Source organism: Nocardioides seonyuensis (genome assembly GCF_004683965.1).
Taxonomy (GTDB): Bacteria; Actinomycetota; Actinomycetes; order Propionibacteriales; family Nocardioidaceae; genus Nocardioides; species Nocardioides seonyuensis.
This window is the reverse complement of sequence record NZ_CP038436.1, coordinates 1,745,558-1,974,919: the sequence shown is the minus strand read 5'-3', so window position 1 is coordinate 1,974,919 and position 229,362 is coordinate 1,745,558. Positions and strand designations below refer to the sequence as shown.

207 protein-coding genes, 1 tRNA gene and 1 pseudogene (2 of these 209 only partly in view) are annotated in these 229,362 nt (G+C 70.9%); 106 read left to right on the top strand and 103 right to left on the bottom strand.

Annotation, left to right across the window (positions count from 1 at the left end):
* From EXE58_RS09625 to EXE58_RS09595, 7 genes are all read left to right on the top strand, one after another.
* On the top strand, positions 1–647 hold the 3' portion of the coding sequence (locus EXE58_RS09625; RefSeq protein WP_135267677.1) for an SGNH/GDSL hydrolase family protein. 112 nt of this gene lie to the left of the window's left edge; 647 of the gene's 759 nt are visible here — the last part of the coding sequence; its start codon lies beyond the left edge, outside the window; the stop codon is at positions 645–647.
* Between the two features lie 28 nt (positions 648–675).
* A tRNA-Gly gene (locus EXE58_RS09620) sits at positions 676–751 on the top strand.
* A gap of 168 nt (positions 752–919) precedes the next feature.
* Positions 920–2,026: a C39 family peptidase gene (locus EXE58_RS09615; protein ID WP_135267676.1), complete on the top strand. Its 1,107-nt coding sequence runs from the start codon at positions 920–922 to the stop codon at positions 2,024–2,026.
* Positions 2,026–3,078, top strand: a complete 1,053-nt coding sequence (locus tag EXE58_RS09610) for a hypothetical protein (RefSeq protein ID WP_135267675.1) — start codon at positions 2,026–2,028, stop codon at positions 3,076–3,078. The genes EXE58_RS09615 and EXE58_RS09610 overlap by 1 nt, the downstream gene beginning before the upstream one ends.
* Before the next feature lie 89 nt (positions 3,079–3,167).
* Positions 3,168–3,773 (top strand): DUF3558 domain-containing protein, encoded by a 606-nt coding sequence (locus tag EXE58_RS09605; protein WP_135267674.1) that lies wholly within the window; start codon positions 3,168–3,170, stop codon positions 3,771–3,773.
* 35 nt (positions 3,774–3,808) lie between these two features.
* On the top strand, positions 3,809–4,432 hold the full coding sequence (locus EXE58_RS09600; RefSeq protein ID WP_135267673.1) for a DUF2461 domain-containing protein: 624 nt from the start codon (positions 3,809–3,811) through the stop codon (positions 4,430–4,432).
* Between the two features lie 58 nt (positions 4,433–4,490).
* Positions 4,491–4,973: a hypothetical protein gene (locus tag EXE58_RS09595; RefSeq protein WP_135267672.1), complete on the top strand. Its 483-nt coding sequence runs from the start codon at positions 4,491–4,493 to the stop codon at positions 4,971–4,973.
* Between the two features lie 15 nt (positions 4,974–4,988).
* Here EXE58_RS09595 and EXE58_RS09590 read toward each other — a convergent pair whose 3' ends face one another.
* Together EXE58_RS09590 and EXE58_RS09585 are read right to left on the bottom strand one after the other, a co-directional pair.
* Positions 4,989–5,447 carry an RrF2 family transcriptional regulator gene (locus tag EXE58_RS09590; RefSeq protein WP_135267671.1) on the bottom strand — a complete coding sequence of 153 codons (459 nt, stop codon included), beginning with the start codon at positions 5,445–5,447 and terminating at the stop codon, positions 4,989–4,991.
* A 77-nt stretch (positions 5,448–5,524) separates the two neighbouring features.
* Positions 5,525–6,427, bottom strand: a complete 903-nt coding sequence (locus tag EXE58_RS09585; protein WP_135267670.1) for a sulfite exporter TauE/SafE family protein — start codon at positions 6,425–6,427, stop codon at positions 5,525–5,527.
* A gap of 236 nt (positions 6,428–6,663) precedes the next feature.
* Between EXE58_RS09585 and EXE58_RS09580 the strand changes: the two genes are divergently transcribed.
* The 18 genes and pseudogenes from EXE58_RS09580 (at position 6,664) to EXE58_RS09500 (ending at position 24,967) form a co-directional block, all read left to right on the top strand.
* Complete coding sequence (locus EXE58_RS09580; protein ID WP_135267669.1) at positions 6,664–8,541, top strand: acyl-CoA dehydrogenase; 1,878 nt, start codon at positions 6,664–6,666, stop codon at positions 8,539–8,541.
* Between the two features lie 138 nt (positions 8,542–8,679).
* A complete protein-coding gene (locus tag EXE58_RS09575; protein ID WP_135267668.1) occupies positions 8,680–9,570 on the top strand; it encodes an ABC transporter ATP-binding protein in 891 nt (296 codons plus the stop codon).
* Complete coding sequence (locus tag EXE58_RS09570; RefSeq protein WP_135267667.1) at positions 9,567–10,346, top strand: ABC transporter permease; 780 nt, start codon at positions 9,567–9,569, stop codon at positions 10,344–10,346. The genes EXE58_RS09575 and EXE58_RS09570 overlap by 4 nt, the downstream gene beginning before the upstream one ends.
* Positions 10,343–11,389: a sensor histidine kinase gene (locus EXE58_RS09565; protein WP_135267666.1), complete on the top strand. Its 1,047-nt coding sequence runs from the start codon at positions 10,343–10,345 to the stop codon at positions 11,387–11,389. The genes EXE58_RS09570 and EXE58_RS09565 overlap by 4 nt, the downstream gene beginning before the upstream one ends.
* Positions 11,386–11,991: a response regulator transcription factor gene (locus EXE58_RS09560; RefSeq protein ID WP_135267665.1), complete on the top strand. Its 606-nt coding sequence runs from the start codon at positions 11,386–11,388 to the stop codon at positions 11,989–11,991. Before EXE58_RS09565 ends, EXE58_RS09560 begins: the two co-directional genes overlap by 4 nt.
* Positions 11,992–12,125: 134 nt before the next feature.
* Positions 12,126–13,442, top strand: coding sequence for an Ig-like domain-containing protein (locus EXE58_RS09555; RefSeq protein ID WP_135267664.1), 1,317 nt, complete (start codon positions 12,126–12,128; stop codon positions 13,440–13,442).
* Positions 13,443–13,700: 258 nt separating this feature from the next.
* Positions 13,701–14,537 carry a hypothetical protein gene (locus tag EXE58_RS09550; RefSeq protein ID WP_135267663.1) on the top strand — a complete coding sequence of 279 codons (837 nt, stop codon included), beginning with the start codon at positions 13,701–13,703 and terminating at the stop codon, positions 14,535–14,537.
* Positions 14,538–14,539: 2 nt separating this feature from the next.
* Positions 14,540–15,088 (top strand): annotated as a pseudogene (locus EXE58_RS19720) (ABC transporter ATP-binding protein); the annotation flags it as partial.
* Between the two features lie 435 nt (positions 15,089–15,523).
* A complete protein-coding gene (locus tag EXE58_RS19715) occupies positions 15,524–16,282 on the top strand; it encodes an MlaE family ABC transporter permease (RefSeq protein ID WP_208544252.1) in 759 nt (252 codons plus the stop codon).
* Positions 16,282–17,118, top strand: coding sequence for an MlaE family ABC transporter permease (locus EXE58_RS09540; RefSeq protein WP_208544190.1), 837 nt, complete (start codon positions 16,282–16,284; stop codon positions 17,116–17,118). Before EXE58_RS19715 ends, EXE58_RS09540 begins: the two co-directional genes overlap by 1 nt.
* Positions 17,115–18,329 carry an MCE family protein gene (locus EXE58_RS09535; RefSeq protein WP_135267661.1) on the top strand — a complete coding sequence of 405 codons (1,215 nt, stop codon included), beginning with the start codon at positions 17,115–17,117 and terminating at the stop codon, positions 18,327–18,329. Before EXE58_RS09540 ends, EXE58_RS09535 begins: the two co-directional genes overlap by 4 nt.
* Positions 18,326–19,348 (top strand): MCE family protein, encoded by a 1,023-nt coding sequence (locus EXE58_RS09530; RefSeq protein ID WP_135267660.1) that lies wholly within the window; start codon positions 18,326–18,328, stop codon positions 19,346–19,348. The genes EXE58_RS09535 and EXE58_RS09530 overlap by 4 nt, the downstream gene beginning before the upstream one ends.
* Complete coding sequence (locus EXE58_RS09525; RefSeq protein WP_135267659.1) at positions 19,345–20,349, top strand: MCE family protein; 1,005 nt, start codon at positions 19,345–19,347, stop codon at positions 20,347–20,349. Before EXE58_RS09530 ends, EXE58_RS09525 begins: the two co-directional genes overlap by 4 nt.
* A complete protein-coding gene (locus EXE58_RS09520; RefSeq protein ID WP_135267658.1) occupies positions 20,349–21,473 on the top strand; it encodes an MCE family protein in 1,125 nt (374 codons plus the stop codon). Before EXE58_RS09525 ends, EXE58_RS09520 begins: the two co-directional genes overlap by 1 nt.
* Positions 21,470–22,708, top strand: coding sequence for an MCE family protein (locus tag EXE58_RS09515; RefSeq protein ID WP_135267657.1), 1,239 nt, complete (start codon positions 21,470–21,472; stop codon positions 22,706–22,708). Before EXE58_RS09520 ends, EXE58_RS09515 begins: the two co-directional genes overlap by 4 nt.
* Positions 22,705–23,862 (top strand): MCE family protein, encoded by a 1,158-nt coding sequence (locus tag EXE58_RS09510; protein WP_135267656.1) that lies wholly within the window; start codon positions 22,705–22,707, stop codon positions 23,860–23,862. The genes EXE58_RS09515 and EXE58_RS09510 overlap by 4 nt, the downstream gene beginning before the upstream one ends.
* The gene (locus EXE58_RS09505; protein WP_135267655.1) at positions 23,859–24,464 is read left to right on the top strand and encodes a hypothetical protein; all 606 of its coding nucleotides are present in this window, start codon (positions 23,859–23,861) and stop codon (positions 24,462–24,464) included. The genes EXE58_RS09510 and EXE58_RS09505 overlap by 4 nt, the downstream gene beginning before the upstream one ends.
* On the top strand, positions 24,461–24,967 hold the full coding sequence (locus EXE58_RS09500; protein ID WP_135267654.1) for a hypothetical protein: 507 nt from the start codon (positions 24,461–24,463) through the stop codon (positions 24,965–24,967). The genes EXE58_RS09505 and EXE58_RS09500 overlap by 4 nt, the downstream gene beginning before the upstream one ends.
* Here the strand turns inward: EXE58_RS09500 and EXE58_RS09495 are convergent, their stop codons facing one another.
* Positions 24,968–25,180 carry a DUF6458 family protein gene (locus EXE58_RS09495; protein ID WP_135267653.1) on the bottom strand — a complete coding sequence of 71 codons (213 nt, stop codon included), beginning with the start codon at positions 25,178–25,180 and terminating at the stop codon, positions 24,968–24,970. It lies immediately after the preceding gene.
* Positions 25,181–25,256: 76 nt separating this feature from the next.
* On the opposite strand from EXE58_RS09495, the gene EXE58_RS09490 reads away from it, so the two are divergent.
* Positions 25,257–26,144, top strand: a complete 888-nt coding sequence (locus EXE58_RS09490) for a maleylpyruvate isomerase family mycothiol-dependent enzyme (protein ID WP_135267652.1) — start codon at positions 25,257–25,259, stop codon at positions 26,142–26,144.
* The gene (locus EXE58_RS09485; RefSeq protein ID WP_135267651.1) at positions 26,141–27,070 is read left to right on the top strand and encodes an oxidoreductase; all 930 of its coding nucleotides are present in this window, start codon (positions 26,141–26,143) and stop codon (positions 27,068–27,070) included. Before EXE58_RS09490 ends, EXE58_RS09485 begins: the two co-directional genes overlap by 4 nt.
* Here the strand turns inward: EXE58_RS09485 and EXE58_RS09480 are convergent.
* The 5 genes from EXE58_RS09480 to EXE58_RS09460 form a co-directional block, all read right to left on the bottom strand.
* Positions 27,067–28,653, bottom strand: a complete 1,587-nt coding sequence (locus EXE58_RS09480; RefSeq protein WP_135267650.1) for a hypothetical protein — start codon at positions 28,651–28,653, stop codon at positions 27,067–27,069. The two genes, EXE58_RS09485 and EXE58_RS09480, sit on opposite strands and share 4 nt — an antisense overlap.
* 35 nt (positions 28,654–28,688) lie before the next feature.
* The gene (locus tag EXE58_RS09475) at positions 28,689–28,937 is read right to left on the bottom strand and encodes a hypothetical protein (RefSeq protein ID WP_135267649.1); all 249 of its coding nucleotides are present in this window, start codon (positions 28,935–28,937) and stop codon (positions 28,689–28,691) included.
* A gap of 107 nt (positions 28,938–29,044) precedes the next feature.
* Positions 29,045–29,293, bottom strand: a complete 249-nt coding sequence (locus tag EXE58_RS09470; RefSeq protein ID WP_135267648.1) for a hypothetical protein — start codon at positions 29,291–29,293, stop codon at positions 29,045–29,047.
* 586 nt (positions 29,294–29,879) lie between these two features.
* On the bottom strand, positions 29,880–31,133 hold the full coding sequence (locus tag EXE58_RS09465) for a fatty acid desaturase family protein (RefSeq protein ID WP_135267647.1): 1,254 nt from the start codon (positions 31,131–31,133) through the stop codon (positions 29,880–29,882).
* A gap of 43 nt (positions 31,134–31,176) precedes the next feature.
* The gene (locus EXE58_RS09460; protein ID WP_135267646.1) at positions 31,177–32,298 is read right to left on the bottom strand and encodes a ferredoxin reductase; all 1,122 of its coding nucleotides are present in this window, start codon (positions 32,296–32,298) and stop codon (positions 31,177–31,179) included.
* 103 nt (positions 32,299–32,401) lie between these two features.
* Here EXE58_RS09460 and EXE58_RS09455 point away from each other — a divergent pair, with 103 nt between their 5' ends.
* Together EXE58_RS09455 and EXE58_RS09450 are read left to right on the top strand one after the other, a co-directional pair.
* Positions 32,402–33,583, top strand: coding sequence for an RsbRD N-terminal domain-containing protein (locus EXE58_RS09455; RefSeq protein ID WP_135267645.1), 1,182 nt, complete (start codon positions 32,402–32,404; stop codon positions 33,581–33,583).
* 168 nt (positions 33,584–33,751) lie between these two features.
* Positions 33,752–34,420, top strand: coding sequence for an ion transporter (locus tag EXE58_RS09450; protein ID WP_208544189.1), 669 nt, complete (start codon positions 33,752–33,754; stop codon positions 34,418–34,420).
* A 22-nt stretch (positions 34,421–34,442) separates the two neighbouring features.
* Here the strand turns inward: EXE58_RS09450 and EXE58_RS09445 are convergent, their stop codons facing one another.
* From EXE58_RS09445 to EXE58_RS09425, 5 genes are read right to left on the bottom strand one after another with little or no spacing between them, the layout of a single operon-like run.
* A complete protein-coding gene (locus tag EXE58_RS09445) occupies positions 34,443–35,159 on the bottom strand; it encodes a hypothetical protein (protein ID WP_135267644.1) in 717 nt (238 codons plus the stop codon).
* On the bottom strand, positions 35,156–36,253 hold the full coding sequence (locus EXE58_RS09440) for a hypothetical protein (protein WP_135267643.1): 1,098 nt from the start codon (positions 36,251–36,253) through the stop codon (positions 35,156–35,158). The genes EXE58_RS09445 and EXE58_RS09440 overlap by 4 nt, the downstream gene beginning before the upstream one ends.
* The gene (locus EXE58_RS09435; protein ID WP_135267642.1) at positions 36,250–36,537 is read right to left on the bottom strand and encodes a hypothetical protein; all 288 of its coding nucleotides are present in this window, start codon (positions 36,535–36,537) and stop codon (positions 36,250–36,252) included. Before EXE58_RS09435 ends, EXE58_RS09440 begins: the two co-directional genes overlap by 4 nt.
* Entirely contained in the window at positions 36,534–36,920 is a 387-nt protein-coding gene (locus EXE58_RS09430) for an SAV_915 family protein (protein WP_208544188.1), read from the bottom strand. The genes EXE58_RS09435 and EXE58_RS09430 overlap by 4 nt, the downstream gene beginning before the upstream one ends.
* 53 nt (positions 36,921–36,973) lie before the next feature.
* Complete coding sequence (locus EXE58_RS09425) at positions 36,974–38,470, bottom strand: amidohydrolase (RefSeq protein WP_135267641.1); 1,497 nt, start codon at positions 38,468–38,470, stop codon at positions 36,974–36,976.
* A gap of 47 nt (positions 38,471–38,517) precedes the next feature.
* Here EXE58_RS09425 and EXE58_RS09420 point away from each other — a divergent pair, with 47 nt between their 5' ends.
* Positions 38,518–39,156 (top strand): hypothetical protein, encoded by a 639-nt coding sequence (locus tag EXE58_RS09420; RefSeq protein ID WP_135267640.1) that lies wholly within the window; start codon positions 38,518–38,520, stop codon positions 39,154–39,156.
* 6 nt (positions 39,157–39,162) lie between these two features.
* On the opposite strand, the gene EXE58_RS09415 is transcribed toward EXE58_RS09420, so the two are convergent.
* The gene (locus EXE58_RS09415) at positions 39,163–40,626 is read right to left on the bottom strand and encodes a serine/threonine-protein kinase (protein WP_135267639.1); all 1,464 of its coding nucleotides are present in this window, start codon (positions 40,624–40,626) and stop codon (positions 39,163–39,165) included.
* A 21-nt stretch (positions 40,627–40,647) separates the two neighbouring features.
* Here EXE58_RS09415 and EXE58_RS09410 point away from each other — a divergent pair, with 21 nt between their 5' ends.
* Genes EXE58_RS09410 through EXE58_RS09400 form a run of 3 tightly spaced genes read left to right on the top strand, consistent with a single transcriptional unit; the run spans position 40,648 to position 44,169 of the window.
* A complete protein-coding gene (locus EXE58_RS09410; protein ID WP_135267638.1) occupies positions 40,648–41,229 on the top strand; it encodes an RNA polymerase sigma factor in 582 nt (193 codons plus the stop codon).
* Entirely contained in the window at positions 41,226–42,686 is a 1,461-nt protein-coding gene (locus tag EXE58_RS09405; RefSeq protein ID WP_135267637.1) for a M1 family metallopeptidase, read from the top strand. Before EXE58_RS09410 ends, EXE58_RS09405 begins: the two co-directional genes overlap by 4 nt.
* Positions 42,687–42,696: 10 nt before the next feature.
* The gene (locus tag EXE58_RS09400) at positions 42,697–44,169 is read left to right on the top strand and encodes a carboxyl transferase domain-containing protein (protein ID WP_135267636.1); all 1,473 of its coding nucleotides are present in this window, start codon (positions 42,697–42,699) and stop codon (positions 44,167–44,169) included.
* On the opposite strand, the gene EXE58_RS09395 is transcribed toward EXE58_RS09400, so the two are convergent.
* Entirely contained in the window at positions 44,160–44,600 is a 441-nt protein-coding gene (locus tag EXE58_RS09395) for a MarR family winged helix-turn-helix transcriptional regulator (RefSeq protein WP_208544187.1), read from the bottom strand. The genes EXE58_RS09400 and EXE58_RS09395 overlap by 10 nt on opposite strands.
* A 94-nt stretch (positions 44,601–44,694) precedes the next feature.
* On the opposite strand from EXE58_RS09395, the gene EXE58_RS09390 reads away from it, so the two are divergent.
* Complete coding sequence (locus tag EXE58_RS09390; RefSeq protein WP_135267635.1) at positions 44,695–45,603, top strand: 3-hydroxyacyl-CoA dehydrogenase; 909 nt, start codon at positions 44,695–44,697, stop codon at positions 45,601–45,603.
* A gap of 38 nt (positions 45,604–45,641) precedes the next feature.
* On the opposite strand, the gene EXE58_RS09385 is transcribed toward EXE58_RS09390, so the two are convergent.
* On the bottom strand, positions 45,642–48,353 hold the full coding sequence (locus tag EXE58_RS09385; RefSeq protein WP_135267634.1) for an AAA family ATPase: 2,712 nt from the start codon (positions 48,351–48,353) through the stop codon (positions 45,642–45,644).
* Positions 48,354–48,457: 104 nt separating this feature from the next.
* On the opposite strand from EXE58_RS09385, the gene EXE58_RS09380 reads away from it, so the two are divergent.
* The 3 genes from EXE58_RS09380 (at position 48,458) to EXE58_RS09370 (ending at position 52,878) form a co-directional block, all read left to right on the top strand.
* Positions 48,458–49,564 carry a class I SAM-dependent methyltransferase gene (locus EXE58_RS09380; protein ID WP_135267633.1) on the top strand — a complete coding sequence of 369 codons (1,107 nt, stop codon included), beginning with the start codon at positions 48,458–48,460 and terminating at the stop codon, positions 49,562–49,564.
* 67 nt (positions 49,565–49,631) lie between these two features.
* Positions 49,632–51,794: an alpha/beta hydrolase gene (locus tag EXE58_RS09375; RefSeq protein ID WP_135267632.1), complete on the top strand. Its 2,163-nt coding sequence runs from the start codon at positions 49,632–49,634 to the stop codon at positions 51,792–51,794.
* Positions 51,795–51,810: 16 nt separating this feature from the next.
* A complete protein-coding gene (locus EXE58_RS09370) occupies positions 51,811–52,878 on the top strand; it encodes an alpha/beta fold hydrolase (RefSeq protein ID WP_135267631.1) in 1,068 nt (355 codons plus the stop codon).
* A gap of 584 nt (positions 52,879–53,462) precedes the next feature.
* Here the strand turns inward: EXE58_RS09370 and EXE58_RS19495 are convergent.
* The 9 genes from EXE58_RS19495 to EXE58_RS09315 all read right to left on the bottom strand — a co-directional run bounded on the left by EXE58_RS19495 (position 53,463) and on the right by EXE58_RS09315 (position 69,945).
* Entirely contained in the window at positions 53,463–54,485 is a 1,023-nt protein-coding gene (locus EXE58_RS19495; RefSeq protein ID WP_167288767.1) for a hypothetical protein, read from the bottom strand.
* A gap of 130 nt (positions 54,486–54,615) precedes the next feature.
* A complete protein-coding gene (locus EXE58_RS09350; RefSeq protein WP_135267629.1) occupies positions 54,616–56,145 on the bottom strand; it encodes a dihydrolipoamide acetyltransferase family protein in 1,530 nt (509 codons plus the stop codon).
* 10 nt (positions 56,146–56,155) lie between these two features.
* Positions 56,156–57,142 carry an alpha-ketoacid dehydrogenase subunit beta gene (locus EXE58_RS09345; protein WP_135267628.1) on the bottom strand — a complete coding sequence of 329 codons (987 nt, stop codon included), beginning with the start codon at positions 57,140–57,142 and terminating at the stop codon, positions 56,156–56,158.
* Entirely contained in the window at positions 57,139–58,296 is a 1,158-nt protein-coding gene (gene pdhA / locus EXE58_RS09340; RefSeq protein ID WP_135267627.1) for a pyruvate dehydrogenase (acetyl-transferring) E1 component subunit alpha, read from the bottom strand. Before pdhA ends, EXE58_RS09345 begins: the two co-directional genes overlap by 4 nt.
* Positions 58,297–58,551: 255 nt before the next feature.
* Positions 58,552–61,470, bottom strand: coding sequence for a VWA domain-containing protein (locus EXE58_RS09335; RefSeq protein WP_167288765.1), 2,919 nt, complete (start codon positions 61,468–61,470; stop codon positions 58,552–58,554).
* 384 nt (positions 61,471–61,854) lie between these two features.
* Positions 61,855–66,948 (bottom strand): prealbumin-like fold domain-containing protein, encoded by a 5,094-nt coding sequence (locus tag EXE58_RS09330; RefSeq protein ID WP_135267625.1) that lies wholly within the window; start codon positions 66,946–66,948, stop codon positions 61,855–61,857.
* Positions 66,949–67,246: 298 nt separating this feature from the next.
* On the bottom strand, positions 67,247–68,221 hold the full coding sequence (locus tag EXE58_RS09325) for a glutathione S-transferase C-terminal domain-containing protein (RefSeq protein ID WP_135267624.1): 975 nt from the start codon (positions 68,219–68,221) through the stop codon (positions 67,247–67,249).
* 60 nt (positions 68,222–68,281) lie between these two features.
* On the bottom strand, positions 68,282–69,355 hold the full coding sequence (locus tag EXE58_RS09320) for a histidinol-phosphate transaminase (protein WP_135267623.1): 1,074 nt from the start codon (positions 69,353–69,355) through the stop codon (positions 68,282–68,284).
* 26 nt (positions 69,356–69,381) lie between these two features.
* On the bottom strand, positions 69,382–69,945 hold the full coding sequence (locus tag EXE58_RS09315) for a VanZ family protein (RefSeq protein ID WP_135267622.1): 564 nt from the start codon (positions 69,943–69,945) through the stop codon (positions 69,382–69,384).
* Between the two features lie 42 nt (positions 69,946–69,987).
* Between EXE58_RS09315 and EXE58_RS09310 the strand changes: the two genes are divergently transcribed.
* From EXE58_RS09310 to EXE58_RS09290, 5 genes are read left to right on the top strand one after another with little or no spacing between them, the layout of a single operon-like run.
* Positions 69,988–70,377: a phage holin family protein gene (locus EXE58_RS09310; RefSeq protein WP_135267621.1), complete on the top strand. Its 390-nt coding sequence runs from the start codon at positions 69,988–69,990 to the stop codon at positions 70,375–70,377.
* Between the two features lie 3 nt (positions 70,378–70,380).
* The gene (locus EXE58_RS09305; protein ID WP_244242506.1) at positions 70,381–70,884 is read left to right on the top strand and encodes a low molecular weight protein-tyrosine-phosphatase; all 504 of its coding nucleotides are present in this window, start codon (positions 70,381–70,383) and stop codon (positions 70,882–70,884) included.
* A 31-nt stretch (positions 70,885–70,915) separates the two neighbouring features.
* Positions 70,916–71,779, top strand: a complete 864-nt coding sequence (locus EXE58_RS09300) for a fructosamine kinase family protein (RefSeq protein WP_135267620.1) — start codon at positions 70,916–70,918, stop codon at positions 71,777–71,779.
* 54 nt (positions 71,780–71,833) lie between these two features.
* Complete coding sequence (locus tag EXE58_RS09295) at positions 71,834–72,529, top strand: response regulator transcription factor (protein ID WP_135267619.1); 696 nt, start codon at positions 71,834–71,836, stop codon at positions 72,527–72,529.
* Complete coding sequence (locus tag EXE58_RS09290; protein ID WP_244242505.1) at positions 72,526–73,929, top strand: HAMP domain-containing sensor histidine kinase; 1,404 nt, start codon at positions 72,526–72,528, stop codon at positions 73,927–73,929. Before EXE58_RS09295 ends, EXE58_RS09290 begins: the two co-directional genes overlap by 4 nt.
* Before the next feature lie 62 nt (positions 73,930–73,991).
* Here the strand turns inward: EXE58_RS09290 and EXE58_RS09285 are convergent, their stop codons facing one another.
* Both EXE58_RS09285 and EXE58_RS09280 read right to left on the bottom strand, forming a co-directional pair.
* Positions 73,992–75,272, bottom strand: a complete 1,281-nt coding sequence (locus EXE58_RS09285; protein WP_135267618.1) for an anthranilate synthase component I family protein — start codon at positions 75,270–75,272, stop codon at positions 73,992–73,994.
* The gene (locus EXE58_RS09280; RefSeq protein ID WP_135267617.1) at positions 75,269–75,835 is read right to left on the bottom strand and encodes an anthranilate synthase component II; all 567 of its coding nucleotides are present in this window, start codon (positions 75,833–75,835) and stop codon (positions 75,269–75,271) included. The genes EXE58_RS09285 and EXE58_RS09280 overlap by 4 nt, the downstream gene beginning before the upstream one ends.
* A gap of 66 nt (positions 75,836–75,901) precedes the next feature.
* Here EXE58_RS09280 and EXE58_RS09275 point away from each other — a divergent pair, with 66 nt between their 5' ends.
* Genes EXE58_RS09275 through EXE58_RS09260 form a run of 4 tightly spaced genes read left to right on the top strand, consistent with a single transcriptional unit; the run spans position 75,902 to position 79,921 of the window.
* Positions 75,902–77,008, top strand: a complete 1,107-nt coding sequence (locus EXE58_RS09275; RefSeq protein WP_135267616.1) for a glycosyltransferase — start codon at positions 75,902–75,904, stop codon at positions 77,006–77,008.
* Positions 77,005–78,087 (top strand): glycosyltransferase, encoded by a 1,083-nt coding sequence (locus EXE58_RS09270; RefSeq protein WP_135267615.1) that lies wholly within the window; start codon positions 77,005–77,007, stop codon positions 78,085–78,087. The genes EXE58_RS09275 and EXE58_RS09270 overlap by 4 nt, the downstream gene beginning before the upstream one ends.
* A complete protein-coding gene (locus tag EXE58_RS09265; RefSeq protein ID WP_135267614.1) occupies positions 78,084–79,100 on the top strand; it encodes a hypothetical protein in 1,017 nt (338 codons plus the stop codon). Before EXE58_RS09270 ends, EXE58_RS09265 begins: the two co-directional genes overlap by 4 nt.
* A complete protein-coding gene (locus EXE58_RS09260; RefSeq protein WP_135267613.1) occupies positions 79,097–79,921 on the top strand; it encodes a glycosyltransferase family 2 protein in 825 nt (274 codons plus the stop codon). The genes EXE58_RS09265 and EXE58_RS09260 overlap by 4 nt, the downstream gene beginning before the upstream one ends.
* Positions 79,922–79,927: 6 nt before the next feature.
* On the opposite strand, the gene EXE58_RS09255 is transcribed toward EXE58_RS09260, so the two are convergent.
* The 17 genes from EXE58_RS09255 to EXE58_RS09180 form a co-directional block, all read right to left on the bottom strand.
* Positions 79,928–81,622: a sulfatase-like hydrolase/transferase gene (locus tag EXE58_RS09255; protein ID WP_135267612.1), complete on the bottom strand. Its 1,695-nt coding sequence runs from the start codon at positions 81,620–81,622 to the stop codon at positions 79,928–79,930.
* Positions 81,623–81,708: 86 nt separating this feature from the next.
* On the bottom strand, positions 81,709–83,610 hold the full coding sequence (locus EXE58_RS09250) for a chorismate-binding protein (RefSeq protein ID WP_135267611.1): 1,902 nt from the start codon (positions 83,608–83,610) through the stop codon (positions 81,709–81,711).
* A 72-nt stretch (positions 83,611–83,682) separates the two neighbouring features.
* A complete protein-coding gene (locus EXE58_RS09245; protein WP_135267610.1) occupies positions 83,683–84,537 on the bottom strand; it encodes an FkbM family methyltransferase in 855 nt (284 codons plus the stop codon).
* A gap of 21 nt (positions 84,538–84,558) precedes the next feature.
* Positions 84,559–86,631, bottom strand: a complete 2,073-nt coding sequence (locus tag EXE58_RS09240; RefSeq protein WP_135267609.1) for an acyltransferase family protein — start codon at positions 86,629–86,631, stop codon at positions 84,559–84,561.
* On the bottom strand, positions 86,624–87,781 hold the full coding sequence (locus EXE58_RS09235) for a glycosyltransferase family 2 protein (RefSeq protein ID WP_135267608.1): 1,158 nt from the start codon (positions 87,779–87,781) through the stop codon (positions 86,624–86,626). Before EXE58_RS09235 ends, EXE58_RS09240 begins: the two co-directional genes overlap by 8 nt.
* On the bottom strand, positions 87,781–88,125 hold the full coding sequence (locus EXE58_RS09230) for a hypothetical protein (RefSeq protein ID WP_208544186.1): 345 nt from the start codon (positions 88,123–88,125) through the stop codon (positions 87,781–87,783). Before EXE58_RS09230 ends, EXE58_RS09235 begins: the two co-directional genes overlap by 1 nt.
* Before the next feature lie 28 nt (positions 88,126–88,153).
* A complete protein-coding gene (locus EXE58_RS09225; RefSeq protein ID WP_135267607.1) occupies positions 88,154–90,115 on the bottom strand; it encodes a glycosyltransferase in 1,962 nt (653 codons plus the stop codon).
* Positions 90,108–91,202 carry an NAD-dependent epimerase/dehydratase family protein gene (locus EXE58_RS09220; RefSeq protein WP_135267606.1) on the bottom strand — a complete coding sequence of 365 codons (1,095 nt, stop codon included), beginning with the start codon at positions 91,200–91,202 and terminating at the stop codon, positions 90,108–90,110. The genes EXE58_RS09225 and EXE58_RS09220 overlap by 8 nt, the downstream gene beginning before the upstream one ends.
* Positions 91,203–91,299: 97 nt before the next feature.
* Positions 91,300–93,129: a hypothetical protein gene (locus EXE58_RS09215; RefSeq protein WP_135267605.1), complete on the bottom strand. Its 1,830-nt coding sequence runs from the start codon at positions 93,127–93,129 to the stop codon at positions 91,300–91,302.
* Positions 93,130–93,231: 102 nt separating this feature from the next.
* Positions 93,232–95,022: a hypothetical protein gene (locus EXE58_RS09210; RefSeq protein WP_135267604.1), complete on the bottom strand. Its 1,791-nt coding sequence runs from the start codon at positions 95,020–95,022 to the stop codon at positions 93,232–93,234.
* Between the two features lies 1 nt (position 95,023).
* Positions 95,024–97,207 (bottom strand): HelD family protein, encoded by a 2,184-nt coding sequence (locus EXE58_RS09205; protein ID WP_135267603.1) that lies wholly within the window; start codon positions 97,205–97,207, stop codon positions 95,024–95,026.
* 47 nt (positions 97,208–97,254) lie between these two features.
* Positions 97,255–98,013 (bottom strand): enoyl-CoA hydratase-related protein, encoded by a 759-nt coding sequence (locus tag EXE58_RS09200; RefSeq protein WP_135267602.1) that lies wholly within the window; start codon positions 98,011–98,013, stop codon positions 97,255–97,257.
* A gap of 31 nt (positions 98,014–98,044) precedes the next feature.
* The gene (locus EXE58_RS09195; RefSeq protein WP_135267601.1) at positions 98,045–99,265 is read right to left on the bottom strand and encodes an ABC transporter permease; all 1,221 of its coding nucleotides are present in this window, start codon (positions 99,263–99,265) and stop codon (positions 98,045–98,047) included.
* On the bottom strand, positions 99,262–99,930 hold the full coding sequence (locus EXE58_RS19490) for an ABC transporter ATP-binding protein (RefSeq protein ID WP_167288763.1): 669 nt from the start codon (positions 99,928–99,930) through the stop codon (positions 99,262–99,264). Before EXE58_RS19490 ends, EXE58_RS09195 begins: the two co-directional genes overlap by 4 nt.
* On the bottom strand, positions 99,927–100,820 hold the full coding sequence (locus EXE58_RS19485) for an efflux RND transporter periplasmic adaptor subunit (protein ID WP_167288761.1): 894 nt from the start codon (positions 100,818–100,820) through the stop codon (positions 99,927–99,929). Before EXE58_RS19485 ends, EXE58_RS19490 begins: the two co-directional genes overlap by 4 nt.
* 151 nt (positions 100,821–100,971) lie before the next feature.
* Positions 100,972–101,616, bottom strand: coding sequence for a hypothetical protein (locus EXE58_RS09185; protein ID WP_135267599.1), 645 nt, complete (start codon positions 101,614–101,616; stop codon positions 100,972–100,974).
* Positions 101,617–101,797: 181 nt separating this feature from the next.
* Positions 101,798–102,121, bottom strand: a complete 324-nt coding sequence (locus EXE58_RS09180) for a hypothetical protein (RefSeq protein ID WP_135267598.1) — start codon at positions 102,119–102,121, stop codon at positions 101,798–101,800.
* Positions 102,122–102,277: 156 nt separating this feature from the next.
* Here EXE58_RS09180 and EXE58_RS09175 point away from each other — a divergent pair, with 156 nt between their 5' ends.
* From EXE58_RS09175 to EXE58_RS09155, 5 genes are all read left to right on the top strand, one after another.
* The gene (locus EXE58_RS09175; protein WP_135267597.1) at positions 102,278–103,885 is read left to right on the top strand and encodes a molybdopterin-dependent oxidoreductase; all 1,608 of its coding nucleotides are present in this window, start codon (positions 102,278–102,280) and stop codon (positions 103,883–103,885) included.
* A gap of 260 nt (positions 103,886–104,145) precedes the next feature.
* The gene (locus EXE58_RS09170; RefSeq protein WP_135267596.1) at positions 104,146–104,796 is read left to right on the top strand and encodes a fasciclin domain-containing protein; all 651 of its coding nucleotides are present in this window, start codon (positions 104,146–104,148) and stop codon (positions 104,794–104,796) included.
* A gap of 48 nt (positions 104,797–104,844) precedes the next feature.
* Positions 104,845–105,450 carry an ECF RNA polymerase sigma factor SigK gene (gene sigK / locus EXE58_RS09165; protein ID WP_135267595.1) on the top strand — a complete coding sequence of 202 codons (606 nt, stop codon included), beginning with the start codon at positions 104,845–104,847 and terminating at the stop codon, positions 105,448–105,450.
* Entirely contained in the window at positions 105,447–106,151 is a 705-nt protein-coding gene (locus tag EXE58_RS09160; RefSeq protein ID WP_135267594.1) for an anti-sigma factor, read from the top strand. The genes sigK and EXE58_RS09160 overlap by 4 nt, the downstream gene beginning before the upstream one ends.
* Before the next feature lie 198 nt (positions 106,152–106,349).
* A complete protein-coding gene (locus tag EXE58_RS09155; protein WP_135267593.1) occupies positions 106,350–107,147 on the top strand; it encodes a hypothetical protein in 798 nt (265 codons plus the stop codon).
* Here the strand turns inward: EXE58_RS09155 and EXE58_RS09150 are convergent.
* Positions 107,122–109,887 (bottom strand): AfsR/SARP family transcriptional regulator, encoded by a 2,766-nt coding sequence (locus EXE58_RS09150; protein ID WP_167288759.1) that lies wholly within the window; start codon positions 109,885–109,887, stop codon positions 107,122–107,124. The genes EXE58_RS09155 and EXE58_RS09150 overlap by 26 nt on opposite strands.
* A gap of 84 nt (positions 109,888–109,971) precedes the next feature.
* On the opposite strand from EXE58_RS09150, the gene EXE58_RS09145 reads away from it, so the two are divergent.
* From EXE58_RS09145 to EXE58_RS09115, 6 genes are all read left to right on the top strand, one after another.
* Positions 109,972–110,589 carry an RNA polymerase sigma factor gene (locus EXE58_RS09145; protein ID WP_208544185.1) on the top strand — a complete coding sequence of 206 codons (618 nt, stop codon included), beginning with the start codon at positions 109,972–109,974 and terminating at the stop codon, positions 110,587–110,589.
* The gene (locus EXE58_RS19480) at positions 110,586–111,491 is read left to right on the top strand and encodes a hypothetical protein (RefSeq protein ID WP_167288757.1); all 906 of its coding nucleotides are present in this window, start codon (positions 110,586–110,588) and stop codon (positions 111,489–111,491) included. The genes EXE58_RS09145 and EXE58_RS19480 overlap by 4 nt, the downstream gene beginning before the upstream one ends.
* Positions 111,492–111,602: 111 nt before the next feature.
* Positions 111,603–112,037 (top strand): helix-turn-helix domain-containing protein, encoded by a 435-nt coding sequence (locus tag EXE58_RS09130; RefSeq protein WP_244242504.1) that lies wholly within the window; start codon positions 111,603–111,605, stop codon positions 112,035–112,037.
* 10 nt (positions 112,038–112,047) lie between these two features.
* A complete protein-coding gene (locus EXE58_RS09125; RefSeq protein WP_135267590.1) occupies positions 112,048–112,509 on the top strand; it encodes a VOC family protein in 462 nt (153 codons plus the stop codon).
* Complete coding sequence (locus EXE58_RS09120) at positions 112,509–112,988, top strand: cupin domain-containing protein (protein WP_135267589.1); 480 nt, start codon at positions 112,509–112,511, stop codon at positions 112,986–112,988. The genes EXE58_RS09125 and EXE58_RS09120 overlap by 1 nt, the downstream gene beginning before the upstream one ends.
* Before the next feature lie 78 nt (positions 112,989–113,066).
* On the top strand, positions 113,067–113,417 hold the full coding sequence (locus tag EXE58_RS09115; protein ID WP_135267588.1) for a hypothetical protein: 351 nt from the start codon (positions 113,067–113,069) through the stop codon (positions 113,415–113,417).
* A 19-nt stretch (positions 113,418–113,436) separates the two neighbouring features.
* On the opposite strand, the gene EXE58_RS09110 is transcribed toward EXE58_RS09115, so the two are convergent.
* Complete coding sequence (locus tag EXE58_RS09110; RefSeq protein WP_135267587.1) at positions 113,437–113,808, bottom strand: MmcQ/YjbR family DNA-binding protein; 372 nt, start codon at positions 113,806–113,808, stop codon at positions 113,437–113,439.
* 30 nt (positions 113,809–113,838) lie between these two features.
* Complete coding sequence (locus EXE58_RS09105) at positions 113,839–114,513, bottom strand: winged helix-turn-helix transcriptional regulator (protein ID WP_135267586.1); 675 nt, start codon at positions 114,511–114,513, stop codon at positions 113,839–113,841.
* Between the two features lie 126 nt (positions 114,514–114,639).
* Here EXE58_RS09105 and EXE58_RS09100 point away from each other — a divergent pair, with 126 nt between their 5' ends.
* The gene (locus tag EXE58_RS09100) at positions 114,640–116,061 is read left to right on the top strand and encodes an FAD-binding oxidoreductase (RefSeq protein WP_135267585.1); all 1,422 of its coding nucleotides are present in this window, start codon (positions 114,640–114,642) and stop codon (positions 116,059–116,061) included.
* A gap of 111 nt (positions 116,062–116,172) precedes the next feature.
* Here the strand turns inward: EXE58_RS09100 and EXE58_RS09095 are convergent, their stop codons facing one another.
* From EXE58_RS09095 to EXE58_RS09035, 13 genes are all read right to left on the bottom strand, one after another.
* Positions 116,173–117,333: an acyl-CoA dehydrogenase family protein gene (locus EXE58_RS09095; protein WP_135267584.1), complete on the bottom strand. Its 1,161-nt coding sequence runs from the start codon at positions 117,331–117,333 to the stop codon at positions 116,173–116,175.
* 46 nt (positions 117,334–117,379) lie between these two features.
* Positions 117,380–119,422 carry an acetyl/propionyl/methylcrotonyl-CoA carboxylase subunit alpha gene (locus tag EXE58_RS09090; protein WP_135267583.1) on the bottom strand — a complete coding sequence of 681 codons (2,043 nt, stop codon included), beginning with the start codon at positions 119,420–119,422 and terminating at the stop codon, positions 117,380–117,382.
* Between the two features lie 8 nt (positions 119,423–119,430).
* Complete coding sequence (locus tag EXE58_RS09085; RefSeq protein ID WP_135267582.1) at positions 119,431–121,032, bottom strand: acyl-CoA carboxylase subunit beta; 1,602 nt, start codon at positions 121,030–121,032, stop codon at positions 119,431–119,433.
* The gene (locus EXE58_RS09080) at positions 121,029–121,505 is read right to left on the bottom strand and encodes an SRPBCC family protein (RefSeq protein WP_135267581.1); all 477 of its coding nucleotides are present in this window, start codon (positions 121,503–121,505) and stop codon (positions 121,029–121,031) included. The genes EXE58_RS09085 and EXE58_RS09080 overlap by 4 nt, the downstream gene beginning before the upstream one ends.
* Positions 121,502–122,677, bottom strand: coding sequence for an acyl-CoA dehydrogenase family protein (locus tag EXE58_RS09075; protein ID WP_244242503.1), 1,176 nt, complete (start codon positions 122,675–122,677; stop codon positions 121,502–121,504). The genes EXE58_RS09080 and EXE58_RS09075 overlap by 4 nt, the downstream gene beginning before the upstream one ends.
* Positions 122,674–124,479, bottom strand: a complete 1,806-nt coding sequence (locus EXE58_RS09070; RefSeq protein ID WP_135267579.1) for an acyclic terpene utilization AtuA family protein — start codon at positions 124,477–124,479, stop codon at positions 122,674–122,676. The genes EXE58_RS09075 and EXE58_RS09070 overlap by 4 nt, the downstream gene beginning before the upstream one ends.
* Positions 124,476–125,255: a TIGR03084 family metal-binding protein gene (locus tag EXE58_RS09065; RefSeq protein ID WP_135267578.1), complete on the bottom strand. Its 780-nt coding sequence runs from the start codon at positions 125,253–125,255 to the stop codon at positions 124,476–124,478. Before EXE58_RS09065 ends, EXE58_RS09070 begins: the two co-directional genes overlap by 4 nt.
* Positions 125,252–125,851, bottom strand: a complete 600-nt coding sequence (locus tag EXE58_RS09060; RefSeq protein WP_244242502.1) for a TetR/AcrR family transcriptional regulator — start codon at positions 125,849–125,851, stop codon at positions 125,252–125,254. The genes EXE58_RS09065 and EXE58_RS09060 overlap by 4 nt, the downstream gene beginning before the upstream one ends.
* A gap of 31 nt (positions 125,852–125,882) precedes the next feature.
* On the bottom strand, positions 125,883–126,062 hold the full coding sequence (locus tag EXE58_RS09055) for a hypothetical protein (RefSeq protein WP_135267577.1): 180 nt from the start codon (positions 126,060–126,062) through the stop codon (positions 125,883–125,885).
* A 241-nt stretch (positions 126,063–126,303) separates the two neighbouring features.
* Complete coding sequence (locus EXE58_RS09050; protein ID WP_135267576.1) at positions 126,304–126,879, bottom strand: PepSY domain-containing protein; 576 nt, start codon at positions 126,877–126,879, stop codon at positions 126,304–126,306.
* An 89-nt stretch (positions 126,880–126,968) separates the two neighbouring features.
* On the bottom strand, positions 126,969–128,324 hold the full coding sequence (locus EXE58_RS09045) for a sensor histidine kinase (RefSeq protein WP_135267575.1): 1,356 nt from the start codon (positions 128,322–128,324) through the stop codon (positions 126,969–126,971).
* Positions 128,317–128,994: a response regulator transcription factor gene (locus tag EXE58_RS09040; RefSeq protein ID WP_135267574.1), complete on the bottom strand. Its 678-nt coding sequence runs from the start codon at positions 128,992–128,994 to the stop codon at positions 128,317–128,319. The genes EXE58_RS09045 and EXE58_RS09040 overlap by 8 nt, the downstream gene beginning before the upstream one ends.
* An 89-nt stretch (positions 128,995–129,083) precedes the next feature.
* Entirely contained in the window at positions 129,084–130,322 is a 1,239-nt protein-coding gene (locus EXE58_RS09035) for a PucR family transcriptional regulator (protein ID WP_135267573.1), read from the bottom strand.
* A 152-nt stretch (positions 130,323–130,474) separates the two neighbouring features.
* Here EXE58_RS09035 and EXE58_RS09030 point away from each other — a divergent pair, with 152 nt between their 5' ends.
* From EXE58_RS09030 to EXE58_RS08985, 10 genes are all read left to right on the top strand, one after another.
* Positions 130,475–131,263 (top strand): ABC transporter ATP-binding protein, encoded by a 789-nt coding sequence (locus EXE58_RS09030; protein WP_135267572.1) that lies wholly within the window; start codon positions 130,475–130,477, stop codon positions 131,261–131,263.
* Positions 131,263–131,967: an ABC transporter ATP-binding protein gene (locus EXE58_RS09025; RefSeq protein WP_135267571.1), complete on the top strand. Its 705-nt coding sequence runs from the start codon at positions 131,263–131,265 to the stop codon at positions 131,965–131,967. The genes EXE58_RS09030 and EXE58_RS09025 overlap by 1 nt, the downstream gene beginning before the upstream one ends.
* A 45-nt stretch (positions 131,968–132,012) precedes the next feature.
* The gene (locus EXE58_RS09020) at positions 132,013–132,891 is read left to right on the top strand and encodes a branched-chain amino acid ABC transporter permease (protein WP_135267570.1); all 879 of its coding nucleotides are present in this window, start codon (positions 132,013–132,015) and stop codon (positions 132,889–132,891) included.
* Positions 132,891–134,033 carry a branched-chain amino acid ABC transporter permease gene (locus EXE58_RS09015; protein ID WP_135267569.1) on the top strand — a complete coding sequence of 381 codons (1,143 nt, stop codon included), beginning with the start codon at positions 132,891–132,893 and terminating at the stop codon, positions 134,031–134,033. Before EXE58_RS09020 ends, EXE58_RS09015 begins: the two co-directional genes overlap by 1 nt.
* Complete coding sequence (locus tag EXE58_RS09010) at positions 134,030–135,373, top strand: ABC transporter substrate-binding protein (RefSeq protein WP_208544184.1); 1,344 nt, start codon at positions 134,030–134,032, stop codon at positions 135,371–135,373. The genes EXE58_RS09015 and EXE58_RS09010 overlap by 4 nt, the downstream gene beginning before the upstream one ends.
* Positions 135,374–135,489: 116 nt before the next feature.
* Positions 135,490–135,990 (top strand): DUF4282 domain-containing protein, encoded by a 501-nt coding sequence (locus EXE58_RS09005; protein ID WP_135267568.1) that lies wholly within the window; start codon positions 135,490–135,492, stop codon positions 135,988–135,990.
* Positions 135,991–136,008: 18 nt separating this feature from the next.
* A complete protein-coding gene (locus tag EXE58_RS09000; protein ID WP_135267567.1) occupies positions 136,009–136,773 on the top strand; it encodes a histidine phosphatase family protein in 765 nt (254 codons plus the stop codon).
* Complete coding sequence (locus EXE58_RS08995) at positions 136,766–137,686, top strand: NAD(P)H-hydrate dehydratase (protein ID WP_208544183.1); 921 nt, start codon at positions 136,766–136,768, stop codon at positions 137,684–137,686. Before EXE58_RS09000 ends, EXE58_RS08995 begins: the two co-directional genes overlap by 8 nt.
* Before the next feature lie 341 nt (positions 137,687–138,027).
* On the top strand, positions 138,028–139,680 hold the full coding sequence (locus EXE58_RS08990) for an AIPR family protein (protein WP_167288755.1): 1,653 nt from the start codon (positions 138,028–138,030) through the stop codon (positions 139,678–139,680).
* 418 nt (positions 139,681–140,098) lie between these two features.
* Positions 140,099–140,977, top strand: a complete 879-nt coding sequence (locus tag EXE58_RS08985) for a hypothetical protein (RefSeq protein WP_208544182.1) — start codon at positions 140,099–140,101, stop codon at positions 140,975–140,977.
* Between the two features lie 128 nt (positions 140,978–141,105).
* Here EXE58_RS08985 and EXE58_RS08980 read toward each other — a convergent pair whose 3' ends face one another.
* From EXE58_RS08980 to EXE58_RS08970, 3 genes are all read right to left on the bottom strand, one after another.
* Positions 141,106–141,591: a hypothetical protein gene (locus EXE58_RS08980; protein ID WP_135267564.1), complete on the bottom strand. Its 486-nt coding sequence runs from the start codon at positions 141,589–141,591 to the stop codon at positions 141,106–141,108.
* 717 nt (positions 141,592–142,308) lie between these two features.
* The gene (locus EXE58_RS08975; protein WP_135267563.1) at positions 142,309–143,061 is read right to left on the bottom strand and encodes a hypothetical protein; all 753 of its coding nucleotides are present in this window, start codon (positions 143,059–143,061) and stop codon (positions 142,309–142,311) included.
* Between the two features lie 350 nt (positions 143,062–143,411).
* On the bottom strand, positions 143,412–144,746 hold the full coding sequence (locus tag EXE58_RS08970; RefSeq protein ID WP_135267562.1) for an HNH endonuclease signature motif containing protein: 1,335 nt from the start codon (positions 144,744–144,746) through the stop codon (positions 143,412–143,414).
* 338 nt (positions 144,747–145,084) lie between these two features.
* On the opposite strand from EXE58_RS08970, the gene EXE58_RS20020 reads away from it, so the two are divergent.
* Positions 145,085–145,903 (top strand): resuscitation-promoting factor, encoded by an 819-nt coding sequence (locus EXE58_RS20020; protein WP_135267561.1) that lies wholly within the window; start codon positions 145,085–145,087, stop codon positions 145,901–145,903.
* A gap of 20 nt (positions 145,904–145,923) precedes the next feature.
* Here EXE58_RS20020 and EXE58_RS08960 read toward each other — a convergent pair whose 3' ends face one another.
* The gene (locus EXE58_RS08960; protein WP_135267560.1) at positions 145,924–146,907 is read right to left on the bottom strand and encodes a hypothetical protein; all 984 of its coding nucleotides are present in this window, start codon (positions 146,905–146,907) and stop codon (positions 145,924–145,926) included.
* Positions 146,908–147,038: 131 nt separating this feature from the next.
* On the opposite strand from EXE58_RS08960, the gene EXE58_RS08955 reads away from it, so the two are divergent.
* The 3 genes from EXE58_RS08955 (at position 147,039) to EXE58_RS08945 (ending at position 150,930) form a co-directional block, all read left to right on the top strand.
* Positions 147,039–148,451 carry a phospholipase D-like domain-containing protein gene (locus EXE58_RS08955; RefSeq protein WP_135267559.1) on the top strand — a complete coding sequence of 471 codons (1,413 nt, stop codon included), beginning with the start codon at positions 147,039–147,041 and terminating at the stop codon, positions 148,449–148,451.
* 95 nt (positions 148,452–148,546) lie between these two features.
* Positions 148,547–150,751: a carbon starvation CstA family protein gene (locus EXE58_RS08950; RefSeq protein ID WP_135267558.1), complete on the top strand. Its 2,205-nt coding sequence runs from the start codon at positions 148,547–148,549 to the stop codon at positions 150,749–150,751.
* Positions 150,748–150,930: a YbdD/YjiX family protein gene (locus tag EXE58_RS08945; protein WP_135267557.1), complete on the top strand. Its 183-nt coding sequence runs from the start codon at positions 150,748–150,750 to the stop codon at positions 150,928–150,930. Before EXE58_RS08950 ends, EXE58_RS08945 begins: the two co-directional genes overlap by 4 nt.
* Before the next feature lie 18 nt (positions 150,931–150,948).
* On the opposite strand, the gene EXE58_RS08940 is transcribed toward EXE58_RS08945, so the two are convergent.
* The 4 genes from EXE58_RS08940 to EXE58_RS08925 form a co-directional block, all read right to left on the bottom strand.
* Complete coding sequence (locus tag EXE58_RS08940) at positions 150,949–152,520, bottom strand: hypothetical protein (protein ID WP_135267556.1); 1,572 nt, start codon at positions 152,518–152,520, stop codon at positions 150,949–150,951.
* On the bottom strand, positions 152,504–153,229 hold the full coding sequence (locus EXE58_RS08935; RefSeq protein WP_244242501.1) for an ABC transporter ATP-binding protein: 726 nt from the start codon (positions 153,227–153,229) through the stop codon (positions 152,504–152,506). The genes EXE58_RS08940 and EXE58_RS08935 overlap by 17 nt, the downstream gene beginning before the upstream one ends.
* Positions 153,230–153,387: 158 nt before the next feature.
* Positions 153,388–155,580 (bottom strand): 3-hydroxyacyl-CoA dehydrogenase NAD-binding domain-containing protein, encoded by a 2,193-nt coding sequence (locus tag EXE58_RS08930; protein WP_135267555.1) that lies wholly within the window; start codon positions 155,578–155,580, stop codon positions 153,388–153,390.
* Between the two features lie 123 nt (positions 155,581–155,703).
* On the bottom strand, positions 155,704–156,912 hold the full coding sequence (locus EXE58_RS08925; RefSeq protein ID WP_135267554.1) for an acetyl-CoA C-acetyltransferase: 1,209 nt from the start codon (positions 156,910–156,912) through the stop codon (positions 155,704–155,706).
* Between the two features lie 89 nt (positions 156,913–157,001).
* Between EXE58_RS08925 and EXE58_RS08920 the strand changes: the two genes are divergently transcribed.
* The 7 genes from EXE58_RS08920 (at position 157,002) to EXE58_RS08890 (ending at position 166,258) form a co-directional block, all read left to right on the top strand.
* On the top strand, positions 157,002–157,598 hold the full coding sequence (locus EXE58_RS08920; RefSeq protein WP_208544181.1) for a MerR family transcriptional regulator: 597 nt from the start codon (positions 157,002–157,004) through the stop codon (positions 157,596–157,598).
* A gap of 129 nt (positions 157,599–157,727) precedes the next feature.
* Complete coding sequence (locus tag EXE58_RS08915; RefSeq protein ID WP_135267553.1) at positions 157,728–160,415, top strand: carboxypeptidase regulatory-like domain-containing protein; 2,688 nt, start codon at positions 157,728–157,730, stop codon at positions 160,413–160,415.
* Positions 160,416–160,518: 103 nt separating this feature from the next.
* Complete coding sequence (locus EXE58_RS08910) at positions 160,519–161,097, top strand: PadR family transcriptional regulator (RefSeq protein WP_135267552.1); 579 nt, start codon at positions 160,519–160,521, stop codon at positions 161,095–161,097.
* On the top strand, positions 161,094–161,813 hold the full coding sequence (locus EXE58_RS08905) for an ABC transporter ATP-binding protein (RefSeq protein ID WP_135267551.1): 720 nt from the start codon (positions 161,094–161,096) through the stop codon (positions 161,811–161,813). The genes EXE58_RS08910 and EXE58_RS08905 overlap by 4 nt, the downstream gene beginning before the upstream one ends.
* Complete coding sequence (locus tag EXE58_RS08900) at positions 161,810–164,380, top strand: FtsX-like permease family protein (protein ID WP_135267550.1); 2,571 nt, start codon at positions 161,810–161,812, stop codon at positions 164,378–164,380. Before EXE58_RS08905 ends, EXE58_RS08900 begins: the two co-directional genes overlap by 4 nt.
* 164 nt (positions 164,381–164,544) lie before the next feature.
* A complete protein-coding gene (locus EXE58_RS08895) occupies positions 164,545–165,108 on the top strand; it encodes a SigE family RNA polymerase sigma factor (RefSeq protein ID WP_135267549.1) in 564 nt (187 codons plus the stop codon).
* A gap of 1 nt (position 165,109) precedes the next feature.
* Complete coding sequence (locus EXE58_RS08890; protein ID WP_135267548.1) at positions 165,110–166,258, top strand: hypothetical protein; 1,149 nt, start codon at positions 165,110–165,112, stop codon at positions 166,256–166,258.
* Here the strand turns inward: EXE58_RS08890 and EXE58_RS08885 are convergent.
* From EXE58_RS08885 to EXE58_RS08860, 7 genes are all read right to left on the bottom strand, one after another.
* Positions 166,251–167,708 (bottom strand): flavin-containing monooxygenase, encoded by a 1,458-nt coding sequence (locus EXE58_RS08885; protein ID WP_135267547.1) that lies wholly within the window; start codon positions 167,706–167,708, stop codon positions 166,251–166,253. The genes EXE58_RS08890 and EXE58_RS08885 overlap by 8 nt on opposite strands.
* A gap of 162 nt (positions 167,709–167,870) precedes the next feature.
* Positions 167,871–169,361, bottom strand: coding sequence for a DEAD/DEAH box helicase (locus tag EXE58_RS08880; RefSeq protein ID WP_135267546.1), 1,491 nt, complete (start codon positions 169,359–169,361; stop codon positions 167,871–167,873).
* A gap of 166 nt (positions 169,362–169,527) precedes the next feature.
* Positions 169,528–170,559, bottom strand: a complete 1,032-nt coding sequence (locus EXE58_RS08875; RefSeq protein ID WP_244242500.1) for a LacI family DNA-binding transcriptional regulator — start codon at positions 170,557–170,559, stop codon at positions 169,528–169,530.
* 10 nt (positions 170,560–170,569) lie between these two features.
* A complete protein-coding gene (locus EXE58_RS08870) occupies positions 170,570–172,042 on the bottom strand; it encodes a GH1 family beta-glucosidase (RefSeq protein ID WP_135267544.1) in 1,473 nt (490 codons plus the stop codon).
* A complete protein-coding gene (locus EXE58_RS20015; protein WP_244242499.1) occupies positions 172,039–172,857 on the bottom strand; it encodes a carbohydrate ABC transporter permease in 819 nt (272 codons plus the stop codon). Before EXE58_RS20015 ends, EXE58_RS08870 begins: the two co-directional genes overlap by 4 nt.
* A complete protein-coding gene (locus EXE58_RS20010; protein WP_244242498.1) occupies positions 172,854–173,858 on the bottom strand; it encodes a carbohydrate ABC transporter permease in 1,005 nt (334 codons plus the stop codon). The genes EXE58_RS20015 and EXE58_RS20010 overlap by 4 nt, the downstream gene beginning before the upstream one ends.
* A 10-nt stretch (positions 173,859–173,868) precedes the next feature.
* Positions 173,869–175,125: an ABC transporter substrate-binding protein gene (locus EXE58_RS08860; protein ID WP_244242497.1), complete on the bottom strand. Its 1,257-nt coding sequence runs from the start codon at positions 175,123–175,125 to the stop codon at positions 173,869–173,871.
* 293 nt (positions 175,126–175,418) lie between these two features.
* Here EXE58_RS08860 and EXE58_RS08855 point away from each other — a divergent pair, with 293 nt between their 5' ends.
* Positions 175,419–176,510: an ABC transporter ATP-binding protein gene (locus EXE58_RS08855; RefSeq protein WP_135267543.1), complete on the top strand. Its 1,092-nt coding sequence runs from the start codon at positions 175,419–175,421 to the stop codon at positions 176,508–176,510.
* A gap of 12 nt (positions 176,511–176,522) precedes the next feature.
* On the opposite strand, the gene EXE58_RS08850 is transcribed toward EXE58_RS08855, so the two are convergent.
* From EXE58_RS08850 to EXE58_RS08825, 6 genes are all read right to left on the bottom strand, one after another.
* Positions 176,523–178,139: a tetratricopeptide repeat-containing diguanylate cyclase gene (locus EXE58_RS08850; RefSeq protein WP_135267542.1), complete on the bottom strand. Its 1,617-nt coding sequence runs from the start codon at positions 178,137–178,139 to the stop codon at positions 176,523–176,525.
* A gap of 62 nt (positions 178,140–178,201) precedes the next feature.
* On the bottom strand, positions 178,202–179,311 hold the full coding sequence (locus EXE58_RS08845) for an LLM class flavin-dependent oxidoreductase (RefSeq protein ID WP_135267541.1): 1,110 nt from the start codon (positions 179,309–179,311) through the stop codon (positions 178,202–178,204).
* Positions 179,295–179,933 (bottom strand): alpha/beta hydrolase, encoded by a 639-nt coding sequence (locus EXE58_RS08840; protein ID WP_135267540.1) that lies wholly within the window; start codon positions 179,931–179,933, stop codon positions 179,295–179,297. The genes EXE58_RS08845 and EXE58_RS08840 overlap by 17 nt, the downstream gene beginning before the upstream one ends.
* 59 nt (positions 179,934–179,992) lie before the next feature.
* A complete protein-coding gene (locus tag EXE58_RS08835; RefSeq protein WP_135267539.1) occupies positions 179,993–180,409 on the bottom strand; it encodes a pyridoxamine 5'-phosphate oxidase family protein in 417 nt (138 codons plus the stop codon).
* 49 nt (positions 180,410–180,458) lie between these two features.
* A complete protein-coding gene (locus EXE58_RS08830) occupies positions 180,459–181,628 on the bottom strand; it encodes a CaiB/BaiF CoA transferase family protein (RefSeq protein WP_135267538.1) in 1,170 nt (389 codons plus the stop codon).
* A 45-nt stretch (positions 181,629–181,673) separates the two neighbouring features.
* On the bottom strand, positions 181,674–182,852 hold the full coding sequence (locus EXE58_RS08825) for a trans-sulfuration enzyme family protein (protein WP_244242496.1): 1,179 nt from the start codon (positions 182,850–182,852) through the stop codon (positions 181,674–181,676).
* Positions 182,853–182,947: 95 nt separating this feature from the next.
* Between EXE58_RS08825 and EXE58_RS08820 the strand changes: the two genes are divergently transcribed.
* The gene (locus EXE58_RS08820) at positions 182,948–183,430 is read left to right on the top strand and encodes an Lrp/AsnC family transcriptional regulator (RefSeq protein ID WP_135267536.1); all 483 of its coding nucleotides are present in this window, start codon (positions 182,948–182,950) and stop codon (positions 183,428–183,430) included.
* A gap of 17 nt (positions 183,431–183,447) precedes the next feature.
* Here the strand turns inward: EXE58_RS08820 and EXE58_RS08815 are convergent, their stop codons facing one another.
* The gene (locus tag EXE58_RS08815) at positions 183,448–184,167 is read right to left on the bottom strand and encodes a glycoside hydrolase family 16 protein (protein WP_135267535.1); all 720 of its coding nucleotides are present in this window, start codon (positions 184,165–184,167) and stop codon (positions 183,448–183,450) included.
* Between the two features lie 127 nt (positions 184,168–184,294).
* Here EXE58_RS08815 and EXE58_RS08810 point away from each other — a divergent pair, with 127 nt between their 5' ends.
* Positions 184,295–184,837 carry a PadR family transcriptional regulator gene (locus EXE58_RS08810; protein WP_135267534.1) on the top strand — a complete coding sequence of 181 codons (543 nt, stop codon included), beginning with the start codon at positions 184,295–184,297 and terminating at the stop codon, positions 184,835–184,837.
* Positions 184,834–186,858, top strand: a complete 2,025-nt coding sequence (locus EXE58_RS08805; RefSeq protein ID WP_135267533.1) for an NADPH-dependent 2,4-dienoyl-CoA reductase — start codon at positions 184,834–184,836, stop codon at positions 186,856–186,858. Before EXE58_RS08810 ends, EXE58_RS08805 begins: the two co-directional genes overlap by 4 nt.
* Before the next feature lie 243 nt (positions 186,859–187,101).
* Here EXE58_RS08805 and EXE58_RS08800 read toward each other — a convergent pair whose 3' ends face one another.
* Together EXE58_RS08800 and EXE58_RS08795 are read right to left on the bottom strand one after the other, a co-directional pair.
* Entirely contained in the window at positions 187,102–188,436 is a 1,335-nt protein-coding gene (locus EXE58_RS08800) for an HNH endonuclease signature motif containing protein (RefSeq protein ID WP_135267532.1), read from the bottom strand.
* 162 nt (positions 188,437–188,598) lie between these two features.
* Complete coding sequence (locus EXE58_RS08795) at positions 188,599–189,606, bottom strand: GlxA family transcriptional regulator (RefSeq protein ID WP_208544180.1); 1,008 nt, start codon at positions 189,604–189,606, stop codon at positions 188,599–188,601.
* 111 nt (positions 189,607–189,717) lie between these two features.
* Between EXE58_RS08795 and EXE58_RS08790 the strand changes: the two genes are divergently transcribed.
* The 8 genes from EXE58_RS08790 to EXE58_RS08755 all read left to right on the top strand — a co-directional run bounded on the left by EXE58_RS08790 (position 189,718) and on the right by EXE58_RS08755 (position 195,807).
* Positions 189,718–190,419, top strand: a complete 702-nt coding sequence (locus EXE58_RS08790) for a DJ-1/PfpI family protein (protein ID WP_135267531.1) — start codon at positions 189,718–189,720, stop codon at positions 190,417–190,419.
* On the top strand, positions 190,416–190,922 hold the full coding sequence (locus EXE58_RS08785; protein ID WP_135267530.1) for a carbonic anhydrase: 507 nt from the start codon (positions 190,416–190,418) through the stop codon (positions 190,920–190,922). Before EXE58_RS08790 ends, EXE58_RS08785 begins: the two co-directional genes overlap by 4 nt.
* A gap of 63 nt (positions 190,923–190,985) precedes the next feature.
* A complete protein-coding gene (locus EXE58_RS08780; RefSeq protein ID WP_135267529.1) occupies positions 190,986–191,909 on the top strand; it encodes a hypothetical protein in 924 nt (307 codons plus the stop codon).
* A 46-nt stretch (positions 191,910–191,955) separates the two neighbouring features.
* Complete coding sequence (locus EXE58_RS08775) at positions 191,956–192,705, top strand: alpha/beta fold hydrolase (RefSeq protein WP_135267528.1); 750 nt, start codon at positions 191,956–191,958, stop codon at positions 192,703–192,705.
* Positions 192,706–193,078: 373 nt separating this feature from the next.
* The gene (locus EXE58_RS08770) at positions 193,079–193,876 is read left to right on the top strand and encodes an alpha/beta fold hydrolase (protein ID WP_135267527.1); all 798 of its coding nucleotides are present in this window, start codon (positions 193,079–193,081) and stop codon (positions 193,874–193,876) included.
* A 642-nt stretch (positions 193,877–194,518) separates the two neighbouring features.
* Complete coding sequence (locus EXE58_RS08765; protein WP_135267526.1) at positions 194,519–194,737, top strand: hypothetical protein; 219 nt, start codon at positions 194,519–194,521, stop codon at positions 194,735–194,737.
* A 103-nt stretch (positions 194,738–194,840) separates the two neighbouring features.
* A complete protein-coding gene (locus EXE58_RS08760) occupies positions 194,841–195,122 on the top strand; it encodes a DUF4287 domain-containing protein (RefSeq protein ID WP_135267525.1) in 282 nt (93 codons plus the stop codon).
* Between the two features lie 118 nt (positions 195,123–195,240).
* Positions 195,241–195,807: a TerD family protein gene (locus EXE58_RS08755; RefSeq protein ID WP_135267524.1), complete on the top strand. Its 567-nt coding sequence runs from the start codon at positions 195,241–195,243 to the stop codon at positions 195,805–195,807.
* A gap of 18 nt (positions 195,808–195,825) precedes the next feature.
* Here EXE58_RS08755 and EXE58_RS08750 read toward each other — a convergent pair whose 3' ends face one another.
* Positions 195,826–196,302, bottom strand: a complete 477-nt coding sequence (locus EXE58_RS08750) for a cupin domain-containing protein (RefSeq protein ID WP_135267523.1) — start codon at positions 196,300–196,302, stop codon at positions 195,826–195,828.
* Positions 196,303–196,392: 90 nt separating this feature from the next.
* Between EXE58_RS08750 and EXE58_RS08745 the strand changes: the two genes are divergently transcribed.
* A complete protein-coding gene (locus EXE58_RS08745; protein WP_341869546.1) occupies positions 196,393–196,584 on the top strand; it encodes a PspC domain-containing protein in 192 nt (63 codons plus the stop codon).
* Positions 196,585–196,611: 27 nt separating this feature from the next.
* On the opposite strand, the gene EXE58_RS08740 is transcribed toward EXE58_RS08745, so the two are convergent.
* Together EXE58_RS08740 and EXE58_RS08735 are read right to left on the bottom strand one after the other, a co-directional pair.
* Positions 196,612–197,568 (bottom strand): NAD(P)-dependent alcohol dehydrogenase, encoded by a 957-nt coding sequence (locus EXE58_RS08740; RefSeq protein ID WP_135267521.1) that lies wholly within the window; start codon positions 197,566–197,568, stop codon positions 196,612–196,614.
* 66 nt (positions 197,569–197,634) lie between these two features.
* Complete coding sequence (locus EXE58_RS08735) at positions 197,635–198,147, bottom strand: Gmad2 immunoglobulin-like domain-containing protein (RefSeq protein WP_135267520.1); 513 nt, start codon at positions 198,145–198,147, stop codon at positions 197,635–197,637.
* Between the two features lie 148 nt (positions 198,148–198,295).
* Between EXE58_RS08735 and EXE58_RS08730 the strand changes: the two genes are divergently transcribed.
* Together EXE58_RS08730 and EXE58_RS08725 are read left to right on the top strand one after the other, a co-directional pair.
* Positions 198,296–198,655 (top strand): MmcQ/YjbR family DNA-binding protein, encoded by a 360-nt coding sequence (locus tag EXE58_RS08730; RefSeq protein ID WP_135267519.1) that lies wholly within the window; start codon positions 198,296–198,298, stop codon positions 198,653–198,655.
* Between the two features lie 35 nt (positions 198,656–198,690).
* The gene (locus EXE58_RS08725) at positions 198,691–199,257 is read left to right on the top strand and encodes an alpha/beta hydrolase (protein ID WP_135267518.1); all 567 of its coding nucleotides are present in this window, start codon (positions 198,691–198,693) and stop codon (positions 199,255–199,257) included.
* Here EXE58_RS08725 and EXE58_RS08720 read toward each other — a convergent pair.
* The gene (locus tag EXE58_RS08720; protein WP_135267517.1) at positions 199,150–200,172 is read right to left on the bottom strand and encodes a sterol desaturase family protein; all 1,023 of its coding nucleotides are present in this window, start codon (positions 200,170–200,172) and stop codon (positions 199,150–199,152) included. The genes EXE58_RS08725 and EXE58_RS08720 overlap by 108 nt on opposite strands.
* 82 nt (positions 200,173–200,254) lie before the next feature.
* Here EXE58_RS08720 and EXE58_RS08715 point away from each other — a divergent pair, with 82 nt between their 5' ends.
* Both EXE58_RS08715 and EXE58_RS08710 read left to right on the top strand, forming a co-directional pair.
* A complete protein-coding gene (locus tag EXE58_RS08715; protein ID WP_135267516.1) occupies positions 200,255–200,452 on the top strand; it encodes a helix-turn-helix domain-containing protein in 198 nt (65 codons plus the stop codon).
* Complete coding sequence (locus EXE58_RS08710) at positions 200,453–200,890, top strand: hypothetical protein (protein ID WP_135267515.1); 438 nt, start codon at positions 200,453–200,455, stop codon at positions 200,888–200,890. It abuts the gene before it with no gap.
* 5 nt (positions 200,891–200,895) lie between these two features.
* Here EXE58_RS08710 and EXE58_RS08705 read toward each other — a convergent pair whose 3' ends face one another.
* Both EXE58_RS08705 and EXE58_RS08700 read right to left on the bottom strand, forming a co-directional pair.
* The gene (locus tag EXE58_RS08705) at positions 200,896–201,552 is read right to left on the bottom strand and encodes a response regulator (protein WP_135267514.1); all 657 of its coding nucleotides are present in this window, start codon (positions 201,550–201,552) and stop codon (positions 200,896–200,898) included.
* Entirely contained in the window at positions 201,549–202,694 is a 1,146-nt protein-coding gene (locus tag EXE58_RS08700) for a sensor histidine kinase (protein ID WP_135267513.1), read from the bottom strand. The genes EXE58_RS08705 and EXE58_RS08700 overlap by 4 nt, the downstream gene beginning before the upstream one ends.
* A 132-nt stretch (positions 202,695–202,826) precedes the next feature.
* On the opposite strand from EXE58_RS08700, the gene EXE58_RS08695 reads away from it, so the two are divergent.
* Both EXE58_RS08695 and EXE58_RS08690 read left to right on the top strand, forming a co-directional pair.
* The gene (locus EXE58_RS08695) at positions 202,827–204,947 is read left to right on the top strand and encodes an MMPL family transporter (RefSeq protein WP_135267512.1); all 2,121 of its coding nucleotides are present in this window, start codon (positions 202,827–202,829) and stop codon (positions 204,945–204,947) included.
* 5 nt (positions 204,948–204,952) lie between these two features.
* Positions 204,953–205,486 carry a metallophosphoesterase family protein gene (locus tag EXE58_RS08690; protein WP_135267511.1) on the top strand — a complete coding sequence of 178 codons (534 nt, stop codon included), beginning with the start codon at positions 204,953–204,955 and terminating at the stop codon, positions 205,484–205,486.
* Here EXE58_RS08690 and EXE58_RS08685 read toward each other — a convergent pair.
* The 5 genes from EXE58_RS08685 to EXE58_RS08665 form a co-directional block, all read right to left on the bottom strand.
* Positions 205,462–205,947: a MaoC family dehydratase gene (locus tag EXE58_RS08685; protein ID WP_208544179.1), complete on the bottom strand. Its 486-nt coding sequence runs from the start codon at positions 205,945–205,947 to the stop codon at positions 205,462–205,464. The genes EXE58_RS08690 and EXE58_RS08685 overlap by 25 nt on opposite strands.
* A gap of 60 nt (positions 205,948–206,007) precedes the next feature.
* On the bottom strand, positions 206,008–207,777 hold the full coding sequence (locus tag EXE58_RS08680; RefSeq protein ID WP_135267510.1) for a sensor histidine kinase: 1,770 nt from the start codon (positions 207,775–207,777) through the stop codon (positions 206,008–206,010).
* 151 nt (positions 207,778–207,928) lie between these two features.
* Entirely contained in the window at positions 207,929–209,026 is a 1,098-nt protein-coding gene (locus EXE58_RS08675) for a DNA glycosylase AlkZ-like family protein (RefSeq protein WP_135267509.1), read from the bottom strand.
* Positions 209,027–209,074: 48 nt separating this feature from the next.
* On the bottom strand, positions 209,075–210,370 hold the full coding sequence (locus EXE58_RS08670; protein ID WP_135267508.1) for an RNA polymerase sigma factor: 1,296 nt from the start codon (positions 210,368–210,370) through the stop codon (positions 209,075–209,077).
* A 23-nt stretch (positions 210,371–210,393) separates the two neighbouring features.
* On the bottom strand, positions 210,394–210,765 hold the full coding sequence (locus EXE58_RS08665; protein WP_135267507.1) for a YciI family protein: 372 nt from the start codon (positions 210,763–210,765) through the stop codon (positions 210,394–210,396).
* A gap of 162 nt (positions 210,766–210,927) precedes the next feature.
* Here EXE58_RS08665 and EXE58_RS08660 point away from each other — a divergent pair, with 162 nt between their 5' ends.
* Both EXE58_RS08660 and EXE58_RS08655 read left to right on the top strand, forming a co-directional pair.
* Positions 210,928–214,569 (top strand): fibronectin type III domain-containing protein, encoded by a 3,642-nt coding sequence (locus EXE58_RS08660; protein WP_135267506.1) that lies wholly within the window; start codon positions 210,928–210,930, stop codon positions 214,567–214,569.
* A 63-nt stretch (positions 214,570–214,632) separates the two neighbouring features.
* Positions 214,633–215,070, top strand: a complete 438-nt coding sequence (locus EXE58_RS08655) for a VOC family protein (protein ID WP_135267505.1) — start codon at positions 214,633–214,635, stop codon at positions 215,068–215,070.
* A 27-nt stretch (positions 215,071–215,097) separates the two neighbouring features.
* Here the strand turns inward: EXE58_RS08655 and EXE58_RS08650 are convergent, their stop codons facing one another.
* Positions 215,098–216,087, bottom strand: a complete 990-nt coding sequence (locus EXE58_RS08650) for a beta-ketoacyl-ACP synthase III (protein WP_135267504.1) — start codon at positions 216,085–216,087, stop codon at positions 215,098–215,100.
* An 89-nt stretch (positions 216,088–216,176) separates the two neighbouring features.
* Between EXE58_RS08650 and EXE58_RS08645 the strand changes: the two genes are divergently transcribed.
* Positions 216,177–216,644 (top strand): carboxymuconolactone decarboxylase family protein, encoded by a 468-nt coding sequence (locus tag EXE58_RS08645; RefSeq protein WP_135267503.1) that lies wholly within the window; start codon positions 216,177–216,179, stop codon positions 216,642–216,644.
* Here the strand turns inward: EXE58_RS08645 and EXE58_RS08640 are convergent.
* From EXE58_RS08640 to EXE58_RS08630, 3 genes are read right to left on the bottom strand one after another with little or no spacing between them, the layout of a single operon-like run.
* Positions 216,634–217,533 carry a phosphatase PAP2 family protein gene (locus EXE58_RS08640; protein WP_135267502.1) on the bottom strand — a complete coding sequence of 300 codons (900 nt, stop codon included), beginning with the start codon at positions 217,531–217,533 and terminating at the stop codon, positions 216,634–216,636. The genes EXE58_RS08645 and EXE58_RS08640 overlap by 11 nt on opposite strands.
* 58 nt (positions 217,534–217,591) lie before the next feature.
* On the bottom strand, positions 217,592–217,864 hold the full coding sequence (locus EXE58_RS08635; protein WP_135267501.1) for a DUF1622 domain-containing protein: 273 nt from the start codon (positions 217,862–217,864) through the stop codon (positions 217,592–217,594).
* Positions 217,861–218,274 carry a DUF1622 domain-containing protein gene (locus tag EXE58_RS08630; RefSeq protein ID WP_208544178.1) on the bottom strand — a complete coding sequence of 138 codons (414 nt, stop codon included), beginning with the start codon at positions 218,272–218,274 and terminating at the stop codon, positions 217,861–217,863. Before EXE58_RS08630 ends, EXE58_RS08635 begins: the two co-directional genes overlap by 4 nt.
* Before the next feature lie 130 nt (positions 218,275–218,404).
* Here EXE58_RS08630 and EXE58_RS08625 point away from each other — a divergent pair, with 130 nt between their 5' ends.
* The 5 genes from EXE58_RS08625 to EXE58_RS08605 all read left to right on the top strand — a co-directional run bounded on the left by EXE58_RS08625 (position 218,405) and on the right by EXE58_RS08605 (position 223,603).
* The gene (locus tag EXE58_RS08625; RefSeq protein WP_135267500.1) at positions 218,405–219,541 is read left to right on the top strand and encodes a MalY/PatB family protein; all 1,137 of its coding nucleotides are present in this window, start codon (positions 218,405–218,407) and stop codon (positions 219,539–219,541) included.
* 92 nt (positions 219,542–219,633) lie between these two features.
* Positions 219,634–219,918 (top strand): hypothetical protein, encoded by a 285-nt coding sequence (locus EXE58_RS08620; protein WP_135267499.1) that lies wholly within the window; start codon positions 219,634–219,636, stop codon positions 219,916–219,918.
* Positions 219,902–221,392, top strand: a complete 1,491-nt coding sequence (locus tag EXE58_RS08615) for a WXG100-like domain-containing protein (protein ID WP_135267498.1) — start codon at positions 219,902–219,904, stop codon at positions 221,390–221,392. Before EXE58_RS08620 ends, EXE58_RS08615 begins: the two co-directional genes overlap by 17 nt.
* On the top strand, positions 221,365–222,402 hold the full coding sequence (locus EXE58_RS08610) for a hypothetical protein (RefSeq protein ID WP_135267497.1): 1,038 nt from the start codon (positions 221,365–221,367) through the stop codon (positions 222,400–222,402). Before EXE58_RS08615 ends, EXE58_RS08610 begins: the two co-directional genes overlap by 28 nt.
* 31 nt (positions 222,403–222,433) lie before the next feature.
* Positions 222,434–223,603, top strand: a complete 1,170-nt coding sequence (locus EXE58_RS08605) for a nucleotide sugar dehydrogenase (RefSeq protein WP_279638267.1) — start codon at positions 222,434–222,436, stop codon at positions 223,601–223,603.
* 295 nt (positions 223,604–223,898) lie between these two features.
* Here the strand turns inward: EXE58_RS08605 and EXE58_RS08600 are convergent, their stop codons facing one another.
* The 4 genes in view from EXE58_RS08600 to EXE58_RS08585 are tightly spaced (each overlapping or abutting the next) and all read right to left on the bottom strand, a layout consistent with a single transcriptional unit that may run on beyond the window.
* Positions 223,899–225,632 carry a glycosyltransferase family 2 protein gene (locus EXE58_RS08600; protein ID WP_135267496.1) on the bottom strand — a complete coding sequence of 578 codons (1,734 nt, stop codon included), beginning with the start codon at positions 225,630–225,632 and terminating at the stop codon, positions 223,899–223,901.
* Entirely contained in the window at positions 225,633–227,453 is a 1,821-nt protein-coding gene (locus EXE58_RS08595; protein WP_135267495.1) for a glycosyltransferase family A protein, read from the bottom strand. It lies immediately after the preceding gene.
* A complete protein-coding gene (locus EXE58_RS08590) occupies positions 227,450–228,397 on the bottom strand; it encodes a glycosyltransferase family protein (RefSeq protein ID WP_135267494.1) in 948 nt (315 codons plus the stop codon). The genes EXE58_RS08595 and EXE58_RS08590 overlap by 4 nt, the downstream gene beginning before the upstream one ends.
* Positions 228,394–229,362, bottom strand: partial view of a sulfotransferase family protein gene (locus EXE58_RS08585; protein ID WP_135267493.1) — the 3' portion only. Its footprint extends 54 nt past the window's final position; the window shows 969 of its 1,023 coding nt (coding positions 55–1,023); its start codon lies off the right edge, out of view; it ends in the stop codon at positions 228,394–228,396. Before EXE58_RS08585 ends, EXE58_RS08590 begins: the two co-directional genes overlap by 4 nt.

The window sequence follows — 229,362 nt, the reverse complement described above, 5'->3', positions numbered from 1 at the left end:
TGCTGGCCTCGCACACCCCTGAGTTCGCCTACGCCAACCTGGCGATCCGGGGCCGCAAGCTCGGCCCCATCATCGCCGAGCAGCTCGACCCGGCGATCGCCCTGCGGCCCGACCTGGTCACGATCCACGGCGGGGGCAACGACGTGCTGCGGCCGCGCGTCGACCTCGACGCCCTGGCGGCGTCGTACGACGGCGCGGTCGGCCGGCTCGCCGACAGCGGCGCCCACGTCGTGATGTTCACGATCCAGGACCCCGGTCCCGGCGGCATCTACGGCCCGATGCGCGGGCGGATGGCCATCTTCAACGAGTGGGTCCGTGAGATCGCCGACACGCACGGCGGCACCGTCGTGGACATGTGGCGGATGCGCGACATCGACCCCGGCGCGGTGGTCGACACCGACCGCCTGCACCTCAACAGCGCCGGCCACCGCTTCATGGCCGGCCGCGTCCTCGAGGCACTCGGCGTCGAGCATGACCTCGTCCACGAGGCCGAGCCCACACCCGCGCTCGGTCGGCGCGAGCAGTGGCGCGAGAACGCACGCTGGACGCGCGAGTTCCTGGCGCCGTGGGTCCACCGTCGGGTGACCGGCCGCTCCTCCGGCGACGGGGTGGCGCCCAAACGGCCCACCCTCGGCCCGGTCGGGTAGCATTCCCGCCGCAGCCTCCGGGCCGCAGGCGGATGTAGCTCAGCTGGTAGAGCGCGACCTTCCCAAGGTCGATGTCGCGAGTTCGAATCTCGTCATCCGCTCCATCTTTCCGATAGTCCATATCAAACGGCTCCTCGTCAGTCGCCGATCGCGACCCATTTGACAAGGACTAGGACGCGCCGCCTGTGGCTCAAGCAACGCGTGGTGAGGTTGCGTCGGATGTGATCAGAGGGAACAGTGGGACGGCACCCTCTCGGATCGAGGTCTTCCCCATGCACCATCCCGTCCGTCGCCCGCGCCTGTGGGCTGCGCTCGCCGCAGCCCTCGCCCTGGTGGTCGTCGCCGTGCCGTTCCTGCCCGACAGCGCCGGTCCCGAGCCCGCGCTCACCCCGTCCGGCGACTCGACGTCTGGCCCGTCAGGCACCGACCCGTCAGGCACCGGCCTGACCCCCGAGGTGCTCGCCGAGATCGACCGGGTCGTGGCTGAAGGTCGCGCGGTCGGCCGCGCCCAGGGTCGCGCCGCGACAGCTCGCGCGCTGGTGCGCTGCGCCACCTTCGAGGGCCAGCGCTACTGCCTGGGCCACGGCTGGACCGACGCGCCCGAGGCCGAGCTGGCGGGCCGGCTCACGGCTCGCCCGACCCGCGCCGCGGAGCGCACGGGTGATCTCGGTCCCGGCGCGCTGCTGGCGCGCGCCATCAGGACCTCGCCCGCTGCCCGAGCCCGCGCCGAACGGGCCGAGCTCACGATGGCGGCCCGCTCGGTCGACAAGGTCATCGAGCTGCGCAAGCGCCCCCGCAGGACCGCAGAGGACTACCCGCGCAAGGACAAGATCCTCACCAGCCGCCAGGTGAAGGCGCAGAACGAGTACTACTGGTGCGGCCCTGCCACCATGCAGGCCATCGCCTGGGCCTGGAAGGAGCGGCGCCACGACCAGGCCTACTGGGCGCGCCGCCTGCGCACCACGACCGCCGGCACGGGCATCACCGACATGGTGCGCGTCATCAACAACCACACGGGCTTCGACAACAAGAAGTACGCCGGCCCCTACGTCGCCCTCGACATCGCCGACTACAGCTTCGACAAGTGGTTCCTGCTGATGATGCGCCACATCCACGACTACGACGCGCCCGTCGTGCTCCACCCGGTCCTGGAGAAGCGGTTCTACCCCTATCTCGACGACGACGCCAGCGGACACTTCCAGGTCGGCCGCGGCTACGACAAGAACCCCAGGGGGAACCCGCAGATCGGCTACTTCGAGCCCTGGGACCAGTCGCGGTTCGACCCGACGGAGCCGTCCATCCCGCGCGTCCAGTGGCGCAGCGCCTACAAGTCCTACCGCGCCAACCAGGCGCACTTCCAGCACAACGTGGGCGTCTGATGCGTCTGGTCCGTACGACGCTGGCGGCGGCCGTGCTGCTCGCGACGACCGCCTGCGCCGATGACGAGGCGACGCCCGCGCCCGACGCCGTACCCACACAGCCGAGCGAGTCGTCCGAGGACGACTCGACCGGGGGCGGCCCCCTCGAGTGGGAGCCCACTGGCTTCCTGCCGAAGGACCGCGTGGTCGTGGGCGAGGAGTGGACCGCAGTCGTCAAGGACGACAAGGTCAGCTTCGAGAGCCCCGCCTGGAACTTCCTCCTCGCCGAGGACACCGGCGGCAGCGTCGACGCGGTGCTGGTCGAGGGAGAGTCGGCAGTCGTGTCCTACGGCTTCGGCGGGGAGACGACGGAGGGCAAGGCCTTCCGTGTCGACCTCATGGACCGCGAGTGGACCGAGATCGTCAGCCCCCAACCTGCCAACGGCGGCGCGTGGGCGATGTACGACGACAGCCTCCACTACCCGGCCCTCGGCGAGGACGGCGCCTATTGCCTCGCGACGCTCGCGGTGCGGGACGGCAACGGCGAGGACGGCTGGTGCGCGCCTCCGCGCACCGGCTTCAGCAGCCTGACTGCCAGCGAGCACGGCGTCGCCCTGATGACCTTCGACGACACACGCCCGGTGTCGTGCCGGACCCTGCACGTGCTCGACGACGCCGGCACGCCGGCACCCCTGGACGAGCCGACCGAGTGCAGGGGCTGGGACGTCGCTGCCACCGGGAACGGCGCGATCTGGTCGGAGGTCCCCAAGCAGCGGCGCCAGGAGCAGGCCCGCTTCTTCGCGAGCGCCGACGGCACCACCGAGGACCTCGGGCGGGGCACCACCGGCTCGCTCACGCCGTGCGGTGGCGACGCCTTCTTCGTCCGCGACCCCCGCAGCAGGAAGGACCCGGCCCGCCTGATGCGCTGGGACGGGGCCTCCCTCTCGGTGGCGTTCGAGTCGCGGTCGAGGGGCAACGCCTTCCTCGCCGAGCCCGAGTGCGCGGACGGGATCCTGACCGTCACGGCGTTCGGCGAGGACGGCGACGAGCAGGTGACCGCGCCCGTCGGGTGAGCCCGGCGAACGACCACCGCTCGGCCGCCCCTGTCGGAGGACCTCCGAGTCCGGCAGGATGCCAGGACAAGCCAACCTCGGGGGACCCCATGCGCCTGATCGCCGTTGCACTGACCGTCCTGGCCCTGGCCGCGTCCGGATGCTCGGGAGACGATCCCGAGCCCACGACCACCAGCGAGTCTCCGTCCGAGACGCCGGAGGCCACGGAGGAGACCGACGACACCGAGGAGCCGGCTGAGGAGCCGGGCCAACCTGCAGCCGCAGACCCGTGCACCCTGGTCACCCACACCGACGTGAACGCGGCCTTCGGCGTGAAGGTCGGGCCCGGGGAGCCCGGCATGGGATCGCACACCGACGGCGACGTCTCCTACACCAGCACCGACTGCGAGTGGGAGGCAGAGGACCAGCTGGAGGTCCAGCTCGCAGTCTCGACCGCCCAGGACTTCGGCGGCGCTCTCGCGTGCGAGCCGGTGACCTATCTCGGCGAGGAGGGCGGCCCGACGAAGGTCCCGGGCGCCAAGTCCGCGACGTGGCTCGCGAGCGAGGACCCCAACGAGGTCGAGGCCCGACTCCGCGTGTGCACCAGCAGCGTCACGATGGACTTCGAGCTCGACGCCTCGACGGGCACCGGGGTCGACGAGCTGCGCAAGCAGACGATCGGCCTGGCCACGAAGGCCGTCGCCGCCCTGGGCTGACCCCGGGCTGACCTCCGAGCAGATAGCGTCGCCGCGTGAGCTTCACCGGATTCCCCGTCGCCGCGCTGGACTTCTACGACGATCTCGAGATGGACAACACCAAGTCGTTCTGGGAGGCCCACAAGGAGGTCTACCGCGACAGCGTGGCTGCGCCGATGAAGGCGCTCGTCGCCGCCCTCGAGCCCGAGTTCGGCACCGCCAAGGTGTTCCGTCCCTACCGCGACGTGCGCTTCGCCAAGGACAAGACGCCCTACAAGACCCACCAGGGCGCCTTCGTCGGGGTCGCCCCCGCGACCGGGTGGTACGTCGAGATCTCGGCGCGCGGCCTGCGCACCGGTGCGGGGTTCTACGACGCCGACTCGGCGACCATGTCGGCCTTCCGCGACGCGATCGTCGACGACAAGGCGGGACCTCGGCTCAAGCGGATCCTCGCCAAGCTCGAGAGGTCGGGCTTCGAGGTCTCCGGCGAGCGGTTGAAGACGTCACCGCGCGGCTACGACAAGGACCACCCGCGCATCGACCTGCTCCGTCACAAGCAGCTCTTCGCGGGACGCCTGATCGGCTTCGAGCCGGTGATCCACACCCCCGACGTGCTCGACGAGGTCCGCGCCGACTGGCGCGCCCTCAAGCCGCTCGTCGACTGGCTGGCTGCTCTCTGAGCCAGACAGTTCATCTCGTCGACCCTCGTACGACACCTGGGCCCCGCACGCTGGGGCCATGGCCAAGTACAACGTGTTCCTCCACATCGGACCCGCCACCGTCACGCTCGACGACGAGCTCCGCTCGGACCTCGCCCGGGCAGGCCTCCTGCTCCCCGACGTGGGCCAGGGCGACCTGGACCGTGCCGACCTCGAGATCCGGCGCGCACACAAGTCGGCCGGCCTCAGGCGCAGGGACGTCGAGGGCTCCTGGGCCAAGGTCGGCCGGCGGGCCTTCAAGCTCCGCTCCGATGCCTTCATCAGCCAGCCCCGCTTCTTCCGCGCGCAGGCCGACCAGGCGGCGCTCGCCCTCGACGGCCTGATGGGGATGCGCGTCCACCTGCTCACGAGCTCGCCGGAGCTCCCCTCCGCATGGACGGGCCTGGTGAAGCCGCACCGGGTGCACGTCGTCGCAGACGGGATCGCCGCCGCAGTGGCGGGCATCGCCGTGCGAGAGCGCGAGGCCAGGACGCGACGGAAGGCCTGGAAGCTCGTCGCCTGACGCGGTGAGCCGGCGTCAGTGCGGTTGCCAGGCGTCCTCGTCGGCGATGAGCGCGCCGATGCTGGACGGCAGGTTGCCCTCGGCGAGCTGGGTGATGTTGACCTGCTCGAAGACCTCGCGCAGGGCGCGGCGGGCGGCGATCCACACCGGCTTCAGGCTGGCAGCCGACTCCTTGTAGTCGACCGCCTCGGGTCGCAGGCCGTAGACCGAGACCAGCGGACCGTCGACGGCTCGGATGACGTCGGCGATGCTGACGTCCGCCGGGCTCCTGGCGAACCGCCAACCGCCGGAGGGACCTCGCTGGGAGACCAGGATGTCGGCCTTGCGCAGGTCGGCGAGGATCGCCTGGAGGAACCCGTGCGGGATGTCCTGGGCCTTGCCGATCGCGTCGGCACTGAGTGGGCCCGGCTCGTCGCGCGACGCGATCTCGATCAACGCCCGCAGGGCGTAGTCGGACCTGGTCGAGACTCGCATGCAGCCAAGTCTCGCAGACCACTCCGAGGGGACCCCGGCCACACCGGCCGGACGGCCGGGCGAAAACTCCGCCGTGCTCACGCGACCAGGACCGGCTCGTCGTCGTACGACGCCTCCGCGCGGCGCGCGTCCCGCTCTTGGCCGACCGCCCAGATGATCCCCATGATCCACAGCACGACGAGCACCGAGGCGACGGCGCCGACGGTGGTCCCCGTGGCACCGAAGGTCTCGATGATCGTCTTGGAGTTGGTGATCACGATCAGACCTCCGGCCGCGACGCCGAGGACACGACCCGGGAGGCGTCGTACGAGCCAGGCGGCGATGGGGGCGGCGATCACCCCGCCGACGAGCAGGGCGCCGGCGTAGCCCCAGAGGATGCCCTGGGACCCGAGGCCGACGAGGAACCCGAGGGAGCCACCCACGGCGACCACGAACTCGGAGGTGTCGATGGAGCCGACGACCTTGCGGGGCTCGAGCCGTCCCGAGGACAGCAGCGTGGTCGTCCCGACCGGTCCCCAGCCGCCCCCGCCGATGGCGTCGAGCGCGCCGCCGACGAGACCCACGGGGGTGAGGAAGCGCGCCGAGGGGCGGGGCTTGAACGTGGGACGCTGCCCGCCCAGGCGCAGGAAGCGCCAGATGACGTAGATCCCGAGGCTCAGCAGGATTCCCGCGACCCAGGGCTTGGCCACGTCGCCGGGGAGGCTGGAGAGGAGCGTCGCTCCCGCGAAGGCGCCGACGAAGCCGGGGCCGGCGAGGAGCGTCACGGTCTTCCAGTCGACGTTGCCGAGCTTGTGGTGCGAGAACCCGGACACCAGCGAGGTGCCGATCTCGGAGAAGTGCACCGCTGCCGAGGCGGCGGCGGGCGCGATCCCGGCGGCGAGCAGGAGCGTCGAGGACGTCACCCCGTAGGCCATGCCGAGGGAGCCGTCGACGAGCTGGGCGAGCAGCCCGACGACTCCGAGCACGAGGAGCTTGCGCATGGCGAGAATGCCTTTCCGGAGTGAATACAGTTTGTCTGGTGGGTTAGTAGACATTACGCCCGGGGGTCCGGTCAACCCGACGTACAATGGAGACGCATGGAGTGGCGCTCGCCACGCCGTGTTGCATACCGCGACATCGCCATGCATCATTTTGTTACCGACGGGTAGCAGTCACGCTGCGCCTCCATCGGCCGATAAGACCCTCGATCGGCTACGAGACGAAACAGGTTGAATCAGTGAGCCACTACAAGAGCAACCTCCGCGACATCGAGTTCAACCTCTTCGAGGTGCTCGGTCGCGACGAGATCCTGGGCCAGGGTCCCTTCGCGGAGGTCGACGGCGAGAGCGCTCGCGAGATCCTGCGCGAGGTCGACCGCCTCGCCCGCGAGGACATCGCCGCCTCCTACGAGGACAGCGACCGCAACCCCCCGGTGTTCGACCCGAAGACCCACACCGCCCCCATGCCGGAGTCCTTCAAGAAGAGCTACCAGGCGTGGATGGACTCCGAGTTCTGGCGTCTCCAGATCCGCGAGGAGCTCGGCGGCACGCCTGCCCCCTCCTCCCTCAACTGGGCCATGGGCGAGATGGTGCTCGGCGCCAACGCCCCGATCCACATGTACGCCGCGGGCGCGCCCTTCGCGGGCGTGGTCTACAACAACGGCAACGAGCGTGACCGCAAGGTCGCCCAGATCATGGTCGACCGCCAGTGGGGCTGCACCATGGTGCTGACCGAGCCCGACGCGGGCTCCGACGTCGGCGCGGGCCGGGCCAAGGCCACCCCCAACGACGACGGCTCGTGGAACATCACCGGCGTGAAGCGCTTCATCACCAGCGCCACGCACGACATGAGCGAGAACATCATGCACCTCGTCCTCGCGCGCCCCGAGGGCGTCGAGGGCGCCGGCGGTCCCGGCACCAAGGGCCTCTCGCTGTTCTGGATGCCCGAGCAGCACTTCGACCACGAGACCGGCGAGCTGACCGGCGAGCGCAACGGCGTCTACGTCACCAACGTCGAGCACAAGATGGGCATCAAGGTCTCCAACACCTGCGAGGTCACCTTCGGCGACCCGCAGGTCGGCGGCGGCGAGCCTGCGAAGGGCTGGCTCCTCGGCGAGGTCCACGACGGCATCGCCCAGATGTTCGACGTCATCGAGAACGCCCGCATGATGGTCGGCACCAAGGCCATCGCCACCCTCTCCACCGGCTACCTCAACGCCCTCGACTACGCCAAGGAGCGCGTCCAGGGTGCCGACCTGACCCAGGCCGCCGACAAGACCGCCCCGCGCGTCACCATCACCCACCACCCCGACGTGCGTCGCTCGCTGATGACCCAGAAGTCCTTCGCCGAGGCCATGCGCGCCCTGGTGCTCTACACCGCCACCTGGCAGGACCAGGTGATGGTGGCCGAGCACGAGGGCACCGCCTCCTCCGACGAGGCCAGGCTCGCAGCAGCGGTCAACGACCTGCTCCTCCCGATCGTCAAGGGCTACGGCTCCGAGCGCTCGTGGGTGCTGCTCGGCACCGAGTCCCTGCAGACCTTCGGCGGCTCCGGCTTCCTGCAGGAGTACCCCATCGAGCAGTACGTCCGCGACGCCAAGATCGACACCCTCTACGAGGGCACGACCGCCATCCAGGGCCAGGACTTCTTCTTCCGCAAGATCGTCAAGGACCAGGGCCGCGCCCTGGGCCACCTCGCCAAGGAGATCGAGGCGTTCATCTCCTCCGAGGCCGGCAACGGTCGACTCAAGAACGAGCGCGCCCTGCTCGCGACCGCTCTCGAGGACGCCAACGCCATCGTCGGCCACATGATCAACGACCTCATGTCGGCCGCCGACCCGCAGGCGATCCGCAACATCTACAAGGTCGGCCTCAACACCACGCGCCTGCTGATGGCGCTCGGTGACGTGGTCTGCGCCTGGCTGCTGCTGCGCCAGGCCGAGGTCGCGCTCGAGAAGCTCGCCGGCGACCCCGGCAAGGACAAGGCCTTCTACGAGGGCAAGGTCGCGGCCGCGCAGTTCTTCGCCGCCACCAACCTCCCCCGACTGACGGCCGAGCGCGCGATCGCCGAGGCCACCGGCCTCGACCTGATGGACCTCGACGAGGCCGCGTTCTGACGCACCTCGCTGGTTGAGGCGCGAGGCTCGCTGCGCTCGCACCTCAACCAGCGAAGGCCCATGCTCCTGACAGGTGTCATGCCCAGGTCGTGACACTTCCCCCAAGGACGGAGGGGCCGGTACGACGACGCTGGTGGCATGACCTCACCAGCAGCCGTGCCCGCGATCCGGGCCCGCGGGCTCCGCAAGACGTTCCGATCGACCGACGGCTCCTCGGTGGTGGCGGTCGACGACGTCGACCTCACCATCGAGCCCGGCGAGATCGTCGCCTTCCTGGGCCCCAACGGCGCCGGCAAGACCACCACGGTGGACATGCTGCTGGGCCTGACGCGTCCTGACGCCGGGACCGTCGAGGTGTACGGCGACAGCCCGCGACGCGCGGTCGAGGCGGGCCGGATCTCTGCGGTCATGCAGACCGGCGGCCTCCTCCCCGACTTCACCGTGCGCGAGACGGTGGTCGCGATCGCCGCCCTCCACGGCCGCCCGGACCGCGTCGACGCCGTGCTCGAGAGGGCAGACCTGACCGCCCTGGCCGGGCGCCGGGTGCAGGCGTGCTCGGGGGGTGAGCAGCAGCGGCTGAAGTTCGCGCTCGCCCTGGTGCCCGACCCCGACCTGATCGTCCTGGACGAGCCCACCACCGGCATGGACGTGGCGTCGCGCCAGGCGTTCTGGGCGGCCATGCGCGCAGACGCGGCGGAGGGCCGCACTGTCGTGTTCGCGACCCACTACCTCGCCGAGGCCGACGAGTTCGCCGCCCGCACGGTCCTGATGGCGCACGGACGCATCGTGCACGACGCCGCCACAGCGGACGTGCGAGCGGCCTACGGCGGCCGCACCCTGACGTTCAGGCCGCCGCCCGACGTCGTGCACACCGACGGGATCGACCCCGCCTGGCTCGCGAGCGTCGGCCGGGCGTTGGCCCCGCTCGGAGTCGGCGACGTCGAGGTGTCGATGGCCAGCCTCGAGTCGGCGTTCCTCGCCCTCACCGCTGACGACGGCGTCCTCGAGGCGGCCGGGGGGCACCGATGAGCACGACCCACTCGGGCCTGCGCCCGGCACGGCCCCTCCTGTTCGCCTACGTGCGGCTCGACCTCGCGCGGCAGCTGCGTGACACGTTCGGGATGTTCTTCGTCGTCGCCCTGCCGGCCTTCATGTTCCTGGTGTTCGGTCTCGGCTCCGACGGCCCGGTCGGCAGCGCCAACGTCTCCATGTACGTCATGGTCTCGATGGCGGCGTACGGCGCCGTCACGGCGACCACGAGCATCGCGGGGTCGGCGTACATCGAGCAGGTCATGGGCTGGGGCCGCCAGCTCTCCCTCACCCCGGCCAGGCCCCGCCAGCTCGTCGCACTCAAGACGGCGATCGCCATGGTGGTCGCGGCCGTCCCGGTTGCTGTTATCTTCGTGATCGGTGCCGCCACCGGTGCGCGCGGGAACGCCTTCGACTGGATCGCCTCCGCGGTGGTCATCTGGCTCGGGTCGGCGATGTTCGCGATCTACGGCTTGGCCGTGGGCACGAACTTCCGCAGCCAGAACGCCTCGGGGGTGGCGGCCGGCCTGATCGTGGTGATGGCCTTCCTCGGCAACGTGTTCTCACCGATGAGCGGGCTCATCCTCGACATCGGTCGCTTCACCCCTCTCTACGGCTACGCCGGCCTGGCTCGCTATCCCTTGACCTCGGGCTACCTGCCGATGGACGCCGGCCGCGACCCGGTGTGGCTCCTGCTCGCTAACGTGGTCGCGTGGACGGTGATCTTCGCCCTGCTCGCGGTGCTGGGCGTGCGACGCGGTCGGGAGCGCGTGTGACGCCGGAGCCCCTCCCCGTCAACCCCTGGCAGAAGTGGGGCTGGGCGTTCGCGAGCATCTGGCTGGTCTTCCTCGTCTACCCCGTCACCACCGCCCTGGAGGCCGATGGCCCAGCGGCGACGCGGGTCTTCGCGCTCGCCTGCATCCTGGCCTTCGCCGTCTTCAACATCCTGGGCTACGGCCCGTTGCAGGGCCGTGCGTGGCTGGCCGTCGCGGGCATGGTGCTGGCCGGTGCGGCGACGATCCCGGTCATCGGGATGGGAGCGGTCGCCTACACGCCCTACCTCGTGATGCTCTCGGCGCTCCAGCTGCCCCCGCCGTGGTGGAAGTGGGCCACCGCGGCCTGGGCGGCGGTGCCGCTGGTCGCGCTGCTCGACGTCGGCGGCTTCCCGTCCTTCTTCTTCCTGACGGTGTGGCCGATCGCGATCGGCGGCGTGCTCCTGCGGATCTTCGCCGAGAAGGAGTACGAGTTCGGCGTCACCAAGGAGCGCCTGGCCCTGGTCGCCGAGCGGGAGCGGGTCGCTCGCGACGTCCACGACGTGCTCGGCCACTCGCTCACCGCGCTCTCCATCAAGGCCGAGCTCGCCTCCCGCCTGATCGAGGTCGACCCGGCGCGCGCCAAGGCCGAGCTCGAGTCGATCCAGGAGACGGCCCGCCTCGCCCTCGCCGAGGTCCGGTCCACCGTCGGCGGCCTCCGCGCGGCCAACCTGGAGGCCGAGCTGGCGGCAGCCCCGCAGGTGCTGGCCGACGCCGGCATCGCGACCGAGGTGCACGGCGAGGTCTCCGACACCGACCCCCGCCATCGTGCGCTGCTGGCGTGGGTGCTGCGCGAGTCTGTGACCAACGTCGTACGACACTCGGGTGCCCACCGGGTGGGCATCGTCCTGGCCCCGACCGGGCTGGTGGTCAGCGACGACGGGCGGGGACTCGCGGGTCCCGAGGGCAACGGCCTGCGCGGCATGCGCGAACGCGTCTCGGCGGCGGGCGGGCGAGTGGTGGTCTCGGGGGCCGACCCGGGCACCCGGCTCGAGGTGGTCCTGTGATCCGGCTGCTGCTCGCCGACGACCAGGCACTGGTCCGCGGCGCCCTGGCTGCCCTGCTCGACCTCGAGCCCGACCTCGAGGTCGTCGCCCAGGTCGGCCGCGGCGACGAGGTGGTCGCGGCCGCGCGCGACTCGGCGGCCGAGGTGTGCCTGCTCGACATCGAGATGCCCGGGGCCTCCGGGCTCGAGGCCGCGGAGGAGCTGCGTCGTGAGCTGCCGCAGGTGCGGTCGCTGATCGTCACGACCTTCGGTCGTCCCGGCTACGTCCGCCGTGCGCTCGACGCCGGCGCCGCCGGCTTCGTCGTGAAGGACACCCCCGCACGCCAGCTCGCCGACGCCGTACGACGCGTGCACCAGGGCCTGCGCGTCGTCGACCCCGACCTCGCCGCCGAGTCGCTCATGGACGGCGCCTCGCCGCTGACCGCTCGGGAGCGCGAGCTGCTGGCCCTCGCCCTGAACGGCTCAGCGGTCTCGGCCATCGCCCGCCAGGTGCACCTCTCCGAGGGCACCGTGCGCAACCACCTCTCCGCGGCCATCGGCAAGACCGGAGCCACCACCCGCGCCGAGGCTGCGCGGATCGCCCAGGAGCGCGGCTGGCTCTAGCGGTCACGCCGTATCACGACCCGCCTCTACGCGTGGGTAAAGACGAATGTTCAACCACGGGTCCAATTAGTGACCTACCCCACGACAAGCAAAGAGATCCGGGTTACAGTCCTCCGGTCTACGGAGGGAGAACCATGACAATCTCGACCACGAGATCTCGTTTTCGCACTATCGGCTCCGCCACCCTTGCGGGCGCCGTCGGCCTCGGAATGGGTGCCCTGGCAGTGGCAACCGCTGCTCCGGCCTCGGCTGCGGCCATCGACAAGAACATCAGCTACACCTGCGTCATCACCGACGCCGACGCCAACGGTGACGGCTCCATCGACGTCCCCTACCTGCCCATCACGCAGCCGGTGGTCGCTCGGACCCGGGTCACGATCCCGGACACGGTCGCCAAGGGCGAGACCATCCCCGAGACCCCGGTCCTCATCGACATCGACCTCAGCTCGGTCGCCGACACGGCCCGGACCTCGTTCGGCACCCACGTCAAGGGCGGCTCGAGCAACACGCAGGTCCACTTCGGGATCAACGGCACCGACAACGCCTACACCCTCCAGAACCTCTCGGCTCCCTGGATGGTGATCCCCAACAACAACCCGACCGGCCTCGAGGCTCCCGGCACGTGGGTCGTGCCCGTGGCGGGCACCGCCCCGGTCGTCACCGTGCCTGACAGCGCGTCCGGCACCATCACCGTGGACGGCCCCAGCTCGTTCACGATCGACGCGTTCCACAACAGCACCGGCACCGACCCGCACGTCGGGACGTCGCACCTCGAGTGCACCGTGATCAACGTCGATGAGCTGCGTCTGGGCACGATCCAGGTGGAGGGCACTGACGCGTCCAAGACGACCACGCTGGCCGCCACCGCGGCGCCCAGCCCCGTGGACAAGCCGGCGACCGTGAACTTCGCGGTCACCCCGGCCACCGGCACCGGCACCGTCGCGCTGTCCTACCAGGGCACCGAGATCGGCAAGGCCACCGTGGCCGCCGGCGCAGCGTCCATCTCGATCCCGGCGACGACCTTCCCCAAGGTCGGCACCTACGCACTCCAGGCGGAGTACTCCGGTGACGCGACGCACCTCGGCTCCAAGGCCAACGTGTCGGTCGTCCGCACCGCGGCAACCCTCCCGCCGGTCGTGCCGGCGCCGATCGCGGACGCCAAGATCAACGCCAAGCCGAAGCCCAAGGCCTTCAAGGTCAACAAGGCTGCCAAGCTGAAGATCGCGATCAAGTCCGCCAGCACCTCGCTGGCCGGCAAGATCGTGGTCAAGGTCGGAAGCAAGACCCTGGGCAAGGGCAAGACCGACGACGCCGGCAAGGCGACGATCAAGCTCAAGAAGATCAAGAAGAAGTACGTCAAGAAGGGCAAGATCAAGCTCAAGGTGACCTACGGCGGCAACGCCACCACCGAGAAGGCCAAGAAGACCGTCAAGGTCAAGGTCAAGGGCTGACACCACGTTGATTCGCCGGGGGCCGGCCGCACGTCGGCCCCCGGCGGACCCGTGTCGCACGACGGGTAGTTCTTGGACGACCGGACCTGGTCATCAACGGCGATGACCACAGACCGGCCGTCGAAGTGTTCTCCGTCAGCAACGGCAGGCGCTCAACCGATCTGAGGGGGTCGGCGAGCGCTGGACTGGGAGCAGCAACCCCGGGAGGGGTCAGGGAGGCCAGCGCGTCGTCAGGCGCGCTGCGAGGAGAGGGTTCGGGTGGAGCACGTTTTCAGCAGGGCGGCGGTCGGCCGTGCCCGTGCGTGGCGCACGGCGCGCGCGTTGGGTGTCGTCTCGGCGCTGATCCTGGTCGCTGCACCCGGCGCCGTCAGCGACGACGGCATCCCCACCAAGGAGGACGGGCGCTCCCGCGGACCCACGTTGAGCACGGGCCTCGGCTCGGCCGCACCCGCGAAGCAGTTCTACCGCGTCCCGCTCACCACGCTGATGGCAGACGTCTCCTACGAGGGCATCGACGCCATCGCCTCGGTGTTCGCCGTGTCCCCCAAGGGCGCGCCCCACCCCTACGGCTACTTCCCGCCGATCACGGTGCGGACGCTCGCCTTCGGGATGATCCCGTCCGAAGTCACCATCAGCATCGCCCAATACCGAGTGGATGCGCCGGACGACGACCTCTCTACCCCAGATCCGGACGGGGCCGCCACGGAGAACATCCCTGTCGCTTGGCAGCTGAAGGGGCCTGCGATCGAGGAGGGCGTGCACCTGCTCACCGGCGACGCCGACCTCCGGATCACCAGCCTGTCGCTGGACGGTCAGAAGATGGCCGTCGGACCCAAGTGTCGAACGTCCACGCCTGCACGCGTGACGCTCCACGGCCAGCCGGGCTACATCCCCAACATCGGTGGCCGACTCGCCGGTTCCGTCGACGTGCCGGTCTTCACCGGCTGCGGTGTCAACGGCGAGGACCTGAGCCCGCTGATCACCTCCATGGTCTCCGGCACCGGCAACACGCTGGAGGTGGAGCAGAGCGACATCGCCCTCGTCGATCCACTGCCCAAGACCACCCCCGCCCCGTTCCCCATCCCGAAGGGTTGAGCATGGGAGCCACCGTCGAGGTCGAAGGCCTCACCAAGAGCTTCGGCTCCCAGAACATCTGGCGCGACGTCACCCTGACGCTGCCGCCCGGCGAGATCACCGCACTGCTCGGCCCCTCGGGCACGGGCAAGTCCGTCTTCCTCAAGACGGTGATGGGCCTGCTGAACCCCGAGGAGGGCAGCGTCAAGATCGACGGTGTCGACATCGTCTCGGCCACCGACCGCGAGACCCAGGAGCTGCGCAAGCGCTTCGGGGTGCTGTTCCAGGACGGCGCGCTGTTCGGCTCGATGAGCATCTACGACAACGTCGCGTTCCCGCTCCACGAGCACACCGACCTCTCCGCCTCCGAGATCAAGCGCAAGGTCGGCGAGAAGCTCGAGCTCGTCGGCCTCACCGGCACCGAGACCAAGCTGCCCGGCGAGGTCTCCGGCGGCATGCGCAAGCGCGTCGGCCTGGCGCGCTCGCTCGTGCTCGACCCCGACATCATCCTCTGCGACGAGCCCGACTCCGGTCTGGACCCGGTCCGCACCGCCTACATCGCGCAGCTCTTGGTCGACGTCAACACCGAGACCGACGCGACGATCCTGGTGGTCACCCACGACACCAACCTCGCGCGCACGCTGCCCGACAACCTCGGGATGCTCTTCCGCCGCGAGCTGGTGATGTTCGGCCCGCGCGAGGCGATGCTGACCACCGACGAGCCGGCCGTCACCCAGTTCATCCACGGCTCCCCCGTCGGGCCGATCGGCATGTCCGAGGAGAAGGACGCCACCCCGCACCACCTGCTCGGCGCGATGGACCACCTCAAGCTCGGTGACGTGCCGCCGCAGATCCAGCCCAGCGAGGGCATGGGCGAGCGAGCCGGCGCCGTACGCCACGCGGAGCGCCTGCGCACCACTCCCGACATCGAGGAGCTGGTGATCCGCCAGCCCGACAAGGAGCTCGAGCGTCGCCCGGTCACGCGACCGGCGGCCTACTCCGCGCCGATGCGCGGCCTGCGCCAGGTCGGCAGCCTCTTCGCCCTGGCGCTCGACGTCATCGTCAACATCTTCCGGCGCCCGTTCCAGTGGCGCGAGACACTGGAGCAGTTCTGGTTCATCGCCAGCGTCTCGATCCTGCCGGCCGCGCTCGTCGCGGTGCCCTTCGGCGCCGTCATCGCGCTCCAGCTCGGCACCCTCACGGTGCAGATCGGCGCCCAGTCGTTCACCGGGGCCGCCAGCGTGCTGGCGGTCATCCAGCAGGCGAGTCCCATCGTGACCGCGCTGGCCATCGCCGGTGCCGGTGGCGCGGCCATCTGTGCCGACCTGGGCGCCCGCACGATCCGCGAGGAGATCGACGCCATGAAGGTGCTCGGCGTCTCCCCGGTCCAGCGCCTGGTCGTGCCGCGGGTGCTCGCCACGATGCTGGTCGCTGTCCTCCTCAACGGCATGGTCTCGGTCGTCGGCGTGATCGGCGGCTACGTGTTCAACGTGCTCGTCCAGGACGGCACCCCGGGCGCCTACCTCGCCTCCTTCACCGCGCTCGCCCAGATCGAGGACCTGATCGTCGGCGAGATCAAGGCAGTGATCTTCGGCTTCATCGCCGGAGTCGTCGCCGCCTACCGCGGCCTCAACCCCAGCGCCGGCCCCAAGGGCGTGGGCGACGCGGTCAACCAGTCCGTGGTCATCACGTTCCTGCTGCTGTTCTTCATGAACTTCGTGATCACCACCCTCTACCTCCAAGTCATCCCGGCGAAGGGTGCCTGATGAGCCTCTCCACTGACACCCGCGCGATGCTCGGCAAGCCCGTCGACATGCTCGTCACGCTCGGCGCCGAGCTGAAGTTCCACGCCCGGGCACTGGCCTGGATCCCGGCCGCGATCGTCCGCTACCCCAAGGACGTCATCCGCACGCTGGCCGAGGTCACCTTCGGCTCCGGCGCGCTGGCCGTCATCGGCGGCACCATCGGGGTGATGCTGGGCATGAGCCTCTTCACCGGCACGGTCGTGGGCATGCAGGGGTACGCCGCGCTCAACCAGATCGGCACCTCCACGCTCAACGGCTTCATCTCCGCCTACTTCAACACCCGTGAGATCGCACCTCTCGTCGCCGCTCTCGCACTCTCGGCCACCGTCGGCTCGGGCTTCACCGCCCAGCTCGGCGCCATGCGCATCTCCGAGGAGATCGACGCCCTCGAGGTCATGGCCGTGCGCAGCGTCCCCTACCTCGTCACCTGCCGGATCATCGCGGGCTTCATCGCGATCATCCCGCTCTACGTCATCGGCCTGCTGACCTCCTACATGGGGTCCCGCCTCATCACGGTCTACTTCTTCGGACAGTCCGCCGGCACCTACGACCACTACTTCAAGCTGTTCCTGCCCCCGGTCGACATCGTGCTCTCCTTCGTGAAGGTCCTGATCTTCGCGGTCCTGGTGATCCTGATCCACTGCTACTACGGCTACACCGCCAGTGGCGGCCCGGCAGGCGTGGGCCGCGCGGTCGGCAATGCCGTGCGCCGCAGCATCGTCGTCGTCGCACTCCTCGACTTCGTCCTGTCGCTCGCGCTGTGGGGCACGACCACGACAGTGAGGATCGCCGGATGAGCCGCACCCCCAGCAAGGTCGGCGACGCATTCTTCGGCCTGGTCTACATCGGCCTCGCCGCCCTCGTCGTGGTGGCCAGCATGGCCGCCTACAACAAGGTCTTCGCCGACAACATCGAGGTCACCCTCGAGGCCGGCGACGTCGGAAACGCGCTGCGTGACGGCTCCGACGTCAAGGTGCGCGGCGTGCCGGTCGGCACGGTCATCGACGTCCAGAACGTCGGCAGCGAGGCGCGCGTCACCCTCCAGATCGAGGCGGACAAGGCCGACTGGATCCCCCAGGACTCCACCGCCCGGCTGCTGCCCAAGACGCTCTTCGGCGAGCGCTTCGTCAGCCTCGCCTCGACCTCGGGCACCGGCGCGCCGATCAACGACGGCGACACGATCCTGCAGGACACCTCGAGCGAGGCCCTGGAGATGGAGGAGCTGCTCGACTCCCTGCTCCCCGTGCTGAGGGCGGTGCAGCCGGCGAAGCTGTCGGCCACCCTCACCGAGCTCGCCGACGCCCTCGAGGGACAGGGCGAGGCCATCGGCCAGACGATGACGAGCTGGCAGCGCTACCTCAACCGGCTCAACCCGCGCGTCGACACGATCGCCGACGACTTCGAGCTGCTCGGCCAGGTCTCACGTGACTACGCCGCCGCCTCCCCGGACTTCCTGCAGGCCCTCGACGACCTCGCGGTCACCGCCAACACGCTGACCGAGAAGCGCGCCGAGATCCAGACGCTCCTGCAGACCGTCACCTCCTCGTCCAACAAGACCGCAGGCTGGGTCGGCAGCAACCAGCAGACGATCATCTCGCTGAGCGTCGAGAGTCGCGAGTTCCTCCAGATGCTGGCGCGCTACTCGCCCGAGTTCCCCTGCCTCAACCAGGCCCTGGTCGAGCAGATCCCGCTGATGGACCGCGCCCTCGGCAAGGGCACCGACGAGCCCGGGCTGCACGCCGAGATCAGCGTCGTACCCTCCCGCGGCCGCTACACCAGCAAGGACGCGATCCGCTTCCGCTCTGGCAGCGGCCCCAGCTGCCCCGGCGGCGGCGCCGCCGACGCCAACTCGCCCGCCGAGAACCGACTGATCTCCGAGCTGCTCTCGACCGGGTCCGCCATGGCACCCGAGGACTACCCCGCCTGGTCCAGCCTCGTGGTCGGTCCTGCGCTGCGCGGCACCTCGGTGACGGTCTCCGGATCCGCCACGACCAAGGAGTCCCGATGAGGTCCGTGATCGGCCCGCTCTGGAAGAGCGTGGCGTTCATCCTGTGCACCGTGCTCGCCACCGGCGTGCTGGCGGCCACGATCCGCAACTCCAGCTCGGTGGAGGGCACCCCCTACAAGGCCGTCTTCAGCGACGTCACCAGCCTCAACGAGGGTGACGACGTGCGCATGGCCGGGGTCCGCATCGGCCAGGTGACCGACATCGAGGTGAGCGGCGCCGAGGAGGCCACCGTCTCGCTCGCCGTCGACCCCGACATCGAGCTCTCCTCCAGCGTCACCGCCGCGATCCGCTTCCGCAACCTCATCGGCCAGCGCTACATCTCCCTGGACCAGGGCACCGGCGCCTCCGGGCCTGGTCTGGCGGCCGGGTCGAAGATCGGCCTGGACCGCACGGAGCCGGCCCTCGACCTGACTGCCCTGTTCAACGGCTTCCGCCCGCTCTTCCGGCTGCTCTCCCCCGAGGACATCAACAAGCTGTCCTTCCAGATCATCAAGGTCTTCCAGGGCGAGGGCTCCACCGTCGAGGGGCTGATCTCCAGCACCGCCTCGCTCACCCAGACCCTTGCGTCGCGTGACGAGGTGATCGGAGACGTCGTCACCAACCTCAACACCCTGCTGACGACCATGAACGGCCGGACCACCGAGCTCCAGACGGTGATCTCCTCGCTCCAGAGCCTCGTGTCCGGGCTCTCCGACGACCGCGCCGTCCTCGGCGGCGCCGTGACGAGCATCGGCAACCTCACCAACAGCCTCAGCGGCCTCGTCGAGCAGGCTCGTCCGCCGCTCAAGGCCGACATCAAGCACCTCGACACCCTCTCGGGCAACCTCGCCGCCGAGGGCAAGCTGATCGACCGCACCCTGGGCAACCTGCCCAAGAAGCTCGACGCGCTCGCGCGCACCGCCAGCTACGGCTCGTGGGTCAACTTCTACCTGTGCGAGGTCGGCGGCCGCATCCCGGTGCCCGAGGGCTACCTCGGCTCCGTCGGCGCCACGACCAACGTGAGCAGGTGCGGAGCATGAGAATCTCCTTCAGCGAGCGCAACCCGGCCTGGATCGGGGTCATCGGCATGGTGGTGCTCACCGTGCTGTGCGGCATGACGTTCTACTCCGACTCGCTCCCCGGCGTGGCCGGGAAGACCTACTCGGCCGAGGTGGCCGAGTCGGCCGGCATCACCGACGGCGCCGAGGTGCGGGTCGCCGGCGTGAAGGTCGGCAAGGTCAGCGACGTGCGCCTCGACGGCGCCAAGGTCATCGTGGAGTTCCGCGCCAAGGGCGTCTCGCTCGGCGAGGACACCCGCGCCGCGATCAAGATCAAGTCGCTCCTCGGCCAGAAGTACCTCGCCCTCACCCCCGCAGGTGACGGCGAGCTCGACGGCCCGATCCCGTTGGAGCGCACGACGGTGCCCTACGACGTCGCACTCGCGTTCGAGGACCTCTCGCGCAACGTCGGCGCCATCAAGACCGAGCGGATGGCCAAGAGCTTCGACGTGCTCGCCGATTCCTTCGAGCGCACCCCCAAGGCCCTGCGCCAGATGCTCGAGGGGATGTCGGCGCTGGCGACCACGATCTCCAAGCGTGATGACGAGCTCGCCTCGCTCATGCAGTCCTCCGCCGAGATCACCGGCGTCTTCTCCGGCCTCAGCACCGAGATCGAGTCCCTCCTCAACGACGGCGACCTGCTCCTCGACGAGCTCGCGGCCCGGCGCGAGGCCATCCACGAGCTTCTCGTGGGCACCCAGCGTCTCAGCACCCAGCTGACCGCCTTGGTGCGTGAGAACGAGGACGAGCTCAGCCCCGCCCTCGCCAAGCTCGACAAGGTGAGCCGCATCCTCAACCGCAACCACAGCGAGATCGACCAGGCCATGAAGCTCATCGGCCCCTACTACCGGATGCTCAACTCCGCGACGGGCACCGGTCGCTGGATCGACGGCTACGTCTGCGGCCTCTTCGACGAGGACAAGCGTCCCGAGCTCGACCCCGGCGCCGAGCGCAACTGCAACCCCGGCAGGAGGAACTCCTGATGGCCATCAGCCGCTCCGGACGCGTCGCAGTCGCCGTCGCCGTCGTCGTGCTGGCAGTCGCAGCCGTCGCAGGCGTGCGTCTCTTCACCGGCGACGACAAGTTCAAGGTGGAGGCGCTCTTCGACTCCACCGTGGGCCTCTACCCCGGCTCCGACGTCCGCGTGCTCGGGGTCGCCGTCGGAGAGGTCACCGCCATCGAGCCGGAGGGCGAGCTCGTCCGCGTGTCCATGACCGTCGACCAGGACGTCAAGGTGGCTGCCGACACCGGCGCAGCCCTCATCGTCCCCACGCTGGTCAGCGACCGCTACGTGCAGTTCACCAACCCCTGGACCAGCGGCCCTGCCCTGGCTGACGGTGCAGTCCTCCAGGCCGACCAGACCCTCACCCCGATCGAGATCGACGAGATGGTCGAGAGCATCGACGACCTCAACGTGGCCCTCGGCCCCAAGGGCGCCAACAAGGACGGGTCGCTCTCCAGGGTCATCAACGTCGCCGCGCGAAACCTCAAGGGCAACGGCAAGGTGATGCGCCAGGTGCTCACCGACTTCGGTGCCGCCAGCCGCACCCTCGACGGCTTCGACGAGGACATGTTCGAGTCGGTGACCAACCTGGAGGAGATCTCCACGCTCTTCGAGCGCAACGACCGCGCCGTGAGCGAGGTAAACCGCCAGTTCGCCGAGGTCCAGGGCAACTTCGCCGACGACCGCGAGGAGTTCGCCGCCGCGACTCGCGAGCTGGCCGGCGCACTCGCCATCGTCGAGAAGTTCATCCGGCAGAACCGCAGCCAGATCAACACGACGGTCAAGAGCATGGGCACCACCACCCAGCTCCTGGTCAAGCAGCGCAAGTCCCTCGAGGAGATGCTGCGCACGCTGCCGGTGACCCTGCAGAACTTCCTCATGGCCTACAACCCCAAGCTCGGCATCCTCGAGGGTCGTGGCAACCCCAACGACGTGACGATCTGGGGCGGCACCACCGACGGCATCCAGAAGGGCCAGATGCAGTCAGGGTGGAAGACGCCGCCGCCGCTGCTGCTGCCCGGACTCGGGGACTCCCCCGCACCCGCCGCCTCCGACGCGGACGCTCCCAGTCAGGCATCGTCCAGCCAGGGAGGCACCCAGTGACCAGCCGATCCCTCCGCTCTGTCGCCGCCGGCGCCGTCGCGGTGCTGCTGACCACCACCGCCGGGTGCAGCGCCGTCTCCGGTGGCGCCTACGAGATGCCGCTGCCCGGTGGCCCTGAGCTCGGCTCCGACCCCATGACCGTCACCGCCCACTTCAAGGACGCGCTCGACCTGGTTCCCCAGTCGAGCGTCAAGGTCGGGCACGTCGACGTCGGGCAGGTCACCGAGATCCGTCTCGCCGAGGACGGCCACAGCGCCGTGGTCGAGATGCAGATCAACGACTCCACCGACCTGCCGGCAGCCACCACGGCCCGCATCCAGCAGACCAGCCTGCTCGGCGAGAAGTTCATCGGGCTGCTGCCGGTCTCGCCGGATCCGGGGGGTCCGCGCCTCGAGGACGGCGCATCGATCGGCCTCAGCACGACGACCGCGGCGGCCGGCATCGAGGAGGTGCTCGGCGCGCTCTCCCTGCTGCTCAACGGCGGTGGCCTCGGGCAGGCCCAGCGCATCAGCCGCGAGCTCCAGCAGCTCAACGGCGGCCGCACCCAGGAGATCAAGGCCTTCATCCGCACCGTCGAGCAGTTCGTCGGCGGGTTCGACGCGCGCCGCGACGACCTGGTCGAGGCGATCGACGGGATCGACGTCCTCACCTCGACCCTGGCCGCTCGGACCGACACGATCGACAAGGCACTCATCGAGCTCACCCCGGCGATCTCCCAGCTCGCCGAGCAGCGCGCCGACCTGATCGAGATGCTGGCGGCCCTGAAGAAGCTCTCCGACGTCAGCGTGACGACGATCGACCGCTCCGCCGACGCCATGGTCCAGGACCTCAAGAGCCTCGAGCCGATCCTCGACCAGCTGGCCCGGTCGGGCCGCAACCTCCCGCGCTCGCTCGAGATCCTGCTGACGTTCCCGTTCCCGGACTCGGTGCTCTCGGCGATCGAGGGCGACTACTTCAACACCTTCCTCACCCTGAGCCTGCGCACCCCCGGCACCACCACCCTGCAGCCCGCACCCGACGCCTCTGCGCCACCGCTGCTCATCCCGCCGACCGAGGGGTTGTCGACCGAGGGGTCCTCCACGGAGGAGCCGTCACCGGAGACAGGCTCGACACCGGAGCCGTCCGCGGAGACCGAGCCCACGACCGAGCCCACCACGGAGCCCTCGACCTCACCGACACCGTCGGTCGAGACGTCCGCTCCCGCCGATGACGAGCAGGAGGTGACCGGACGATGATCACCAAGCGGGTCAAGTTCCAGGTGATGGCGTTCCTCGTCATCGCAGCCCTGGGCATCAGCTACGTCTCCGCCGAGTACGTCGGGCTGGGCCGGCTCTTCGGCCAGGGCGGCTACTCGGTGAAGGTCGCCCTCCCCGAGTCCGGCGGCATCTTCGAGAACGCCGAGGTCACCTACCGCGGGGTCCCGGTGGGCCGAGTGGGCGAGCTGACGCTGGTCGACGACGGCATCCTCGTCGACCTCGACCTCGCCGAGGACGGCCCACAGATCCCCGCCGACCTCACGCTCGTCGTCGCCAACCGCTCCGCCATCGGCGAGCAGTACGTCGACCTGCGTCCGACCAGCAACGGGGCCCCCTACCTCGAGGACGGCGCCGAGATCACCGCCACGGCCGACGCGCTGCCGGTCAAGGTCGAGGCCTTCCTCGGCAACGCCATCGCGCTCACCGACTCGCTCCCCCGCAAGGACCTGCGCCGCACCGTCGACGAGCTCTACGACGCCTCTCGCGGTGCCAGCGACGACCTGCGTGCGCTGATCGACGCCTCCGACAGCCTCGTCGTGGTGGCCGAGGAGAACTTCAACGTCACCGCCAGCCTGATCGACTCAGCACCCACGGTGCTGGCCACCCAGCACCGCTCGGCCGACAACATCGCCTCCTTCAGCCGCGACCTGCAGCTGATGGCCGAGACCCTCGAGGCCAACGACCGCAGCCTTCGCGACCTGATCGCCGCCTCCCCCGACATGGCTCGCGAGGTCGAGTCCCTGATCGACGAGGTGGGTGCGCCCCTCGGAGTCCTGCTGGGCAACCTGTTGACGGCCAACGACATCTTCAGCGCCCACTCCGCCGGCTTCGAGGACGTGCTGATCCGCGCCCCCGAGGCGGTCTCCGCAGCGCGCGACGTCCTCGGTCCCAACGGGCTGCAGCTCGGCCTCGTCACCAGCTTCACCAACCCGCTGCCCTGCACCACCGGCTACTCGGGCACCAACATGCGCCGGGGCACCGACACCGGCAAGGGCCGCCTCAACATCAACGCCGGCTGCACCGCCAACATGGTGCGCGGGCCCGCCCGTGCTCCCAGGGGCCAGGTGCGTGTGGTGGCGAACGATACGGTGACGGTGCCCTCGAGCCTGGCCGAGCTGATGGGCGCCCAGTGACCACTGCACACGGAGACGTCATCGACACCGACACCGACAGCCCCTCCCCGCCACCGGCGACCTCACCCGAAGCCGGGTCATCACCCCGGCGGCGTCGGGTGCTGTGGCTCCTCGTCGGCCTCGCCGTTGCCTCGGCCGTGTTCGCCGGGTGGGCCGGACTGAGCTGGTGGCAGGCCAAGAACGACGACTCGCTCGATCTCGCCCGGACCCGCGACCAGGTGCTGATCGCGGCCCACGGCAACATCGAGACGCTGACCAGCCTCGACCAGCGTGACGAGGAGTCCGTGGACGCCGGCATAAACGCCTGGCTCGAGGCCTCCACCGGTGATCTGAACGACGAGCTGACCAAGGTCGACGAGCAGAACAAGAAGGACCTCGTGGCCGCAGCCAACGTCGCCACCGGTCGGGTCGTCGAAGCCGCCGTGATCGACCTGTCCGCCGGCGGCGACTCAGCCTCGGTGATCGCAGCGGTGGAGATCACGGTCGAGCCCAAGGAGGGCGAGGCCACCGTCAAGCGCAACCGGTTCACCGCCGACCTGCTCAAGGTCGACGGCGACTGGAAGCTCGCCAGCCTCGCGGATGTCCCGGTGGTGTCGCCATGACGCGCACCCGCACTCTTGCCGCCGTTGGACTGGTCGCTGCGCTGTGCCTGCTCGCCGGGGTGGTCTTCCTCGTCCAGGCCGACAGCATCCGCTCGACGGAGTCAGCGACCAACCTGGCGGTCGTCGACGGCGAGCTGTCGACCGAGGTCGAAGGACAGGTCGCGACCGCCCTCGGCCAGATCCTCAGCTACGACCACGACGACCCCGCGCCCACCGAGGCCGCCGCCGAGCGCGTGCTGACCGGCGACGCCGCCGAGCAGTACGACACCCTGTTCGCCGACCTCGAGGAGAGGGCCGAGGGTCAGGAGCTCACCCTGTCCGCCCGCGTCGCGGTGGTCGGCGTACGCCGCCTGACCGAGTCGAAGGCCGACCTGCTCGTCTTCCTCGACCAGTCCTCGGTGCGCAAGGCCGACGAGAGCTCGAGCGTCGCCGCAGCCCAGCTCAAGGTGTCAGCGGTCAAGCGCGAGGGGTCCTGGCTGATCTCCTCGATCGAGCCGATCTGATCAGATCTCGCGGCGCTCCTCGACGTGCGTGGTCCGCGCGCGCTGCTGGTTCATGACGAGCGCGAGCACGATGGCCAGCACGCCCGCGATGATCAGGATCCATCCCAGGGTGTTGGTGGCCACGACGTCGTCGACGCTGGCGGGCAGGTCGACCACACCCATCGCGAAGATCAGGCCGAGAACGAGCAGGATGATTCCGAGTCCGATTCCCATGGTCACTCCTTCGTGTAGGGCGCAGACGCGCCTGTCATGAGGGGGTACCCACTCCGGCGTCCCCTACGCTTCCCCCATGACTGAGTCCGCCTCCCCGCCCGAGTCCCGCTCCCCGGAGCCCGGCACGGACCAGTCCGCCGCGAACGCCGACCTCGCCGGTGTGCCTGAGCTGCGACAGTGCGTCGATGCGTGGTGGGAGGCGATCGACTCCTTCATCAAGCTCATGGAGACGGTCCCCCCCGAGCAGTGGGCGACACCGACCGACCTGCCGGGTTGGGACGTCCACGCGGTCGTGGCCCACATCGCCCACCTCGAGTCCCTGCTCGCAGGAGAGGCGCACGACGAGGTCGACGTCTCGGACGCGCCGCACGTCCGCGGCGTGATGGGCACGTTCACCGAGCAGGGGGTCGTGGCGCGCCGGGACCGCAGCGCCGACGAGCTGATCAACGAGATCCACGAGTCCACCACCAAGCGCCACACCTCCCTGGTCGCCGACCCACCGACCGATCCCGACGCGCCCGCCCCCGGCCTCTTCGGCGCCATCGGCTGGTCCACCCGCACCCTCCTGCGCAACCGACCGCTCGACGTGTGGATGCACGAGCAGGACGTCCGCCGTGCGGTGGGGATCCCCGGCGGGCTCGACTCGAGTGCCGCCGTGCACACCGCCTCCTACCTCCTCGAGAGCCTGCCGATCGTGGTGGCCAAGCGGGCCAAGGCGCCCGCCGGTGCCACTGTCGTGGTCGAGGTGGAGGGCCACGGGTCCACTGCGGTCCGGGTGGGCGAGGACGGTCGCGGCTCCGCGGTCGCTGTCCCCGACGAGCCGACCACTCGGCTGCGCACCGACCGTGAGGCGTTCATCCTGCTCGCGGGCGGTCGTCGCGCGGTCGAGCAGGGCCGGGTGGAGGTCGACGGCGACACCGAGCTCGCAGAGCGCGTGCTCGCCGCGATGGCTGTGACGCCGTGAGCTGGAGCCTGGCAGACATGCCCGACCTGACTGCTCGCACCGCGGTCGTGACGGGCACGACCCTCGGGGGCATCGGCTTCCACACCGCCCTCGAGCTCGCCCGGCGTGGAGCACGGGTCGTGCTCGCCGGCCGCAGCCTCGACAAGATCGACGACTCGGCCGGGGCGATCCTCGAGGAGGTCCCCGGCGCAGACCTCGAACGCCTGGTCGTCGACCTGGCCGACCTCTCCTCGGTGCGCCAGGCAGCTGAGGCAGCCGTGGGGCTCGGCCCCGTCGACCTGCTCGTCAACAACGCCGGCATCATGGCTCCGCCCCTGCGCCGCACCCCCGACGGTCTCGAGTCGCAGATGGCGACCAACCACTTCGGGCCCTTCCTGTTCACCGGTCTGCTCTTCCCGCAGCTCACCGCCGCAGGCGATGCCCGCGTGGTGACGGTGTCCTCCCAGATGCACCGCGTCGCGCGCTCGGCGCCGCTGGCTGACCCCCGGGCGTCGCGCCCCTACAGCAGGTGGCCCGTCTACGGGCAGACCAAGCTGGCCAACCTGCTGTTCACCTTCGAGCTCGAGCGGCGCTGCCGCCGTGCCGGGGTCCACGTGCGAGCACTCGCAGCCCACCCCGGCCTCGCGGGCACCCACCTCGCGGTCAACGGCCAGTTCGGTACGACACGGGGTCGGCGCGCCTCGATCCTCGACGCCGCTGTCAAGGCCGTCTCCCAGTCCGCTGCCAGCGGTGCACTCCCCACCCTGATGGCCGCGACGGCCGACCTGCCGGGTGGGACCTACTGCGGCCCGAGCGGCCCAGCACAGGCCGCCGGCCCACCACGGGTGGTGGGCATGAGTCCCCTGGCACGTGACGAGGTCGCGCAGCGCCGGCTCTGGGACATCAGCGAGGAGACCGTCAGCCTGCGCTGGCCCGCGATGGGCTAGCCCGAGGCGCGGTCTCGCACCCGCACCAGGCCGGCCACCGTGGCGGTCCACAGCGTGCCGTCAGGGGCCAGCGCGACGGAGGCGCCGCGGTTGTCGTACCACGGGCCGGTCCCGGCGCGCGCACTCCACATGGCGCGGCCCGACGCCACGTCGAGCGCGGTGACGTACCACGCGCTCACCCCTGTCCACGAGGGGCGCTTGGTGTAGGCGTAGACCAGACCGTTGCCCCAGCTGACCCGTGGTGTGCCGGAGGGCACGACCCGGTCGCTCGTCCAGCGCACGGTGCAGTCACCGCCGGCCACGTCGACGCGGACCACCCCGGGTTCGCTGGCGAACCCGAGGGCGGTGCTGCGCCTGCCACGGTTGCCGTACTGGTTGACCGCCACCACGCCGGTGCCGACGGACACGAGCGCGGCCTCCGTGGCGCTGGCGCCGTCCTCGAAGACGGGCCGGCGGCAGATCTCCTTGCCGCTCGCCGCGTCTGCGAACACCACCTGCATCGCGGGGTCGGCGTTGTCGGCGAAGGCGACGACGCCACCCTCCAGGAGGGTGGGGCCGGTCCCGCTGCCGCGCACCCGCTGCCCGGGCTTGCGGTCCTCACCGCGGTCGTAGGGCAAGGTCCACATCGGCTCCGGTTGGCCGTCGGGCCGGGCCGTGAGCCGGTGCAGCGCGTGGTCGGTGACGACCAGGACACCGGCGCCGTCGACCGCGAGGCCGTCGTGCACCGACTCGCCGAGGTCGTGCGCGGCCACCTCCCCGCTCTCGGCCGCGATGGTGCCGACCAGGCCGGCACGACTCGCCCACCAGATGCGGCCCGACCAGTCAGGAGCGAGTGCCACCAGGCAGTCCCCGTCAGGGACGAACGGTTGGAGGTCCCAGGTCTGGTCCACGGTGAGGTCGGGGTCTCCCCCGCCGTCGCTGGTGCGCAGGGCCTCGACGTGCCTGTCGGCACGCGCCACCACCGCACGGTCCTCGGCGTCGAGGTAGAAGGGGGTTGCTCCGCACAGCCCGGCAGCGTCCCCGGCGCGCTCAGGAAGGTCCAGGCTCGCCGCCTTGCGCATCGACTCCGGGTCGACGACGTGGAGCTGCGGTCCACCCGAGCCGTCGCAGACGGTGATGAGGCGCCCGCGGGTGTCGAACGCCAGGTCACGGCACGACTCACGGCCGAACCACGCGGTCTCGACCTCCGGCTGCAGCCCCGCCGGTCCGACTCCCGGCACCGCGCCGCTGCGCCAGGAGTCACCCGACCCCGCGGCCGCCCCGTGGCGTGCGAGATGGGGATGCTCCGGGACGGGCTCGACCGCCAGCGCGCGCTCGCTCGCCGGCCGCCCGAGGTAGGACGGTGCCGCGAGCACCCCTGGCCCGGGCGGGATCGGCAACCAGCCGTCGGGGACGACCAGAACCGCGCCGACTGTCAGCGTGACGACGGCCGCCGCGACCGTCACGAGCCTGCGGGGGACGACGAGGTGGTCCTGGAGCCACCAGCGAAGCCGAGGCACCAGCATGGCGCCGAGCACGGCGACGACGACCCATGGCCCGAACGCCAGCCACACCAGGAGTGTGCCGAGGAGCAGCCAGGTCACCCGCGCATGCTACGAGACGCCGGCGCGAAATCCGGTCAGGCCGACGGCTCCTCGGAGTCGCGGACCGGGCTCGTGAGGGTGACGTCGCTGAACTCGCCGTGGCCCTCGCCGTGCCGGACGAACATGCGGGCACGACGCGGCACGGGTACGACGACGTGGGCCGCGGAGGCCTGCTCGAGGGCTGCGGCCAGGGCGGACCGACGAGGCTGGGGGACGAGGATCGTGGCATCGCTCTCCTGGATCTGCCGGAGTCGCGCCGCCATGAGTGACGTCTCAGTGCTCATCGAGTCTGTGCTCATCGAGCGTTCCCCTCTGTCCGAGCCCATGGGGCGGTGACCGCGGCGCGGTGCCACGTGAAGAATCTACATAGGTGCAGGGGTGAGCGGAAGGCTCACGCGGGCGCGACCTCGCCAGCGCGAGGCGGGCTGGTCAGCGTCACGTCGCTGAACGCGCCGTGGCCCTCGCCGTGACGAATGAACATGCGGCCGCGACGCGGCACGGGCACGGGCAGTCGAGTCGACTCGGGATACAGCTCGATCGCGCCCTGCGACACCATCCGCTCGCGCTGCTGGAGTGCGGCACGCGTGCTCTCCTCGACCTGTCGAAGTCGCCCGGCCATTCCCGACATCTCGCTGCTCATCTTGCTTCCCCTCAGGACGGGCCAGCGGAAGTGGTCTCCCCGGCCGGGCGCGCCGCGCCTCGATGAGAAATCTAGGAGGCGGTTGCGGCCTCGACCAGCCACTTCGGGAAGCCTCGGGGAGATCCAGACCAGGCGGTCCAGACCACGCTCCCCAACTCGTCACGACCTTGACCGGACGTGCGGGAAGGGCCGGTCAGCAGGCCTCGACGCGGCGAGGGCGAGGCACCAGGACGTGCGCGGCCACCTCGTCGTAGGAATCAGCGACGGGTGTCTGCTCCGGCACCTCGATCGAACCGATGCGGATCATCGGGCCACCCCCGCGGCCGTCAACCCTGCACTGACTCCCCACATCCCCACCAGCTCCATCCCCATTGCCGAACCCCACGAACAATTCCTACCTTGCAGCGGTCGCAGCCCGAGCGCATCCGTGGATACACGTATGTCTGGACCACTTTGCGGGATCTTCGAACTGTCGGCGCCGAACGCCGTACTGCTCTATCCTCCGCACGCCAAGGCGTGACGCTCAGTGTAACTCAATGTTGCGCAGCGTGACGAAACGTCGACGTGACCCCCGCCACATCTGCGCTCAGGCAGCGTCGGGGACCGCGGCGATGTGGCGCCCGGACTTGCGTCGAGCCTGCTGCTCCAAGCGCGCCTGCGCGGCCCTGCGCACCTTGCGGCCACCCGTGGACATCTTGTAGAGGAGCCCGAGCTGCGAGGGAAGGTTCTTGGCGTTGGTCGTGGCCAGCCACCCGTTGGGGAGCGAGAGACGCACCACCTTGTGCCAGGCCGAGTAGACCTGCGGCACCAGTGGGCGCTCGCAGTAGGTGAGGCCGTACTTGTCGAACAGTGCCTTCACCTGCGGGGCGACCTCGGCGTAACGGTTGGACGGCAGGTCGGGGAAGAGGTGGTGCTCGACCTGGTGCGAGAGGTTGCCCGTCATCAGGTGCATCAGCTTCGACCCGGAGATGTTGGCGGAGCCGAGCATCTGACGGACGTACCAGTCACCCTTGGTCTCGCCCTCGATCGACCGCTTCTCGAAGGTCTCGACACCCTCGGGGAAGTGGCCGCACATGATGACGCTGTGCGACCAGAGGTTGCGCACCACGTTGGCGGTGAAGTTGGCGGCCAGCGTCGGGAGGAACGAGCCCGTGGGTGCGGACAGCAGCGGGTGGACGACGTAGTCCTTGGTCATCTGGCGTCGGATCTTGCGACCGACGTTGGCCGCCGCGGCCCGGAAGGCGGGGTCCTTGGTCTGCTTCTTCTTGATGGTGGCGCCGAGGTCGAGGTCGTAGGCGGCGATGCCGTACTCGAAGAAGCAGGCGTTGATGAAGTTCCAGAGGGGCTGGCCCAGGTGCATCGGGTGCCAGCGCTGCTCCTCGTCCACGCGCATGATGCCGTAGCCGAGGTCGTTGTCCTTGCCGATGACGTTGGTGTAGGTGTGGTGGACCTCGTTGTGGCTGTGCTTCCACTGCGCTGCAGGCGTGGCGTTGTCCCAGTCCCAGGTGCTGGAGTGGATCTTGGGGTCGCGCATCCAGTCCCACTGGCCGTGGAGGATGTTGTGGCCGATCTCCATGTTGTCGAGGATCTTGGAGATGCTCAGGCCCGCCGTTCCGAGGAGCCACGCAGGCGGGAAGGCGCTGAAGAGCAGCACCGCCCGCGAGCCGAGCTCGATCTTGCGCTGGGCCGCGATCAAGCCGCGGATGTAGGCCGCGTCGTCGGCTCCGAGCGTGTCGAGCACGCTCTGCCGGATGGCGTCGAGCTCGATGCCGATCTGCTCGACGTCAGCCTCCGTGAGGTGCGCGATCGGGTTGTGGTCCTGCTTCTGGATCGTGGTCATCGAGACTCCTTCGGAGTGGGGACAGCGGACGGTGCCGTGAGGGTCAGTGATCGAGGTGGCAGGGGCCGGCAGCGGCGTTGATGCAGGTCTGCACCTTGATCGCACCGGTCTCGCCCGGGATGGCGGTCGTGATGGCGCCGTTGCGCAGGTCGCGCACGGAGCCCTCCTTCAGGGGGAGGACGCAGCCCATGCAGATGCCCATGCGGCAGCCGCTGGGCATGAGGAGCCCGGCGTCCTCGGCAGCGTCGAGGATCGGTGTCGAGCCGTCCGCCTCCACGAGGGTGCCGGACTTGTCGAAGGAGACGCTGCCACCCTCTCCGGGGGCCACCCGGGCCACCCGGAACTGCTCGGTGGTCAGGGACAGCCCCGCCGCCTCGTGGTGCGCCGAGAGCGCGTCGAGCAGGCCGGCAGGGCCGCACGCCAGGGTGCGGCGCTCACGCAGGTCGGGGACCAGGGTCTCCAGGTCGTTGACGTCGAGCACGCCGTGGACGTCGTCGTACCTCGCGACGAGGTGGATGGCACCCGCGTCGGCGAGCGCGTGCAGGTCGCGGCTGAAGATCGAGTCGGGCTCGCTCGGCGCCACGTGCACCACGACGATGTCGTAGCTCTTGCTCCGCTCGAGCTGCAGGACCCCGGAGTCGGTGCTGGGGAACAGGTTGCGCAGCATCCCGATGACGGGCGTGATGCCGGAGCCGGCGGTCACGAAGAGCAGCTTGTCGTGGTCGGTCTCGAGGACGAACTCGCCCGAGGCCTGCTCCAGGTGAACCAGCGTGCCGGGGCGCGCCTCGTGGACGAGGTGGTTGCTGACCACGCCGTCGAGCACGGCCTTGACCGTGATCGAGATGCAGCCGTCCCGGCGCGGGCCGTGGGTCAGGGAGTAGGCACGCCAGTGGCGGACCCCGTCGACGTCGATGCCGAGGCGGAGGAACTGGCCGGGGACGTGGCCCGCCCAGTCGGCACCCGGACGGATGACGATCGTGGCCGCGTCCGCCGTCTCGGGGCGGACCTCCTCGATGCGCCCACGCAGGTCGGCGCCCGAGCGCAGCGGGGCGAAGAGGTCGAGGTAGTCGGCCGGCAGGTAGGGCGTGGTGCCGGCCTCGGCCAGGCGTACGACGTGGTCGCGCAGGCGCGGCCGGCGCACGTCGGGCTCGAGAGTGGTGCTCATGGTGTCCATCATGCGTCACGAGGGCACGTTCCTTCCTGCCCGGTCCGCGTGAATCCCGGGTAGTCTCTTGTTCGTAGTGAACAAAGAGTGAGACGGAGACGCGATGCCACGTCGATCTGTGTATCGCACCACACAAGAGCATCCCACCGGCCCGCCGCTGGACCCGGCCGTCGTGGAGGTCCTCCGGGGCGAGCTGCCCGACGTCGCAGATCGTGCGGTCACCGCCATCATCGAGGAGGTGCCCAGCTACAAGGGCGCCCTCACCGGGCAGATGGGCACGACCATCCGCAACGCCGTGCAGCTGGCGCTGGGGGGCTTCCTGACACTGGCGTCGCGATCGGCGAGGGGGCCCATGGCGCCCGCGCTCGAGGGCGCCTACCAGCTCGGCCGCGGCGAGGCCCGCAGCGGCCGCAGCGCCGAGGCGCTCCTGGCGGCGTACCGCATCGGAGCCCGCGTCTCGTGGCGCGACATGTCGCGGGCGGCGGTGGCCAGCGGGGTCGACGCAGCCCAGCTCTCCCGGTTCGCCGAGCTCGTCTTCGCCTACATCGACGAGCTCTCCGCCTCCTCGGTCGCCGGCCACTCCGACGAGCTCGAGACCAGCGGCCGCCTGCGCCAGCGCAACCTCGAGCGGCTCGCGCACGCGCTGCTCACCAGTGCCGCACCGGAGATCGTCGCGGCCGCCGCTGAACGCGCTGCCTGGGTCGCGCCGGACGCCTTGACGGCGATCGTGCTCCCCGAGTCCCAGGCGTCCCAGGCGCTCATGGCACTCGACTCCGCGACGCTCCAGCCGCCGGACGACCTGCCCGGCCTGCCGGCTGGCAGCGCGGCACTGCTCGTGCCGTCGACCGGCTCCGCCACCTCGCGTCGGAGCATGCTGCACGCCCTGCGCGACACCGACGCGGTCATCGGTCCCGCGATGCCATGGGTCGACGTCCCCTCCTCGCTCGAGCGCGCGGTCCGGTGCCACGCCCTGGGACTCACCGGCGTCGTCGACACCGACGCATACCTCGCCGAGCTGGTCCTCGGCGCCGACGCCGTCGCTCGGGCCGAGCTGCGCGCGCGGGTGCTCGCCCCCTTGGGCGACCTGAGGCCGTCGAGCGCCGAGAAGCTCACCGAGACCCTGCGCTCGTGGCTGCTCCACCACGGTCGGCGCGATGCCGTGGCCGCCGAGCTGTTCGTGCACCCGCAGACGGTGCGCTATCGCGTGGGCCAGCTGCGCGAGCTGTACGGCGACCGGCTCGACGACCCCGCCTTCGTGCGGGACGCGGTGGTCGCCCTGGCCTGACCCCCCGAGTCGGCGCCAAACCCCGCCGAGTCGGCGCCAACGTCGCACCGACGGACTATCTAGCGCCGACTCGACGTGTGGTCTGCGCCGACTCGACGTGTGGTCTGCGCCGACTCGACGTGTGGTCTGCGCCGAGTGGGCCGTCTGCGTTCGCGTAACTTGAGGAACGTGACCCAGCCCGTCCTGCAGCGCACGCCCTCGCAGCGCGAGGAATGGGCCGAGGAGCTCCTCGACCGGCTCACCCCGGTCATGAGCGCGCTGGGCGTGATCTTCGCACTGGTGGTCCTCGGCGAGCAGCTGACCCGCCCTGACAGTGCGCTGGGTCTGGTGCTGACGGTGACCGGCTGGGTGCTGTGGGTGGTGTTCGTCGTCGAGTTCGTGGCGCGGCTCGTGGTCGCACCCTCCACCGGGCGGTTCCTGCGCCGCAACTGGTGGCAGGTGATCTTCCTGGTGCTGCCGACCCTGCGGGTGTTCCGGTTGCTGCGGACCTTCCGGCTGCTGCGCACCGGTCGAGTGCTGTCGTCGGCCGTGCGGTCGTCGCGCTCGGCACGCGGCCTGCTCGGCAGCCGGCTGGGCTGGCTGGGTGCCGTAACGGTGATCGTCGTGCTCAGCGCGAGCCAGCTGCTCTACGCCTTCGCCGGCTACGACCGGTACGCCGACGCCCTGCACGACGCGGCGCTCAGCACGATCACCGGCGAGCCGCTCGGCGCCGACGGCGGGTTCGCGGCGATCAGCGAGGTCGTCCTGGCGATCTACTCCGTCGTCGTCTTCGCGACCCTGGCCGGCAGCCTGGGCGCCTACTTCCTGCGCGATGAGCAGGCACGCCGGGCGACCTAGCCCTGGCGGCAGGCTCCGCCGATCACCGGGCGGCAGCCCGCAGCTCCTCCGCGACCTGCTCGGCGGGCTCGCGGAAGAGGATCTGGGGCACGAGCACGACCGCCTCGGCGCCCCGCGGAGCCAGGAGGACTCCGTAGCCGCGGGGGCCGCCCTCGCGGGGTCGGAGGCGGGGGGGCACCCCGGACCAGCGGAACAGCCTGCTGGCCTGGAGGCCGACGTGCTTCAAGCGTCCGGGCGGGACGTCGAGGGAGGTGCGGAAGCCTCTGTAGACCACGCCGCCCGGGCCCCACGACAGGCGCCAGCGGTGCAAGCGCCCCGTCAGCAGGCGGATCGTGTCGGGGATGCTCGCCAGCGTGGCCCCGATGATCGCCACCGCCGCGCCCGGGCTCTCGACCGCGTTCATCCCCCGTGACACGACCACGAACACGATGAGTCCGCTGACGACCCACATCACCAGCCAGGCGAGCAGCGCCGCCGCGACCTGGAGCGCGGGAGCCTTGATGGTCACGGTCCCGTCGGCTGACGGGCGCAGGGGCCTGGGGGTGCGCGGCCAGAAGCCGTGGGCGACGAACACCAGACCGCACAGGCCGGCCAGCGCGAGACCGACGGCGATCCAGCGGTCCGCACCGCTCGAGGACGGTGCCAGCACGGCGCCCGCCACCACCAGCAGGAGCGTCGATGCGACCATCGCCACGACCGCCCAACGGGGTGCGAGCCGGACCTGTCCCTCCGAGCTCACCACGGCGTGACCGCGTCCCAGCCATCGCTGATCGCATCGGTGGCGTTGTCCCACCCCTCGGAGACGGCGCTCGACGCGTCGTCCCAGCGGTCGCCGACCCAGCCCGCGATCTCGTCCTTGTGGTCCCACACGTAACCCGCGAGCTCGGAGGCTCCGTAGGCGATCAGCGCCCCGCCGCCGACCGCGAGGATCACCGGTCCTCCCAGGGCGATGATCCCGGCCGTGGCCAGGCCTCCGACGACGATGCTCGTCCCGGTGGTGGTGGCAGCACGTCCCCAGTCACCGGTCTCCCGCGCCTCCTGGATGCCGAAGAACACGTCGACCCCGATGCCGATAGGGCCGAGGAAGCGGCCGCCCCACTTGCCCAGGAGGCGGGACCTGTGGAGCAGGTCCTCGGGGTTCTTCGGCGGCCGGTAGGCGGGGTTGCCCGAACGTCGGGCCTTGAGGCGGTACTTCAGCCCTTCCTCACGCATGTCCTTGGCGAGCTTGGTGAGGGCGACCCCGGCCATGCCCGCCCCGGCGTTCTTGGCCCAGCCGACGGCGATGCTGGCGAGCGCGCCCAGGCCGTCCTTGTCCTCGGCGTCCGCGACGTCGGCGGGCATGTTGGTCTCGACCCAGAGGGCGAAGTTCTCGTGGCCTGTCGTGGCGTCCTGCGCGAGGGTGTTGTAGAGCGTCACCTTGGCGATCGCCGTCTCTCGAGCAGCCTCCTCGGGCGACCCGGCCTCCACCAGGCCGGCGGGCACGTCGGGCGGAGCCTGGATGACCGTGCCGTCGACGGTCAGTCCACCGGCGACGGCACGGGTCCGGATGCCCCTCATCGTGGTCTTCGCCTCCTCGAGCCGTGCCGCGTAGTCGTCGCACGCCGTGGCCGCGCGCTTGACGCGCGCGGTGTGCTTGTCCGTCGCGCTCAGCACGGTCTTCGTGAAGTCCTGGTAGGCGGTGGCGGCGCTGCCGTCCCAACCACCCGCGGCCTTCACGCGGGCGGCCCCCTGCTTGTCCCCGGCAGTGTCGAGGTTGGGGGCGAGGGTGCCGCGCAGCCAGGTCGCCGCGGAGCGGACGGCGGCGACCTCGCCCTCGATCTTGGTCTCGATCACTGGAGGTGGCCGTTCATCTCGCGGAAGTCGGCGCCGACCTGCTGCTCGGTCTCCCCGAGGTCGTCGGCGGCGTCCCGGACCTGGGCCGCGATCCCACCGTTCAGCGCAGCGATCTCACCGGCGGTCTGTGACACGGCGGCGATGATCTCGCTGAGGTAGGAGGTGCCGATGCCGGCGTCCAGGGCGCTGGGCGCTCCCGTCGCGGACCCATCGATCTTCGATGCGGCGGTGTCGTGCTGCGCGGCGACGGCCTCGGCCGTCCCCGCGGTCAGGCGGAGGGTCATGCCTGGCCACCTTCCTGTGTCGGACCTTCCTCGACCGGGCGCTCCTCGAGATGCAATGGCTCAGGTCGGGACGAGCGCACCGGCTCGGGCACCAGCACGTCGAGGAGCTTGACGTCGAACGGCTTCTGGTCGTGGATCCCCGGCAGGTCGGCGGTGTTGACCAGGGCCCAGGGCTGCGCAGCGCCCCAGCAGGCGACGAACCTGTCGAGCGCGGTGTAGGCGCACAGGGCGACGCGGCCGTCGCCGAGCTTGATCATCCGCACGTCGCGCACGGCGCCGGCGTCGTCCACCTCGACGGGCAGGTAGAGGACGGGCGGCACCAGCACCGGACGCGCAGGTGCGCCTGCTCCGGCGTCGGGCCACTGGTCAGGCTGACGATCCACGCGGCAACGCTACCCACGTGACGCCGTCTTCAATCCTCTGGCACCGAGCTGCCTCAGCCGAAGGCCTGTTGCCCCGCGACCCAGGTGGCGAGGACGTGGTCGGCGAAGCCGCGCAGCCGAGCCGCGTGATCGGCGTCATCGCCGCCCTCGAGCGGGTCTGCGCCGAGCAGGACGAGGTCGCCGGGGTGGCCGGTGGCCACGGTGCCCCAGCCGTCGGTGGACGCGGCCAGCGCCTCACGCGCGGTGATCGACTGCTCGGGGTGCCACGGGTCATCGTCGAGGCTGCGGTGCACGGCGGCGGCCGCCGCCAGCCAGGGGTCGAGGCGCGCGACGGGAGCGTCCGACCCCATGGCCAGTCGCACGCCGTCGTCGAGCATCCACCGCAGCGCGAAGGAGCGGTCACCGCGATCGGGCCAGAGGCGCTCGCTCACCTCACGGTCGTCGAGCAGGTGGGCGGGCTGGACGCTGGCGGTGACACCGAGGTCGGCGAGGCGTCGTACGTCCTCGCGCCGGATCAGCTGGGCGTGCTCGATGGTCCCCTGCGCACCCGTGGTCTCGAAGGCGTCGAGGGCCTCGGTGACCGCCCGGTCCCCCAGGGCGTGCACCGCGACGGTGAGACCGTGGGCGGTCGCGCGGGCAAGCAGGTCGCGCAGCTCCTCGCTCGTCTGGTTGGGCTGGCCGTGGGGGAACCCCAGCGGTGACGGCCCGGCGTAGGGCTCGCAGCACCACGCGGTCCTGGTGTTGAGGGAGCCGTCGCTGATGATCTTCAGCGACCCCATCGTCAGGCGGGGGTCGCCCGCCAGCGGGTCGCCGGTGCGGAGGCCCCGGGCCATCACGTCGTCGAGGCCGTCGGCGTACGTCGCCATCCGGACGCGGAGCAGGTCGGCGCCCTCCCCCCACCGCGCCACCCAGTCATCGACACCGCCGCTGAACTCGTAGTCGGTCAGCCCGACGACGCCGAGCGCCGCGGCGTCCTCCAGGGTGCGGCGGTAGGCCTCCGGCCCGGTGCCGTCGTCGCCGAGGATCGTGCGCAGGCGCCCGAAGATCGCAAACCACTCGGTCTCGGCGACCATCCCCTGCCGCACGGGCAGGGCGAGGTGGACCAGGGCGGTGGTGTTGAGCCAGGCGTGGTGGGCGTCGCCCGAGATCAGCACGATCGGCTGGTCGGTGTCGAGCGCGTCGAGCATCCCGACCAAGGGTTCCTCCGGCCAGGCCGTCGGTCGGTGGCCGTAGCCGATCACGGGCCTGTCCGGCCACGCCTCGAGCCGTGCGGCCACCAGCTCGACGGCCTGGGCCGCAGACCTCGCCGGCGCCAGGTCGAGCCGCGAACTGGACATCGTCCACTGGGCGAGGTGGACGTGCTGGTCCCACAGGCCCGGCATCAGCCACGCGCCGGCGGCGTCGTGCACCTCGCCGTCGTACGCCAGCGCGGTCCCCACCTGAGTCACCAAGCCGTCCTCGACGAGGACGTCGACCGGCTCGGAGGTGTCGTACGACGCCGTGGGCGCCGCGCCGTCCAGGGCGACCAGGCGGGCATTGCGGATGAGCATGGCGTCACCGTAGGTCGCACTTCCCCCGTCGAGGTAGTTTGCGACCCATGGCGTGGCGGGGTCCTGCGGTGCTGGCGTTGCTCGTCGTCCTGGGGGCGGTGGGCGGGTTCGGCATGTCCCGGGGCCTGGCCGACGCCTCCGTCGGCGAGGGCGCCGCGCAGCCCGTGGGCACCGAGCACCCGAGCCCGCCGGGCGACGAGGCCTTCGTGCCGCGCGACGACCCCACCGACGCGCCCCTGCTCCCCGGCATCGAGCTGACCGAGGCCAGGCTCGGCACCGGGCGCTCGGCGATCGTCTTCCCCGTCCCGGTCGGGTGGAAGGCCAACTACCTCTCCGCCGACGTGGTGAAGTGGAAGAAGCCGAAGACCTCCAACAACACCTACGTGATGCGCGTGACCGACGTCCGCTCCCGCAACCAGACCGCCGACGCGGCGATCGACACGGAGATCGCCGCCATGGACGCGAACCGAGACAAGCGGTTCATCCCGCTGAGCCGCAACAAGACGTCGATCGAGTACACCTACATCAGCACCGAGGGACGGCTCCGGCACAGCTTCATGAGCTGGGTCGACCTCGACGAGGACGGTCTGGTGGACGCCCAGGTGGTCGTCCACGGCCGGGACGCCGACGTCCCCGGCGCGAGCGACCTCATCGAGCGGGTCGTCGCCGGCTTGAGCGCCGGCTGAGCGACCTCACTTGCCGCGTACGTCGACCTGGTCGAGGACGCGGTTGGCGGTGGGGCGGTCCTCGCTGCGCACCTGGATCCACAGCAGCTCGCTGGCGTTGAGCTGCACGACCCTCTCGACGGTGAAGCCCGGCCCCTCGCACCCGGTGAAGACGACCGTGACCGTGGCGTCGCCCAGTCTGCTGCCGGAGACCGGGTCGCGGCGGGTCTCGCACTCAGGGTGCGGTGGCACGTCGGTCGGGAGCTCGTCACCGGGCAGCAGCCCCGCGAACACCCCGGGAGCAGGACGGTCCCGACTGTTCCACCCCGGTCGGGTCCCGGCCGAGATCGAGGCGAACTCCGCGTCGGCGCCCGGCGGCGTCCACGAGCCGGCGTCGACGCTCGCCCACTCCTCGGGGACCGTGACCGAGATGGTGCCGGTCTCGTCGTCGACGTCGCGCTCGGTGGAGACGGCACGCTCGACCGCCCAGCCCGCCCCCGCGCCGACGACCAGCGCGAGCGCGCCGGCAGCCAGCCAGTGCCATCGCGGCCGGCCCGCTCGGTCGGACGCAGGGTCCGGGCGCAGCGCCTCGGTGGCGTCGGTGCCCGGGTGCGGGCCGATGCGCGTCGCGGTGGGGGTCCACATCCTCTCGTCGTCTCGCTGCTCGCCCAGGGTTGCGGCGAGGGCGGCGACGAAGGACGGCACGTCGTCGTAGCGCTCCTCGCGGCGCGGTGACAGGGCCCGACGGACCACGGCGTCGGCCTCGTCGGGGAAGCCGTGGTCGAGGGGTGCCGGTGGCTCGGGATCGGCGGCCGCGGTGAGCGTCTGGTGGTCGAAGGGCGCGCGACCGGTGAGCAGGAGGTAGGCCAGCGCGGCGAGGGAGTACTGGTCGGCGCGGGCGTCGAGCGCCTCGCCCCTGGCCTGCTCCGGCGCGACGAAGGTGGGCGTGCCGCCGATCATGGTGAGCCGCGAGGACATGTCCATGGCCTTGCCGAGCCCGAGGTCGCCGAGCATGGCGCACACCTCGGACGCGGCTTCCTGCCCCGACCTCCCCCGGTCGACCGTGCGGAACAGCACGTTGGCCGGCTTCACGTCGCGGTGCAGGACGCCGCGGGCGTGCAGCGCGTCCAGGCCCTGCCCGACCTGGTCGACCACGTGGAGCGCCTGGGCGGGTGAGAGGCGCCCGAGCTCGAGGCGGTCGGCGAGGGTGCCCTGGTCGGCGTACGACATCACCAGGAACGGCCGCCCGTCGGACAGCTCGCCGGCGTCGTAGACGTTGACCACGTGGGGGGACTCGACCTTGCGCAGGAAGCGCCCCTCCTCGACGAAGCGCTGCCGGACGTGGAGGTCCTCGGTCCAGTTGTCGGCCAGCACCTTGATCGCGACCTCGGAGTCGAGGTGCTCGTCGTAGGCCAGCCAGACCGTCGCGAACGCTCCGGCGCCGAGTCGGCGCCGCACCGGGTAGCGGCCGAGGCGGGAAGGGGCTGACACCCCCGCATTATCGTTGCCGAGGTGATCACTCCCGGGGACCCCCAAGGCCCGGCCCTGTCGCCGGACGACATCGACGACCTCGCGCGCCGCGCCCGCGATGGCGATCGGGACGCGCTCGAGGACCTCCTCGGTGCGATACGTCCGCGGGTGCTCAACATCTGCCGGGGGGTCCTGCCCTACTCGAGCGACGCCGAGGACGCCTGCCAGGAGGCGATGCTCAACGTGGCCACGAAGATCGACTCGTGGGGCGGGCGCGGCCGCTTCACGACCTGGCTGCACGTCGTGGCGGTCAACAGCGCCCGCTCGACCTACCGACGGCTGAAGAACCTCGCGACCCCGATCGACACCGATGTGTTCGGCCACGACCGTCCCGACCCGCGCACCACCAGCGTCATCGCCGGCACCCGCCTCGACCTGCTCGAGGCGATGGAGACGATCGAGCGCGACCACCCGCAGTTCGTCGACCCCCTGCTGCTGCGCGACGTCTACGGCCTGCCCTACGACGAGATCGCCGAGCTCGTCGACGTCCCGCTCGGCACCGTCAAGGCGCAGATCCACCACGGCCGCAAGCTGGTGCGCCCCCTGCTCCGGGGCGACGCGTGAGGGTCGCGGCACTCGCGACCCTCGCCCTCCTCGCCGGCTGCACGACGTCCGGCACCGAGCCCAGGTCCGCCTCACCCGACACGCCCGCGGCCACGGAGACGACGGGGGGCTCGACCCCGGGACATCGCGACCTCGACCTCGCGCTGTCGAGTCCCCGTGAGGACTCGGTCTACCCCGACGTCGGCGACCCGCGCGTGGACGCGCTCCACTACGACCTCGACCTCCGGTGGATCCCCACGGCACGCAAGCTGTCCGCGTACGCCAGGATCACGTTCCGGGCGACCCGCGACGCGTCGAGCTTCCAGCTCGACCTGGCACCGCCGATGCGCGTCCTGGGGTCGACCCTGGACGGCGAGCACGTCACCACCCGACGACGGGGCGACGACCTCGTCTTCCTTGCCCCGGTCGAGAAGGACGTCCGCTACGAGCTGGTGGTCATCTACGTCGGCCGGCCCCGCCCGGTGCCGGCACCCACCACTCGCTCGGACTTCACGAGCCTGGGCTTCACCGTCACGGACGACGGCGAGGTGTGGACGATGCAGGAGCCCTACGGCGCCCACACCTGGTACCCCGTCAACGACCACCCCTCCGACAAGGCCCTCTACGACTTCACCATCGAGGCCCCTTCGCCCTGGACCGGCGTCGCGAACGGCCGGCTCGTCTCGCTCGAGCGGGGCGAGGAGACGACCACGACGAGCTGGCAGCTGACCGAGCCCGCGGCGTCGTACCTCGTCACCGTGGCCATCGCCGACCACGTCCGCTCGAGCAACACCACCGAGGACGGTCTCCGCGTCGACTACTGGGTCCCGCGCGACATGCCCGACGCGGCACGGAAGGTGAGGGTCGCCGCCGCGGCCGTGGACTGGATCGAGGAGCGTCTCGGGCACTACCCCTTCCCCAGCCTCGGGATGGTCGTCACCGACTCCCAGAGCGCGATGGAGACCCAGACGATGGTGACCCTCGGCAGCACCGACTACGTGCTCTCGGCGCCGGTGATCGTCCACGAGCTCGTGCACCAGTGGTACGGCGACCAGGTCTCGCCCGCCGACTGGCGCGACGTGTGGCTCAACGAGGGCATGACCATGCTGCTGCAGTGGCTCTGGGAGGACGACCACGACGTGCGCCCGATCGCCGGGACGGTCTCGGCCGCCCGCGCCGCCGACCGCACGCTGCGGCGCCAGCACGGTGCCCCGGGGGCCTATGACCCGGGCAGCTTCGGCGAGTCCAACATCTACTACCCGCCGGCGCTGATGTGGAACGAGCTGCGCCTCGAGCTCGGCGACCGGAGGTTCTTCGACATCGCCGCGCGCTGGCTCGAGGAGCACGACAACACCTCCGTGACGCGCTCGCAGATGTACGCCCACTGGGAGCGCGAGACCGGTCTCGAGCTGTCCGACTTCTTCGAGGCGTGGATCATGGGCGAGACGACCCCGGAGCGCGGAGTACCGACGGGCTAGCCTCGCGCAGGTGACCCGCCTCTCCGCGCGCGACCTCATCGCCCTCGTCCTCGACGAGGGTTCCTGGGAGTCGTGGGACTCCCCGCCGGACCGCAGCAACCACCCCGACGAGTACGCCGCCGAGCTCGCCGCCGCGGCTGCGAAGTCGGGTGTCGACGAGTCGGTGCTGACCGGGTCGGCGCGGCTGCGGGGGCGCCGCATCGGCGTGCTCGTGGGCGAGTTCGGCTTCCTCGCCGGGTCGATCGGCCGGGCCGCAGCCGACCGCGTGGTGGCCGGCATCGAGCGCGCGACCCGTGAAGGCCTGCCCCTCGTGGCGGCTCCGGTCAGTGGCGGCACGAGGATGCAGGAAGGCACCCCCGCCTTCGTCCAGATGGTGCGCATCTCCGCCGCGATCGCTGCCCACCGCAAGGCCGGCCTCCCCTACCTCGTCTACCTCCGCAACCCGACCACCGGCGGCGTCATGGCGTCGTGGGGATCGCTCGGCCACGTGACGGTCGCCGAACCCGGGGCCCTGGTCGGCTTCCTCGGGCCGAGGGTCTACTCCGCGCTCTACGGCCGCGACTTCCCCGCCGACGTCCAGACCGCCGAGAACCTCTACAGCCACGGCATCATCGACGCGGTCGTGCCACCCGAGGAGATCGCCGGGATCCTCGAGCGGGCGCTCACCATCCTGATGGCTCCCCGCGACGGCGTCGCGCCGGTCGCGGACCCCGGCCAGGAGTCCGTGCCCGACGTCGACACCTGGGACTGCGTCACGAGGTCGCGGCGCCCCGACCGTCCCGGCGTACGACGCCTCCTCCGCTACGCCGCCAGCGACGTCGTACCCCTCAACGGGACGGGGCAGGGCGAGGCAGATCCCGGGCTCCTCATCGCCTTGGCCCGCTTCGGCAACGCGCCCTGCGTGTTCCTCGGGCAGGACCGGCGCGGCCAGACGACAGACCACCCGATGGGCCCGGAGGCCCTGCGCGAGGCGCGCCGCGGGATGAGGCTCGCCTCCGAGCTCGGGCTGCCGCTCGTGACCGTCATCGACACCCAGGGCGCGGCGCTGTCGGCCGATGCCGAGAACGGCGGGCTGGCGGGCGAGATCGCTCGCTCGCTCGCCGACCTGGTGACCCTCGAGGCGCCGACCCTGTGCCTGATGCTCGGCGAGGGCAACGGCGGCGGCGCGCTGGCGTTCCTGCCGGCCGACCGCGTGGTCGCTGCCCAGCACGCCTGGCTCTCGCCGCTGCCGCCCGAGGGCGCCTCGGCGATCGTGCACCGCGACCTCGACCACGCACCGGAGATGGCGCGGGCCCAGAAGGTGCGGGCGATCGACCTCTACAAGCGCGGCATCGTCGATCGCATCGTCGCCGAGAAGCCCGACGCCGCCGACGAGCCCGAGGAGTTCTGCCGCCGCGTCGGAGCCGTGCTGGAGCACGAGCTCGCGGCACTGGTCATCGCCGGGCCGGGCCGCGTGTCGGCACGCACACGGCGCTACGTCTGACCGGGCGAGTCCCTGGCGATCGCCTTCGGCGGCCCTGCCGCTGAGCGAGCGGGGGGCTTGCGCTGCTCCAGTGTCTCGCTGAGGCGGCGGGCGATCTTGGCTGCGGCCTCCAGGTCGTCCTCGGGCCAGTCGGCGATGAGCTGGCTGTAGAGGTCTCGGGCGGTCTGCTTGGTGCGTCGGTGGCGTGTGGCACCGGCGGCCGTGGAGGCGACCAGGACCGCGCGACCGTCTCGCGGATCAGAGGTGCGGTCGACCAGGCCAAGGGCCTCCAGGCGTTGCACCTGGGTGGTCATGGTGGATCGGTCCACCTCCTGCCAGTCGGCGAGCTCCGACAGCCGCACCGGACCGGTCGAGGTGCGACCTCGAGCAGAGGCGACCCGCCAGTCCCCGTCACGGAGCCAGGTCCTTCTGGCCAAGCCGGTCCGGGACATCGTCGAGGTCTGGGGACATGACTCGTTCCCGGCCAGCGACCCGCCCGCCAACTGGTAGCGGCCCCCCACCCACCACGACCCACAGGAGAACACCATGACCGACCACACCAGCCAGTCCACTGCATCCGCAGAGGCGCCCGAGCGAGGAGGGGCCCTGCAGAACCTGACGGTCCTCGGGAGCGGCGTCCTCGGCTCGCAGATCGCACTCCAGGCCGCGTTCCACGGCAAGGACGTCACCATCTACGACATCAGCGAGACGGCCCTGGCATCCCTGTCCGCCCGGTGGGACTACCTGGCTCCTCTCTACGTGCAGGACCTGACGGACGCCACCCCTGAGCGCATGGCCGAGGCACTGGGCCGGATCCGCACCACGTCGGACCTGGCAGATGCCGTCGTCGATGCCGACCTGATCATCGAAGCGGTCCCCGAGGTGCTCGAGGTCAAGCAGCAGACCTGGGCCGAGGTCGGCCGGCTGGCACTCGAGGAGACCATCTTCGCGACCAACTCCTCCACCTTCCTCCCGAGCGACATCGCACAGTCCACCGGCCGGCCCAGCCGCTTCCTCGCCCTCCACTTCGCCAACGAGATCTGGCGTCTCAACATCGGCGAGGTCATGGGGCACCCCGACACCGACCCGGACGCCTACGAAGCGGTCGCAGGCTTCGCCGAGGAGATCGGGATGGTCCCGATCCGGGTCCTGAGGGAACAGCCGGGATACGTCCTCAACAGCCTTCTCGTCCCGTTCCTCTGGGCTGCAGGTCGCCTCCTCGTTCGCGGCGTCGCTGACCCCGAGACGGTGGACCGGACGTGGCGGATCTCCACCGGAGCGCCGCTCGGCCCGTTCCAGTTCCTCGACATCATCGGCATGATGACGCCGTACAACCTCCTCGAGGACAGCGACGACTCCGAGCTCCGCGCCTTCGCCGACCTGATCAAGCGCGACTACATCGAGACCGGGCGTCTCGGCAAGGGCGCAGGGGCCGGCTTCTACGACTACTCCTGACATCCGGCACGAAGCTCCGGGATCGAGCCCCGTGAGGGTCACGTGGCCGAGAGGGCGTCAGCCAGCTCGGCCCGTGACCGCACGCCGAGCTTCGTGTAGACCTTTCGCAGGTGGTACTCCACCGTCTTCGGGCTGAGGAACAGCGCTGCCGCGGCCTCACGAGTGGTCCGCCCTTCGGCGAGCAGCAGCGCCACCTGGAGCTCCTGCGGCGTCAGCGCGTTGACGCCACCGAGCGGCCGGGGAGGGACTCGCTCGCCGGTGAGGTCGAGCTCGGTGGCGGCCTGGTCGGCCCAGGGCTCGGCACCGAGGTCGGTGAAGACGGCCAGTGCGGCACGCAGCTGCTCGCGGGCCTCGACCCTCCTCCCGGCGCGCCTCAACCGGGCGCCGTACGCCAACGCGGTGCGGGCGGTCTCGAAGAGGTCCGGCGTCTCCTCGTGGAGAGCCAGCGCCTCTCGGAACGGATCGTCGAACCCGTCCGCTGCCAGGAGACCCGCACAGCGACGCGCTCGTGCCCGCGCCCAGGGCTGGCCCTTGTGATCCGCAGCGCGGAGGTGGGTCGCCGCGATCTCGGCCGCCTCGGCTGCCCGACCCAGCCGGAGCAGTGCCTCCACCAGCTCAGGACCGGGTGAGATGTCGGGATCCCCGAGCTCCAGCTCGCCCAGCAGGCGGTCCAGCTCGCCGAGGTGGGTGGCCGCGGCAGCGGGGTTCGCGAGCGCCAGCTCCAGCTCGCCCAGCGCGAAGAGGGTCCAGGTCTCGCCCAGGTGGATGTCGCGGCTGCGGCACAGTGCCAGCGCCTCGGTGGCGTGCGCCCGGCACTCCACCTCCTGGCCCGTGCGGGCCTCCAGCCACGACAGCGCCGCGAGGGAGACCGCGAGCTCGTTGGTCTGGCTCGTGTCGCGGGCCAGGCGTACAGCCTCGTTGTAGTTCGCTTCCGCCCTCGCCCAGGAGTGGGTGGTCGCCTCGTCCCGCGCGAGCAGGAACAGCAGCGCCGGCAGGGCGCCCACCCCTGCCCGCCGGCGCGCCTGGTCGACCTGGGCACGAAGGCCCCGGCCGGTGTCGGCGTCTCGGATGAAGAGCGGCACGTACATCAGCCACGCCGCGCCACGAGGGTCCTCGCCGAGCTCCTCGCTCTCGGTCAGGAGGGGGATGGCGGCCCGCAGCTCGTCGATCCCACCCCCGCCCGAGAGCACCTTCGCCACTCCGGCGGCCACCGTCCCGACGGCGCGAGCGCGCGACGACCTCGCCGCGGTCACCGCCGGCGCCAGCAACGTGGTCAGGCGGCGCAGCGCCGCACCGTCGAACAGGTAGAAGGTCGCGTGGACCGCCTCGGCCAGGAGGAGCGCGCGCTCGTCGGGAGAGGCGTTCTCCGCAGCCCGCTCGAGCAACCCGGCGGCTTCTCGCACCGAGCCGCTCCGGAGTGCGATCGCGGCGCGCAGGTCCTGGACCTGTGCCACCAGGCCCGCGGGGATGGTGGCACCCGCCATCCCGTCGAGCAGCACCGTGGCCCGAGCTCCCTGACCCGCTGCCCAGGCGGTGTCCGCCGCGGCGAGCAACCGGGTCTGCTCATCCAGGAACGCCGGGCTGAGCCGTGCCGCTCGCTCGAGGGCGACGGAGGCCACGGCGTAGGCAGATCGGGCGACCGCCCGGTCCCCGGTCTCGTGCAGCAGGCCCGCCACGTGCTCGTCGGGTTCCCACACCGACTCCGACAGGTGCCAGGCACGCCGGTCGACCTCGTGGTCGGGCAGGGCACGAGCAGCGGCGGCGTGCGCCCGGCGACGCTCCACCGGGGAGCCCTGCCGATATATCGCGGCCCGGACGAGAGGGTGCCGGAACGTGATCTCGGTGCCGACCGCGTCGGCCAGCCCCACCTCCCGGGCAGCGATCCACGCATCCGGATCCAGGCCCAGGTCCGCGCACGCAGCCCCGGTGAGCCGGAGGTCACCGTTGCACACGACGGCGACCAGCAGCACCGCCTGGGCCTCCGGTCCGAGCGAGGACAAGCGGCGTGCGAAGGACTCCCCCAGGGCGGCCGACACGGGAGGCGGCAGGCCGGGGGACGTGCGCACCAGGGCCTCCGGGTCCTGGGCCAGCTCGGTGACCGCGAGCGGGTTGCCCCCGGTCACCTCGTGGACCCGGACCACCCAGTCGGGGGTGAGGGGCGCCGGGGCCATCTCCTTGGCGAGACTGCGGGTCGCGTCGAGGCCCAGGCCAGTGACGTGGAGCTGGTCGAGGCCCTCCCACATCTCGTCGCACTCGCCCTCACGGGCCGCCAAGAGCACGGCGAGCGGGTCGGCGGAGAGCCGTCGAGAGGCGAACGTCAGGGCCTCCATCGTGGGTGGGTCGAGAAGCTGGACGTCGTCGAGGAGCACCGCGACCGGCGCGTCCTCGGCGTACCTGCACAACAGGCTCAGGGTCGCCGCGCCGATCGCGAACCGGTCCCCCGGCGGCCCCTCACTCAGCGCCAGCGCTGCAGACAGCGCCCTCGCTTGTGGTGCGGGGATCTCGTCGAGGAGACCCAGCGCCGGACGCAGGACCGTGAGAAGGCCGGCGAACGGGACCTCGCGCTCGGGCTCCGTGCCGGTCGCGCCCAGCACGCGGAAGCCCTCGAGCCGCGTCTCGGCCCAGCGCAGCAGGGCGGTCTTGCCGACGCCCGCCTCGCCGGTGAGCGCGAGCGCGCCGCTGGTGCCGATCCTCGCCCCTGAGACGAGCCGATCGATGGCCTGTTGCTCGGACTCCCGGCCGATCAGCACCCACCGAGTCTAGGGCTGCATGCGGCCACCACCAGGGGGGTCACCGGACGCGCTGGAACCCTCGACGTCCCTAGCTTCGAGACGTCTACGAAGGGAGACACACGATGACCACCATCGATGCGCCGGCCACCACGCCGGCTCCGGAGACCGCCCAGGCAGTCGACACCGACAAGCTCATGCAGTTCGTCTTCCGCGCGGTCGACGAGGTGGGGGCGACACTCAACGCCGCCCTCGTGGTGATGGGCGACAAGCTCGGCTACTACCGCGACCTCGCCGCCCACGGACCCAGCACGCCGTCCGCACTCGCCGAACGCACCGGGACGAGCGAGCCCTACGCACGGGAGTGGCTCAACGCGCAGGCCGCGGGCGACTACGTGTCGTACGACGCCAGCACCGGTCGCTACACGCTGCCGCCCGAGCAGGTCGTGGCGCTGACGGTCGAGGACAGCCCGGCCTTCCTGCCCGGCTTCTTCCAGATCGCACTCGGCACGGTGAGCGACACCTCGCACATCCTGGAAGCCGCTCGCAACGGCGCCGGCTACGGCTGGCACGAGCACAACACCGACGTCCACGTCGGCTGTGAGAGGTTCTTCCGACCAAGCTACAACGCCCACCTCCTGACCGAGTGGCTTCCTGCTCTCGACGGTGTCGTCGACCGGCTGGAGCAGGGCACCACGGTCGCGGACGTCGGCTGCGGCCACGGCGCGTCCACGATCCTGATGGCCCGGGCGTTCCCGGAGTCGACGTTCGTCGGGTTCGACTACCACCCCGAGTCCATTGCCGCGGCGCGCGAGCGTGCTGCGGCCGCGGGATGCGCGGACCGGGTGAGGTTCGAGGTCGCGACTGCCGACGCCTTCGGCGGCAACGGCTACGGCCTGGTCACCATGTTCGACTGCCTGCACGACATGGGCGATCCGGTCGGGGCAGCCAGGCACGTGCGCAGCGCGCTCGCCGAGGGCGGCACGTGGATGGTGGTCGAGCCGATGGCCGGCGACCACGTCGAGGACAACCTCAACCCGGTCGGCCGCGCCTACTACGGCTTCTCCACCCTGCTGTGCACACCGTCGTCGTTGTCCCAGGACGTCGGCCTCGCGCTGGGCACCCAGGCCGGGCCCCAACGGATCCGGGACGTCACCACCGCTGGCGGCTTCACCCGCTTCGATCGGGTCGCGGAGACCCCCTTCAACCAGGTCTTCGAGATCAGGCCCTGACGGGAGGGCTGCTGCGGGTGGACACTGGACGATCGGGCAGGTCCCAGGGTCGGGGAAGGAGGCCGGGATGGGTGCCGAGCACCACGAGGGAGATCGCGCGGGCGTGGCGCGGCACCGTCCCCGGCCTCCGGACCACTCCGGCGTCGTCCAGCGCGACGGTGTCGAGATCGCCTTCGACGTCCACGACGCCGCAGGGCCCACCGTGCTGCTCCTGCCGACCTGGTCGATCATCGACTCGCGCGTGTGGAAGCTCCAGCTGCCCTACCTGGCCCGGCACTTCCGGGTCGTCACGTTCGACGGTCGGGGATCGGGCCGGTCGGGGCGCCCGATCGGCGCCGAGCACTACACGGACGAGGAGTACGCCGCCGACGCGGTCGCCGTCCTGGATGCCAGTGGGACGGACCGTGCTGTGCTGGTCGGCTTCTCCTGCAGCGTCGCCTGGTCGGTGCACGTGGCCGCGGGTCACCCCGACCGGGTCAGCGGCCTCGTCGCGATCTCACCGTCGTGCGGGCTGGCGGTGGCCCGCCCGACACGCGAGAGGTCGGCGTTCGCTGCCCGTCCGGGGAGCACGAGGGGCTGGGCCAAGTACAACGAGCACTACTGGCTCGAGGGAGGCAAGGACGACTTCGTCCGGTTCTTCGCCGGGCAGATGTTCCACGAGCCGCACTCCACCAAGCAGGTCGAGGACTTCGTGTCGTGGGCCGGCAGCATCTCTGCCACGACGCTCGCCGACACGACCGCCGGCAGGCTCGGCCTTCGGGGCGCAGCGTCGACGCCGCTCGAGCCCCTGTGCAAGGAGGTGTCGTGCCCGGTCCTCGTCGTGCACGGCACCGAGGACAAGGTCCGCCCCCCGGCCGTCGGCGAGCAGCTGGCAGCGCTGACGGGCGGCGATCTCATGCTGTTGGACGGCGTCGGCCACGGCCCGCCGCTCCGGGAGCCGGTGCAGGTCAACCACCTGATCAAGGAGTTCACCGACATGGTCGACCCCAGGCCCACCACCCGGCGCTGGGTCCGGGCCCAGCGCCGGCCCAGGCGCGCGCTCTACCTCTCCTCCCCGATCGGGCTCGGCCACGCCCGCCGCGATCTCGCCATCGCCCAGGAGCTGCGGGCGCTGCACCCCGACCTCCAGGTCGACTGGCTCGCACAGGACCCCGTCACGCGCGTGCTGGCCGCCGCGGGCGAGACCGTGCACCCGGCGTCGCGCTGGCTGGCCAACGAGTCCGCCCACATCGAGGACGAGTGCGCCGAGCACGACCTGCACGCCTTCCAGGCGATCCGGCGGATGGACGAGATCCTCGTCAACAACTTCATGGTCTTCGAGGAGGCCGCCGAGGAAGGTCTGTACGACCTGGTCATCGCCGACGAGGCATGGGACGTCGACTACTTCCTGCACGAGAACCCCGAGCTCAAGAGGTTCGCGTTCGCCTGGATGACCGACTTCGTCGGCTGGCTGCCGATGCCGTCCGGGGGTGACGCGGAGAGGGCCCTGACCGCCGACCACAACGCCGAGATGATCGAGCAGCGCGCGCGCTACGGCCGGGTGCGCGACCGTTCGATCTTCGTGGGCAACCCCGACGACGTGGTCGAGGAGTCCTTCGGCCCCGGCCTGCCCGGCATCCGCGAGTGGACCGAGGCCAACTTCGAGTTCTCCGGCTACGTCTCCGGGTTCACGCCGCCGGACCAGGAGGAGTCCGCGCGCCTGAGGGCGAGCCTCGGCTACGGCGAGGAGGACCTCGTCTGCCTGGTGACCGTCGGTGGATCCGGCGTGGGCGAGACGCTGCTGCGGCGCGTGCTGGACGCCGTACCCCTGGCTCGTCGGCTCGTGCCCGAGCTGCGCTTCCTGGTGGTGTGCGGGCCGCGGATCGACCCCGGCTCGCTCCCCCGGCGCCGTGGAGCGAAGGTCCGTGGCTACGTGCCCGACCTCTACCGGCACCTCGCGGCCTGCGACCTCGCCGTCGTGCAGGGCGGGCTCACCACCTGCATGGAGCTCACCGCTGCCCGGCGCCCGTTTCTCTACGTGCCGCTCCAGAACCACTTCGAGCAGAGCTTCCACGTCCGGCACCGGCTCGAGAACTACGCCGCCGGCAGGTGCCTCCTCTACGACGAGGCGCGCGACCCCGCCGTCCTGGCCGAGGCGATCGCCAAGACGGCGCGCGAGCAGGTCCACTACCGCCAGGTCGAGACCGGCGGCGCCGCGAGGGCCGCGTCGATGCTGGCGGCGCTCGTGTGATGTGGGGTCAGACCTGATGCGCGCGCTCGAACCCACGCGGACGGGATCCGTCGACCCGCACGGCGTCCCGATCCACTACGAGGTCTTCGGCGCAGGCGAGCCGACCATCCACCTCCTGATGCCCGACTCGATCGTCTCGAGCCGGGCCTGGAAGGCGCAGGTGCCGTTCCTGGCCCGCTCGCACCAGGTCGTGGTCAGCGACCCGCCCGGCAACGGCCGCAGCGGCACCCCCCGCACGGTGGACGACATGAGGGAGCGGGTCCGACTGGACCAGCAGTGGGCGGTGCTCGACGCCGTCGGGGCGCAGGAGGCGGTCCTGGCCGGGGTGTGCACCGGGGCCGGGCACGCGCTGCTGATGGCGGCCGAGGCGCCGGACCGGGTGCTCGGCGTCTGCGCGATCAACCCCGGCCTGCGGCTCACCCCGCCGCTGGCCCATCGTGTCGCCCACGACTTCGACCTGCCCCGCGAGACCTACGTCGGCTGGCAGAAGCAGAACCGCCACCACTGGCGGGAGGACTGGCACGACTTCGCGGAGTTCTTCTTCGCCGAGCTCTTCCCCGAGCCGCACTCCACCAAGCAGCGCGAGGACTGCGTCGGGTGGGCCGCGAGCGTCGCCACCTCGACCATGGAGCTCGAGTACGACGCTCCCGGCGGCATCGGCGCGGATCCGGACACCGCCGCGGCGGCCTGCAGAGCCGTCAGGTGCCCGGTGTTGGTCATCACCGGCTCCCTCGACCAGTGCCAGCACCCCGGGCGCGGCGTCATGGTCGCGGAGCTCACCGGTGGCGAGCACGTGGTGATCGAGGGCGCCGGCCACCTCCCGCAGGCACGCGACCCCGTCCGGGTCAACCTCCTGCTCCGCGACTTCCTGGCCGGGGCTCCTCAGCTGCCCAGGCCGGTCAGCATCAGCCACCCGAGGACCGCGAGCCCGGTGAGCAGCAACGACAGGGCCGCCCACACGGGGCGGGGGATCCCGGGGACCGGCACCACCACCTGGTGCCTCGCGACGGCGATTGACCCCGGTGATCCGGCGAGCCCCCTGGCGATCCGCAGGTCGTCGCTGAAGGCCCCGGCCGCCGGGTAGCGCCTGGCCGGGTCGTCGGCCAGGGCGCAGGCCAGCACGTGGTTGACCGACGCCGCCTGGAGGGAGTCCCCCACCAGCAGGGAGTCGCGTGGTCCCAGGATGGTGCCGCCCTCGTGGGGCGAGCGTCCGCTCAGCACCACCCAGAGGAGGCAGCCCAGCGCGTAGACGTCGCTCGCCGCCGTCGGGGCGTGCCCCGCCCGCAGCTCGGGGGCCGCGAAGTGCCAGGCGTCGAGCGACGTCCCGGGACCCGGGGTCGGAGCGGACAGGCGGGCGTAGAGCCCCCGGCCGTTGTCGTAGAGGTGCACGTTGGCCGGCCGCACGTCCCCGTGCACCCTCCACCGCGCGTGCTCCTCGGCGAGGCCGCGCGCGACCTGGTCGACCAGGTCGAGGGCCAGGTCGATGGGCGGCGGGCCCTGCAGGTCGAGGGTGGTGCCGAGGTTGGCCCCGGGGATCGGCTGGTCCGCGACCCGGAGGCGCCGCGGACGCTCCCGGGTGTCGGAGATACGGGCGACACTCACGCGCGGGTCCTACCCGGGATCCGCCCGGCTAATCCTCCGACCACCACGACGTGCACGTCGGCAGGTTCAGGTGGATGCCAGGGCAGGCTCGGAGGTGGCGTCGGAGGTGGCGGCGACCTCGGTCGGCTCCTCCACCTCCGCGATCTCCGGCTCCAGCTCCGCCGCCTCGACCGAGACGCCGCCGGACACCGTCGCGAGCATCTGGCGGACGTGGGCGAGCTGGCTGTTGATGCTGTCGCGCCGCTGGCTGGCGGCGGCGAGCTCGCGCTCGGACTCGGCGCGCACCCGGTCGGCCGTGGCGCGCGCGTCGGCGAGGGTGGCCTCCGCGCGCTGCTTGGCCTCCGAGAGCATCCGCTCGATCCGCTCGTCGGTCTCGGCACGGGTGCGCTGGAGGGACTCCTCGAGCTCCCTCGTGCGGGCGGTCATGGCGTCGAGCTCCTGCTTGGCAGCCTTCTGCAGCGCCTTGATCTCGGCGGTCGCCTTCTTGCGGCGCGCAGCCAGGGAGGTCTCGAAGTCTGCTGCGGCCTGGGCGGCACTGGCACGCTGCGCCTCCACGATCGCCTCGGCCTCGCCGCGCAGCGCGGCGGCGTCGTGCGCGGCGGAGTCACGCTCCTCGTCTGCTGCCTTGCGAGCCTCGTTGATCAGCTTCGCGCCCTCTTCTTCGGCGACGATGCGAACCTCCTGGGCGTAGAGGTCGGCGTCAGCGCGCACGTGGGCCGCGTCGGTCTCGGCCGCGGCGCGGATCTCGTCGGCCTCGCCCACGACACGGGTGCGGATCTCCTCGGCCTCACGCTCGGCCAGCGCCAGGATCTGGCCCACCCGCTCTCCCAGGTGGGTGAAGGTGGCCGGCTCGCGCTCGGCAGCCTCGTAGGCCTCGAGCGCTTCCTTGGCCCGACGGGCCTCCTCCCACGACTGCCGCGCTCCACCCTCGAGCACGCCGACGTGCTCGGTCAGCGTGACCACCTGGGCCTCCGCCTCGGCGAGCCGGGCGGCGACGGCGGCCACGCGCTCGTCGCACGCGGCGAGGGCTCGGTCGACCTGCAGCGGGTCGTAGCCGCGCATCGTCGTACGGAAGCTGCGATCAGTCATGGGGTCTCCTGCCGAGAAGGGGTACTCACACGCCACGGCGATTCTTGCGGGTCCGGATGGACCGCGCGACAGACCCCGTGGCGGTGAGACGCCCTCGACCGGCCGGGCACGCGAATGCCCGGCCAGCCGGTCAGAAGAGGAGCGCGCTCGCCGGGTCGGAGAGGATCGAGGCGACGTCGGCGAGGAAGCGCGAGCCCTTCTCGCCGTCGATGTGGCGGTGGTCGAACGACAGCGCCAGCGTGGTCACGTCGCGCACGCACAGCTCACCGGCCTCGTCCACCCAGGGCCTCTTGTTGATCGCGCCGAAGCACAGGATCGCCGATTCTCCGGGGTTGATGATGGGGGTGCCTGCATCGACCCCGAACACGCCGACGTTGGTGATCGTGAACGTGCCGCCTGCCATCTCGGCCGGCTGCGTCCTGCCCTCGCGTGCGGTGGCCGTGAGCTCGTTGAGGGCGCCCGCCAGCTCGAGCATCGAGAGGCTGTCGGCGTCCTTGACGTTGGGTACGACGAGACCGCGCGGCGTGGCGGCCGCGATGCCAAGGTTGACGTAGTGCTTGTGGACGACCTCCTGGGCGGCGTCGTCCCAGTAGGAGTTGATCTCCGGGGTGCGCTTCATGGCGAGCATGACCGCGCGCGCCAGCACCAGCAGCGGGCTGACCTTGACGTCCTTGAAGTCGCGGTTCTTCTTGAGGCGCTGGACGAACTGCATGGTGGCGGTGACGTCGAGCGTGACCCACTCGGTGACGTGGGGACTGGTGAAGGCCGACTGGCTCATCGCCTGCGCCATCATCTTGCGCACGCCCTTGATCGGCTCACGGGTCTCGCGCGCGCCCCCGCTTGCGTCATGCGAACCCACAGCCATCGCTGCGCCTTCGGATGACGGACCGACGCCACCGGAGGCCGACTGGACGTCCTCGCGGGTGATCGAGCCCGACGGTCCGGAGCCGGTCAGCGCGGTCAGGTCGACCCCGAGCTCCTTGGCGAGCTTGCGCACCGGCGGCTTCGCCAGGGCTCGTACGTCGGCCTGCTCGCTCTGCGCGGCGGACGGCACCAGGGCCTCAGCGGGCGCCGCAGCCGCCTTCGGTCGTGCGTCGCGAGCCGGGACGGCAGGCTCGTCGGCGGGCATGACCTCGCCGGACTGGGCACCGCCGGGCGAGAAGGCACCCTGCACCTGCAGCTGGGTCTGGGCGCCGGCCTCGCTGCTGGGCGAGGCCGAGCCGCGCCGGGCGCGACGCATCGGGCCACGCTCGGCCTTGATCCGGCCGACGAGGGAGGCCCCCTCCATCGAGCCGGACGCCGCCGGGTTGGACAGGTCGATCTCGCTGGGGTCGACCTGCGCCCCACCGGCCTTCTGCGCCATCCCCAGGTAGGGGTCGGACTCGGTCTGGGGGGCGGCCGCCGCAGTAGCGGGTGCCGCCTCCGACGCGTCACCGATGGCGATGATCGGGGTCCCGACAGGCACGGTCTCGCCCTCGTCGACCAGCAGTGCCTGGACGGTGCCCTCGAAGGGCGAGGGCAGCTCGACCAGGGACTTGGCGGTCTCGATCTCGACGATCACGTCGTTGATCTCGACGGTGTCGCCGACCTTGACCTTCCAGGCCACGATCTCTGCCTCGGTCAGGCCCTCGCCGACGTCGGGGAGGAGGAACTCGGACATGCGCTTCCTCTCAGTAGGCGAAGGTGCGGTCGACGGCGTCGAGCACACGGTCGAGGTCGGGGAGGTACTCCTCCTCGATCCGCGAGGGCGGGTAGGGGGTGTCGAACGCGCCGACCCGAAGCACCGGGGCCTCGAGGGAGTAGAAGCACTCCTCGGTGATCCGCGCGGCCAGCTCGGCTCCCATGCCGAGGTTGACGTGGGCCTCGTGCGTGACCACGCAACGGCCGGTGCGGCGTACGGACTCGAGCACCGGAGCCATGTCGAGCGGGGAGAGCGTGCGCAGGTCGATGACCTCGAGCTGGCGTCCCTCCTCGGCGGCCGCCTCGGCACACTTGAGGGCGGTCTTGACGGTGGGCCCGTAGGCCAGCAGGGTCGCGTCGCTGCCGGGGCGGACCACGCGCGAGGTGAACAGCGGCTCCGGCGTGGCGGACTCGTCGAGCTCGGCCTTGTCCGCGTGGTACTGGCGCTTGGGCTCGAGGAAGATGACCGGGTCGTCGTGGGCGATGGCCTGCTGGATCATCCAGTAGCCGTCGACCGGGTTGGAGCAGGCGACCACCTTGAGGCCCGGCGTGTGGGCGAACTGCGCCTCGGGCGACTCGGAGTGGTGCTCCACCGCGCCGATGCCACCACCGAAGGGGATGCGGATGACGATCGGCATCTTCACCTTGCCCTGCGAGCGGAAGGTGTACTTGGCGACCTGGCACACGATCTGGTCGTAGGCGGGGTAGACGAAGCCGTCGAACTGGATCTCCACCACTGGGCGGTAGCCGCGCAGCGCCATCCCGACCGCGGTGCCGACGATGCCCGACTCGGCCAGCGGCGAGTCGATGACGCGGTCCTCGCCGAAGTCCTTCTGCAGGCCGTCGGTGATGCGGAAGACACCGCCGAGCTTGCCGACGTCCTCGCCCATGAGGAGGACCTTGTCGTCGTCCTCCATGGCCTTGCGCAGGCCCATGTTGAGGCCCTTGGCCAGCGTGATCTTCTGGCTGCTGCTCATGAGTGGGCCCCCTCGAACGACTCGAGGTAGGCCGCGAAGCCGTCGCGCTGGGCCTCGAGCTCCTCGGTCATCTCGCTGAACACGTAGCCGAACTGGTCGAGCGGCTTGGGATCGGGCAGGGCCTTGCAGCCCTCGCGCAGGTGCGCCCCGAGCTCCTTGGCCTCGGCGTCGAGGGAGTCGAAGAACTCCTGGTCGACCAGGCCGTTGCGGCGCAGGTAGACCTTGAGCCGCTCGATCGGGTCCTTGAGCTTCCAGTGCTCGAGCTCGTCGTTGAGGCGGTAGCGGGTGGGGTCGTCGGTCGTGGTGTGCGCACCCATCCGGTAGGTGTAGGCCTCGACGAACGACGGCCCGTTTCCCTCGCGTGCCCGCTGCAGGGCCGCCTTGGTGACGGCGTACGTCGCGAGCACGTCGTTGCCATCGACCCGGATGCCCGGGAAGCCGAATCCCAGCGCGCGCTGGTGGAGCGGGATCCGGGTCTGCCGCTCGATCGGTTCGGAGATCGCCCACTGGTTGTTCTGGCAGAAGAAGACGACCGGGGCGTTGTAGGAGGCGGCGAAGATGAACGCCTCGTTGACGTCGCCCTGGGAGGAGGCGCCGTCGCCGAAGTGGGCGATCACCGCGGCGTCGCGCTCGGGGTCACCCGTGCCGACCACACCGTCGCGCTGGAGGCCCATGGCGTAGCCCGTGGCGTGCAGGGTCTGGGCGCCGATGACGATCGTGTAGAGCCCGAAGTTGGCCTCGTTGGGGTCCCAGGAGCCCTGGTCGACCCCGCGGAAGAGGCCGAGGAGCTTGAGGGGGTCGAGGCCGCGGCAGTAGGCGACGCCGTGCTCGCGGTAGGTCGGGAAGACGTAGTCCTGCGGGGAGAGGGCGCGCCCGGCTCCGATCTGGGCGGCCTCCTGGCCCAGCAGCTGGGCCCAGATGCCGAGCTCGCCGTGGCGCTGCAGAGCCGTGGCCTCGACGTCGATGCGCCGGGTGAGGACCATGTCGCGGTAGAGCCCGCGCAGCTCCTCGGCGGAGAAGTCGTGGTCGAACTCGGGGTGGTGGACGCGCTCGCCCTCCGGCGTCAGGAGCTGGACGAGGTTGGGCCCGCCGTCCTGTTGGGAGGGTCCGAAGACCTCCGCAAGGTCGGGGCCGAAACCGGCAGGTTCGGTCAACGCAGCTCCTTAGTCGCAAGCGGCGTGACGGGGGTTGCCCGACGCCGACGGCTCAGCGCGGTCGCCGGCGTGTGTGACCGCGACCACATGGTGCTGCCACGGTATCGGGACTCAGCCGCCGACGCCAAACGGACCCACGGCCGTCATGGGTCGCGCTCTGCACAGGAGCACGAAGGAGCCGACGCCGGTGGACGCGTGGGTCGTCCACCGGCGCCGGCCGGTCCTCCATCGGGGCAATGGAGGGACTGGGAGGTGTCAGCCCAACCTGATGCCCAGGCTGACCACGCCGGCCGAGCGCGCCTGCGCCGCCCCGCCCCGGAGACCGGTGGCGGGAAGCACCTCGGGAGGCGCACAGCGCTTCGGGACGCGGATCCGGTCGAGGACGCGCTTGCCGAGCTTCAGGGTGACCTTGGCTCGAGCCTCACCCGAGGTCCGGAACTTCTTCTTGGCCAGCGACTTCACCTTGATGCTGTGGACCTTCTTGCCCACACGCAGCTTGTAGGTCACCCGGACGCCCGAGGCGTTGTCGAGCGTCGCCCGGACCGTGCCCTGGCAGCTCGTCCGCACCTTGCCCACGGCCTTGCCGAAGGCCTGGGCCGGCAGCACCTCCGTCGGGACCGGGGGAGCGACCGGTGGGGCCACCGGCAGCGCCGGGGGCTCGACCGGCGGCGTGACCGGCGTGGGCGGCGGCGTCACGACCGGCGCGCACACCTCGACCGTCGTGGAAGCGCTCTGGTCGACGTCGCCGGGAACGGTCATCGAGGCCGTGTTGGTGAACGGGAGGCACTCGCCCGCAGCCGAGCCGTGCTCGAGCGTGTAGGCGAAGACCTTCGGGCTCTCGGCGAGCGTCACGACCGCAGAGGTTCCCTCGTCATCGCCGTTGAGGTCGTAGCGGTCGTCCTGGAGGGTCGCGGTGGCCCCCGTGGTGGTCGGCGTGACCGACGCGAAGTCGTAGGCCTTGGTGGCCTGCGCCGTGCCGCTCGTGCCGTTGTAGGGAGCCTTGTTCCACGTCACCTTGGCGGTGTTGGTGCCCTTGGCCGTGGCCGAGCCACCGGTCAGCGAGCAGCTGTAGGGGAACTCGTGGGCGCCCGGCGCGATCGTCGCCGACGTCCCGCCCGGCACCGTGCACGTGGCGTTCGGCATCGCGTCGAGGATGGTCACGCCGGAGATCGCCGTGGCGTTGGGGTTCTGCACGGTGATGGTGCCGGTGACCTTGAACCCGGAGTCCTGGGGGGCCGAGGCCGTGGCGGTGACCTCGTAGCCGAAGCTGGCCGTGGCACCAGGCTCCACCGTCTGCTCGGTCGTGTCGACGGTCTTGGTGAGCGTCCAGTCGTAGTCACGCTCGTAGGACGGCACGGCAGTCTTGCTCACGAGGAGGTCGGCCATGCGCGCCTGGTTGGTGATCTTGCAGGTGATCTCCTGACCTGCGGCCGGGGTGACCTTGTCGGGCGCGGTGAAGGCGAGGTCCCCCGGTCCGGCCGTCTTCACGCACGACCAGGTGGTGCCGTTGTCGTAGCCCGCCTTCGTGCTCTCGCTCAGGGTGTAGGTCTGGCCGGGGCTGACGCTCTTGGCGGTCACGGCCGCGGTGTTGCCGGCGCCCGAGAACCCGCCCGGTCCGGTGGCCGTGAGGGTCCAGGCCTCCCCTGCGCTCGCGGGAAGGGTGGCGCCCGAGGCGTCGAGGACCCTCTTGGTCAGCGTGAGGTACGCCGGGGGCGCGGGCTTGCGGTTGGTCACCTCGCAGGTCATGACCGAGCCGGAGCGACCCGTGAAGGAGAAGGTCCCTGCCTGCTGGCCCGGGGTCACGCTGACGGGCTTGCCGTCGACCGAGCAGGTGGCACCGCGGTAGGTCCAGCCGTCCTTCAGCGACTCGGAGATGGTGATGGTCGGCGTCTGGCCCGCCCCGACGGTCAGGTCGGCGGAGGTGAAGCCGTTCTGACCGTTGACCGCCGCCGTCGCCGGGAAGCTGCCCAGCGTGCCGGCCGAGGTCGATCCGGTGAAGGACCAGCCGTTGGCGTAGCTGGAGTTGGGCTTGGGAATGCCGTCGTGGTCCTCGATCTTCTTCTGGATCGTGACCTTGCTCTTGCACGCGCCGGTCGCGATCGCCTTGAGGTCCTCGCCGAGCTCCTGCCACGTGGTGGTGTAGGTGCTGCCGGGGTCGGAGATCAGGTTGAGCCGCTTGACCGAGTCGCTCCCGGACATCCCGATGCCCACGGCGATCACCTGGGTCTTGCCGGCCTTGATGGCGTTGGCGGAGTGGATCGCCTCCTCCACCTCGCGCAGCGTGGTCACGTCGCCGGGACCGGCCGCAGGGCTGCCCCAGAAGGTCGGGTCACCGTCGGTGAGGATGAGCGCGACGTCGTAGTCGCTGTTGACGCTCTGCCACAGGCCGCGGTCCCAGTTGGTGCCACCGGCGTTGCCGCCCGGACCGGTGAGGCCGTTGATGGCGTTCTTGACCGTCGTGGCACCTGCCGCGTCGCCCACGGGGGTCAGCGCGCCGAGGACGGTCGAGGCGTCGGTGGCGAACTTGTGCAGCGCGACGCGCGAAGGCGTGTTGACCAGGCTGTCGATCACCGACCTGCCGGCTGCCTTGAACGTGGTGAGCTCGGAGGAGTCGATGGAGTTGGAGACGTCGAAGATCATGCTGATGTCGATGCCGCAGCGGGTGGGCGCCTGCGGGTTGGTGCGCACGTCCGGCCAGGTTCGGCCGGTGCCGGGCAGCAGCCTGGTGCGCTGGCTGGCCGAGTCGTAGCGGTTGATCGCTCCGGTCGCGTAGCGGACGGGGTCGTCGGAGCCGCCCCAGCTCCCCGGAGCGGACCAGCCGGCGGGCGCCGAGAGCTCGGTCGCGTAGAAGTAGGTGTCGTAGTAGCTGCTGCTCAGGGAGGCGAGGATGCCGCAGCGCCCGGTGGCGTCGGTCGTGCAGGTGCCGACGCTGGTGCCGCCGCTCAACGCGTTGGAGGTGGTCCTGAAGAACTCGAACCGTGCACCGCTCAGGGGCGAGACGCCGGTGCTGGTGCGGTCGCCACCCTTGTTGATTACGAGCTTGGCCTTGCCGTAGCCCGGGTCGCCGGACGGCACGCCCACCACGTCGGGAGGCGTGGACTCCCCCCACGTCGCGTGGGCGGGCACCCCCGCCACGACTGTCATGGCCGGAACGAGCAGCAGGAGTGCTGCCACCCGGCCGACCACCCCCGAGCCCCGATTCTCCCCGCGCGCCGATGCACCCCAACGAACCATGGATCCCACACCCCTAGCCAAGTCACGCTCCACGTAGCCACCAGACGCCGCCCAGGTTGGGCGGCCGGCTGCGCGATCCCCCCGATGAGACTTGGAACCACGCGCGCTCAATGTGCTGCCTCGACGCCGCCCTGAACACCCGTGGTTACCAACGAGTAGGAAACCTGTACGCATCCTGCACCAGTCCTTCACCGTTTCCGGTGCTTTGACCCCCGGGGCGGACCAGACCACCCAGGACGCACGCCGGCGCCGGTGGACGCGTGGGTCGTCCACCGACGCCGGTTGTGACCCTCCATCGGGGGATGGAGGTGGCCAAGCGGCCGCTCAGTGCCCCCTCATGAGCGACGCCTGGTGGTCGATGCGCGCCTTGACCTGGGCTGCTCGCAGGCCGGTGGCCGGAAGCACCTCGGGAAGGGCGCAGCGTGCCGGCACGCGGATCCGGTCGAGCACCCGTGTCCCCAGCTTCAGGGTCACCTTGGCGCGTGCCTTGCCACTGGTCCGGAACTTCTTGTTCTGCAGCGACCGGACCTCGATGCGGTGGACCTTCTTGCCCACCCGCAGCCGGTAGGTCACCCTGACCCCGGACCGGTTCTTCAGGCTGGCCCGGACCGTGCCCTGACAGGTGGCCCGCACGTTGCCGACCGCCTTGCCGAACGCCTCAGCGGGGAGCACCTCCGGCGGGGCCGGCGGCGGCGGGGGCGTCACCACGACAGGCACGCACACGCTGGTCGTCGCCGACGCCGTCGGGTCGACACCCTCGGTCAGGTCGACCGCAGCGGTGTTTGTGTAGGCCACGCACGCGCCGGCCGCGCCACCCGCGAGCGCCAGGTCGTAGGTGTAGGTCTTCACCAGGCCCTGCGACCAGACGACGACCTCCTCCAGGACCACGCGCTCACCGGGCCGGGTCTTGTCATCGACGACGTCCACGACCTTGTTGGTCTCCGACCGGACGGCGAACGACACCGGAGCGGAGTCCGAGACGCTTGCCGTGGCAGCCTCGCCAGCCGGGTCCCAGGTCGCCGTGACGGTCAACGAACCGGAGCTCGCAGGCTTCGAGGAGAAGGAGCACGTCACCGGCAGGGTGCGCGATCCGCTCCCGTCGGCTGCCGCCGGTACGACGACGTCCTCACCGCCGGCGACCGTGCAGGTCGCCCCGCCTCCGACGTCGCTGGCAGCCGACACGTCGGCGGTGATGTCGCCACCGGGGTAGGTGTTGGGGTTGGTCAGCTCGACGGAGCCGGACATCCGCCATCCCGAGTCGGTCGCGTCACCCGCCCGGGCCACGACCGTGTAGCGGAAGGTGGCGGTGCCCGACGCGTCGACGTTGCGCTGGGTGGCGTCGACCGACTTGTCGATCGACCACGCGTAGGCCCGGGCGAGATCCGCCTCGGCGTCGACCTCCGCGCCCAGCGGGCTCTCCACGCACACCGCGACAGTCTGCTCGTCCTGCGGGTTGCCCTGCTCGTCGAACGCGGTCGTCGAGGTCCCCTGGCCGGGGGTGAGGTCGACGACGGCGGTGTTGGTGTGGTCGACGCACTCGCCGGGAGTTCCGGGGAGGGTGAGGGAGTACTCGTAGGACTTCACCAGACCGCTGGACCAGGTGAGGTCCTCCTCGAGGACCACCGGGTTCGCCGGGTCGGTCTTGTCGTCGATGACGTCGACCGTCCTGTGGGTCTCCTGGCCGACCGAGAGCTCGACGGCACCGGTGTCGCTGGCCGTGGCCACCTCACCCGAGCCGGCGGGGTCCCACGTGACCGTGGCACTGACGGTGCCGGATGTTGCGGGCTCACCGGTGAAGGTGCAGGTGAACGGGACGACCAGCGTGCCTGCCCCGCCACCCGACGCCACGGGCACGACCGGCGGGGCCGGAAGTGTCGCCGTGCAGGTCGCACCACCACCCAGGTCGGTGGTGACGTCGGCGTCCGTCAGCGTGATGGCGCCGCCGGTGTAGCCGTTGGGGTTGGACACCTCGATCGAGCCGTCCATCGTCCAGCCGGCAGGTTGTTCCTCGCCGGCCCTCACGGTGACGGTGTAGTCGAAGGTCGCCTCGCCGGTGGCCTCGTCGACCTCGACACGAGTCTGGTCGACCTCCTTGTCGATCGTCCACGGGTAGGTCACGCCGTAGCGTCCCTCGGCCGACACTTCGATCGTCAGCGGCTTCTCGACGCAGAGCTCGGCCTTCGCCTGTGCAGTCGGGTCGGGATCGGTGGCCTCGAGCAGCACCACGGCGGTGTTGGTGTAGGTCGTGCAGGCGCCCGCCACCCCGCTCTTCACGACGGCGTACTCGAACGTCCAGGACTCGGGGTCGGAGGCGTCGGCCTCGCCCAGCAGCACCGGGGGCTGGCCGGGGTTGGTCTTGTCGTCCCACACCTCCACGACCGAGTCACTGACCGCAGCGCGGGGATCGAACGTGACGTCCACGGTCTTCTTGACGACCTGGTCCTGGTCGAAGGCGACCTCGACCGTGTTCTTGCCGGACGGGTGCCCGGTTCCCGAGCACTCGTAGTCGACGAGCAGTGTCGCGCCGGGCAGCACCTCCACGGCACTGCCGTCGTCCAGCAGCTGGCACGTCCAGCCGGTGACCGACGGCAGGTCCTTCACGTCGACGGTCAGGGCGGTGGTGGTGGAGGGATTGTGCACGGACAGCTGACCGGACCACGACGAGGTGCCGTCGTCGACCACCGCACCGGGAGTCGCCTTCACGGTGTAGTTGAAGGTGGCGGTGCCGCCTTCGCTGATCTCCACCTGGGTCTTGTCGACCTGCTTGGCGAGGTCCCACAGCTGCTTCTGGCCGTAGTCGGCCTCGACCGTCTTGCCGACCCCGGGCGAGCAGACGGTCACGGTGTGGCCGTCGCTGGTCCCCGGGTAGGTCAGGCCGTCGATCGAGACGACGTTGGTGTGGTCGGTGCACTTGTCGGCGGTCGTGCCGAGCAGCACGTCGTACGGCACGCGCTGGGTGTTGTCGTCCATCCCGTTCACGGTCGTCCAGTCGAACTCCGACTGCGGCAGCGCGCCCGTGACGTCGTTCCCGTCCAGCAGGTCGGTGATCGTGACCTTCTGGTGGGCCGGCTCCGGGTCACCGACGACCTCGACGTCGACGGTCCTGGTCGCGGTGTCGTCAGCGTCGGGGTACTCGTGGGAGTCGGCGCTGTAGTCGAACGTCACGGTGTTCTTGCCGACGTAGTCGCCCTCCTCGACCCCGGCGCAGGAGTAGGTGAGCTCGTGGTCGACCGCGTTGGCGGGAACCGTGACCTGGTGGCCGTCGGCTCCCCCGACGTCAGCCCCGTCCACGTCACAGGTGATCGTCGCGCCGTCGATCACGACCGTGTCGGTGATGGTGCCGGTGACGGGCCACTCGTTGGGGTTGTCGAGGTGGATCGTGCCCGAGAGCCCGAACTGGGTGTCGCTCTTGCCGCGTGCGGTGATGTCGATCGTGTAGCGGACCATGCGCTGGAGCACGCCGTTGGCGTCCTCGCCGGTGAAGACCGTTCCGGGACCACCCTTCTTGATGCTCCACAGGAGGTCGCGCTGGAAGCCGAGCCGGGCGTCCTTGGTGATCGTCAGGTCACGACCGACGCAGACGTTGACCCGCTCGGTGTCGGTCGTGCCGTCGGCGGACTCGCTGACCAGGTTGTCGTAGGGATTGCACTCGCCGGGGACTCCGGCCACGGTCCTGGTGTAGGTGGCGACGACGATCGTGTGTGGCGGTGTCGCGTCAGGGTTGCGGACGTCGTGCCAGTCGAAGGGACCCCATGTCCTGGTGGTGCCCGCGTCCGAGTCGAAGACGTCGGTGACGGTGGTCTGCTCGTCGACCCTCTGGTCGATCGTGAACGGCGAGGAGTCCGAACGGGTGTAGGTCGGCGCCGGGTCCGCAGGCGGCTGCGGGTAGGTCATCGGGTTCCACGCGATCGTGGCGGTCGTGCCCGACGGCGGCTCCGCGTCCGGCGCGACCGTGCAGGAGTAGGTCAGCACGCGCTCACCGGCCGGCATCGCGACCTGGAACCCGTTGGTGGGGTCGTCGTCCAGGTCGGTGACCGTGTCGATCGTGCACGCGCTGCCGCCGTCGATCCCGACGCTCAGCGTGCCGCGCATGCCGTGGTCGTTGGGGTTGTCGAGCGTGATGGTGCCGCCGTAGTCGGTGCGGGTGGCCTGGAGGGCCCGCAGCAGCACCGTGTAGGTGAAGGTGGCGGGAGTGCCCTCCGGGACGTCGACGGTGCTGGGGTCCGCCACCGACTTGGTGACCTCCCAGTTGTAGTCGACGTCGTAGTCGGGCTCGTTGAGGATCGAGGGCGGCTCGAAGTAGAGGCGGTTCTGCACCGACAACGGCACGTTCACGCTGCCTTGGCCGCTCTCGCCGACCGTGACGGTCCAGGTGCGCGCGGACTCGGGCTGCACCAGCTCGTAGCCCGGAGGCGCCGCGGTCTCGATGACGGTGTAGGTGCCGGGGGTGGCCGGGTCGATGACGATCGCGCCGTCGGCGGTGCTGTCGGGGTCACCGGCTCCACCGTCGGTCACGACGAGCGTGCCGGTCTCGCCCGGGATCGGGTTGGGTGAGATCGAGAACGTCGCGCCGGGCACCGGGTCGCCGAACTGGTCGACCTTGTAGATCTCGAGCTCTCCACACGTGTCGTCGACGTCGATGGCGAGGGGCTCGACGTAGTCCTTGAGGGCCGACTCGTTGGCGTTGCCGGTGAAGGAGCGGAGGTTCATGGTGCCGAAGTCGCCGCCGGCGCAGGTCGCGCCGGGGTTTGCCTGGTCGAGGAGGCTGCTGAAGTTGAACGCACCCTCGGCGAAGTGGCCGTCCTCCCCGGTCGCACCGGTGAAGGGGATCGACGTGATGCTCTCCGCACACCAGCCCGAGCGCGGCGTGTAGCCGGGGACCTCGATGCACCCGGAGCCCCAGTCACTGGAGCTCACCCGCGTCCAGAACCAGGCCGCGGTGAGCTCGAAGGCGTTGTTGCCGTCCTGCTCGAAGCGCACCATGACGTCGCCGACGGAGCGCACGGGGAGGTACGTCGTCGCGGTGGCGTTGGGCAGCTTGTTGAACTCCACGTCGAAGTTGGTCACGCCGGTGGTCGTGTAGCGCCGGAAGCCGACGTACCCCCAGATGTCACCGTCGACGATGGCGTCGTGGAAGTAGACGGCGGAGATGTCGTCCTGGTTGGGCGCCAGGCCCACGCCGCGCTCCCAGGTCGAGGGGTGCTCGAACTCCTTGCTCCCCTTGAACGTGGTGGTGTCGATGTTGCCGACGGGGTCGTCCGCCCTGGTGCCGACGGGGGTGTCCCAGTCGACCCCGGCCTCTGCGCCGTCGGGCGTGTTGCCGTCGATCTCGAAGCCTGCGACGAGCACTGCCTCCGCAGGTGCTGCCGCCACGACCTGGACGGCGGCCAGCACGGGGAGGACCAGCAGCGCTGCCATCCCCCGCCTGACCGCTGCTGCTGTGCGTCCACCGGACACACCGAACGTGCTCCACAATGCCGACATCTCGCCCCACGCTTCCCCAAAGTACGAATGTGCTGGTCAGACCGGCCATCCCCCCGGAGGGCCGGACGTCGTCGGTCGCCCCCGATGACGGCAGACCTCAAGACACACCATCAGCCCGGGGTGTGGACGCGAGCCGACCTCGCGCGGAACCTCACCGATACGTGCGTGGTTCCTTGACAGGACCTCGGGCGGAACGCAGCAGTAGGGAGCGAGAGGACCAGACCAGTTGGGGTCAGCCGCGACCGTGTGGGGTGGTCCAGCCGCTCTCGTCGGGGCCCTGCGGCACGATGCCGGTGGGGTTCACGTCGGTGTGGACGACGTAGTAGTGAGCCTTGATCTGGTCGAAGTCGATGGTCTCTCCGAACCCCGGCGTCTGGAACAGGTCACGTGCATAACCCCACAGGGCGGGCATCTCGGTGAGCTTGTTGCGGTTGCACTTGAAGTGGCCGTGGTAGACCGCGTCGAAGCGCGCCAGCGTGGTGAAGAGGCGTACGTCGGCCTCGGTGATCGCGTCGCCCATCAGGTAGCGACGAGCGGTCAGGCGCTCCTCGAGCCAGTCCATCGCCGTCCACAGCCGGGCGTAGGCGTCGTCGTAGGCCTGCTGCGTGCCGGCGAAGCCACACCGGTAGACACCGTTGTTGACCTCGGTGAAGACCCGCTGCATGACCTCCTCCATCTCCTCGCGGAGGTCGGCCGGCCACAGGTCTGGAGCGTCGGGGCGGTGGTGCTCGCGCCACTCGAAGAAGAGGTCGTGGGTGATCTGGGGGAAGTCGTTGGTGACGACGGCCTTCGACCCGATGTCGACGATCGCAGGCACGGTGATGCCACGCTCGTAGCCGGGGATCCGGTTGAAGTAGGCCTCCTGCAGCCAGTGGATCCCGAGGACCGGGTCCAGGCCGTCGGGGTCGAGGTCGAAGGTCCAGCTCTGGGCGTCATGGGTGGGGCCGGGCGTCCCCAGGCCGATGACCTCCTGGAGGCCCAGCAGCTCGCGCACGATGATGGCCCGGTTGGCCCACGGGCAGGCCTTGGCGGCGACCAGGCGGTAGCGCCCGGGCTCGACCGGCCACACCTTCACGTCGCGCGGGCTGTCCTTCGAGCCGCTCGGGAACCTGTCGTCGAGCGGGTCACCCGATCGCGCCCCCACGAGGACGCGATCGGGGATGTAGCTCATGTCCCGCTCGAACGAGCTCTCCTCGACGTATGCCATGCCGAGAGAGTAGTTGATCGCTCACCCACCGACTGGGTGCGACGGTCGCCGACGACGGAGTCACCGGGCGAACTGTGCCGCCACCTCGACGATGCGGTCGAGGGCCTCGGCCTCCCCGATCGTGACCCGGACACCGTCGGTCGCGTAGGGACGCACGGAGACACCGGCCTCCCCGCAGGCCGCGGCGAAGTCGGGAGTCCGCTCACCCAGCGGGAACCAGACGAAGTTGCCCTGGGCGTCCGGGAGCTCCCAGCCCACGTCACGCAGCCGGGCCACGACGTCCACCCGGCGGGCGACCAGCTCGTCCACCCGCTCCATCAGCGCGTCACCCGCCTCGAGCGAGGCGATGGCCGCCGCCTGGGCGACGTGGCTGACACCGAACGGCAGGGACACCGCCCGGAGGGCCGCGGCGATCGGGCCCGGCGCCACGGCGTACCCCACGCGGAAGCCGGCCAGACCGTAGGCCTTGGAGAACGTGCGGAACAGCACGACGTTGGGGTGGGCGCGGTAGGTCGCGAGGCCGTCGACCGCGTCGGCCATCCGCACGAACTCGAGGTAGGCCTCGTCGACGACGACGACCACGTGCTGCGGAACCTTGGCGAGGAACGCGTCGAGCTCGGCCTGGCCCACCGCGGGCCCGGTCGGGTTGTTGGGCGTGCACACCATCACGATGCGGGTCCGCTCGGTGACCGCGGCGGCCATGGCGTCGAGGTCGTGGCGCCCCTCGGCGGTCAGCGGCACCTGCACGCTGGTGGCGCCACCCACCGTGACCGCGATCGGGTAGGCCTCGAAGCTGCGCCACGCGTAGACCACCTCGTCGCCGGGGCCGCAGAAGGCGTTGACGAGCTGGTAGATCAGGGCCACCGAGCCCGTCGCGGCCGCGAGGTCGTCGGTGGGCACACCGAGCCGCGCCGAGAGGGCGTCGTACAGCGCGGAGCTGCCCATGTCGGGGTAGCGGTTCATCGCCGCAGCGGCCTCGGTCGCTGCCTCGAGCACGCCCGGCAACGGTGGATAGGGGTTCTCGTTGGACGAGAGCTTGTAGGACGTGAGGCCGGGCCGCGGGGTGGGCGGCTTGCCGGCGACGTACGCGGGGATTGCGAGCACGTTGGGCCGTGGCGTGGGGGTGGTCGACATGCTCGTCACCCTAGTGAGAGGACGCCTCAGCCGGGACGCCGACGGTGCCGCCACGGCCGGAACACCAGGGCGAGGAAGAGCCCGAGCGCCGCACCGATGATCGCCCCGGTCACGTTGTCGACGACGTCGGTGACGTCGCAGGCACGACCGATGCTGGCCACCTCGAGCTGGGCGACCTCGATCCCCACGCTGTAGGCGGCCAGCGCCGCCAGCCCGGCGGGTACGACGACCCACGCAGCGACCCGCCAGCGCGCAGCGCCGAGCACGAGGAGCGCACCGGCAGGGACGAACAGCGCCGTGTTGAGGGTGCGCTGGGTCCCGGAGAAGATCCAGAACCCCTCGGGGGCCGGGCCGCCGTAGTCGGTCGAGCACTGGTCGGGGCTGGCGTCGGCGGGCATCTGGAGGTCGATGGCCGTCAACGGGAGCAGCGTGACCAGGGCGATCACGACGACCGACCACGCGAACCCCGCCACGGCCGCCGCCGTCACCCACCCCACGGCGCGGGCGAGGGCGAGCGCGACCAGCCCGAAGAAGCAGCCGGACACGAACGCACCGAGCACCATCGACTCGATCCCGCCGACCTGGTCCACGCCCCGACGCTATCGGGCGGGGCGCATCGCTAGGGTCTTGCCATGCGATTCCTGACCTGGCTGCTGACCTACGCCGCGGGGATCGCCATCGCGGCCCTCCTGCTCGACGGCATCTGGTTCGAGGGTCCCGCTCACGGCAACGCCGAGCTGCAGGAGAAGTGGCTGCCGCTCCTGGGCGTCGCCCTGATCCTCGGACTCGTCTCGACCTTCGTCGAGCCGATCATCAAGCTCATCTCGCTTCCCTTCATCATCTTGACGCTCGGCCTCCTGCTGCTGGTCATCAACGCCGCGATGCTGCTGCTGACGGCCAAGCTCGCCGGCGCGTTCGACCTCGGCTTCCACGTCGACGGGTTCTGGAACGCGCTGGTGGGGTCGGTCGTCATCACCGTGATCGGGTGGGGCGTGCGCATCGCCCTGCCGGACGCCGACTGAGCCGTGGACGCGAACCTCCGCGGCCTGCCCCCGCAGCAGACCTCCGGCCCCTACCGGCTCGCCGTCGTCTGCCTCGGCAACATCTGCCGCTCCCCCATGGCCCACGTCGTCCTCGAGTCGAGCCTGGCAGCGGCCGGGCTGGCCGATCGCGTCCAGGTGAGCAGCGCAGGGACCGCGGGCTGGCACGTCGGCAAGCCGATGGACGCCCGTGCCGCCGCGACCCTCGCCGACGCCGGTCACGACCCGACGCGCCACCGCGCCCAGCAGTACGACGCCGGCTGGACGTCGTCGTACGACCTCGTCCTCGTCATGGACGACTCCAACCTCGCCGATGTCGGGGGCCGCTCCGAGCGGGTCGCGAAGTTCCGCGACTTCGACCCGATCGGGACCGGCGACGACGTGCCGGACCCCTACTACGGCGGCGACGAGGGCTTCACCGAGGTGCTCGAGATGGTCGCGCGGACCAGCGAGACGATCGTGGAGCGTTGCCGGCGCGTACTACGGTGAGGGACACCGCGACCAGGAGGAGGTGCTCGTCATGACCCGCCAGCCGTTGGTCGCCAAGCGCGCCGAGGAGCTGCTCGGCGCGGCCGTCGTCGCCACCGCACCCGTCGCGGGCGGCGACATCGCAACCGCCACGAAGCTCCGTCTCTCCACCGGGCAGACCGCCCTCATGAAGACCCTCACCCAGGCACCGGCCGGCTTCTTCGAGGCGGAGGCCGCGGGCCTGCGGTGGCTCGCCGAGGTCAACGGCGGCGTCCCGGTCCCGGCCCTGCTCGCCGCCGACAGCGAGTGCGTGATCCTCGCCTGGGTCGAGCAGACCGCCAAGACCCCGGTGGAGGCTGCCGCTGCGTTCGGCCAGCAGCTCGCCACCACGCACGCCGCGGGGGCCGACGGGTGGGGCCTGGCCGACGACGGCTTCATCGGCCGGCTGCCGTTGCCCAACCGGGCCTGCGACTCGTGGCCCGAGTTCTACGCCGTGCGACGGGTGCTGCCCTACCTCAAGCTCGCCCGCGACCGTGAGGCGATCACCCCCGAGGACGCAGCCGCGGTCGAGGCGGTCGTGGGCCGGCTGACGAGGCTGCTCCCCGACGAGTCACCTGCCCGGCTGCACGGCGACCTCTGGAACGGCAACTGCCTGTGGGGCCAGGACGGCCAGGTCCACGTGATCGACCCGGCGGCCTACGGCGGCCACCGCGAGGTCGACATCGCGATGCTCCACCTCTTCGGCCTGCCCCACCTCCCGCGGGTGATGCAGGCCTACAACGACGCGACCCCGCTCGCGGACGGCTGGGAGGATCGGCTGGGCATCCACCAGCTGTTCCCGTTGCTCGTCCACGCCTGCATGTTCGGCGGCGGCTACGGCGCCCGGGCCGGCACGGTCGCGGCCAGGCTCACCTGAGGCCTGCCGCGTCCGACTCAGGACTCCCTCAGGCGTGGCTGGCATTCTTGCCACATGCCCGACTCCAAGCCTCGCGTGCTGGTCGTCGACGACGACCGAGCGGTCCGCGACTCGCTGCGCCGCTCCCTGGAGTTCAACGGATACACCGTGCTGCAGGCCTCCGACGGAGCCGAAGCGCTCATCGCTGTCGGGTCGGAGCACCCCGACGTCATCGTGATGGACGTGATGATGCCCCGGCTCGACGGCATCGAGGCGACCAGGGCCCTGCGCGCCGGCGGCAACGACGTGCCGGTCCTGGTGCTGACCGCGAGGGACGCGGTGGGGGACCGCGTGGACGGACTCGACGCCGGCGCTGACGACTACCTCACCAAGCCGTTCGCCCTGGAGGAGCTGCTGGCCCGCCTGCGCGCCCTGCTCCGCCGCGTCGTACCCGCCGACGGCGCCGACGACGAGGTCCTGTCGTTCGCCGACCTCACCATGGACGTCGCGAGCCGGGACGTCCGTCGCGGTGCCCGCCCGATCGAGCTGACCCGCACCGAGTTCACCCTGCTCGAGATGTTCCTGCGGCGGCCCCGGCGGGTGCTGGAGCGCAGCTTCATCCTCGAGGAGGTCTGGGGCTACGACTTCCCGACGACCGCCAACTCGCTCGAGGTCTACGTCGGCTACCTGCGCCGCAAGACCGAGGCCGAGGGCGAGCCACGCCTGATCCAGACCGTGCGCGGTGTCGGCTACGTGCTGAAGGAATCGTGAGCGCCGGACCCTGGCCGAGCGGTCGTTGGCACTACCGGCGGTCGTTGGCCTCACGGGTCGCCGTGCTCACCGCGCTCGCGGTGGGCGCCTCGATCGCGGTGATGGCCCTGACGGCCTTCCTCGTGATGCGCATGCAGCTCCAGAGCTCGCTCGACGACTCCTTGCTCAACCGTGCGCAGCGGGCGGCGAGCTACACCGCGCTCTCGGCCATCACGGCGCAGGACGTCCCCTCCTGGATGCTGGGTGCGGCCGACGTGCGCGTCATCTTCATCACCGCCGAGCGCGACTACCGCACCGCCGACGACTTCCCCGCCTTCCAGCTGGGCAAGCCCGAGCTTCTCGTCGCCAGCGGCGAGACACCGTCTTCCGTGCGCACCCTCACGGCCGACAACGGCGAACGCTTCCGGGTGGCTGCCGTGCCCGCGGGCAGCGGTCAGGCCCTCGTGCTCGCCCAGCCCCTGGCGCCCCAGGAACGGGTGCTGGAGAAGCTCGGATCCGTGATGCTCGTCTACGGCGGCCTCGGCGTGCTCGCGGCCGCCGCGGTCGGCTGGCTGGTCGCCGCCAACGGGTTGCGGCCGGTGCGCCGCCTCACGAGCGCGGTGGAGAAGATCGCGGTCACCGAGGACCTCACGCCCCTGCGGGTCGAGGGTGACGACGAGATCGCGCGCCTCGCGACCGCGTTCAACCAGATGCTGCTCGCGCTGGGCGCCTCCCGTGACCGGCAACGTCGGCTGGTGGCCGACGCGAGCCACGAGCTCCGCACCCCGCTGACCTCGGTGCGGACCAACCTCGACCTGCTGCGCCAGGCCGAGGGCGACCCGGCGTTCACCGCCGAGTCGCGGCTCGAGCTCCTCGACGACGTCCGGGCGCAGATGCAGGAGATGAGCACGCTGATCGGCGACCTCGTCGTGCTCGCTCGCGACGAGGAGCCTGTCCCCGTCATCGAGCGGGTCGACCTCGTCGAGGTCGTCGAGCGGGCCCTCGCCCGCGTACGACGCCGCGCTCCCCGCGCCCGCTTCGACGTCGACCTGGCCCCGTGGACCGTCATGGGCTCCGCGGCAGACCTGGAGCGCGCGGTCACCAACCTGCTCGACAACGCCGCCAAGTGGAGCAGCGACGACGGCACGATCACCGTGCGCCTCGACTCGGGGATCCTCACGGTCGACGACGAGGGGCCCGGCGTCGCTGAGGCGGACCGTCCTCACGTCTTCGACCGGTTCTGGCGCTCCACGGAGTCACGCTCGATGCCGGGGTCGGGCCTCGGGCTCGCCATCGTGCGACACGTCGTCGAACGCCATGGCGGGCAGGTGAAGGTCGAGGAGGCGCCGAGCGGTGGCGCACGCTTCGCGCTGTGGCTCCCGGCGGCCCCGGCTGATCTTCCGGAGTCGCTCGCCCTGTAACGCCGTGTTGATGGCTGTACCCACCCCGGTGCACAGGGGTGGGTACAGCCGCCAACCCGGCGTTACAGGTCCACAGCCGCGCGCAGCCGGGCTGCCTTCCACCTCGTCTCGGCCCACTCCTCGGCCGCGTCGGACCGCACCGTGATGCCGCCGCCGGTGCCGAAGGTCCACCGGCCGTCGCCGCCCGTCGTGAGGGACCGGATCACCACGCCGAGGTCGGCCGCGCCGTCGCCGCTGATCCAGCCGAACGCACCGGAGTAGAGCCCTCGCGGGGTCAGCTCCACCTCCTCGATCACCTGCATCGTCCTCAGCTTGGGCGCCCCGGTCATGGATCCCGCCGGGAAGATCGCCCGCAGCGCGGCCACGGTGGACACGTCGTTGCGCAGTTGACCGCGCACCGTCGAGACGAGCTGGTGGACGGAGGCGTAGGTCTCCACCGCCATCAGCTGCGGTACCTCCACCGACCCCGGCTCGGACACGGTGGCGAGGTCGTGCCGGAGCAGGTCGACGATCATCAGGTTCTCGGCCCGGAACTTCGCGTCGGACGCGAGCCGCTCGCGCTGGCGGCGGTCGTCCTCGGGCGTGCTGCCCCGGTCGGTGGTGCCCTTGATGGGCCTGGTCTCGATGGTGCGGTCCTCGCCCACCAGGGCGAACCGCTCGGGGGAGCTCGACAGCAGCCAGGCGCGCGCGCCGTCGACGTCGTGCTGCAGGAACCCGGCGTACGGCGCGGGGTTGAGGTCGCGCAGGCGCAGGTAGGCCTCGCTCGGGGCCAGGTCGGACTCGATCTCCTCGCGGTAGGTCAGGTTGACCTCGTAGGAGTTGCCGGCGTGGAGGTGCTCCTGGACGCGGTCGTACGCGGCGGCGTACCACCCTGGCGCCGACTCGACGGGAGGTTCGCGCCGACTGGGCGGGGGGTTCGCGCCGACTCGGCGGGAGGTTTGCGCCGACTCGGCGTGGTCGAACATCCGGACGTGGGAGGCGCGCATCCACACCGCGTCGGGCATCGCGTCGCCGGGCATCGCGTCGCCGGGGCCGGAGGAGGCGGGGCGTGCCGGGAGGTCAGGGCGCGAGGCGTAGCCGAAGCAGCCGAACCACTGCTCGCCGGGCTGCATCGTCTCCTCCAGCACCACGAACGGGTCGGTGCCGACCACGACCGACGCGCCCCCCGAGTGCCGGGTGACGACCCCCGCCGCGGCGTCGTACGACAGGGAGGGCGCGTCGTCGTGGAGCCAGCCGATGATGGAGCGCCGGCCGGACCACTCACGGGCGCCGCCCCCGTCAAGCCAGAAGCAGCGGGGGTGCCGCGACGCGACCTCGCGGAAGAACGCGACGGGGTCGGTCACCGCTCCCCCAGGAAGTTGGCGACCAGGTCCGCGCCGTGCTCGGACAGGACCGACTCCGGGTGGAACTGCACACCCTCGAGCGGAAGCGTGCGGTGGCGCACGCCCATCACCACGCCGTCCTCGCTCCACGCCGTCGCGACCACGGCGTCCGGCAGGGACAGTGCGGCGAGCGAGTGGTAGCGCACCGCGGCGAAATCCTGGGGCACGCCGGCGAAGATCCGGGCCCCGTCGTGTCGGACGTGGGCGACGTCGCCGTGGGCGGGCACGACACGACCGACCTCACCGCCGTAGGCCGTCACCAGCCCCTGCATCCCCAGGCACACCCCCAGCACGGGTCGCGTTCCTGCGAGGAGGACCTCGCGCCCCACGGCGAAGTCGGCCGGCTCGGCGGGATGTCCCGGTCCCGGCGAGAGGACCACGTGCGAGTGCTCCAGGACGTCCTCGGCCGAGACCGAGTCGTGCTGCACGACCCGCGGGAGCACGCCGGTGACGGACGCGACGAGGTGGACGAGGTTCCACGTGTAGGAGTCGTGGTGGTCGACCACGATCACGTCCGGCGTCACGGGGGTGAGGCTAGCGGCCGCTGAACACGATGAATGCGCGGAGGACGCACGGGGTACCGCTTGCCCATGACGCTCGCCGCACACGACCACCCGACCGGCCAGAGGCCACTCACGATCGCGTCGGTCCCCTCGGGACACGTCTACGTGCGCCACCTCTCCCCCGTGTCCGGACCGGCCCCCACGCGCCTGCCCGACCCGGACCCCACGCGCCCGTCGACGGCAGCCACCGGCGCCTGGTGGCCGCCGGTCATGCTCGACCCGGACTGGGCGCGGGGCGCGGAGTTCGACCTGTTCCACCTCCACTTCGGGTTCGACGCCTGCTCGCCCGCGCAGCTGCGTCGACTGGTGGCCGTCCTGCGCGAGCGGGGCAAGCCGCTCGTGTTCACCGTCCACGACCTCCGGAACCCGCACCACGAGGACCGCCGGGCCCACGACGAGCAGCTCGACGTGCTCGTCCCCGCCGCCGACGCGCTGGTCACGCTCACCCCCGGCGCGGCACGGGAGATCGAGGAGCGCTGGGGGCGCAGCGCGGACGTCGTGCCCCATCCCCATGTCGTCGACCTCGAGACGCTGGCGGCCGCCGAGGACTCGGTCCCCCGAGCTCCGCGAAGGTCCTTCCGTGTGGGCGTCCACGTGAAGAGCCTGCGCGCGAGCATGGACCCGCTGCGGATCCTGCCCGTGCTGGTGGAGACCGTCGCCGAGCTCGACGGCGCCGTGCTCCAGGTGAACGGCCACCGGGACGTCCTGGAGCACGGTGGCGCCCGCCACGACGAGCCCCTGGCGGACTACCTCAGGGAGCAGCACGACCGTGGAGCGCTCGAGCTGTTCGTGCACGACTACTTCTCGGATGCAGGGCTGTGGGACTACCTGGGTTCGCTGGACGTCTCAGTGCTGCCCTACCGCTTCGGCACGCACTCGGGGTGGCTGGAGGCGTGCCGTGACCTGCAGACCACGGTGATCGCCCCGACGTGCGGCTACTTCGCCGACCAGGGGCCCGTCCTGGGCTACGTGCACGACGAGGACGCCTTCGACCCCGCTTCCCTCCGTGACGCAGTCGTGCGGGCCCACGAGGAGCGACCCGCTCTCGGCGCCACGCTCGAGGAGCGCCTCGAGCAGCGTGCCCGCATCGCGGCCAGCCACGACTCCATCTACCGATCCCTCCTACGACCATGAGATCGGAACCGTTGCGGATCTGTCTGGTCGCCAACAGCAGGTTCCCCATCGCCGAGCCGTTCGTCGGTGGCCTGGAGTCGATGACCTGGCACCTCGCCCGGGAGCTCGTGCGCCGCGGCCACGAGGTCGCCGTCTTCGCCGCCCCCCACTCCGACCCGGCGCTGGACGTGATCGAGCTGTCGGTCCACCCGGTCCCAAGCACCCACGACGGACGGCACGACCTCGACGCGCCACCCGGTGTGCACGTCGCCGAGCACCATGCCTATCTGTCCTTGATGCTCGACCTGGCACGGCCTGGACCGCCGCGCTTCGACGTCGTGCACAACAACAGCCTCCACCACCTGCCGGTGGCCATGGCGGGGATCCTGGCCGTTCCGCTGGTGACCACGCTGCACACCCCTCCGATCCCCGCGCTGGCCTCCGCCATCGCCAGGGGCGCGGGCGCCAGCACCTTCACCGCCGTCTCCGAGTTCATCGCGCGGTCGTGGTCCCACCTCGTCGACAGCGTGTGCGTCCCCAACGGGATCGACACCGACCGGTGGCAGGCGGGTCCGGGCGGTGCGAACGCTGTCTGGTCCGGCCGCATCGTGCCCGAGAAGGCACCCCACGAGGCGATCGACGCGGCCCGTCGAGCCGGCATCCCCGTGGTCCTCGCCGGGCCGGTGCTGGACCGCGACTACTTCGAGGCGGAGGTGGTTCCGCGGCTCGGCCGGGAGGTGACCTATGCAGGGCACCTCGACCAGGGCGGGCTCGCCGACCTGGTGGGCCGTTCCGCCGTCGCGATCGTGACCCCGGTGTGGGACGAGCCCTACGGCCTGGTCGCGGCGGAGGCCATCGCCTGCGGGACGCCGGTCGCGGCCTACGCCCGAGGCGGTCTCCCCGAGGTCATCCACCCGAGGTGCGGCCGGCTCGCGCCCCCCGGGGACACCCGGCTGCTTGCGGCCGCGATCCAGGAGGCGCGCCTGCTCGACCGCGACGTCGTACGACGCCATGCCGTCGAGGAGCTGTCGCTGCAGCGCATGGTCCGCGGCTACGAGGAGGTCTACGCACGCCTGGTCGATCGGGGCATCGCGGCGTGATCGGCTACTACGTCCACCACCACGGCACCGGCCACCTCCACCGCGCCAGGACCGTCGCGGCGGCACTGCACGTCCCCGTCACCGGGCTCTCGTCCCTGCCGCGGCCGGCGGACTGGCCCGGCGCCTGGGTGCAGCTCCCCCTCGACGACCAGCGACCCGGCGGGTACGACGACGCGGCCGACGCGACTGCCCGTGGCCGGCTGCACTGGGTGCCGCTCCGAGATCCCGGGCTGCGACGTCGGATGACCATGATCTCGGCCTGGCTCGACCGGGCCGGCCCGCACGCGCTCGTGGTCGACCAGTCCGTCGAGGTGTGCCTGCTCGCGCGCCTGCACGGCGTCCCCGTGGTCGGCCTCACCGCGCCGGGCCGTCGCGCCGATCCCGCCCATCGCCTGGGTTTCGACGCCTGCTCGGAGCTCGTGGGCGCGTGGCCGGAGGGCTGGACGGCCGGGATGCTCCCGGGGCTCGACCCCGAGGTCTCCAAGCGCTTCCAGGCGGTCGGTGCGGTGTCGCGCTTCCCGGTGCGGGACGAGGCGGTCGCACGCCGTCCGGGTCCTCCCCGCGCCGTGGTGCTGGCCGGGACCGGGGGCGACGGCCTCACCGCGCGGACCCTCGCCCGCGCGCAGGAGCAGACCCCCGACTGGGAGTGGACCGTGCTGAGCCGGACCCTCGGCACGTGGCACGAGGACCCGGCCGCTGTCCTCGCCGACGCGGACGTGGCGGTCATCGCGCCGGGCCAGAACTCCCTGGCCGAGGTCGCGGCGTCACGGGTGCCCGCGGTCGTCGTACCCGCTCCCCGACCCTTCGACGAGCAGCACGTCACAGCAGCCGTCCTGCGGCAGGGGTGGCCTGCCGTCGTCGTGGAGGACCGCGCGGACGCAGCGTGGCGTGACGTCCTGCACGCTGCCCGGGACCTCGACGGAGCAGCCTGGTCGCGCTGGTTCGACGGAGCGGCACCGCACCGCATCGCACGCCTGGTCGAGTCCGTGGCCCGGCAGGAGCGCGCCGCGTGAGCCGCACCGCCGTGGTGACCGTGGCGCACGGCCGCCACGCTCACCTTGCAGCCCAGCAGCGCTCGCTCGCCGCCTCGTCGGAGCCGGCCGACGAGCACGTCGTCGTCGCACTGGACGACGCCGACCTCGTGCGCAGTGGTCGCAGCACCGTCGCGCTCGCCGGGACCGACCTCGGCCTGCCGCTGGCGGCGGCCCGCAACCTCGGCGTGTCGGAGGCCCTGCGGCGGGGTGCCGACGTCCTCGTCTTCCTCGACGTCGACTGCCTGGCCGGGCCCACGCTCGTCGAGGGCTACCGCCACGCCGTCGAGGACGGGCCGTCGACCGTCTGGTCGGGTCCGGTCACCTACCTGGACCCACCCCCCGCGGGTGGCTACGACCTTGCCCGGCTGGACGCCCTGGACTCACCACACCCCGCCCGGCCCGCGCCGACGCCGGGCGAGCTGGTCACGGGCGCGGACCCGGCGCTGTTCTGGTCGCTCTCCTTCGCCTGCTCCGCAGACGCGTGGCTCAGGGCCGGCGGGTTCTGCGAGGAGTACGTCGGGTACGGCGGCGAGGACACCGACTTCGCGCGGGTGGTGGTCGAGGCCGGTGTCGGGATGGGGTGGGTCGGCGCGGCGCGTGCCTACCACCAGTGGCACCCCGTGTCGCGTCCCCCGGTCGAGCACGTCGACGACATCGTCCGCAACGCCGAGATCTTCCGCGGCCGCTGGGGCGAGTCCCCCATGCTGGGCTGGCTCGAGGAGTTCGAGCGTCTCGGCCTGGTCAGCCGCGACGAGGATGGGCGCTGGCGGCGGGTGGAGCGGGTGCCCGGCCCGGAGTGACCCGGACTACCTGGTGAGCGCGCGACAGCGCGCGGGCACGCGCTGGTTGCCTGACTCGCGGCACTTGTCGAAGGCTTTCAGCCTGGCCATCAGGTCGGCGACCTCGGCCGCCCGCCTGGGGCTGGCGAACTGGTTGCGCGCCTCGAACGCGCGGTGGCGATAGTTGTAGAACTCATAGCCCCACGTGGTGCCGCGCGCGGAGGGGTCGAGGTCGAGGCGGACGAGCAGCCCCGTCCTGCTCCGCACCGCGGTGTAGGACGGGATGCGGTCGAGCTCACCGCCGGTGTAGGCCGCGTCGGGGTCGCCGCCGACCAGGGTCTGCTGCGTGTGCTCGAAGAACGCGTGGGTGCGGCGCACGACCTTGCGGTCACCGAAGGTCGGCACCAGCGACACGCCCGAGCGGAAGCGCGCCGGCCGGAGCCCGGCGAGCTCCTCGAAGGTGGGCGCGAGGTCGATGTTGTTGGTGACCTCGCGTCGCACGCCGGGCACGACCCCCGGCCCGGTGACCAGCAGCGGCACGTGCGTGTCGGTGTCGTACGCCGTGCCCTTGCCGCGGGCCAGGCCGTTCTGGCCGAGGTGGAATCCGTTGTCGGAGGTCAGCACGACGTAGGTGTCGTCGCCGACCGTCTCGAGGATCTGGGTGACCAGGCGGTCGGTCGACTGCGCCATGCGCGCGCGGTCGCGCAGGTCGCGCACCGCCGCGGCTCGGGAGAGGCCGCCGCCGGTGTTCCAGACCCGCGCCGGCTTGCCGTTGCGCAGCCGTGGCCTGTTGTCGGCGCGGCGGTCGCCGAAGCCCGGCAGGTCTCGGGTCGTGAGCCTCGAGCACGCGACCCGGCCGCAGCTGCGGTCGCCTGCGCGATCGCGGAACATCGCCGGGAACAGGGGGTCTCCCGGGTAGTGCCCGAGGGGCTGGGTCCGGTTGTGCGGGGCGTAGGCCGCCACCTCGAGGAAGTAGGGCTTCGACCCCGCCTCGCCGCGGGCGATGAAGTCCAGCGCCAGGTCGCCGATGACGGTCCCTGCGTAGGCGGCGTCCTTCGCCGCGGCCGGCGCGCTGGCCGGTGGCGCCGGGTGGTCGACGATCCGCATGCGGCCACCCTCGAGGGTCGAGCTCGCGAAGTCCCAGCCGTCGTACGCCGAGCCGAACACCACGTCGAACGTCGACCATCCCGGCGGGACGGGTGGCAGGGGACGACCGGGGCCCCACTCGTACTCGTTGAGGTACTTGCCGACGAAGCCGGTGTCGTAGCCCGCCTGCTGCAGCCGGACGTTGAACGAACGCTGGGGGTTGCCGTGGGCGAGGAACGCCGGCCACCCACCGAGGTCGGAACGCCCCTGGTTCGAGGTGTTGGTGTGGACGCCGGTCTGGTGGGGGTACTGGCCGGTGAAGAAGCTCGACCGCGACACGCAGCACAGCGAGTCGACCGCGAACGCGTGGGAGTACGACGCCCCGCTGCGACGCATCGCCCGCGCCGAGCGCATCGTCTGCAGCAGGTCCATGGAGAAGTCGTCGAGCATGACCACGACGATGTTGGGCTTCTTCGCCGCCTTTGCGGTGCGCGCCTTCATGACGTTCTTGGTCAGCGCCACCTGGTTCACCGAGACACCGGCGTCGGTCGCCGACGCGCTGCCCCCGCAGGCGGCGAAGGCGAGCAGGCAGAGCGAGAGGCAGAGGGCACCCAGCCCCCGTCGAAGATGCTGCACGTGTTTCCTATCCCCCGGTGGTCTCACAGATGATGACGTCCTGAGCAGCGGTTTGGTTGCAGGACTCGCGGCAGGGCCTGTCGCGGTCAGCCGCGGCGCAGCACCAGGTCGCGCACGGCGTCGTGGAGCAGGTCGTAGCCGTTCTCGCTGAGGATCGACTCGGCGTGGAACTGGATGCCGCGGAAGTGCGGGCCGCGCACGGCGTGGACGTCGCCGGTGTCGGGATCGCTGTCCACGCTCACCCCGTCGGGCAGTCCGTCCCTCCCGACCCTGCCGACGAACGTGTTGTAGAACCCCACGCGCTCGCTGCGGCCGTCGAGCACGACAGCCGACTGGGTCCCCTGGAACACGATGTCCTTGTAGGCCAGCGGGATGCCGAGGCGCTGGCAGAGCGTCTGGTGGCCCAGGCACACCGCCAGGAACGGCTGGTCCCCCGCGAGCAGGTCGTCCACGGCCTTGCGGAACGCCGCGATCTTGGGGTGGTCGCCGTCTCGGGGGTCGCCCGGGCCGGGCCCGACGATCGCCAGGTCCGCCCCGTCGAAGGCACCGGTGGCGTAGTCCTCGTGGCGGACGACGGTCGTGGTCATCCCGAACACGCCGAGCACGTGGCGCAGCATGTTCACGAAGTCGTCCTCACCGTGGAGGATCACCACCGACTTCCCGGCCAGCGCCGGATCGGCCGGTTCCCCGGCCTGGTCGGTCAGCCAGAAGCGCGAGAGGCGCTGGTTGCGCGACCCGAGGGAGAGCAGCACGTCCTCGTCGCGGGCGAGCTCCGCGACGTCGACTCCCCCGGACGCGGCAGGGGGCACGAGGCCGAACGCACTCAGGATGCCGCCGGCCTTCGCCCGGGTCTCCGCCACCTCGTAGGCCGGGTCGGAGTCGCGCACCAGGGTGGCCCCGGCCGTGACCTTGAGCCGGCCGTCGAGGTCGACGTCAGCGGTTCGGATGAGGATCGGGCTGTCCATCGTCGGCGAGCCGTCCGGGTCGCGGCCGAAGAGCGCCAGCGCGGCGCCGTAGTAGCCACGACCCTCGGGCTCGTAGTCGGCGATCAGGCGGCAGGCGTTCTCGACGGGTGCCCCGGTGACCGTGGCGGCGTACATCGTGTCGCGCAGGATCTCGCGGTGGTCGTGGTCGGACCGGCCGGCCAGGAGGTACTCGGTGTGGATGAGGTGCGTCATCGGCTTGAGGAACGGACCGAGCACCTGGCCGCCCTCCTGACACAGGTCGCACATCATCTTGAGCTCCTCGTCGACGACCATGAAGAGCTCGAAGATCTCCTTCTCGTCGCCGAGGAAGTCGAGCAGGCGCTCCTTCATGTCGCGCTCGCCCGGCCCCGCGACCCGGAACGTGCCCGAGATGGGGTTCATCCGCACGTCCCCCGCCTTGACGCTGACGTGTCGCTCCGGGCTGGCCCCGACCAGGTAGCGATCGCCGGTGAAGAAGCAGAAGGTCCAGTAGGCACCCCGCTCCCGCTCGAGCAACCGCCGGAAGACGGTGAGGGCGCGGGAGGCGTCCCAGTCGGCGACGACTGCGCGGTAGTGGCGACCGATGACCAGGTTGGCGCCCTCGCCCTGGCCGATCTCGTCACGGATGATCCGCTCGACGATGGTCTCGTACTCGTCGTCGCTGGTCTCGAAGCCGCCGCGGTCGGCGAACTCGACGGGGACGTCGGGAAGCACGGCGAGCAGCTCGTCGACGGAGACCTCGTGCTCGGTCTCGATGTCGACCACCGTCAGCGGCGTCGCGTCGTCGATCGCCGCGAACCCGCGCTCGCGCACCTGGCGGAACGGCACGGCGACCAGCCGGTCGGCGCTGCGACCGGGCTGGGGCGGACCGCTCTCGAGGGGGATGTCGAGCAGGCTCTCGACCTGGTGCGGCGTCCCTCCGACCAGCCCGGCCGTCGAGGAGGCCTTGCGCCGGATGACCGCCCACGCGCCGTGTCCCTGGATCTGCTCCAGGAGGTCACGGACAGCGGTGGTCTCGGTCATGGGCGGGAGCCTACGGGCCGCCTCGTGGGCGCCTTCCGAAATCTCACTGGAGCGGAAGAGATCAGGGGGGCCTCAGCGCAGCGCGGACCTGTCGGCCTTGCTCATCACGAGGTTGACCTGACCGAACGGCCCAGCCTCGTCGCACACGCGCACGATCGCGGCGTCGTCCATGGTGGTGACCGCGTCGGCCACGTGAGCGCGGATCTCCAGGCCCATCGCGCGGTAGCCCTCGAGCACGTCCATCGGGTCGAGCCCGCGATCACGCAGCGCTGCAGGCCAGAACTCACTCACGATGACCGGCTGGGGGCTCCGGTGGAGCGCATCGGTCATGCCGGCCAGGACGTCGGGCTCGTAGCCCTGCACGTCGATCTTGACCAGGTCGTAGACCGCGTCGGGCAGGAGGTCGTCGAGGGGGGCGGCCGGCGTCAGCATGTCTGCGACGTCCGTCTCCGCGGTGCGCGTGTCGCCCAGGTTGGTCGCGGCCGTGGTCAGGCCGAGCAGGCGCGCGCCGGCGGAGAGGGCGACCGCGTGGGGGGTGATGTCGGCCCCGCTGTTCCAGGCGTTGAGGGCGAGCACGGCGCTCGTGGTGGGGTGCGGCTCGAACGCATCGATGATCGCGCCGGGGAACGTCTTCGCGAGGAGGAGGCTGAAGTAGCCGACGTTGGCGCCGATGTCGGCCACGCGCACGACGGGCCGACCGGTTGCGTCCTTGCGCACGCTCGGCCGGGCCAGCTCCAGCAGGAGACGACCCTCCTCGGCCTCCCACACCCCCTGTGCGGCGATGTAGGGGCGCATGACGTCGTCCGACTCCGGGATCCAGAGCGGGCCGGCGTCGGACTCCAGGCACACCAGTCGCTCACCTGTGTAGGGCCGAGGAGCCACCGGGCGACGAGCCGCCGCGGGTGCCGGAGGTCGGGTCCACTTCATGACAGCTGTCTCCTCAGGGCTTCAGGACGGATCGGGGGTGGAGGCGAGGGCACGATCCACCTCGGGTTCAAGGTAGGGCACGAGGGTCCGGGAGAACGTCGTGGTCATGTGGTTGTAGTCGGACAGCACGATGACACCGCCGATGACCGCCGGGCACACCTCCTCGTTGCAGAAGTATGACGTGAAGTCGGCGTCGTGGACGACCTCGGAGGTGCTCTGCACCGCCGCCGCGTGCATGGGGTCCGGGCGGATCCAGTCGCGCGGCCCGTCGCAGGCCTTCCAGCGCCTGGGGTGCTGGTCGATGCAGTCCACGGGCGGGTTCTCGGGGTCCCACGGAGCAGGCGTGTCACGAAGCACGAGGACGGATGACCCACCCGCGACGAAGGAGTCCATCGTCTCGTCGTACATCGACAGGGGGCGGTCCGCGTCCTCGTCGTAGGTCGCCATCACCACCAGGTCGTAACCACCCTGCTCGATGAGGTCGAGCGCCTGCCCGACGATGTCCGTGCACTCGGGGTAGGGCTGCTCGATGGCGCTGAAGCAGGCGCCCATGATGTAGGTGTCCAGCTGCCATCCCCGCGAGGTGGCGATGTCGGTGAGGGCCTCGGTCCACTGCCCGGCGTGCGAGTTGCCGAACAGGGCGATCTTCTTGGCCGGCTCCTCCGTCTCGCCGCGGCTGCAGGTGATCGGGTGCTTCTTGAACGGCGGCCAGTTGAGGCAGTCGCGGATCCCCTCGGTGACGTCCTCGCGTGCGAAGGCCGGCGAGGTGATCAGCTTGGAGCCGCGCATCCGGCAGTGCTCGGGGTTGGCCATGGCTGCCGCGCCCACGCAGTTGCGTCCCAGCGCCTGGTTCACCGCCCTCTGGTCCTGTGCCACCACCCGGTCGACGTACGTCGTCACGGCGAAGCTCGTGGCCACCACCCCCAGCGAGAGGACCAGTCCGAGTGCGTAGGCGTGGCGCAGGCGCTGGCGCAGCAACGGCCACGACCTGACCGGACCCTCCAGGAGTGAGGTCGAGGCCCACGCGAGCAGGACGGACAGTGCCAGGACGACCAGGCGGTCGCTCCACTGCAGCGGTCGCTCCAGGGCGTAGGGCGCGATGACGACCAGCGGCCAGTGCCACAGGTAGAGGGCGTAGGAGGTGTCGCCGAGGAACTGCACCGGACGCGATCGCGTCAACCACTGGGGATTCAGCCGGCTGTCCGGGTCGTTGGCGACGATCACGAGCGCGGTCGCGACTGTCGGCAGCAGCGCGGCGTAGCCCGGGATCGCGCTCTGCGGAGTCATGACCAGGCACGCGGCCACGATCCCGAGGGCACCCAGCCACAGCAGCGCGACCCGCACCGGAACGCTGAGTCGCCCGGCCAGGGCAGGGAACAGCGCAGCCGTGAGGCTGCCGACAGCGAGCTCCCACAGGCGCGTGAAGAGGGAGAAGTACGCCACCTCTGGCCGGGTGCTGGTCTGCCACACGGACCAGGCCAGTGAGGCCAGCAGCAGCACTGCGAAGACCACCGCTGCGGTCTTGCGGTAGTCCCACCGCCGCCGCAGGTGGAGGAAGGCCACCACCGCGACCACGCCCGGCCACAGGAGGTAGTACTGCTCCTCGACCGACAAGGACCAGAAGTGCTGGAACGGCGAGGGAGCGCCGCGAGCCTCGAGGTAGTCCGTCGCCGTCGCGACGAGTCGCCAGTTCTGGACGTAGAGCATCGAGGCAAGACCCTCGTGGGTCAGGCTTCGCCACTGGCTGCTGGGGATCCACGCCAGCATCGCGACGATCGTCGAGATGATGACCACGAAGGCGGGAGGGAGCAGTCGGACGATCCGGCGTGCCCAGAAGTGCGCGAAGTCCGCCGGTGACCGCGGTGGGCTCTTCAGCAGGTGGCTGGTGATCAGGAAGCCTGAGATGACGAAGAAGACGTCGACCCCGAGGTATCCGCCGGACGGGCGTCCGGGCCACAGGTGATAGGCGAGCACCGCCGTGACGGCGAGTGCTCGCAGCGCCTGGATGTCTGAGCGGAGCTTGTGACCTTCTTGGGTGCGCGGGGCCGTCGCAGAGGACGCTCCGCGGGCACCCGGGGCGTCGCGGTCAGACACGGGCGGGGTAGTTCCCGATCCGCTGCGTGCGGTCCTGCATCGTCTCGGGCAGCCCGGCGGCGGTCTTCCCGGAGTCCCTCACGTTGATGGTGTCGGGCTCGCGTCCGAAGAACTCGGTCAGCGACGCCACGACGTCGGGGCCCTCGAGGGGCAGGTCGACCCGGAAGCCCATGAACTCCGCACGGATCTCGTCGGCCCCGTCGGGTGCGACCGAGACCGCGACGAGCTGCTCGCCACCACTGCGCGGCGGAAGCCAGCCGATGTCGACCCGGTAGCCGAGGGCCCGTCCGGAGTACTGCACGATGCGCTCGGCCGCGTCGCGGTGGGCCTTGTCCAGGATGCCGCTGTTGACGAAGGCGTCCACCTGGGTGCGGAACAGGGGGTAGCGCATGTCGATGATCGCCTCGTTGGCCGGCACCGTCGTCTGGCCCTCCGCCACGAGCCCGGCCGCCAGGTTGGAACCACGACCCTGGTGGTAGACGAAGGTGCCGGGCGCCAGGGCGATCCGGTAGCCGGCGGCGAGGCTGCGCAGCGACCAGTCGGTCTCCTCGCAGTAGCCGCGGCCGAAGACCGGGTCCATCACCCCGACGTCGGCCACCACCCGGGTGGGAACGAGGATGCAGAACGAGATGCCCGCAGGGATGTCCATCACTGCGGCGCCGTAGTGGTCGGCCAGGAGCCCGCTCACCCAGTCCACCCGTGCCTGGGCGGCGAGGTGCTCGTCGGGGTCGTCGTTGGGCAGCGAGTAGACCGAGACGTTGTTGGACCACGCCGTGACCGAGCCAACGCCCTCCTCCTCGGCGCAGGCGAGGAGCTGCCCGATGAGGTTGGCGGGGTAGATCACGTCGCTGTTGCTGATGACGACGTGGTCGTAGCCCTCACGCAGGGCAGTCAGCATGCCCAGGCTCACGTTGCGTGGGATCCCGAGGTTTCGCGGTGTGCGGTAGTAGCCGACGTTCAGCTCGGCGCACATCTCCTCCAGCCGCTCGCTGAAGCCGGGCGCAGGGCTCGCGTCGTCCAGCACCAGGAGGTCGACCTGGACCCCGGGGTGGGACAGGCGCGTCGCGGACTCCAGGGTCCGGCGGATGAACTCCTCGCCGTTGTAGACGGTGATGCAGAACAGGATCGACGTCGGGTTCGCCTCACTCATCACTTGCCCAGCTTCTTGCGAGCCTTCTGGACGGCCCGGGTCGCGGCCTGGGCCGAGCGGACGGCGCGGGAGTCGTTGAGCTGCTTGACCTCGCGCTGCAGCCTGCGGTTGTGCTTGCGCAGCACGCCGTTGCGCAGCTTGAGCTTCTCGAGCTCGCTGCGCGTCGCCACCAGGTCCCGGTGGGTGGTGGTGAGACGGCTGGTCAGGTCCATCACCCGCGCGTTGGCCACCTCGAAGTCCTGCAGCGCCTGGGCGAGGGAGATGCGGTCGATCTCCTCGACGCCGGGGGCCGTCCCACCGGCCGTGTCGGGGCGTGACTCGCTCGTGTCCGTTGCTGCGTCCATGTCGCTCATGCTTCTCCTGCGTAGGTGGTCAGTGTCGCGCGCGCGACAGGAGGTTCCGGTAGGTCTTGACGAGGCCTTCAGCGGTCCGGTCCCACGAGTAGAGGGCACCGGACTCCAGCACGGCCTCGATCTGTTCCCTGGCCAATCCCTTGTCGTTGATGAGGCGCTCGGCAGCGTCAGCGAGGTCGAAGGGGGTCCAGGTGGGCGCCGCCACGGGGACGTCGGGCATCACCTCGGCCAGGGGGCCGAACCGTGCGTGGATCGTGGGCGTCCCGAAGCGGGCGGCCTCGAAGGGCACCAGGCCGAAGCCCTCGGCGGCGGTGGGATAGAGGCAGATCGTCGCGTGACGCAGGAGCCAGTTGCGCTCCTCCGAGGTGACGTCGGCGAGCACCATGGGCTCCTCGCCACCGTCGGAGAGCGCCATCGTCTCGCTCACGCGGCTGGACCCCTGGGCGACCGAGACCCCGGCCAGCACGAGCCCGATGCCGTGACCGCGCTTGCGCAGCTCCTGCCACATCCGGATCGCCAGGTCGCGGTTCTTGTGGCTGTAGTTGGCTCCCAGGACCACCATGAACTCCCGCGCGACCCACCCACGCTCGACGAACTCGGCAGGCATCTCTGCCTCCTCGTCGCCGCTGAGGTGGTCGGTGCCGTTCTGCACCACGCTGAGGCGGTCGGTCTCGACCGGCATCTGCTCGAAGAGCATCTGCTCCCTCACGTCGTGGGAGATCACGACCACGCCGTCCGCGCGACGGCAGGAGTTCTCCATCGACTTGCGGTAGTCGAGCCACTCGGCGGGCGTGAGGTGGTAGGCGCCGGTCGCGTGGGCGATGAGGTCCTGGATGGTGATGACGGTGCGGGTCCCCACCTCGCGCCACCGCTTGTAGGGCAGTGCCTCGCCCGGCTGGAAGGGACGGTGCACGATGTCGGCGCCGCCGACCCCCTCGAAGGTGTTGTCGGGGGTGTGGACCGTCCGCAGCTTGGGCGAGTCGAGGTAGGCGTGTGCGTAGCGAGGGACCTCGCCGGGCAGGCCGAGGATCACCTCGCGCACGTCGTCGCGCGCGGCCAGCGCCCGGGCCAACGACAGGGTCTGCACCTGCGTGCCGTTCTCGATCGGACCGATGCACGACCCGTCGATCACGATCCGCAGGCCCTCGACCTTGGCGCGGGCCGTGCTCATCGCGATGGCGAGCGGCGCCTTGGGGTCGGGGCGCTGGTCGTCGAAGAGCGCCGGGAAGAAGTGGTGGTGCTGGTGGAGCATGGAGCGCGCCTGGTCGCTGTCGTGCAGCGGACGACCCCACGGACCCAGCTCCCAGGGACGCGCCACGAAGGTCATCGAGTCCAGGACCGTCTTGAGACCACGCCGCTGCGACCTCAGCGCGAGGTCCATCAGGGAGGCCTCGGGCTCACCGTCGAAGTTGGGGTGGGGGCCCTCCACCATCGTGACGGCGTGAGGGCTCACGAGGCACGCTGCTCCGGCAGGCACCGTGATGGGCGCCGGACGCATGGCCGGGTCGAGCTCGCGCAGTCGCCGTGTCAGCGAGGTCTCGTCGTGGCCGGTGATCGAGTAGGGAGTGGGATGGTCGCGGTAGGGAAAGCTGAGGTAGCCGGCGGCGTTCGACAGGAACGACACCGTGGCTATCCGCGCGTCCGCAGTCATCGCAGAGAGCGCCGGATCGAGACCCACCGCCGGCAGCAGCACCGGCGCCGTCATGACCAGGAGCGGCTCGTCCACCTCGTGCGCGGCCGCCACGAGGGCGTCGGAGAAGCGATCAACACCTTGGATGGCGATGCGGTCGTCGCTCGGCAGCAGCCCGTCCCGCAGTACGGCGTCGCCCCCGACGTTGAGCAGCACGCGACCCAGTCCCGGGATGTCCAGGACTCGAGCGATCGCCGGCAGCCAGTTCTCGAGGGGCGTGCGCGCGAACAGCAGGGCCGAGAGGCCCGACGCCTCGTCGGGCGCGGAGTCGACCGTGACGTCGTCAGTCAAGGAAGCCGCCCTCCTTCAGGAACTCGGCCACCGCCGCGCTTCCCGCCTCGAAGTCGTGCTGCCAGGTCCAGCCGAGCTCCTCGCGCAACCGGGTCACGTCGGCCACCGCGAAGCGCACGTCGCCGTCGCGGAACTTCCCGGAGACCTGCGGCTCGGGCGCACCGTGGTAGCGGGCGATCGCGCGGGCTGCGTCACCGATGGTCGTGACCTCCCCGGTGCCGACGTCGTGGATGCGAGGAGCCCCGCCCTCGGCGGGCGGCCGCTCGATGCCGGCCACCAGGGCCTCGACGACGTCGTCGATGAGGATGAAGTCACGCCCGATGTCACCGTCCTCGTAGATGTCGAGGACCTCGCCCCGCGCCGCCAGGCGGTGGAAGAGCGTGATGATGCCCGTGTAGGGGTTGTGGGGGGACTGACCGGGGCCGTAGACGTTCTGGAGGCGGAAGACCGACAACGGCACGGAGTAGGCGGCCGCCCAGTTGCGCATGATGAGCTCTTGGGCGAGCTTGGTCGATCCGTAGATGCTGGACGGGTTGGGGTGGGTGTGCGCCGCCTCCATCGGGGCGGGCCTGGCCGGTCGCCCGTCGGCGTCCACGTGGTCCCACTGGCCCGATGCCAGCTGGGCGTGGCTGCGGGGCTGGGGGAAGAACGCCGTCCCGTCGGCGTCGATCCACCGGCCTTCGCCGTAGACCGCCCTGCTCGAGGTCAGCACCATGTGGTCCGGCTGCGCGTCGTGGCGCACCAGGGCGTCGAGCATGACTGTCGTACCGAGGACGTTTGACTCCGCGTGCCGCGTCGACTCGGTGAGCGACTGACCGGTGCCGGTCTCGGCCGCGAGGTGGACGAGGAGCCGGGGGCGGTGCCGCTGCAGGAGGGCGTCCCAGAGCTCGGCGTCGGTGATGTCGCCCACCACCAGCTCGACCCGCGGGTCGAGGGCGTCGGGGCGGGTCTGCCCCGGGTGCACCTGGGCCAGCAGGCTGTCGACGGCCACGACAGGAATCCCCGTGTCAGCGAGCCTCGCGCTGAGCGCGCAGCCGATGAAGCCCGCCCCGCCGGTCACGACGACCGCGTCGGTCCGGTCCGTCATCTGCATCCACTCCACTCCAGTCGGCGACAGCACGCGAGTCTAGGGGATGGACCCGCTCCGTCCGATTCGCCCACCGACCCCTCGTGGACCCGTCGCGTCAGCGCACGACGGCGATGCCGAAGCTGCGGAAGCACACGCGTGCGCCCTCGACCACGACGCCGAGCTCGCTCAGCGCGACGGTGGTGGGGAAGGCCACCCGACCCGCTCCCTCGACCGTGTAGTCGGACTGCAGCGTGCCTCCGGCCAGCACGGGCTGCCCCGACGGGTCCTGACCGGTGAAGACCACCCGTCCGCTGCCCCGGGCGACGTAGTCGACCACGACCATGAGCGGGTCCCAGACGGGCTGCTGCGGCATCTGCATCCCGTCGACGAGCGACACCGCGATGGGACTCGGGTCCAGGCACACCTTGGACCGCACGGGGCCGTGGAGGGGCTGGAGCTCCACGTCGTGGACCTTCCCGTCGATCGCGATCGCGCGTGCCCCTCGTGGATCCACCGTGGTCTCGGCCCCGGGATCGATCTGCTCGAAGATGCGGCTGGGCATGTTCCAGGGGTACTGGTTGGCAGGGACCACCCAGTCCGGGACCGGGACGTCGAGGAACGGCTTCGGTGGGGTTCCGTCCGCGCGCAGGGCCGAGAAGTAGACGTCGGCGTCCCGACCCGGACTGTCCTCGGAGATCGCGCGCACCGATGCGGCCCACCCTGGGAGCAGCACGAGGACCAGGCCGGCCGCGATCTTGGCGCGGGCTCCGTGCAGGCGGGCCCGGGTGTCCTCGGCCAGCGTCCGGACGGCGGCCGACAACGCGATGGTGAGGGTGACCAGCAGCAGGTAGTTGGTGTCGACCTGGTAGCGGAGCATGTGAGCCGTCTGTTCGACGCCGAGGACCGAGAGCCGGCCGAGCGCCACGAACCCGTGGCTGACCAGGGCGCACACCAGGAACCACAGCCACGCCCGGCCGGCCAGGCGGGAGCGCCTGGACGTCCAGCCGATCAGCAGGAGCAGGATCGTCGACGTCACGAGGGGAACCAGCCACGACGGCCCCGGCGGGTCCACGGAGGGGAGCACGATGCCGAACACGGAGGTGAACGATCCCTCCGGGAGGGCGCGCAGCATGTACTCCGCCGTGAGGGAGGCGCCGGGTGGCGCACTGCGCGACTCCGAGTAGGGCCCCAGCTGGTAGATCGCCAGGTCGATCGACGCCACCACGGCAAGGACCACCCAGACCGGCCACACCGAGAGGGCCGTGCGGAACCGCTGGGCCCACGTCTCCCGCTCCGACATCCCACCGACGAACAGGACGAACAGTCCGACGTACACGCAGAGCACGACCGACTTCTCGAAGAAGCTGAAGGACAGGGCCGCCATGACCGCGAGCGACAGGAGATGGCGCCGTCGCCGGGTGTTGAAGTAGCGCTGGGCACAACCGAAGGCCGAGACGGCGCACACCGTGGTCGCCCCCATCGTCCACGTGGCGGCCCACCACACCGCGTTGTTGAGCATGACGACCGACAAGGAGAACGCGGCGGTCGCCCAGGGCACCCACCACTCCGGTCCGTGCAGGGCCAGCAGGAGGCGCAGGAACGCGATCGACCCGCCGAGCTGGAAGAGCAGGATGACCACCGAGGCGGCGGTCCAGCTGGTGCCGAACGCCTGCGAGAAGAGGTGGTTGCCGAGAGCCAGGCCGGGCACGAAGTGGCCGAACACGTTGTAGCCGAGGAGGTCCGCGTCGATGGGACCGTCGTGCAGCTCGGCCAGGAAGCGGAAGTCCTCGGCGAAGAAGTAGGACCGCTTCGTCAGCGCAGCCACGGTGAGGGCTTGCACGATGAACACCGCCGCGACCCCGGCCCACCACGCCCGGCCCGGGCGGGATCGGCCCTGGGAGCCGTCGGCGTCGGTCCGGACCGGGTACGTCTGCACTTGCTCCACTCGGCTTCGGACCTCCTCAGGCACTCGTGCCTCCGGCTGCGAAGTGTAGGGACCCACTGCCCGGGGCTCGCTCGTCAGGGCCTGCTCACCCTGACGGTGTCGTCACCGTGCCACCGCAATGCCGAACCGCTCGATGCACACCCGAACGCCCTCGACGAAGAGGACGACCTCGCTCAGCGCGACGGTGGTGGGGAACGCCAGACGACCCCGGCCCTCGACGACGAAGACGGAGCCGAGCATCCCAGCAGCGCTCGTGGGGGTTCCGTTCTCGTCCTTGCCGGTGAAGGACACGGTGGCCCTCCCCTCGGCCACGTGGTCGACGACGACGAGCAAGGGGTCCCAGTCAGGTTGACGAGGGCTCTGCATCCCGGTGACCAGGGTGATCGCAGCCGGCTCGGGGCCCCCGCACCAAGCCGTCTTCGCAGGGCCGTAGAGGTAGTCGAGAGCGACCTCTCGGACGGTGCCGTCGTACGTGACGACGTAGGAGCCACGTGGATCAGTCGTCGTCTCGGCCCGAGGGTTGACCAGCGGGAAGATGACGCTCGACATGTTCCACGGGTACTGGAACGCCGGAACGATCCAGGCCGGCACCGGGTACTCGAGGAACGGCCCGGGGGGCGGGCCGCCTGTCCTCAGTGCCGCGAAGTACTCGTCTGCCGTGCGGCCCGGCCCCGTCTCGGAGATGACCCTCACGGACGCGATCCATCCGGGAACGAGCGCGATCACCACCCCCACCGCGATCACCCCCCGGAGGTGCCACAGGCGAGCCCGCGCACCGTGGGCGAGCGTGTGGAGCGCGGCCGGCACCGCGATGGTGAGGGCCACCAGCACGAGGTAGTTGGTCTCGACCTGGTAGCGAAGCATCTGGGCGGTCATGTCGACACCGAGGGTTCCCAGTCGCCCCAGTGCCACGAAGCCGACGCTGACCAGGGCGCAGGCCAGGAACCACAGCCAGGCGCGAGCAGCCAGCCTCGAGCGCCAGGACGTCCACGCCATGATCAGGACGAAGAGCGTGGTCGTCGTCGCGGGCACCAGCCACTGGGGCCCGGGCGGACCGACGCTCGGGTGCACGACCCCGAGCACGGTGGTGAAGGAGCCTTCCGGCAGGGCCCGCAGGAGGTACTCCCCCGTGAGCGCCAGGGGCGGCGGCTCGCTGAGGTTCTCGTGGTGCCCGCCCGCAAAGTAGAGCGCGAGGTCGATCGAGGCGAGCGTCCCCAGGGTCAGCCAGACCGGCCACACAGCCAGGGCGCCCCGCAACCGCTGCCGCCAGGACTCGCGCTCATCGAGCTTGCCCACGACCAGGGCGAAGAGGCCGACGTAGACGCACAGCACGACCGACTTCTCGAAGAAGCTGAAGGACAGGGCCGCCATGACCGCGAGCGACAGGAGATGGCGCCGTCGCCGGGTGTTGAAGTAGCGCTGGGCACAACCGAAGGCCGAGACGGCGCACACCGTGGTCGCCCCCATGGTCCAGGTCGCGGCCCACCACACGGAGCTGTAGAGCATGACGACCGAGAGGGCGAACGCCGCCAGCGCGCCCGGGAGCCACCAGGTCCTCCCGTGCAGGGCGATCAGGAGGCGCAGGAAGGCCACGGACCCACCCAGCTGGAAGGCGAGGATGACGACGGATGCCGCGGTCCAGCTCGCCCCGAACGCCTGCGCGAAGAGGTGGTTCCCCAGGGCCAGCCCGGGCACGAAGTGGCCGAAGACGTCGTAGCCCAGCAGCTCGGCGTCGATGGGGCCCTCGCGCAGCTGGACCAGGAACCTGAAGTCCTCCATGAAGAAGTAGTTCCGCGACGTCAGCACCACGACGGTGGCGGCCTGGACCACGAACACGCTGACGACGGCAGCCCACCATGTCTTGCCGGGGCGGTGGTCGACAGCCCCCGTCATGTCAGCCCACTGTGGTCAAGAGCTGCGTCGCCCGGGTCAGCACGACGTAGAGCGTGGCCCGCCCGGTGGCCGACTCGTCCTCGATCTCGTGGGGGCGCACCACGACGATGCCGTCGAACTCCAGGCCCTTGGTGTCGAGCCCGGTCAGCACGACGACCCGGTCCTCGCCGCTGGGCGCCTTGGTCGAGTCGATGGCCGCGCGGGCCCCTGCGGAGTCATCTGCCCGCTCCGGCCACGACGCCAGCCAGGCGTTGACCTCGGAGCGCCGGGCCGCGGGCACGACGATGCCGACGGTGCCGGCGACGCGCTCGGCGATCTCGTTGACTGCCTCACGGGTGGCGGCCTCGAGGGCGTCGTCGTCGACGGGCGCCACGACGCGGGGCTCCTCACCGGTGCGTCGTACGGCGTCGGGCAGGTCGGCGTCGAGGCCGACCCGGCGGGCGTAGTCGGCGGCGAAGGAGTAGATCTCGGCGGAGTTGCGGTAGTTGGTCGAGAGGTGGAACTCGTGGAGCGGCTTGCCCTCGAGCGCCTCGGCGCGTGCGGCGGCCGCCTCGGCGGGCACCGGCCAGGACGACTGCGCCGGGTCTCCCACGATCGTCCAGCTGGCGGTGCGCCCTCGTCGACCGACCATGCGCCACTGCATGGGGGTGAGGTCCTGGGCCTCGTCGATGAGGACGTGGGCGTAGGTGTCGTCCTCGAGGCGGTGGGTCGGCGGCGCCCAACCGGGTCCCGAGGCGAACTCGCGGTCTGCGGCGGTCGACAGCTCCTGCAGGTCGACGCCCCCCTCGAGGAGCCCGGTCTCGTCGAGGTCGCGCTCGTCGTCGGTGCGCCGCGGGACGTCGCCCAGGGCGTAGCGCAGCTCGTCGAGCAGCGGCACGTCCTCGATGCTCAGTGCGGCGTCGGCCGCCCACGACTTGGTGAGGAGGACCTGCTCCTCCTGGGTGAGCACACCCTCGGCGACACGCTGAAGGAACTCGGGGTCCCGGAGCCAGCCGAGGACGGTGGCGGCGTCCAGGGGCGGCCACCACGTGGCCGCGAAGTCGAGGAACCCCTCGTGGGACAGCATCTCCTCGTCGAAGGCCTCGCGGCCGCGCTCACGGCCGCGCTCCCCCCGGACCTGGCGCCACATGGCGTCCAGGAGCGTGCGGGCGATGCGCGGCAGCTGGCGGTTGCGACGCCCCTGCGACATCAGCTGGCGACGCAGCCGGCCGAGGAGCTGGGGGTCGAGCACCAGCGTGTCGTCGCGCCAGAAGATCCGGAAGCTGGTGGGGCTGCCCGGCGCCTGCTGCCGTGCGGTGCGGCGCAGCACCTCGGCCATCCGGGCGGCGCCCTTGACGTCGGCGACGGCCGGCTCGTCGTGGCGGGTGGCACGTACGCCGTTGACGACCTCGCCGAGGGAGCGCAGCGCCACCGCGGTCTCGCCGAGGCTGGGCAGCACCCGCTCGATGTAGCGCATGAACACGCCGCTCGGACCGACGACGAGGACTCCGCCGGACTCGTAGCGACGACGGTCGGAGTAGAGCAGGAACGCCGCCCGGTGCAGGGCCACGACGGTCTTGCCGGTGCCTGGCCCGCCGGAGATGGTGACGACTCCCTTGCCGGGCGCACGGATCGCCTTGTCCTGCTCGGCCTGGATCGTGGCCACGATCGAGTGCATGGAGCGGTCGCGCGCCCGGGAGAGCTGGGCCATCAGGGCGCCCTCGCCGATGATCGGCAGGTCGGTCTCCGCGGAGTCGTCGAGCAGCTCGTCCTCGACACCGACGACGGTGCGGTGCTCGGCGCGCAGCACGCGACGTCGTACGACGCCCTGCGGCTCGGCCGCGGTCGCCTGGTAGAACATGCCGGCAGCCGGCGCGCGCCAGTCGATCAGGAGGACGTCGTGCTCGGCGTTGCGGACGCCGATGCGGCCGATGTAGCGCGGCTGCGGGTCGAGGTCGGGAGCAAGGTCGAGCCGCCCGAAGACGAGGCCCTCGTGGGCGGCGTCGAGCTGGGCGAGGCGCTTGGCAGCCTGGTAGACCATGGCGTCGCGCTCGACGAGGCCGCCCTCGTGGCCCAGCCTGCCTCGACTGTGGCCCTCCTTCGCCAACGCCCGTGCGTTGCGCGCCGAGGCCTCCATCTGGACGTAGACCTCGTCGACATAGGCCTGCTCGGCCGCGATCTCGCGAGCCTCGAGCTCCTCGCTCACACCTTCTCCTCATCCCCCGGACGGCAAGAGAGGAACTCTACCGGGGGCTACTTGCCGCGAGTGAGGAACGCCGTCATCGCCTCGCGCGCCTCGTCGGACGCGAACAGCCGCGTGCTCGTCGTGGCCATCTCCTCGCCGAGGGCGTCGATGCGGGCGAGGAGGTCGCGGTTGAGGATGCGCTTGGACTCGCGCAGGCCCTGCGGAGCCCCGGTCGCGAGGCTGGCGCAGACCTCGGTCACCTTGGCGTCCAGCTCCTCGGCGGGCACCGCCAGCGTGACCAGTCCGTACGACGCCGCCTGGGCGCCGGTGAAGACCTCGCCGCCCAGCGTGGTGAGGGCCGCGGCCCGCGGGTTCATCCGGTGGTGGACGGTGAGGCTGATGATGGCGGCTGCCAGGCCGAGCTTCACCTCGGTGAGGGCGAAGGTCGCGCCCTCGGCACTGATCGCGACGTCGGCGGCGGCGATGATCCCGATGCCGCCGGCCCGGACCGCGCCGAGGTTCTTGGTGACGACGGGCTTGTCCATGGAGGCGATGAGCCGCTGCAGGTCGACGATGGCCCGCGTCCCGGCCTCCATGCCCTCGGCGCTCGCCTCGCTGAGGTCGGCGCCGGAGCAGAACACCTTGCCCGAGCTCTGGATCAGCACGACCCTGACGGCGTCGTCGCCCGCAGCCGCCTCGAGGTGGCCGAAGAGCTCGGTCACCAGCTGCCGGCTCAGGGCGTTGCGGTTGTGGGGGCTGTCGAGGGTGATGGTGGCGATCGCGTCGGCGACGTCGTAGGTCACGAGCTCCGCGGGCTGGTCAGACATGCGCACAAACTACCGATCCCTGGATGTGGGTTCAGGAACGCATGGCCTCGAGCGGCGTGATCGAGGCCGCCCTCATCGCCGGGACGATCGCGCCGGCCAGGCTGGCAACCACCCCGAGGAACGTCATGACCCACGGCAACGCTGGCCACATGACCAGCGTCCAGCCGTGGACGCCGCACCAGGCAGCAGCAGACGCAACACCGAGTGCGCTCCCCAGGACACCGGCGACCAAGCCCGCCACAGCCGATTCGGTCAGGACCAGCAACGCGATGCGGGAGCGGCCCCATCCCATGGCCGACCGCAGTCCGAGCTCCCGGAGGCGGTGGTGGACCGACATCATCAGCGTGTTGGCGATGGCGATCATGCCGACAAGGCCTACGAATGCACCGAGTGCGGCGCCCACCAGTCGCAGGTCGCCGCCCACGGAGCTCACCAGCCGCTCCCCGTCCGCGGGGGTCACGTCCCTGAGCGCCAGCTCGCCCATGGGGTCCACCGCCCCGGTGGCGTACTCCGCCACGGCTCGGGCTGATCCCGGGCGGACGTGTGCCACCAGACGGACGTTGGCCGCGCCGGCTCCGAACGAGTCGACCGCCACGTGGCGACTGATCAGCACACCCTGCTCTGCATAGTCGAAGCCCGCGGAGTTCTCGACGATCCCCGCCACGCTCAGGCTGACGCCGCCGACCACTACATGGGCGTCCCCCACGCCCGACCCATCCGGCGAGAGGCCCAGCTCGCCGGCCAGCCCTGCCCCCACCCAGGCCAGACGGGAGCTCGGCGCCAGGGCCAGCACCTCGGGGGCCGCACCGGCGACCACTCGGGTGCCCGATGCTGCGATCCCACCTGGGTCAGCCACGAGCAGGGGCGCCGCCACCGCCACGTCGCCCGCCGACCTGGTGACCCGCGCAGAAGGGTCCCACGTCGAGAACTCTCCGACGCTTCGCACCGGCTCCAGCCGGTCGACCAGAGCCACCTGCGCCGAAGGGAAGCCTTCGACAACCGGGGCTTCTGCCTGCACCACGGCATGGGCCGAGCGCTGCAGGTCGAACCGGAGGTCGATCTGGGCCTGTTGGGTGTCGGCGATGGTGAGGGCCGCAAGTGCGCTCGCGACTCCCAGGAGGATCCCTGACATCATGCTGATCGCGTGCCACGGGCGGCCCAGCAGCGAAGACGCTGCATCACCGCCCAACAGCCTGCCGGCCCGGAACAGGTGTCGCGCGACCCCGACGCCCGGCTCGAACCACTGTTTCATGCACGACGCCCGTCGATGATCGAGACGACATCGTCAGCCATCGCGGTTGCTCTGGTGTCGTGGGTGACGACGATGAGCGTCGCCCCCTCGTCCGTCACCCTCGCCAGCAGGTCGAGGATCGCCTGTCCGGTCGCCTGGTCCAACGCCGCAGTGGGCTCGTCCGCGATCACGACGCTCGGGCGCTTGGCGAGAGCGCGCGCTATGGCAACTCTGTGCCGCTCACCGCCTGAAAGGTTCGCAGCACGCCGATCTTGCAGCTCCTCCAGACCCACGAGCGTCAACACCTCACGTGCACGCTCCCTGCGCGCGTGCGGCGGAGTGCGCATGTCGGTGAGCCCCAGCTCCACGTTGGCGATGGCCGAACGCTCGTCGATGAGGTGTGAGTTCTGGAACACGAACCCGAGGTGGAGCGATCGGAAAGCTGCCAAGGCTCGTCGCGACCGACCTACGACCTGCTCGCCTGCGAAACGGTACGAACCTTCCGAGGGCATCTGCAGGGCTCCGATGATCGAGGCCAGCGTCGACTTTCCTGCACCTGATGGGCCCATGACGACCGTGGAGCTGCCGGCCTTCACGTCGAGATCGAGCGGGTGCAGGATGCGGGTCAGGACGGGACGTGCGACCTGGAGACCGACCCCCCTCAGCTCGATGAGCGGAATGCTCACGGGCGCCTCGGGTCCAACAGGACCAGCTCCTGGCCGACGCCCAGTCCTCGACCCGACAGCTCGACGTGACCGGCAGCGGTGATCCCGACCGATACCGGGACCTCGTGGGTCTCTCCATCCTCCACCACCAACACGACCTGCCGTCCGCTGCTGTCCGCCTTGAGGACGGACGCCGGCGCGTGCAACACCTCCCCCTCGCTGGAGGCAGCCACGACGCCCAGCCGAGCATCGCCACCCGTGACGCGGCGGGCAGGTGACACAGTGACGTAGCCCGGCGCGCCGCGCCCACGCGGCACGACGACGACGCGGGTCACGTCCACTCTGCGCCCGTCGACCTCGAAGTCCAGCGACCCACGAGCCAGCTCCCCCGACGAGTCCGGGACCTGGCAGGTGAACCGGGTCGAACGGGTGCCCACCTGCATCAGCTCTGTGCCGGGTCGGGCAACGCTCCCACGGGTAACGGCGACACTGTCCACCACAGCGCCGCTCGGTACGGCGACGAGCGAGGTCAGCGGTATCACGCCCGCTGGACCAAGAGGGTTGAACTGCTCACGCCACGCCTCCAACGTCCCGGAGTCGACGATGCCGTCAGCCTCGGAGATGACACCGGCTCGCAGCAGTGCCCTCTCGAGCCGCGTCACGTCGGGGCCCCGGTCTCCTGCCGCCAGCGGCCTGTAGAACGGAGCATTCGTCACCACGGCGATGAGCGGGACGCCCGCGACGGACGCGAGCCGCGTCCCGGTTCGCACGGCCTGCCCCGCAGGCACCACGCGGGTGACGACCGGTCGGAATCCGCTCGGCGGTGTAGGAGCGTCGACCCCCAGCGTCGTTCTGTCGCGTTGGCAGGCGTACCACGCAGTCTGACGCAACACACCGCGTTCGATCGCCACCGTGGGCGGAGGAAGGGTCGGAGACTCACGGCGTGCGCGTGCATCATCGGGCGACATCACCGTAATTGCGACGAAGCCCAACCAGATGGCCGACGCCACGATGACCCCGCCGAGGAAGTTGGTGAAGTGACCCGGTCCGTGCGAGCCATGGTCACGGGACATAACCCGCCCCGACCAGTTCGGCGGCATACGCCTCGATCACCTCACGATGCTTCTCCACCAAGGCCGGGCGAACCTCCAGCAGGAGTCGCCCGAACTCGCGGAAGTACTCGTCCGCGCAGTCTGCATAGGCGTCGGCCCACTGCTCGATCTGCGAACTGGAAGTCCTCTTCGCGAGCGTGTCGACGTCCACCCCCCGCAAGAAGCTGTTGATCGGGTCGACAGGGTCCACGTCTCGCCCCGTGCTGCCGATGAGGCACTCAGCCACGGGCTGCCGCAGGGAGTCCATCCGCGGGTCCTGGTCCACTGCCATGACCACGTCGTTCCACGTCTCACCCAGTGCGAGCCAGTCCCCCTGCGAGCGCCAGTCAGGGGCCAGATCGGGACAGGATGGATCCAGGGTGTCGAGGACGCGGTCTTCGCTCTCCGTGGCCCGTGGCTCAGCGAACCCACGCTCGCGAATCAGGTTGAGATCCGGGAAGTGGGACTGATCGTGCCGGTTCTGCGTGCTGTCGACAGGCAGCGGATCGCCGCCGCACTCGCGAATCGCCACGCCTCGGCTGAACTCACGAACCCGCATCCCTCTGCGCACACCTGGTCCGGGCACCATGAAAGTCGCGTCGACCACGTCACTCATGACCTGGGGGTCCACGTTCCGCACGGCGGGCTCGGCGTGTCCACATCCCCCAAGGACGCCCATCGAGAGCACGACGGCGCCGCACAGCAGAACCCTTCTCATTCGGCCCCCGTCGCGCCACCGGGTGCCGGCCCCAGGGACTTCGGGGGGTTCCAGAGACCGGCATCCAGCTGACAGATTCTCAGTAGAGATAGCTGACGCCCTGGTTGTAGGTGTAGCTCTGGCCTCGGATTGCGCGCCCGCTCACCATGTTGCCGATGACCTTGTCCCATCCGTCGTTGGCGGAGCTGACCCAGACGTAGCCGTAAGTGCTGGTCTGCCAGCTGCCGTCCTTGTGGAAACGGCCTCGGACGTAGTCACTGATCGCGCCTGTCGTACCGGCATACGCCCCGTCGCACGTTGAGGTGGCCGAGAACTGTGCCGAGTTCGAGATGTTCGTCGCTGTGTGCTTCCACCCGGCCGTGCATGTGGCCGCCTCGGCCGGAGCGCCCATCGAGAGAGGCACCGCTACAGAAGCTGTCAGAACACTGACGAGCGTGAGGACTTTCTTCACTTGTCTACCCCATTTCGCGACGGCCCGAGTGGCCGCGAGTGACGAGAACGTAGCGAGTTGCAACTCGCTGTTGCTACGTGCGTTCGGCTGGCGAGACCGTGGTTGAAGATGGGAGCAGAACAGGGTCCTCACAACGTGATCAGCGCGCGGGGCCATCCGCTGTGCCGCTCGCTCCGAACCCCTCACGTGCTGACTCCCTCACGGACCGACCTGCGCCACGCGTCGTACGGCGTCGTGTCGACGCTGCTCGGCATGGGGGCTGCCCACCTGCTCGCCGGCCTCACGGTGCCGGCCGCCTCCCCGGTGCTGGCCGTCGGGTCGACCGTCATCGACCTGACGCCGACACCGCTGAAGGAGTGGGCCATCCGCACGTTCGGCAGCGCCGACAAGATCGTGCTGGTCGGCTCGGTCGTCGTGGTCGTGCTCCTCCTCGCGGCACTGACCGGGGTCCTCGCGGGGCGTCGCCCCACCGCCGGGCTGATCGCCCTCGTCGGCCTGGCCGCAGTGGCCGGCGCCCTGGCTGCGACGCGTCCGGCAGCCGGCCCCCTGGACCTGCTCCCCGCCCTGCTCGCCGCCGCGGTCGGCGCCACCGCACTGTGGTGGCTGACGCGCCTGGACGACAGGGCCACTGACGGGCCGCCCGATGGGGCCGGCGGTCCGAGCCGGCGCGGGGTCGTGCTCGCCACGGGCGGCCTGGCCGCGGGGGCGGTCGCCCTCGGCGGGCTGGGCCGGTGGGCTGCGTCGTACCGCCTCGGCGGCACCGACGTGACCCTCCCCGAGGCGACGGGCCCCGCGCCGGCCTTCCCCCGAGGCCTCGAGGAGCGGGTGCCCGGCATCACGCCGCTGCGCACCCCCACCCGCGACTTCTACCGCGTGGACACCCGGCTCTCGCTGCCGGTCGTCGACGTCGACGAGTGGACCTTGACGATCGACGGCGACGTCGACCAGGAGGTCACGCTCACCTTCGCCGACCTCGCCGCGATGGGCGTCGTCGAGCGCGACATCACCCTCACCTGCGTCTCCAACCCGGTCGGCGGGCCCTACGTCGGCGGCGCCCGCTGGCTCGGTGTGCCCCTGCGTGACGTGCTCGACAAGGCGGGCATCAGCCGAACCCGTGCCGACCAGATCCTCTCCACCGACGTCGACGGCATGACGATCTCCACGCCGCTGCGCGTCGCCCTCGACGGCCGCGACTCGCTCATCGCGATCGGCATGAACGGCGAACCGCTGCCCCGCGAGAACGGCTTCCCGGCGCGGATGGTGGTGCCGGGCCTCTACGGCTTCGTCAGCGCCTGCAAGTGGATCTCACGGATGACCCTGACGACGTACGACGACGAGCTGGCCTACTGGACCGAGCGCGACTGGGTCACCGACGCACCCATCAAGCTGTCCAGCCGCATCGACACGCCGCGCCCGCTCTCGGACCAGGCGCCCGGCAAGGTCGTGATCGGCGGGATCGCCTGGGCCCAGGGCGTCGGCATCGGCCGCGTCGAGGTCAGGGTCGACGGGGGAGCCTGGCAGCGGGCGGAGCTCGGCCCCGAGGTCGACGACGACTACTGGCGCCAGTGGTTCCTCGAGTGGGACGCCCAGCCCGGCCAGCACTTCCTCGCCTGCCGGGCCGTCGACAAGGACGGCCAGGTGCAGACCCCGGTGCGTACGACGCCCTTCCCCTCGGGCTCCACCGGCGTCCACGAGATCGCCGTCAACGTCTCCTGACCCCCCAGTCGGCGTGAACTGCTCGCCCAGTCGGCGCGAAGTGCATGCCGAGTCGGCGCAAGACCCGCCCCCCGTGAGCGCCAAGCGCCGACTCGGCAGGAGGCAAGCGCCGACTCGGCAGGAGGCAAGCGCCGACTCGGCGGGACGTAAGCGCCGACTCGGGAAAAAAGTTGAAAGTCGGACCAATCCGGCCCCGCCACCGCTCCGAACACCTCATGAACCTGGGCCGACCGGCCCTCACCCAAGGGAAGGGAAGAGCCATGAAGCGCACCATCTTGAACCGTTCCGTCGGCCTCGCCGCGATCGCGCTCACCGCGTCGATGGGCCTGGCAGCATGTGGCAGCGAGGACACCGACAGCGCCGCCGCCGACGACACCACCAGCGAGTCTTCGGCCCCCATGGAGTCCGAGAGCCCCATGGAGACCGAAGAGGCCGCGATGGCCGCACCGTTCGGGCCCGGCTGCGCCGCGGTCCCGACCGAGGGCGAGGGCTCCGTCGAGGGCATGGCCGACGACCCGGTCGCCACCGCCGCGTCCAACAACCCGCTGCTGACGACGCTCGTCACCGCCGTCAAGAAGGCCGGCCTGGTCGACACCCTGAACAGCGCCGAGGACATCACGGTCTTCGCGCCGACCGACGACGCCTTCGCCAAGATCCCGGCCAAGGACCTCAACGCCGTCCTCAAGGACAAGGCCGCGCTGACCGCGATCCTCACCCACCACGTGGTGCCCGGCCAGCTCTCCCCCGAGGACGTCGCCGGCACCCACGAGACCCTCAACGGGGACCAGATCACCGTCGAGGGTGCGGGCGAGGAGTTCACCGTCGAGGGCGCGGCAGTCATCTGTGGCAACGTGCCCACGGCGAACGCCACCGTCTACGTCATCGACACGGTCATGATGCCCCAGATGTGATCGGACCGATGTGACCTGCGATCGACCCTGATAGGCGAGGATCCTCACGTGGAACACCTCAGGCCCGTTCCAGGCGGGGCGCCCGACAAGGGCGCCCCGTCCGGGGGCAAGCACGAGCTGGGCGAGCTCCTCTCCCGCGCCAGTCGCGGGGACGAGGCGGCGTTCGCCGAGTTCTACGACGCCACGTCCGCCCGGGCCTACGGCCTGGCGCTGCGCGTCGTACGCAACCCGGCCCTCGCCGAGGAGGTCGCCCAGGAGGCCTTCCTCGACGCGTGGCGGACCAGCAGCAGGTACGACGCCGCCCGCGGCAGCGCCGCCGGCTGGTTCCTCACCATCGTCCACCGCAAGGCCGTCGACCGGGTCCGGTCGGTCGAGGCCGCGACACACCGAGACGAGACCTGGCAGCGCGAGTCGCAGCCGGTCGACCACGACCAGACCGCAGAGGTCGCGCACTCCTCCCTCGAGGCCCAGCGCGTGCGCGGTGCGGTCGCCACCCTGACCGACGTCCAGCGGGAGGCCGTCGAGCTCACCTACTTCGGGGGCTACACCCACACCGAGGTGGCCACCATGCTCGAGGTGCCGCTGGGCACCGCGAAGACCCGCATCCGCGACGGGCTCATCCGCCTGCGCGACGTCATGGGAGTTGGATCATGAGTGACATCCACAAGCTCTCGGGTGCCTATGCGCTGGACGCTCTCGATGACCTCGAGCGCGCCAGGTTCGAGGACCACCTCGCCACGTGCGACGACTGCGCGGCCGAGGTCGCCGAGCTCCAGGAGACGGCGGCACTGCTGGCCGAGACCAGCGCCGCACCGGCTCCGGCCTCGCTGCGCGAGGGCGTGCTCGCCGGCATCTCGCAGGTCCGGCCGCTGCCGCCCGCCGTCTCACCACGTCGTGCGGTGAGCCGGTGGTTTCCCCTCCTGGTGGCCGCCGCCCTGGTCCTGGTGACCGGGGTGGGGCTCACCGTCTGGCAGCCGTGGGCCTCCGACGAGGCGCCACGCCTCACCGCCGCGGAGCGCGTGCTCCAGGCACCCGACGCCGAGGAGGTCGCGGTCGACCTGGGCGAGGCCGGTCGCGCCAAGGTGGTCCGGTCGGTCAGGGAGGACCGCGCGGTCCTCGTCACCGACGACATGGTCTCCGCCCCCGAGGGCAAGGTCTACGAGGTGTGGCTCCAGTCGCCGGAGGGCGAGATGCTCCCCGCCGGGCTGATGCCCGACGACCCCGACCAGACGATCGTGCTGGACGGTGAGGCCGGCGAGGCCACGGCGGTCGGCATCACCGTCGAGCCCGACGGCGGGTCGCCGGAGCCGAGCGGGGAGCCCATCGTGCTCTTCGACCTCAGCCAGGCGACCTGACGCACTCGAGTCGGCGCCAACCCATCGTCCAGTCGGCGCCAAGTCATCGCCGAGTCGGCGCAAACCCTTCGTCGAGTCGGCGCAGACTTCTGAGGAAGCGCCGACTCGGCGGGAGCCAAGCGCCGACTCGGCGAATCTTGAGCGGTTCTTGAGCGGGTCCCCGCAAGGTACGGGGCACGACCTGGAAGGAGCCGTACCATGCACACCCGATCCAAGCCCCGAGCCGCGAGCCGTCTCGCCGTCACTGCGCTCGGCGTCCTCGCCCTGACCGCCACGGCATCGACAGCCGCGAGCCCTGCCTCCGCGCTCGAGCCCGGGACGCTGAGCCTCACCGGGCCGACGTCCGCCACGGTGGGCTCCCCCGCCGTGATGACCGCGAGCGGCCACGTGCCGTCCGACGCCTATCTCGAGCGCTACGTCTACGTCTACTCGATCCCGACGAGCGTCGTCTCCGCCTGCCCGGCGGCTCGCACGAACGCCCTCCAGCTCTCCTCGGCCTCGTCGGGGCAGGGTGGCGACACGGTCGCCTTCGTCAACGTCACGGGCGACTTCTCGGTCCCGATCGCCTACACGCCGAGCCACGCCGGCACGTTCCTGCTGTGCGGCTACCTCTCGGAGATGGTGTACGACGACGCGACGGCCCAGCACGTCGTGACCGCCGTCGGCGCCCCGGCACCGCCCAGCCCGCCGGCGCCCCCGGCCCCTGCCCCGACCTCGCCACCGCCTGCCGGCGCCGCGGCGACGGCGCCGAGCAGCGACACCCGTCCGCGGGTGGTCCAGCGCGGCAACCGGCTGGTCTGCAAGCGCGGGACCTGGACCGACGCGACGTCGTACAGCTTCCGCTGGAAGGTCGGCGGCCGCACCCACAAGGGCGCCACGTCCACCCGGCTGAGGGTCACGCGCGCGATCCGTGGCAGGAAGGTCCAGTGCGCGGTGACGGGCCGCAACGCGGTGGGCAGCAGCACCGTCCTCAGTCGCCCGCTCCGGGCGCGCTGACACGCCTGCAGAGCACGAGTCCGCGATCGAGGGCGGCGGCCAGGTCGAGTGCGCCGCCCTCGGTCCGTGCCCGCTGCAGCTCCTCCGACGACAGGCCCGCCACGGCTCTGCCGGTACGACGTTCGCGGAGCACGGCGTCGGCCGGCACGAGCCGTGCCCCGTCCTCCTCCATGGCTCGATCCGTGGCCGCCAGGAGCACCACTGCCTCCCGGTCCTCGCCGAGCAGGGCCGCGAGGGCTGCCAGCTGCTCGACGCTCTCGATCAGCCGGTAGCGGTCGTCCTCGGCGCGCAGCACGGCGACGACCTCCGGCACCAGGCTCGCGACCTCCTCGACGGCACCCTCGGCCAGGGCGGCGCCCACCAGCCGGCCCTGGACGAGCACGCGCTCGTAGTCGTCGCGAGCCACTGCGTGCGCCTCGGCCAGCACCTCTCGCGCCCGGCCGGTCGCACCCACGTCGGTGGCGGCCAGGGCGAGGTTGAGCAGCGGGATCAGCAGCGTCAGGGCGGGGTCGGCGAGCGAGCGGCGCAGGGCCAGTGCCTCCTCGGTGAGGCCGAGTGCCTCGTCGGCCCGCGCCAGGTCGCGCGTCAGGCCGGCGACGGTGTTGAGCGCCCTGGCCCGCCAGCCGTCGTCGAGCCCGGGCGGCAGCAGCGCGAGGGCCTCCCTGCCGTGCGCGATGGCCCTCTCGGTGTCACCCTGCTCAGCGGCGCACACCGCGAGCCCGTAGTGGGCCCGTGCTCGCAGGACCGGCGGCCCGTCGGGTGCTGCGGCCAGGGCACGCGCGAGCCACTGCACGTCCTCGGAGCCGGGTGTCGCCCGATACCAGTACGGCGCCAGGTCGGTCGCCAGCCCGAGCAGCCGCACACCCGCAGGCGACTCCTCGGCGGCCACCGAGGCGAGGTGGGCGAGGGCCGCCCTCAGGTTGCCGAGCTCGGCGCGCAGGCGAGGCAGCCAGGTGCGCCGGTCGGACACCATGCCCGGAACACCTTCGGCAGCCAGGGTCCGGCACCACTCGGCATGCGCCTCTCGAACCGGCAGCAGCGAGGGACCGGCCAGCTCCGTGGCGAACTCGCGGATCGTCTCGAGCATCCTGAAGCGGCCGTCCTCGGAGACCAGGAGGTTCGCCCGCACCAGTGCGGTGAGCGGGCCCGTGTCGCCGACGACCGCGGCGGCGGCTGTCTCGGTGAAGCCGCCCACGAAGACCCCCAGCCGCCCGAACACGGCGGCCTCTGCGCGCGGGAGCAGGTCGACGCTCCAGGAGATCGCGGCGCGCAGCGACTGCTGGCGCTCGGTCCGGTCACGCGGGCCCTCCACGGCCAGGTCGAGCGGCCGGTCGAGCCCGGAGACCATGTCGGCGAGCGAGACCTCGTCGGCACGGGCGGCGACCAGCTCCAGCGCCAGCGGCAGCCTGTCGAGGGCCGAGCACAGGCGCTCGAGCTCGGCCTCCTGCGAGGCATCGAACCACGGCGCCACGGAGCGCGCACGGGTGAGGAAGAGTCCGCGGGCCTCGTGCAGGTCGAGGGGCTCGAGTCGTCGCACGTGCTCGCCGTAGACCCGCAGTCTCACCCGGCTCGTCACCAGCGCACGCAGGTCGGCACCAGCGGCCAGGAGCTCGCTGACGAGCGGCGCCGCGTCCTCCACCTGCTCGAAGTTGTCGAGCAGCAGCAGCGCTCGGCGGTCACGGACCCAGGTGCGCAGCGCGCCCGTGATGTCGTCGGGCGCAACCAGTCCCACGGCGTCGGCGATCGCCTCGGGCACGGTCGTGGGGTCGGTGACCGCCTGCAGGTCGACGAACCAGACGCCGTCGGGGAAGTCGGCGGCTGCTTCGTGCGCGACGCGCACGGCCACGCGGGTCTTCCCCACCCCGCCGGGGCCGACCAGGGTCACCAGCCGGTGCTCCCCCACGTCCTTCCGCAGCCGGTCGACATCGTCCCGGCGTCCGACGAGCTCGGTCACCGGAGCCGGGAGGTGTCGCCGCGCCCGCAGCTCGGCGTCCTCGACCATCAGCGCCGGGTCGTCGGCCAGGAGGGCAGCCTGGAGGCGTCGCAACGTCTCGCCGGGGTCGAGACCGGTCTCCTCGACGAGCCGCCGACGCGCGGCGTCGTACTCCTCCAGCGCCTCGGTGCGACGGCCGCACCGGTGCAGGGCAAGCAGCCGCAGCTCGAGGATGCCCTCGTGGAGGGGGTTCCTCGCGGCCAGGTCGTCCAGCGTGGCGAGCACCTCGCGGTGCCGGCCGAGCGCCAGCGCGGCACGCGCGGCGACCTCCTCGACTGCTACGCGCAGCTGGTCGAGCCGGTGTGCCTCGAGCGCCGGAACGCGAAGGTGTCGCTGGTCCTGCCAGGCCGGCCCGCGCCAGAGCGCGAGGGCCTCCCTGGCGGTCGTGAGCGCCTCGTCCGTACGGCCCTCCCGGAGCAGGGCCGCGGCCCGGTCGGCGCCCGCGTCGAAGGCCTCGACGTCACCCACGACGGCGTTCGTGCGGTAGCCCGCGGCGGTGCCGACGATCAGGCCGGGGTCGCCGATCGCCTTGCGCAGGGCAGAGACGTAGACCTGCAGGCTGCGCACGGGGTCCGCCGGGCCGGCGCGGCCCCACACCTCCTCCACCAGCGCGTGGGTCGACACCACGGCCGGAGCTGACGCGAGAAGCAACGCCAGCACGGCCCGCTGCTTGGGCCCGCCGAGGTCGACCTCCTCGCCGTCACGCCGTACGACGAGTGGGCCGAGCGCTGCGCATTCCACCGCCACGCCCGACAGTCTGCCGCCTGTGGGGACCCCTCCGGGCCGGGATGCGTCCTTGCGGCTTGAGGTCGTGGGGTAGAACCTTGCCGCGTGTCCGAGTCCGCTGACCCGCTCGACCCGGCCGTCGAGCGGATGCTCGGCGGCGACGAGGCGGCGTTCCGCGAGGTCTACCGGACGGTGCACCCGCCGCTGTTGCGCTACCTCACGGTCCTGGTCGGGGTCGACGACGCGGATGACGTGGCCAGCGAGGCGTGGGCGCAGGCCTTCCGCGACCTGGACAGGTTCAGCGGCGGGGCGGACGGCTTCCGCGGCTGGTTGACCACCATCGGCCGCAACCGTGCCCTCGACCACCTGCGCCGGCGGCAGCGCACCCGCGAGACGGGGCTCGACGACCTGCTGGACCGCCCCTCCGACGCTGACGTCGAGCGGGAGGTCCTCGACGCGAGCGGCACCGACGCCGCTCTCGCGCTGGTCGCGGACCTCCCGCGCGACCAGGCCGAGGCGATCATGCTGCGCACGGTCCTGGGGTTCGACGCCCCCACAGCGGCCCGCATCCTGGGCAAGCGTCCCGGGGCGGTCCGCAGTGCCACGCACCGTGGGCTGCGGGCCCTGGAGAGAGAGCTGAAGAAGCACCCGGAGAATTTTTCTGAGTTTTTTCCGAGGACCCGTGACACTTCGCGCGCTCCCGACGCTGAGGGACCGAGATGAGCAACCACGACCGCCGCCTGTCGCGCCGAGACGCCGAGGAGATCCTCGCGTCGCCGGCGCAGTCCGACCACGCCGTCGGACCGGTGCTGGACGCGGTCGCCGCGCCTGCTCGCCCCGGTGAGCTGCTGCGTGAGGACGCCGCGGTCGCCGCCTTCCACGCGGCTCGTCTCAGTCCTGCCACGACTTCGAGGAGCGACTCCCCCGTGCCCAAGACCACACGCACCGCCGCGAAGGCCTTCCTCGCCACCGGCGCCGTCGTCGCACTGACCTCCGGCGGCCTCGCGCTCGCCGCGACCGGTCACCTGCCGACGCTCCCGGACCAGGCGTCCGACCGTGCCACCGAGGCCGTCGCCAAGCACGCCACTGACTCGCCCAGCGAGACGGCGAGCACCACGGCCACCGAGACCGCGACTGAGACGGCGACCACCACGGAGGGCGCGTCGGAGACGCCGACGGAGACCCCCTCGGAGACCCCCACCGAGTCCCCCGAGACCAAGGCCGCCCCCACGCCCAACCTCGAGGGCCTCTGCAACGCCTTCCAGAACGGCAACCGCACCGACAAGGGCAAGTCCCTCGACAGCGCCGCCTTCGCCGCGCTCGCCACGGCCGCCGGCGGCAAGGACGCCATCGCGACCTACTGCGTCTCGCTGATCGGTGAGCCCAGGACGGAGAAGCCCGAGCCGGTCAAGCCCGAGAAGACCAAGCCGGCCAAGCCCGCCCCCACCAAGCCCGTGAAGCCGACCACCCCGGCCAAGCCCACGAACCCGGTCCTGCCGACCAAGCCCGCGAAGCCGACCACCCCGGCCAAGCCCACGAACCCCGTCCTGCCGACCAAGGCCTCGAATCCCACGAAGCCCGTCAAGACCGCAGGGGGGAAGCCGGAGGGCGTCGGCAAGAGCTGACACCACAGGCGTGGACTGGCCGGCCCTATCCCCCCGAGGGGCCGGTCAGTCCGCATTCTCGGGGACCTAGCGACGCCCGGCCGCGGCCCGGGCGTCGCTAGCGTCGTACTCGTGCTGACCCCCTCCGAGGACACCAACCGGCGGATGCTGCGTGCGCGCGACGCGATGGACCGTCGGTTCGCGGAGCCGCTGGACGTGCCCGCCCTGGCCGGCATCGCCCACCTGTCGGTGTCGCAGTTCGCCCGCGTCTTCAAGGAGACGTTCGGCGAGACCCCGCACCGCTACCTCCAGCGGCGCCGCGTCGAGCGGGCGATGACCCTGCTCCGGCAGACCGACCGGCCGGTGACGGAGGTGGCGTGGGACGTCGGGTTCGCCAGCCTCGGCACGTTCAGCCGCACCTTCAGCACGATCGTCGGCTGCTCGCCGAGCGAGTTCCGCGCGACCCACGAGCCGGTGCACGTGCCGTCCTGCTTCATCGCCGCCTGGACGAGGCCCCGGGAGGGGACAGTGGTTTCGGAGAAGCGCGACCTGCCCGGTGGCCCCTAGCGTTCTGGTCATGACGAACCACATCAAGACCCTCAGGATCACCACCCTCCACGTCCTCGACCAGGAAGAGGCGCTGTCGTTCTACTGCGGCGTCCTCGGGTTCGAGGTCAAGGACGACGTCGACATGGGCTTCATGCGCTGGTTGACCATCGCCCTCCCCACCGACCCCGAGCACCTCGTGCTCCTCTCCGTCCCCGGGGCGCCGATGCACGACCAGGAGACCGCCGCCCAGGTGCGCGACCTCCTCACCAAGGGTGCCCTCGGCGGCATCTTCCTCACCAGCGACGACATCCACGCGACGTACGACGCCGTGGTCGCCGCGGGCGCCGAGATCACCCAGGAGGTCGTCGAGCAGCCCTACGGCACCGACTTCGGCGCCCGGGACCCCTTCGGCAACTCCGTCCGGGTCAGCCAGCCGGCAGAGGTCTCCTCCGAGGAGATCCAGCGGCAGTACGACGCGGCCCGCGCCTGATGAGCTACCCGCCGCCGCTCTACGACGGTGAGTCCGGCGAGGTCTCCGCGCACGTCGTGCGCGCCGGGATCGAGCCGGCCACCGTCTACCCCAACGGCAACAAGGTCTTCTACCTCGCCCAGGGAACCGAGACGACCGGAACCTTCGGCCTCTACCGCTGGGAGTTCGCCGGCCCCGAGAGCGGTCCCGCGGCGCACTTCCACCGCACGATCACCGAGTCGTTCTACATCCTCGAGGGCACCGTCTCCATCTATGACGGCAAGGCCTGGGTGAAGTGCCACGCCGGCGACTTCGCCCACGTGCCCGCGGGCGGCGTCCATGGCTTCCGCAACGAGGACGGAGCGGCCAAGATGCTGCTCCACTTCGCGCCCGGCGCTCCTCGCGAGGCCTACTTCGAGGCCCTGGCCGAGGGCATCGGCGACATGGACCAGGACCAGTACGCCGCGTTCATGGCCGAGCACGACAACCACTGGCTCTGACCAGGCTCCATCCGTCATGCGGAACCGCACGCATGCGTTCGGCTTCGCATGACGGATCTTGTCGCTACTCTCCGCAGCATGAAGTGGCTGCTCCTGGGTCTCCTCGGAGGCAGCCTGATCTCGGGGTTGATCGTGTGGCAGGGCCAGCGCCCGACCCACTGCGAGCACGGCATGGTCATCACGTCCAACCCCGGGGACACGACGACGGACTACACGGGCCAGCGGACGCCTGGCGCGGCCCTGAAGCAGGCGTTCGGCCGGCTCCCGCACGTCGCGAGTGACCCCAGGTCGCCCGACGAGGGCGACGACGCCGTCACCTACTACAGCTACGACGACGCGGTCCGCCTCGAGGCCATCATCAAGGTGGAGCGCGGGAGGCACGACAACTGGTTCGCCACCTCCGTCGCGACCTGCTCCCCCGCGCCCTGAAGCGCGTGACCCCCGGGCCTCAGGGGCGGGCGACCTGCTCGGCGAGGCTGGGGGGCGCCTGGATGCAGTAGGAGTCGGTGAGGAGCTCGGCGAGCTCGTCCCAGTCGGTGTCGTCGTCGAGGACGAGCCCGATGGCGTTGCCGCCCCAGCCGGAGCGGAAGTAGGGCCCGCCCATGTGCTCGAACGCCGCCACCTCGTCGGGCTCACCGCGGAAGGTGATCCGGAAGACCTGGTCCTCGCCGCCGAAGATGTGGGCGACCGTGGCACCTCCCACCCGCCAGCGGGTGCCCGTCCATGCCGGCTCCTGCGCGCACCTGGACAGGGCTCCGAGCACCGCGTCGACGCGGCGCACCCAGGCCTCCGGGACGAGCGGTCGGTCAGCGAGTGCCACGTCGTACAGCCTCCCACCCGGCTACGACACTCACGCACCCACGGGCAGCGGCACCGGGGCGAACGGGCTGCGGGTGAACCACGTCGGCAGCTCGCGCACGAGCAGGCGCGGACCCGCGATGGCCAGGTCCCCGGCCTTGACCGCGCCCAGCAGGTCGCGGCGCCCCATCCAGTAGTCGATCATCGTCTCCACGTGGCCGGCGACCTCCACGTCGACGTCGTGCCCGGGATCGGTCAGGCACAGGTCCACGGCCGACGGCTCCAGCACGAGCCAGAAGTGGCTCTTCCCGTCGCTGGACCCGCGCAGGTGGAAGTGCACGACCACCCGCCGGTCGGGCAGGGCCGCGGTGTCGACGTTGCGGTGGATGTCCCACATCAGCAGGGAGGCGTCGAAGTGCTTGGCGATGACGTCGCCGCGAGCCCACCGCTGCCCCCAGATGCCCATGGACTCGATGACCGGCCACAGCTCCCTGCCGGCCTCGGTGAGGTGGTACTCGCTGCCGACGTGGTCGACCACGCCGACGCGCTCGAGGGTCTTCAGTCGCTTGGAGAGCAGGGCCGGTGACATGAGCGGGACCCCGCGACGCAGGTCGTTGAAGCGGGTGCTGCCGCACAGGAGCTCGCGGACCACCAGCGGGGTCCACCTCTCGGTGAGCACCTCCGAGGCCATCGCCACCGGGCAGAACTGTCCGTACGTCGTCGTCATCCCATGACGGTAGGACCGCTACGGGTTCTGTACCAGTACAGAATCGATACTCGCGCGCCTCCCCTCCCCGGGGCGACGGTGGTCAGGCACCACCCACCGACCCCGATCCACCGTCCGGAGGACACCATGACCGTGCTCGACATCCCCACCACCGAGGCGCTCGCCGGCGACTTCTCCGGCGAGCTCATCACCCCCGACCACCCGTCGTACGACGACCAGCGGCGCATCTGGAACGGCGAGATCGACCGCCGGCCGGCGCTCCTTGCGCGGTGCGAGGGCGCGCGCGACGTCGCCGCGGCCCTGCGCTGGGCCCGTGACCACGACCTGGCCGTCTCCGTGCGCGGCGGCGGTCACGGCATCGCCGGGCACTCGCTCGTCGACGATGGCGTCGTCCTCGACCTCTCCGGGATGCGCGGCGCCGTGGTCGATCCGGGGGCGCGCACCGTCTCGGCGCAGGGGGGCGCGCTGAACGCCCACGTCGACCGCGAGAGCCAGGCCTTCGGGCTGGCGATGACCAGCGGCTACATCAGCCACACCGGCATCGCGGGGCTGACCCTCGGCGGCGGGATCGGCCACCTGATGCGGAAGATGGGGCTCGCGATCGACGCGCTGCGGTCCTGCCAGGTCGTCACGGCCGAGGGCGAGATCGTGCGGGCGTCGGAGTCGGAGAACGCCGACCTCTTCTGGGGCCTGCGCGGAGGAGGCGGCAACTTCGGGGTCGTCACCGACTTCACCTTCGAGCTGCAGCCGCTGGGGCCCACGATCCTGGCCGGGCTCGTCGCGTGGCCGGCCGAGCAGGCGCCGACCGTGCTCGCGTTCCTGCGCGACTTCATGGCGGACGCTCCCGACGAGGTGGGCCTGATGGCCAACCTCCGCCTCGCTCCGGCCCTGCCGCTCTTCCCCGAGAACCTGCACGGCAAGCCGATCATCGGCCTGGTGGCGACGTACGCCGGCCCGGTCGAGGAGGGCGAGCGGGTGCTGGCACCTGTCCGCGCCCTCGGCACGCCGGTGCTCGACACCATCGCCGCCAAGCCCTACGCGGCACACCAGAAGTTCCTCGATCCCGCGGTCCCGCACGGGCGGCACTACTACTGGAAGTCCCACCGGCTGGGGCCGCTCACCGCCGAGGTGATCGACACGATCGGCGAGCACCTCGCCACGATCAGCAGCCCGCTGTCGACGGTGCCCATCTTCAGCTTCGGCGGGGCGATGAGCCGGGTGGCCGAGGACGCCACCGCCTTCCCGCACCGCGACGCGAGCCACGACATCAACATCATGGCGTCCTGGCTGCCGGAGCAGGCCGGCGAAGCCGACCGCCACCGTGCGTGGGTGCGGGGCTTCTTCGACGCGCTGGCCCCCCACAGCCGTGGGGTCTACGTGAACTTCACCAGCGACGACGCGCAGACCCGCGTGCAGGAGGCCTACAGCGCGACGCAGTGGGACCGGCTGCGGGCCCTGAAGACGACCTGGGACCCCGACAACGTGTTCCGCGGGAACGCCAACATCCCGCCGCTCGCCGGTGACCTCACCGTCCCGCGCGCCCGCTGACAGCCATCACCCGGGGGACATCTGAGGACGTGGTGGACGGCTGAGGGGGCTCGATCCGTTCACCACGTCCTCAGATACCCGGGTTTGGCGCGGGCGTCGAGCTGAGGCGGCTCAGTAGGACTTGGGCAGCCCCAGGCTGTGCATCGCCACGAAGTTGAGGATCATCTCCCGGCTCACCGGGGCGATCCGGCCGAGGCGGGCGGCGACGAGCATGTTGGCGAGGCCGTACTCCACGGTGAGGCCGTTGCCGCCGTGCGTGTGCACGGCGACGTCGGTGGCGTTGCAGGCGATCTCGCCGCCGGCGTACTTCGCCATGTTGGCGTACTCGCCGGCGCCCATGTCGTCGCCTGCGTCGTAGAGCGCGGCGGCCTTCTGCCACAGCAGGCGGGCCTGCTCGAGCTCGATCTTGGCCTTGGCCAGCGGGTGCGCGATGCCCTGGTGGGAGCCGATCGGCGCCTTCCAGACGGTGCGCTCCTTGGCGTACTCGACCGCCCGGTCGATGGCGAACTTCGCCATCCCGCACGAGAAGGCCGCGCCCATGATCCGCTCGGGGTTGAGCCCCGCGAAGAGCTGCACGAGCCCGGCGTCCTCGTCGCCGACGAGCGCGTCGCCGGGCAGCCGGATGTCGTCGAGGAACAGCGTGAACTGCTTCTCGGGAGCCGACCAGGCCATCGGGATGACCTGCTTGCTGAAGCCCTCGGCGTCGGTGGGTACGACGAACAGGGCGGGCTTGAGCTTGCCCGTCTTCGCGTCCTCGGTGCGGGCGACGATGAGCACCGACTGGGCCTCGTCGACACCGGAGATGTAGGTCTTCTGCCCGCTGAGCACCCACTCGTCGCCGTCGCGACGCGCAGTGGTGGTGATGTTGTGGGAGTTGGAGCCGGCGTCGGCCTCGGTGATGCCGAAGGCCATGGTGAGGGAGCCGTCGGCGATGCCGGGCAGCCAGCGCTGCTTCTGCTCCTCGGTGCCGTAGCGGCCGATGATCGAGCCGCAGATGGCCTGGCTGACGACCATCATCAGCAGCGGCGCACCCTGGCCGGCGGCTTCCTCGAGGACCGCGGCCAGGTCGGACATGCCGCCCCCACCGCCGCCGTACTCCTCGGCGATGTTGACGCCGAGGAAGCCGTTGCGACCCATCTCCAGCCACAGCTCGGTGGTCTTGCCACCCTCGGCCGCCTGCTTCTCGATGTACTCGCGGCCGTACTTGCCCGCGAGCTTGGCGACGGCCTCGCGCAGCGCGACGCGCTCCTCGGGCTCGGTGAAGTTGGTCATCTTGTTCCTCTCTGACCTGGGTTTCGTGACAGGACTTCGTCGTTCCTCAACCAGCGGTGGTCTCGTCGTCGCTCACGACGACCAGGACCTGGCCGGCGGCGACCTGCGTGCCTGCCTCGACGTTGAGCTCGGCGACGACCCCGTCGGCCGGCGCGGTGATGCTGTGCTGCATCTTCATGGCCTCCATGACCAGCAGGAGCTGGCCGGCCTCGACCCGGTCGCCTGCCGCCACCGAGACGCTGATGACCGATCCGGGCATGGGGGCCAGCAGGGAGCCGGCGACGACCTGGTCGGCCGGGTCGGTGAAGCGCGGCGGGTGGTGCCACGCCGACGCACCGTCGGGGCCGTCGAGGTAGACGTCGCGAGCGCCGGTGCGGGTGTCGCGGACGATCCGTCCCGACCACGTGCCGGCCACGCCGTCGACCTCGAGGCGCACGCTCTCCGGCGTGGCTGCGAGGACGGTGGCGCCGTCGACCGCGAACCCGGTGCGGGTGCCGTACCACTCGACGATGACCTCGTCGCCGGAGTCGGCTCGGCCGCCAGCACCCGGGATCAGCACAGTGCGCTGCGGCTGCGACACGACGTTGCGCCAGGCGGCGGGGATGCCCGCCTGGACCGTACGACGCGCCGCGTCGTCCGCTGCGACGAGCAGCGCGGCTGCCACGGCAGCTGGATCGGTGCCGCTGGCAGCCTCGGCCGGGGCCGTCTCGCGGGTCTCGAGCCAGGACGTCGTGACGTCCATCGAGGCGAAGGCCGGGTCGGTGAGGATCTCGATGAGCTGGTCGCGGTTGACCGTCATGCCGTGGATCCGGGCGCGGCGCAGTGCGGAGACGAGCTGGCGGATCGCCTGGTCGCGGGTGGGCGCCCACGAGATGACCTTGGCGAGCATGGCGTCGTAGTGGGTGCCGACCTCGTTGCCGGAGGCGAAGCCCGAGTCGAGGCGGACGCCGGCCCGCGCGAGCGGCCCGAACTCCGCCTCGTGGTCGATCTCGAGGGTGACCAGCCGACCTGACTGGGGGGTCCAGGTGGAGTCCTCCGCGTAGAGCCGCACCTCGATGGCGTGGCCGTTCAGGTCGCCGCTGGTCGAGGAAGGACGGAGTCCTGTCACGAGACCACTGAGACCGCCACCCGACGCCACCGCCAGCTGCAGCTCGACCAGGTCGACACCGTGGACCAGCTCGGTGACCGGGTGCTCGACCTGGAGGCGGGTGTTCATCTCCAGGAACCAGAAGCGCTCCTTGGAGGGGTCGTAGAGGAACTCGACCGTCCCCGCGCCGCGGTAGTCGATGGCTGCGGCGGCTCGCCGGGCGGCCTCGTGCAGCTCCTTGGCGACGTGGTCGGGCAGTCGCGGGGCGGGGGCCTCCTCGACGACCTTCTGGTGACGGCGCTGGACGGTGCAGTCGCGCTCACCGAAGACGACGACCTCGCCGGCGCCGTCGCCGACGACCTGCACCTCGACGTGACGGCCGGCCTCGACGTAGGGCTCGACGAACACGGTGCCGTCACCGAACGCGGAGGTCGCCTCGGCGGAGGCCGTCGCGATCTCGCGCTCGAGCAGGGAGAGGTCGCGCACGATGCGCATGCCGCGACCACCGCCGCCCGCGGACGCCTTGACCAGCAGCGGGAGGTCGGCCTCCATCTCGCTGGTTGAGGAGGTCGTGCTGCGACCGTCACGAAACCATGCGGGCGCCTCCAGGACGGGCACGCCGGCGGCACGCATCAGGTCCTTGGAGCCCACCTTGGACCCCATCGACTCGATGGACTCCGGGGCGGGGCCGATCCAGACGAGCCCGGCCGCCTCGACGGCCCGGGCGAAGCCGGCGTTCTCGGACAGGAAGCCGTAGCCGGGGTGGATGGCGTCGGCACCCGACCTGCGAGCGGCCTCGATGACGAGGTCGGCGCGCAGGTAGGTCTCGGCGGGCGTGTTGCCCGGGAGGCGCACGGCCCGGTCGGCCTCGGCGACGAACGGCAGCTCGGCGTCGGCGTCGGAGTGGACGGCGACGGTGTCGATGCCGAGGCGCCGGCAGGTGGCGAAGACTCGTCGGGCGATCTCGCCGCGGTTGGCGACGAGGACTCGGGTGATGGTCATGGTCGGGCTCACATTCGAAAGACGCCGAAGGACGTGGCGCCCTCGATCGGCTGGTTGTCGATGACGGAGAAGGCGATACCCAGGACGGTGCGGGTGTCGCGCGGGTCGATCACGCCGTCGTCGTAGAGCATCCCGGAGAGGACGTAGGGCAGGGACTGCTCCTCGACCATCGCCTCGACGAACTCGCGCATGCCCTTGTCGGCCTCCTCGTCGAAGGGCTTGCCCTTCGACTCGGCCGCGGCGCGGGAGACGATCGACAGCACGCCGGCCAGCTGGGCCGGGCCCATGACCGCGGACTTGGCGTTGGGCCAGGTGAAGAGGAAGCGCGGGTCGTAGGCGCGGCCGTTCATGCCGTAGTTCCCGGCGCCGTACGACGCCCCGATCAGCACCGAGATGTGCGGCACCGTGGAGTTGGAGACGGCGTTGATCATCATCGCGCCGTGCTTGATGATCCCGCCCTGCTCGTACTCCTTGCCGACCATGTAGCCGGTCGTGTTGTGGAGGAACAGCAGCGGGGTGTTCTTGGCGTTGGCGAGCTGGATGAACTGCGTGGCCTTCTGGGCCTCCTCGCTGAAGAGCACGCCCTGGGCGTTGGCGAGGATGCCGATCTCGCGGCCGTGCAGCCGGGCCCAGCCGGTGACCAGCGAGGCGCCGTACAACGGCTTGAACTCGTCGAAGGCGACCGCGTTGCCCGGCCCGGCCCCGTCGACGATCCGGGCGATCACCTCGCGCGGGTCGAAGGGCTCCTTGAGGTCGGTGGGGACGATGTCGAGCAGGCCTTCGGGGTCCTCGTCGGGCTCGGCGTAGCCGACGCCGTTGCCGGCGACGGTGGACGCCTTGCTCCAGTTCAGGCGCGCGACGATGCGGCGGCCCAGGCGCAGCGCGTCGTGCTCGTCCTCGGCGAGGTAGTCGGCCAGGCCGGAGGTCCGGGCGTGCATCTCGGCACCGCCCAGCGTCTCGTCGTCGCTCTCCTCACCGGTGGCCATCTTGACCAGGGGCGGGCCGGCGAGGAACACCTTGGCCTGCTCCTTGACCATCACGACGTAGTCGCTCATGCCGGGCACGTAGGCCCCACCGGCGGTGGAGTTGCCGAAGACGAGCGCGATCGTGGGGACACGGCGGGCCGAGGCACGGGTGAGCTCGCGGAAGATCTTGCCGCCGGGGATGAAGATCTCCTTCTGCGTCGGCAGGTCGGCGCCGGCCGACTCCACCAGCGAGATCATCGGGAGACGGTTCTCCTCGGCGATCTGCGCGGCCCGGAAGGTCTTCTTCAGCGTCCACGGGTTGGAGGCGCCGCCCTTCACCGTCGGGTCGTTGGCGGTGATCATGCACTCCATGCCCTCGACGACGCCGATGCCGGTGACGACCGAGGCGCCGACGGTGAAGTCGGAGCCCCAGCCGGCCAGCGGCGACAGCTCGAGGAACGCACTGCCCGGGTCGACCAGCAGCTCGATGCGCTCGCGCGGGGTGAGCTTGCCGCGCTCGTGGTGGCGGGCGACGTACTTCTCGCCTCCGCCTGCGACCGCCACGGCGTGCTGGGTGTCGAGGTCGGCGAGCTTCTCGAGCATCGCCTCGCGGTTGCCCTGGGGCTCGACCTGGGTGTCAGTCATGACTCCACCACTGCCTTCATCCGTTCCAATGTCGTGCGCATTCCGCGCCTGTTCGTGCGACCCCTCAGGGGGCCGAGGAGGGTCCAGTAGATCCGTGTGGGGAGGGCGGGCTCGAGGCGGAAGTACTCCGTCACGAGGGTGCCGCCGTCCTGCTGCTCGAGGCGGTAGCCCCAGTTGTTGACGGTCACCTGCGAGGAGCCGACGCTGAACTCGAAGAGCGACTCGGGATCGCAGTGGGTCACCCGGCACAGGGTCCAGTAGGTCGGTCCCACGCCGTTGCGCTTCACGTGGCCCTTGAACCAAGCCCCGGCCTCGGGGCCGGTCGAGCCGCGGGTCCACCTCGCCTCGAAGGTCTCGGGGCTGAACTCGCCGATCCGGGTCACGTCGCTGACGAGGTCCCACACCTCGGCGGGGGACGCGTCCATCCACAGCGAGACCTCGTCGCCGAGCGGGCCGAGGAAGGGCAGCTTCATGACGTGTAGCCCAACAGCTTGGCCGCCAGGTCGGCGAGCACCTCGCTCGCACCACCGCCGATGGGCAGCAGCCGCGCGTCGCGGTAGTGCCGCTCCACCTCGGTGCCGCGCATGTAGCCGGTGCCGCCGTGCAGCTGCACGGCCTGGTCGGTGACGTACGACGCCGTGTTGCAGGCCGTCTCCTTCGCCAGGCAGACCTGGGCGATGGTCTCGGTGGTGACCCCGACCTCGACGTAGAGGTGGGCGACCGCGTGGGCCTGGGCCTTGGCGGCCTCGACCTGGCGGCGCATCTCGACGAGCTTGTGGCGCACGACCTGGCGCTTGATCAGCGGCTCGCCGAACGTCACGCGCTCGCGGCAGTACTGCGCGGTCAGCTCGAGCGACCGCTCAGCAATGCCGTAGCCGTGGACGGCCAGCGCCAGGCGCTCGGCCACGAACTGCTCGGCGATGTAGAAGAAGCCGGCGTTCTCCTCGCCGACCAGGTTGGTCACCGGGACGCGCACGTCGACGTAGGAGAGCTCGCCGGTGTCGGAGCAGTGCCAGCCGAGCTTGCCGAGCTTGCGGTCGACGTTGAAGCCGGGGGTGTCGGTCGGCACCACGATCATCGAGATGCCGCCGGAGCCCGGGCCGCCGGTGCGCACGGCCGTGGTGACGAAGTCGGCGCGGGTGGCCGAGGTGATGAAGGTCTTGGCGCCGTTGATGACGAAGTGGTCGCCGTCGCGCACGGCTGTCGTACGCAGGGAGCCCACGTCGGAGCCGCCGTCGGGCTCGGTGATGCCGAGCGAGCCGATCAGCTCTCCGGCCAGCGTGGGGGTGACCCAGCGCGCCTTGAGCTCGTCGCTGCCGTGGGCCGCGATGTGCGGGACGGCGATGCCGTGGGTGAACAGCGCAGACATCAGGCCCGACGACGCACCGCCGGCGAGCATGCCCTCCTGGACCGCGATCGTGTCGAGCGCGTCGCCCCCGGACCCACCGACGGCCTCCTCGAAGCCGACGCCGAGCAGTCCGGCCGCCGCAGCCCTGGCGTGGAGCTCGCGCGGGACTGCGCCCGCGTCCTCCCACGCCTGGAGGTGGGGCAGGACCTCGCGGCGCGCGAACTCCGCCGCCGCCTCCTTCAGCACGGTCCGGTCGGCGGCACTCGAGCGCTCCACCTCGGTCGTAGCGGTGTTCACAGCAGCCCCTCCTCGACGGTGACGTGACGCGCCCTGACCCATTCGCCCAGGGCCTTCGCCTGCGGGTCGGTGCGCGTCGACGCCGCGACACCCGCTCCCAGCAGGCCGTGGACCACCACGTTGACCGCCCCCATGTGCGGCAACGCGTAGACGTCGATGTCGAGGCCGGCAGCCTCGGGAACGAGGCGCTCGACCCACTCCGGCGTGACGGTGGCCAGCAGCCACTCCACGCGGGCCTCGTACTTGTCGTCGGCTGCGTCCGGCGTGTCCGCGACTCCGTCGCGGGGGATCCACAGGCCGAGGTTGGCGTTGCCGCCCTTGTCGCCCGAGCGGGCGTGGACCAGGCGACCCAGCGGGACGGTGCTGCCGGACTGCCCCGACGAGTCGGACGTCGTACCCGTGGCCGTGCTGCGGCCCGCGTCGGCGACGTCGGCGTCGCCGAAGACGGTCGGGTCGGTGACGACCTCGCGGCGCCCGTCGGCGTGCACCACGGTGTGGACGACCTCGTCACGCGAGACGTAGTAGGGCTGGTAGATGGCGTACGGCGACGCGTGGCCGGGCGGCGACGTCAGCGTGCAACCCGGGTAGGACGCCAGGGCGATCTCGACGGCCGGGGCGGTGAACCCCTTGCCCGCGACTTTGGCGTCGGGGTCGAGCGCCACGCAGCGCAGCACCGTGGCGGCCTCGCCCATGGTCGCGGGGTCCTCGACGGGGGCCGGCCCGAGCGTCCACTCGACCTGGGCGGGTGCGTTGTCACCCCACTGCGCGGTGACCTGCTCCTTGACCCCCGCGACCTTCTCGGTCACGTCGAGGCCGGTGATCAGGAACTCCATCGTGTTGCGGAAGCCGCCGAGGGTGTTGACGCAGACCTTCAGCGTCTCCGGCGGTGCCTCGCCCCGGACGCCGAAGATCTCGACGCGGTCTTCGCCGACCTGCGCGAGCCGGACCGAGGTGAGGTCGACGGTGACGTCGGGGTTGAGGTACTTGCCCGACTGGATCTCGTAGACCATCTGCGCGGTGACGGTGTCGACGGTGACGGCGCCGCCGGTGCCCTCGTGCTTGGTGATGACCGTGGTGCCGTCGGCGGCGATCTCGGCGATCGGGAAGCCCAGGGACTTACCGAACAGTCCGGGGGTCCTCGCGGCCGATCCACCCCGCGACTGTTCGGTAGATCGGGCCAGGTCGAGGAAGCCGGAGAAGTTGCCCCCGGTGGCGTGGGTGCCGCACTCGACGACGTGCCCGGCGACGAGTGCGCCGGCCAGCTCGTCGTACGACGTCTCGGTCCACCCGTGGTGGGCGACGGCCGGGCCGACGACCAGCGAGGCGTCGGTGACGCGGCCGGTCACGACGACGTCGGCACCGCCACGCAGGGCGGCGGCGATGCCGAAGCCGCCGAGGTAGGCGTTGGCCGTGAGCGCGCCCTCGAAGCCGAGGTCGGCCGCCCTGGGCCGCAGGTCGTCGCCCTCGACGTGGGCGACGGCGACGTCGAGGCCCAGCCCGGACGCGACCTCACGGAGCTTGTCGGCCAGCCCGGCGGGGTTGAGCCCGCCGGCGTTGGCGACGATCTTCACGCGCTTCTCGAGCGCCAGGCCGAGGGTGTCCTCGCACTGGCGGACGAAGGTGCGGGCATAGCCGAGGCTGGGGTCCTTGAGGGTGTCCTTGCCGAGGATCAGCATCGTCAGCTCGGCGAGGTAGTCGCCGGTCAGGACGTCGAGGTCACCGCCCTCGAGCATCTCGCGCATCGCCGAGAGGCGGTCGCCGTAGAAGCCCGAGCAGTTGCCGATGCGCACTGATCCACTCATCGCGGATCCCTCCCCGAACCCGCCGGGCCGGCGAAGGCCTGCGCGACGTCGAGCCAGCGGTCGGCGTCGGGACCGGTCGCCACCAGGGCGGTGTCGGCGCGGTTGACGCGCTGGGTCACCAGCCGTACGAAGTCGCCGGCCGGACCCGTCACCGTCTGCGAGGCGTCCTCGGGGCCGAACGACCAGACCTCGCCCGAGGGTGCGACCAGGTCGACGCGGAACTCCTCGGCCGGCTTCTCGAGGCCGTTCTGGGTGAAGGCGTAGTTGCGGGTGCGGACCCCGAGGTGGGCGATGTGCCGGATGCGGTCGGTGTCCTCCATCTCGACGCCGAGCCCCTCGTGGACGTCGAGGCTGTGCGCCCAGGTCTCCATCAACCGGGCGGTGGCCATGGAGGCGGGCGACATCGGCGGGCCGAACCACGGCATCTTCTCGCCGGCCGGGTAGGCGGCCAGCGTCGCCTGGAGGGTCCTGCGCGCCCCGCGCCACCGCTCGAGGAGGTCGGGGTCCTGGGCGATCTGCAGCGCGCTGGCGTCGACGTAGCCCGTGGGGTCGTTGATCGCCTCCAGGACGTAGCCGTCCCAGACGGCCTTGTCGGTGGCGGCGGCGGTGGCGACCTCGTCGGTCCAGGCGAGGTGGGCCACCTGGGTGGCGACGTCCCAGCCCTCCGCGGGGGTGGGCGTGCGCCAGCCCTGCTCGTCGAGCTCGGCGACCAGGGCGTCGAGCCGGTCGCCCTCGGCCTGGAAGTCGGCGAGGAGGGTGGTGAGGAGGTCGGTCATCGGTTCAGCTCCCGGTCGAGGACGTCAGCCCAGTGGTCGAGGATGCGGCGGCGCCGCGCGGTGTCGTCCGAGAACGTGTTGGCGAGGCCGAGGCCGCGCACGAGGTCGAGGGTCGCCTGCACCAGCTCGCGCACGCCCGGCTGGGACTCGTCGGCGCCGAGCGCGACCGACGTCAGCTTGTGGGTCTCGCGCCCGACGCGCTGCTCAAGGGGTCTCACCGCCGCCGACAGGGTCTCGTCGGTGCGGGCGGCGACCCAGAGCTCGAGGGCCGCGACGAAGACGGGCGAGGCGAAGTGGTCGCCGAGCATCTCCAGCACCGCGCGAGTACGACGCTTCCCGCCGGGCAGCGCTGCCACGGCTTCGGCGAGCTCGGCGGCACGCAGCTCGGTGAGGTGCTCGACGGCGGCGACGACGAGGTCGTTCTTGGTCGGGAAGTGGTGCAGCTGGGCTCCCCGACTCACGCCCGCGCGCTCAGAGACCAGCGTCGTCGACGTGCCCGTGAAGCCGCGCTCGACCAGCAGGTCGACCGTCGCCTCCAGCAGCCTGGCCCGCATGACACGGGTCCGCTCCTCCTGGGGCACGCGGGTCGTGGTCATGGAGGAAGCATGTCGAGAAACAAACAAACAGTCAAGCCTGACTTTTTATGACCGCTCCCACCACGACACCGAGCCCTGCGCCCATGGCAGTGCCCAGGGCGATGCCGGGCCCGCCGGCGAGCACGACGCCCAAGGCTGCGCCGACACCGGCACCGACGGAGATCCCCATGGCGGGCCACAGGTCCGGGTCGATCCGCGTGTGCACGCTCATGTGCCTCGACCTCCCGCGCAGGCGATCGCCTCGGGCTTCGACGGCCGGAGCACTCGAGCGGCCTGCCCTCCCATTCTCCTCCGTGTGCGCCCCCGGCGGCGGTGTTCCCTGGGTCACCCTGCGGCCGGCAGCAACGCACCCAGGGAGCTGCGCACGCGTCCGCATCGTCGTACGACAGTCGGGACGTGTGGCGATCCGGATGTCAGGACGGCCGGATCGCCACACGTCGCCAACAGCGATGTCAGTCGCGGGTCTTGCTGAGCACCTGGAAGTCGGCGTCGAGCGTGACGTCCCAGTCGACGTCGTCCGCGCGGACGTCGACCTCGTAGGCCTCCCCCGCGTCGTCGCTGGCCTCGACCTGCTGCACGGTACCGCCGCCGACGGCGTCGAGGGCCGCCTCCTCGGCGGACCTGCGCTCCTCCTCGCTGAGCACTCGGTCGTCGGCGTCCGGAGTCGCGTCGTCGGTGGCGTCGTCACGGTCGTCAGCGGCGTCGTCCGAGTCGTCGGCGTCGTCGGCGTCGTCGGCCTCCTGGCTGAGGACGTTCAGGTCCTCGTCCAGCTCGACGTCGACCTCGGTGCCGTCGTCCTTGCGGACCTCGACCTCGTAGGCCTGTCCGGGGTCGTCGCTGCTCTCCACGTCGACGGCCTCGCCGCCTCCTGCGGCCTCGACTGCGGCGGCTGCGACGCGGTCGCGGTCAGCACCCGTCACGTCGTCCTGGGCCGTCGCCGACCACACGGTCGCGCCGACGCCGCCGAGCGCGAGGACGGCGATGGTGGGGATGACGACGGCCTTGCGGCGGAGCTTGTCGATCTTCATGTGAGGGCCTTTCGGGGGTTCATCGGCTGGGTCGTGACCAGCGTGCAACGACCTCGCTGAAGCCCACCTGAACGAGCCTGAAGGCGCTTTCAGCCGACCGCGCGAGGGAGGCGTACGACGAACCGCGCACCGCCCAGCCCGGAGGCCGATGCCTCGACCGTGCCGCCGTGAGCAGCCACGATCTCGCGGACGATGGCCAGCCCCAGACCGCTGCCACCGGCGTCGCGGGCGCGAGCCTCGTCCAGCCGCACGAACCTCTCGAAGACCCGGTTGCGGTCGTCCGGCGCGATCCCCGGGCCGTCGTCCTCGACGACGAGCTCGCTGCCCGCCTCGGTCTCGCGGACGGTCAGGGCGACGACCTGGGACGCGTGCCGCGCCGCGTTGTCGATGAGGTTCTGCACGACCTGGCCGAGGGCCGCCCGGTCGCCGCGCACCCGCGCCGGTCCGACCTGCGTGGTGTCGATGCGCAGCTCCGGGCGGTGTAGCCGACGCGCCCCTGCCAGCGCCAGGTCGTCGAGGTCGACGTCCTGGACGGCCCGGGTGACCGCGCCCTCGTCGGCGCGGGTGAGCAGCAGCAGCTGCTCGACGAGGCGCTGCATGCGCGCGGACTCCTCGAGCACGGCGTCCGCGAGCTCGCCCTCGGGAAGCGCGCCGGGATGCGCCCGGGCCACCTCGGCGGTCTGGCGGATGCTCGACAGCGGTGAGCGCAGCTCGTGGGACGCGTCGCTGACGAACTGCTGCTGCCGGTCTCGCGAGTCCTGGAGCCGTTGCAGCATCTGGTTCATCGTGCGCGCGAGCCGGTGGATCTCGTCGCGCGAGGAGGGCTCGGGCACCCGCCGTTCGAGCTGGGCCCCGGTGATCTGGTCGACCTCGCGGCGAATGCGGTCCACAGGCGCCAGCGCCCGGGTCGCCACGACCCAGGTCGTGCCCCCGACGAGCAGGAGCAGCAGCGGGAGCCCGACCACCAACGGCAGCACCATCGCGCTCGTCGAGTCCTCGACGTCCTCGAGCGAGACCGCGACCGAGACGACGTACCGACCGTCGCCGGCCTCGGCGTCCTCGGTGACCACGAGGTAGGGATGGTCGGCGCCAGGAAGCTGCACCTCGTCGGCGTCGTCGGTCGGCAGCGGCCTCCCGAGCAGTTGCGAGGCGCCTACGACGCCCCCGGTCGCGTCGGTCACCTGCCAGACCAGCTCATCCGGCTCGTCGTCGAGGTCGCCGTCGTCGTCGACCGGCTCGGGCTCAGGGAGGCCGGAGGTCTCGACCTGCGCGGCCAGGGCGGAGGCCCGCTGCTCGGCGGTGCTCTCGAGGCCGTCGTGCAGCGATCCGCGGACCAGGGCCACCAGCGCGAGGGCGCCCAGGAGCAGCGCCAGTGCCACGACCAGCACGGCCGCGACCGTCGTACGCACCCGCACCGACGCGCGTGCCCAGCGCGGCTCAGCCACCGTTGCTCGTCAACCGGTAGCCGGCGCCCCGCAGCGTCTGGATCGCCTCGCGCCCGAAGGGGCGGTCGAGCTTGTTGCGCAGGTGCCGGACGTAGACCTCGACGATGTTGGGGTCGCCCTCGAAGTCGCTGTCCCAGACGGCCTCGAGGATCTGCCGCTTCGAGAGCACGTCGCCGGCGTGGCGGGCGAGGAAGGCCAGCAGCGAGAACTCCCGGGCGGTCAGCTCGATCTCGACGTCGCCGCGCCAGACCCGTCTGGCGGCGGGGTCGACGCGGAGGTCCCCCACCTCGAGCTCGGTGGGCCGCTCCCGGGCGCCGCGGCGGGCGATCGCCCGGACCCGGGCCACGAGCACGGGGAAGGAGAACGGCTTGGTGAGGTAGTCGTCGGCGCCGGTGTCGAGCCCCTCGACCTGGTCCCACTCGCCGTCCTTGGCGGTGAGCATCAGGATCGGGGTCCAGTCCTGCTCCTTGCGCAGGGTCTCGCAGACCTTGTAGCCGTTGATCCCCGGCAGCATCAGGTCGAGCAGGATGGCGTCGTACTGGTTCTCCCGCGCGAGCCACAGCCCGTCGGTGCCGTCGTGGGCCACGTCGACCGCGAAGCCCTCGGCCTCCAGGCCCACGCGCAGCGACTGGGCCAGCCGCACCTCGTCGTCGACCACGAGCAGGCGCATCCTGCCTCCCTACCCCTCGGACCTACGCATCGGTTGGGCCCCAGTCTCGCCCACCCTTGCTGAAGCCCGGCTGAATGCCATCGCCGACGCTAGGGGCGCGCCCGCGCCATCAGCGCCAGCCCCAGCAGCATCTTGTCGCGGGGGTCGGCCAGCGAGCGGCCGGTGAGCTGCTCGATCTGCTTCATCCGGTAGATCACGGTGTTGCGGTGGCAGTAGAGGTCGGCGGCCGCGTGGGTGGGCGACCCGTCGTGCTGCAGCAGCGCCGCGAGCGTGTCGAGCAGCATCTGCGCCTGCGCCCGAGGGAGGGCCAGGATCGGCCCCAGGGTCTCGGCGAGCAGCCGAGGAGCGACCTGCGGACTCCCGGCGAGCAGCACCTCGGGCAGCCGGTCGGTCACGGCCACGACCCGGTGCTCGCCGCGCGGCACGGTCTCGGCCGCGCGGTGCGCCAGCTGGAACGCCGTCGCGAAGCCGGCCACGCCCTCCAGGCTGGCGGCGATGCCCATCCGCCCGGGCGCGTGCGCCTCGAAGATCTGCACCAGCCCCGTCTCCGAGGGCAGCGCCCCCGACAGCAAGCCGTAGTAGACGCCGGAGCGCACGTGCCAGCGGGCCGTGATGCCGAGCCGGTCGAGCCGGTCCTCCACGGGACCGAGGGAGTCGCCGGTGTCCGTCCCGTCGTGTACGACGACCACGCACGCGATGTCGTCGTCGGGACCGACCTGCAGGGCGGTCCTGGCCTCGTCGGCGAACATCGGGTCGGCGCCGCGTCCCTCGATCAGGCTGTCGAGGACGGCCTGCTCGCGCTGCAGGTCCTGGCGCTGGATGCGGGCGCTCTCGCGCCGGTAGGCGTCGATGAGCACGGTGTTCTGCACGTCGAGGGTGCTCCACACCTCGCGCGCGGCAGTCAGCAGGACCTGGTCGTCCACCCCGGCCGACGGGTCGGCGGAGACCTTGGTGACGAGTGCCTCCCAGAGGATCCGGGCACCGAGGTTGTAGGCGTTGAGCACCAGCTCCAGCGGCACCCCCTGGCGGGCCCGCCGCCGTCCGGTCTCGCGCCACAGCTCCACGGCGTTGTCACCGGTCGTCGTGCTGTGGTCGGGGCGGGCGCCTTGATCGGGGTGGGCGGCGAGGATCCGCAGCCCCCGGCGGATGTGCTCTCGGGTGCTCGCCCGCACGTCGACGCGGAACTCCGGCCCGATCCGGTCCCACAGGTCCCCGTCGCGCTCGAAGAGCGTCAGCGTGATGCTGTCGGCGATGGTGTCGGACTGGCCCAGGAGCAGCCCCCACGCATGGTGGAGAGCGGTCTCCGCCGTGTGAGCCGTCCCGGTCATGTCAGCACGTTCGCACTCCGCGCACAACCATGACCAGACCTCAGCGCGAATTGTTGCAAGAGGACCAAGGTCTTTTGTGCTGCCAGCCCAATGACGTCGATGTGCCCGCACACCAAGGTGGTACAGGTCACACCGCCCAAACAGGAGGCACCATGGGCCCAGAGCTCGACGACCCGGTCCGTACGCTCGACCTCGAGCTGCGCGACATCACCGTCCGCTTCGGCGGGCTGGTCGCGCTCTCCGACGTCACGCTGGGGGTCTCCCCCCGGCAGGTGCACGGCGTCATCGGCCCCAACGGCGCCGGCAAGACCACCGTCTTCAACGTGGCGTGCGGCTTCGTCACCCCCGACGAGGGCGACGTCGTACGCAGCGGACGGCGGCTCTCCAAGGTCCGGCCCCACGACCTCGCGGGGCTGGGGATGGCCCGGACGCTGCAGGGCCTGGGCCTCTTCGACCGCGTCACCGTCCTCGAGAACGTGATGACCGGCGCCGACCGCCACGCCCGCGCCGGGTTCCTGAGCGCGCTGCTGGCGCTGCCCCGCTCGGGGGCCGACGAGAGGGACCTGCGCGAGCGGGCGATGGCGACCCTCGACTCACTGGGCATCGCCCAGGTGGCCGACTACTACCCCGCCAGCCTCCCCTACCCCGTGCGCAAGCGCGTCGCGCTGGCCCGCGCCCTCGTGGCGGAGCCCGAGCTCCTGCTGCTCGACGAGCCGGCGAGCGGCCTCTCGTCCGACGAGATGGACGAGCTGGGCGACCTCATCACCTCCCTCACCGACCGGATGTCGGTCCTCCTGGTGGAGCACCACATGGACCTCGTCATGCGCGTCTGCGACGAGATCACGGTGCTCGACTTCGGCAAGGTGATCGCCCGCGGCACCCCCGACGAGGTGCGCTCCGACCCGGCCGTGCTCGACGCCTACCTCGGGGAGGACGTCTGATGCTCACCATCGACCGGCTCACCGTCGGCTACGGCCCCGTCAACGCGCTCCACGAGGTGACGCTGAGCGCCGAGAAGGGCGAGATCACCGCCGTGCTCGGCGCCAACGGCGCCGGCAAGACCACCCTGCTGCGCACCGTCTCCGGGCTCCACCGCGCCCGCAGCGGCACCGTGGAGCTGGCCGGCCAACCGATCGGCTGCGTCCCGGCCGAGGACATGCCCCGGCTCGGGATGGCCCACGTGCCCGAGGGACGCGGGGTCATCACCGAGCTCGACGTGGAGGAGAACCTCCGCCTGGGCGGCCTCGGCCGGGGCGGCCGCGTGAGCGAGGAGGACCTCTCGCTCGCCTTCGACCTCTTCCCCGTGCTGGCCGACCGTCGCGCCCAGCAGGCCGGGACGCTGTCGGGCGGCGAGAGGCAGATGCTCGTCATCGGCCGCGCCCTGATGGCCCGCCCGTCGCTGCTGCTGCTCGACGAGCCCTCCCTGGGCCTGGCGCCGCGCATCGTCGCCCAGATCTTCGCGATGCTCCGCGACCTCGTGCGCGACCAGGGGCTCACGGTGCTGCTGGTCGAGCAGAACGCCCGCAGCGCCCTCTCGGTCGCCGACCGCGGCGTGGTCCTGCACCTGGGTCGCGTCGTCGCCGACGAGCAGGCCTCCGTGCTGGCCTCCGACGACCAGCTCCGCCACGCCTACCTCGGCTTCTGACCCAGCCACGACAACCCGAGCCCCCGACAAGGAGACACGCGTCCCGTGCAACAGCTCATCAACACCGCCCTGGGCGGGCTCACCCAGGGGATGGTCTTCGCCGCGTTCGCGCTGGCACTGGTCCTCATCTGGCGCTCGACACGCATCGTGAACTTCGCCCAGGCGCCGATGGCGATGGTCACCACGTTCGTCGCGCTGGTCGTGATCGAGCAGGGCTACTCCTACTGGCTCGCCTTCGCGGCGGCGCTGCTCTCCGGCCTGCTGCTCGGCGCCTTCCTCGAGCGGGTCGTCGTACGCCCCGTGGAGGGGAAGTCCGAGATCAACGCCGTGATCCTGACGCTGGCGCTCTTCATCGTGCTGCACGCCGGGGCGGCGGTCGTCTTCGGCAACAGCTACCGCTCCTTCCCCGCGCCCTTCGGCATCCGCGGGTTCGAGGTCGGTGACCGCACCATCGCGCTGACCGGCTTCGGCGTCTTCCGGATCGTCTCGGTGCTGGTGGTGATGGCGCTGCTCGTCGCGCTCTTCCGCTACACCGACCTGGGGCTGCGGATGCGCGCGGCGGCGTTCAACCCCGAGGTCGCGAGGCTGCTGGGCGTCCGGGTCGGCCGGATGATGACGATCGGCTGGGCGCTGGCATCGGTCGTCGGCTCACTGGCCGGTCTCCTGATCGCCGGCGGCAACCTGGTGCACCCCGGATACATGGACTCGGTGGTCGTCTACGGGTTCGTGGCCGCCGTGCTCGGCGGGCTCGACAGCCCCCTCGGGGCGGTCGTCGGCGGGCTGGTGCTCGGCCTCTCCCTGGCGTTCGTCAGCGGGTACGTCGGCGGGCAGCTCGTCGCGCTCGCCGCGCTGCTGATCCTGATGGTGGTCCTCACCCTGCGGCCCGGCGGGCTCTTCTCGGCCACGGCGGAGAGGAGGGTCTGATGCGCAGGCTGCACCTTCCCTCCAGCACGCTGGCCCGCCACCTGCTGGGCGCGGCCCTCGGGCTGGTCGTGGTCATCCTCGTCCTCCAGGGCGTGAGCGACTTCCGGCGCTTCCAGCTTGCCGAGATGGCCTACCTCGGCATCGCCGTGGGCGGGCTGACCGTGCTCACCGGGCTCAACGGCCAGCTATCGCTGGGCCACGGCGCCCTGATGGCGTTCGGCGCCTACACCGCCGCCCTGCTGCTCCCCGACCGCGAGGCGAGCACCCCGTTGCCGCTGGTCGTGCTGGCGGCGGTCGCGGTGACGCTGGTCGTGGGTGCGGCCGTCGGCATCGCCGCGGCCCGGCTGCACGGCCCCTACCTCGCCGGCGCCACGCTGGCCCTGGCGGTGGCGGTGCCGGGCATCGCGCTCTACTTCAAGGAGACCCTGGGCGGCGAGCAGGGCCTGCGCATCGTGATGCCGGACCGGCCCGGATGGGCCGAGGAGGCGACCTTCTTCGTCACCGGCCAGGAGCTCACCACGGCCGGCTGGGTCGCCTTCCTGTCGTGGAGCACGCTGATCCTCACCTACTTCCTGCTCGCCAACCTCTCCCGCAGCCGGGTCGGTCGCCGCTGGCGCGCGGTCCGCGACGACGAGGTCAGCGCCCAGCTCGCCGGCATCGACCTGGGCCGGGCCCGCGTCTCGGCCTTCATGGTGAGCGCGGCCGCTGCCGGGGCAGCCGGCGCGATGCTCGGGCTGGCCGTCCGCCTGGCCGCGCCCAGCTCGTTCACCCTGACGATCAGCCTCACCCTGGTCGCGGCGATCGTCCTCGGCGGGCTGGGCAGCCTCACCGGCGCCCTGCTGGGCGCCGCGCTGCTGACCTTCCTGCCGCAGGTGGTCACCCAGGTCGGCACGGCAAACGGGCTCAGCGACATCCAGGCCGCCGAGCTGGCGCCGCTGGTCTACGGGCTGGTGATGGTCGCGGTGATCCTCCTGGCGCCGGCCGGCCTCTTCGGCACGGTCCACCAGGCCGTCGTACGACGTCGGCTGCAGCGCCGCGCCACCGCCGCCGCTGCTGCTGGCGGCCCGCACCCGACCACCCCGGACTCACCGGACGCCATCGGCACCGACGACACCACCACTACAGAGGGAGTTCCACGATGAATCGCAATCACTGGAGGCGGCCACGCCTCCTCGCACTGACGGGGGTCATCGTCTCGGCGATGGTCCTCAGCTCCTGCGGCGCAGGTGGCCGCGACGACGGTGACGGCGGTGACGGCGAGGGCGGCGGCGCCTCCGACGTCGGCGTCACTGCCGACTCGGTGAAGATCGGCGCGCACTTCCCCCTGACCGGGGTCGCGGCGCCGGGCTACAGCGAGATCCCCACCGGGGCCAAGGCCTACTTCGACTACGTCAACGCACAGGGCGGCGTGCACGGACGTCAGATCGAGTACATCGTCAAGGACGACGGCTACAACCCGACCAACACCAGCAAGGTCACCAACGAGCTGCTGCTGCAGGACGAGATCTTCGCGATGGTCGGCGGGCTCGGGACCCCCACCCACAGTGCGGTCGTCGACCAGCTCAACAGCGAGGGCGTGCCCGACCTCTTCGTCTCCTCCGGCTCGCTGATGTGGGGTGACGACCCCGAGGCGCGGCCGATGACGTTCGGCTGGCAGCCCGACTACGAGATTGAAGGCAAGATCATCGGCCAGTACATCGCCGAGAACATGCCCGACGCCAAGGTCGGCCTGTTCCTCCAGGACGACGACCTCGGTGAGGACGCCGAGAAGGGCATCCGCCAGTTCCTCGACGACCAGATCGTCGCCGTGGAGCGCTACACCTCCGGCACCCAGGACGTCGGCCCGCAGATCGCCGGTCTCCAGGGCGCCAAGGCCGATTTGGTCCTCGGCTTCAACACGCCGTCCTACACCGCGCTGGCCAAGCTCGTCGCGATGACGATCGGCTACAACCCGGACTGGTACTTCAGCAGCATCGGGTCGGACCCGACGCTCGTCGGCGGCCTGCTGGCGAAGTTCTCCGAGGGCAAGGTCAAGGGCGCCAGCGCGCTCGACGGCGTGATGACCTCCGAGTACATCCCCGGCATCGACCAGCCCGACGACCCGTGGGTGCAGCTGTGGCAGAAGGTCTGGGACGAGCACGGCACCGACGGCAAGCTCACCAACTACCGGATCTACGGCATGTCCCACGCCTACGCGTTCGTGCAGGCGCTGCAGGCCGCCGGCGAGGACCTGACGCGTGAGGGCATCGTCGAGGCGCTGGAGGAGAACGGCGAGTCGATGGCCGGGCCGCAGCTCGCGCCGTTCCGCTACGGCGAGGACAGCCACATGGGCATCTCGGGGCTGCGCATCGTCGAGCTCGCGGGCACGACCTCCGAGCCGCTGACCGAGGTGCTGGTCAGCGACATCGGTGACGCCGAGATCGCCGAGGACGACTCCGAGCAGGCAGGTGACGCCCCGCCGGAGAGCGGCGTCCCGGAGTAGAACCGCACGACCGGGGCCCGGACACCGCAGGGTGTCCGGGCCTCGTCGCGTCCGGACGTCAGTAGGGTGCGGAGCGACGATCCGGCGACCAGCGCCGGCGCACGAGGGAGCTCTTTATGTCGAACTACGGCCAGAACCCGCCGAACCCCAACGACCCGCAGGGGTCGTACGGCGACCAGCCCACCAGCCCCTACGGCCAGCAGCCGCCGGCTCCTGACCAGGGCAGCTACGGCCAGGGCGGCTACGGGTCGGGTGGCTACGGCTCCGGCGGCTACCAGCAGCAGGGTGGCTACGGGCAGGGCGGCCCCGGTGGCGTCGGGACCCCGAGCCGCAAGGGCTTCTTCGGCGCGCTCTTCGACCTGAGCTTCACGACGTTCGTGACGCCGATGATCATCAAGGTCGTCTACATCCTCGGCCTGATCGGGATCGGGATCGGCACGCTGTTCTTCGCGTTCAGCGGCTTCTTCGGCGACAGCCCCGGCGTGGGCATCGTGACGATGATCCTCGCCCCGCTCGTCGGCCTCCTCTACCTGTGCTTCTTCCGGATGATGTGCGAGTTCTACGTCGCCATCACCCGCATGAGCGAGGACATCAACCGGCGCCTGCCCCAGGGCTAGCCTGACGACGGAGGCCCCATGCCACAGTCCGACCAGCCCACCCAGCTCATCCTCGTGCGCCACGGCCAGTCCGTGGGCAACGTCGCCGCCGAGGCGGCCATGCGCGACAAGCTCGAGCAGATCGACGTCCCCGCGCGGGATCCCGACGTCACGCTGTCCGACCTGGGGCGTGAGCAGGCTGAGGCGGTCGGGCGGTGGCTGGCCGACCTGCCGGAGGACGAGCGTCCGGAAGTGCTGTGGACGAGCCCCTACCGGCGTGCACGTGAGACCGCGGAGGTCGCTCTCGGGGTCGCCGGCCTCGAGATCGGCCGACGCGTCGACGAGCGGCTGCGCGACCGTGACATGGGGGTCACCGACAAGCTGACCTCGGCGGGCATCCGCGCGGCCTACCCCGACGAGGCCGAGCGGCGCGACTGGCTCGGCAAGTTCTACTACCGCCCGGCCGGCGGCGAGTCGTGGGCCGACGTGGCGTTCCGCGTGCGCGCTGTCCTCACCGACCTGGGCAACACCGAGAAGGCCAAGCGGGTGCTGGTCACCGGCCACGACGTCGTGCTGCTGCTGTTCTGCTACGTCGCCGAGGGTCTCGACGAGGAGCAGGTGCTCGACCGGGCGCGGGACAACCCGCTCAAGAACGCCGCCATCTGCCGGCTGGTCAGCAACCCGGACTCGGCGACGGGGTGGGACGTGGTGGACTACAACCTCGACGAACACCTCCGGGAGGACGACGTGAAGGTCACCGACGAGCCGGGCGCCGCGGCTGACACGGACGCGCCCGATGCCTGACTCCTCGCAGGACATGGAGCAGGCCGGCGGCAACGTCGACTCCCCCCACCTGGTCACGCCGGAGGTCCTCCGCTCCTGGTCGTTGCCCGAGCCGTCCGGCTCGAAGTACTCCCGCGGCCAGGTGCTCGTCATCGGCGGCACCTGTACGACGCCCGGCGCGGTGATGCTGGCCGGCACCGCAGCGCTGCGGATGGGCGCGGGGCGGCTGACGATCGCGACGGCCGAGGGCGTCGCCACCCAGCTGGCCGTCGCCCTCCCCGAGTCCGGCACCCTGCCGCTGCCCCAGGACGACGAGGGCTCGATCTCCGGCGAGCGCCTCGAGGAGCTCCTCGAGGACGAGGTCGCCCGCGCCGACGCGATCCTGGTCGGCCCCGGCCTGCGCGCAGGCGAGGGAGTCGAGAAGCTGCTGGCGGCAGTCGCCACCGCAGCACCCAAGGGCGTCCCCGTCGTGCTGGACGCGGCAGCCGTCACGGTGATGCCCGGTCTCGAGGCCGAGCTCGGTACGTCGTTGCAGGGACATCTCGTCCTCACGCCCAACGCCCCCGAGCTGGCCCGCCTCCTCGACGTGGACGAGGTCAAGGACGAGCACGTCCCGCCCGCCATCCTCCGCATCGCCGAGGGCCTGGACGCCGTCGTCGCCTGCGGCCCCTGGATCGCCTCCCCCGCCGGCCTCTGGAAGATCTCAACCGGCGACACCGGCCTCGGCACCTCTGGCAGCGGCGACGTCGTCGCCGGCGCCCTCGTCGGCCTCATCGCCCGCGGAGCCACCGCCCTCCAAGCCACCGTCTGGGCCAAACACGTCCACGCCGCCGCCGGCGACGTCCTCGCCGCCCGCTGGGGCCGAGTCGGCTACCTCGCCAGCGAGATCACCGACGAGCTGCCGCTCGTCATGCGGTCGCTGGGTGGGGATTGAGACTCGGTGTGGGGGTTGACCGCGCCCATTCCGCCCAGATAGACGCAGCGTTGAATCGCATACCTTGGGGCTGGCCGCTTACTGCGTACAGGTGTGCCGAGGGCGATCCCAGCCGCCGCTCCAGCATATTGCGTCTGGCAACGGGCGGCATCCTGGGCCGCTTGAGTCGCCGCTGCCGCTCGTGCGAGGGCATTGCGCCCGACCGAAGGCGCTAGCAGTATCGAGATCAACGACGCTCGATCATTGCGCCAATCAGTATGAGGTTGCTTTGTTGCGGGACGCGCCACCGCGCCACCCACCTAGGCTGGGCAGGCGTCCACCAGTTCATCGAGGGAGTCCTGTTGAGCAAGTTTCATGTCAGCCAGATCGAAACTCACGTCCGCGGGCTGCATGAGAGCTCGCACTGGGATCTAGACCTTGACGAAGACAACAATCTCTCCCGCCTGCTGGCGCTGCATGCTGTACAGCTGGTGCTCGGTGACCTCGCTGACGGATCCCAGATCCTCGAGATTACGGACGGTGGCGGCGATCGCGGCATCGATGCAATCGGAGTTGATCCAGCAGCGAAGCTCGTAGTCCTCGTTCAATCGAAGTGGCGCAAGGACGGCACTGGCTCGATGGATCTGGCAGGCGTCCTCAAGTTCTTGAATGGTGCTCGCTCTCTCCTAGGCATGAAGGCCGGCAATGAGCCGGCAAACGCGTCCGAGGCGACCAAGACTGCCGTCCGTAACCTACTCAAGACCCCCGGGGCTCGGATTCGCTTGGTAACCGTCACGACAGCCAGCGACCCCTTGACGGTCGAAGTTGAGGAGCCCGTCACTGAGCTCCTCGAACAACTCAACGACTTGCAGGACGTGGAGCCTCTCGCGAGCCACGTGCACTACGGCCAAGGCGCGCTCTTCAACTCGATTTCAGAGAAACTGCGGCCATCTGTGGAGATTGAGCTTCAGATACTCGATTGGGGCAAAGCGTCGGATCCACAGCGAATCTTCTACGGGCGAGTCAGCGCTTCGGAAATTGCTGCGTGGTTCAAGGCTCACGGCTCTGACCTCTTCGCTGAGAATATTCGCGTCGTGATTCCACGTTCAGACATCAATGAAGGGATCCTTGAGACGATCGCGTCGACCCCGGATCACTTCGTCTACTACAACAACGGCATCACAGTCCTAGCCGAATCGATCGAGACTGGTCCGGGCGGCCTTCTCAACCGAGACGTCGGCTACTTCAGGCTGACAGGCGCGAGCATCGTGAACGGCGCACAGACTGTCTCAACGCTCGGCGCAGCCATCGGCACGACGCATGAGCCGAACCTCGGCAAAGCGTTCGTAATTGTTCGCTGCATCGAGGTTCCCCGCGAAGAAGTGGATCTCGGTCGGCGAATCACCCGATTCGCCAACACGCAGAACGAGGTCTCGAGCCAAGATTTCGCGTTCCTCGATCCAGAGCAGCACCGCCTCGTGCGCGAACTGCAGGTTCTAGGCTATGAGTACGTGCTTCGGTCGGCCGAGATCCCACGCTCGAAAGACCCGTCGAAAGTAATCGAATTGCGTCAAGCTGCAGTTGCTCTAGCGTGCGCCTCTCCCAGCGTCTCTCACAGCGTGGTCGCGAAGAGAGAGGTGTCGAGGCTCTTCACAGAGACCTACAAGTCCCTCTTCAACCCTCAGACCGATCCGTTGCGCCTCCAGCGCGCCGTCCAGATCACCGATGCAGTTGACGCCCTCCTGGACGATATGGAAAGCGCGTCAGACGGCGTGAGGGCGGGAATCGCGGTCCACGGCCGGCGGGTGATTGCGCACCTGGTGATGAAGGACGTCGGCCAGAAGACGCTTTCGAACCCAGACAGCGACCTCACGTCGGTGATGAATGACCTCAAAGACAACGTAGAGGACCTAATGGACTCGCTCGTCGATGTGTTCCCAGCAAATGCCTATCCAGGCAACGTCTTCAAGAACGGCTCGCGTGTATCCAAGCTCCTGAGCGATGCCAGCCTTTAGCACGGGGGATCCAGCGCACGGAGGCTTCGGGCGGGAGCCTTGCTCAGAGCGATGACCTTGGTCATGTGTCGATCGGGACGCGCGAGCATCACTCGGACGGCGGGGCCGCGTGTCTCCGCCAACGCTCGAATTTCGAGGACGAGAACGGCATGGGCGCGCTTAGCTGGACAACTTGGCGTTGGCACCGCCCTCTTCGATAGACAATCGGCATGTGTCTGACTCGTGCGCCTTCTGCGGATCCATCGAACCCTTGACTCGCGAGCACGTCTTCGGCGACTGGCTGAGCAAGATTGGTCTGGACCTGACTCCTGTACGTCACATGGCAGGCCCACTGAACGGCCTGCCTCGCCACATGGGAGAACAGCCTCCCTTCCGTCAGACGGTCAAGCGATTCTGTGCATCCTGCAACAACGGCTGGATGAGCCGCCTCGAACACGTCGCTCAGCGTGTCCTTGCCCCGTTGGTTCTCGGCGAAGCAGGAAGGATTCACCCTGATGACCAGGGCGCAATCGCCATGTGGGCTCAGAAGACCGCCCTGACTGCCATGCTCATGTCGAGCAACGAACAGCGAGAACGTGGATACGGCCTTCCCCAAGCCATGTACACGGCGCTGTATGAACGTCGCGACCGGGTCGAGCCACTTGACGCCAGCCAGTTCTGGATTGGACGGTACGAGGGAACGACAAGGTCGGCTGTCCGGGTGACTCCGATGGCCGTCCGCGTCTCGAGGATCCCTGAACCCGACCGGCCACATGCCTACGCGCTCACGCTGGTGCTCGGCCAACTCATCCTGCACGGTCTGACGTTCGACACACTCGCGCCGGCAGTAGAGGTCGCCAACGTTTCAAGGATGCCGCAGCTCTGGCCGAAGGGTGCACCGGTGCTGTGGCCCAGAGGACAGACGGTCACCGAAGAGTCGTTTCTTCGTTTCGCGGATGGGAAGACGTTGCGATCGACCCTAGACGTCGTGGATGTGCAGCCTTGGACTCCGGCGGCCCAGGTGCCTCGAAGTGTCGTCGTGAATGGCATGGTCCGAGTTCCCGCGCTCTGCGAGATGCACTCCATTCACTACCCGATCTCTCTGCTTGAGGACGCGCTCCAAGGAATCTTCTACGCGTTCGTCACGTCATGCGATTGCCCAGTTGCATATCTGATGCACACAGGGTCCGACAGTGTGAACTGCAAAGCAGCCGGGGCGTCGGAGGGGATATCTGCGACGTATGCGGACATCCCAGGCGACGAGATGCTCATAAGACACCCGGCCGGCGCGTTCTTCTGCAAGCGGCTGACCGCGTAACGATCACGTGTGCCCTTCCGCGGCCATCGCCCCGGTGGTGCGCGGGGGGCAGTCTCCCGTTGCCCTTATCGTGTCATCCGGATCCGCGGACGTGGAGAAGTTGGCTGGCTGCCTCGGGAAGCGATCACCTATGCCGTGGCAATGTTGTGCTGCAAAGTGCTGATGGATGCCGCCACGTCGTGTAGTTCCGCCCCGAGGTCCTGCAACTCCTTGGTCGACTTCATGCTCCCAAGCAATCCCTGACCGCTTGGCGCCTTCCGGATGCCAACTCCAAGATGCTGTCCCTGGTGAAACGGAATTGTGTTCCATGCCAGGTGCACGACGAAGTTCCTGCGCCTGAGCGCGTCGCTGGCTCTGCCGAGAAGTTGCGCGCAGAGCTTCCGATGGTTGCGTGACAATTCGCCCCGGTTGTTTTCGATAACGGAGCGGAGTTTGTCGATTCGGGCCCCGTAGAGGTCGTCCGACGGGGCTAGTTGCATGGCTAGCGAGAACAGCGCACCTTCAACGGCAGCACCCGACACCGTGACCCGGCCGACTGCCTCATACAGCGAGCGCGCCCATTCGTCGCCATGGGCCAGGTACTGCTGTACGAAGTCGCTGACTTCGTCGGTCACTCGACACTCCAATGCAAGGATGCGGATGCTTGTCACGGCGGTCCGTCGACGGACGGCCGGGTGAAACCCTCCCATGCCGGGGTGAGTCCCTGGAAGTGCGTCCTTCCGCCGCCTGGCGGACACACGGGATTGGTTGGCGAACTAGCGTCACCGCCTTTAAGGCTCGGTCGTGTTTTGGCGGCGGGCGGACTGGGCGAGGCCAGTCCGCCGCATGGCGTGCCCCGTGTCCGAGTCGGCTGTCCTGTTCCCGTCCCAACCCATCACCATGACCACTGCGCAACTGGCAGTTGTCTCCTACCTTGCCCGCTACTCCGGCCGCACGAACCGGATGTACGCGTACCAGCTCCGCCCTTGGTTTGCCTGGTGCAAGGGCAACGGACTGGATCCCCTACTGGGCATCCAGCGCAGCCATCTCGAGCTGTACATCCACCAGCGCGGCGACACCGGGCTAATGGACTCCTCAATCATCAATGATGCATGGGGTCCGCGGGTTCTTTCGGTTCGGACTTATTTGCGTCTGAGTCAGACTGCGTCGCCTTCGCCCAAGTAGACGCGGATGTGTGCAGGGAACCAGCACCTGTCTCAGATAGGCGCATTTCCTCGGCGCTCAGCAGGCGATCGGCTAGCACGCGTATGCGCCTATTCCACTCGGCGTTTAGATCTCACCCTCCTTTAGGCGCGACGCCAAGACGGTGATTCGCAACGGAACGCTGAACGCTAGTCGCGGGTAGCGTACAACTCGGTATCGGTGAGCAACTCATCGGCAACTTTGACGTCTGCGACCCGAAAGGCCACCCCACTGTCACCTTCGACCGACAGATGACCATCCTCACCGTTGGCCCTGTAGTCAACTGTCACTTCGAACTCACAGAGCTGCCCATCTGGAGCCGATACACCCAGTTTGAACCGATCAGCCTCCGCCTGAGATACCTGCCGCGGGAAATCCCAACGTTGCTCTTCTGCCTCTGCAAACGTCTCATGCGACGGGTCTGGGACCCCACGTACGGAGCTCGAAGATCCCTCGATCTCATATATCATCTCAAGTCCGACCAAATTGCCCCCGCCTTCTTCCCTTAGAAACGTGTAGGGACCGGCACTGGGCGGCGAGCATTTCACTTTTGTGAGCTTAATGTCATCAATGACAACCGGATACGCAGCAAGGCCATAGAGATTCAAGTCGATCAAGGTGTGCCCACCTGCCCAACCACCAACGGCATCGGCGTACTCATTGAGCGTCATGTGAGTGGGCGCCCCGGAGGCGATGAGTTCTGATCGCGAGAGGGGCAAGATATTTCCCCCCAACGAGCCGCTTACCGTTACGTCCGCCGCCAATGGGCCCCGGTCGCTGACCTTCTTCACCGCTTCGGTGGCGAGCCCGCCAATAGACCAACTGGCCAGCGCCCCAACAGTAAAGGTGAGAGCGGAGATGACGACACTCTGCCACAAGGCGACTTCTCGTCTGTGCTTCACCTGACCGTACTCCGTCCGTTCACCATGACTCGTGAGTCAAACCTAGCCACTTTCGGACCACCTGCGGTCCATCGAATATCCACCATGGACATGCGGTGGCTACTGCGAGCCGGACAGGCGTAGGTAGCGATGCGCGCTGCGACCCGCGGGGTGACGGACCGGGCGAGCCCCTGAACGCTCTCTAGACCTACTCGGCGGGCCGACTGAAGAGCCGGAGGGTGGACCACCCGTTGACCTGGACACACAGACGCGGCTGCGTTGCAGACGGGTCTGCTGCACGATTCGGTGTCAGCGCGACCTAGCCCATTCCGCCGCGATTGGGCGAAGTGAAGTCAAGATCCGCCTTCGGCCTACGTCCGCCTGTGGAAGCTGACCTTGTTGTCGGGGCCGGTGCGGGTCTCGTAGCGGGGGTCGTGGGCTCGCCGGTGGTGGTGGGGACACAGGAGACGGCCGGTGTCGACGTTGGTGGGTCCCTGGTCGGCTGACCATTCGAGGTCGTGGTGGGCGTGGCAGGCATCCGGTGGCATGTCGCAGCCCTCAGCGGTGCAGCCCTTGTCCCGGACGGTCAGGGCGATGCGCTGGTAGCGGGTGTGGAACCTCTTGGAACGGCCGACGTCCAGCGGCATGGACTTGCCGCCCAGGACGAGGGGGATGATCCCGGCCTCACAGGCCAGCCGTCGGGCGGTGGAGGCGCTGATCCGGTCGCCGTTGCCCAACGTGGCGACACCCAGGCCGGTGTGGAGAGCCTTGAGGTCGAGGGTGATCACGACGGTGGCGTTGACGCCGGCGGTCTGGGGGAGTTGGTCGGTCGGGTAGCGCTCGATGAACTCGCCGAACGCCTGCCCGAGTCGCTGTGGAGTCGGGCGCCATTCACCGGTCTTGGAGTCCTTCAGGTCGTCGTGGTCGTGGCGGGCGGGGTTGGCGATCGCATGCAACGCCAAGCGCAGTGCGGCGCCCTGGTGGGCGGGGAGGGCGAACCGGCCCCAGGTCTTGCCGTGCCCGTCGTCATGGAGCTTGAGGAACGCCGTCGCGGCGGCGCTCTGCGCCTCGCGCTCGAGGAGCTGCTGCTCCAGAGCCTCACCCACCTCGGGCGCGACGACATCAAGGATGCGCTTGCCGACCCGCCGCAGCACCTTCGCGTCGTGGTCGGCCGCGACCTCCAGCAGGTGGTCACGCGCCTGGGCGCGGATGTCGCCGTCGATGTGGCGGACCTGCCCGTCGAGCGTCTCGACCTCATCCGGGATCGCTTCCACCGCAGCCACGATCACCTGCGCCTGGTCGACCCGCAACGAACCAGCAGCTAGCGCGGCACCCACCGGCGCGTGCAGGTCTTCTTCCAGGCTCTTGCCCAGACGCACGAGCCGGGCGGCTTCACCACGCGTCAACCGGGTCCGACGCGCCCACCACTGATGCGTGTGCCGTGCCCCGATCTCATCCCCCAGCCGACGCCGGTCCGCCTCGACACCGACCCGGCACGCCTGCGCGGTCACCCGACCAACAACCGAGGTCGCCGCCTCCAACACCCGCGTCACGTCCGGATCAGACAACGCGCCCAGCGACAGCGCGCCGAGCTCGTCCAGCGCCTCGCCAACCCGCGCCAACACCCCAGCCACGTGCGGCGACGCGACCGGGTCGGTGCCCGGCGCACGCCACCCGTGCTGCGGGTCACTGGCGGAGATGCTCACTCGGAGGGTCCTTCCATGATCGGCTCATCGTTCGAAGACGTGTTCGATTTTAGTGCGAGCCACCGACACTGGACCCGGTCGGAACGCTCTCTCCACACGACCGCCCAACCGCGTGAACCCGCTCACAATCACCCGCCTGAGAGCACAACCACGCGCGCCCACGATTCGACATGCCCTCGCGATCATGTTCTCGTAGTCGAGCCGCAAGCAGTGCCCCTCGTCCCGAACGAGGCGCCCCCCATCGCGAGGCGTAAGGCGCGCAGTGGCCTCGACGCCTGACTCGACGGTGTCGCGTCCGAGCGCCCCAGGAGGCGCCCAACATGTGAGGTCCGAAGCACGTGCGTGCCACCACCACACCTGCCCAGTCCAACCGGTCCACTCGCCTGCGCGCACTCGCCGCCAGCACCGCCACCGCCGCTCTCGCGCTGACTCTCGTGCCCGGCAGCGCTGCCGCCGCGGAGCCGACCGGCGACCCGGTCGTCGTACGCATCAAGGTCGCCGACCAGGCGCCCGTCGACGTCGCGACCGCGGCCCGCACCTGGCCCACCAAGCTGCTCAAGACCCACGCCATCGCCGTCGACGGCAACGACCTGGTCCGGGTCAAGCGCGACGGACGCAAGGTCAAGGGCGACCGGAAGCGGCTGCGCCACGGCGACGTCGTACGCCTGGTCGCTGTCGACAAGGAGCGGGCGACCAAGCGCAAGCGGGTCCAGCCGCGCGTCGTCGAGGTCCCCACGACCCAGCTCAAGCCCGGCAAGCGCAAGGTCGTGCAGCAGGGCAAGCCCGGCGTCCGCAAGGTCGTCGCGCTCCGCACGTTCCACAACGGCGAGCCCGTGAAGTACAAGGTGGTCAAGCGCAAGCTGGTCAAGGACCCGCGCCCGCGCCGCGTGCTCGTCGGCCGCAAGCCCTTCACCGTCCCCGGCACCGACGGCCTCAACTGGGGCGCTCTCGCCAACTGCGAGTCCGGCGGCAACCCCAAGGCCGTCAACCCGGCCGGCTACTACGGGCTCTACCAGTTCAACGTCGGCACGTGGAACAGCGTGGGCGGCTCCGGCCTCCCCACCCACGCCTCCGCCGGCGAGCAGACCTACCGCGCCAAGCTGCTCTACAAGTCGCGCGGACGCTCCCCGTGGCCACACTGCGGCCGCCTGCTCTGAGCCGAGCAGCGACCGCGCGGTCAGGCAGCGACAGCAGGCACGGCGCGGTGAGCGACCCGGGACGGCAGCCAGCGCACCGCGCCGGCGGTCTCGGCGTTCGACCCGTAGACCAGCAGCGCCAGGAAGACGCCGTACACCGGCAGGTGGCCGACCATCTCGGTCTGCCCGAAGAGCAGCAGCGTGGCGTTGAACGGCACCATCGCGACGAGCACGGCGACCTGCGGGAACGCCCCGGAGATCACCAGCAGGCCGAAGAGCAGCTCGGTCGCGCCGGCGATCGCCACGAACGCCTCGGGCGAGACATTGATGCCGACGAGCGCGAAGACGTCCAGCGCCGGGTAGCGCTCGAGCGTGTCGATCGCCATGCCCGGGTTGGTCAGCTTCTCCGAGAAGGCCAGCACGATGAGGGCCGTGCCCACGCCCAGGCGCAGCCACAGCAGCGCCCACTGCAGCTCGGCCCGCGACGGGTGCGCCTCGCCGTGGGCGTCCGGCCCGGGCGGTACGACGACCAGGAAGGCCGCGACCGCGGCGAGGTTGGCGCTCTCCCCCAGCGCCGTCCAGCCGGCGACCAGCGCGAGGGCCGGGGCCAGCATGAGGACGAGCGCGGCGGCCGTGCGGAGCTGCCAGCCGGTGATCAGCCAGATGCCGAGCGCCGCCTCCACGAGCAGCAGCGCGTTGCCGCCGACGCCCTCGAGGTGGTCGATCGACGGCGTGATGAACGCACCCGTCGCGGCCAGCGCCAGCAGCGCGACGCCGAGGTGGATGCCCAGCAGGCGCGGGATCCAGGGCACCAGGCCGCCCAGCCGCTTCAGGAACGGCAGCTCCGGCCGATCGACCCGCAGCGCCACCAGGCGCCACGCGATCGTGACGGCGACGACCGCCGCGGTGAGCACGAGCGGCAGCGGCGAGAAGAAGAAGGACCAGTCACCGGCCGCCTGCGACTCCACGAACCAGCGCTCGTGGGTGGGCAGGGCAACGGTGAGCGCAGGGAGAGCGAGGGGCATGCCCTCAGCCTTGACGAGCGCCGGCGTCCGCGTGAGCGGCGAAGGTCCGGACCTTGTGGGGACCTTTGTCCTCCGTCGACCCACCCCATCTGCCTATGCTCTGTCGGACGCAACCCTGGAGGACTGTTCTCGTGACGAGGTCATCGACCCTGGCACTGGCGCTGTGGATGGCGCTCACCCTCGGACTGGGCGTGCTGCCCGCGGCATCCGCGAGCGGCGCCGGCATCGGTACGGCGTCCCCCGCGCAGGTCGCCGCCCGGCCCATGGCCCAGCCCCTCGCCCAGCCCGCCGCCCTGCGGCTCGACAAGCCGCGCAGGCGGAAGTGGCGGGCCCCCAGGGGCCCGGTCTTCAACGACCCGCACCTCAAGAAGGGGCACTTCCGGATCGAGCGGAAGCTGATCAAGACGATCAACCACGCACCCAGGCGCTCCACGATCCGGATCGCGGTCTACTCCTTCGACCGGATGCCCCTCGCCAACGCCCTGGTGGCGGCCCACAAGCGCGGCGTCAAGATCCAGATGCTCCTCAACGACCACTGGAACACCCCGGCGATGAAGAAGGTCCGGAACGCGATCGGTGCCAAGCGCGGCACCAAGAACTTCATCTACAAGTGCAAGTCCAGCTGTCGCGGCAACGCCAACGAGTACACCAACATGCACTCCAAGCTCTACCTCTTCAGCCGGGCCGGCAAGTCCAATGACGTCATCGCCGTGGGCTCGCACAACCTCACGCGCAACGCCGACATCCACCAGTGGAACGACCTCTACTTCACCCACGGCGACCACAAGCTGTTCCGCGAGTTCGTGGACCTCTTCAACGACATGCGGGTCGACTACAACGTCCGCCAGCCGTCCCGTTTCTTCTGCGGCGACCCCCTCGCTGCCGCGTGCGACGACTCGGTCGACAAGCACACCGCGTTGATCTACCCCAAGATCTCCCGGCCCAAGGACGACGTGGTGCTCGAGACCCTCAAGAAGGTCCAGTGCAAGATCCCGAAGGCAGGCGGCGGCTTCACGCGCTCCCGTCTCGTCCTGTCCATGCACACGATGCGCGGCAACCGGGGCAACTACCTTGCTGAGGCGATCCGGAAGAAGTACGCCCAGGGATGCGACGTACGCGTCATGTACGGACTGATCGGCTACCACACCAAGGGAGTCCTCGGAACGCCCACGCCTCGCGGCAGGATCCCGCTGCGGTCCACCGGGCTCGACTTCAACCCCGACGACGACTTCGACCTCAACGGAGACGGTGACGACGACCTGATCCTGTCCTTCTACAGCCACCAGAAGTACCTCGTCGTGCGCGGCATGTACAACGGCGTCCCCGACACCCACCTGACCGTCACCGGCACGGCCAACTGGGCCAGCCTCAGCCCCGGCAACGACGAGGTCAGGTTCACCGTGCGCGGCCCCGTGGTGGCCAAGAAGTACATGCGGAACTTCAACTACCAGTGGAGGAACCAGCGCAACTCGCGCAACGCCTACACGACCAGCTACGTGAACTTCCCCGGTTCTCCCAGGGGCACGACGAGGTCGACTCGGTAGGACTCCCCCCTTGTGGTGAGGGCCCGCACCGCGATACAGATCAGGGAAGGGCTCGCGGCCCGCCGGGACGCGCCTGCACACGGAGGAGGCGCTCCATGTCAACGACGTCGACCCACCACCCCGCATCGCCGGCACCCTCGGGCGGTCCGCCGCGCATGACCGCGAGGTCGATCGCCGTCTGGGGCGCGGTCGCCGTCGTCGGCGCCGTCTGCTGGTCGGTCCTGGCGCTGTCCCGCGGGGAGGAGGTCTCGGCGCTGTGGATCCTCTTCGCGGCCCTGTCCTCCTACGCCATCGCCTACCGCTTCTACGCCCGCTTCATCGCCTACCGGGTGCTGGGCGTCGACGACACCCGCGCCACCCCGGCCGAGCGGCACGACAACGGCCGCGACTTCGACGTCACCCACCGGCACGTGCTCTTCGGCCACCACTTCGCCGCGATCGCCGGAGCGGGCCCACTGGTCGGTCCCGTGCTCGCGGCGCAGATGGGCTACCTGCCCGGCACGATCTGGATCATCGTCGGCGTCATCCTGGCCGGTGCCGTCCAGGACATGGTGGTGCTCTTCTTCTCGATGCGTCGTGACGGCAAGAGCCTGGGCCAGATGGTGCGCGAGGAGATCGGGGTGGTCGGCGGGATCGCCGCGCTGATCGCGGTCTTCGCGATCATGATCATCATCCTGGCCGTGCTCGCGCTGGTGGTCGTCAACGCGCTGGCCGAGTCCCCCTGGGGTGTCTTCTCGATCGGCCTGACCATCCCGATCGCTCTGTTCATGGGCTACTACCTGCGGGTGCTGCGGCCCGGCCGGGTCTCCGAGGTCACCGCCATCGGCGTCGGGCTGCTGCTGCTCGCGATCATCGGCGGCGGCTACGTCGAGCAGATGGGCCTCGAGGACGCCCTGACGCTGTCGAAGGAGCAGCTCACCTTCGCCCTGGTCCTCTACGGCTTCGTCGCCTCGATCCTGCCGGTCTGGATGCTGCTCACTCCTCGCGACTACCTCTCCACCTTCATGAAGATCGGCGTGATCGTGCTGCTGGCCGTCGGCCTCGTCCTCGCGGCGCCGGTTCTGCAGCAGGAGGCGGTGACCGACTTCGCGCGCGAGGGGACCGGCCCGGTGTTCGCCGGCAAGCTGTTCCCGTTCGTCTTCATCACGATCGCCTGCGGCGCGCTGTCCGGCTTCCACGCGCTCATCTCCTCGGGCACGACGCCGAAGATGGTCGCCAAGGAGAGCCAGGTCCGGATGATCGGGTACGGCGGCATGCTGATGGAGTCGTTCGTGGCGATCAGCGCCCTGATGGCCGCCTGCGTGATCGACCCGGGCCTCTACTTCGCGATGAACAGCCCGGCAGGCGCCACGGGCGGCGACCCCGCCACCGCGGCGGAGTTCGTCAACAGCCTCGGCTTCGTGATCACCCCGGACCAGCTGACCGGGGCGGCTGCCGCGGTCGAGGAGCAGACGCTGATCTCCCGCACCGGTGGCGCACCGACGCTCGCGCTCGGCATGTCCCAGATCTTCACCGAGGCGTTCGGCGGCGGACTGGCCGCGTTCTGGTACCACTTCGCGATCATGTTCGAGGCGCTCTTCATCCTCACCGCCGTCGACGCCGGCACGCGCGTCGGCCGCTTCATGCTGCAGGACACCGTCGGCAACCTGTGGCCGCGGTACGCCGACCTGTCCTGGAAGCCGGCCTCCTGGTCGGCGAGCGCCGTCGTGGTCGGGCTGTGGGGCTACATGCTGTACGTCGGCGTGACCGACCCGCTGGGTGGCATCAACCAGCTCTTCCCGCTCTTCGGCATCGCCAACCAGCTGCTCGCTGCGATCGCGCTGACCCTGTGCGTGACCCTGCTGATCAAGCACGGGAAGGCGAAGTGGGCGTGGGTGCCCGGCGTCGGCCTGGTGTGGGACCTCGTCACGACCATGACCGCCAGCTATCAGAAGGTGTTCTCCGACAACCCCGCCATCGGCTACTTCACCCAGCGCGAGCGCTACCAGGACGCCCTCGACGCGGGCGAGCTGCTCGCCCCGGCGACCAGCGTCGACCAGATGGAGCAGGTGGTCACCAACTCCACTGTCAACGGCACCCTGCAGGCCCTCTTCGCGATCCTCGTCCTCGTGGTGGTCGCCAACGCGTTCGTCATCTGGATCAAGGCGCTGCGCGCCGGCGGGCTGCCCACGACCGAGGTCCCGTGGCACGAGTCCCACCTCGTCCAGCCCTCCGACTTCATCGCCACGGCCGAGGAGAAGGAGGCCGTCCGCGAGTGGGAGGCGTCCCGACGTGGCACCGAGGTGGGGAGCAGCCGATGACCGCGCGGGAGGTGGTGCGCACGCTGCGCTGGTACGTCCGTGAGCTCACCGGCGAGGCCAAGTGGGACGACTACCTCACGGAGTGCGCAGCGTTCGGCGAGGCGCCGATGTCGCGGCGCGAGTTCGAGCGGCTGCGCGACCACGAGCGGGAGCACCAGGCGGGCGGCCGCTGCTGCTGACGCGAGCCGGGAGGCCTGTCAGACGGCGGCGGCGGTGAGCACGATCCGGGCCCGCTCGGTCGGCTCCAGCCACTGTCGGCGCGCACGGACCAGCCGCACGCCGGACCAGGTCAGGAACAGCGGGGCGAACGCCAGGGACACCCACCAGGCGGGCAGCACCGCGAACGCCGCGAAGAGGATCCCCGTGAGCGTCGTCGACAGGGAGAGCCGCCCGGCGTAGCCGGCCATCGCGGCGTGCGGTGCGGGCGTCGCGCGCGGCGAGCTCAGGTCGACGGAGTACGGCGACCGCACCGACCACCGCATCGAGGTCGCCAGCACCTGCACCACGACGACCAGCCAGCACGTCACCACGGCCACAGCAGTGGTGGGGCCGGGGAGCCCGGTCCGCACGAGCGCCACGAACAACGTCAGCCCGGACACCGCCACCAGGCACTCGGCGACGACCAGGGCGCGGGCGTCGAAGGCCACCGCGGCTGGCACCGGCAGGGTCTCGCGCCACACCATGCCCTTGCCGTCCAGGCACCACGCGTTCACGCCGAAGAGCAGCGCGGCGCCACTGACACCGAGCCCGGGCAGCAGCAGGATCGACGTCCACTCCAGGCCGGCGACCAGCACGACCAGTCCCGGCCCGAGGCCGAGGATGACGAGCCCGCGACGCATGCCGACCGAGCGCCACACCGAGCCCCTGTCGAGACGTCGCAGCATCGCCAGGTCGGCGGAGAGCCACCGGGGCTGGGGTGCGTGCCGGGCCTCGTGCACGTCCGAGTCGACGCGCAGCTCCTCGCGCGGGGGCAGGCCCAGGGCCCAGCGGGCCGGCCAGGCACCCAGCCACACGGCCGCGGGAAGCAGTGCGAGCAGGACGAGGGCGGGGAGCGGCCAGCGTGACGTCGCGGCGGTGTCGACGAGCCACGTGGTCGGCAGCGCCCTGCCGATGTCCTCGAGGCGCCCGGCGAGGTGCAGCAGCATCGCGACGAGTCCGAGCGCGATGGTCGCAGCCCGCACGAGCACGACGCCGTGGGTGGTGCGTCGTACGCCCTCGACGGCCCAGCCGACGGCCTGTCCCAGCGCGGCAGCGACCAGCAGCCACAGGACGGTCACCACCTGCGCACCCGCCGTCCGCTCCGGAGGGGTCACCATCGCGGTCGCCGCGAGGAGTCCCCACGCCTGGATGAGCCACGCCATGTTGAGCGGGGTGAGCACAAGCGCGCCCAGGTGCTCGGTGACCGGGCTGATGGGGTGGACCATGGCCTCGGTGCGCGAGAGCAGCTCGCGCCCCCCACCGCCGGCCATCGAGGCCGCGACGCCGAGGAGCAGGACGGCCGCGAAGCCGAGGGGCAGGTTGCCCTCGAGGCCCCGGACGGAGGTCTGCAGCACGTCGGCGAAGATGCCGTCGGTCACCGACCGTGACCTGCTCGGCAACGTCGCGAAGGCAACGGTGACCCCGAGCACCAGCGCGCTGCCCGCCAGCGCCGCCCCACGCCGTCGTACGGTCCGGGCACGGAAGGCCACCAGGTGCCCGAGGTCGCGCGCGGCCGCGGGCCAGGGGTCGCTGGTTCCCCGGACGGGCTGCCCGTCAGTCGAGGAGGGCACGGTAGGCCTCGCCGGTCAGGTCGGCCGCCGCCATCGCAGCGACCCGGTTGCCGCCGCGCAGCACGATCGCCGTGCTGCACGCCTCGAGGGCGAGGTCGCGCAGGTGGGTGGAGAGCAGCACGCACGCACCGCGGGCGCGCGCGTCGGCGACGATCTCGAGGGTGGCGTCGACGCCCAGGGGGTCGACGCCGTCGAACGGCTCGTCGAGGAGCAGCACCGCCGGCTCGTGCAGCGCCGCCAGCACGACGCTGAGGCGCCGGCTCATGCCGTGGCTGAAGCCGCCCACCACCCGGTGCGCGACGTCGCCGAGCTCGAAGCGCTCGAGGAGGTCGCGCCCGCGCGCCTCCCAGTCGTCGAGCCTGCGGAGGCGGGCACTGAGCTGCAGGTGCTCCCACGGCGTCGCGCGCGGGACCAGCCCGCCGACGTCGGGGCAGTAGCCGACCGCCCGCTTGACGGCCAGCGACTCGGTCGCGGCGTCGTGGCCCGCCACCGTGACCGCGCCGGCGGTGGGGGGTACGACACCCGCGAGGACCTTCATCGTCGTCGACTTGCCCGCGCCGTTGCGCCCCAGGAGCGCGGTCGCCCGGCCGGCCTCGGCGGAGAGGTCCACACCGCTGACGGCCTCCACCTCGCCGAAGCGGACGTGGAGGTCGCGGACCTGGACGGCCGGAGCGGCACCGCTGGGGGCGCCTGGGGGCAGGGGACTCACTGCCTCATCCTCCCCGACCGGGCGCGCGTGCGCTCGGTTTTCGGGGGACCGGGCTCTCTCCACACCATGCTGTAACGCCGGGTCATGGGCTGTACCGACCCCGTTGCGACTGGGGTACAACAGCTCCTAACCCGGCGTTACAGCGAGGCGTCGATCGGTCAGGCGGGGTAGGTGCCCCCGGCCTCGGCGACGGCCACCAGGCTGGCGGGCGGCTCGAAGCGCTCGCCGTACGACGCCGCGAGCTCGCGCGCCCGGGCGACGAACCCGGCCGGTCCACGACCCGCAGGGCCCTCGAAGCCGTTGATGTACTGGATCGCGCCGCCGGTCGGGGGCGGGAAGCCGATGCCGAAGATCGAGCCGATGTTGGCCTCGGCGCTCGAGCGCAGGACGCCCTCGTCCATGCACTTCACGGTCTCGATCGCCTCGATGACCAGCTGGCGGTCGGCGATGTCGGCGAAGGGGATCTGCTCCTCGGCGACCGGGAAGTGCTCGGCCAGGCCGGCCCACAGCCCCTGGCGCTTGCCGGCGTCGTCGTACTCGTAGAAGCCGGCGCCCTTGAGCTTGCTGGAGCGGCCGAGCTCGATCATCTTGTCGATGACGGCCTCGGCGCCGCTCGGCGTCCAGGTGCCGCCCTCGCGCTCGACGGCCTCCTGCGAAGCCTTGCGGATCTTGACCATCAGCTCCATGTTGAGCTCGTCGGTGATCTGCAGCGGCCCGACGGGGTAGCCGGCCATGGTGGTGGCACGGTCGAGGCTGACCGGGTTGACGCCCTCGCCGAGCATCGAGAGGCCCTCGTTGATCTGCACGCCGATGACGCGCGAGGTGTAGAAGCCGCGGCTGTCGTTGACGACGATCGGGGTCTTCTTGATCAGCTGGACGATGTCGATCGCCTGGGCGATCGCGGTCTGGCTGGTCTCCTTGCCGGCGATGATCTCGACCAGCGGCATCTTGTCGACGGGCGAGAAGAAGTGGAGCCCGATGAAGTCGGCCGGCCGGTCGACGCCCTGGGCGAGCTCGGTGATCGGCAGCGTCGACGTGTTGCTGCACAGCAGCGCGTCGGAGTTGATGTGCTCGGCGATCTCGGCGAACACCTTGGCCTTGAGCGCGGGGTCCTCGAAGACGGCCTCGATGACCAGGTCGCAGCCCTTGGCGTCGGCCGGGTTGTCGGTCGGGAGGATGCGGCCGAGCAGCTCCTCGGACTTCTCGGCGGTGAGCTTGCCGCGCGAGACGGCCTTCTCGTTGATCTTCTTCGAGTAGGCCTTGCCGCGCTGGGCGGCCTCGAGCGAGACGTCCTTGAGGACGACCTCCATGCCGGCGCGGGCGCAGACGTAGGCGATGCCCGCGCCCATCATCCCGGCGCCGAGCACGAGCACCTTGGACGGCTTGAACGTGGGGACGCCCTCGGGGCGCAGCGCGCCGGAGTTGATCTCCTGCAGGTCGAAGAAGAACGCCTGGATCATGTTCTTGGCGTTCTGGCCGGTGGCCAGCTTTGCGAGGTAGCGCGACTCGATGCGCGAAGCGGTGTCGAAGTCGACCTGGGCGCCTTCGACGCAGGCGGCGAGGATGGCCTCGGGCGCCGGGTAGTGGGCGCCCTTGAGCTGCTTGCGCAGGCCGGCCGGGAACGCCGGCAGCATCTGCGCCAGCGACGGGTGGGAGGGGGTGCCGCCGGGCATCTTGTAGCCCTTCCGGTCCCACGGCTGCGACTTCGCCTCGTCGTTGTCCTTGTTGGCCACGACCCACGCCTTGGCCGCGGGCAGCAGCTCGTCCTGGGTGGCGACCAGCTCGTCGACGAGGCCCTTGGCCTGGGCCGCGGCCGGCTTGTAGCGCTGCCCCTGGAGCAGGACGTCCATCAGCGCCGAGGAGACACCGAGCATCCGGGTGACGCGGGTGACGCCGCCGCCACCGGGGAGCAGGCCCAGGCTGACCTCGGGGAGGCCGATCTCGTAGCGGCCGTCGACGGCGATGCGGTGGTTGAAGGCCAGGGCGATCTCGAGGCCGCCGCCGAGTGCCGCGCCGTTGATGGCGGCGACGGTCGGCACGCCGAGCTTCTCGATGCGGCGCAGCTGGTCCTTGATCGCCTGCGCGCCCTCGAAGACCAGCCCGGCCTCGTCGGGCCCGTAGGACTGGAGGTCCTTGAGGTTGCCGCCGGCGAAGAAGGTCTTCTTGGCGGAGGTGATCACGACGCCGGTGATCTCGGCCTTCTCCGCCTCCAGGCGCTCGACCGCCGCGGCCATCGAGCGGCCGTAGGCCTCGGTCATGGTGTTGGCGCTGGCGGTGGGGTCGTCCAGGGTGAGTACGACGATGCCGTCGGCGTCGCGCTCGTAGCGGATCGTGTTCTGGTGCTCGGTCATCTCAGGAAAGTCCTTCTTGTCTCCGCTGGTTGAGGAGGGACGAAGTCCCGTCTCGAAACCAGGCTGCGTTGTGGGGCGGTCTCGTGACGGTCGCTGCGCGACGTCCTCGACCAACGATGGGTGTCAGACGCGCTCGACGATGGTTGCGATGCCCATGCCGCCGCCGACGCACAGCGTGGCGAGGCCACGGCGCAGGTCGCGGCGCTCGAGCTCGTCGACGAGCGTGCCCAGGATCATCGCGCCGGTCGCACCGAGGGGGTGACCCATCGCGATCGCGCCGCCGTTGACGTTGGTGATCTCGGAGTCGATGCCCATGTCGCGCATGAAGCGCATCGCGACCGCGGCGAACGCCTCGTTGATCTCGAAGAGGTCGATGTCCTCCACCTCGAGACCGGCCTTGGCGAGCGCCTTGCGCGCGGCCGGGGCCGGGCCCGTCAGCATGATCGTCGGGTCGGCGCCGCTGACCGCAGCGGAGACGATGCGGGCGCGCGGGGTGAGACCGAGGTCGGAGCCGACCTGCTCGCTGCCGATCGCCATCAGGGCGGCGCCGTCCACGATGCCGGAGGAGTTGCCCGCGTGGTGGACGTGGTCGATCCGCTCGATCCAGTGGTACTTCTGCAGCGCCACGTCATCGAAGCCGAGGTCGCCGTGGAAGGCGAAGGACGGCTTGAGGCCCGAGAGCGACTCGACCGTCGTACCGGGGCGGATGAACTCGTCGCGGTCGAGGACGGTCAGGCCGTTGAGGTCCTTGACCGGGATGACCGAGCCGTCGAAGTAGCCGTTGGCCTGCGCCTTGGCGGCACGGGCCTGCGACTCGGCGGCGAAGGTGTCGACGTCCTCGCGGTTCCAGCCCTCGACCGTCGCGATCAGGTCGGCGCCGATGCCCTGCGGGACGAAGTCGGTGTCGAGCGCGGTGCGGGGGTCCATGGCCCAGGCGCCGCCGTCGGAGCCCATCGCCACCCGGCTCATCGCCTCGACGCCACCGGCGAGGATGAGGTCCTCGAAGCCGCCGCGCACGCGCGACGCGGCCTGGTTGACCGCCTCCAGCCCGGAGGCGCAGAACCGGTTGAGCTGGACGCCCGCCACGGTGTCGGGGTAGCCGGCGGCGAGCGCCGCGGCCTTGGCGATGTCGCCACCCTGGTCGCCCACGGGGGACACGACGCCGAGCACCACGTCGTCGACGCGCGCGGGGTCGAGACCGGGGTTGCGGGTCTTCACCTCGTCGAGGAGGCCGACGACCAGGTCGATCGGCTTCACCTCGTGGAGGGAGCCGTTGGCCTTGCCCTTGCCGCGCGGCGTACGGATGTGGTCGTAGATGAATGCCTCTGCCATGCTGCTGATTGTGACACCATTACTGTCAAAGTGGTAAAGGTGTGGTCCGGATCACTCATGGCCCGTTTCGCTGCAGGAGGGGAGGACGCGTGGACGCAGCAGTCGCCGAGGACGCCCTGCTCACCCTCGAGGAGGCCTCCGAGCGCACCGGCATCAGCGTGCGCAACATCCGCTTCTACACCTCGCGCGGCCTCGTGCCGCCGCCGCTGCGGCAGGGTCGCTCGGGCTTCTACTCCGCCGAGCACCTGGCCCGGCTCGACCTCGTGCGTGAGCTCCAGGGCCACGGCTTCACCCTCGCCGCCATCGAGAAGTACGTCGCGCGCATCCCCGCCGACGCCACCCCTTCCGACATCGCGCTCCACCTCGCGCTGCTGGCCCCCGTCCCCGACGAGGGACGCATCGACATCCAGGACGGCCTGGTCGGGCTCGGCGTGCCGGCCAGCGCCGCCGAGGCGGTCGCCGACGTCTACGCCCGCCACGGCCAGCAGGTCGCCGACGAGCTCTCCGAGATCGTCCGCACCCGGCTGTGGCCGGAGTACCGCGACTCCGGCGGCACCGTCGAGGGACTCCGCGAGCTGGTCCACCGGCTCAAGCCGCTGACCATCGCCGGCCTCGTCGCTGCCTACGAGAAGGCCATGGACGAGAGCGCCGACAGCTACGTCCGCCGGGGCGCGCGCCCGTACTGAGTCGTCGTACGACACCCCACCGCACGCGTCTTGCCGGGCGGCCGGGGCTGTTCGGCGCCTGCGACATGGTGCAGTCTTCGGGGACAACCCGCGGCGGGAGGGCCGCGGGACGGGGGCCTCGGAGGGCACATGGACTCGCTTCGTCGTCGGCTCGTCATGGGCCTCGTGCTGGTGCTGGCGATGGTCGGCATCAGTGTCGCGCCGTCGTCGGCCGCGCCCACCCCCCGCGCCGCTGCGCTCGCGGCGACCGGGTCGATCTCCGGCATCGTGACGGGCGACGGCGTGGAGATGACGTCCACCCACGTCGACCTCTACGTCCTGGACGGCACGCAGTGGCAACGGACGAGGATGAGCGGGACCGGCTACACGTCCGGCCGCTACGTCATCGGGAACCTCGAACCGGGGACCTATCGCATCGAGGTTCCGAACCCGGATGAGCCATTCGTCCGCACCTTCCTCCCGTCGGCCGATCTCCTGGCGAACGGTGAGGACATCGTCCTCGGGGAGGGCCAGGCCATCACCGACGCCGACGTCTCGCTGCTGCCCGGCGGGACCATCGAGGGGACCGTCACCGACGAGCACGGCGCTCCCCTCGCCGGGGTCGTGGTGCGGGCGACCGACACGCAGCAGGAGACCCGTTACTTCGAGGCCGAGACCGACGACGAGGGCCGCTACCGCATCGGCCAGCTGACCACCGGCGACTACGTGGTGCGCTACAACCCCTACGCCATCGGCATGCAGGGCGAGTACCACCCCGATGCTCCGACGCTCTTCACAGCGATCCCGGTGCACGTGGTCTCCGGCCAGGCGTCGACCGGCACCGATGCCGTGCTCTCCGACCTGACCCGCCTCAGCGGCACCATCACGGACGCCGAGACCGGCGAGCCCGTCTCGCGGGCGCGGATCGACCTCTACGAGCTGCAGGGGGAGTACTGGCAGCCGGTGTTCGAGAGCGCCTACACCGACAACCGCGGTCGCTACGAGTTCGAGGGCACCTGGGGGACCTACCGCCTGCTGGTGGCCGGCGGTCCCTACGGCACCCACGGCTTGGTGTACCACCCCGACGCCACCTCGGTGGAGGGCGGGGAGAGCGTCGTCGTCGCCGCCGGCTCCGAGGTCGTCGTGGACGTCGGCATCCCCAGGTACGAGCGCACGTCGATCGCCAGGGGCTCCGTGACCGCGGGCGGCGACGGCCTCGCCGGTGTCGACGTCCTCGCCGAGATGCTCTACGAGGGCAGGTGGGCCCCGATGTACACCACCACCACCGACGCCGACGGGCGCTACGTCGTGTTCGCGGCCGTCCCGGGCACCTACCGGCTCCGGTTCAGGGACCCCACAGGCAACCGGCCGGACCGTTGGTGGGACGGACAGGCCTCGGCCGCGGACGCCACCCCGCTGGTGATCGAGACGGGTGGCTCGACGGTGACCGACATCGACATGGAGTTCTCCACGCCTCCGGCCACGGGCCGGATCGCGGGCACGGTCACCGGTCCGACAGGGGCCGCCGCACCGGACATCGACGTCACGGTCTACGAGTGGGACGAGCTCATCCAGACGTGGACCTCGGTCGCCACGGCGAGGACCGACACCGCCGGCTCCTACGCCGTGACCGGCCTGCCCCTGGGTGTCTACCGGGTCGGGTTCAAGGACGACATGGAGTGGTTCGTCACGGAGTTCCACCGCGACAGCCGGACGGTGGCCGACGCCACGGACGTCGAGGTGCTCGACGCCGCAGGTGAAACCGTCGATGCTGAGGTCGCGCCTGTCCCCGGCGACATCCTCGGCACCGTGTCGCGGCTCGGGTCGACCTCCGTCGAGGGCCTCCGCGTGGTCGCCTACGCGCAGCGTGACGGCGCCTGGACGGACGTGGCCACGACGCGGCCGCAGCCGGACGGCAGCTACGTCTTCGACAACCTTCCGGCCGGAGTGACCTACCGGCTGGGCTTCCACGACGAGTCCGGCACCCACGTCGACCAGTACTGGTCGGACCAGCCGAGCCTGGCGTCCGCACAGAACATCTTCCTGCGACCCAACCTCCAGTCGAGCGGTCACGACGCCGCCCTGAGGCCCGCCGACCGCCCCGACTACCAGGCGCAGACCAGCCCCACCGTCGAGGGTGTGGCCCGCGTGGGCGAGACCCTGGCCGCGGACCCGGGGACCTGGGCACCCGCCGGCGGCGTGCACGCCTACCGGTGGCTGGCCGGCGGCCGGGCCATTCCCGGCGCGTCCGATCCGGAGCTGACCCTCACCCCCGAGCTCGTCGGCGAGCGCATCAGCGTCGAGGTCACGACCTCGGGCGACGCTGCCGACCCAGGCGTGGCGATGTCCGCCGCGACCGATCCCGTGGAGGCGGCGCCGGTGGTGACGCCCACCGAGACCGCCACGGCCGAGCCGACTCCCAGCACCAGCCCGACGGTCACGCCCACCGCGAGCCCGACAGCGACGCCCACGGCGGCACCCACGACCAGCCAGACCGCGTCGCCTGCTCCGGCACCCGCGCCCACCGTGGCACCGGCTCCGAGCCTGGGGTCGCTCCTCTCGGAGCTGGCCGACGACCTCGCCGTCAAGGGAAGCCCGAGGGTCGGCAGGACCGTGAAGGTGACCCACCTGGTCGCCCACGTCCGCACCGGTGTCGGCTACCGGTTCCGGTGGTACCTCGGCGGCAAGAAGCTCAGGAAGGCCACCCGTTCGAGCCTCAGGCTCACCCGAGCCATGCAGGGCAGACGCCTGACGGTGAAGGTCACGATGGTGGCGGGCGACTCACGCGAGGTGGTCCGGATCCCGGTCGGCAAGGTGCGGGGCGCGCCGCTGCGCTGAGTCGTCGTACGACACCCCCGGTCCTCGAGCCCGGAGCCCGCGGAGTCGGGTGATATCCGGCGGCGCTTGCCAGATGGATACTCGGTATGCATACTCAGTATCCATGTCCATCAAGCACGGGCTCCTCGCCCTCCTCGAGCGTGAGCCGATGTACGGCTACCAGCTCCGCAGCGAGTTCGACGCCACGACCGGGTCGACCTGGCCGCTGAACGTCGGACAGGTCTACACGACGCTGGCGCGCCTCGAGCGAGACGGCCTCGTCACGCCCGGCGAGGAGGACGCGGAGGGCCGGGTGCGCTACTCGATCACCGACGCCGGCCGCGAGGAGCTCGCCGGATGGTTCGGGACGCCGGTCGTCAACTCCGACCGCCCGCGCGACGAGCTCGCGATCAAGCTCGCCCTCGCCGTCACCGTGCCCGGCATCGACGTCGCGGCGGTGATCCAGCAGCAGCGCGCGTCCACGATCGTCGCGATGCAGGACCTGACCCGCCTCAAGGCGACCGGGGAGGGCGACCTCTCGTGGTCGCTGGTCCTGGAATCGATGCGCTTCCAGTACGACGCCGAGATCCGCTGGCTCGACCACTGCGAGACCTCGCTGGCGCGCGCCGTGCGCGAGCGCGACGCAGCCACTACAGACACCACGACCGGCACGACCACCAAGAAGGCGGGGGCACGACGATGAACGCGGCGCTGGAGATGATCGACGTCAGCAGGATCCACGGCCGGGGCGACACGGCCGTGCACGCGCTGCGCGGGCTGAACCTGACCGTCCAGCCGGGCGAGCTGGTGGCCGTGATGGGACCGAGCGGCTCGGGCAAGTCGACCCTGCTCAACCTGGCCGGCGGGCTCGACCAGGCCACCGCGGGTCACGTGCGGGTCCAGGGCCAGGAGCTCGGCTCCCTCTCGAGGGCCGCGCTCGCGGAGGTCCGCCGCCGCCGGGTCGGCTACGTCTTCCAGGACTACAACCTCATCCCGGGTCTCACGGCTGCCGAGAACGTCTCGCTCCCGCTCGAGCTCGACAAGGTCAAGGCCCGCGAGGCGACCCGCCAGGCGCACGCCGCCCTCGACGAGGTCGGCCTCGGCGGTGTCTACGACAGGTTCCCCGACGACCTCTCCGGCGGCCAGCAGCAGCGCATCGCCATCGCCCGCGCCATCGTCGGCGAGCGCGGCCTGGTCCTGGCCGACGAGCCGACCGGCGCCCTCGACTCCGAGACCGGCGAGGCCGTCCTGGCGCTGCTGCGTGCGCGCTGCGACGCCGGTGCGGCCGCGCTCCTCGTGACCCACGAGGCCCGCCACGCGGGCTGGGCCGACCGCGTCGTGTGGCTGCGCGACGGTGCCGTCGTCGACGAGGCCGGCGCGACCACCTCGCCCGCCGCGTTCGTGGCAGGCCGCCCGTGACCGCGTGGCGTCCCGCCCTGCGCATGGCGCGGCGGGACCTGCGTCGGCACAAGGTCCGCGCCCTCCTCACCTGCCTGCTCGTGGCGCTGCCGGTGGTCGTCGCCACCGTGGCGGCCCTGGCCGCGCACAACGGCAGGTGGACGAACGAGGTGGAGGCAGCGCAGAACTTCCACGACGGCAACGGGCTCGCCGTCGTCAGCGAGCACACCGAGGTCCGGCCCCGCGCCGCCCTCAACGGCTGGCCCGAGCCCGTCCGCGGTGCCGACGAGCGCGACCCGGCGTCCGTCGACCTGGCGGCGCTGCTGCCCGCCGGCACTGACGTCGTACCTGCCCCGGCCCTGTCGCTCACCCCCCTGACCACGGGGGGCCAGGGCGAGGTGCTGCGGGTCGACCTGTCCCACCCGCTGACCGACGACGTCGTCGACATCACGCAGGGCCGGGCACCCGCGGCGCCCGACGAGGTGGCGATGTCGCGGGCGGCGGCGGCCGAGATGGGCCTCCTGCCAGGCGGGCGCCTCTCCCCCGACGCGCGCTTCGAGCTGGCGGGCGGAGTGACGCTGGACGTGGTCGGGATCGCGGAGAAGAACGAGCGCGACTGGGGGTTCTACGGTCCCGTCCTCGTCGCACCTCCGGACTCGGTCGCGCCGGTGGCCGGGGAGCCGGGCGGCTACGTCGAGCCGCCGTCGTACCTCCTGGGGCTGCCGCCGCTCGAGGACGCGCAGGTCCGCGAGCTGGTCGCCGACCTCGCCGCCGAGGGCGTCGCCCTGCAGCCCCGGGTGGCCGTCGAGAACCCCCGCGAGTGGGGTCTGCACCAGTCCATGTCGGACCGGCTCGACCTGACCCCGTTGCTGCTGGGCGGGCTGTGCATCCTGGTCGGCCTGATCGAGGTCGTCCTGCTCGTGGGCGCCGCCTTCTCGGTGTCCGCGCGTCGCCAGGTCCGTGACCTCGGCCTGCTGGCGACCAACGGCGGCGCAGCCCCTGACGTACGACGCGTGCTCCTCGCCCAGGGCATCGTGCTCGGCGTCGTGTCCTCCGTCATCGGCGCGGCAATCGGGGTGACTGCCTTCCTGCTCGGCGCCGACGTCCTGGAGGACCGGTTCGGGCAGACGATGCACGCACGCGAGGTGCCGTGGTGGCTCGTGGTCGTCATGGCCGGCCTGGGATCGGTGACCTCGGTCGTCGCCGCGCTCCTGCCGGGCTGGCGGATGGCGCGGCTGACTCCGGTCGATGCGCTGTCCGGCAGGTTCCCGCTGCGCCCCGGTGAGTCCCGCGCACACCGGCCCGCCTTCGTCCTGGCGGCCGGCGGCGTGCTCCTGCTCGCGGTCGGCGGGTGGGCCACGGCCGAGGCCGAGCGCTCTTACCCCAACTGGCTGGGCGCCGCGGTCTTCCTGGCAGGGTCCGGCCTGGTGGCGCTGGTCGCCGGGACGGTCTGGGCGACGCCGTACGCCGTCCGCCGCGCAGCAGGCCTCGGGCGGTTCCTGCCGCTCTCGGGACGCTATGCCTTCCGCGACGCGGGCCGTCACCGCTTCCGCAGCGCCGCCGCCGTGATGGCACTGACGATCACTGTCGCGGCGACGGTGCTGATCGGCTTCGCGTTCGCCTCGGCCGAGCGCGGCGGCCAGTTCGACGACAGGCTCGGGCCGCGCATCCTGTCGGTCGACGTCTGCTGCTCCGTGCCGGACACCGAGCGGCTCGACGCGATCGAGCAGACCATCGGCAGCATCGTCGACCCCGTGGAGACGGCCACCACCTCCACGCTGGGATCCCCCGACGGAAAGGGGTCGCTCGACCTCCTGCGTGCCCGTGACGCCCTCACCATGGTCGACGAGGCGGACCTGCGGATGCTGGTCCACCTCGACGACGATGACCTGGCGGTGTTCCGCAACGGTGGGGTGCTGACGACGTACGCCGGCGTGGTCCGCGACGGCGAGGTCACGGTCGCGCGCTTCCCCGGCGGGCGGAAGTCCGAGAACCAGTCGGTGCTGCCGGCGACCCAGGTCAAGGCGGTCAGCGGCGTCACGCCCTACACCCAGCCGAGCTACGTCAGCGCCGAGACCGCCGCTGACCTCGGCGTGGTCGCGTCCTTCACGCAGCTGGTCGTCCGCACCGCGACACCGGTCACCGGCGACCAGCTCGAGCGGCTGCGCATCCGCGGGCTCTGGGCCGACAGCGACGACGTCGACCGGGCCCAGGTCCAGCTCGCGCAGTACGCCGGCATCGGCGCTGCCGGCCTGCTCGCCGCGATCGTGGTCGGCATGGCCGTGGCCCTGGCGGCGGCCGAGAGTCGAGACGACGTCGCCACCCTCGCGGCCGTCGGCGCCGCCCCTTGGACCCGCCGGCGCTTCGGTGCCATGCACGGGCTCTTCCTCGGGGTGGTGGGCACCGCACTGGGTGTGGGGGTCGGGGTCGCGGCCGGCCTTGCCTTCGCCCAGATCGACGGGCTGCCGGGTGCCGACGTGCCCTGGCTCCACCTGCTCGGCACGGTGGCCCTGGTGCTGCCGGTCAGCTGGCTGGTCGGCGGGATCGTCACGCCCTCGCGCTTCACCCTGACGCGCCGCACGGCCTAGGCCGGCCCCACGATCCGGGCGGCTGGACCCACGGGGGAGTCCAGCCGCCCGTCAGGCGCGTGCCTCTCGGAAAGTCGGCAACCGCGGCCAGGCAACCCTCCGGGGACATCCGGAGTCAGAGGGGATGAGACGGCACCGCAGTGGTGCATGGTGAGGAGGTGGGGATGTTCTCGGCGACCGGCACGCACGCGCCCTCGTTCGAGGAGTACGCCGCGGCGTCCTGGCCGACGCTGTACCGCAGCGCCTTCCTGCTGGCCGGCAACCATGCTGACGCCGAGGACCTCGCGCAGCAGACCCTGATCAAGGCACACGGCGCCTGGGGCCGCGTGAGCGCCTCGGACTCGATGAACGCCTACGTACGGCGGATCCTCACCAACACGTTCCTCTCCTCCAAGCGGCCCAAGGGGCGCCGGCTGGAGCTGCTGACCGACGAGCCTCCGGAGTGGGGACGAGCGGCCGGCGCGACCGCGGACACGGCCGGGGTGCCCGGGGCGTCCGACGAACGGATGGCCCTGTGGCCGCACGTCCGCCGGCTGCCACCACAGCAGCGTGCGGTCATCGTGCTGCGCTACTTCGAGGAGCTGAGCGAGAGCGAGATCGCCGAGACGCTCGGGTGCTCGCGCGGCAACGTGAAGTCCACGGCCCACCGCGCGCTCAAGAGCCTGAGGGCCACCCTCGAGGCTTCGGACGAACAGACCAGAGCAGAGCTCGACGGGAAGGAGGGCTGAGGTGAACACCGAGATGAACATGGACATCGAGGACATGCTGACGCGCGAGCTGCGCCAGGTCGCCGACGGCTTGGAGATCCCGCCCCTGCCGCTGCTTCCGTCGGCCCGGCCGCAACGGCCCACGTGGGCACCGCTGCTGGCGGTCGCCGCGGTGGTCCTGATCGCGCTCGCCACGCTGGTCGGGGTGCTGCCCGACCGGGAAGGCACGCCCCAGCCGGCACCCCAGCCGACCGAGGTGGCCACCGATGACGCGACGGAGCCGGAGGCCGTGCCCACAGGGCCGCCGACCGTCCCCTACGTGCTCGACCGCGTCCTTCACGTCGGCGACCGCACCTTCCCCGGCTATGACGCGGTCGAGGGGACCGCGCAGGGCTGGGTGGCGGTGAAGCCGCCCTCCGTGTGGTCGACGAGCATCGGCGGGGGGGCACCCTCCGAGCTGGAGGTCGCTCTCGAGCAGCCGCCCGGGGTCTCCCCCAACGGCGAGTACGTCGCCTACATCAGCACCGAGGGTGAGATGAACGGCTTCGAGACCGCGCCGGCCGGTGAGGGGATGGGGCTCCCCGTGCCGGTCCCCGTCCGCGACGACGACGGGGTGGGCACCCGCATCGGGGCTGTCACGAACGACGGCTGGGTGATCGCCAGCGGACGCGGTGTCGGGGTCCTGTGGCGACCCTTCGACGGCGCCGAGCCGGTCGACCTGACCGAGACCGCGCCCGGTCAGCTCGTCTGGCAGGCCACGCGAGCCGGGCTTGTTGTCGTCGACGGCACCGGCGATGCCCGCGACCCGAGCGGCGACAACCGTGTCGCGGGCGACGGTCGGGTCTACCTCGCCGACGTGACACCCGACGGTGAGATGGTCCCGATCGCGGACCTGCCCAACTTCGGGATCGCCGACGTCTCCGAGGAGTGGGTGGCCTGGGTCCCTGCCGAGCAGATCTCGGGCGACGTGCGGGAGTACGACGAGATCCGCGTCCGTGGCCTCGACGGTGACGACGAGGGCGTGCTCGCGCCGCCTCCCGGGTGGCGCTTCGACAACACGCGCTTCACCTTCGAGGACGCCCAGTTCCTCCTCGTCCGGGTGACCGACGGGACACAGCAGCGCATGGCGCGCTGCAGCCCGGCACTGCTGGAGTGCGTGCTGCTCAGCTGAAGACCAGCGCCCCGTCGTCGATCGGCCCGCGCCGGATCGTGCGCATGTCGTGGAAGTAGTTCTGCTTGAGCTTCCACGGCTCGACGCTCCCCTGCTTGGGCAGCTCGTCCAGCGCGCGCAGGACGTAGCCGGCGGCGAAGTCCATGAACGGCTCCTCCCCCACCGACGGGTCGGGACGGGGTACGGCGGCGCGGAGGCCGTGCTCGTCGAGGTGGGACAGCAACCGGCAGACGTACTCCGCCACCAGGTCGGCCTTGAGCGTCCAGGAGGCGTTGGTGTAGCCGATGGTGAACGCGAAGTTGGGCACGCCGCTGAGCATCAGCGCCTTGTAGGCCATCGTGTCGGGCAGCTCGACCTTGCGGCCGTCGACCTCGAAGGTCATGCCGCCGAAGGCCTTGAGGTTGAGCCCGGTCGCGGTCACGACGACGTCGGCCTCGATCTCGCGGCCCGAGGCGAGCCGGACGCCGGTCGGGGTCAGGGTCTCGATGGTGTCGGTGACGACCTCGGCGGTGCCGTCGCTCACCACGCGGAACAGGTCGCCGTCGGGCACCAGGCACAGGCGCTGGTCCCACGGGTTGTAGGTCGGCTTGAAGTGGGTGTCGACGTCGTAGCCGGCGGGCAGCCGCTTGAGGTTCTCCTTGCGGATGACGCCGCGCATCATCTGCGGCCGGCGCTGGCTGAGCTGGAAGAGCGCGGTGGCCACGCCGACGTTCTTCCATCGGGTCACCGCGTAGGAGAGCTTCTCCGGCAGCACCTTGCGCAGCGCCTGCGCGATCCTGTCCTCGGCGGGCAGCGACAGGATGTAGGTCGGCGAGCGCTGCAGCATGGTCACGTGGGCGGCGCCGGAGTCGGCGAGGGCCGGCACCAGCGTGACCGCCGTCGCGCCCGACCCGATCACCACGACGCGCTTGCCGGTGTGGTCGAAGCCCTCGGGCCAGTGCTGGGGGTGGATGAGCTCGCCGGTGAAGGACTCCTCACCCGGGAACTCCGGCCGGTAGCCCTGCTCGTAGTCGTAGTAGCCAGTGGTTGCCCACAGGAAGCCGCACGTCATCTCGGAGGTGGCGCCGCCGTGCTCGACCGTGACGGTCCACGTCGCCGTCTCGCTGTCCCAGGACGCCGCGGTCACCGAGTGGTCGTAGCGGACGTGGCGGTCGATGCCGTACTCGCGGGCCGTCTCCTGCACGTAGGCCAGGATCGACGGCCCGTCGGCCAGCGCCTTGTCACCGCGCCACGGCTTGAAGCGGTAGCCGAGGGTGAACATGTCGGAGTCGGACCGGATGCCGGGGTAGCGGAAGAGGTCCCACGTGCCGCCCATCCTCGGCCGCCGCTCGAGCAGGGCGTAGGACTTGCCGGGGTGCTCACGCGTCAGCTGGGCGGCCGCGCCGACCCCGGACAGGCCGGCACCGATGATGAGGACGTCGACGTGGTTGCTCGCGCTGGCCTGGTTCACGGACCAGAGCGTAGGCGGTCGTTGTACAGAACGACACCACTTGTCCAAGGCTCGTGTGCGACCTCGGCTGAACTTCCACTCGCTCGCGTGGAAGTTCAGCCCCGTGAAGCTGGTGCCACGCTCAACCCCGGATGCAGTTCCACTCGTAGGAGTGGAAATCCATCAACGACCGCGTGAGAAGCCGGCGGCGCTGTGCGGCCCGGACGAGCCGCCCGAGCGCGCACCCGAGCCCGAGGACGTACGACGACGCTGGCCGCCCTGGCCGCCCGGCTTGCCGCCGCCCTGGCCGCCGCCCGGCGCACCGGACCGCTTGCGGGGCTGGCCGCCACCGGTCGAGGAGCCGGCCGTGGCGCCGACGGGGTTGCCGCGTCGCGACTGGCCGTTGGTCTGGCCCGACGAGCGGGCGCGCTTGCGCTGGGCGTTGGCGCCGGTGGACCTGCCACCACCGCCGCGACCCTGCTCGGGCACCGCGACGACGAGGCCGCCGGGGGTGCTGCGCTCGCCGGGGGCGAGCTCGGCGAGCATCGGGTGACCGGCGCCGTGCACCTTGGTCGTGACGGGCTTGATGCCGGCCAGGCGGGTGAGGTCGCGGACGTCGCGCACCTGCTCGTCGGTCATCAGCGTGATCACGGTGCCGGCAGCACCGGCGCGCGCGGTACGGCCCGAGCGGTGCAGGTAGGCCTTGTGCTCGACCGGCGGGTCGGCGTGGATCACGAGGGCGACGTCGTCGACGTGGATGCCACGCGCGGCGATGTCGGTCGCGACCAGCGTCGCGGCCTTGCCGGAGTGGAAGGCCTCCATGTTGCGGGTGCGGGCGTTCTGCGACAGGTTGCCGTGGAGCTCGACCGTGGGGACGCCGGACTTGTTGAGCTGGCGGGTCAGCGCCTTGGCACCGTGCTTGGTGCGGGTGAAGACGACAGTGCGGCCCGGCGCGCTGGTCAGGTCGACCAGGATCGGCACCCGCTGGTCGCGGGAGACGTGCAGGACGTGGTGGGTCATCTTCGAGACCGGCGACTGCGCGGAGTCGGCCTCGTGCGTGACGGCGTCGTGCAGGAACCTCTTGACGAGGACGTCGATCGCCTTGTCGAGCGTCGCGGAGAACAGCATCCGCTGCCCCTCGCTCGGCGTCTTGTCCATGATCCGGCGGACGCCGGGAAGGAAGCCGAGGTCGGCCATGTGGTCGGCCTCGTCGAGGATGGTGACCTCGACGGCGCCGAGGTCGATGTGGCCCTGGCCCATCAGGTCCTCGAGACGACCGGGGCACGCCAGGACGATGTCGACGCCCTTCTTCAGGGCGGTGACCTGCGGGCCTTGGCCCACGCCGCCGAAGACGGTGCGGGTGCTGAGGCCGGCGGCGTCGGCCAGCGGCTTCAGCGCGGCCTCGATCTGGCCGACCAGCTCACGGGTCGGGGCGAGGATGAGGGCGCGCGGGCGCCGCGGCATCGCGGGCATCTTGCTCGCGTCGAGGCGGGCGACCAGCGGCAGCAGGAACGCGTAGGTCTTGCCGGAGCCGGTCCGGCCGCGGCCGAGCACGTCGCGCCCGGCGAGGCTGTCGGGCAGCGTCGCGGCCTGGATGGGGGTGGGAGTGGTGATGCCCTGCTGCTCGAGGATCGAGGACAGGCGGGCAGGGACGCCGAGGGCGGCGAAGGTCATGGACGAATCTTTCGGTTGGCGTCTCGCCAACGTGAGCCGCGGAGCGGCGAACGTGCCTCAGAAGTGAGGGAGGGCCACCCGAGGATGACCAGCGTCCGGGGCAAGACTGGCCGGACTGATGGGTGCAACGCTACCGGTCGTCCGCCTGTTCCGTGGAATTCGCGGACTATGCGCTCGCGCGCCGCACCAACGCCGGCGGGATGATCACCCGCATCGGGTGGGTGCCGTCGCGACCGTCGACCCGCTCGAGCAGCAGCCTGGTCGCGCGCTCGGCCATCGCCTCGACGGGCTGGCGCATCGTGGTGAGCGGCGGGGTGGTGCGCTCGGCGACGCCCAGGTCGTCGTACCCCACGAGCGCGATGTCGTCGGGCACTCGTCGGCCCATCCGGTCGAGGACCCGCAGGGCGCCGGCCGCCATCAGGTCGGAGGCCACGACGAGGCCGTCGAGGTCGGGATGTCGCGCCAGCAGGGCCTCGGCGGCACGCTCGCCGCTCTCCTGGGTGAAGTCGCCGTGCTCCACCGCGTCGTCGGGGAGCCCCGCGCGACTCATCGCCGCCTGCCAGCCGGCGAGCCGGTCCTCCGCGGCCGTCATGTCGGACGGCCCGGCGATGGTGCCGATGCGGGTGCAGCCGCGCTCGATCAGCACCTCGGTGGCCTCGCGCCCGCCGGCGATGTTGTCCACGTCGACGTAGGCCACCCGGTCGGCCGCGGTCCACGGTCGGCCGCCGAAGACGCACGGCAGGTCGAGATCCGCGAGGTGCTCGGCGAAGCCGTCGTCGCGGTGGTGCGAGACCACGAGCGCGCCGTCCACGTGACGGTTGGTGAGGTAGCGCAGCGTGCGCGCGGTCGAGGCACCCGGGCGGGCCAGCAGCAGCACCAGCTGGATGTCGCGCTCGGAGAGCACCCTCGTCACCCCGCGCAGCGTGCCCGCGAAGAACGGGTCGGCGAAGATGCGGTCGTCGGGCTCGGGCACGACCACGGCGATCGAGTCGGTACGGCGCGTCACCAGGCTGCGTGCGGCCGGATTGGGGACGTAGCCCAGCGTGCGCACCGCCGAGTCGACGGCCGACTGGGCGCGGGCGCTGACCCGCTGGCCGCCGTTGATGGCCCGCGAGGCGGTGGCGCGCGAGACGCCGGCCAGCCGCGCCACCTGGTCGAGGGTGGGCGACCCGTTGGTCCCGCCCTGCGACTCGATCACACGCGCCACGCTAGTCGCCCGTCGCGGGAGGTGCCGACAGCGTCCCCGAGCGGGAGAGCTCGGCGTACCACCGGGCGCTGGACTTGGGGGTCCGCTGCTGGGTGTCGTAGTCGACGTGGACGAGGCCGAAGCGCTTGGCGTAGCCGAACGCCCACTCGAAGTTGTCCATGAACGACCACTGGAAGAACCCGCGCACGTCGACCCCCTCCTCGAGCGCCAGGTGCACGGCCGCCAGATAGGAGCGGAGGAACTCGATCCGGTCGGGGTCGTGCACCTGGCCGTCGGGGCCGGGCCTGTCGTCGAAGGCCGCGCCGGTCTCGGTGAGGTAGATGGGCAGGTGGGTGTACTCGTCGTGGAGACGACGGAGCAGGCGGTGGAGGCCCTCGGGCTGGATCTCCCAGCCCATGTCGGTGACGGGCAGCCCGCGACTGGGGAAGGTGACGTGCTCGGAGCCCACGAACGGCGAGAGCGCGACCCGGTCGGGCCCGTCGCTGCCCACCCCCACGACGTCGGTGCGGGGATGACCCGAGACCTCGTTGCCGTGGTAGAAGTTCACGCCCAGGACGTCGATGGGCGCCGAGATCGTGGCCAGGTCGCCGTCGAGCACGACGTCGTACCAGGGACGGCCCTGCCAGGTGAGCGCCGCGGTGTCCGCGAGCAGGTCGGCGGGGTAGGAGCCCCGGAAGACCGGGTCGAGGAAGAGCCGGTTGTGCAGCGCGTCCACGCGGCGCGCGGCGTCGACGTCGGCCTCGTCGTCGGGGTCGCTGGGGTCTGCCACGGTGAAGTTGAGGCTCAGCCCGAGCCGCTCGGCACCCCGTTCGCGCAGCTCGGCCGTCACCATCCCGTGGCCGAGGAGCAGGTGGTGGGCCGCGACCAGGCCGGCCGCGCCCTCCTGGCGGCCGGGCGCGTGGTGGCCGGCGGTGTAGCCCAGCAGGGAGGAGCAGAACGGCTCGTTGAGGGTGGTCCAGGTCGGCACCCGGTCGCCGAGCACGTCGTGGACCGAGAGGGCGTAGTCCACGAAGCGGTGGGCGGTGTCGCGGTTGGTCCAGCCGCCGGCGTCCTCGAGGGCCTGCGGCAGGTCCCAGTGGTAGAGCGTCAGCCACGGAACCACGTCGTGGGCGAGCAGCTCGTCGACCAGCCGGTCGTAGAACGCGAGCCCGGCCCGGTTGACCGGGCCGCCGTCCGGGCGGACACGGGGCCACGCCACCGAGAAGCGGTAGGACCGCGCCTGCAGCTCTGCGAGCAGCGCGACGTCCTCGGGCATGCGGTGGTAGTGGTCGCAGGCCACCTCGCCGGTGTCGCCGTTGAGGATCGCTCCCGGCGTCGCGGAGAAGGTGTCCCAGATCGAGGGCGTCCGGCCGTCCTCGGCCACCGCGCCCTCGATCTGGTACGACGCCGTGGCCATGCCCCACACGAAGTCGGTGGGGAACTGCAGCGGGCCGGTCGACCCCAGGGTTGCGGCGGGTGTGCTGTGGACGGTCATCCCTTGACGGCTCCTTGCATGATTCCGGCCACCAGCTGGCGGCCCGCGACGATGAAGAGGACGAGCAGCGGGATCGTGGCCAGGGTGGTGCCGGCCAGGACCAGGCTGTAGTCCTTGAAGAACCCGCTCTGCAGCTGGTTGAGGGCGACCTGGATGGTCGGGTTGCCGTGGGGCAGCGCGATCAGCGGCCAGAAGAAGTCGGTCCACACCTGCATGAAGGTGAAGAGCCACAGGATCGCCGCGGCCGGTCGGGCGGCCGGCAGGGCCACGTGCCAGAACACCCGGATCTGCGAGCACCCGTCCATGCGGGCGGCCTCGATCAGCTCGTCGGGCACGGCGTCGAGGAGGTACTGCCGCATGAAGAACACCCCGAAGGCGGTGACCAGCCACGGGACGATCACCGACCAGATGCTGCCGGCCCACCCGAACTCCGCCATCAGGATGAAGAGGGGTACGACGCCCAGCTGGGTCGGCACGGCCATCGTCGCGATCACGAAGACCAGCAACGGGCCCCGCCCGCGGAAGCGCAGCTTGGCGAAGGCGTAGCCGGCGAGCGTGCAGAAGAACACCACCGAGCACGCGGTGACCGTCGAGACGATCATGCTGTTGGCCAGCGCCTTCCAGAACGGGATGGTCTCGATCGCCCGCTCGGCGTTGGACCAGAAGTGGCCCCCCGGCAGGAGCGGCGGGACGCCCTGGGCCGCGACCTCCTTGGTGTGGGAGCCGAGCAGGAAGGACCAGTAGAGAGGGGCGGCAGAGCCGAGCACGAAGGCGGTCAGCAGCCCGTAGACGAGGAAGCCGGGACGGCGGTTCACGACTCCTCCCCCAGCGCGCCCAACCGACGGATCAGCAGGTAGTTGACGATCGCGAATGCGCAGATCACCAGGAAGAGCAGCCACGCCGTCGCCGACGCGCGACCGAGGTCGCGCAGCTGCCAGCCGAAGTCGTAGACCAGCATCGTGATCGTCCCAAACTGGCGGTCGCTGCCGCCGCTGTGGGTGGCGGTCTGGTCGAAGAGCCGCGGCTCGGCGAAGATCTGGAGGCCGCCGATGGTCGAGGTGATGATGACGAAGACCATGGTCGGGCGGATCATCGGCAAGGTGATGCTGAAGAACTGCCTGACCCGGCCGGCGCCGTCGATCGAGGCCGACTCGTAGAGGTCGCGCGGGACGGCCTGCATCGCCGCGAGGAAGATCAGCGCGTTGTAGCCGGTCCAGCGCCAGTTGACCATCGAGGCGATGGCCACGTGGCTGGCGAAGCGGTCGGTGTGCCACTGGATGGGGCTGATGCCCAGGTGCCCGATGAGCTCGTTGATCAGGCCGTAGCGGTCGCCGTACAGGGATCCGAAGATGATGGCGACGGCGACCGGCGAGACCACGAACGGCAGCAGGATGCTCATCCGCCACCAGGTGCGGGCCCGGAGGTGGGTGTCGAGCAGCGCCGCGAGGGTCACCGCGATCACCACCTGGGGTCCGGACGACAGCAGGAAGATGCTGACTGTGTTGACCAGCTGCTTGCCGAAGTAGGGGTTGTCGAGCACCTCGCGGAAGTTCTCGAGGCCGACGAAGTCGCCCTTGCCGCCGATCAGGCTCCAGTCGTGGACCGATACCCATGCGGTGTAGGCGAGGGGGAACATCCCCACCAGGAGGAAGAGCACGAAGAACGGGGAGATGTAGAGGTAGGGCGACAGCCGCACGTCGAGACGGTTGAGCCGCTGCCGCCATGCCGAGCGCGGCGGTCCGGCGGTTGCGGGTGGGGGCAGCGGCGGGGACACCGTCCGAGTGTCCCCGCCGCTGGGCTTCAGGTCCTGTGGCATGTCATGGCTGTCAGCCGAGGGCTTCCACGTCTGACAGGAACTGCTCCCAGGACTTGTCGGGGTCCTGCGAACCGTCGTCCACGCGGATGATCGCCGCCTGGAAGGCCTGCAGGATGTCGGAGTACTTCGGTCCCTTGTAGGGCTGCACCGTGACGGCCTCGGCCCGCTCCACGAGGATCTGTCCGACGGGGGCGTCGTTGAAGAACTCATTGGTCGCGGTCTTGATCGCCTCGGCCTCGTAGGCCTCGGGCTGGCTCGGGAAGGTGTTCTTGGCCTCGAACGCCTTGATCTGCTGCTCGGGGTCGGTCAGCCAGTTGGCGACCTCCTTGGCCTCCTCGATGTTGTCGCCCTGGGCCGGCACGGTCAGGAACGAGCCGCCCCAGTTGCCCCCGCCGCCGGGGAAGACGTTGGCGAAGTCCCAGCCCTCGACGCCCTCGGCGTTGCCCTCGACCACGCCGAGCATCCAGCCCGGGCAGGCCATGGTGGCGAAGCCGTCCTTCTGGAAGGACGCGGTCCAGTCGTCGCTCCACTGGGTGAGCTTGGTCGAGAGGCCCTTGGCGATGTTGCCGGTGACCGTGTCGTAGACGGCCTGGAGCTCGGGGTTCTCGACGTCGACGGTGTTGTCGTCGGTCTCGAAGGGGTTCTCCACCTGGTTGAGCATCGCCTGCGCGAGCCCGCCGGAGGAGTCGTACCACGCCGTCCCCGGCACCTCCTCGATGAACTTCTCCCCCGTGGCGAAGTAGTCGTCCCACGTGCCCATCAGGCCGGCGACCTCCTCGCGGTCGGTCGGCAGGCCCGCCTTCTTGAACAGGTCGGCGCGATAGCAGATGCCCTCGGGGCCGATGTCGGTCGCGTAGCCGATCATCTGGCCGTCGGCGTTGGTCGCCTTCTCGGCCACCCAGTCCAGCCAGCGGCCCTCGAGCTCGGAGTCGGTGAGGTCCTCGAAGGCGCCGCCCTCGGCGAGGATCGCCGGCATGGCGTCACCCTCGATGGCCTCGATGTCGGAGAGGCCCGAGCCCGCTGCGAGCTTGGTGTAGAGGTTGGCCTTGGCGTCGTCCCAGGTGCCGACCTTCACCTGCTCGATCTTGATGTCGTCGTGGGAGGAGTTCCACTCCTCGATGAGTCCTTCGTAGCCGAACTCGTTGAAGGTCGCGACGGTCACGGTGGTGGTCCCGTCCGCCGATCCCTCCGCGTCACCGTCGTCGCCGCACGCTGCCAGTGTCGTGGCGAGGGTGAGCGCCATCAGGGCGCTCGAGGCGAGTCGCACTCGCCGAGTGTTCCGTGTCTGCACCGTTGCACTCCTGTTGTCCTGCGAGTCGCCGGACCCTGGTGTGCCCGGTCGGGGTGGGCGGCGGTGGTGAGCGAAACAAGGTGTGAGAGCGCTTCCACTTCTGCCCGACACTCAACATGGCAGCGGTCACAGCGACTGTCAATGGACCGCGTGAAATTTGACCTAAGCAAAATGGAAGCGCTCCCACTAGACGCCGTCCTCGTGGCGCCGTACGGTGTCGGGACCATCGCGACGAGCCATGCGCCGCGAGCCCCAGGAAGGACCAAAGGATGGCATCGGTTCGATTCGTCGGAGCCGGACGACGCTATTCCGGCTCCGAACGGCCCGCGGTGGACTCCCTCGACCTGGAGATCCACGACGGCGAGTTCATGGTCCTGGTCGGTCCTTCGGGCTGCGGGAAGTCCACCTCGCTGCGGATGCTCGCAGGGCTCGAGGAGTGCACCGAGGGGTCGATCATGATCGGCGACCGCGACGTCACCGACGACGCGCCCCGCGACCGCGACATCGCCATGGTCTTCCAGAACTACGCGCTCTACCCCCACATGAGCGTGGCCGACAACATGGCCTTCGCCCTGCGCGTCGCCCGGATCAGCAAGGAGGAGCGCGCCGAGCGCGTCCTCGAGGCGGCCCGCCTCCTCGACCTCGAGGACGTCCTGGACCGCAAGCCCAAGGCCCTCTCCGGCGGCCAGCGCCAGCGGGTCGCGATGGGCCGCGCCATCGTGCGCAAGCCCGAGGTGTTCCTGATGGACGAGCCGCTGTCCAACCTCGACGCCAAGCTCAGGGTCTCGACCCGCACGCAGATCGCGGCGCTCCAGCAGCGGCTCGGCATCACCACCGTCTACGTCACCCACGACCAGACCGAGGCCATGACGATGGGCGACCGCGTCGCGGTCCTCAAGGACGGCATCCTCCAGCAGGTCGACACCCCCCTCGCTCTCTATGACCGACCGGCCAACGTCTTCGTCGCCGGCTTCATCGGCTCCCCCGCCATGAACCTCATCCCGGCGCGGGTCGAGTCGGGATCTGCCGTGATCGGGAGTTACCGGGTCCCGCTCGAGCGCGACGTGGCGGCCAAGGCCTCCGACTCGGTGATCCTCGGCGTGCGCCCGCACGGCTGGCGGATCGCCGCCGACGGTGAGGAGGGCCTGCCGGTCACCGTCACCGTCCTCGAGGAGCTGGGGGCCGACACGTTCCTGCACGCCCTCCCGGACGACCCCGACCTCGGCGCGGTCCTGCACCAGGCCGTCGTACGCCTCGAGGCACGCCACGGCCTGCAGAAGGGCGAGCAGGTGCGCCTCGTCATCGACCCCGACGCCGTGCACGTCTTCGACGCCGGCTCGGGCGAGCGGCTCACCGCCTGAGCGGAGGCGGGGTCAGGCCGACAGGTCGCTGGCGATGACCCGGTCGCGACCGGCGCCCTTGGCGGCGTAGACGTTGCGGTCTGCCTCGGCCAGCAGGTCCGACTGCTCGGTGTCCCGCACCAGCGCCGTCGCCAGCCCCATGCTCGCCCGGACCGGGATGTCACCGGTGACCGGCGTCCAGTCGTAGGAGCGGATCCGTTCCTGGAGCTCCTCGACCAGCCGGACCGCCTTCTCGTGGTCGGCGCCGGGCAGGACGAGCAGGAACTCCTCCCCACCCATCCGGGCGACGTACGACGGCTCGGCCGCCGCGTCGGCCAGCAGGGCCGCGAACTGGCGCAGCACCTCGTCGCCGACCAGGTGGGTGAGCGTGTCGTTGATCCGCTTGAAGTGGTCCAGGTCGATGAAGGCCACGGAGATGACGTCGGACTCGCAGTCCGAGGACTCCAGGATGGTGGGCAGGCTGGTGTCGACGTAGCGGCGGTTGCGCAGGTTGGTCAGGGGGTCGCGGTAGGCCAGCTCCTCGAACCGCTCGCTGGCCCGTCGCGCCTGCTCGTAGTCGAACACCGTCTGCAGGGTGCGCGCACGCGCGAGGCGGGCGTCGGACCGCAGCTGCTGGGAGAGGCGGTGGAACGCCTTGTGCTCGGTGAACGCCTCCTCGAACCTGCCCTGCACCGCGTAGAGCTCGGCCTGCTCCTGGTGGACGCGCACCAGCACGCCGTGGAGCGAGCGCTGCTCGCACAGCTCCCGGACCTCCCGGAGGCTGGCCTCCGCCTCGTCGGTGGCACCGCGACGGCGCTGGACCTCGGCGAGGGTGAGGGTGAACTCGGCGACGCCGTCGGCGTCCCCGAGCCGTCCCGCCTCACCGTCGACGAGCATGCCGCTGAGGATCTCCTCCGCCTCGGCGAAGCGCCCGACCTCGAGGTAGACCCGGGCGATGGTGTCGAGGTAGTGGGGGTCCAGCTCGATGCCGTGCTCCTCGGCCAGGCCGATGAGGCGCTCGACGGCCGTGAGGGCGCGGTCCGGCTCACCGCACTGGTACTCCAGGTAGGCGACGTTGTTGACGATCAGCACCTGGCGGTAGCTGTCACCGAGCTCCGCGGCGAGGCGCTCGGCCTCCGCGAACGACGCACGGCCCTCCTCCGGTGCACCAAGCCGTCCCTGGGCGATCCCCAGGCTGCTCAGGTGGTCGGCGCGCAGCGCCTTGCGGGCGCCCTCGGCGAGCAGCTCCACGCTCTGCATGGCGTGCTCGAGGAAGGCCACGTCGTCGCCCAGCGTCCCGAAGAAGCTGCCCAGCAGCCGGTGGCTGCGGGCCAGGAGGTACTGGTCGTCGTGGGCGTTCGCCCAGCGGTTGACCGAGCGCAGCACGCGGCCGCTGGCGACCGACTGACCGGCGCGACCCTTGACGTCGGCCTGGACCAGCAGCGAGCGCAGCTGGAGGTGCTCGTCGCCGATCTCGACGGCCAGCCGCTCGAGCTCGGCGGCCTGCTCCTCCGCCTCGACGGGGAACTGCGCGGTGCTGAGCTCGACGCTGTCGAGCTGGTCGGCCAGCCAGGCCCTCACCCGCTCGGCCTCGTCGGCGAGCTCGACGTCACGAGCATCGCCTCGCGGGGGCCCAGCTCGCTCAGTCATGCGTAGACGGTAGGCGTCCGTCCGGGAATGCGCCGGTGAAACCGGATCATTTCCTTTACTTGTCAAAGGTTGTCCGATTTGTTGCCGAGAAGCTCGCGCACGCGCGGGATGACTTCCTCGCCGTACAGCCGGATGGACTCCATCCGCTGGTCGTGGGGCAGCTCGCCCACGGAGTACTTCAGCTGGAAGCGGGAGAGGCCCAGGAGCTCGACGGCCCAGGCGATCTTCTGTGCCACGGTCTCGGGCGACCCGACGAAGAGGGCACCCTGCGGGCCGGCGCTCTGCTCGAAGGCGATCCGGCTGTAGGGCGGCCAGCCGCGCTCGCGCCCCAGCCGCGTGACCAGCTCCGCCTGGTGGGGGTAGAGCTGCTCGCGGGCCAGCTCGTCGGTCTCGGCGACGTGGCCGGGCGAGTGCATCCCGATCGGGAGCTCGGGGTGGCCGAGCTGGCCGAGCGCCCGGCGGTAGAGGTCGGCGAGCTGCTCGAACGCCGCCGGGGAGCCGCCGATCACCGCCAGCATCAACGGCATCGCGTAGCGGGCGGCGCGGACGACCGACTCCGGCGTCCCACCGACACCGACCCAGGCGGGCAGGCTCCCGGCAGCCGTCGTGGGGTAGACCTGCTTGCCCTCGACGGGCGGGCGGATCGTCCCCTGCCAGTGCACCGGCTCCTCCGCCTGGAGAGCGGCGAACAGGTCGAGCTTCTCGGCGAAGAGCCGGTCGTAGTCGGAGAGGTCGAGGCCGAACAGCGAGAACGACTCGATGAAGGAGCCGCGTCCCAGCTGCACCTCCGCGCGGCCGTTGGACACGGCATCGAGGGTGGCGAACCGCTCGTAGACGCGGATCGGGTCGTCGGAGGAGAGGACCGTGACGCCGGTCCCGAGCCTGATCCGCTCGGTCTGCCCGGCGATGGCGGCGAGCACGACGTCGGGGGCACTGATCGCGTAGTCGGGGCGGTGGTGCTCACCCAGGCCGATGTAGTCGACACCCACCCGGTCGGCCTGCACCGCCTCGGCGACGACCTCGCGGATCGTGGCGGCATGGTTGCCGGGCGCCCCGTCCAGCGGCGCGTCACCGAACGTGTCGAGCCCGAAGGTCGGGCGCGCGCGGGTGCCCAGGGCGTCGTACGACACCGCCTCGCTGGAGCTGCTGGCGGGCTCAGGCGAGTCGGTCATCGATCCATCCCTTCAGGTCTGCGGCGGTCTCGGCGGAGAGGGTGTGGCCGCCGGGGTCGCGGCGGGTGACCGCGGTCGCCCCTGACCCCTCGGTGAGCCAGCTCCAGGTGCGGTCGAGGAGCTCGCGCGGGATCACGTGGTCCTCCTCGCCCTGGGCGACGAAGACGTGGACGCCCTCGAGCCGGCCGTCGGTGACGTCCGCGCCGGCGCCCTCGAAGGGCAGCGTGCCGTAGAGGATCGCGGCGCCCGCCAGCCGGGAAGGGTCGTCCAGCAGCACCCCGCCGGCGAAGGCGGCGCCCCCGCTGAAGCCGACCAGCAGGACCGGGCGGCCGCTCGGCGCCACCTCGTCGAGCCAGGCGCGGAACCACGCCACGGTCTCCCGGAGCGACTCGGCGACAGGACGGCCGATGCCGCGGTTGTCGAACCACGCGTAGCCGCCGCCCTCACCGATCGGCGCCCGCACGGCGGCGTACGACGCCCGCTCGGGCAGGTGCGCGGCGAGGCCCAGGATCGACTGCTCGTCGGCCCCGCGGCCGTGCAGCAGGACCACCAGCGGCAGGTCCGGGCGGTCGGCGCCACCGGCGAAGGCGACGACGGGTGCAGACAGGGAGTGACGGGTCACGAGGGCTCCTTCAGATAGTTGAAGGCTTAACCATCATGGCCGTCGCGCCATTCCCCTGTCTACTGCTCGTCGAGCCGGATGTGCCGCCACGGGCGGTGCAGGTGGAAGCTCCGGCCGCTCATGTCGAGAGGCGTGATCTCGACGACGTTGTACTTCTCCGGGCCGGCCACCCACGGGCGCAGCGGCACGTTCTCGGCGCGGTGCTCCTCGTCCTCCTCCAGCAGGCGGGCACGACCACGGAGCACGACGCTGCGCGCCTCCTGGTCGCCGAACTCGTCGATCTCGAAGGCACAGTCCTGGTTCATCACGATGCCCAGCAGCTTGCTGCCCTCGGCCGTGCGGAACAGCAGCGTCTCCCCGTCGACGGCGTAGTTGACCGGGGTGATGTGCACTTCGTCGGCCAGGTGGAAGGCCAGTCGGCCGAACTCGGCTTCCCGCAGGAAGTCCCAGCACTCCTCGCGTGTCATCTCGTCCATGGCCCGACGCTACGACGTCATGGCCGGCCGGCAAAGGGTCGAACGTCCCTCACGCCTGCGTCGCCACGCCCCGCTCGATCAGGCCGTCCACGTCGTCGATCCCCCAGGCGGCCAGCGCCACTCGGGTGTCGGCGCCGGGAGCGGGAGCGGGCGGCGGCCCGAGCGTGGGCGCCGTACGGGAGAAGCGCGGGGCGGGGGCGGGCTGCACGATGCCGTCACGCTCGACGAGGGTGCCGCGCGCCGCGAGGTGCGGGTGCTCGGCGGCCTCGCCCAGCGGGATGATCGGCGCGACGCAGGCGTCGGTGCCGTCGAAGAGCTCGGCCCACTCGGCCTGGGTGCGCTCCTTGAAGCGGGCGGTCAACGCCTCGCGGATCACCGGCAGGTTGGCCAGGTCGTCGCGGTCGGGCAGGTCGAGCTCCAGGAGGCGGACCAGCTCGGCGTAGAACTGCGGCTCCAGCGCCCCCACCGACAGGTGCTTGCCGTCGGCGGTCTCGTAGATGTCGTAGTACGGCGTCCCGCCGTCGAGCAGCCCGCTGGCGCGGCGGTCGCTGGCGGCACCGACGGCCCGCAGCATCGACGCCATCGCGTTGAGGTGGGCGGTGCCGTCGACGATCGCGGCGTCCACCACCTGGCCCCGGCCGCTGGTCCTCACCTCGAGGAGCGCCGCAAGCACGCCGATCACCAGGTAGGTCGAGCCGCCGCCGAAGTCGCCGACGAGGTTGCCGGGGAAGTGCGGGCGCGACCGGTCCTGGCCCAGGCCGTGCAGGGCGCCGGTGATGGCGATGTAGTTCATGTCGTGGCCGGCCACCTGGCTCCACGGACCGTCCTGCCCCCAGCCGGTCATCCGGCCGTAGACCAGCTTGGGGTTGCGCGCCCAGCAGTCGTCGGGCCCGAGGCCGAGGCGCTCGGTGACACCGGGCCGCAGGCCCTCGACCAGCACGTCGGCGCTCTCCACCAGCCGCAGCACGGTCTCGACCGCCTCCGGGTTCTTGAGGTCGAGCGCCACGCTGGGGCGGCCGCGGTTGAGGACGTCGTACTTCCCGACGTTGAGGAAGCCACCGCCTGGGCGGTCCACGCGGATCACGTCGGCGCCGAGGTCGGCCATGATCATGCAGGCGTGCGGGCCCGGCCCGATGCCGGCGAGCTCGACGACCCGCACCCCTCGCAGGGGGCCGGTGCCCTGGCCCGGTGTGAACGTCCGATCGGCTTCCTCGGTCATGGGCCGATCATGACAGAACTGCTGTCACGGTCGCATGGCCGAGAGTCAGCGCGCGGCTGCCAAGGCCTGGGCCAGGTCGGCGCACAGGTCGTCGGGGTCCTCGAGCCCGATCGAGAGCCTGAGCACATCGGCGTGCGGCTTGGCCTCGGCGGCGACCGGGCGATGGGTCAGCGCGGCCGGGTGCTGCACCAGCGAGTCGACCCCACCCAGGGACACCGCATGGGTGAACAGCCGCACCGACTCGGTGACGCGCGAGGCGGCGTCGTACCCACCCTCGACGGAGAAGGCCAGCATCGCGCCGGGTCCGCGCATCTGGCGCCCTACGAGGCCGGACGGGTCGCACTCGGGCAGCCCTGGGTAACGCACATCCCGGATGCCGGGCTGCGAGGCCAGCCAGGCGGCCACCTTGCCCGCACCGGCCTGCTGGGCACGCACGCGCAGCGGGAGAGTCGCGAGACCGCGGTGGAGCAGGTAGGCGCCCATCGGGTGGAGCAGCGCACCGGTGACGGCGCGCACCCGGCGCAGCACCTCGGCCCAGGGCTCCTCGCAGGCGATGACACCGCCCATCGCGTCGCCGTGGCCGCCGAGGTACTTCGTCGCGCTGTGCAGCACGAGGGTCGCGCCGAGGTCAGCCGGGTTCTGCAGGACGGGGGTCGCGAACGTGTTGTCGACCAGCACCGGCACGTCGCCGGCCGCGGCGACGACGGCGCCGATGTCGACCAGCTCGAGGGTCGGGTTGGCGGGCGTCTCGAGCACCACGAGGCAGGTGTCGGGGCGCATCGCGGCCGCGACCTCGTCGGGCGCGCAGTAGGTCGTCTCCACGCCGAGCATCCCGGAGGCGAGCAGGTGGTCGGTGCCTCCGTACAACGGTCGGACCGCCACGACGTGCCGACCCCTCCCCCCCACGGAGCCCTCCGCAGTCGCGGCGAGCACCGCAGCCGTCACGGCCGCCATCCCGGTGGAGAAGGCAACCGCGGCAGCGGTGTGCTCGAGGCTGGCCAGCGCCTCCTCGAAGCGCGCGACCGTGGGGTTCCAGAGCCGTTGGTAGACCAGCCCGCCGTCAGTGGGGTGCCCACCGGTCGCCATCGCCTCGTACGACGCCCCGCCGGCATCGATGCTCGGCAGCGGGTTGGTGGTGGAGAGGTCGAGCGGGAGCGCGTGGACCCCGAGAGGACCGAGGTCGGCGCGGCCGGCGTGCACGGCGAGGGTGTCGAGACTGGTCACGCCGTCACGGTGGCGGAATCCACGGTCGTCGGCAACACTGGCTGAAGAATCACCCTCTGATCGGCCTTCAAGCCGAAGATCATGGAGCCAACGCCGTGTCGGCATCGTCCTCGCCCGTCGATCCTGCGCCGCTCGACGCCCTTGACCGGCGGCTGCTGACCGAGTTCGCGGAGGACGGCCGCATCACCAACGCCGCGCTGGCCAAGCGGCTGGGCATCGCCGAGTCGACCTGCCTGCAGCGGGTGAGGTCCCTGCGCGAGCGCGGCGTCATCCGCGGCGTCCACGCCGACGTCGACCTCGCCGCCCTCGGGTTCCCGATCCAGGCAGTGGTCAAGGTCCGGCTCGGCAGTCACAACCGCGACCACGTCGCGAGCTTCCACGAAGTCCTCGCGAAGGTGCCGGGGGCGCTGCGGATCCTGCACGTGGGTGGCGAGGACGACTACCTCATCCACGTGGCCGTCTCCTCGACCCAGCAGCTGCGCGATTTGGTGCTCGAGCACCTCAACGTGCACCCGGTGGTCCGGCACACCGAGACCCAGCTCGTCTTCGAGGAGATCCCGGGCGTCGGGGTGCTGTGATCGGCCTAGACCCGTGATCAGCCGGCGGGCGTGAATGAGAAGCGGTCGATCACGACCTCCGTCGCGGGCGTCTTCCTCCACTCCGAGGTGCAGCCGCACACCCACAGGTTCATGCCGATGCTCTCGTCGTACGGCACCGGCACGTCCGCGCCGGCGACGGTGCGGGTGGCGAGGAGGGCGCCGGTGGCGTCCCAGCTCGTCCACGTGATGCGGTCGGGCGCCCACTCGAACTGGTGGGTGCTGCGGCCAGGCACGACCGGCGTGCGCGAGACCGGGTTGTGGCCGTTGGCCCAGGTCGTGTAGTCCCAGGTGATCGGCGTCCTGCCCCAGCCGGAGGCCTCGATGTCGATCTCGCGGTGGCCGTAGGCCGGGTCGGCGCCGTAGGTGAACAGCCCCAGCACCACCTCGGGGTGCATCGCGGTGAGGTCGCTGGCCACCTCCCAGCGGTAGGTGCCGTAGCCCCAGCCGTTGTCCATGGTGTCGAGCTCGCCCTGGACGAGGCGCCCCTTCCTGTCGCGGGTGATCCGCAGGTGCACGCGACCCTCCGCGTCGACGGTCGCGTTGGCCGGCGACCAGAGGCCCGAGGGGCCCGGCGCCCCGCCGACGCTGCGGGGCCACCAGGAGTGGCCCATCCACTGGATGGCCGAGCTGCGCACCGGCTTGGCGGCGCTGGCGGAGGTGGTGCCGAGCTGCACCAGCAGCGTGGCGGTGGCGAGGACGGCGAGCAGTCTCTTCATGGTGGCTCCTGGGTCCGAGAGGGAGGTCCCTCCCACCATCGACCCGATCGCGGGCGACTTGAGGCGTCGGTCACGTGTTTCACGAGAGGCTTGCAACTAGTTGCATAGGTGTGCGACGGTCTCCGTCATGGCCCTCGAGCACGCACTCCTCGTGGCGCTCAGCGAGAAGCCCGGCTCCGGGCTCGAGCTGGCGCGCCGCTTCGAGCGCACGCTCGGCTTCTTCTGGCAGGCCAGCCACCAGCAGATCTACCGCGTCCTGGCCCGCATGGAGGCCGACGGCTGGGTCGAGGTCGAGACCGTCGCCCAGGAGGGCCGCCCCGACAAGCGCGTCCACACGCCCTCGGCGACCGGCCGTGCGGTGCTGCGCGAGTGGCTCGCCGCGCCCATGACGCTGGAGGAGTTCCGCAGCGAGACGGCCGTCAAGCTGCGCGGGGCGTCGTACGGCGACCGCGCGGCCGTGCTGCGCAACCTCGCGCAGGCGCGGGCCGACCACGCGACCCGGCTCACGCACTACGAGCAGCTCGAGCGCGAGCAGTTCCCCGACCCCGCAGGCCTGACCGGCGCCGCCCTCGACCGGTGGCTGGTGCTGCGCGGCGGGGTGCGGCTCGAGCAGTTCTGGATCGACTGGACCACCGACTACCTCAAGGCCCACGGAGAGGCACCACGATGACGCACCCCCTCTACCCCCACCTGCTCTCGCCGCTGACGCTCGGCGCCGGCAGCGACCGACTGGTCCTGCGCAACCGCGTGGTGATGGGCTCGATGCACACCGGCCTCGAGGACCACCCGTGGGACATCGGCAAGCTGGCGGAGTTCTTCGCCGAGCGCGCTCGCGGCGGGGTGGGCCTGATCATCACCGGCGGCTACGCACCCACCAAGCGCGGCTGGCTCAAGCCGTTCGCCTCCGAGATGACCAACCGCCTCCACGCGAAGCGGCACGAGCGGATCACCGACGCGGTGCACGACGAGGGCGGTGCCATCGCGCTGCAGGTGCTCCACGCCGGCCGCTACGGCTACCACCCGCTCTCGCAGAGCGCGTCGGACAAGAAGTCGCCGATCACGCCCTTCAGGCCGAGCGCGATGTCGAGCAAGGAGGTCGATGCGACCGCCACCGCCTTCGCGAAGTCGGTCGCGCTGGCGCGCCGGGCGGGCTATGACGCGGTCGAGATCATGGGGTCCGAGGGCTACCTGATCAACCAGTTCCTGGCCGCGCGCACCAACGACCGCGACGACCAGTGGGGCGGCTCGACCGCTCGCCGCATGCACTTCCCCGTCGAGGTCGTGCGCCGCTCGCGCGAGCTCGTCGGTGACGACTTCCCGATCGTCTACCGCATCTCGCTGCTCGACCTCGTCGAGGACGGCCAGACCTGGGAGGAGACCGTCGAGCTCGCGCTGCACCTGCAGGCCGCCGGCGTGACCGTCTTCAACACCGGCATCGGCTGGCACGAGGCGCGGGTCCCCACGATCATCACGCAGGTCCCGCGCGCGGCCTGGCGCTCCCACACCGCGCGGCTGCGCGAGGTCGTGGACATCCCCGTCTGCGCGTCCAACCGCATCAACACCCCCGAGATCGCCGAGGAGATCCTCGCCTCCGGTGACGCCGACCTCGTCTCGATGGCCCGCCCGCTGCTCGCCGACCCGGCGTTCGTGGCGAAGGCGATGGACGAGCGCGCCGACGAGATCAACACCTGCATCGCCTGCAACCAGGCCTGCCTCGACCACGTCTTCCAGAACAAGCGGGCCTCCTGCCTGGTCAACCCGCGGGCCTGCCACGAGACCGAGCTGGTGCTGATGCCGACGCTGCGCAAGCGCAGTGTTGCGGTGGTCGGAGCCGGGCCGGCTGGTCTCGCTGCCGCAACCTCAGCGGCCGAGCGCGGTTTCGAGGTCACCCTCTTCGAGAAGTCCCACGAGATCGGCGGCCAGTTCCGGCTCGCGATGGAGGTCCCCGGCAAGGAGGACTTCGCCGAGACGCTGCGCTACTTCGGCCGACGCCTGGAGGTGCTCGGCGTCGACGTGCGCCTCTCGACCCCCGCCACTGCAGCCGAGCTGGCGTCGTACGACGAGGTGGTCGTCGCCACCGGGGTCGAGCCGCGCATCCCGGCGATCGACGGCATCGACCACCCGAGCGTGGTGTCGTACGCCGACGTGCTCAGCGGCCGCGCCGTGCCGGGCCAGCGGGTCGCGGTGATCGGCGCCGGCGGGATCGGCGTCGACGTCTCCGTCTGGCTGACCCACACGCCGGAGACCACCGAGGAGTGGATGGACCACTGGGGCGTCGGCGACCCGTCGCTGCACCGCGGCGGCCTGGCCGAGCGCAAGCCGCGCGAGTCCGCCCGCGAGGTGACGCTGGTCCAGCGCAAGACCACGCCGATCGGCATCGGCCTCGGCAAGACGTCGGGCTGGGCGCACCGCGCTGTGCTCAAGCAGAGCGGCGTGGTGCAGGTCAGCGGGGCGAGCTACGACCGCATCGACGACGCCGGGATGCACGTCACCATCGACGGTGAGTCCCGCGTCATCGAGTGCGACACCGTCGTCGTGTGTGCAGGCCAGGAGTCGGTGCGGAGCGTGTACGACGACCTCGGCTCACCCGACTACCAGGGGATCCACCTCATCGGCGGGGCCGACGTCGCCGCCGAGCTGGACGCCAAGCGGGCGATCGACCAGGCGACGCGGGTGGTTGCCGCCCTCTGAGTGGTTCCTGGAAGGGATCTTCGGGGATCACCCAGGGACTACCCACGCGTCGGGCAACGGACACTCCACGACCGTGACCATGGCCGCGTCGTGGACAACCAAGAAGTCCGCTCGCTCGCGCGGATAGCCGAAGGCAACCATGAGCTGCTCGGGTGATCCGAAGCGCTGCTGGAGACTGGTCGCCCACTCGTCGGGTCAGCCTTCCTCCGCGATGCGGGAGCTTGCCAGCCACACGTGTCCGGCCTACGTCCGTCTGTGGAAGCTGACCTTGTTGTCGGGGCCGGTGCGCGTCTCGTAGCGGGGGTCGTGGGCTCGTCGGTGGTGGTGCGGGCACAGGAGTCGTCCGGTGTCGACGTTGGTGGGGCCGTGGTCGGCGGTCCATTCGAGGTCGTGGTGGGCGTGGCAGGCGTCCGGTGGCATGTCGCAGCCTTCGGCGGTGCAGCCCTTGTCGCGCACGGTGAGCGCGATGCGTTGGTATCTGGTGTGGAACCTCTTGGACCGTCCGACGTCGAGCGGCATCGATTTCCCACCGAGGACGAGGGGGATGATGCCGGCCTCACAGGCGAGGCGTCGGGCGGTGGAGGCGCTGATCCGGTCGCCGTTGCCGAGGGTGGCGGCACCGAGGCCGGTGTGGAGGGCTTTGAGGTCGAGGGTGATCACGACGGTGGCGTTGACGCCGGCGGTCTGGGGGAGCTGGTCGGCGGGGTAGCGCTCGATGAACTCGCCGAACGCCTGCCCGAGACGTTGGGGGGTGGGTCGCCATTCCCCGGTCTTGGCGTCCTTCAACTCGTCGTGGTCGTGGCGGGCGGGGTTGGCGATCGCGTGCAACGCGAGCTTGAGTGCGGCGCCCTGGTGGGCGGGAAGGGAGAACCGTCCCCAGGTCTTGCCGTGGCCGTCGTCGTGGAGCTTCAAGAAGGCGGTGGCGGCGGCGTTCTGTGCCTCGCGCTCGAGGAGCTGCTGCTCCAACGCCTCACCCACCTCGGGGGCGACGACGTCGAGGATGCGCTTGCCGACCCGGCGCAGCACCTTGGCGTCGTGGTCGGCCGCGACCTTCAGGAGGTGGTCGCGGGCCTGGGCGCGGATGTCGGCGTCGATGTGGCGGACCTGGCCGTCGGGGGTCTCGACCTCGTCCGGGATGGAGTCCACTGCCGCGACGATCACCTGCGCCTGGTCCACCCGCAGGTCACCGGCCGCAAGTGCGGCACCGACCGGCGCGTGCACGTCCTCTTCGAACGACCGGCCCAACCGGACCAGCCGTGCGGCCTCGCCGCGGGTGAGCCGCGTCCGGCGTGCCCACCACTGATGGGTGTGGCGGGCGCCGATCTCGTCACCCAACCGGCGCCGGTCGGCCTCGGCTGAGACCCGGCAAGCCTGCGCGGTCACCCGGCCGACAGCCGAGGTGGCCGCCTCCAAGACCCGGATCACATCCGGGTCAGACAGCGCGCCCAGCGATAGCGAGCCGAGCTCGTCCAGCGCCTCGCCAACCCGCGCCAGCACACCAGCCACCACAGGCGAGGCGACCGGGTCGGTGCCCGGTGCACGCCACCCGTGCTGCGGGTCGCTGGCGGAGATACTCACTGGGTTGGCCCTTCCGCGCCTGTGGAGGGCGCGTCGACAACAGGTGTGGAGGCCAGTTCAGTAAGGAAGATTCAGCCGGGTGCGATCGGCTCTCCGGTTGGGCCCGAGCTCGAGATTCGAGTTCGCTCGTGTGTTCGATTGTAGTGCGCATGGCCGTCAGCGTCAATACACTAGGTTGCGGCCGGTCACATCGCTGAAGCTGCGGCGGTAGTGGGACGGACTCATGCCGACGTGCGAGGCGAAGAGACGCCGGAACGACGCGGGGTCCAGGTAGCCGACCGCTGCGGAAACCTCCGCCACCCCGAGGTCCGTCGTCTCCAGCAGCCGCTTGGCGCGCCCGATCCGAGCCGACTGGATGAAGTCGAGGGGCGTCTGGTTGGTCTCCGCCCGGAACCGCCGCAGCAGCGTGCGCGTGCTCACGTGGAAGTGCGCTGCCAACGCCGCGAGGTCGTAGGCCTCGTCGATCCGGTCCAGGAGGTGGGCTCGCACGGCGGTCGAGAAGGCGCCTCGTGACCGCCGGGCGAGCGACTCGTCGACGTACGGCGACTGCGAGCTGCGGTCGGTCCGCGTCAGGGTTAGTCGGGCGGTGGCCCGCGCGATGTCCGGGCCGGCGTGGAGCCGGGCGAGGTGCAGGGCGAGGTCGGAGGAGGCGCTGAAGGCGCCGGTCGTGGTGACCGGACCGTCCTCGACCAGTACGGCGGCGGCCTCGACGGTGGCGAGGGGGTGGCGGCGCGCGAGCTCGTCGGCGACCAGCCATGCCGTGGTGGCCCTGCGCCCGTCGAGGAGCCCGGCGGCACCCAGCAGGAAGGCACCCACACAGATCGAGGCGACCGGCACGCCGCGCTCGCTCGCGCGTCGCAGCACACCCACCTCTCGTCGCCAGCACGCGAGGTCGTCGGGAACGCCACCCTGGCCTGGCCCGAAGTCGAAGCCGGGCACGACGAGCAGGTCGAGGGCATAGCTGATCCGCCGGGCATGGATCGCCGTGCCCCCTGACGTCGACACCGGGCCCGCGTCGACCCCGACGGCGCTCACGGCGAACCGCTCGGGCTGGCCGCTGAACTGCGCCACTCGGTTGGCCACGGTGAGCATGTCCATCACGGACATGGCCTCGGCGGCGAAGCACCCGTCGTACAGCAGGACTCCGACCCGGAGCACGTCGTCGGTCACCTGGCGAGATTAGCCCGGTAGGAGGCGATCCCGCCACTGGTGCGCGTCCGCCCCTGCGGCGAAGGATGAGACCACCGGCCGCGTGGCCGGGAGGACGAAGGAGAAGGTCGCATGCGGATGTCGATGCTCTTGTTCGACGGGTTCACAGCCCTCGATGTGGTGGGCGGCTACGAGGTGCTGGCGAACGTGCCGGGCATCGAGGTCGAGCTGGTGGCGGCGAAGGAAGGCCTGGTCGCGGCCGACACCCGTCGCCTCGGCCTGCCCGCCTACCGCCGCTGCGACGAGGTGGCGGAGACCGACATCCTCTATGTGCCCGGCGGTCCCGGGGTTGTCGCGGCATTGCGCGACCCCGACCTGGTCGAGTGGCTCGCCCGCATGCACTCGACCGCGACGTGGACGGTCGGGATCTGCAACGGCGTGGCCCTCCTCGCAGCCGCCGGAGTGCTCGGCGGGCGGAGCGTCACCACGAACTGGGGCTGGCGGGACCGTATCGCCGCCTACGGGGTCGAGGTGGTGGAGGAACGTTTCCATCGCGACGGCTCGGTGGTGACGGGTGCCGGGGTCTCCGCGAGCATCGATGCCGGCCTCTTCCTGGCCAGCCTGGTCGCAGGTGACGATGTCGCGCGGCTGGTGCAGCTGGGCATCGAGTACTTCCCGGCTCCGCCCGCCATGCTCAGGGCCTCGCTGGACGACGTACCGGCTGCCGAGAAGGAGCTGCTGCGCGCCTACGAGGACGGCCCGTTGCTCGAACGGATGACCACTGGCCGACCGCCCTTCTCGACGGCGGCTCAGGGCATGGTGGTGGCGCCATGAGCATCGAAACCCTGCTGAACAGGAACGTCGCTGCGTCCAGCGCCCTCGCGGACCACGACGACTCCCTCGTCCCCAGCCTCCGCACCGTCGTCCTCACCTGCGCCGACCACCGCGTGGACCCGGCACACGTCCTCGGGCTCGAGCTCGGCGACGCCGTCGTACTCCGCAACCCCGGTGGGCGCGTCACCTCCGACGCGATCCGGAGCCTGCTCGTCCTGGGGACGGTGGCCGCCGTAGAGGACATGAGCACCAACTTCCAGGTCGTCCTCATGCACCACACCGACTGCGGCCTGAGTCGCCTCGCCGGACCCGAGCACGCTCGCCTGCTCGCTGACTTCGCCGGCGTGGAGGCCTCTGAGGTGGGCGGTCTGCACGTGGACGACCCCGTCCTCGCGGTGCAGCACGACGTGGCCCTGCTGAACTCGCTCGGCGTCCTGGCCACCCCAGCCGTCGGCCTCGTGTACGACATCGCCACCGGGCTCGTGACCAAGCACGCTGGGTGATCGCTGGTCGAGGAGGGACGAAGTCCCGTCACGAGACCGCTCTTCTGTGGCAACGTCCGTCCCATGACCTGGCCCGGACTCGCCGTACGACTCGCCTCGTTGAGCGCCCTGGCGGTCATCGCCACGGGGTGCCAGGCAACAGTCGACGCAGCACCGAAGCCCGCACTGAAGCTGGCGTGCAGCGACCCGGAGACCACCAGCCTGGGCGTCCCGACGGCGCGGCGACCTGCCGAGCTCACCACGTCGGGCGGACGGCTGAGCTTCGTCGTCACGGCCTTGCCACCCGGCTCGATCTTTGGCGAGGTCGAGGACACCGAGGTGCATCTCAACGACCCCGACACACCGTCCGAGCCCGTGTTCCGCGTGACGGCGTTGCTGCAGCAGCCCGGAGTCGTCGATGTGGAGGCCGGCACCTACAGCCTGCTCAACACCAACCGCGGCGGCATCGAGGTGCGGACCTGTCCGGACGTGACACTCTCCGACGTCGAGCCGGCGACCCCGGATCGCCGGGGCAACGCTGGCTCCTTGGTCGCTCTGGCCTCTTCGGGGGGTGTGCGTGTCAGGGCTCCGCGGAGGGTCGAGGGAAGAACGTGGACCGCTTCCTTCGGGACCCTCCTGTGCGTGGCTGAAGGCGGCGAAGACGTGTCGATCGTCCGAGTCGACCACAACGCCACAGTTCAGCCGGTATCGGTGACCTCCTTCGTCCGCACCGCAGGCGGCCGAGTCACTCCCATCGCCAGCAAGACCGGCGGTGTCCGCGGACTGGCCGGCGGCGTCCGGCCTGCGAGAGGTGCGCACGTCTCCGAGACCTGTCCGGGTACCCCACGTGTCACCGAGCTGCTCGTGGTGGTGAAGGCCACCACAGCCGGCGCGGCCATCAAGGACTTCCGGATCACGTACGACGACGCAGGCGTGACGCGGACGCTGACGGTGCCGTGGTCGATGGAGATGTGCGGGTCGAAGGTGAAGCGTCGAGGTTGCCGTTGAGGTTCGCGCGCGGGATCCCCAGCACCAATGTGGCAGCGTGCAACCCATGATCTGGTCGAGAACCGGCGGGGCTGGCACGGGCCCGTTGCTGGTCATGCTGCATGGCCTGGGCGCCACCGCCGAGGTCTTCGCCGAAGTCGAGCGAGAGCTCTCCGACAACTGGTCCGGCGGCTGGCTCGTCGTCGACCTGCCGGGCCACGGGCGCAGCGGCTGGGACCCGCCGTACTCCTTCGCGGGTCTCGCCGACGCCGTCCGACCGTTGCTGCCCCACGACCGTGACCTGGTGCTGCTCGGCCACTCGCTGGGAGGCGTGGTGGCCCTGCATCTCGCGGACGGGGCTGCGCCTGCTCCCTCAGCGGTCATCGCCCTCGGGGTGAAGGTTCGCTGGACGGAGGAGGACCTGGGTCGTGCCGCCAAGATCGCGGAGCGACCCGTCCTGACGCTGGCCTCGCGGGAGGAGGCGGTCGACCGCTATCTCAAGCTCGCCGGCCTGAGCGGGCTGGTCGATGCGACGGACCAAGCGACAGACGCAGGAGTCGTTGCCGCCACGGAGGGGTGGCGAGTGGCCCAGGATCCCGCGACCTTCGCCGTGGGCGCTCCGGACATGACGGGGCTGCTCGCCGGTGCAGTGTGCCCGGTGGCCATGGCACGGGGCGAGCACGACCCGATGGTGTCCGACCGCGACCTTGCAGCGTTGGTCCCAGATCCGGTCACTCTCCGCGGACTCGGGCACAACGCACATGTCGAGGACCCTGGCGCGGTGCTCGCCGTGGTCCGTCGGGTCCACGGGCCGTAGGCGTCTCACGACGGCAGCAGGTCCGCGCGAAAGCCTTTCTCCCAGAATGGGGCGACCAACCGGGAGAGCCAAGACGTGTGGCGATCCGGTCGTCCTGACGGCCGCAACGTCACGCGTCCGGAGTGGCGTACGACGATGTGGTCGCCGATGTATCCGGCGGCGGGGCACGCCGCAGGCAGCACGCGCCCACGTCAAACCGCCGCGGCTCGGACGCCCTGTCCCGCGACGTCCTTGAATCGGGACTCCGCTCACGCGAGCCCGTACGCATTTGCTGCAGAAGCTGGTGACACACCGCGCCGTGCCGGACAGGTAGCCCTCGGGCGAGAAGCCGCTCGGCCATGTCCGCCTTCACGTCGGGAGTAGCGTCGCGTCCATGGCGTCGACGGAGACCGTCGAGGTGGATGGCCTCCGCCTCGCCTATCGCCGCGCCGGGCACGGACCGACCGTCATGTTCGTGCACGGCGGTATCGAGGACAGCCGCAGCTGGACACCACAGCTCGACGCGCTCTCCGACGAGTTCACCGTGATCGCCTGGGACGAGCCCGGCGCCGGTGGATCTGAAGACGTCCCCGACGGGTTCCGCCTCTCCGACTACGCCGACTGCCTTGCCGGCATGGTCCGCGCCCTTGTCGGCTCGCCGACGGCGGTCGTCGGGCTCTCGTGGGGTACGACCGTGATCCTCGAGATGTATCGGCGCCATCCCGCAGTGGTCCGCAGCATGGTGCTGGCGGACGGGTACGCCGGGTGGCGGGGGTCGCTGGGTGCCGAGGAGGCTGACGCCAGGTTGGCCGCAGTGCGGGCGGCGCTGGCCGAGCCAGACGAGGGATTCGACCCGACCCTGCCCGGGCTGTTCGCGGGTGAGCCACCCGCTCCCTTCGTACCGCTCCTGGACGCGATGGCGGCTGACGTCAGACGCCGCAGCATGCTGACCGCCCTGACCGCTATGGCGCAGGCCGATCTCACCGAGGTCCTGCCCACCGTTCAGGTGGCCACACTCCTGATCTGGGGCGCGCTCGACGCCCGCTCGCCGCTGTCGGTGGCGCGCGATTTCGAGCGCCGAATCCCTTCAGCGACCCTGGCCGTGATCCCCGACTGCGGACACGTCAGCAACCTCGAGGCACCGGGACCGTTCAATGCGCTGGTTCGCGGCTTCCTCCACGATCACGGCTGACTGTCGAATCCGCCAAGGAAGCGGATCCGGGTGAACGCCAGGCGTTTGCCACATCATGGGGCGGGAACTGCCTCGTCGGCTACGCAGGGAGCTCGTGGACGGCTGGCAAACAGCCACCTAACCTCGGTTGTGTGTTCGAAGCCGCTGCGCTGTCCACCCACCTGACCGGTGACGGTGCTCGGAACTGCGGGGAACTGTCGTGAGCCGCGCAACCCAAGGCCCCTTGACGGGGGAGCCGGACTCGCGTTCATCGACGACGCCCAATGTCATGCGTCCCGGAACCGTGTTCCTGGTTGTCTTCGTTGCCGCGGTCTTCCTGAACGGAGACGTCGCTGGGTCGTTCGCCGATCCCGACAGTCAGTTCGTTTCGATCTATGCCGACGCCAGCAACAGGGCGAGCTACGTCGGAGGAGCATTCCTGCTCGCACTTGCGGGCCTGTCGTTCGCCTGGTTCGCCTACGCACTCTCGAGCGAAGCGGGGAGCTTCCGCGTCCCGCTCCTGATCACCGGAGGGGCCGCGGGAATCGGCATGATCGTCGCAGCTCTCGCCTGGGCCACCGTGCGATCAGCATCTCCTTTGGCGCGCTCGTCGACGATCCGGGGTTCGAGTCCGGCCAATCCGTACTCCCACAGTTCGGCTGGGTGGCATTCGGGATGGGCGCGATGCTGCCCGCCGGAATATTCATCGCGATTGCGGCATGGACGCCCGGCGTGCTCCCCCGTTGGCTCGTGATCCCCAGCTATCCGATCGCCATCTTGGTGAGCCTGACCGCGCTTCTGTTCTTGACCTCAGCCCTGTTCGTCATCTGGGTCATCGCCGTGACAGCGAGTCAAGGGCGGCGTGCCCGGTCCGATGCGTGAGTTGCGTCCTTCGGTCTTCACAGGCCGGTGCACAGCGGTTTCGGAGAAGCGGTGCCGCAGTAGCGCCACTACCGTCGGTGGCACACCACTGGAGGGAATCACGATGAGCTACCAGGCCTACCTCGACGCGATCGAGAAGAAGACCAGCAAGACGCCCGAGGAGCTGTTGGGGGAGGCCGCTGCGCGTGGGTTCACTCCGCAGAGCAAGGCGGGCGATTTCGCGCTCTGGCTCAAGAACGACTACGACGTCGGCCGAGGCCATGCGATGGCGCTGTTCGGCGTGCTCAAGAATGGGGCGACGATCAGCGACAAGCACGTCGGAAGCGGCACCTCCCACTCCGATGCCTCCACCGAACTGCGGCTGGACGGGATCGACCGCCGCTGACGGCGTCGTCGGCCCAGGGGACCCCGTGATGGGCCTGGGCTACGGAGACATGGACCCCATCGGGTCAGTGGCGTTTCCCTGTACGTTCAGGAGCATCGCCTAACGGAGGAGCGACCCCGTGATCGAGCTGACCCAGGGCCAGGAGCTCACGCTCACCGCAGTGGATGGGGAGCCGCTGACCAAGGTGCAGATGGCCGTCGGCTGGGACCACGCCCCTACGGCCGGCTTCATCGGCAGCGGAGCAGCGCCCATCGACCTCGACGCCTCGGCGGTGCAGTTCGCCGGCGGCCAGTTCTTCGACATTGCGTTCTTCAACAACCTCGCGACCCGGGACGGCTCTGTGGTCCACCTCGGCGACAACACCACCGGGAAGGGCGGGGGTGACGACGAGGCGATCACCGTGGACCTGAGTCGGGTCTACCCCAAGGTCGAGTCGATCCTGTTCCTGGTCAGCAGCTACCAGGGGCACTCGCTCGAATACATCCGCAACGCCTACTGCCGACTCGTCGACGACAACGACACCGAGCTGGCACGCTTCACGATCACGCTCGGGGTCCGCGAGACGGGGCTCGTCATGGCGAAGCTGTTCCGTGACGGGTCGGACTGGAAGCTCGGTGCGATCGGAACCGGCATCCCCCTGAAGACCCCCACGGACTCGATGGAGGCGCTGCTGCCCTTCGTCTGAGGCTCAAGGCGGGCTTCCTCAGGCGTGCTCGTCCGACGCCGGCTCGTCCGGCTGGACCGACCACTCCGGGGGCTCGTCGGCACCGGACTCCTCATCGCGCTCGGCGTCTTCGGCGGTCGCCTGCACGATCCCAGCGGCGTGGTGCACGGGCGCGTACACGGTGTAGAGGCGGATCGGTTCGTCGCCGATGTTGGTGACGTTGTGCCAGGTGCCGGCGGGGACCATGATCGCCCAGCCGTCCTCGACCTCCTGGTCGAAGTCGAGCTGGTCCTCGGCGGGGCCCATCTGCACGCGACCACGGCCGCCGTCGAGGCGGAGGAACTGGTCCGTCTCGGGGTGCGCCTCGAGGCCGATGTCGTCGCCGGGCGGGATCGACATGAGCGTCAGCTGGAGGTACTTGCCCGACCAGGCGACCGTTCGGTAGTTGTCGTTCTCGAGCGTTGCCTTCTCCAGGTCGAAGCTCTGGGGCTGAGGGCCGATGTCCTTGATGCTCACGATGATCTCCTGATCGACGACGGTCTGGGGCGTGCTCCACGCTAGGGCAGACGCGAGCCCCTTGAAGGTCCCGACCTCGGCGCGTTAAGCATGTCCATGTCTACTTCTCAATTGGTGCGCCCCCGCCAGGGAAAATGGATCGCTGGAGTCTGCGCCGGCCTTGCAGACAGGTTCGGGATCTCGCGTGGTCTGGTCCGCCTGGGGTTCGTGATCTTCGGTCTCGTGGGAGCGGGCGAGATCGCCTACATCGTCGGGTGGATAGTCATGCCGAAGGACGACTGACCGTTGCATCTACCGGCGAAGGCATCGTCAGGACGGCACGACCACGACCTTGCCGAGCGCCTTCCCCTCGCCGACGTGCAGCAGCGCGGCGGGGACTTCCTCGAGCGAGAACGTGCGGTCGATGACGATCTCGACGTCACCCGCGGCGCAGAGGTCGGCCAGCGGCTCGAAGTGGTCCGGGCCCTCGTTCACGGCGAGCACCCCGATGGAGCGGCCGGTGAGCAGCCCCACCACCGATCCGGCGGTGAGCACGCGGAGCATCGTGCCGACCGAGCCACCCACACATCGATAGCGGCCACCACGGCGAAGGGCGCGCCGGTAGGCGAAGACCGACCGGTGCGCGACCAGGTCGAGCACCAGGTCGTACGGCTGGGACGGGCGCGTGAAGTCGCCCGTCACGAAGTCGACCACCTCGTCGGCACCCATGGACCGCATGAGGTCCAGCTTCCTGCCGTTGTCCACGCCGGTGACGTGGGCACCCGCCCGTTTCGCGAGCTGGATGGCGAACGAGCCCGACCCTCCACCAGCGCCGTTGATCAGCACCCGCGAGCCTGACTGCGCCCATCTCGTCCCCTGCAGCGCGATCGCTCCCGCCTGCGGGATGGTCGAGGCCTGCGCGAACGTCAGGCCGGGCGGCTTGTGGGCCAACACCGACTCCGGCGCCACGGCGTGCTCCGCGAAGCCGCCCTTGAGCGCAAGGTTGTCGCCGTACACCTCGTCCCCGACGTGAAAACGGGTCACCCCGTCGCCGACCGCCTCGACCACGCCGGCGATGTCAGAGCCGAGCGTCGGTCGCGCCGGAGAGCGCAAGCCGCCGAGCCGCGCGTAGGCGGGCGAGCCGCGCAGGCACTCCCAGTCGCTGAGGTTGACCGAGGTCGCCGCGACCTTGACCAGCACCTCACCGCGAGCCGGCGACGGCATCGGCACGTCCTCGAGACGGAGCACCTCGGGGCCGCCGTACCGGTGGTGGACGACTGCCTTCACGACACCGCTCCGGCCATGGGAATCCCGCTGAGTGCCACCCCGGCAGAGTAGGGGGTGCCCTCGTGGTCAGCCCTTGACCGGGATGCGCAGCCGCTGGCCGACGCGAATCTCATCCGGGTCGGTGATCGCCGGGTTGGCGGCCACGACCTGCGCGACCGTCGTCCGCGTGTAGTCGCGCACCTTCCGCACGATCGAGGTCAACGTGTCGCCACGTTCCACCCGGTAGAGGAGCCAGCCCTGCAGGTCGGCGAACATGATGACCTCGACCTCACGCAGGTTGAAGCCAGGACTGGGCCCTTCGTCGGGCAGCCCGGGGTTGTCACCGAAGACCTGCACCGTGAGGCGGGTGCCGTCGCGCGGTGGACTGCTCACCGTGACACGGGTGGAGAACTCCCCCACCGCGGCCATCCCGCCGGTCGACTGCGCGGAGTCCTCGGCGAGGACGCGGCCGCGGCCGTCGAGCACGCGGATGCCGATCGTCCCCTCGAACCCGTTGCCGACCCCGGCGACGAGGAACCGCCGCCCGACGAGGTCGTCCTTGGCGGGCTGGCGTACCCGCACGTCCGTGATCACTCCCATGTGTGTCCCCTCCCGAGTCGATCTCTCTGGCCACCACGGTAGGGATTGGGAGGGGTTCTGTCACCGCACTCGCCACCGTGACTACGGCCTTGATCAGGACCAGAATGTCGCGCATGGGACGTGCCTTCATCACCGCAGGTGCGCTCCCATGGCGGTGATCGAGGACGTGCGGTCGCTCGGGTCCGAGCTGGAGCGCTCCTACGAGGTCTACGTGCGCGGGCGGCTGAAGTTCCGCGTCAAGCAGATCGTCTACGTGGCGTTCTCCCTCGACGAGACCGTCATGGGTTTCGCGTTCTCCAGGGACGAGCGCGCGGCTCTGGTCGAGGGCGAGCCGCAGAAGTTCCGGCTGCCTGCGCCCTCGGACATGCGGTTCAACTGGGTGCACGCCGACCTTGCCGCGCTTGATCCGACCGAGGCCCGCGAGCTCGTCGTCGACGCGTGGCGGATGGTCGTGCCCAAGAAGCTCTCCCGCGACTACGACCTCGCCCACCCGTACGGCCCTGGCTGAAGGTCTCGTTGCGACGCGGAAGAACCCACGCGACCATGAGGAGTGACCAGGTCGACTCGCACTTCGCCGAGGAGCTCCGCCGCCGCGGACTCGCCGTACTGCTCATGGACTACCGCGGCTACGGCGGCAACCCGGGCAAGCCCAGCGAGGACGGCCTCGCCGCGGACGCGGACGCCGCCGTGGACGCACTGAGTGAGCTCGGGTACCCACCGGAACGGACCCTCTACTTCGGCGAGTCCCTGGGCTCGGGCGTCGTCGCGTCGCTCCAGGCGCGGCACCCGCCGGCAGGGCTGGTGCTGCGCTCGCCCTTCACCGAGCTCGCCGACGTCGGCGCGCACCACTATCCCTGGCTGCCGGTCCGTGCACTCCTGCGCGACCGGTTTCCTGTCGTGGATCACCTCGCCCTCAGCGACGTGCCGGTGACGGTCATCTACGGCGACAGTGACTCAGTCGTGCCCTCGGAGCTCAGCGCCCGCGTCGCGGACCGCGCCGCCTCACTGGCCGAGCGCGTGGTCATCGACGGCGCCGACCACAACGACCCCGTCATGTTCGGGCAGCGGGTGGCCGCCGCCGTCGAGCGTCTGGCTGGCCGTGTCGCCTGACTGCTGGGGCCGCCAGCCGGGCGGCCCGAACACGTAGCCGAGCTTGTCGCGCAGCATCGGCGCGCGGCGGACGTCGCGCGCGATGGCGGCGTACTCGTGCGTCTGCAGCTTCACGATGTGGTTGGTGCGGACCGGCGAGGTGAGGCCGTAGGCCGGCCGGTGCAGCTCGGGCTGGAAGGAGCCGAAGAGCCGGTCCCAGACGATGAGGATGCCGCCGTAGTTCCGGTCGAGGTACTCCGGGTCGCGGCCGTGGTGGACCCGGTGGTGGGACGGGGTGTTGAGGACCAGCTCGACGGGGCGCCACAGCCGGTCGACACGTTCGGTGTGGACGAAGAACTGGTAGACGAGGCTGACCGAGAAGCCGAAGAAGACCAGTGCCGGCGGCAGGCCCAGCAGCGGCAGCGGGAGCCAGAACACCAGCTCGGCGGAGTTGTTCCACTTCTGTCGCAGGGCGGTGGCGAAGTTGAAGTACTCGCTGGAGTGGTGGGCCTGGTGGGTCGCCCACACCAGCCGCACCCGGTGGGCGACCCGGTGCGCCCAGTAGAAGAAGAAGTCGACGCCGAGGATCGCCAGGACCCAGGTCCACCACGCGTCGACGGGCAGGTGCCAGGGCGCGACCCAGGCGAACAGCGCGGCGTAGACCAGGAGGCCGAGCGTCTTCCACAGCGTCATGGTGACCACCGAGACGGCGCCCATGGAGATGCTGGCGATCGCGTCCGCGCGGTCGTAACCGCCGGGGAGGGGCAGCGCCCGGTCGTCGGGAGTACGACGCTCGCCCTCGGGACGCTCGTCCTCCAGCAGGTAGGCCGCGAGACCCTCCAGGGCGACGAACAGCAGGAAGAACGGCGCGGCCAGCGCGACCGGGTCCCTCAGCGGCTCGGGGAGGGCGTGCCAGAAGTCCTGCAGCCACTCCATCGTTCCTCCTCCGTCGGGGTGTCGCGAGGCTAATTGACCCATGAGTCAATCCGCAAGGGTGGCGTCGCCCTAGGGTTGCGCCATGGCCGGGGACCGCAGCGGGCACGTGGGCACCCGGGGAATGCCCCGTCCCGAGCGGGAGGCGCAGATCCTGGACGCCGCCATGGCGGAGTTCGGGGAGCGCGGCTACCCCCACGCCTCCGTCGACGCGATCGCCCGGCGGGCGGCGATCTCGAAGCCCCTGGTGCATGCCTACTTCGGCACCAAGGACGCGCTCTAGGTGCAGTGCGTCGAGTCGTTGACCAGCATGCTGCTCGAGGTCATCACCCCGGTCGTCGAGGGTGCCGAGCCCGGGATGCCGATGGCGCTGGAGACCATGCAGACGATCTTCACGACCTTGCGCGAGCGGCCGACCGACTGGATGGTGCTGTACGACGAGACGGTGCCGCGGGACTCCCCGGCGCACCAGGTGGCCGCGGTGGGCCGGGAGCGGATGACCGACCTGGGAGCGGTCGGGGTGCGCGCGGCGCTCCGCCACCACGCGGGCACGGACGAGGTGGACCCGGTGGACGCCTCGATGATGAACCACGTGTGGCAGTCGGTGGTCACCTCGCTCATGACGTGGTGGATCGAGCACCCTGACCAGACGCCTGCCGAGCTCACCGCCCGGTTCGAGCGCATCCTGGTCGCGCTGACCGACGTGGACGCTTCCGCCTGACGTCGCTAGCCCTTGACGCGTCCGGTCTCGTGGGCCCACATCGCGACCTCGACGCGGTTGCGGGCGCCGAGCTTGTTCATCAGCGCGCCGACGTGGGTCTTCACGGTGCTCAGGGTGATGTGCAGCTCGTCGGCGATCTCGGCGTTGGTGCGGCCGCGGGCGACGGTGAGCAACACTTCCTCCTCGCGCTCGGTGAGCGGCTCGACCGGCTGGGGCGGCGGGGCCGCTCGCTCCAGCCCCGCCAGCGTGGTGAGGAGGCGGCGGGTGATGTCGGGTGAGATGAGCGCGTCGCCGTTGGCGGCTGCGTGGATCGCCTGGACCAGCAGCTCGGGCCCGGCGTCCTTGAGGAGGAAGCCCCGGGCGCCGGCCTTCAGGGCGCCGTGGACGTACTCGTCGAGGTCGAAGGTCGTGATGACCACGATGGCCAGCGGGTCCTCGACGCCCGGGCCGGCGAGCTGGCGGGTGGCCTCGACGCCGTCGATGCCGGGCATCCGGATGTCGAAGAGGCAGACGTCGGGACGCAGCTCGCGTGCCACGGCCACCGCCTCGTGACCGTCCGTCGCCTCGCCGACGACCTCGATCCCGGGCTGCGCGTTGAGGATCATGGTGAGCCCGGTGCGGACCAGGAGCTGGTCGTCGGCGACGACCACCCGGATGGTCATCGCGGCACCTCGCGCGGGAGGGTCGCCTCGACGGTCCAGCCGCCGGCCGGGTCCGGACCGGCCTGGCAGGCGCCGCCGAGCAGCTTGGCGCGCTCGGCCATGCCGAGCAGGCCGTAGCCCCCGGGGGTCGCGGGGCGGGCTGCCTCTCCGTCGTCGTGCACACGCAACCGTACGACGCCGTCGTCGCCGGTGACGTGCACGCTGACCGTCGTGGCGTTCACCGAGTGGCGGATCGCATTGGTGACCGACTCCTGACAGATCCGGTAGGCCGCAACCTCCACCGGCTGCGCGACGCCGTCGAGGTCGCCGCCGCGATGCACCTGCACCACGGGGCTCATCCGGGCCAGCTCGTCCAGGTCGCCGATGCCCCGCTGCGGCGCGTAGTCGGCAGCGTCGCCGTCGCCCCCCTCTCCGTCACGCAGCACCCGGACCATCGTGCGCATCTCGTACAGGGTCCGCGATGCCTCCGCCTCGATCACCGCCAGCGTCTCGACCGCCGAAGCCGGGTCGGTGGCCGCCACCGCCCGGCCGGCCTGTGCCTGGATCGCGATGGCCGACACGTGGTGCGCCACGGTGTCGTGCAGCTCGCGGGCGAGCTCACCGCGCTCGAGCGCCCGGACCTGCTGCACCTCGCGCTCGCGCGCCACCGCGCGGTAGCGCATGGCCGCTCCGAGGGCGAACGCCGCGACCACCACGGTGGTGCCACCGATCACGTCCTCGAGGGTCGCGCTGGCGGCCAGGCCCAGGCCGACCGGCACGGCGACGATCGCCGTACCGATCAACGCCTCGCGGCCCGACGCCCACCGGTACAACGCGTAGGGCAGCAGCAGGACGCACCCCATGGAGTAGAGGCCCACCTCGGCGGCGTCGCCCAGGAGCACCGGGACGTGCAGCACCATCGCGCCTCCCCAGCCGACCGCCGTGGCCAGGAGGGGATGGGTACGCCGCCAGAGCAGGACCGGGATCACCAGGAAGGCGACCAAGGTGGCCAGCGGCCGCGCCGCCACGTCGGTGCGAAGGATCGCCTCGCCCGCGGCCGTGACCAGCAGGGCGCCGACGAGGACCCAGTCCCACCACACCCGTGCCGGCGGGTCCGGGGCACGGGGCTCGGCAAGGATCGAGCGGAGGAAGGCGAGGAACACCCCCTCAGACTAGGGAGCGGTGGCGCTCGCCGTACGGGGCACAAGGACGAGCCGGCTCTCGTCCTTTCGGCCGAGGAGTCCCCCGATCCTGTGCCCGATGTACGACGCACGCGGCCGGGCCACCGTGGAGGCATGTCGAATCTCCTCCACCGGCTCGGCCGGTCCGCTGCCACCCGGCCCTGGGTCGCCATCGGCGCCTGGGTCGTCCTCGCGTTCGTCGTCATCACCTCCTCCGTCGCCTTCGGGCGCGATCTCGAGGAGAGCTTCGAGGCACCCGGCCTCGACTCCTACCAGGCGGCGGAGCTGCTCGCCGACGCCCAGGCCGACGAGGGCGGGGTCACCGCCCACGTCGTCGTCGAGGCCCGGGACGTCGCGGCGGAGCTGACGCAAGTGGAGACCTCGCTGGCGGCTCTTCCGGGCGTGCTCTCGACGACCAGCAACGTCTCGCCGGACGGCACCATCGCACTCGTGCGCGTGCAGTACCCCGCGGTCGACCACCTCGATGCCTCGGACCTGGACAACCTCAAGGACGCCGTCGCCGACCTGCGTGAGGGCTCGTCGCTGACGCTGGAGACCGGAGGCGACCTGTTCTTCGCGTTCGAGGAGGCACCCACCGGGCTCGGCGAGGTCGCCGGGATCGTCGTCGCGGCGGTCGTCCTGCTGATCGCCTTCAGCTCCTTCGTCGCGATGGGGCTGCCGATCGGCATGGCGCTCTTCGGTCTGGTCATCGGCTTCACCTCGATGGAGCTCGTGACCTACCTGGTCGACATCCCGGCGTGGGCGCCGGAGCTCGCGGCCATGGTCGGGTTGGGCGTCGGGATCGACTACGCGCTCTTCCTGGTCACCCGGTACCGCGAGAACCTTGCCCTCGGGATGCCCGTCGCGGAATCAGTGGGCCGTGCCCTGGCAACAGCAGGACAGGCGGTGATCTTCGCCGGGGGCACCGTCGTGGTGGCGATCCTCGGCCTGCTCGTCGCGGGGATCCCGTTCGTGACGGGTGGTGGCGTCGCCATCTCCGCGATGGTGCTCGTGATGGTGCTGGCGTCGATCACCCTGCTGCCGGCGCTTCTCGGACTGGCGGGGCACCGGATCAACGGCCGCGCGCGCACGCCGCACCGGCCCAGCACGGGCTGGTACCGGTGGGGCGCACACGTGACGCGCGACGCGACGTCGTACCTCGTCGGCGGAGCGGTCCTCATGGTCGCCCTGGCCGCACCGGTCCTCGCCCTCGACCTGGGCTTCCCCGACGACGGGGCCAAGCCCGAGTCGAGGACCGAACGCCGGGCCTACGACCTGATCGCCGACGGCTTCGGCCCCGGCGCGAACGGGCCGCTGGTGATCGCCGTCGACGTCTCCCGCGACGCAGCCGTCGTGGCTCAGCTGGCCGCGGCGATGGCGGCCGACCCGGGCATCACCTCGGTCGGCGAGCCGACCGTCGATCCCGCCGCAGGCGTGGCGACCATCGTGGCCCAGCCGACCACGTCGCCCCAGGACGTGGCCACCCAGGAGACCGTCGAGCGACTCCGCAGCGAGGTCTTCCCGACGGTGCTCGACGGCACGGCGGCGACCGCCCACGTCGGAGGTCAGACCGCCACCTTCTCCGACCTCGGCGACCGGGTCCAGGAGCGGATGCCGCGTTTCGTGGTGGCCGTGCTGCTGCTGTCGTTCCTCCTGCTCACGGTGCTGTTCCGGTCGGTGCTCGTGCCGTTGAAGGCGGTCGTGCTGAACCTGTTGAGCGTCGGCGCGGCGTACGGCGTGCTCGTCATGGTCTTCCAGTGGGGCTGGGCGGCCGGCCTGATCGGCGTGGAGTCGACGGTGCCGATCGTGTCGTTCATCCCCCTGTTCATGTTCGCCATCCTGTTCGGCCTCTCCATGGACTACGAGGTGTTCCTGCTGTCGCGGGTGCGCGAGGAGTACACCCGGCACGGCGACAACACCCGCGCGGTCATCGAAGGGATCGCCGGCACCGGGCGCACCATCACCGCAGCCGCGCTCATCATGGTGGCGGTCTTCTCGGGCTTCGTCCTGGGCAGCGACCCGTCGGTGAAGATGATGGGAGTGGGACTGGCCACGGCCATCTTCCTCGACGCCACCGTCGTACGCCTGGTGCTCGTCCCGGCCACCATGAAGCTGTTGGGCGACGCGAACTGGTGGCTGCCGGGGTGGCTGGACCGGCTGCTGCCGGAACTGGACTCCGGGCCGGTGGCGAAGCCGGTCGAGGTGGCGGTAGGCGCACCGCCGCTGGTTTCCTAGGGCCCATGGCCGTACGACTCCTCCTCCTGGCGGACACGCACGTGCCGAAGCGAGCCCGCGACCTGCCTGCCGAGGTGTGGCGAGCAGTGGAGGAGGCCGACGTGGTGGTCCACGCCGGTGACTGGGTCGACGTACGCCTCCTCGACGAGCTCGAGGCGCGGTCCGACCGGCTCGTCGCGTGCTGGGGCAACAACGACCACGGCGAGCTGCGCGAGCGCCTGCCCGAGGTCGCCCACGCCGAGATCGAGGGAGTTCGCCTGGGCGTCGTCCACGAGACCGGGCAGGCCAAGGGTCGGGAGGAGCGGATGAGCAGGGAGTACGACGACCTCGACGTCCTCGTCTTCGGCCACAGCCACATCCCGTGGGACACCGTGACCCCGACAGGAATGCGACTGCTCAACCCCGGCTCGCCCACCGACCGACGGCGCCAGCCGCACTGCACCTACATGACCGCCACGGCCGACAAGGGCCGGCTCAGCAAGGTCGTCCTGCACAGTCTGCCGCGGCCGTCCGCTCAATCAGGTGCCTTGACGGCGTAGTGGCGGAACACGGCCTGCGCGGCACAGGCCGGACGCTCCACGCCGTCGACCTCCATCAGGAGGTCCACAGTGAGCTCCTCCCCGCCGCCCAGGTCGACGACCTCCACGATGGTGGCGCTCATCCGGAGGCTGGAGCCGACAGGGACGGCCGTGGGGAACCGGACCTTGTTGTACCCGTAGAACATCGCGTCCTCGCCCTCCGCGAACCCGACCAGGGATGCGAACAGATGAGGGACCAGCCCCAGCGTCAGGTGGGCGTGCGCGATCGTCCCTCCGAAGGGGCCGCGCGACGCCCGCTCGACGTCGTCGTGTGCCCAGTGCCAGTCCTCCACCGCGCGGGCGAACGCGTCGACCCGGTCCTGCAGGACCGGGAACCAGGCGGTCGGGCCCAGCGTGCGGCCCTTGAGAGCGATCACCTCGGGCGTGGTGACAGCCCGCACACGATCCGGGTGAGCACTCACGATGCACCTCCTGACTCGACCAGGACCATCGTGAGGTCCGGACTCGCAGTGGTTCAAGAGTCAGACAGGACGAGCCTTCGCCGGCAGGCTGACGGTGAACGTCGAGCCCTCCCCGGGTGCGGAGACGACGTCGATCGTGCCGTGGTGCTGCTCGACGATGCGGTGCACGATCGCCAGGCCCAGCCCGGTGCCGGGGATGTCGAGCACCTCGGGGTCGGAGGACCGGAAGAACTCCTCGAAGAGCCGCTCCTGGTCCTCGGGAGAGATGCCCACACCGGTGTCGGTGATCGACAGCTCGACCATCTCGCCGGACGGGACGAGCGTGATGGTGATGGTGCCGCCCTTGGGGGTGTACTTGGCGGCGTTGCCGATCAGGTTGGTGCACATCCGGTCGAGGCCGACCACGTCGCCCGGGACGCGCACGGGCTCGTCAGGCGCGTCGAACACCACGGTGAGCTCCTGGCGCGTCAGCGTCACGTCCAGGAGCCCCAGCACGTCCTCGACCACCTGTGCGAGGTCCACCGGGTAGGGGTCGAGCACCCTGCTGGGGTCAGCCACCTGGGAGAGCACCAGGAGGTCCTCGACCATCCGCCGCATCCGTTGGGCGCCGCGTTGGACCGCCTGCATCGAGCCTGCCACCAGGACCGGCAGTCTCGCCGACTCCATCAGCTCGAGGTGTCCGAGGACAGCGGTGAGCGGGGTCCTGAGCTCGTGGGAGATCGTGGCGATGAGCCGGCTCTTGTAGCTCGCCAGCTCCCGCACCTCCTCCAGCAGGCGCCTCTCCCGCTCGAAGGTCTGGGCGTTCTTCAGCGCGTGTCCGAGGTCGTGACCGATCTCGAGGGCCGCCTCCCGCTCGGCGAGGCTCCACTCGTCCTTGGTGCCGCGGCGCGTGAGAGCCATGTTGCCGACGCACTCCTGACCGGCACCGATCGGCACGAACAGCAGCGAGGTCGCCTCGAGGGCGGTCGCCATGAACTCCCAGAGCCTCGCCTTCTGCTCCTCCTCCACGGTCAGGCCATCGATCTCGGGGAAGGTGTCACGAGTGACCAGGGCCACCTCCTGGGCCTGCCACAGCAGCTCGGCCGCAGCCCGTCCCATTACCTTGAACTCCTCGGCCACCACGATCTCGGCCTCGGTGGCGCCATGGACGGCGTCGCCGCCGCCGCGGTCCAGGTCGAAGGTCTGGATCCACATGCCCGCCGCGTCGAAACCCGTGGTCACCGCCGGCTGGCAGATGCTCACGATGCGCTCGATCGACAGCTCCGAGCTCACCTGTCGCACGATCTTCCGGGCGGCGTCGGCCAGCCGCACCCGATGGGCGAGCTCGGCACGCTCGAGACCCGTCAAAAGGCTGCGCCGCGCGTGGGCGGCGTACCGCTGCAGGTGACTTCGCACGCCCGGAGCCGGACGACGGCGGTCGGTGGGCACGTCGACCGACAGGAGTCCTCGCAGCTCACCCTCGTCGTCGTGGAACGGCACGAGCAGCAGGTCCAGGGGGTGCCACATCTCCGGGTCGTCGCTCGGCACCAGGTCGGGGACCCACCCCAGCTGGTCGGCTGGCGTGGTCATCCGCTCGTGAGGTACGAAGCGCAGCAGGTCGCCCCAGTGCTCGGCCGACCTCAGCTCCTGCTCGATCTCCGCGATCGGCGTGCGCCGGCCCAGCAGCTCGGCCCGCGCCGAGTCGCTGCCGGCCACGGCGACCATCTCCAGGTGGCTGTCGTCGCGGACGACGCTGATCGCCGCCACCTCGAAGCCGACCAGCTCGGTCACGCTCTCGGCGACGTTCTGCAAGGCGTCGACGAACACAGCCTCGATCTCTGGCTGGTCCATGTCCTCGTCCGTCCTCGCACCCGGCCACCCCCGTCGACGGCGCACCGGCCTCAGCACGATAGACCGCGCGCGGGTCGATCGTTGGGTAAAGACCCAATCCGCTCGTGTTGACGACGGTGGCAACACACGGACGCCACGCAGTGAGCCCTGGTCAGAGATCAAGGCCCAGGATGCCGGAGACCCGCGAGGTCTCCTGCTCGACGAGCGCCTCGGGTCGTGGCCCCTCGTCGAGCCAGTCCACCAGGAGCTCGTCCCCCTTGCGCGCCCACGTGCCGCAGACGACACCACCGACAGTCACGAGGTTGGCCTTTCGGGTGACGGGGTCCCGTCGGGACTGCGGAGTCACGTGGACGTCCTTGGTGCCCGGTCCCATCACCCACTGGTCGTGCCCGGGAAGGAACCGCACCGCGTTCGAGGGCAGCGCGGCGCAGAGGGAGTCGACGTCCTCACGCACGACGTACGACGTGGTGCCATCGACGTCGACCGCGACCAGCTGGTCACTGAGCCCGGCGATCCAGCTGTTGAGCCGTGTGCGACCGGCGCTCAGACCCTCGCCGAGCCAGTAGTGGATGTGGTCGCGCGTCGCGGGGCCGTACGTGCGCAGGTAGGCCACGATCGCCCTCGGTCCTGCGTCGTCGAGGTCGGGCACGCCCCGCCACCTCGGGTTGGTGTCGAGGCGCTGGAAGGTGGGCTGCTTGCCGCGGGGCGGCCCGAGGCTCACGTCACCCTGCCAGGACAGCGGCTTGACCAGGGTCCACGCGCCCTCGTCGAACACCGACTTCAGGTGCCGGTAGGGCCGCTGCCTGGTCAGCGCCTCACCGAGCTCGACGATGGTCAACGGCTCGGCGGTCAGCGCATCGCGCACCGCTGCTCGGAAGCCGGGCCAGTCCGACGGGGAGAGCCCGTAGTGCTCCACCCAGCTCGGCAGCTCCCACTGCCGCCCCGCCGCTCGGAGAGCGAGGTAGATGCCGCCGTCCTCGGGCGAGAGGTAGTGCATCGACCCGCGGAAGGCGAACGCCTTGATCACCGACCCGTCCGCCAGCGCCTCCGCGAGCTCACCCGGTCGCGACGTCGTACGACGGGTCCTCACGGCGAGCTCGGCGAGTGACTCGTTCATCGACAGCACGGCACCGAGTCGGCGTACGACGTCGGCCACCGACTCCGACCCGACCGGATCGAGCAGGTGCCGCTGCAACCGCCAGGCGAGAGCCTGGGCCCACGTGATCGAGGCCTCGGTGGACGTCGTCATCCCCGCAGCATCGCACCGATCGTGCATCGACGACGTGCGCCGACCCTGCTAGCTGCGCGCAGCGTTCAGCTCGGCCCTGCGCTGCAGCACACCCCGCTCCCCCTCGTTTCGGGTGAGCTCGGCGGCCTCGGCGAACGCCGCGGCAGCGGCGTCGTGCTGCCCCGCCCGCTCCAGCAGGTCGCCCCGCACACTGGGCACGAGCGGCGAGTCGCCCAGCGCGCCGGCATCCAGCGCGTCGAGCACCGCGAGCCCGGCGTCAGCCCCGAACGCGCGCCCGTGGGCGACGGCCCGGTTGACCTCGACGACGGGGCCGGGCGCGGCCTCGGCGAGGACGTCGTACAGCGAGGCGATCCGGCGCCAGTCGGTGTCCTCGGCACGGGCGGCGCGCGCGTGCTCGGCGGCGATGGAGGCCTGGAGGAAGTACTTGCCGACCGGACGACCACGCGATGCCAACGCCTCGGCGGCACGCAGCGCAGCCAACCCGCGCCGGATCATCAACGGATCCCACAGCGTCCGGTCCTGGGCCTCCAGCAGCACCGGCGCACCGGATGCGTCGAGCCGAGAAGCGGTCCGCGACCCCTGGATCTCCAGCAGGGCGTGGAGGCCGAGCACCTCGGGCTCGTCGGGCGCGAGGTCGGCCAGCATCCGGGCCAGCCGGGTCGCCTCCGACGCGAGGTCCGGGCGCATCCAGTCGGAACCGGCCGTCGCGGTGTAGCCCTCGTTGAAGACCAGGTAGATCACGGCCATCACGTCGTCGAGACGCGCGACCCGCTCCTGTCCCGTCGGCAGCTCGAAGGAGGCGTGCGCCTGCGACAGCGTCTTCTTCGCCCGCGAGATCCGCTGGCCCATCGTCGACTCCGTCGTGAGGAAGCCGCGCGCGATCTCGGCGGTGGTGAGCCCGCCCACCAGGCGCAGGGTCAGCGCAGCGCGCGACTCGGGAGTCAGGCTGGGGTGGCAGGACAGGAAGACCAGCCGCAGAACGTCGTCCTCGATGTGGTCGACCTGGTCGTCAAGGTCGGGCATCGCCGCTCCCTCCCCTCGCTGGTCGTGCTCGAGCTCGGCGACCTTGCGCCGCAGGTTCTCGGCGCGCCGGAAGTGGTCGACGGCACGGCGCTTGGCCGTGGTCATCAGCCAGCCGCCCGGGTTGTCCGGGACGCCGGTCACCGGCCACTGCTCGAGCGCCGCCACGAGCGCGTCCTGCGCGAGGTCGGCGGCGAGCTCGACGTCGCGGGTCATCCGCGTGAGGGCCCCGACGAGGCGGGCCGAGTCGGCCCGCCACGCCGCGTGGACGGCCTCGCGCCAGTGGTTCGCGCTGGGGTCGTCCGTACTGCTCCGTGCCGGCACGCAGCCAGCGTAGTGAGCCCTGCTCAGTCGCCGGGCGCCTCGGAGATCTGGCGCAGGGTGGAGATCACCGTGACCTCGGGCCAGTGCTTCGCGTGGAGGTCGGCGAAGATCTGCTGGTCGGCCACCGCCTCCTCGAGGGTGTCGTACTGCAGGAGCGACCAGCCGCCGACGACCTCCTTGGCCTCGGCGTAGGGCCCGTCGACCCGGCTCACCTCGCCCTTGCGCACGACGAAGTTGACGGCGTCCTCGGTGCCGTAGAGACCGCCTCCGTCGATGAAGCGGCCGTCTGCGGCCCGCTCGCCGATGTAGACCTCCATCGCGTCGAACAGCGACTGCGGGGGCGTGCCGACGGCGTCGCCCTCCTCCATCCGGATCAGTCCCATGAATCGCGGCATCGTGATCACTCCTTGTGGTTGCTGGTGAGCTGCTTCTCGCACGTACGTCGAACGGCCGCCGGGCTCTTCGACATCGACCTCGACATTTTCTTTCGGGCGCTGGCTCCGCCCCACTTGTCGCGTTCGACCACGGGAACTCTCGAACCTACCTAGCCTTGCGCGGTGATTGCTCCCCGCGCGACCGCCCTGGCCCTGGCCGGGCTCCTCCTCGCCGCCAGCCCCTCGTCGCTCGACCTCGAGCCGGCCGCGGCGACGTCCCCGACAGCCCCCGGTGCGGTCGCGGCACCCACCGAACAGCAGGACGGGGAGCGGCGCGAGGCACCGGTCGAGTCCGAGGCCGCCCCGCGCAAGCGCCTCGAGTCCGAGCTGCTCCCGGCGACGTCGCTGCGGAAGCCGCAGAACGGCGGCACTGCCGTACGACGTCTCGGCGCCGACCTGCCCGCAGTCGCGAAGGCGCACGGCATGCAGCCCGCCGCGCTGCGCACGACACTGCTCAACGACGAGACCCTCTGGGTCGACCCCGCCGGCCAGCTCTTCGTCAAGGAGGAGCTCCACGTCGGTGAGACCTTCGACGCCGCGCCGGTCGCGGCCGCGGCGGAGCCCCTCGACCAGACCCTGGCGCTGCACAGCAAGCCCGGCTCCCAGCACGTGGTCCACCTCGACTTCGACGGGATTGACCTCCCGTCCGAGAGCTACTGGTCGACCGGCCACCACCTCCCCGCCGGCGCCTACGAGGGGTGGGACCCGATGGGAGACGGACCGGCCTTCTCCGACGCCGAGCGTGCTGCGATCCAGGAGATCTGGGCGCGCGTCGCCGAGGACTTCGCACCCTTCGACGTGGACGTCACCACCGCCGACCCCGGGGACGCCGCCCTGCGCACGGACTTCTCCGGTGACACCGTCTTCGGGACCCGCCTGGTCGTCTCCGACAGCGCCCAGGCCTCCTCGTTGATCTGCCAGGACAACTGTGGCGGCGTCGCGTTGCTCGACGCGATCACCACGCCCTCCAGCGTCGCCGAGCCGGCGTGGGTCTTCTCGGCCCTCAACTCCCAGTCGCCCAAGGCGATCGCCGAGGCCGCCTCCCACGAGGTCGGCCACACCTTCGGCCTCAGGCACGACGGCTTCGGCCGCAGCGAGACCGACTGGGACGAGTACTACAGCGGCCAGGGCACCTGGGCGCCGATCATGGGAAGCGCCTACTCCGCGCCGGTCAGCCAGTGGTCCAACGGCTTCTACAACGGCGCCACCAACAGCGAGGACGACGTCGCCAAGATCGCCGCGATCGCCGGCCACCGCACCGACGAGGGCGGCGACGGCTGGGCCTCACCCCTGCGCGTCACCGACGGAGCCGGCTACGTCGGGGCGTCGTACGACCGCGACGTCTACCTGGTCGACGACTGCACCCCCGGGGCGCGTGCCGCCGCGGTCACCACCGGCTTCTCGGCCAACCTCGACGTCAGCCTGACGCTGGCCAGGCCCAGCGGCAGCGGCGGCTCGCCCGTCACGGTTGCCAACCCCTACCTCATCCAGGCCGATGCGCGGGACGAGCGGCCCTGGTACGGCGTGGGCGCCTACTACCCCTCCACCAGCGTCACCGGTCTCGACGCCACGGTCGACATCGCCGAGGGCGGCCCGTGGCTGCTCGAGGTCCGCGGCGGCGACGGTCTGACCGGCCTCGACACGAGCGACTACTTCTCCTACGGGAGCACCGGCGCCTACCAGCTCCAGGTGGAGGGGTGCAGCACCCCGCAGGTCGCCCCCGCTCGACCGAACGGCCTGACGGTCGTCGCCGCGGGCCTCGACCTCGTCGCCACCTGGGCCGCGCCGAGCAACGACGGCGGGTCGCCCGTCACCGGCTACCGCGTCGACCTCAGCGGCCAGGACCCGGTCGACCTGCCCGCCGACGCGACCAGCCACACCTTCCCCGGGGCGGCCGACCTCAACGTCACGGTGGGCGTGAGCGCCCTCAACGCCATGGGTGCCGGCGCGGCCGCGACCGCGACCTGGAACCCGACGACCGTCCCCAGCCGGGTCACCGACGTCTCCGTCGTGACGGACGACCTGACGTGCGAGTTCGGCAACAAGCCGCGGTGCATCGAGGTCGTGTGGCACTCCCCGGACAGCAACGGGGGCTCCCCGGTCACGCACTATGAGTTCTGGCAGGGCCAGGACGGCGAGTGGTGGCAGCTCTTCGAGGGCGACTTCCTCTCCACGGGCAAGTACGAGAAGTGGACCAACCGCTTCAACCCGGTCGCCGGGGAGGAGTACGACTACCGGATCGTCGCGGTCAACGCCAACGGCGCGGGGGCGGCGTACGACTTCAAGGCGCTCCTCAAGGGCTCCCCTGCTCGCATCACCCCGACCATCGCCACCGACCGCGACGACCGCACGGTGACCGTCACCTGGGAGACGCCCTTCGACGGCGGCGAGCCGATCCAGCACGTCGCCCTGGGCCTCGCCACCGGCAACTACTCGCAGCAGACGGACGTCGTCCTGCCGCCCGGTACCACGTCCTACACGTTCACCGGGGTGAAGACCGGGCCGAAGCACCTCATCATCGCCGCCGCCAACATCTGGGGGCCCGTCAAGGGGAAGCCCGGCTACGACAACAGCTCCGACAAGTCGTTCGTCATGCCCCCCATCTCGCCCGACCCCGGCCCCATCCCGAACAACACCATCCAGGGGACCGTGCTGTCCACGGACACCGCTGCGGGCACCGGCTCGCTGCGGGTCTTCTGGGAGCCGAACGTCCCGGCGGACCCCGACCACGACCCGATCCTCTGGTACGACGTCTGTGTCGACGTCATCGGTGAGATCCACCTGCCCGGCGACGCCATCTTCGGCGACGGGGCGACCCGTGGGACGGACCTCTGCGGGGACAGGGCCACGCTGGCCATGACGGTCGACGCGACGGACGAGCCTTTCATCGACCTGACGGGCCTGACGCTCGACGAGGACCACTACGTGACGGTGACGCCGGTCAACCCCGGCGGCCCGTCGTTCATGCCGTCGATGGGGGTCGTGAACTTCGACCCGACGGCGATCACCTGCCCGACGGAGTACACGGTCGACGACGGCAAGCTCAGGTGGGTCTGGGAGTGGACCGAGATCAACGTCAACTACTGGAACGTGCGCGCTCGGCGGCTTCCCGACACCGACTGGACCGTGTGGGCGTCCGGCCAGGCGTACTACATGACCGGTGTCTACCAACGGCCCGTCACCCCGGGCGAGTGGGAGATCGAGGTGACCGCGGCCCTGCGCAACGGCCGCTTCGGCCCTCCGGTCGTGTGCGCGGTGACCGTGCCGGAGCCGGTGGTCGTGCCGCCCACGGACCCCGGGACCCCGACGGAGCCGAGCCCGGAGCCCTCCCCCGAGCCGACCACCGAGCCGAGCCCGGAGCCCTCTCCGGAGCCGACCACCCACCCGGTTCCCCCGGCACCGGCACCGGCGCCGGCGCCGGCGCCTGTTGCCGGGCCGGTCGCCCCGGCTCCCCTGGCCGTAGCGCCCTCGGCACCTCGGGCACCCTCGGCCAAGCCGGGCGGCAAGGGCGATGCGACGACGCTCACCGTGAAGTGGTCCGCGCCCGCCTCGGCCGGCTCGAGCGCGGTCACGGGCTACCAGGTGATCGTCTACAAGGTGAAGGGCGCCAAGCTGGTCGTCAAGGCCCGCATCAAGGTCCCGACGAGCAAGCACAAGCTCACCCTGAAGCTGAAGCAGGGCAAGTACCGGGTCGCCGTACGAGCCAGGAACGCCGTCGGCTGGAGCCCGGCGAGCGCCCCCTCGAAGGCGGTCCAGCCCCGCTGACGGCGAGCATCGGCCACGAGAAATCGTGAGGCTCGGCGGTCAGGACCATGCCAGTCTGGCCCCATGCCCATCAAGCTCGAGAACGTCGGCATCGCGGTCCGTGACCTCGAGGCCACCATCGCCTTCTTCACCGACCTGGGGCTGACCGTCCTCGGGCGCGACACGGTCAGCGGCGAGTGGACGGACACCGCCGTGGGCCTGGACGGCAACCACGCCCGGATCGCGATGCTCCAGACCCCGGACGGCAACGGTCGCCTCGAGCTCTTCGAGTACATCCACCCCGAGGCGATCGAGACGGAGCCGACGCTGCCCAACGAGATCGGCATGCACCGGGTCGCGTTCTCGGTCGACGACATCGACGAGGCGCTCGAGATCGCGGCCCGGCACGGCTGCCACCCACTGCGGGGTGTGGCCAGCTACCAGGACGTCTACAAGCTGACCTACGTCCGTGGTCCCAGCGGGATCATCGTGATGCTCGCCCAGGAGCTGCAGAAGGACTGACGGCCCCCGCCTGAGCCGGCGAACGTCTCAGGCCACCGGCGGCAGCGCCACGACCTGGCCTGCATAGCTCAGCCCGGCACCGAACGCGATGAGCAGCGCCACGTCACCGACCTCCGCCTCCCCCTTGCGCAGCATCGCCTCCATGGCCAGCGGCACCGAGGCTGCGGAGGTGTTGCCGGAGTCGACGACGTCGGTGGCCACCGCGACGGACTCCGGCAGCTTGATGTTCCTCGCCAGGGTCTGGGTGATGCGCAGGTTGGCCTGGTGCGGGATGAAGGCGTCGAGGTCGTCGATCGCGACGCCCGCCAGGCGCAGTGCCTCGTGGGCCACCTCGGCCATGGCGAAGGGCGCCCAGCGGAAGACCGCCGTCCCCTCCATCTGCACGACGGGAGAACCGTGGCCGCCGAGGCAGCTCGGGGTCTGGGTGATCACGTGGGCCTGGGACCCGTCCGAACCCCACGCCGTCGGGCCGATGCCGGTCGCGTCGGAAGGACCCACGACCACGGCACCGGCACCGTCGGCGAAGATGAAGGCGGTGCCCCGGTCGGTCGGGTCCATGAAGCGGCTCAGCTGCTCGACGCCGATCACCATCACGTGGGTCTCGGCGCCGGACCGCACCATTGACGAGGCGAGGTTGAGGGCGTGGCAGAAGCCGGCACACCCGGCGGAGACGTCGAAGGCCGCCGCCTTCACGCCGAGCGCATCGGCGACCAGCGCAGCCGAGGCCGGCGTGTGCTCGGGGTGCGTCGACGTGGCCACGATGACGCAGCCGAGCTGGTCGGCACGCACGCCGGCCGCCTCGAGGGCCCGCTCGGCGGCTGAGGTGGCCATGCCGACGAGGGTCTCCTCCTCCCCGGCGAAGCGTCGCGTCCTGATGCCCGAGCGCGTCCGGATCCACTCGTCGTCGGAGTCGAGGACCTCGCAGATCTCGTCGTTGGTGACGAGGCGCTCGGGCCGGTGGACCCCCAGGCCCAGCATCGCCGCGTGCGTGAGGTCTGCTGGCTGCTGGATGCTCATCCTTCGAGCATAGGCTCGCCCCGGGTGTCACAGAACGCCCACGGCCGGCGTCTTGATGTCGTACATCCCGAACGACCCAGGAGGACGACATGACCGGAACGACGAGGATCCCCCCGGCCGAGATCACCGGCTTCAAGGGCGCCCTGATCAGGCGGTTCGCCAAGAGGCAGCTGGGCCAGGTGCCGAGCTCGCTCGGCGTCATGTGGAACAACCAGGACGTGCTGATGAGCATGGCCGGCGTCGGCGGCAAGGTGAAGAAGTGGCACACCTGCGACGAGCAGCTGAAGTCGTTCGCGCACATGGCGGTCGCCGCCCAGGTCGGCTGCAGCTGGTGCCTGGACTTCAACTACTTCGAGGCCCACAACAACGACCTCGACATGGACAAGGCGCGCGAGGTGCCGCGCTGGCGCGAGTCCGACGCCTTCTCGCCCCTGGAGCGGGACGTGCTGGCCTACGCGGAGGCGATGACCCACACTCCACCGACCGTCACCGACGAGATGGTCGCCGGCCTCCGCGAGCAGCTCGGTGACGCCGCACTGGTCGAGCTCAGCCGCTGAGCCGCACCCGGTCGTCAGGGCGGCCGCCCTCGGCCTCGTTGACCCCGAGGACCCACAGGATCCCGGCGAGCACGGCGAGGACCGTGCCGATGATGAGCAGCCCCGCCGACAGGAACGCGAGCAGACCGCCCGCCAGGCTGTCCCGCACCGGGGCGAGCGTGGACAGCCCCCCGCCAAGGGCGGCCCCGATCGCGAGCGACGCGCCGGACACCACGAGCCACCACCTCAGCCCCACGGGGGCGGACGCGTGCGGACGAGGCTCGGCGTACGCCGCCACCACGGACAGGGCGACCATGGTGCACACCCCGACGACCAGGAACGACGCCATCGCGTCGGCCGTGCGGTGCCACCCGGCGAACATGGTGGCGAGGGCGATGACGGTGGCGAAGCCGCCCCCGGCCAGTGCCGTGGCCGCGTGCCAGGCAGGGGGCAGCACGATGAGGAGGGCGGTCACCGCGGAGAACGCGGCGGTCGCATGCCCGCTGGGCAGGCTGTTCAACGTGGCCGGCCCGATCTCGTCCAGGCCCAGGTCAGGTCGCTCCAGGACATAGCTCTTGAGCACCCGGCTCACCACGTTGGCCACCACCAGCAGGCCGATGGCAGCCAGCCCCCGGATCCTGTCGAGCCGGAGGAGGGCGATGACCGCGACCACCGCCACCGCGCCCAGCAAGGAGCCCACGGAGACGACGTCGAGGACCGAGTCCACCGTGTCACGGATGGGTGACCCGCTGGCGATGGCGCCGCGCAGGGCAGCGTCGCTGACCAGCCGCCCCTGCTCGGTGCGCACCGAGACGACGTAGACGAGCACGAAGGCCACGGCGTACGCGGTCGCCAGCATCGCCGGCCACCACGTCGCCGGCACGCGGATCCCTCTCCCCGAGTCGGTCACGCCGACCATCCTCTCGGATCCGCCGGGAGGTCCGGCAGGGCACGGGTGCCGTGATCGACTACGGCTCTGCCGCTGAGCCGTTCCGGAGCGTGCCGGCCGTGGCCGACAGGCTCCACGTCACCAACTTGCGCACCGCCACGATGCCCGCAGCGGACGCGATGGCCGTCCAGGTCTCCGCGCTCGCCAGACGCAGCAGGCCGGCGGCCAGCAAGAAGTCCAGGCCGAGCGCCAGGGCCGGCCTGAGCTCGCGTATCGCCGCGAGGGCGACCGCGACGACGACGACGGCGCCGACCCCGAGTAGCCACGAGGTCACGCCCAGCGTCGTGGTCATGGTCGCTGCGGCCTGCTGTCGTGCCCGTCCTGCGCCTTCTTCTCGTCGTGCTCGATCATCGCCTGCTCGTCGCGGATCTCACGCGCCAGGAAGAAGTTCAGAGCGGTGCGGATGGCGGCGACGGCGGCCAGCTTGCCCAGCTCCTCGAAGCTCGGCGCGACGGCGGTGCGCAGCACGTCGCTGGCAAGCTGGAACTCCAGACCCAGGGCCAGGAACCGGCCCAGCGTCAGGCGCACGGGCACGAAGGCCGCCGGGTTCCGCTTCGGCAGCACTCGCAGGAAATGGAAGAACGCGACGGCGGCACCCACCACGATCACCAGGGCTCCCGCTGCCTCGACCAGGACCACGAGGGCGTCCACCGCCGTGCGGAGCCACTCGTCGGACACCAAGGACTCCATCGACCCAGACACGAAGGGACTCGTACCCAGCAGCTTCGCCCGGATGCCCTGCGGGCGTGCGTCGAGTGGGCGGTCGGAGGCCGAGAAGTGAGCGTGCGACGCCTCCAGCCGCCCACTCGACCTCTCGGATAGCGTCGAGCACATGATCCGCGACCTCGCCGACGACGAGGCCCGTCGGGCGCTGCGGCTCAAGTGGGGCACCATCCCAGAGGGCGTGCTGCCGGCATGGGTGGCGGAGATGGACTACGCCGTCGCCGAGCCCATCACCGAGGCGCTGCACCGGGCGATCGACGACGGCGTCACGGGCTACCCCCGCTTCGAGCACGGCGGCGAGCTGGGGGCGGCGTACTCCCGCTTCGCCCGGCGGCACTTCGGCCACGCCGTCGACCCGGACCTCGTGCTCCCCACCGTCGACGTGACGGCCGGTGTGCGGCTGGCGCTCGACGTGCTGAGCGAGCCGGGGCCGATGGTGATGCCGGTGCCGGCCTACTCGCCCCAGCTCGCGATTGCGGAGATCACCGGGCGCGAGCGCGTCGACCTGGTCGTCGACCCCGACGCAGCACGCGCGGGAATCGACCTCGACCGGCTCGACCGGCTCTTCCGTGACGGCGCGCGGACGTTGCTGCTCACCCAGCCGCACAACCCGTGGGGTCGCGTGTTCAGCCGCGAAGAGCTCGAGGGCGTCCGCGACGTGCTGACCCGCCACGGCGGCCGCGTCGTGAGCGACGAGATCCACGCGCCGCTGGTGCTGCCGGGCGCCGAGCACACGCCGTACCTCTCCCTCGACGGCACCGCCGACCACGCCGTCGCGGTCGTCGCCGCGTCCAAGGCGTTCAACATCGCCGGGCTCAAGTGCGCCCAGGTCGTGTGCGGCGACGAGGCGACGCGCGACCGGCTCTGGCGCGTCCCGATGGCACGCAACGACTCGTGGTCCTCGCTCGGCGTGGTCGGCTCGGTCGCTGCCTACGAGTACGGCGACCCGTGGCTCGCCGCGCTCCTCGAGCGGCTCGACTCCCAGCGCTCGCTCCTCGCGGACCTGCTCGCCGAGCACCTGCCCGACGCGCGGATGCGCCCGCTCGAGGCGACCTACCTGGCGTGGCTCGACCTGCGGGCCTACGGCCACGACGACCCGGCAGCGGTGTGCCTGGAGAAGGGGCGCGTGCAGCTCAGCGCCGGCGCCGACTACGCGCCGGGGCTCGACGGCCACGTGCGCCTCAACATCGCCACCTCACCCGACCGGCTCACCGAGATCGTCCGCCGGATGGCGCTCGCGCTCTGACCGGTGCACGACCTGGCTCGTGCACAACCTGCCGGCTGCAGGTTTGGTGTCGGCGCCAGCCGGGCAGTCTCCCCTCACGCCAGGAGGTGGACATGCCGATCACGATGAGGCCGGACGCAGTCCGTGCCGGCTGGGTCTACGCCCACAACGCAGCCGCCGAGCTGCACGGTGCGCGGGGTCGCCGGTCCGATGCGGCCGGGCACGCGATGGCAGACCTGACCTCGTGCCTCAGCGATGCCGCGTCCGACATGGACGGTGTCCTCGAGGTGGTGCTCGGCGTGATCGCGGAGCACGGCACCAACGTCGAGGACTGCATCACCGACTTCGAGGCGACCGACGGCAACTCTGCGGGAGAGTTCCATGGACTTTCTCGATGACGTGATCGCTCGTCTCCGCGACGTGCTCGCCGTCGTGGAGGACATCGACCTCTGGCCACCCTGGAACGCCGCCCAGACCATCGTCAACGCCGTGGCGACCGCCGTCGAGATCATGACCGAGGAGCCCGCGCCCGAGCCCGGCGACCTGACCGAGGCCGCAGCTGCGTGGCGGGCGATCGCGACGTCCGTCGACGCCGCCTGCGACGACCTGACCACCTGCCGCGACAAGATCGACGCCACCGCCTGGCAGGGCGACTCCGGGAGCGCCTTCCGCACGTCCGTCCGGCGGCTGCGCCAGCGCACCGAGACGGCGCCGACCGCTGCCCGCGCCGTGGCCGCCGCGCTCGACACTCTCGCCGACGAGATGACCGCGGCCCGGTCGCGCCACCGCCGGGCCGACGACCAGCTGCGCGACAACCTCGAGCTGTCGTGGGGCGACCTGCTGCCTTGGGAGCTCGTCGACCACCTCCGCGGCATCGTCGAGGGCGTCGTCCACGCGCTCACCGAGGCGATCGGTGCCTACCGCGACGCCTCCGACGCCGTGCGCGTCGCACGCAACGCCATCCGCACCGCCATGGACGAGATCGACCTGCCCGACCACCTCCCCGACGGCATCAGCCCGGTGGCGCTCGTCAACGGGTGGGAGGACGAGGAGGGCCCGCTCTCGGGAGACGCGCTCGAGCAGTACGACGCCGCCTTCGACGACCTCTCCCCCGAGGAGCAGCAGGCGGTGCGTGACGCCCTCGCGAGCGCGCGCAGCGACGAGGAGCGCGCCTGGATCATCGCCGGCGTGGCCTCCGGGCTCGGCGGCGCCGCCCTGGCCAACTACCTCGCCAAGCTCCGCACGATGGACCGCGACGAGCTCGACGACCTCGACCCGCCCACCGACGGGAGCTACGAGCAGCCCGACCAGACGACCTGCGGCTCCTCGAGCCTGGTGATGTCGCGCATGCTCAACGACCCCGCCTACGCACTCTGGATGGAGACCGGCTTCGACCCGCGCACCGGTGAGACCGACCCGCGCACCCCCGAGGAGCGCTTCGCCGACGAGTCGCTCGCCATGCACGACCGCACCAACGCCGTCGTCGACCGCGACGGTGACCTGCAGGCGCCCTGGCCCAAGGCCCTCGGCACGTCGCCGTGGGGCGTCGCCAACGAGATGTCGTCCAACGGCGGCAGCGGCGTGCCCGGCAGCGACTACGAGGTCCAGACCGTGGCCCCGAGCGACCGCGGCGCGACCTACGACCGGATCGCGGGAGCGGTCGAGGACGGTCACAACGTCCCGCTGTACGTTGGCAACGAGACGCGGCCCGGCCACGTCGTGCTCGTCACCGCGAGTGACGGCGACAGCCTCACCCTCTACGACCCCGCCTCGGGCAAGGAGCAGACCATCTCTCGGGACGACTTCACCGACGGTGACCTCGGGGTCTCCGGCTGGGACGAGCCATGGTTCGCCGTCACCCCGTCGCGCTGAGCATCGCGCTGGCAGGCGCGATGACGCTGGCCGGCTGCTCGGACCTCCCCGGGGCGTTCGACACCACCCTCGACGACGTCGCCGTGGCCTCGAAGGTGTGGGGCGACCCGTGGGTGGCGCCGGACTCAGCGACGGCACCCGGCCCGGGATATGGCTCGAACGGCTGGGTCGACCGAGAGGTCGCGCGCCGCACCACCCCCTACCGCAGTCCGGTCGAGGCAGCGGCCGAGGCCGAGCTCGGGGCTGCCGCCGCGGCTGGCTGGGTCCCCACGTCCAGCGGCTGTGAGGGTGACGAGGTGCGCGTCGCGCTCGTCGGCCCGGACGCAGCCCTCGCCTCGTTGGTCGTGACGCCCGACGGCGGCGGGTCCGAGGTGGTGCTGAGCGCCGTCACGCCCCACCACCTCGACAAGGACTGGGCCGCCCCCTCGCCGGCGACCGACACCTGTCTGGACGGCGGCGAGGACGACTACACCGAGCCACCCGGCGGGTCCGAGCCCCTGCGGGAGTCCGACGTCCCGGAGGCCGACGGCGCCTCGTGGCAGGCTGAGGAGCTGCCGGACGAGTCGAAGCTCCTCCTGGCTGCGGTCAACACGGATCCTGCCCTGTCCGCCCTGGACGTCCAGGTCACCGAGCCCACGCTCGACGAGGGAGACAACCGGCGTCGTGCTCCGGCAGCAGAGACGACCGTCGAGGCGACCGACCTGCGGGCGTTGGCCGACCTGTTGCCGGGCTGGCAGCTGACCTACGCCGCCTGTGGCGCTGAGGGACCCGTCCGCGCGACGTTCCTGGGCGACCTCGACGCGGGGCCGGCTGTCATCGGCGCCCTGGTCGAGCCCAGCGGGGCGACCTTGCGCGTCACCCTGCCCGTCGCCGAGGGGCCCGAGCCCACCTGGCTCGCCGCCATCACCGAGCTGACCGACACCCGGTGCTGGCGTCGTACCCCCCGCAGGCTCGTGGTCGACGGCACTCCCGCGGTCCTGCCAGACGTCCTGACTCCGATCGCAGACTGACCGGGCCGGTCAAGTACGGCACAATCGCGCCGTGACCAAGATTTCGGTGGCCGGCCTCGGCTACGTCGGCCTGTCCATGTCGATGCTGCTGGCTCGCCACAACACCGTCGTCGGCCTCGACCTCGACGCCGACCGGATCGCCCAGCTGCAGCGGGGCGAGAGTCCCATCCAGGACGAGGAGATCTCGCGCTTCCTGGCCGAGGAGCAGCTCGACATCAGCTTCACCACCGATCCGGAGGAGGCGCACCGCGACGCTGCCTTCGTGCTGATCGCGACGCCGACCAACTACGACCCGGTCACCAACTACTTCGACACCTCCGCCGTCGAGCACGTCATCCGCGACGTCCAGCGGATCAACCCCGACGCGACGATGGTGATCAAGTCGACGATCCCGGTGGGCTTCGTCGAGGACGTACGCCGCCGGCTCGGCACCGCGAACGTGATCTTCTCCCCGGAGTTCCTCCGCGAGGGCAAGGCGCTGTGGGACAACCTCCACCCCTCACGCATCGTGGTCGGCGAGGAGTCGGCGCGGGCCCGCGAGTTCGCCGAGCTGCTCGTCAAGGGCGCCGACGACGACGACGTGCCCGTCCTCTTCACCCAGCCCACCGAGGCCGAGGCGATCAAGCTGTTCGCCAACACCTACCTCGCGATGCGGGTCGCCTACTTCAACGAGCTCGACTCCTTCGCGATGGCGCGTGGACTCTCCACGCGCCAGATCGTCGACGGCGTCGGTCTCGACCCGCGCATCGGCACCCACTACAACAACCCGTCGTTCGGCTACGGCGGGCTGTGCCTGCCCAAGGACACCAAGCAGCTGCTCGCGAACTACAACGAGGTGCCCCAGACGCTGATCTCGGCGATCGTCGACGCCAACACCACGCGCAAGGACGTCGTCGCCTTCGACATCATCGACCGCGAGCCCGACGTCGTCGGGATCCACCGGCTCATCATGAAGGCCGGCTCCGACAACTTCCGCGAGTCCTCGGTGCAGGGGATCATGAAGCGGCTCAAGGGCAAGGGCATCGAGGTCATCGTCTACGAGCCCGAGCTCGACGACGACCAGTGGTTCGGCTCCGAGGTGACCCACGACCTGGCGTCGTTCAAGGAGCGCGTCGACCTGATCGTCGCCAACCGGATGGTCGACGAGCTCGCCGACGTGGCCGACAAGGTCTACACGCGCGACCTCTTCGGCGCCGACTGAGGCGTCGTACCTCCACCTCGGCCTGCCGTCGGCCTGGCGCCCGGCCTGGGGCCCGACCCACGGTGGCGGCGTACGACACCGGCGCCCCCCACCGTGGCGGCGTACGACACCGGCGCGACCCAGAGTGGCGGCGTACGACACCGGCGCAAACCAGAGTGGCGGCGTACGACACCTCAACGCCCGGATTGCATGTCGTGTGCCGCCAGGGTGGTCGCCGGCCGGGGAGACCTGGGTGATATCCGGCGACTCTCGGCAGGTTCACGCCGACTCGGCGGGACATAAGCGCCGACTCGGGTCAGCGGCGCCGGCCGAAGAGGCCGCGGCGCACCTCGGCGGAGTCGTCGTCGGCCCGGCCGCCGGCCGGGGCCGGCGCGGGGACGACGGGACCCGACCCTCCGTTGCGACCACTGTCGGGGCGGCCCGCAGGCGGCCGCGGCTCGAAGGCGGGGGGTACGGCGTCGTGGTGCACGCCCGGGGGCGCGGGCATCGCCGCGCGAGCAGGACCACGCCTGCCGGTCGCCCGGGCCAGGGCCTTGCGCAGGAGGTTGGTGGAGTCGGCGGGGTCGATGGCGGACTTCGCCTTGAGCACGAAGCGCTCGACCTCGCGTTCCATGGTGGGCACGAATCCGACCGAGGTGGCGTCGTAGGACACGACGCCGGCGATCCGGTCGAGCAGCTCGTCGGGGTCGTCGCCGTCGGCGAGCACGCGGGCCACGCGCGCGAGCGCGGCGGTGCGGACCAGCTGGGCGGCCGAGCCGTCGGGGAAGGCGAGCACACGGGCGCCGTGGTGGGTGCGCTCCAGGTCGGCGAGCAGCAGGTCGAGCGCCGGACCCAGCGGGGCGAAGTCGACGCCGGGGAGGATCAGCCGGAACTCCGCGTCGGTGTCGGGCGGCAGTGACTCGACCCCGCCGGAGCCGACGCTGGGCTCGACCAGCCGGACCCGCGGCTCGTGGCGGTAGGTGCGCTCCACGAGCCGGAGGTCGAGCGCCGGGTCGGTCAAGGGGCTGACCCGGTCGTCGCCGACGGTCGACCAGGGACCGAGCACCAGCACCCGCAGGTCGGGGACGTCGCCGTCGAGGAGCGAGTCGACGAGCCGGATGGTCTCGTCGGCGGCGCCGGCCGGGACGACCGCCTCGAGGTAGGGCACCTGGTAGGTGCGGCCGCGGACGTTGCGCTTGGGCCGCATCGTGGGCGCGAGGTCGGCGAGGAAGGTGTCGTTGTGGCGGTTGACGGCGTCCTTGTTCTGCATCACGTGGGAACGGCCCAGGTGCCAGGACTGGGCGGCGTGGTCGGGGATCAGGACGCCTCCGGAGCGGGCGAGCCGGTGGCCCAGCTCGACGTCCTCGCCGAGGACGAGGGTGGGGTCCATGCCGCCGGCGTCGTCGTAGAGCGCCCGGGTCAGCGATCCGGTCGCGCCGACGTGGGCGCGGAAGGCGCGCGGGCCGGCGAGGGTGAGGTCATCGGTGCGCCGCCACATGCCCTCGACCCAGGTGTGCGGCTCGGAGTCGTCGGCGTCGAAGAGCTCCTCGGCCCGGCCGGCGGCCACGATGTCGCGGACCTCGGCGGGGTCGCGGTCGAGCAGGGAGCTCGGATCGACGAACCGCTTGGTGCCGAGCACGACGGCGTAGTCGAGGAGGTGGTGCCACCTCAGCTGGGCCTCGACGTGCTCGCGGTAGGCGAGCATGTCGGAGTCGAGCCAGTGGATGACGTCGCCGTCACCGGCCAGGGCGCCCGTGCGGCAGGCGTTGGCGCGGCCCCAGCCGGAGGTCACGCGCACGACCCGGGTGTTGTCGGGACGGACCTCGGGCAACGTCACCGGCGGCTCGTTGCCGTCGTCGACGACGACCACCTCGAGCAGGTGGCTGGGATAGCTCTGGGCCGCCAGGCCGGCCAGCACCAGCGGCAGGGTGCGTTCAGCCCGCCACGTGGGGATGACGACGCTGACCGAGAGGGTGGGGGTCCACCCGCCCAGGTCGTGGGGCGTGAGCGTGCTCCAGTCGTTGTGGCGCACCACCGGTTGTCTCGGCATTCACTCCCCCCTGACGTCCTGGACGATCCGGCCTGCTGCGGGCAGGTCCGCGTCCAATACTTCCATCGTCCGGCTCGGGGCGAACCCCGACCACTCCGAGTCGAGGATCTCAGCCCTGCGGAACTCCTCCGCGTCACGCTGCCAGGTGTGTCCCCCGGACCCGCGTCGCAGGACGTAGCCGAGGCCGTGCGTGCGGTAGATCCGCCCGCCTGCAGCCTCGACGCCGGCGAGCAGCTGGGCGTCGACGTAGCGCCGCACGCGGCGGAAGTCACCGAGGGAGCGCAGCAGTCCACGGTCGAGGAGCATGGTGCCCCCCGCCACGAACCGTGCGAAGAGCTCGCTGGGGTGGTTGCGCCGGACCGTGGTGTCGGTCTCCTCGAGGTAGACGAACTCCGCCGGCATGCCGACCACGTCGGCCCCGGAGAAGCGGCGCGCCATGAGGAGGTCGTGCACGGCGTCCGGGGAGTACCAGTCGTCGTCGTCGATCTTGAGCACCACCTCGGCCGACGCGGCACGTGCCGCACCGGTGAGGACGTCGCCGAAGAAGGTGTCGGAGTCGAAGGTGAGGACCTGGTGGGGCAGGTCACCGAGGGCACGGCGTACGACGTCGGGGTCGGCCTCGAAGCCGTGGCAGGCGAGCACCAGCTCGATGTCGGCCCCTCGCTGGCGCGCGACCTGCCGCAGGGCGAAGTCGAGCATCTCGGGACGCTTGGTCGAGAGCAGCGCACTGACCGGCGGCAGCCCGACGTGGCGGACGCCGGCGCGGTCGGCCAGGGTGCTCCGCCAGGCGAGGGTCGAGTGGGCGTCGAAGGTCGCGCGGCGGCAGGCGAGGCTGTGCTCCTCACGTCGCAGCGGGTCGTCGAGGTCGACCTGGGACCGCAGTGCCGTGGCCAGCGGCGGGGCGACCTCGGGGCGACCCCACACCTCCAGCGGCACGCCGGAGGCGGCGAGGGCCAGCAGGTCGGCGGTCGCGATGAGGCCGGCGTCGACGCGGACGCCCTGGTGGGGTCGTGCCCGCTCGATGACCGCCTCGGTGACCGGGCCCCGGGTGAGGGTGGCGAGCTCGACGACCGGGAGGTCCCAGTCCTTGCGGAAGCCGATCGGGTGGAAGACCCGCTCGTCGTAGGGGTCCGGCCCGGGGTCGGTCACCACCGTGGGCGGGCGGTCGATGACGTGGTGCGGCTCGACCGAGCCGCGGGCTCCCTCGGGAGCCAGCACGACGTCGGGCGGGACGTCGCGCTCGGAGCTGCCGGCGTCGGCGACGGCGTCGAGGTGGAGGCTGCGCGGGTCGAGGCCGGGTGCGGCGGCACGGCCCGCGTAGGCCGTGACCAGGCCGCCGTGCGCGGTCTCGCCGGGGCCTGCCGCCTGGCGGGCCATCTCCATCACGACCCGCTGGGCGCGGGCACCGGCGTCGAAGCGTACGACGCACAGCACGCCGCGAGTGCCGGCCGTGCGGGCCGTCAGGTGGGTCATCACCGGCCACTCGGGCCGGGGCACGAGCACCCACGGCACCGGGGTCTCGGTGAGCCAGCAGGCCACTGCCCGGCACTGGCCGAGCTGCGGCACGCCGCTGGCGAGCCGGCGGAGCCGGGCCCGGTCGGCCGCCACCACGAGGACCGAGCCCCACCCGCGGCTCGGGCCCGAGAGCGAGGACGCGCCGGTGACCTCGGCGTTGAGGCCGGTGACGTCCTCGATGCCGCGCAGGGCGTCGAGCGCGAGCGAGTCGGTGTCGTCGACCAGGACCAGGGTGGGACCGGGCAGCCTGAGGTCGTGCAGTGGATGACGCTCGGAGTCGAGCGTCGCGGCCTTCTTGGTCGTCATGGGCGCACCCGCTCACGGAGCGACGCGGGCAGGGAGTGGCGCACCAGCGGACGGGGCTGGCGCCAGAGCCAGTCGCGGCTGACGTGGTCGATGACGTGCACGCCCGCGGGGGCCGTGACCTTGACGAGGCCTCCGAGCTCCTCGGCCCGACCGTTGCGGATGGCTTCGTCCACCTCGAACTCGCGGAGCTTGCGGTAGAGGCGGGTGTTGGTGAAGTCGACGCCGTCCTTGCGCCAGTGGGCGTACTCGTCGGCGTCGAGCCACTTCACCTCCACGCACAGTCCCTGCTGGAGGACCAGCCGCTCGACACCGGGCGGCTGCTCGCGCAGCTCCCAGTCGAACGCCTTCACGAACGTCGACTGGGGACCCATCGGGTAGACCCACGGCTCCAGGAAGCGCAGCGAGAGGTCGAGCCAGCCGGTGGACTCGTCGACCACCGTCAGCGGGTGGCGGGGCATGGCCACGACGACCTGTGCGGCCTGCAGCTGCCACGACAGGTCGCGCAGGATGCCGGACCCCTCCGGGGTCAGCACCATGTCGCCGTCCCACTTCATCGAGTAGGTCGTGCGGACGTGGGAGAAGCACCAGTTGTAGAAGTGGGTCAGCGAGTGCACGCTCGTGGCCGGGGTGGCGAGGTGCTCGCCACCCGCGCGGGCCACCTGGTGGGGGTAGTCCAGCACGGTCAGCCGGTCACCGGCGCCGCACTCGTCGGCCACGCGGCGGGCGACGTCGGCCGTGTCGTCGTCGGAGAGGTTGTCGACCAGCAGGACGTGGTCGACCGCCGCGAGGATCGGAGGCAGGACCCAGGGCAGGTTGCGTGCCTCGTTGCGCACCCGGAAGACGCAGGTCAGGCCCGGCGTGAGCGCCTCCCGCGACCCACCCGACCAAGGCCAGGTGACGTCGTACTCGGGGAGTCCCTCGAGGGATGCGATGTCGGGAGTCACGGGCGCTCTCGGTGGAGGACCTTGCGGATCCGCTGGCGCGCGCCCGGGGGGACCATGGCGCGCACCGCGTGGGGGACGCGGTCCGACGCGCGGGACGTCGGGGCGTGCGCCGCACTCGCCTCGCCGGCACGACGCGCGGCCAGGACGGAGGAGTGGGCGAAGGCCTCGGCCTCGGCGTACTGCTCCAGGTAGGCCGCCCGCAGCTCGTCGCAGCGGGCGTGGGCCTTGGCGGTGTCGCCGCCCTCGTCGGCGAGGCCGTCGAGCACCTCCCAGGTCTCCTCGGCCAGCTCGCGCAGGCGGGAGGGGACGGCGACGTCGTCCCACGTCAGCGTCACCCGACGCAGCGAGGGGTCGATGAAGCGGTGCACCTCGGCGATGTCGACGGCCATCGCGGTCTTCACCGCCGCGAGATCGAACGCCTCTCCGATGGCGAACACCGGCTGGGTCCAGTCGGTGAGCAGGTCGGCGTACCTCACGAACCGGCGCTGCTCGCCGCGGGTGGCGCGCTCGGTGTGGAGCATCATGTTGACCCAGGCGGCGGTGCGGGTGACATCACCCTGACCTGCGTCGTAGTACTTCTGCTTGGAGCCGACCACCTCGGTGACCGGCCGCAGCATCGTCACGAAGGACGGCGTGGCGTCGCAGCGCTCGGCGCAGGCCCGCCACAGGCCGAGGAACCAGGCCGCCCGCGGATCCTTGATCACCAGCTCGTCGTGGGCGGCGAGCTCGCCCTCCAGCCAGGTCGCGACGCGCTCGCGCGTGGCATGGTCACCGCTGGTCGTGCCCGAGTCGAGCCACGCCCGCGGTCGGGCGTCGGAGACCTGGACACCGCTGCGCTTGAGCAGCTCGTCGTGGAGGTCGACCACCCAGCGCGGCTCGCCGAACCCCTTGGGGTTGGTGGCGTCGGCGACGACCTCGGGCTGCGGCACGTGGAGGCCGAGGGTCTTGAGCGCGCCGGCCATCGT

What these genes read in the sequence shown, in the direction of transcription:
- EXE58_RS09615 (WP_135267676.1), top strand. Translation starts at nt 920, where the DNA reads ATGCACCATCCCGTCCGTCGCCCGCGCCTGTGGGCTGCGCTCGCCGCA.
- EXE58_RS09610 (WP_135267675.1), top strand. Translation starts at nt 2,026, where the DNA reads ATGCGTCTGGTCCGTACGACGCTGGCGGCGGCCGTGCTGCTCGCGACG.
- EXE58_RS09605 (WP_135267674.1), top strand. Translation starts at nt 3,168, where the DNA reads ATGCGCCTGATCGCCGTTGCACTGACCGTCCTGGCCCTGGCCGCGTCC.
- EXE58_RS09595 (WP_135267672.1), top strand. Translation starts at nt 4,491, where the DNA reads ATGGCCAAGTACAACGTGTTCCTCCACATCGGACCCGCCACCGTCACG.
- EXE58_RS09590 (WP_135267671.1), bottom strand. Translation starts at nt 5,447, where the DNA reads ATGCGAGTCTCGACCAGGTCCGACTACGCCCTGCGGGCGTTGATCGAG.
- EXE58_RS09585 (WP_135267670.1), bottom strand. Translation starts at nt 6,427, where the DNA reads ATGCGCAAGCTCCTCGTGCTCGGAGTCGTCGGGCTGCTCGCCCAGCTC.
- EXE58_RS09575 (WP_135267668.1), top strand. Translation starts at nt 8,680, where the DNA reads ATGACCTCACCAGCAGCCGTGCCCGCGATCCGGGCCCGCGGGCTCCGC.
- EXE58_RS09570 (WP_135267667.1), top strand. Translation starts at nt 9,567, where the DNA reads ATGAGCACGACCCACTCGGGCCTGCGCCCGGCACGGCCCCTCCTGTTC.
- EXE58_RS09555 (WP_135267664.1), top strand. Translation starts at nt 12,126, where the DNA reads ATGACAATCTCGACCACGAGATCTCGTTTTCGCACTATCGGCTCCGCC.
- EXE58_RS19715 (WP_208544252.1), top strand. Translation starts at nt 15,524, where the DNA reads ATGCGCGGCCTGCGCCAGGTCGGCAGCCTCTTCGCCCTGGCGCTCGAC.
- EXE58_RS09540 (WP_208544190.1), top strand. Translation starts at nt 16,282, where the DNA reads ATGAGCCTCTCCACTGACACCCGCGCGATGCTCGGCAAGCCCGTCGAC.
- EXE58_RS09535 (WP_135267661.1), top strand. Translation starts at nt 17,115, where the DNA reads ATGAGCCGCACCCCCAGCAAGGTCGGCGACGCATTCTTCGGCCTGGTC.
- EXE58_RS09530 (WP_135267660.1), top strand. Translation starts at nt 18,326, where the DNA reads ATGAGGTCCGTGATCGGCCCGCTCTGGAAGAGCGTGGCGTTCATCCTG.
- EXE58_RS09525 (WP_135267659.1), top strand. Translation starts at nt 19,345, where the DNA reads ATGAGAATCTCCTTCAGCGAGCGCAACCCGGCCTGGATCGGGGTCATC.
- EXE58_RS09520 (WP_135267658.1), top strand. Translation starts at nt 20,349, where the DNA reads ATGGCCATCAGCCGCTCCGGACGCGTCGCAGTCGCCGTCGCCGTCGTC.
- EXE58_RS09510 (WP_135267656.1), top strand. Translation starts at nt 22,705, where the DNA reads ATGATCACCAAGCGGGTCAAGTTCCAGGTGATGGCGTTCCTCGTCATC.
- EXE58_RS09500 (WP_135267654.1), top strand. Translation starts at nt 24,461, where the DNA reads ATGACGCGCACCCGCACTCTTGCCGCCGTTGGACTGGTCGCTGCGCTG.
- EXE58_RS09495 (WP_135267653.1), bottom strand. Translation starts at nt 25,180, where the DNA reads ATGGGAATCGGACTCGGAATCATCCTGCTCGTTCTCGGCCTGATCTTC.
- EXE58_RS09490 (WP_135267652.1), top strand. Translation starts at nt 25,257, where the DNA reads ATGACTGAGTCCGCCTCCCCGCCCGAGTCCCGCTCCCCGGAGCCCGGC.
- EXE58_RS09475 (WP_135267649.1), bottom strand. Translation starts at nt 28,937, where the DNA reads ATGAGCACTGAGACGTCACTCATGGCGGCGCGACTCCGGCAGATCCAG.
- EXE58_RS09470 (WP_135267648.1), bottom strand. Translation starts at nt 29,293, where the DNA reads ATGAGCAGCGAGATGTCGGGAATGGCCGGGCGACTTCGACAGGTCGAG.
- EXE58_RS09465 (WP_135267647.1), bottom strand. Translation starts at nt 31,133, where the DNA reads ATGACCACGATCCAGAAGCAGGACCACAACCCGATCGCGCACCTCACG.
- EXE58_RS09460 (WP_135267646.1), bottom strand. Translation starts at nt 32,298, where the DNA reads ATGAGCACCACTCTCGAGCCCGACGTGCGCCGGCCGCGCCTGCGCGAC.
- EXE58_RS09455 (WP_135267645.1), top strand. Translation starts at nt 32,402, where the DNA reads ATGCCACGTCGATCTGTGTATCGCACCACACAAGAGCATCCCACCGGC.
- EXE58_RS09435 (WP_135267642.1), bottom strand. Translation starts at nt 36,537, where the DNA reads ATGACCCTCCGCCTGACCGCGGGGACGGCCGAGGCCGTCGCCGCGCAG.
- EXE58_RS09425 (WP_135267641.1), bottom strand. Translation starts at nt 38,470, where the DNA reads ATGCTCATCCGCAATGCCCGCCTGGTCGCCCTGGACGGCGCGGCGCCC.
- EXE58_RS09420 (WP_135267640.1), top strand. Translation starts at nt 38,518, where the DNA reads ATGGCGTGGCGGGGTCCTGCGGTGCTGGCGTTGCTCGTCGTCCTGGGG.
- EXE58_RS09395 (WP_208544187.1), bottom strand. Translation starts at nt 44,600, where the DNA reads ATGTCCCGGACCGGCTTGGCCAGAAGGACCTGGCTCCGTGACGGGGAC.
- EXE58_RS09390 (WP_135267635.1), top strand. Translation starts at nt 44,695, where the DNA reads ATGACCGACCACACCAGCCAGTCCACTGCATCCGCAGAGGCGCCCGAG.
- EXE58_RS09380 (WP_135267633.1), top strand. Translation starts at nt 48,458, where the DNA reads ATGACCACCATCGATGCGCCGGCCACCACGCCGGCTCCGGAGACCGCC.
- EXE58_RS09375 (WP_135267632.1), top strand. Translation starts at nt 49,632, where the DNA reads ATGGGTGCCGAGCACCACGAGGGAGATCGCGCGGGCGTGGCGCGGCAC.
- EXE58_RS09370 (WP_135267631.1), top strand. Translation starts at nt 51,811, where the DNA reads ATGCGCGCGCTCGAACCCACGCGGACGGGATCCGTCGACCCGCACGGC.
- EXE58_RS19495 (WP_167288767.1), bottom strand. Translation starts at nt 54,485, where the DNA reads ATGACTGATCGCAGCTTCCGTACGACGATGCGCGGCTACGACCCGCTG.
- EXE58_RS09350 (WP_135267629.1), bottom strand. Translation starts at nt 56,145, where the DNA reads ATGTCCGAGTTCCTCCTCCCCGACGTCGGCGAGGGCCTGACCGAGGCA.
- EXE58_RS09345 (WP_135267628.1), bottom strand. Translation starts at nt 57,142, where the DNA reads ATGAGCAGCAGCCAGAAGATCACGCTGGCCAAGGGCCTCAACATGGGC.
- EXE58_RS09330 (WP_135267625.1), bottom strand. Translation starts at nt 66,948, where the DNA reads ATGGCAGCGCTGCTGGTCCTCCCCGTGCTGGCCGCCGTCCAGGTCGTG.
- EXE58_RS09325 (WP_135267624.1), bottom strand. Translation starts at nt 68,221, where the DNA reads ATGGCATACGTCGAGGAGAGCTCGTTCGAGCGGGACATGAGCTACATC.
- EXE58_RS09320 (WP_135267623.1), bottom strand. Translation starts at nt 69,355, where the DNA reads ATGTCGACCACCCCCACGCCACGGCCCAACGTGCTCGCAATCCCCGCG.
- EXE58_RS09310 (WP_135267621.1), top strand. Translation starts at nt 69,988, where the DNA reads ATGCGATTCCTGACCTGGCTGCTGACCTACGCCGCGGGGATCGCCATC.
- EXE58_RS09300 (WP_135267620.1), top strand. Translation starts at nt 70,916, where the DNA reads ATGACCCGCCAGCCGTTGGTCGCCAAGCGCGCCGAGGAGCTGCTCGGC.
- EXE58_RS09295 (WP_135267619.1), top strand. Translation starts at nt 71,834, where the DNA reads ATGCCCGACTCCAAGCCTCGCGTGCTGGTCGTCGACGACGACCGAGCG.
- EXE58_RS09275 (WP_135267616.1), top strand. Translation starts at nt 75,902, where the DNA reads ATGACGCTCGCCGCACACGACCACCCGACCGGCCAGAGGCCACTCACG.
- EXE58_RS09270 (WP_135267615.1), top strand. Translation starts at nt 77,005, where the DNA reads ATGAGATCGGAACCGTTGCGGATCTGTCTGGTCGCCAACAGCAGGTTC.
- EXE58_RS09250 (WP_135267611.1), bottom strand. Translation starts at nt 83,610, where the DNA reads ATGACCGAGACCACCGCTGTCCGTGACCTCCTGGAGCAGATCCAGGGA.
- EXE58_RS09245 (WP_135267610.1), bottom strand. Translation starts at nt 84,537, where the DNA reads ATGAAGTGGACCCGACCTCCGGCACCCGCGGCGGCTCGTCGCCCGGTG.
- EXE58_RS09235 (WP_135267608.1), bottom strand. Translation starts at nt 87,781, where the DNA reads ATGAGTGAGGCGAACCCGACGTCGATCCTGTTCTGCATCACCGTCTAC.
- EXE58_RS09230 (WP_208544186.1), bottom strand. Translation starts at nt 88,125, where the DNA reads ATGGACGCAGCAACGGACACGAGCGAGTCACGCCCCGACACGGCCGGT.
- EXE58_RS09220 (WP_135267606.1), bottom strand. Translation starts at nt 91,202, where the DNA reads ATGACGGACCGGACCGACGCGGTCGTCGTGACCGGCGGGGCGGGCTTC.
- EXE58_RS09210 (WP_135267604.1), bottom strand. Translation starts at nt 95,022, where the DNA reads ATGACGGGGGCTGTCGACCACCGCCCCGGCAAGACATGGTGGGCTGCC.
- EXE58_RS09200 (WP_135267602.1), bottom strand. Translation starts at nt 98,013, where the DNA reads ATGTCTGACCAGCCCGCGGAGCTCGTGACCTACGACGTCGCCGACGCG.
- EXE58_RS09195 (WP_135267601.1), bottom strand. Translation starts at nt 99,265, where the DNA reads ATGAAACAGTGGTTCGAGCCGGGCGTCGGGGTCGCGCGACACCTGTTC.
- EXE58_RS09185 (WP_135267599.1), bottom strand. Translation starts at nt 101,616, where the DNA reads ATGAGTGACGTGGTCGACGCGACTTTCATGGTGCCCGGACCAGGTGTG.
- EXE58_RS09175 (WP_135267597.1), top strand. Translation starts at nt 102,278, where the DNA reads ATGGGAGCAGAACAGGGTCCTCACAACGTGATCAGCGCGCGGGGCCAT.
- EXE58_RS09170 (WP_135267596.1), top strand. Translation starts at nt 104,146, where the DNA reads ATGAAGCGCACCATCTTGAACCGTTCCGTCGGCCTCGCCGCGATCGCG.
- EXE58_RS09160 (WP_135267594.1), top strand. Translation starts at nt 105,447, where the DNA reads ATGAGTGACATCCACAAGCTCTCGGGTGCCTATGCGCTGGACGCTCTC.
- EXE58_RS09155 (WP_135267593.1), top strand. Translation starts at nt 106,350, where the DNA reads ATGCACACCCGATCCAAGCCCCGAGCCGCGAGCCGTCTCGCCGTCACT.
- EXE58_RS19480 (WP_167288757.1), top strand. Translation starts at nt 110,586, where the DNA reads ATGAGCAACCACGACCGCCGCCTGTCGCGCCGAGACGCCGAGGAGATC.
- EXE58_RS09125 (WP_135267590.1), top strand. Translation starts at nt 112,048, where the DNA reads ATGACGAACCACATCAAGACCCTCAGGATCACCACCCTCCACGTCCTC.
- EXE58_RS09120 (WP_135267589.1), top strand. Translation starts at nt 112,509, where the DNA reads ATGAGCTACCCGCCGCCGCTCTACGACGGTGAGTCCGGCGAGGTCTCC.
- EXE58_RS09115 (WP_135267588.1), top strand. Translation starts at nt 113,067, where the DNA reads ATGAAGTGGCTGCTCCTGGGTCTCCTCGGAGGCAGCCTGATCTCGGGG.
- EXE58_RS09105 (WP_135267586.1), bottom strand. Translation starts at nt 114,513, where the DNA reads ATGACGACGACGTACGGACAGTTCTGCCCGGTGGCGATGGCCTCGGAG.
- EXE58_RS09100 (WP_135267585.1), top strand. Translation starts at nt 114,640, where the DNA reads ATGACCGTGCTCGACATCCCCACCACCGAGGCGCTCGCCGGCGACTTC.
- EXE58_RS09095 (WP_135267584.1), bottom strand. Translation starts at nt 117,333, where the DNA reads ATGACCAACTTCACCGAGCCCGAGGAGCGCGTCGCGCTGCGCGAGGCC.
- EXE58_RS09090 (WP_135267583.1), bottom strand. Translation starts at nt 119,422, where the DNA reads ATGACCATCACCCGAGTCCTCGTCGCCAACCGCGGCGAGATCGCCCGA.
- EXE58_RS09085 (WP_135267582.1), bottom strand. Translation starts at nt 121,032, where the DNA reads ATGACTGACACCCAGGTCGAGCCCCAGGGCAACCGCGAGGCGATGCTC.
- EXE58_RS09080 (WP_135267581.1), bottom strand. Translation starts at nt 121,505, where the DNA reads ATGAAGCTGCCCTTCCTCGGCCCGCTCGGCGACGAGGTCTCGCTGTGG.
- EXE58_RS09070 (WP_135267579.1), bottom strand. Translation starts at nt 124,479, where the DNA reads ATGAGTGGATCAGTGCGCATCGGCAACTGCTCGGGCTTCTACGGCGAC.
- EXE58_RS09065 (WP_135267578.1), bottom strand. Translation starts at nt 125,255, where the DNA reads ATGACCGACCTCCTCACCACCCTCCTCGCCGACTTCCAGGCCGAGGGC.
- EXE58_RS09060 (WP_244242502.1), bottom strand. Translation starts at nt 125,851, where the DNA reads ATGACCACGACCCGCGTGCCCCAGGAGGAGCGGACCCGTGTCATGCGG.
- EXE58_RS09055 (WP_135267577.1), bottom strand. Translation starts at nt 126,062, where the DNA reads ATGAGCGTGCACACGCGGATCGACCCGGACCTGTGGCCCGCCATGGGG.
- EXE58_RS09050 (WP_135267576.1), bottom strand. Translation starts at nt 126,879, where the DNA reads ATGAAGATCGACAAGCTCCGCCGCAAGGCCGTCGTCATCCCCACCATC.
- EXE58_RS09040 (WP_135267574.1), bottom strand. Translation starts at nt 128,994, where the DNA reads ATGCGCCTGCTCGTGGTCGACGACGAGGTGCGGCTGGCCCAGTCGCTG.
- EXE58_RS09035 (WP_135267573.1), bottom strand. Translation starts at nt 130,322, where the DNA reads ATGACCGGGACGGCTCACACGGCGGAGACCGCTCTCCACCATGCGTGG.
- EXE58_RS09030 (WP_135267572.1), top strand. Translation starts at nt 130,475, where the DNA reads ATGGGCCCAGAGCTCGACGACCCGGTCCGTACGCTCGACCTCGAGCTG.
- EXE58_RS09025 (WP_135267571.1), top strand. Translation starts at nt 131,263, where the DNA reads ATGCTCACCATCGACCGGCTCACCGTCGGCTACGGCCCCGTCAACGCG.
- EXE58_RS09015 (WP_135267569.1), top strand. Translation starts at nt 132,891, where the DNA reads ATGCGCAGGCTGCACCTTCCCTCCAGCACGCTGGCCCGCCACCTGCTG.
- EXE58_RS09010 (WP_208544184.1), top strand. Translation starts at nt 134,030, where the DNA reads ATGAATCGCAATCACTGGAGGCGGCCACGCCTCCTCGCACTGACGGGG.
- EXE58_RS09005 (WP_135267568.1), top strand. Translation starts at nt 135,490, where the DNA reads ATGTCGAACTACGGCCAGAACCCGCCGAACCCCAACGACCCGCAGGGG.
- EXE58_RS09000 (WP_135267567.1), top strand. Translation starts at nt 136,009, where the DNA reads ATGCCACAGTCCGACCAGCCCACCCAGCTCATCCTCGTGCGCCACGGC.
- EXE58_RS08995 (WP_208544183.1), top strand. Translation starts at nt 136,766, where the DNA reads ATGCCTGACTCCTCGCAGGACATGGAGCAGGCCGGCGGCAACGTCGAC.
- EXE58_RS08985 (WP_208544182.1), top strand. Translation starts at nt 140,099, where the DNA reads ATGAGCCGCCTCGAACACGTCGCTCAGCGTGTCCTTGCCCCGTTGGTT.
- EXE58_RS08960 (WP_135267560.1), bottom strand. Translation starts at nt 146,907, where the DNA reads ATGCCCCTCGCTCTCCCTGCGCTCACCGTTGCCCTGCCCACCCACGAG.
- EXE58_RS08950 (WP_135267558.1), top strand. Translation starts at nt 148,547, where the DNA reads ATGTCAACGACGTCGACCCACCACCCCGCATCGCCGGCACCCTCGGGC.
- EXE58_RS08945 (WP_135267557.1), top strand. Translation starts at nt 150,748, where the DNA reads ATGACCGCGCGGGAGGTGGTGCGCACGCTGCGCTGGTACGTCCGTGAG.
- EXE58_RS08930 (WP_135267555.1), bottom strand. Translation starts at nt 155,580, where the DNA reads ATGACCGAGCACCAGAACACGATCCGCTACGAGCGCGACGCCGACGGC.
- EXE58_RS08925 (WP_135267554.1), bottom strand. Translation starts at nt 156,912, where the DNA reads ATGGCAGAGGCATTCATCTACGACCACATCCGTACGCCGCGCGGCAAG.
- EXE58_RS08915 (WP_135267553.1), top strand. Translation starts at nt 157,728, where the DNA reads ATGGACTCGCTTCGTCGTCGGCTCGTCATGGGCCTCGTGCTGGTGCTG.
- EXE58_RS08910 (WP_135267552.1), top strand. Translation starts at nt 160,519, where the DNA reads ATGTCCATCAAGCACGGGCTCCTCGCCCTCCTCGAGCGTGAGCCGATG.
- EXE58_RS08905 (WP_135267551.1), top strand. Translation starts at nt 161,094, where the DNA reads ATGAACGCGGCGCTGGAGATGATCGACGTCAGCAGGATCCACGGCCGG.
- EXE58_RS08895 (WP_135267549.1), top strand. Translation starts at nt 164,545, where the DNA reads ATGTTCTCGGCGACCGGCACGCACGCGCCCTCGTTCGAGGAGTACGCC.
- EXE58_RS08880 (WP_135267546.1), bottom strand. Translation starts at nt 169,361, where the DNA reads ATGACCTTCGCCGCCCTCGGCGTCCCTGCCCGCCTGTCCTCGATCCTC.
- EXE58_RS08870 (WP_135267544.1), bottom strand. Translation starts at nt 172,042, where the DNA reads ATGACCGTCCACAGCACACCCGCCGCAACCCTGGGGTCGACCGGCCCG.
- EXE58_RS20010 (WP_244242498.1), bottom strand. Translation starts at nt 173,858, where the DNA reads ATGCCACAGGACCTGAAGCCCAGCGGCGGGGACACTCGGACGGTGTCC.
- EXE58_RS08855 (WP_135267543.1), top strand. Translation starts at nt 175,419, where the DNA reads ATGGCATCGGTTCGATTCGTCGGAGCCGGACGACGCTATTCCGGCTCC.
- EXE58_RS08850 (WP_135267542.1), bottom strand. Translation starts at nt 178,139, where the DNA reads ATGACTGAGCGAGCTGGGCCCCCGCGAGGCGATGCTCGTGACGTCGAG.
- EXE58_RS08845 (WP_135267541.1), bottom strand. Translation starts at nt 179,311, where the DNA reads ATGACCGACTCGCCTGAGCCCGCCAGCAGCTCCAGCGAGGCGGTGTCG.
- EXE58_RS08835 (WP_135267539.1), bottom strand. Translation starts at nt 180,409, where the DNA reads ATGGACGAGATGACACGCGAGGAGTGCTGGGACTTCCTGCGGGAAGCC.
- EXE58_RS08830 (WP_135267538.1), bottom strand. Translation starts at nt 181,628, where the DNA reads ATGACCGAGGAAGCCGATCGGACGTTCACACCGGGCCAGGGCACCGGC.
- EXE58_RS08815 (WP_135267535.1), bottom strand. Translation starts at nt 184,167, where the DNA reads ATGAAGAGACTGCTCGCCGTCCTCGCCACCGCCACGCTGCTGGTGCAG.
- EXE58_RS08810 (WP_135267534.1), top strand. Translation starts at nt 184,295, where the DNA reads ATGGCCCTCGAGCACGCACTCCTCGTGGCGCTCAGCGAGAAGCCCGGC.
- EXE58_RS08805 (WP_135267533.1), top strand. Translation starts at nt 184,834, where the DNA reads ATGACGCACCCCCTCTACCCCCACCTGCTCTCGCCGCTGACGCTCGGC.
- EXE58_RS08790 (WP_135267531.1), top strand. Translation starts at nt 189,718, where the DNA reads ATGCGGATGTCGATGCTCTTGTTCGACGGGTTCACAGCCCTCGATGTG.
- EXE58_RS08785 (WP_135267530.1), top strand. Translation starts at nt 190,416, where the DNA reads ATGAGCATCGAAACCCTGCTGAACAGGAACGTCGCTGCGTCCAGCGCC.
- EXE58_RS08780 (WP_135267529.1), top strand. Translation starts at nt 190,986, where the DNA reads ATGACCTGGCCCGGACTCGCCGTACGACTCGCCTCGTTGAGCGCCCTG.
- EXE58_RS08775 (WP_135267528.1), top strand. Translation starts at nt 191,956, where the DNA reads ATGATCTGGTCGAGAACCGGCGGGGCTGGCACGGGCCCGTTGCTGGTC.
- EXE58_RS08770 (WP_135267527.1), top strand. Translation starts at nt 193,079, where the DNA reads ATGGCGTCGACGGAGACCGTCGAGGTGGATGGCCTCCGCCTCGCCTAT.
- EXE58_RS08760 (WP_135267525.1), top strand. Translation starts at nt 194,841, where the DNA reads ATGAGCTACCAGGCCTACCTCGACGCGATCGAGAAGAAGACCAGCAAG.
- EXE58_RS08745 (WP_341869546.1), top strand. Translation starts at nt 196,393, where the DNA reads ATGTCCATGTCTACTTCTCAATTGGTGCGCCCCCGCCAGGGAAAATGG.
- EXE58_RS08735 (WP_135267520.1), bottom strand. Translation starts at nt 198,147, where the DNA reads ATGGGAGTGATCACGGACGTGCGGGTACGCCAGCCCGCCAAGGACGAC.
- EXE58_RS08730 (WP_135267519.1), top strand. Translation starts at nt 198,296, where the DNA reads ATGGCGGTGATCGAGGACGTGCGGTCGCTCGGGTCCGAGCTGGAGCGC.
- EXE58_RS08725 (WP_135267518.1), top strand. Translation starts at nt 198,691, where the DNA reads ATGAGGAGTGACCAGGTCGACTCGCACTTCGCCGAGGAGCTCCGCCGC.
- EXE58_RS08720 (WP_135267517.1), bottom strand. Translation starts at nt 200,172, where the DNA reads ATGGAGTGGCTGCAGGACTTCTGGCACGCCCTCCCCGAGCCGCTGAGG.
- EXE58_RS08715 (WP_135267516.1), top strand. Translation starts at nt 200,255, where the DNA reads ATGGCCGGGGACCGCAGCGGGCACGTGGGCACCCGGGGAATGCCCCGT.
- EXE58_RS08705 (WP_135267514.1), bottom strand. Translation starts at nt 201,552, where the DNA reads ATGACCATCCGGGTGGTCGTCGCCGACGACCAGCTCCTGGTCCGCACC.
- EXE58_RS08695 (WP_135267512.1), top strand. Translation starts at nt 202,827, where the DNA reads ATGTCGAATCTCCTCCACCGGCTCGGCCGGTCCGCTGCCACCCGGCCC.
- EXE58_RS08690 (WP_135267511.1), top strand. Translation starts at nt 204,953, where the DNA reads ATGGCCGTACGACTCCTCCTCCTGGCGGACACGCACGTGCCGAAGCGA.
- EXE58_RS08680 (WP_135267510.1), bottom strand. Translation starts at nt 207,777, where the DNA reads ATGGACCAGCCAGAGATCGAGGCTGTGTTCGTCGACGCCTTGCAGAAC.
- EXE58_RS08675 (WP_135267509.1), bottom strand. Translation starts at nt 209,026, where the DNA reads ATGACGACGTCCACCGAGGCCTCGATCACGTGGGCCCAGGCTCTCGCC.
- EXE58_RS08665 (WP_135267507.1), bottom strand. Translation starts at nt 210,765, where the DNA reads ATGCCGCGATTCATGGGACTGATCCGGATGGAGGAGGGCGACGCCGTC.
- EXE58_RS08655 (WP_135267505.1), top strand. Translation starts at nt 214,633, where the DNA reads ATGCCCATCAAGCTCGAGAACGTCGGCATCGCGGTCCGTGACCTCGAG.
- EXE58_RS08650 (WP_135267504.1), bottom strand. Translation starts at nt 216,087, where the DNA reads ATGAGCATCCAGCAGCCAGCAGACCTCACGCACGCGGCGATGCTGGGC.
- EXE58_RS08645 (WP_135267503.1), top strand. Translation starts at nt 216,177, where the DNA reads ATGACCGGAACGACGAGGATCCCCCCGGCCGAGATCACCGGCTTCAAG.
- EXE58_RS08635 (WP_135267501.1), bottom strand. Translation starts at nt 217,864, where the DNA reads ATGACCACGACGCTGGGCGTGACCTCGTGGCTACTCGGGGTCGGCGCC.
- EXE58_RS08625 (WP_135267500.1), top strand. Translation starts at nt 218,405, where the DNA reads ATGATCCGCGACCTCGCCGACGACGAGGCCCGTCGGGCGCTGCGGCTC.
- EXE58_RS08620 (WP_135267499.1), top strand. Translation starts at nt 219,634, where the DNA reads ATGCCGATCACGATGAGGCCGGACGCAGTCCGTGCCGGCTGGGTCTAC.
- EXE58_RS08615 (WP_135267498.1), top strand. Translation starts at nt 219,902, where the DNA reads ATGGACTTTCTCGATGACGTGATCGCTCGTCTCCGCGACGTGCTCGCC.
- EXE58_RS08610 (WP_135267497.1), top strand. Translation starts at nt 221,365, where the DNA reads ATGGTTCGCCGTCACCCCGTCGCGCTGAGCATCGCGCTGGCAGGCGCG.
- EXE58_RS08600 (WP_135267496.1), bottom strand. Translation starts at nt 225,632, where the DNA reads ATGCCGAGACAACCGGTGGTGCGCCACAACGACTGGAGCACGCTCACG.
- EXE58_RS08595 (WP_135267495.1), bottom strand. Translation starts at nt 227,453, where the DNA reads ATGACGACCAAGAAGGCCGCGACGCTCGACTCCGAGCGTCATCCACTG.